At 57.6% G+C, this 229411-nt stretch carries 221 protein-coding genes, 1 tRNA gene and 1 pseudogene (2 of these 223 only partly in view); 132 read left to right on the top strand and 91 right to left on the bottom strand.

The genetic code is table 11. From position 1 onward, the window contains the following. The 4 genes from JXR15_RS11100 to dusB form a co-directional block, all read right to left on the bottom strand. Positions 1-1716: the 5' portion of an ATP-binding protein gene (locus JXR15_RS11100; protein WP_422053291.1), read on the bottom strand. It extends 549 nt beyond the left edge of the window; the window shows 1716 of its 2265 coding nt (coding positions 1-1716); the start codon lies at positions 1714-1716; the stop codon falls past the left edge of the window. 120 nt (positions 1717-1836) lie between these two features. After that, complete coding sequence (locus JXR15_RS11095) at positions 1837-3201, bottom strand: response regulator (RefSeq protein ID WP_422053290.1); 1365 nt, start codon at positions 3199-3201, stop codon at positions 1837-1839. Then, positions 3201-4286, bottom strand: coding sequence for a two-component system sensor histidine kinase NtrB (locus JXR15_RS11090; RefSeq protein ID WP_422053289.1), 1086 nt, complete (start codon positions 4284-4286; stop codon positions 3201-3203). The genes JXR15_RS11095 and JXR15_RS11090 overlap by 1 nt, the downstream gene beginning before the upstream one ends. After that, entirely contained in the window at positions 4283-5293 is a 1011-nt protein-coding gene (gene dusB / locus JXR15_RS11085) for a tRNA dihydrouridine synthase DusB (protein ID WP_422053288.1), read from the bottom strand. Before dusB ends, JXR15_RS11090 begins: the two co-directional genes overlap by 4 nt. A gap of 169 nt (positions 5294-5462) precedes the next feature. On the opposite strand from dusB, the gene JXR15_RS11080 reads away from it, so the two are divergent. The 4 genes from JXR15_RS11080 (at position 5463) to JXR15_RS11065 (ending at position 8921) form a co-directional block, all read left to right on the top strand. Next, the gene (locus tag JXR15_RS11080) at positions 5463-6620 is read left to right on the top strand and encodes a bifunctional 2-C-methyl-D-erythritol 4-phosphate cytidylyltransferase/2-C-methyl-D-erythritol 2,4-cyclodiphosphate synthase (protein WP_422053287.1); all 1158 of its coding nucleotides are present in this window, start codon (positions 5463-5465) and stop codon (positions 6618-6620) included. Beyond that, positions 6617-7099 (top strand): phosphatidylglycerophosphatase A, encoded by a 483-nt coding sequence (locus JXR15_RS11075; protein WP_422053286.1) that lies wholly within the window; start codon positions 6617-6619, stop codon positions 7097-7099. Before JXR15_RS11080 ends, JXR15_RS11075 begins: the two co-directional genes overlap by 4 nt. After that, on the top strand, positions 7099-7572 hold the full coding sequence (locus JXR15_RS11070) for a CinA family protein (RefSeq protein ID WP_422053285.1): 474 nt from the start codon (positions 7099-7101) through the stop codon (positions 7570-7572). Before JXR15_RS11075 ends, JXR15_RS11070 begins: the two co-directional genes overlap by 1 nt. A 161-nt stretch (positions 7573-7733) precedes the next feature. Further along, complete coding sequence (locus tag JXR15_RS11065; protein WP_422053284.1) at positions 7734-8921, top strand: ammonium transporter; 1188 nt, start codon at positions 7734-7736, stop codon at positions 8919-8921. Positions 8922-8973: 52 nt separating this feature from the next. Here the strand turns inward: JXR15_RS11065 and tmpT are convergent, their stop codons facing one another. Then, positions 8974-9615: a thiopurine S-methyltransferase gene (tmpT, locus tag JXR15_RS11060; RefSeq protein WP_422053283.1), complete on the bottom strand. Its 642-nt coding sequence runs from the start codon at positions 9613-9615 to the stop codon at positions 8974-8976. 96 nt (positions 9616-9711) lie between these two features. On the opposite strand from tmpT, the gene JXR15_RS11055 reads away from it, so the two are divergent. Next, positions 9712-10089: a MerR family transcriptional regulator gene (locus JXR15_RS11055; RefSeq protein ID WP_422053282.1), complete on the top strand. Its 378-nt coding sequence runs from the start codon at positions 9712-9714 to the stop codon at positions 10087-10089. On the opposite strand, the gene JXR15_RS11050 is transcribed toward JXR15_RS11055, so the two are convergent. Further along, positions 10086-10541: a type II toxin-antitoxin system RatA family toxin gene (locus JXR15_RS11050; RefSeq protein WP_422053281.1), complete on the bottom strand. Its 456-nt coding sequence runs from the start codon at positions 10539-10541 to the stop codon at positions 10086-10088. The two genes, JXR15_RS11055 and JXR15_RS11050, sit on opposite strands and share 4 nt — an antisense overlap. 98 nt (positions 10542-10639) lie before the next feature. Between JXR15_RS11050 and hpt the strand changes: the two genes are divergently transcribed. Together hpt and JXR15_RS11040 are read left to right on the top strand one after the other, a co-directional pair. Continuing rightward, the gene (hpt, locus tag JXR15_RS11045) at positions 10640-11185 is read left to right on the top strand and encodes a hypoxanthine phosphoribosyltransferase (protein ID WP_422053280.1); all 546 of its coding nucleotides are present in this window, start codon (positions 10640-10642) and stop codon (positions 11183-11185) included. A gap of 158 nt (positions 11186-11343) precedes the next feature. Then, positions 11344-11526: a hypothetical protein gene (locus JXR15_RS11040; RefSeq protein WP_422053279.1), complete on the top strand. Its 183-nt coding sequence runs from the start codon at positions 11344-11346 to the stop codon at positions 11524-11526. Positions 11527-12119: 593 nt separating this feature from the next. On the opposite strand, the gene JXR15_RS11035 is transcribed toward JXR15_RS11040, so the two are convergent. Beyond that, on the bottom strand, positions 12120-13532 hold the full coding sequence (locus JXR15_RS11035; RefSeq protein WP_422053278.1) for a divergent polysaccharide deacetylase family protein: 1413 nt from the start codon (positions 13530-13532) through the stop codon (positions 12120-12122). A gap of 145 nt (positions 13533-13677) precedes the next feature. Here JXR15_RS11035 and JXR15_RS11030 point away from each other — a divergent pair, with 145 nt between their 5' ends. The 7 genes from JXR15_RS11030 (at position 13678) to lexA (ending at position 19268) form a co-directional block, all read left to right on the top strand. Then, positions 13678-14271, top strand: coding sequence for an anthranilate synthase component II (locus JXR15_RS11030; protein ID WP_422053277.1), 594 nt, complete (start codon positions 13678-13680; stop codon positions 14269-14271). Beyond that, positions 14268-15287, top strand: coding sequence for an anthranilate phosphoribosyltransferase (gene trpD, locus JXR15_RS11025; RefSeq protein ID WP_422053276.1), 1020 nt, complete (start codon positions 14268-14270; stop codon positions 15285-15287). Before JXR15_RS11030 ends, trpD begins: the two co-directional genes overlap by 4 nt. Beyond that, positions 15284-15952: a uracil-DNA glycosylase gene (locus JXR15_RS11020; protein ID WP_422053275.1), complete on the top strand. Its 669-nt coding sequence runs from the start codon at positions 15284-15286 to the stop codon at positions 15950-15952. The genes trpD and JXR15_RS11020 overlap by 4 nt, the downstream gene beginning before the upstream one ends. Beyond that, on the top strand, positions 15949-16764 hold the full coding sequence (gene trpC, locus JXR15_RS11015) for an indole-3-glycerol phosphate synthase TrpC (RefSeq protein ID WP_422053274.1): 816 nt from the start codon (positions 15949-15951) through the stop codon (positions 16762-16764). The genes JXR15_RS11020 and trpC overlap by 4 nt, the downstream gene beginning before the upstream one ends. Further along, the gene (gene moaC / locus JXR15_RS11010) at positions 16764-17255 is read left to right on the top strand and encodes a cyclic pyranopterin monophosphate synthase MoaC (RefSeq protein ID WP_422053273.1); all 492 of its coding nucleotides are present in this window, start codon (positions 16764-16766) and stop codon (positions 17253-17255) included. Before trpC ends, moaC begins: the two co-directional genes overlap by 1 nt. Further along, positions 17252-18427 (top strand): gephyrin-like molybdotransferase Glp, encoded by a 1176-nt coding sequence (gene glp / locus JXR15_RS11005; RefSeq protein ID WP_422053272.1) that lies wholly within the window; start codon positions 17252-17254, stop codon positions 18425-18427. The genes moaC and glp overlap by 4 nt, the downstream gene beginning before the upstream one ends. A 127-nt stretch (positions 18428-18554) precedes the next feature. Beyond that, positions 18555-19268 (top strand): transcriptional repressor LexA, encoded by a 714-nt coding sequence (gene lexA, locus JXR15_RS11000; protein ID WP_422053271.1) that lies wholly within the window; start codon positions 18555-18557, stop codon positions 19266-19268. Here the strand turns inward: lexA and JXR15_RS10995 are convergent. Next, positions 19262-21307 carry a ComEC/Rec2 family competence protein gene (locus tag JXR15_RS10995; RefSeq protein WP_422053270.1) on the bottom strand — a complete coding sequence of 682 codons (2046 nt, stop codon included), beginning with the start codon at positions 21305-21307 and terminating at the stop codon, positions 19262-19264. The two genes, lexA and JXR15_RS10995, sit on opposite strands and share 7 nt — an antisense overlap. Before the next feature lie 80 nt (positions 21308-21387). Between JXR15_RS10995 and gltX the strand changes: the two genes are divergently transcribed. From gltX to JXR15_RS10970, 5 genes are all read left to right on the top strand, one after another. Continuing rightward, positions 21388-22803, top strand: a complete 1416-nt coding sequence (gene gltX / locus JXR15_RS10990; RefSeq protein ID WP_422053269.1) for a glutamate--tRNA ligase — start codon at positions 21388-21390, stop codon at positions 22801-22803. An 85-nt stretch (positions 22804-22888) separates the two neighbouring features. Continuing rightward, complete coding sequence (gene gltA / locus JXR15_RS10985) at positions 22889-24184, top strand: citrate synthase (RefSeq protein ID WP_422053268.1); 1296 nt, start codon at positions 22889-22891, stop codon at positions 24182-24184. 292 nt (positions 24185-24476) lie between these two features. Further along, positions 24477-25340, top strand: coding sequence for a calcium-binding protein (locus tag JXR15_RS10980; RefSeq protein WP_422053267.1), 864 nt, complete (start codon positions 24477-24479; stop codon positions 25338-25340). A gap of 383 nt (positions 25341-25723) precedes the next feature. Then, positions 25724-27271 (top strand): calcium-binding protein, encoded by a 1548-nt coding sequence (locus JXR15_RS10975; protein WP_422053266.1) that lies wholly within the window; start codon positions 25724-25726, stop codon positions 27269-27271. A 203-nt stretch (positions 27272-27474) separates the two neighbouring features. Continuing rightward, positions 27475-27984: a DUF2087 domain-containing protein gene (locus JXR15_RS10970; RefSeq protein ID WP_422053265.1), complete on the top strand. Its 510-nt coding sequence runs from the start codon at positions 27475-27477 to the stop codon at positions 27982-27984. 5 nt (positions 27985-27989) lie between these two features. On the opposite strand, the gene JXR15_RS10965 is transcribed toward JXR15_RS10970, so the two are convergent. From JXR15_RS10965 to JXR15_RS10915, 11 genes are all read right to left on the bottom strand, one after another. Continuing rightward, positions 27990-28766, bottom strand: a complete 777-nt coding sequence (locus tag JXR15_RS10965) for an enoyl-CoA hydratase-related protein (protein WP_422053264.1) — start codon at positions 28764-28766, stop codon at positions 27990-27992. A gap of 67 nt (positions 28767-28833) precedes the next feature. Continuing rightward, positions 28834-29304, bottom strand: a complete 471-nt coding sequence (locus tag JXR15_RS10960) for a cytochrome c-type biogenesis protein (protein ID WP_422053263.1) — start codon at positions 29302-29304, stop codon at positions 28834-28836. Between the two features lie 8 nt (positions 29305-29312). Further along, positions 29313-31286, bottom strand: coding sequence for a heme lyase CcmF/NrfE family subunit (locus tag JXR15_RS10955; RefSeq protein ID WP_422053262.1), 1974 nt, complete (start codon positions 31284-31286; stop codon positions 29313-29315). A gap of 58 nt (positions 31287-31344) precedes the next feature. Then, positions 31345-31899, bottom strand: a complete 555-nt coding sequence (locus JXR15_RS10950; protein WP_422053261.1) for a holin family protein — start codon at positions 31897-31899, stop codon at positions 31345-31347. Further along, a complete protein-coding gene (locus JXR15_RS10945) occupies positions 31890-32501 on the bottom strand; it encodes a holin-associated N-acetylmuramidase (RefSeq protein ID WP_422053260.1) in 612 nt (203 codons plus the stop codon). The genes JXR15_RS10950 and JXR15_RS10945 overlap by 10 nt, the downstream gene beginning before the upstream one ends. Positions 32502-32645: 144 nt before the next feature. Further along, positions 32646-33095: a cytochrome c maturation protein CcmE gene (gene ccmE, locus JXR15_RS10940; protein WP_422053259.1), complete on the bottom strand. Its 450-nt coding sequence runs from the start codon at positions 33093-33095 to the stop codon at positions 32646-32648. Between the two features lie 27 nt (positions 33096-33122). Next, the gene (gene argC, locus JXR15_RS10935) at positions 33123-34151 is read right to left on the bottom strand and encodes an N-acetyl-gamma-glutamyl-phosphate reductase (RefSeq protein ID WP_422053258.1); all 1029 of its coding nucleotides are present in this window, start codon (positions 34149-34151) and stop codon (positions 33123-33125) included. Between the two features lie 117 nt (positions 34152-34268). Next, positions 34269-35081 (bottom strand): glutamate racemase, encoded by an 813-nt coding sequence (locus JXR15_RS10930; protein WP_422053257.1) that lies wholly within the window; start codon positions 35079-35081, stop codon positions 34269-34271. 12 nt (positions 35082-35093) lie between these two features. Then, complete coding sequence (locus JXR15_RS10925; protein ID WP_422053256.1) at positions 35094-35996, bottom strand: lysophospholipid acyltransferase family protein; 903 nt, start codon at positions 35994-35996, stop codon at positions 35094-35096. A gap of 156 nt (positions 35997-36152) precedes the next feature. After that, positions 36153-39569, bottom strand: a complete 3417-nt coding sequence (locus JXR15_RS10920; protein WP_422053255.1) for an indolepyruvate ferredoxin oxidoreductase family protein — start codon at positions 39567-39569, stop codon at positions 36153-36155. Positions 39570-39792: 223 nt separating this feature from the next. Further along, positions 39793-41394, bottom strand: a complete 1602-nt coding sequence (locus JXR15_RS10915; RefSeq protein WP_422053254.1) for a putative bifunctional diguanylate cyclase/phosphodiesterase — start codon at positions 41392-41394, stop codon at positions 39793-39795. 379 nt (positions 41395-41773) lie between these two features. Here JXR15_RS10915 and JXR15_RS10910 point away from each other — a divergent pair, with 379 nt between their 5' ends. From JXR15_RS10910 to grxD, 10 genes are all read left to right on the top strand, one after another. Beyond that, a complete protein-coding gene (locus JXR15_RS10910; protein ID WP_299420208.1) occupies positions 41774-42679 on the top strand; it encodes a LysR family transcriptional regulator in 906 nt (301 codons plus the stop codon). 287 nt (positions 42680-42966) lie between these two features. Continuing rightward, on the top strand, positions 42967-45252 hold the full coding sequence (locus tag JXR15_RS10905) for a mechanosensitive ion channel family protein (protein WP_422053253.1): 2286 nt from the start codon (positions 42967-42969) through the stop codon (positions 45250-45252). Between the two features lie 22 nt (positions 45253-45274). After that, complete coding sequence (locus tag JXR15_RS10900) at positions 45275-46411, top strand: BamA/TamA family outer membrane protein (protein WP_422053252.1); 1137 nt, start codon at positions 45275-45277, stop codon at positions 46409-46411. Positions 46412-46612: 201 nt separating this feature from the next. Continuing rightward, positions 46613-48772, top strand: a complete 2160-nt coding sequence (purL, locus tag JXR15_RS10895; protein ID WP_422053251.1) for a phosphoribosylformylglycinamidine synthase subunit PurL — start codon at positions 46613-46615, stop codon at positions 48770-48772. Positions 48773-48775: 3 nt separating this feature from the next. After that, positions 48776-49261 carry a hypothetical protein gene (locus JXR15_RS10890; protein ID WP_422053250.1) on the top strand — a complete coding sequence of 162 codons (486 nt, stop codon included), beginning with the start codon at positions 48776-48778 and terminating at the stop codon, positions 49259-49261. A 15-nt stretch (positions 49262-49276) separates the two neighbouring features. Continuing rightward, positions 49277-49798 carry a hypothetical protein gene (locus JXR15_RS10885; RefSeq protein ID WP_422053249.1) on the top strand — a complete coding sequence of 174 codons (522 nt, stop codon included), beginning with the start codon at positions 49277-49279 and terminating at the stop codon, positions 49796-49798. Between the two features lie 66 nt (positions 49799-49864). Then, entirely contained in the window at positions 49865-50101 is a 237-nt protein-coding gene (locus JXR15_RS10880) for a BolA/IbaG family iron-sulfur metabolism protein (protein ID WP_422053248.1), read from the top strand. A gap of 25 nt (positions 50102-50126) precedes the next feature. Then, the gene (locus tag JXR15_RS10875) at positions 50127-50360 is read left to right on the top strand and encodes a hypothetical protein (protein ID WP_422053247.1); all 234 of its coding nucleotides are present in this window, start codon (positions 50127-50129) and stop codon (positions 50358-50360) included. 8 nt (positions 50361-50368) lie between these two features. Then, complete coding sequence (locus JXR15_RS10870; protein WP_422053246.1) at positions 50369-50617, top strand: hypothetical protein; 249 nt, start codon at positions 50369-50371, stop codon at positions 50615-50617. Between the two features lie 101 nt (positions 50618-50718). Next, positions 50719-51081, top strand: coding sequence for a Grx4 family monothiol glutaredoxin (gene grxD, locus JXR15_RS10865; protein WP_422053245.1), 363 nt, complete (start codon positions 50719-50721; stop codon positions 51079-51081). A gap of 78 nt (positions 51082-51159) precedes the next feature. Here grxD and JXR15_RS10860 read toward each other — a convergent pair whose 3' ends face one another. The 3 genes from JXR15_RS10860 to JXR15_RS10850 all read right to left on the bottom strand — a co-directional run bounded on the left by JXR15_RS10860 (position 51160) and on the right by JXR15_RS10850 (position 53048). Further along, positions 51160-51690 carry a cytochrome b gene (locus JXR15_RS10860; protein WP_422053244.1) on the bottom strand — a complete coding sequence of 177 codons (531 nt, stop codon included), beginning with the start codon at positions 51688-51690 and terminating at the stop codon, positions 51160-51162. A gap of 153 nt (positions 51691-51843) precedes the next feature. Continuing rightward, a complete protein-coding gene (locus JXR15_RS10855; RefSeq protein WP_422053243.1) occupies positions 51844-52239 on the bottom strand; it encodes a cell division protein ZapA in 396 nt (131 codons plus the stop codon). Then, positions 52239-53048 carry a hypothetical protein gene (locus tag JXR15_RS10850; protein WP_422053242.1) on the bottom strand — a complete coding sequence of 270 codons (810 nt, stop codon included), beginning with the start codon at positions 53046-53048 and terminating at the stop codon, positions 52239-52241. Before JXR15_RS10850 ends, JXR15_RS10855 begins: the two co-directional genes overlap by 1 nt. A gap of 255 nt (positions 53049-53303) precedes the next feature. Between JXR15_RS10850 and tkt the strand changes: the two genes are divergently transcribed. The 3 genes from tkt to JXR15_RS10835 all read left to right on the top strand — a co-directional run bounded on the left by tkt (position 53304) and on the right by JXR15_RS10835 (position 56996). Continuing rightward, positions 53304-55325 (top strand): transketolase, encoded by a 2022-nt coding sequence (gene tkt / locus JXR15_RS10845; protein WP_422053241.1) that lies wholly within the window; start codon positions 53304-53306, stop codon positions 55323-55325. Between the two features lie 434 nt (positions 55326-55759). Beyond that, a complete protein-coding gene (locus tag JXR15_RS10840; RefSeq protein ID WP_422053240.1) occupies positions 55760-56506 on the top strand; it encodes a lysophospholipid acyltransferase family protein in 747 nt (248 codons plus the stop codon). Positions 56507-56588: 82 nt separating this feature from the next. Then, positions 56589-56996, top strand: a complete 408-nt coding sequence (locus tag JXR15_RS10835) for a hypothetical protein (protein ID WP_422053239.1) — start codon at positions 56589-56591, stop codon at positions 56994-56996. On the opposite strand, the gene JXR15_RS10830 is transcribed toward JXR15_RS10835, so the two are convergent. From JXR15_RS10830 to JXR15_RS10810, 5 genes are all read right to left on the bottom strand, one after another. After that, the gene (locus tag JXR15_RS10830; protein ID WP_422053238.1) at positions 56966-57319 is read right to left on the bottom strand and encodes a hypothetical protein; all 354 of its coding nucleotides are present in this window, start codon (positions 57317-57319) and stop codon (positions 56966-56968) included. The two genes, JXR15_RS10835 and JXR15_RS10830, sit on opposite strands and share 31 nt — an antisense overlap. Positions 57320-57412: 93 nt before the next feature. Continuing rightward, complete coding sequence (locus JXR15_RS10825) at positions 57413-58387, bottom strand: DUF808 domain-containing protein (RefSeq protein ID WP_422053237.1); 975 nt, start codon at positions 58385-58387, stop codon at positions 57413-57415. Positions 58388-58612: 225 nt separating this feature from the next. Continuing rightward, on the bottom strand, positions 58613-59110 hold the full coding sequence (gene coaD, locus JXR15_RS10820; RefSeq protein WP_422053236.1) for a pantetheine-phosphate adenylyltransferase: 498 nt from the start codon (positions 59108-59110) through the stop codon (positions 58613-58615). A 107-nt stretch (positions 59111-59217) separates the two neighbouring features. Next, positions 59218-59652, bottom strand: a complete 435-nt coding sequence (locus JXR15_RS10815; protein WP_422053235.1) for a CBS domain-containing protein — start codon at positions 59650-59652, stop codon at positions 59218-59220. Between the two features lie 68 nt (positions 59653-59720). Beyond that, on the bottom strand, positions 59721-60617 hold the full coding sequence (locus JXR15_RS10810; protein ID WP_422053715.1) for a LysR family transcriptional regulator: 897 nt from the start codon (positions 60615-60617) through the stop codon (positions 59721-59723). A gap of 101 nt (positions 60618-60718) precedes the next feature. On the opposite strand from JXR15_RS10810, the gene JXR15_RS10805 reads away from it, so the two are divergent. The 8 genes from JXR15_RS10805 (at position 60719) to JXR15_RS10770 (ending at position 70184) form a co-directional block, all read left to right on the top strand. Beyond that, on the top strand, positions 60719-62218 hold the full coding sequence (locus JXR15_RS10805) for a CoA-acylating methylmalonate-semialdehyde dehydrogenase (RefSeq protein ID WP_422053234.1): 1500 nt from the start codon (positions 60719-60721) through the stop codon (positions 62216-62218). Between the two features lie 85 nt (positions 62219-62303). Then, a complete protein-coding gene (locus JXR15_RS10800) occupies positions 62304-62723 on the top strand; it encodes a hypothetical protein (protein WP_422053233.1) in 420 nt (139 codons plus the stop codon). 181 nt (positions 62724-62904) lie between these two features. Then, positions 62905-64779, top strand: a complete 1875-nt coding sequence (locus JXR15_RS10795) for a diguanylate cyclase (RefSeq protein ID WP_422053232.1) — start codon at positions 62905-62907, stop codon at positions 64777-64779. 225 nt (positions 64780-65004) lie between these two features. Continuing rightward, a complete protein-coding gene (locus tag JXR15_RS10790; protein WP_422053231.1) occupies positions 65005-66144 on the top strand; it encodes an acyl-CoA dehydrogenase family protein in 1140 nt (379 codons plus the stop codon). Between the two features lie 55 nt (positions 66145-66199). Continuing rightward, a complete protein-coding gene (locus JXR15_RS10785) occupies positions 66200-67240 on the top strand; it encodes an enoyl-CoA hydratase/isomerase family protein (protein ID WP_422053230.1) in 1041 nt (346 codons plus the stop codon). Positions 67241-67244: 4 nt separating this feature from the next. Further along, positions 67245-68117 carry a 3-hydroxyisobutyrate dehydrogenase gene (gene mmsB / locus JXR15_RS10780; RefSeq protein ID WP_422053229.1) on the top strand — a complete coding sequence of 291 codons (873 nt, stop codon included), beginning with the start codon at positions 67245-67247 and terminating at the stop codon, positions 68115-68117. 213 nt (positions 68118-68330) lie between these two features. Then, positions 68331-69908, top strand: coding sequence for a Hint domain-containing protein (locus tag JXR15_RS10775; RefSeq protein ID WP_422053228.1), 1578 nt, complete (start codon positions 68331-68333; stop codon positions 69906-69908). An 81-nt stretch (positions 69909-69989) separates the two neighbouring features. Then, positions 69990-70184: a YgaP family membrane protein gene (locus JXR15_RS10770; protein WP_422053227.1), complete on the top strand. Its 195-nt coding sequence runs from the start codon at positions 69990-69992 to the stop codon at positions 70182-70184. Here the strand turns inward: JXR15_RS10770 and JXR15_RS10765 are convergent, their stop codons facing one another. Then, complete coding sequence (locus JXR15_RS10765) at positions 70185-70955, bottom strand: helix-turn-helix domain-containing protein (protein ID WP_422053226.1); 771 nt, start codon at positions 70953-70955, stop codon at positions 70185-70187. 126 nt (positions 70956-71081) lie between these two features. Between JXR15_RS10765 and JXR15_RS10760 the strand changes: the two genes are divergently transcribed. Beyond that, positions 71082-71516, top strand: coding sequence for an excinuclease ABC subunit A (locus tag JXR15_RS10760; RefSeq protein ID WP_422053225.1), 435 nt, complete (start codon positions 71082-71084; stop codon positions 71514-71516). A gap of 41 nt (positions 71517-71557) precedes the next feature. On the opposite strand, the gene uvrA is transcribed toward JXR15_RS10760, so the two are convergent. Continuing rightward, on the bottom strand, positions 71558-74419 hold the full coding sequence (uvrA, locus tag JXR15_RS10755) for an excinuclease ABC subunit UvrA (protein ID WP_422053224.1): 2862 nt from the start codon (positions 74417-74419) through the stop codon (positions 71558-71560). A 177-nt stretch (positions 74420-74596) separates the two neighbouring features. On the opposite strand from uvrA, the gene JXR15_RS10750 reads away from it, so the two are divergent. The 6 genes from JXR15_RS10750 (at position 74597) to JXR15_RS10725 (ending at position 79560) form a co-directional block, all read left to right on the top strand. Further along, positions 74597-76792 (top strand): VWA domain-containing protein, encoded by a 2196-nt coding sequence (locus tag JXR15_RS10750; protein ID WP_422053223.1) that lies wholly within the window; start codon positions 74597-74599, stop codon positions 76790-76792. A 99-nt stretch (positions 76793-76891) separates the two neighbouring features. Then, a complete protein-coding gene (locus JXR15_RS10745; protein ID WP_422053222.1) occupies positions 76892-77263 on the top strand; it encodes an ArsR/SmtB family transcription factor in 372 nt (123 codons plus the stop codon). Then, positions 77256-77681 carry an SRPBCC family protein gene (locus tag JXR15_RS10740; RefSeq protein ID WP_422053221.1) on the top strand — a complete coding sequence of 142 codons (426 nt, stop codon included), beginning with the start codon at positions 77256-77258 and terminating at the stop codon, positions 77679-77681. Before JXR15_RS10745 ends, JXR15_RS10740 begins: the two co-directional genes overlap by 8 nt. Next, the gene (locus tag JXR15_RS10735; protein ID WP_422053220.1) at positions 77678-78046 is read left to right on the top strand and encodes a DUF1761 family protein; all 369 of its coding nucleotides are present in this window, start codon (positions 77678-77680) and stop codon (positions 78044-78046) included. Before JXR15_RS10740 ends, JXR15_RS10735 begins: the two co-directional genes overlap by 4 nt. 202 nt (positions 78047-78248) lie before the next feature. Beyond that, a complete protein-coding gene (locus JXR15_RS10730; RefSeq protein WP_422053219.1) occupies positions 78249-79037 on the top strand; it encodes a hypothetical protein in 789 nt (262 codons plus the stop codon). 10 nt (positions 79038-79047) lie between these two features. Beyond that, a complete protein-coding gene (locus JXR15_RS10725) occupies positions 79048-79560 on the top strand; it encodes a hypothetical protein (RefSeq protein WP_422053218.1) in 513 nt (170 codons plus the stop codon). A 75-nt stretch (positions 79561-79635) separates the two neighbouring features. On the opposite strand, the gene lpdA is transcribed toward JXR15_RS10725, so the two are convergent. Beyond that, positions 79636-81030 (bottom strand): dihydrolipoyl dehydrogenase, encoded by a 1395-nt coding sequence (gene lpdA, locus JXR15_RS10720; RefSeq protein ID WP_422053217.1) that lies wholly within the window; start codon positions 81028-81030, stop codon positions 79636-79638. A gap of 158 nt (positions 81031-81188) precedes the next feature. Here lpdA and JXR15_RS10715 point away from each other — a divergent pair, with 158 nt between their 5' ends. After that, on the top strand, positions 81189-81641 hold the full coding sequence (locus JXR15_RS10715; protein WP_422053216.1) for a hypothetical protein: 453 nt from the start codon (positions 81189-81191) through the stop codon (positions 81639-81641). Between the two features lie 3 nt (positions 81642-81644). Here JXR15_RS10715 and JXR15_RS10710 read toward each other — a convergent pair whose 3' ends face one another. From JXR15_RS10710 to JXR15_RS10695, 4 genes are all read right to left on the bottom strand, one after another. Continuing rightward, the gene (locus JXR15_RS10710) at positions 81645-82220 is read right to left on the bottom strand and encodes a DUF924 family protein (RefSeq protein WP_422053215.1); all 576 of its coding nucleotides are present in this window, start codon (positions 82218-82220) and stop codon (positions 81645-81647) included. Between the two features lie 146 nt (positions 82221-82366). Beyond that, positions 82367-83632 (bottom strand): MFS transporter, encoded by a 1266-nt coding sequence (locus JXR15_RS10705; protein WP_422053214.1) that lies wholly within the window; start codon positions 83630-83632, stop codon positions 82367-82369. A gap of 116 nt (positions 83633-83748) precedes the next feature. Continuing rightward, entirely contained in the window at positions 83749-84798 is a 1050-nt protein-coding gene (queA, locus tag JXR15_RS10700; RefSeq protein ID WP_422053213.1) for a tRNA preQ1(34) S-adenosylmethionine ribosyltransferase-isomerase QueA, read from the bottom strand. Positions 84799-84812: 14 nt separating this feature from the next. Next, the gene (locus JXR15_RS10695; RefSeq protein WP_422053212.1) at positions 84813-88106 is read right to left on the bottom strand and encodes a DUF3971 domain-containing protein; all 3294 of its coding nucleotides are present in this window, start codon (positions 88104-88106) and stop codon (positions 84813-84815) included. 208 nt (positions 88107-88314) lie between these two features. On the opposite strand from JXR15_RS10695, the gene JXR15_RS10690 reads away from it, so the two are divergent. The 6 genes from JXR15_RS10690 to JXR15_RS10665 all read left to right on the top strand — a co-directional run bounded on the left by JXR15_RS10690 (position 88315) and on the right by JXR15_RS10665 (position 92964). Continuing rightward, complete coding sequence (locus tag JXR15_RS10690) at positions 88315-88776, top strand: peroxiredoxin (protein WP_422053211.1); 462 nt, start codon at positions 88315-88317, stop codon at positions 88774-88776. Next, entirely contained in the window at positions 88776-89606 is an 831-nt protein-coding gene (locus JXR15_RS10685; protein WP_422053210.1) for a ferritin-like domain-containing protein, read from the top strand. Before JXR15_RS10690 ends, JXR15_RS10685 begins: the two co-directional genes overlap by 1 nt. 187 nt (positions 89607-89793) lie before the next feature. Continuing rightward, complete coding sequence (locus JXR15_RS10680) at positions 89794-91107, top strand: M23 family metallopeptidase (RefSeq protein ID WP_299420106.1); 1314 nt, start codon at positions 89794-89796, stop codon at positions 91105-91107. Beyond that, positions 91097-91642, top strand: coding sequence for a bactofilin family protein (locus tag JXR15_RS10675; RefSeq protein WP_422053209.1), 546 nt, complete (start codon positions 91097-91099; stop codon positions 91640-91642). The genes JXR15_RS10680 and JXR15_RS10675 overlap by 11 nt, the downstream gene beginning before the upstream one ends. 214 nt (positions 91643-91856) lie before the next feature. Further along, positions 91857-92546 carry an aquaporin Z gene (gene aqpZ / locus JXR15_RS10670; RefSeq protein WP_422053208.1) on the top strand — a complete coding sequence of 230 codons (690 nt, stop codon included), beginning with the start codon at positions 91857-91859 and terminating at the stop codon, positions 92544-92546. Positions 92547-92643: 97 nt separating this feature from the next. Further along, positions 92644-92964, top strand: a complete 321-nt coding sequence (locus JXR15_RS10665) for a hypothetical protein (RefSeq protein WP_422053207.1) — start codon at positions 92644-92646, stop codon at positions 92962-92964. Between the two features lie 17 nt (positions 92965-92981). Here the strand turns inward: JXR15_RS10665 and JXR15_RS10660 are convergent, their stop codons facing one another. Next, a complete protein-coding gene (locus tag JXR15_RS10660; protein ID WP_422053206.1) occupies positions 92982-93725 on the bottom strand; it encodes a helix-turn-helix transcriptional regulator in 744 nt (247 codons plus the stop codon). A 69-nt stretch (positions 93726-93794) separates the two neighbouring features. On the opposite strand from JXR15_RS10660, the gene JXR15_RS10655 reads away from it, so the two are divergent. Further along, positions 93795-94115: a hypothetical protein gene (locus JXR15_RS10655; protein ID WP_422053205.1), complete on the top strand. Its 321-nt coding sequence runs from the start codon at positions 93795-93797 to the stop codon at positions 94113-94115. Between the two features lies 1 nt (position 94116). On the opposite strand, the gene JXR15_RS10650 is transcribed toward JXR15_RS10655, so the two are convergent. From JXR15_RS10650 to JXR15_RS10640, 3 genes are all read right to left on the bottom strand, one after another. Further along, positions 94117-95343 carry an HlyD family secretion protein gene (locus JXR15_RS10650; protein WP_422053204.1) on the bottom strand — a complete coding sequence of 409 codons (1227 nt, stop codon included), beginning with the start codon at positions 95341-95343 and terminating at the stop codon, positions 94117-94119. Continuing rightward, positions 95336-95728, bottom strand: coding sequence for a hypothetical protein (locus tag JXR15_RS10645; protein WP_422053203.1), 393 nt, complete (start codon positions 95726-95728; stop codon positions 95336-95338). The genes JXR15_RS10650 and JXR15_RS10645 overlap by 8 nt, the downstream gene beginning before the upstream one ends. 98 nt (positions 95729-95826) lie before the next feature. Next, positions 95827-96807, bottom strand: coding sequence for a DUF3179 domain-containing protein (locus JXR15_RS10640; protein WP_422053202.1), 981 nt, complete (start codon positions 96805-96807; stop codon positions 95827-95829). Positions 96808-97025: 218 nt separating this feature from the next. Between JXR15_RS10640 and JXR15_RS10635 the strand changes: the two genes are divergently transcribed. Beyond that, positions 97026-98180 carry a 50S ribosomal protein L11 methyltransferase gene (locus tag JXR15_RS10635; RefSeq protein ID WP_422053714.1) on the top strand — a complete coding sequence of 385 codons (1155 nt, stop codon included), beginning with the start codon at positions 97026-97028 and terminating at the stop codon, positions 98178-98180. 89 nt (positions 98181-98269) lie between these two features. Here JXR15_RS10635 and JXR15_RS10630 read toward each other — a convergent pair whose 3' ends face one another. Continuing rightward, complete coding sequence (locus JXR15_RS10630; RefSeq protein WP_422053713.1) at positions 98270-98815, bottom strand: peptidylprolyl isomerase; 546 nt, start codon at positions 98813-98815, stop codon at positions 98270-98272. Beyond that, positions 98808-99320: a peptidylprolyl isomerase gene (locus JXR15_RS10625; protein WP_422053201.1), complete on the bottom strand. Its 513-nt coding sequence runs from the start codon at positions 99318-99320 to the stop codon at positions 98808-98810. The genes JXR15_RS10630 and JXR15_RS10625 overlap by 8 nt, the downstream gene beginning before the upstream one ends. Positions 99321-99449: 129 nt before the next feature. On the opposite strand from JXR15_RS10625, the gene JXR15_RS10620 reads away from it, so the two are divergent. Next, positions 99450-100640: a phosphoglycerate kinase gene (locus tag JXR15_RS10620; protein WP_422053200.1), complete on the top strand. Its 1191-nt coding sequence runs from the start codon at positions 99450-99452 to the stop codon at positions 100638-100640. A 168-nt stretch (positions 100641-100808) separates the two neighbouring features. Continuing rightward, complete coding sequence (locus JXR15_RS10615; protein WP_422053199.1) at positions 100809-101702, top strand: fructose bisphosphate aldolase; 894 nt, start codon at positions 100809-100811, stop codon at positions 101700-101702. Between the two features lie 54 nt (positions 101703-101756). On the opposite strand, the gene JXR15_RS10610 is transcribed toward JXR15_RS10615, so the two are convergent. Beyond that, entirely contained in the window at positions 101757-102908 is a 1152-nt protein-coding gene (locus JXR15_RS10610; protein ID WP_422053198.1) for a lytic murein transglycosylase, read from the bottom strand. A gap of 205 nt (positions 102909-103113) precedes the next feature. Between JXR15_RS10610 and JXR15_RS10605 the strand changes: the two genes are divergently transcribed. Next, positions 103114-103689 (top strand): ubiquinol cytochrome C oxidoreductase, encoded by a 576-nt coding sequence (locus JXR15_RS10605; protein WP_422053197.1) that lies wholly within the window; start codon positions 103114-103116, stop codon positions 103687-103689. 15 nt (positions 103690-103704) lie between these two features. Here the strand turns inward: JXR15_RS10605 and JXR15_RS10600 are convergent, their stop codons facing one another. Beyond that, a complete protein-coding gene (locus JXR15_RS10600) occupies positions 103705-104241 on the bottom strand; it encodes a hypothetical protein (RefSeq protein ID WP_422053196.1) in 537 nt (178 codons plus the stop codon). A gap of 285 nt (positions 104242-104526) precedes the next feature. Then, positions 104527-106146, bottom strand: a complete 1620-nt coding sequence (locus tag JXR15_RS10595; protein ID WP_422053195.1) for an acyl-CoA dehydrogenase family protein — start codon at positions 106144-106146, stop codon at positions 104527-104529. 164 nt (positions 106147-106310) lie between these two features. On the opposite strand from JXR15_RS10595, the gene JXR15_RS10590 reads away from it, so the two are divergent. The 5 genes from JXR15_RS10590 (at position 106311) to JXR15_RS10570 (ending at position 110816) form a co-directional block, all read left to right on the top strand. After that, a complete protein-coding gene (locus tag JXR15_RS10590) occupies positions 106311-106613 on the top strand; it encodes an FtsB family cell division protein (RefSeq protein WP_294229114.1) in 303 nt (100 codons plus the stop codon). Positions 106614-106731: 118 nt separating this feature from the next. Further along, positions 106732-107727, top strand: coding sequence for a pyruvate dehydrogenase (acetyl-transferring) E1 component subunit alpha (gene pdhA / locus JXR15_RS10585; protein WP_422053194.1), 996 nt, complete (start codon positions 106732-106734; stop codon positions 107725-107727). Positions 107728-107729: 2 nt separating this feature from the next. Further along, entirely contained in the window at positions 107730-108119 is a 390-nt protein-coding gene (locus JXR15_RS10580; RefSeq protein WP_422053193.1) for a VOC family protein, read from the top strand. A gap of 3 nt (positions 108120-108122) precedes the next feature. Further along, positions 108123-109496, top strand: a complete 1374-nt coding sequence (locus tag JXR15_RS10575) for a pyruvate dehydrogenase complex E1 component subunit beta (RefSeq protein ID WP_422053192.1) — start codon at positions 108123-108125, stop codon at positions 109494-109496. Positions 109497-109508: 12 nt separating this feature from the next. Continuing rightward, positions 109509-110816 carry a pyruvate dehydrogenase complex dihydrolipoamide acetyltransferase gene (locus JXR15_RS10570; protein ID WP_422053191.1) on the top strand — a complete coding sequence of 436 codons (1308 nt, stop codon included), beginning with the start codon at positions 109509-109511 and terminating at the stop codon, positions 110814-110816. 69 nt (positions 110817-110885) lie between these two features. On the opposite strand, the gene cysE is transcribed toward JXR15_RS10570, so the two are convergent. The 9 genes from cysE to fabD all read right to left on the bottom strand — a co-directional run bounded on the left by cysE (position 110886) and on the right by fabD (position 120482). Further along, positions 110886-111701 (bottom strand): serine O-acetyltransferase, encoded by an 816-nt coding sequence (cysE, locus tag JXR15_RS10565; protein WP_422053190.1) that lies wholly within the window; start codon positions 111699-111701, stop codon positions 110886-110888. A 127-nt stretch (positions 111702-111828) separates the two neighbouring features. Beyond that, the gene (locus JXR15_RS10560) at positions 111829-114189 is read right to left on the bottom strand and encodes a phage tail protein (RefSeq protein ID WP_422053189.1); all 2361 of its coding nucleotides are present in this window, start codon (positions 114187-114189) and stop codon (positions 111829-111831) included. Between the two features lie 31 nt (positions 114190-114220). After that, positions 114221-114547, bottom strand: a complete 327-nt coding sequence (locus JXR15_RS10555; protein ID WP_422053188.1) for a hypothetical protein — start codon at positions 114545-114547, stop codon at positions 114221-114223. A gap of 543 nt (positions 114548-115090) precedes the next feature. After that, on the bottom strand, positions 115091-116242 hold the full coding sequence (gene mltG / locus JXR15_RS10550; protein WP_422053187.1) for an endolytic transglycosylase MltG: 1152 nt from the start codon (positions 116240-116242) through the stop codon (positions 115091-115093). Beyond that, positions 116242-117501 (bottom strand): beta-ketoacyl-ACP synthase II, encoded by a 1260-nt coding sequence (fabF, locus tag JXR15_RS10545; RefSeq protein ID WP_422053186.1) that lies wholly within the window; start codon positions 117499-117501, stop codon positions 116242-116244. Before fabF ends, mltG begins: the two co-directional genes overlap by 1 nt. Before the next feature lie 225 nt (positions 117502-117726). Further along, positions 117727-117960 (bottom strand): acyl carrier protein, encoded by a 234-nt coding sequence (locus JXR15_RS10540; protein ID WP_058240599.1) that lies wholly within the window; start codon positions 117958-117960, stop codon positions 117727-117729. Positions 117961-118189: 229 nt separating this feature from the next. Continuing rightward, positions 118190-118927, bottom strand: a complete 738-nt coding sequence (gene fabG, locus JXR15_RS10535) for a 3-oxoacyl-[acyl-carrier-protein] reductase (RefSeq protein ID WP_422053185.1) — start codon at positions 118925-118927, stop codon at positions 118190-118192. An 11-nt stretch (positions 118928-118938) separates the two neighbouring features. Further along, the gene (locus JXR15_RS10530) at positions 118939-119547 is read right to left on the bottom strand and encodes an alpha/beta hydrolase (RefSeq protein ID WP_422053184.1); all 609 of its coding nucleotides are present in this window, start codon (positions 119545-119547) and stop codon (positions 118939-118941) included. Next, positions 119544-120482 carry an ACP S-malonyltransferase gene (fabD, locus tag JXR15_RS10525; protein WP_422053183.1) on the bottom strand — a complete coding sequence of 313 codons (939 nt, stop codon included), beginning with the start codon at positions 120480-120482 and terminating at the stop codon, positions 119544-119546. The genes JXR15_RS10530 and fabD overlap by 4 nt, the downstream gene beginning before the upstream one ends. A 224-nt stretch (positions 120483-120706) precedes the next feature. On the opposite strand from fabD, the gene JXR15_RS10520 reads away from it, so the two are divergent. Then, positions 120707-121906, top strand: coding sequence for a cytochrome b/b6 domain-containing protein (locus JXR15_RS10520; protein ID WP_422053182.1), 1200 nt, complete (start codon positions 120707-120709; stop codon positions 121904-121906). A gap of 153 nt (positions 121907-122059) precedes the next feature. After that, positions 122060-122785, top strand: coding sequence for an SDR family NAD(P)-dependent oxidoreductase (locus JXR15_RS10515; protein ID WP_422053181.1), 726 nt, complete (start codon positions 122060-122062; stop codon positions 122783-122785). A gap of 61 nt (positions 122786-122846) precedes the next feature. On the opposite strand, the gene JXR15_RS10510 is transcribed toward JXR15_RS10515, so the two are convergent. Both JXR15_RS10510 and JXR15_RS10505 read right to left on the bottom strand, forming a co-directional pair. After that, complete coding sequence (locus JXR15_RS10510; protein ID WP_422053180.1) at positions 122847-123428, bottom strand: YceI family protein; 582 nt, start codon at positions 123426-123428, stop codon at positions 122847-122849. Between the two features lie 174 nt (positions 123429-123602). After that, positions 123603-124097 carry a hypothetical protein gene (locus JXR15_RS10505; protein WP_422053179.1) on the bottom strand — a complete coding sequence of 165 codons (495 nt, stop codon included), beginning with the start codon at positions 124095-124097 and terminating at the stop codon, positions 123603-123605. A gap of 334 nt (positions 124098-124431) precedes the next feature. Here JXR15_RS10505 and rpsF point away from each other — a divergent pair, with 334 nt between their 5' ends. The 6 genes from rpsF (at position 124432) to JXR15_RS10475 (ending at position 128074) form a co-directional block, all read left to right on the top strand. Then, entirely contained in the window at positions 124432-124788 is a 357-nt protein-coding gene (gene rpsF, locus JXR15_RS10500) for a 30S ribosomal protein S6 (protein WP_422053178.1), read from the top strand. A gap of 25 nt (positions 124789-124813) precedes the next feature. Beyond that, positions 124814-125041 (top strand): 30S ribosomal protein S18, encoded by a 228-nt coding sequence (gene rpsR, locus JXR15_RS10495; protein ID WP_081531369.1) that lies wholly within the window; start codon positions 124814-124816, stop codon positions 125039-125041. Positions 125042-125053: 12 nt separating this feature from the next. Further along, positions 125054-125677: a 50S ribosomal protein L9 gene (gene rplI / locus JXR15_RS10490; protein WP_422053177.1), complete on the top strand. Its 624-nt coding sequence runs from the start codon at positions 125054-125056 to the stop codon at positions 125675-125677. Between the two features lie 155 nt (positions 125678-125832). After that, a complete protein-coding gene (locus JXR15_RS10485) occupies positions 125833-126306 on the top strand; it encodes a transglycosylase SLT domain-containing protein (protein ID WP_422053176.1) in 474 nt (157 codons plus the stop codon). Positions 126307-126376: 70 nt separating this feature from the next. Continuing rightward, on the top strand, positions 126377-126835 hold the full coding sequence (locus JXR15_RS10480) for a hypothetical protein (RefSeq protein WP_422053175.1): 459 nt from the start codon (positions 126377-126379) through the stop codon (positions 126833-126835). Positions 126836-126838: 3 nt separating this feature from the next. Then, positions 126839-128074: an HlyD family secretion protein gene (locus JXR15_RS10475; protein ID WP_422053174.1), complete on the top strand. Its 1236-nt coding sequence runs from the start codon at positions 126839-126841 to the stop codon at positions 128072-128074. A 46-nt stretch (positions 128075-128120) separates the two neighbouring features. Here JXR15_RS10475 and JXR15_RS10470 read toward each other — a convergent pair whose 3' ends face one another. From JXR15_RS10470 to JXR15_RS10460, 3 genes are all read right to left on the bottom strand, one after another. Continuing rightward, the gene (locus tag JXR15_RS10470; RefSeq protein ID WP_422053173.1) at positions 128121-128534 is read right to left on the bottom strand and encodes a DUF1330 domain-containing protein; all 414 of its coding nucleotides are present in this window, start codon (positions 128532-128534) and stop codon (positions 128121-128123) included. A gap of 139 nt (positions 128535-128673) precedes the next feature. After that, positions 128674-130008 (bottom strand): trigger factor, encoded by a 1335-nt coding sequence (tig, locus tag JXR15_RS10465; protein WP_422053172.1) that lies wholly within the window; start codon positions 130006-130008, stop codon positions 128674-128676. 225 nt (positions 130009-130233) lie between these two features. After that, a complete protein-coding gene (locus tag JXR15_RS10460) occupies positions 130234-131349 on the bottom strand; it encodes a porin (protein WP_422053171.1) in 1116 nt (371 codons plus the stop codon). A gap of 874 nt (positions 131350-132223) precedes the next feature. On the opposite strand from JXR15_RS10460, the gene JXR15_RS10455 reads away from it, so the two are divergent. The 7 genes from JXR15_RS10455 (at position 132224) to JXR15_RS10425 (ending at position 143807) form a co-directional block, all read left to right on the top strand. Next, complete coding sequence (locus tag JXR15_RS10455; RefSeq protein WP_422053170.1) at positions 132224-135457, top strand: Ig-like domain-containing protein; 3234 nt, start codon at positions 132224-132226, stop codon at positions 135455-135457. A gap of 131 nt (positions 135458-135588) precedes the next feature. Next, a complete protein-coding gene (locus tag JXR15_RS10450) occupies positions 135589-136878 on the top strand; it encodes a TolC family protein (protein WP_422053169.1) in 1290 nt (429 codons plus the stop codon). Then, complete coding sequence (locus JXR15_RS10445) at positions 136875-139202, top strand: type I secretion system permease/ATPase (RefSeq protein WP_422053168.1); 2328 nt, start codon at positions 136875-136877, stop codon at positions 139200-139202. Before JXR15_RS10450 ends, JXR15_RS10445 begins: the two co-directional genes overlap by 4 nt. Next, the gene (locus JXR15_RS10440) at positions 139199-140380 is read left to right on the top strand and encodes an HlyD family type I secretion periplasmic adaptor subunit (protein ID WP_422053167.1); all 1182 of its coding nucleotides are present in this window, start codon (positions 139199-139201) and stop codon (positions 140378-140380) included. The genes JXR15_RS10445 and JXR15_RS10440 overlap by 4 nt, the downstream gene beginning before the upstream one ends. A 60-nt stretch (positions 140381-140440) precedes the next feature. Next, positions 140441-141730, top strand: coding sequence for an MFS transporter (locus JXR15_RS10435; protein ID WP_422053166.1), 1290 nt, complete (start codon positions 140441-140443; stop codon positions 141728-141730). Positions 141731-141822: 92 nt separating this feature from the next. Continuing rightward, positions 141823-142863 (top strand): diguanylate cyclase, encoded by a 1041-nt coding sequence (locus JXR15_RS10430; protein ID WP_422053165.1) that lies wholly within the window; start codon positions 141823-141825, stop codon positions 142861-142863. 338 nt (positions 142864-143201) lie between these two features. Next, positions 143202-143807, top strand: coding sequence for a LysE family translocator (locus tag JXR15_RS10425; RefSeq protein ID WP_422053164.1), 606 nt, complete (start codon positions 143202-143204; stop codon positions 143805-143807). 73 nt (positions 143808-143880) lie between these two features. On the opposite strand, the gene JXR15_RS10420 is transcribed toward JXR15_RS10425, so the two are convergent. Beyond that, complete coding sequence (locus JXR15_RS10420) at positions 143881-144582, bottom strand: trypsin-like serine peptidase (protein ID WP_422053163.1); 702 nt, start codon at positions 144580-144582, stop codon at positions 143881-143883. Positions 144583-144886: 304 nt separating this feature from the next. On the opposite strand from JXR15_RS10420, the gene JXR15_RS10415 reads away from it, so the two are divergent. The 4 genes from JXR15_RS10415 to JXR15_RS10400 all read left to right on the top strand — a co-directional run bounded on the left by JXR15_RS10415 (position 144887) and on the right by JXR15_RS10400 (position 148368). Beyond that, positions 144887-145387 (top strand): flavin reductase family protein, encoded by a 501-nt coding sequence (locus JXR15_RS10415; RefSeq protein ID WP_422053712.1) that lies wholly within the window; start codon positions 144887-144889, stop codon positions 145385-145387. Between the two features lie 163 nt (positions 145388-145550). Beyond that, positions 145551-146492, top strand: coding sequence for a bifunctional enoyl-CoA hydratase/phosphate acetyltransferase (locus JXR15_RS10410; protein ID WP_422053162.1), 942 nt, complete (start codon positions 145551-145553; stop codon positions 146490-146492). Then, positions 146492-147649 (top strand): acetate/propionate family kinase, encoded by a 1158-nt coding sequence (locus tag JXR15_RS10405; protein WP_422053161.1) that lies wholly within the window; start codon positions 146492-146494, stop codon positions 147647-147649. The genes JXR15_RS10410 and JXR15_RS10405 overlap by 1 nt, the downstream gene beginning before the upstream one ends. Positions 147650-147735: 86 nt before the next feature. After that, positions 147736-148368 (top strand): MarC family protein, encoded by a 633-nt coding sequence (locus JXR15_RS10400; RefSeq protein WP_422053160.1) that lies wholly within the window; start codon positions 147736-147738, stop codon positions 148366-148368. Positions 148369-148507: 139 nt separating this feature from the next. On the opposite strand, the gene JXR15_RS10395 is transcribed toward JXR15_RS10400, so the two are convergent. The 3 genes from JXR15_RS10395 to JXR15_RS10385 all read right to left on the bottom strand — a co-directional run bounded on the left by JXR15_RS10395 (position 148508) and on the right by JXR15_RS10385 (position 156324). Then, positions 148508-151720, bottom strand: a complete 3213-nt coding sequence (locus tag JXR15_RS10395) for a 2Fe-2S iron-sulfur cluster-binding protein (protein ID WP_422053159.1) — start codon at positions 151718-151720, stop codon at positions 148508-148510. 65 nt (positions 151721-151785) lie between these two features. Beyond that, positions 151786-152481 carry a fumarylacetoacetate hydrolase family protein gene (locus JXR15_RS10390; protein ID WP_422053158.1) on the bottom strand — a complete coding sequence of 232 codons (696 nt, stop codon included), beginning with the start codon at positions 152479-152481 and terminating at the stop codon, positions 151786-151788. A 90-nt stretch (positions 152482-152571) separates the two neighbouring features. Continuing rightward, complete coding sequence (locus JXR15_RS10385; RefSeq protein ID WP_422053157.1) at positions 152572-156324, bottom strand: calcium-binding protein; 3753 nt, start codon at positions 156322-156324, stop codon at positions 152572-152574. 489 nt (positions 156325-156813) lie between these two features. Between JXR15_RS10385 and JXR15_RS10380 the strand changes: the two genes are divergently transcribed. The 6 genes from JXR15_RS10380 (at position 156814) to JXR15_RS10355 (ending at position 162865) form a co-directional block, all read left to right on the top strand. Continuing rightward, positions 156814-158550, top strand: a complete 1737-nt coding sequence (locus tag JXR15_RS10380) for an extracellular solute-binding protein (RefSeq protein ID WP_422053156.1) — start codon at positions 156814-156816, stop codon at positions 158548-158550. Positions 158551-158749: 199 nt separating this feature from the next. After that, complete coding sequence (locus JXR15_RS10375) at positions 158750-159811, top strand: ABC transporter ATP-binding protein (protein ID WP_422053155.1); 1062 nt, start codon at positions 158750-158752, stop codon at positions 159809-159811. A 13-nt stretch (positions 159812-159824) separates the two neighbouring features. Next, positions 159825-160916 carry an ABC transporter ATP-binding protein gene (locus JXR15_RS10370; RefSeq protein ID WP_422053154.1) on the top strand — a complete coding sequence of 364 codons (1092 nt, stop codon included), beginning with the start codon at positions 159825-159827 and terminating at the stop codon, positions 160914-160916. After that, complete coding sequence (locus JXR15_RS10365; RefSeq protein ID WP_164642126.1) at positions 160913-161776, top strand: carbohydrate ABC transporter permease; 864 nt, start codon at positions 160913-160915, stop codon at positions 161774-161776. The genes JXR15_RS10370 and JXR15_RS10365 overlap by 4 nt, the downstream gene beginning before the upstream one ends. Before the next feature lie 11 nt (positions 161777-161787). Continuing rightward, positions 161788-162585: a carbohydrate ABC transporter permease gene (locus JXR15_RS10360; RefSeq protein ID WP_164642124.1), complete on the top strand. Its 798-nt coding sequence runs from the start codon at positions 161788-161790 to the stop codon at positions 162583-162585. Position 162586: 1 nt separating this feature from the next. Then, entirely contained in the window at positions 162587-162865 is a 279-nt protein-coding gene (locus tag JXR15_RS10355; protein ID WP_422053153.1) for a DUF2160 domain-containing protein, read from the top strand. Between the two features lie 370 nt (positions 162866-163235). On the opposite strand, the gene JXR15_RS10350 is transcribed toward JXR15_RS10355, so the two are convergent. Together JXR15_RS10350 and JXR15_RS10345 are read right to left on the bottom strand one after the other, a co-directional pair. Beyond that, entirely contained in the window at positions 163236-164351 is a 1116-nt protein-coding gene (locus JXR15_RS10350) for a M56 family metallopeptidase (protein WP_422053152.1), read from the bottom strand. After that, positions 164341-164742, bottom strand: coding sequence for a BlaI/MecI/CopY family transcriptional regulator (locus JXR15_RS10345; protein ID WP_422053151.1), 402 nt, complete (start codon positions 164740-164742; stop codon positions 164341-164343). Before JXR15_RS10345 ends, JXR15_RS10350 begins: the two co-directional genes overlap by 11 nt. 214 nt (positions 164743-164956) lie before the next feature. On the opposite strand from JXR15_RS10345, the gene JXR15_RS10340 reads away from it, so the two are divergent. The 3 genes and pseudogenes from JXR15_RS10340 (at position 164957) to JXR15_RS10330 (ending at position 166691) form a co-directional block, all read left to right on the top strand. Continuing rightward, positions 164957-165391: a tetratricopeptide repeat protein gene (locus JXR15_RS10340; protein WP_422053150.1), complete on the top strand. Its 435-nt coding sequence runs from the start codon at positions 164957-164959 to the stop codon at positions 165389-165391. Positions 165392-165403: 12 nt separating this feature from the next. Next, a pseudogene (locus JXR15_RS10335) lies at positions 165404-165817 on the top strand (hypothetical protein); the annotation flags it as partial. 70 nt (positions 165818-165887) lie between these two features. Further along, positions 165888-166691: a sulfotransferase family protein gene (locus tag JXR15_RS10330; RefSeq protein ID WP_422053149.1), complete on the top strand. Its 804-nt coding sequence runs from the start codon at positions 165888-165890 to the stop codon at positions 166689-166691. 35 nt (positions 166692-166726) lie between these two features. Here the strand turns inward: JXR15_RS10330 and JXR15_RS10325 are convergent. From JXR15_RS10325 to JXR15_RS10315, 3 genes are all read right to left on the bottom strand, one after another. Then, positions 166727-166811 (bottom strand) — tRNA-Leu (locus JXR15_RS10325). A gap of 110 nt (positions 166812-166921) precedes the next feature. Beyond that, positions 166922-167980, bottom strand: a complete 1059-nt coding sequence (locus tag JXR15_RS10320; protein ID WP_422053148.1) for a Hint domain-containing protein — start codon at positions 167978-167980, stop codon at positions 166922-166924. An 84-nt stretch (positions 167981-168064) separates the two neighbouring features. Further along, entirely contained in the window at positions 168065-169861 is a 1797-nt protein-coding gene (locus JXR15_RS10315) for an NAD(P)H-hydrate dehydratase (RefSeq protein WP_422053147.1), read from the bottom strand. Between the two features lie 175 nt (positions 169862-170036). On the opposite strand from JXR15_RS10315, the gene JXR15_RS10310 reads away from it, so the two are divergent. The 3 genes from JXR15_RS10310 (at position 170037) to JXR15_RS10300 (ending at position 173387) form a co-directional block, all read left to right on the top strand. After that, a complete protein-coding gene (locus JXR15_RS10310; RefSeq protein WP_164642114.1) occupies positions 170037-170375 on the top strand; it encodes a P-II family nitrogen regulator in 339 nt (112 codons plus the stop codon). Positions 170376-170414: 39 nt separating this feature from the next. Then, positions 170415-171821 (top strand): type I glutamate--ammonia ligase, encoded by a 1407-nt coding sequence (glnA, locus tag JXR15_RS10305; RefSeq protein WP_422053146.1) that lies wholly within the window; start codon positions 170415-170417, stop codon positions 171819-171821. 144 nt (positions 171822-171965) lie between these two features. Next, positions 171966-173387 carry a DUF1353 domain-containing protein gene (locus tag JXR15_RS10300; protein WP_422053145.1) on the top strand — a complete coding sequence of 474 codons (1422 nt, stop codon included), beginning with the start codon at positions 171966-171968 and terminating at the stop codon, positions 173385-173387. 36 nt (positions 173388-173423) lie between these two features. Here the strand turns inward: JXR15_RS10300 and JXR15_RS10295 are convergent, their stop codons facing one another. Then, positions 173424-174056: a DNA-3-methyladenine glycosylase family protein gene (locus JXR15_RS10295; RefSeq protein WP_422053144.1), complete on the bottom strand. Its 633-nt coding sequence runs from the start codon at positions 174054-174056 to the stop codon at positions 173424-173426. Between the two features lie 91 nt (positions 174057-174147). Between JXR15_RS10295 and JXR15_RS10290 the strand changes: the two genes are divergently transcribed. After that, positions 174148-175377, top strand: coding sequence for an MFS transporter (locus JXR15_RS10290; RefSeq protein WP_422053143.1), 1230 nt, complete (start codon positions 174148-174150; stop codon positions 175375-175377). 16 nt (positions 175378-175393) lie between these two features. Here the strand turns inward: JXR15_RS10290 and JXR15_RS10285 are convergent, their stop codons facing one another. The 3 genes from JXR15_RS10285 to cysS all read right to left on the bottom strand — a co-directional run bounded on the left by JXR15_RS10285 (position 175394) and on the right by cysS (position 179343). After that, complete coding sequence (locus JXR15_RS10285) at positions 175394-176167, bottom strand: squalene/phytoene synthase family protein (RefSeq protein ID WP_422053142.1); 774 nt, start codon at positions 176165-176167, stop codon at positions 175394-175396. Beyond that, positions 176164-177813: a citramalate synthase gene (cimA, locus tag JXR15_RS10280; RefSeq protein WP_422053141.1), complete on the bottom strand. Its 1650-nt coding sequence runs from the start codon at positions 177811-177813 to the stop codon at positions 176164-176166. Before cimA ends, JXR15_RS10285 begins: the two co-directional genes overlap by 4 nt. 117 nt (positions 177814-177930) lie before the next feature. Next, positions 177931-179343 carry a cysteine--tRNA ligase gene (gene cysS, locus JXR15_RS10275; RefSeq protein ID WP_422053139.1) on the bottom strand — a complete coding sequence of 471 codons (1413 nt, stop codon included), beginning with the start codon at positions 179341-179343 and terminating at the stop codon, positions 177931-177933. A gap of 223 nt (positions 179344-179566) precedes the next feature. On the opposite strand from cysS, the gene JXR15_RS10270 reads away from it, so the two are divergent. Further along, positions 179567-179911: an MmcQ/YjbR family DNA-binding protein gene (locus JXR15_RS10270; protein WP_422053138.1), complete on the top strand. Its 345-nt coding sequence runs from the start codon at positions 179567-179569 to the stop codon at positions 179909-179911. On the opposite strand, the gene JXR15_RS10265 is transcribed toward JXR15_RS10270, so the two are convergent. Further along, complete coding sequence (locus JXR15_RS10265; protein WP_422053137.1) at positions 179864-180898, bottom strand: DMT family transporter; 1035 nt, start codon at positions 180896-180898, stop codon at positions 179864-179866. The two genes, JXR15_RS10270 and JXR15_RS10265, sit on opposite strands and share 48 nt — an antisense overlap. After that, on the bottom strand, positions 180891-181265 hold the full coding sequence (locus JXR15_RS10260; RefSeq protein WP_422053135.1) for a VOC family protein: 375 nt from the start codon (positions 181263-181265) through the stop codon (positions 180891-180893). Before JXR15_RS10260 ends, JXR15_RS10265 begins: the two co-directional genes overlap by 8 nt. Before the next feature lie 99 nt (positions 181266-181364). On the opposite strand from JXR15_RS10260, the gene soxR reads away from it, so the two are divergent. The 3 genes from soxR to JXR15_RS10245 all read left to right on the top strand — a co-directional run bounded on the left by soxR (position 181365) and on the right by JXR15_RS10245 (position 185012). Next, positions 181365-181844 carry a redox-sensitive transcriptional activator SoxR gene (gene soxR / locus JXR15_RS10255; protein ID WP_422053134.1) on the top strand — a complete coding sequence of 160 codons (480 nt, stop codon included), beginning with the start codon at positions 181365-181367 and terminating at the stop codon, positions 181842-181844. A gap of 212 nt (positions 181845-182056) precedes the next feature. Further along, the gene (locus JXR15_RS10250) at positions 182057-183244 is read left to right on the top strand and encodes a pyridoxal phosphate-dependent aminotransferase (RefSeq protein ID WP_422053133.1); all 1188 of its coding nucleotides are present in this window, start codon (positions 182057-182059) and stop codon (positions 183242-183244) included. 229 nt (positions 183245-183473) lie between these two features. Next, positions 183474-185012: a trimethylamine methyltransferase family protein gene (locus tag JXR15_RS10245; protein WP_422053132.1), complete on the top strand. Its 1539-nt coding sequence runs from the start codon at positions 183474-183476 to the stop codon at positions 185010-185012. 93 nt (positions 185013-185105) lie between these two features. Here JXR15_RS10245 and lipA read toward each other — a convergent pair whose 3' ends face one another. Then, a complete protein-coding gene (lipA, locus tag JXR15_RS10240) occupies positions 185106-186056 on the bottom strand; it encodes a lipoyl synthase (protein ID WP_422053131.1) in 951 nt (316 codons plus the stop codon). Between the two features lie 220 nt (positions 186057-186276). Here lipA and JXR15_RS10235 point away from each other — a divergent pair, with 220 nt between their 5' ends. Next, positions 186277-186825 (top strand): peroxiredoxin, encoded by a 549-nt coding sequence (locus JXR15_RS10235; RefSeq protein WP_294227063.1) that lies wholly within the window; start codon positions 186277-186279, stop codon positions 186823-186825. A gap of 52 nt (positions 186826-186877) precedes the next feature. Here JXR15_RS10235 and JXR15_RS10230 read toward each other — a convergent pair whose 3' ends face one another. Next, complete coding sequence (locus JXR15_RS10230) at positions 186878-187963, bottom strand: DUF6456 domain-containing protein (protein WP_422053130.1); 1086 nt, start codon at positions 187961-187963, stop codon at positions 186878-186880. A 244-nt stretch (positions 187964-188207) separates the two neighbouring features. Between JXR15_RS10230 and JXR15_RS10225 the strand changes: the two genes are divergently transcribed. Beyond that, the gene (locus JXR15_RS10225) at positions 188208-188504 is read left to right on the top strand and encodes a DUF6477 family protein (RefSeq protein WP_422053129.1); all 297 of its coding nucleotides are present in this window, start codon (positions 188208-188210) and stop codon (positions 188502-188504) included. On the opposite strand, the gene JXR15_RS10220 is transcribed toward JXR15_RS10225, so the two are convergent. Continuing rightward, the gene (locus JXR15_RS10220; RefSeq protein WP_422053128.1) at positions 188505-190055 is read right to left on the bottom strand and encodes a trimethylamine methyltransferase family protein; all 1551 of its coding nucleotides are present in this window, start codon (positions 190053-190055) and stop codon (positions 188505-188507) included. 227 nt (positions 190056-190282) lie between these two features. Here JXR15_RS10220 and guaA point away from each other — a divergent pair, with 227 nt between their 5' ends. The 8 genes from guaA to JXR15_RS10180 all read left to right on the top strand — a co-directional run bounded on the left by guaA (position 190283) and on the right by JXR15_RS10180 (position 196477). Next, the gene (gene guaA, locus JXR15_RS10215; RefSeq protein ID WP_422053127.1) at positions 190283-191842 is read left to right on the top strand and encodes a glutamine-hydrolyzing GMP synthase; all 1560 of its coding nucleotides are present in this window, start codon (positions 190283-190285) and stop codon (positions 191840-191842) included. A 104-nt stretch (positions 191843-191946) separates the two neighbouring features. Beyond that, the gene (locus tag JXR15_RS10210) at positions 191947-192288 is read left to right on the top strand and encodes a hypothetical protein (RefSeq protein WP_422053126.1); all 342 of its coding nucleotides are present in this window, start codon (positions 191947-191949) and stop codon (positions 192286-192288) included. A gap of 73 nt (positions 192289-192361) precedes the next feature. Beyond that, a complete protein-coding gene (locus JXR15_RS10205; RefSeq protein WP_422053125.1) occupies positions 192362-192640 on the top strand; it encodes a putative quinol monooxygenase in 279 nt (92 codons plus the stop codon). After that, the gene (locus tag JXR15_RS10200; RefSeq protein ID WP_422053124.1) at positions 192637-193509 is read left to right on the top strand and encodes a DMT family transporter; all 873 of its coding nucleotides are present in this window, start codon (positions 192637-192639) and stop codon (positions 193507-193509) included. The genes JXR15_RS10205 and JXR15_RS10200 overlap by 4 nt, the downstream gene beginning before the upstream one ends. A gap of 112 nt (positions 193510-193621) precedes the next feature. Next, on the top strand, positions 193622-194665 hold the full coding sequence (locus tag JXR15_RS10195; protein ID WP_422053123.1) for an OmpP1/FadL family transporter: 1044 nt from the start codon (positions 193622-193624) through the stop codon (positions 194663-194665). 105 nt (positions 194666-194770) lie between these two features. Then, positions 194771-195688, top strand: coding sequence for a DMT family transporter (locus tag JXR15_RS10190; protein ID WP_422053122.1), 918 nt, complete (start codon positions 194771-194773; stop codon positions 195686-195688). Positions 195689-195755: 67 nt separating this feature from the next. Next, entirely contained in the window at positions 195756-196049 is a 294-nt protein-coding gene (locus tag JXR15_RS10185) for a DUF1330 domain-containing protein (protein ID WP_422053121.1), read from the top strand. Further along, on the top strand, positions 196046-196477 hold the full coding sequence (locus tag JXR15_RS10180; RefSeq protein WP_422053120.1) for a TerB family tellurite resistance protein: 432 nt from the start codon (positions 196046-196048) through the stop codon (positions 196475-196477). The genes JXR15_RS10185 and JXR15_RS10180 overlap by 4 nt, the downstream gene beginning before the upstream one ends. A gap of 21 nt (positions 196478-196498) precedes the next feature. On the opposite strand, the gene JXR15_RS10175 is transcribed toward JXR15_RS10180, so the two are convergent. The 5 genes from JXR15_RS10175 to JXR15_RS10155 form a co-directional block, all read right to left on the bottom strand. After that, positions 196499-197899: a TRAP transporter large permease gene (locus JXR15_RS10175; protein ID WP_422053119.1), complete on the bottom strand. Its 1401-nt coding sequence runs from the start codon at positions 197897-197899 to the stop codon at positions 196499-196501. Positions 197900-197913: 14 nt separating this feature from the next. Then, positions 197914-198546, bottom strand: coding sequence for a TRAP transporter small permease subunit (locus JXR15_RS10170; protein WP_422053118.1), 633 nt, complete (start codon positions 198544-198546; stop codon positions 197914-197916). 193 nt (positions 198547-198739) lie between these two features. Continuing rightward, on the bottom strand, positions 198740-199750 hold the full coding sequence (locus JXR15_RS10165) for a C4-dicarboxylate ABC transporter substrate-binding protein (RefSeq protein ID WP_422053117.1): 1011 nt from the start codon (positions 199748-199750) through the stop codon (positions 198740-198742). Between the two features lie 122 nt (positions 199751-199872). Beyond that, complete coding sequence (locus JXR15_RS10160) at positions 199873-201213, bottom strand: sigma-54-dependent transcriptional regulator (protein WP_422053116.1); 1341 nt, start codon at positions 201211-201213, stop codon at positions 199873-199875. After that, positions 201210-202943, bottom strand: a complete 1734-nt coding sequence (locus JXR15_RS10155) for an ATP-binding protein (protein WP_422053115.1) — start codon at positions 202941-202943, stop codon at positions 201210-201212. The genes JXR15_RS10160 and JXR15_RS10155 overlap by 4 nt, the downstream gene beginning before the upstream one ends. Before the next feature lie 171 nt (positions 202944-203114). Here JXR15_RS10155 and JXR15_RS10150 point away from each other — a divergent pair, with 171 nt between their 5' ends. From JXR15_RS10150 to JXR15_RS10095, 12 genes are all read left to right on the top strand, one after another. Beyond that, positions 203115-203555: a TerB family tellurite resistance protein gene (locus tag JXR15_RS10150; RefSeq protein ID WP_422053114.1), complete on the top strand. Its 441-nt coding sequence runs from the start codon at positions 203115-203117 to the stop codon at positions 203553-203555. Beyond that, a complete protein-coding gene (locus JXR15_RS10145; protein WP_422053113.1) occupies positions 203552-204286 on the top strand; it encodes a phosphate/phosphite/phosphonate ABC transporter substrate-binding protein in 735 nt (244 codons plus the stop codon). The genes JXR15_RS10150 and JXR15_RS10145 overlap by 4 nt, the downstream gene beginning before the upstream one ends. Positions 204287-204414: 128 nt before the next feature. Continuing rightward, a complete protein-coding gene (locus JXR15_RS10140) occupies positions 204415-205188 on the top strand; it encodes an ABC transporter ATP-binding protein (RefSeq protein ID WP_422053112.1) in 774 nt (257 codons plus the stop codon). A gap of 36 nt (positions 205189-205224) precedes the next feature. After that, positions 205225-205932, top strand: a complete 708-nt coding sequence (locus tag JXR15_RS10135; protein WP_422053111.1) for a transporter substrate-binding domain-containing protein — start codon at positions 205225-205227, stop codon at positions 205930-205932. A gap of 115 nt (positions 205933-206047) precedes the next feature. Beyond that, positions 206048-206938 carry an ABC transporter permease gene (locus JXR15_RS10130; protein WP_422053711.1) on the top strand — a complete coding sequence of 297 codons (891 nt, stop codon included), beginning with the start codon at positions 206048-206050 and terminating at the stop codon, positions 206936-206938. Then, complete coding sequence (locus JXR15_RS10125) at positions 206935-207741, top strand: ABC transporter permease (protein ID WP_422053110.1); 807 nt, start codon at positions 206935-206937, stop codon at positions 207739-207741. Before JXR15_RS10130 ends, JXR15_RS10125 begins: the two co-directional genes overlap by 4 nt. Before the next feature lie 193 nt (positions 207742-207934). Continuing rightward, complete coding sequence (locus tag JXR15_RS10120; RefSeq protein ID WP_422053109.1) at positions 207935-209251, top strand: glutamine synthetase family protein; 1317 nt, start codon at positions 207935-207937, stop codon at positions 209249-209251. Between the two features lie 59 nt (positions 209252-209310). Beyond that, positions 209311-209994 carry a type 1 glutamine amidotransferase gene (locus JXR15_RS10115; protein WP_422053108.1) on the top strand — a complete coding sequence of 228 codons (684 nt, stop codon included), beginning with the start codon at positions 209311-209313 and terminating at the stop codon, positions 209992-209994. Beyond that, complete coding sequence (locus JXR15_RS10110) at positions 209991-211361, top strand: glutamine synthetase family protein (RefSeq protein ID WP_422053107.1); 1371 nt, start codon at positions 209991-209993, stop codon at positions 211359-211361. Before JXR15_RS10115 ends, JXR15_RS10110 begins: the two co-directional genes overlap by 4 nt. A gap of 77 nt (positions 211362-211438) precedes the next feature. Continuing rightward, positions 211439-212743 (top strand): NAD(P)/FAD-dependent oxidoreductase, encoded by a 1305-nt coding sequence (locus JXR15_RS10105; RefSeq protein WP_422053106.1) that lies wholly within the window; start codon positions 211439-211441, stop codon positions 212741-212743. Between the two features lie 114 nt (positions 212744-212857). Continuing rightward, on the top strand, positions 212858-214075 hold the full coding sequence (locus JXR15_RS10100) for a DegT/DnrJ/EryC1/StrS family aminotransferase (RefSeq protein WP_422053105.1): 1218 nt from the start codon (positions 212858-212860) through the stop codon (positions 214073-214075). A 130-nt stretch (positions 214076-214205) separates the two neighbouring features. Continuing rightward, positions 214206-215195: an LLM class flavin-dependent oxidoreductase gene (locus JXR15_RS10095; RefSeq protein WP_422053104.1), complete on the top strand. Its 990-nt coding sequence runs from the start codon at positions 214206-214208 to the stop codon at positions 215193-215195. Between the two features lie 42 nt (positions 215196-215237). On the opposite strand, the gene JXR15_RS10090 is transcribed toward JXR15_RS10095, so the two are convergent. The 4 genes from JXR15_RS10090 to JXR15_RS10075 form a co-directional block, all read right to left on the bottom strand. After that, positions 215238-215948 (bottom strand): alpha/beta fold hydrolase, encoded by a 711-nt coding sequence (locus JXR15_RS10090; RefSeq protein ID WP_422053103.1) that lies wholly within the window; start codon positions 215946-215948, stop codon positions 215238-215240. A gap of 82 nt (positions 215949-216030) precedes the next feature. Continuing rightward, on the bottom strand, positions 216031-216489 hold the full coding sequence (locus JXR15_RS10085) for a VOC family protein (RefSeq protein WP_422053102.1): 459 nt from the start codon (positions 216487-216489) through the stop codon (positions 216031-216033). Continuing rightward, complete coding sequence (locus JXR15_RS10080; protein ID WP_422053101.1) at positions 216486-217376, bottom strand: alpha/beta hydrolase; 891 nt, start codon at positions 217374-217376, stop codon at positions 216486-216488. The genes JXR15_RS10085 and JXR15_RS10080 overlap by 4 nt, the downstream gene beginning before the upstream one ends. A gap of 92 nt (positions 217377-217468) precedes the next feature. Next, a complete protein-coding gene (locus JXR15_RS10075; RefSeq protein ID WP_422053100.1) occupies positions 217469-218230 on the bottom strand; it encodes an alpha/beta fold hydrolase in 762 nt (253 codons plus the stop codon). A 160-nt stretch (positions 218231-218390) separates the two neighbouring features. On the opposite strand from JXR15_RS10075, the gene thrS reads away from it, so the two are divergent. The 6 genes from thrS (at position 218391) to JXR15_RS10045 (ending at position 223485) form a co-directional block, all read left to right on the top strand. Next, a complete protein-coding gene (gene thrS / locus JXR15_RS10070; protein ID WP_422053099.1) occupies positions 218391-220340 on the top strand; it encodes a threonine--tRNA ligase in 1950 nt (649 codons plus the stop codon). Between the two features lie 255 nt (positions 220341-220595). Then, positions 220596-220901, top strand: a complete 306-nt coding sequence (locus JXR15_RS10065; protein ID WP_299419799.1) for a DUF2282 domain-containing protein — start codon at positions 220596-220598, stop codon at positions 220899-220901. Positions 220902-221027: 126 nt separating this feature from the next. Beyond that, positions 221028-221330 (top strand): DUF2282 domain-containing protein, encoded by a 303-nt coding sequence (locus JXR15_RS10060; protein ID WP_422053098.1) that lies wholly within the window; start codon positions 221028-221030, stop codon positions 221328-221330. 11 nt (positions 221331-221341) lie between these two features. Beyond that, positions 221342-222199, top strand: coding sequence for a DUF692 domain-containing protein (locus tag JXR15_RS10055; RefSeq protein WP_422053097.1), 858 nt, complete (start codon positions 221342-221344; stop codon positions 222197-222199). After that, positions 222196-222948 (top strand): putative DNA-binding domain-containing protein, encoded by a 753-nt coding sequence (locus tag JXR15_RS10050; RefSeq protein WP_422053096.1) that lies wholly within the window; start codon positions 222196-222198, stop codon positions 222946-222948. The genes JXR15_RS10055 and JXR15_RS10050 overlap by 4 nt, the downstream gene beginning before the upstream one ends. A gap of 12 nt (positions 222949-222960) precedes the next feature. Then, the gene (locus JXR15_RS10045; protein WP_422053095.1) at positions 222961-223485 is read left to right on the top strand and encodes a DoxX family membrane protein; all 525 of its coding nucleotides are present in this window, start codon (positions 222961-222963) and stop codon (positions 223483-223485) included. A gap of 51 nt (positions 223486-223536) precedes the next feature. Here JXR15_RS10045 and JXR15_RS10040 read toward each other — a convergent pair whose 3' ends face one another. Continuing rightward, on the bottom strand, positions 223537-223851 hold the full coding sequence (locus tag JXR15_RS10040; RefSeq protein WP_422053094.1) for an ArsC/Spx/MgsR family protein: 315 nt from the start codon (positions 223849-223851) through the stop codon (positions 223537-223539). A gap of 207 nt (positions 223852-224058) precedes the next feature. Between JXR15_RS10040 and JXR15_RS10035 the strand changes: the two genes are divergently transcribed. Continuing rightward, entirely contained in the window at positions 224059-224268 is a 210-nt protein-coding gene (locus JXR15_RS10035; RefSeq protein WP_422053092.1) for a cold-shock protein, read from the top strand. A gap of 78 nt (positions 224269-224346) precedes the next feature. On the opposite strand, the gene JXR15_RS10030 is transcribed toward JXR15_RS10035, so the two are convergent. The 3 genes from JXR15_RS10030 to JXR15_RS10020 all read right to left on the bottom strand — a co-directional run bounded on the left by JXR15_RS10030 (position 224347) and on the right by JXR15_RS10020 (position 226078). Next, a complete protein-coding gene (locus JXR15_RS10030; RefSeq protein ID WP_422053091.1) occupies positions 224347-224646 on the bottom strand; it encodes a hypothetical protein in 300 nt (99 codons plus the stop codon). A 119-nt stretch (positions 224647-224765) separates the two neighbouring features. Next, positions 224766-225242, bottom strand: a complete 477-nt coding sequence (locus JXR15_RS10025) for a dihydrofolate reductase (RefSeq protein ID WP_422053090.1) — start codon at positions 225240-225242, stop codon at positions 224766-224768. Positions 225243-225244: 2 nt separating this feature from the next. Continuing rightward, entirely contained in the window at positions 225245-226078 is an 834-nt protein-coding gene (locus JXR15_RS10020; protein WP_422053089.1) for a thymidylate synthase, read from the bottom strand. A gap of 207 nt (positions 226079-226285) precedes the next feature. Between JXR15_RS10020 and JXR15_RS10015 the strand changes: the two genes are divergently transcribed. Genes JXR15_RS10015 through JXR15_RS10005 form a run of 3 tightly spaced genes read left to right on the top strand, consistent with a single transcriptional unit; the run spans position 226286 to position 228161 of the window. Continuing rightward, positions 226286-226714: a VOC family protein gene (locus JXR15_RS10015; protein ID WP_422053088.1), complete on the top strand. Its 429-nt coding sequence runs from the start codon at positions 226286-226288 to the stop codon at positions 226712-226714. Beyond that, positions 226711-227451 (top strand): DUF1194 domain-containing protein, encoded by a 741-nt coding sequence (locus JXR15_RS10010; protein WP_422053087.1) that lies wholly within the window; start codon positions 226711-226713, stop codon positions 227449-227451. The genes JXR15_RS10015 and JXR15_RS10010 overlap by 4 nt, the downstream gene beginning before the upstream one ends. Then, positions 227448-228161: a DUF1194 domain-containing protein gene (locus tag JXR15_RS10005; protein ID WP_422053086.1), complete on the top strand. Its 714-nt coding sequence runs from the start codon at positions 227448-227450 to the stop codon at positions 228159-228161. The genes JXR15_RS10010 and JXR15_RS10005 overlap by 4 nt, the downstream gene beginning before the upstream one ends. Before the next feature lie 126 nt (positions 228162-228287). Here JXR15_RS10005 and JXR15_RS10000 read toward each other — a convergent pair whose 3' ends face one another. The 3 genes from JXR15_RS10000 to JXR15_RS09990 form a co-directional block, all read right to left on the bottom strand. After that, positions 228288-228785, bottom strand: coding sequence for a MarR family winged helix-turn-helix transcriptional regulator (locus JXR15_RS10000; RefSeq protein WP_422053085.1), 498 nt, complete (start codon positions 228783-228785; stop codon positions 228288-228290). A 91-nt stretch (positions 228786-228876) separates the two neighbouring features. Next, positions 228877-229170 carry a succinate dehydrogenase assembly factor 2 gene (locus tag JXR15_RS09995; RefSeq protein ID WP_422053084.1) on the bottom strand — a complete coding sequence of 98 codons (294 nt, stop codon included), beginning with the start codon at positions 229168-229170 and terminating at the stop codon, positions 228877-228879. A 5-nt stretch (positions 229171-229175) separates the two neighbouring features. Further along, a protein-coding gene (locus tag JXR15_RS09990) for a helix-turn-helix domain-containing protein (RefSeq protein WP_422053083.1) crosses the window boundary here: on the bottom strand, positions 229176-229411 show its 3' portion. It continues 166 nt past the right edge of the window; the window shows 236 of its 402 coding nt (coding positions 167-402); its start codon lies beyond the right edge, outside the window; it ends in the stop codon at positions 229176-229178.

Raw genomic sequence — 229411 nt, 5'->3', positions numbered from 1 at the left:
AAATTTGGAGAACTCATCGACAATTCGGCGCAGGTCATTTGTTTGCCGTACAATGACCTCGGTCATCTGCTCAAGCTGATCGCTCTCTTCACCCACCTTGCTGGCAAATTTGCGCCGAATGCGCTCCGCGCTCAGCTGAATCGGCGTCAGCGGGTTCTTGATCTCATGTGCAATCCGACGCGCCACATCGCCCCAGGCCGCCATGCGCTGCGCCGTCACAAGGTCGGTCACATCATCAAACGCCACTACATAGCCTTCCAGCGATCCATCATCGCGCCGCCGCGTCGCCATGCGCACCAACAGGTTCTCCAACCGTCCCGACCGGCTGACCTTCACCTCTTCCTGCGCCACTTCTTTACCGCTGGATTTCAGACCCTCAAACAACGGCCCAAATTCGGGCACCGCCAAGGAAAGCGGCATCTCCTGTCGGTCTTCATCCCATTCCAGCAACCGCTGCGCTGACCGATTTACAAATGCAACTTTGCCATCGCTGTCCAAACCAACAACACCGGATGTGACCGAACTCAACACCGAGTCAAACATGCGCCGACGACGATCAATCTGACGCGTGTTGTCCAGCAACGTCTCTCGCTGGGCTTTCAACTGCCGCGTCATTTGGTTGAAGTAGCGGCTCAACATGGCGATTTCATCATCGCCATCTTCTTCCACCACACGCACATCCAGATCACCGGCACCAACCCGCTGCGCCGCCCCGGTCAGGCGCCCAACAGGGCGTGACAGCCGCTCGGCAAACCACATCCCCATCCAGATCGCCGCCAACACAAGGATCAGCGCAAAACCAAGATAGATCATTGCAAATTCAAACAGCCGCTGACCGCGCTCACTTTCAAGTTGGGAGTACAAGCGGGCGCTGGCCTGAGTGTCATCCAGAAGCTGGAAAATCTCCGCGTCAACCTCACGGCTGATGTAAAGGAACCGATCCAGAAACGCATCCAGCCGCACCAATGAGCGCATCTCGTTGTTATCAAGATCGCGAATAATCACCGAGCCATCATCGATCGCCACCTGCATGTCCGCCTCAGAAGGTTTCTCATAATCAAACAGGTAGGAGCGCTCGCCGCGCGCCTGAATCTCTCCGGCGCTGTCGATCACAAAGGCTTCTTTCAAGCCACGCTGAATTTGCACCTGACCAGAGGCCAGCAACACCCGCACTTCGCCCGCATCCAGGCCGAAACTGCGACGCTTGTTCTCGTTCAAGAAGTCCGCAAGGAGGCCAGCGTCTTCTTCCAAGCCCTGGATGTGCTCTGCTTCATACGCCTGCGCCGCGGACAACGAATTGCCCACCACTTGGCGCACACGTTCGCTGAACCAACCTTCAAGGCCAATGTTCAGCGTCAATCCGGCAAACACCGCCACCGTCACAGCCGGCACCAAAGCCAAAAGCGCAAACGCAGCAGTCAGGCGCAGGTGCAACCGCGACCCCACAGACTTGGCCCGGCGCGAGGCGACCGCACGCATCACGTTTTGCAGCACCAGCGTCGCCACCACAAGCACGTAGACCAAGTCAGCCAAGAGAATCGAACGCAGGCCGTTGGACGAGGCGCCCAAATCAAACGGTCCGAGCACTAAGAAGGTCGCTAGCGCCAGCACAGGTCCAAGCACCACCAACCCCAAAGTTGCGGCATTCTGGACACGCCTTTGCCTGCGCAAGCGCTGAAAACGCGCCCAATGATTGGTTGCTGTCCGGCTAGACACCCGACTTCCTCAACTGATTTGGTACCGCTTTCGCGGCCCACCGCCATATTCAGTGCCGCGTTCTAAGTCCCGACTCTTTTTCTCAGAGTGCGACCCGCGCGCCACGCTTATGTGGCCTTTTTACATCAATTTGCGGCGGCGTGTCACGTGAATATCCAAATCAGTGATTTTTTTACGAAGCGTATTCCGGTTGATCCCCAGCAAATCTGCACATTTCGCCTGATTTCCACCGGTTGCATCCAGCGCAATTTCTATCAGGGGAAGCTCAATCTCACGTAGAATCCGCGCATAGAGCCCGGCCGGTGGCAGCATATTGCCATGCAGATCAAAATACCGGCGCAGATGTCGCGCCACGGAGGCGGACAATTTTTCACTATCATCGCCCCCCAAAAGCGGACCAGCCTGAGGTTGCGCCCCCAGCATCAGCTCGGCTTCACCGCGGGAGACTTCCTCTGCCTGCGCCGTCAAGACCAACCGCCGCACGGCGTTTTCCAACTGTCGCACGTTTCCGGGCCAGCTATAGGCCCGAAACAGCTCCATCGCCTCTTCCGAGAACACGCGCATCGGCGCGCCATCCCGTTCTGCGCGGTTCAGGAAGTGCTCGACCAAAAGCGGGATATCATCAACCCGCTCGCGCAATGCTGGCACATGAATCGCCGCGCCGTTCAAACGATAATACAGATCCTGACGGACGTTGCCGCTGTCCATCGCCGCGTTCAAATTCACCTGACTGGTGGCCATAAACCGGGGGCTGTGCTCCCCGGGCGTGTCCATCATGCGCACAATGCGGGCCTGAACCTCATCCTCGATGTCGCCAATTTCATCCACCAGAATGGTGCCACCTTTGGCCTTGGCCAAAACTTTTGCAGGGCCTTCCAAGTCACTGAGGTCGGCGGCGTTGACCACTACAAAAGGCAAGTTCCTGCGATCCGAAAAGTCGTGAATTTCTTTTGCAATCAGTGACTTACCTGTGCCACTTTCGCCAGAGATCAACACTGGTAAATCGGTATTCATCACCCGCGCCACCAAGCGGTACAAGGCCTGCATCGCCGCCGTACGGCCCACCAGCGGCAGTTCGTCTGGCCGCTCCTCATCCGCCACTGGCGCCGCAGGCGCACGCCGTTTTTGCTCCAACGCCTTGCCAGTTCGCTTCATCAAATCTGGCAAATCAAACGGCTTAGGCAGGTAGTCATACGCCTCCGCTTCCGCCGCCTGTATCGCCGTCATGATGGTGTTCTGCGCCGAGATCACAATCACCGGCAGCCCCGGACGATCCTCGGAAATCTTCGGCAACATCTCCAATCCATTGCCATCAGGCATCATCACATCAGTGATGACAACATCCCCTTTGCCTTCCCCAACCCAACGCATCAGCGTGGTCAGCGAGGAGGTGGCATGCACCTTGCACCCTGCCCGCGTGAGAGCCTGCGTCAAAACCGTTCGGATCGTGCGATCATCATCTGCAACCAGAACCGTGCCATCCATTACTGGCTCTCCTCATATGCTTTCAGAGTTTCTTTGCTTGCCCGCGGAAGCGAGAGTTTGAACACTGTGCGCCCTGGCACAGAGTCCACTGTGATCATGCCGCCATGATCGGAAATGATTTTGCTGACCAGAGCGAGCCCCAGGCCGGTTCCATTTTCCCGACCGGATACAAACGGATCAAACACGTCGCCCTTGAGGTCATCCGGCAGGCCAGGCCCGTCATCAATGATCTCAATTTGCAACGGCAACGGTTGTCCTGTGCCATCTGCCCGGCGCAAACGGAAGCTGTGCTCGTAATAGGTTCGAATGCGTATTGTTCCTGATTTATCAGCTGCTTCACTGGCATTCTTCAACAGATTCAGTACCACTTGCAGCAGCTGGTCCGCGTCCCCTTCTGCGGGCGGCAACGACGGGTCGTAATCCTCGATAATCTGCATATGCGCGCCATAGCTCACCAAGGCCGAACGCCGCGCGCGATCCAACACATCGTGAATGTTCACCGGTTTGCGCTGCGGCAGCGACAGGTTGCCAAACTGCTCCACCTGCTCCAGCAGTTTCACAATCCGGCGACTTTCTTCCACAATCAGGTCCGTCAGCTCCAGATCCTCAGGGCTGAGGTTCATCGACAAAAGCTGTGCTGCACCTGTGATGCCTGCCAGCGGATTCTTGATCTCATGCGCCAGCATTTCCGCCATGCCAATTGCCGATTTGGCCGAAGATTTCACCGAATGGCTGCGTGTCATCCGCCCAGCAAGTTCCCGGCTGGAAATCAGAAACAACATTTCATCCGCCGCATCCGCCAGCGGCGCAATCTGCAGGTTACATTGCACCGGCGGCCCGTCTCCGGTGCCCACATCCGCATCATTCACAAACAGCGGCGTGCCATGTTCCCGCGCCCGATGAAAGGCGTCTTCCAAAGGCGCATCAATCATCACCTTGTCCCAGATTGGCTGTCCAACCATCGACTTTGCCGAGGCATTCAGGAACGTCTCAGCCGCCGGATTGATGCGTAAGATCACATCCGCTTTGTCCACCACCAAAGCGGGCACCGGCAGACTGTTCCAAAATGGTGTCTCCGCACTCATGCCGCTTCTCCCTTTCTTGGTGTGGGGTCAGGCGACTGCAAAGCCTCAACCAACAACGCGCTCACTTCCTCGGTATCGCGGCTGGTCTGAACGCGGCGGCGCAATGCGGCTTCGGTGCCGACATGATCCATGTACCACCCCAGATGCTTGCGGGCGACGCGCAGCCCCAGATCCACGCCATAAAACGACAACATCGCCTCATAATGACCCTGCACTATGTCACCCAAAGCCTGCCCGCTTGGGGTCTCCGGCGCATCTCCACCAAAAAGCTCCGCCGCCATCTGCGCAAGCAACCAAGGCTTGCCTTGTGCGCCACGCCCCACCATGACGCCATCCGCGCCAGAGGCCGCCAGCGCCGCCTTGGCCGTCGCCACATCGAGAATGTCACCATTGGCGATCACCGGAATCGACACAACGTCTTTCACGCCTTTGATGGCGTCCCAATCCGCAGCACCTTTGTAAAACTGACAACGCGTGCGGCCGTGAATGGTCAGCATCTGCACACCGGCATTTTCCGCCCGCTGCGCCAGCTCCGGCGCATTTAACATATTGTCATCCCACCCCAGCCGCGTCTTAAGCGTTACCGGAATGTCCACCGCGCCTACAACCGCCTCGATCAACGTCAACGCATGGTCCAGGTTCTTCATCAGCGCCGATCCACTGGCGCCGGCCCCGCTGGCGCTGGTCACCTTTTTCGCCGGACAACCCATGTTGATATCAATCAGCGTTGCCCCATTGGCCTCAACTTGCCGCGCCGCTTCCGCCATCCAATGCGCCTCGCGGCCAGCAAGCTGCACAGACGTGGTCGCCTCGCCAAATCCCAGCTCCGCGCGCTCGCGCACACCGGGCTTAGCCTGCACCATTTCCTGGCTTGCCACCATTTCACTCACCACTAGGCCCGCACCAAAACTGCCAACCAAATCCCGGAATGGACGGTCGGTGATTCCGGCCAGCGGCGCTAGAAAAACAGGGGGTGTCAGAGTGAGATCTGCGACTTGAATGGTCACGTGTGATATCCTTGTGCGTTGCTTTCGGCGTATCTGTCCTTTTGGTCAAATTCAATCAAACCGCCAAAAAAATTGGTCATTAATGTAGCAGATTTTTGCGCATGCACAAAATTTAGGCATACTTCAAGGGTCAATTGCCACTTCGACACGCAAGTTCTACACAGAGCCCATGACAAATTCCGCATTCAAGACCGCCGCCGTGATTGTTGCAGCTGGCCGAGGAACCCGCGCCGGCGCAGGCCTGCCCAAACAGTGGCGCCCTTTGGCCGGCCAGCGCGTGGCAGATCATGCCATTGCCGCCTTTGTTACGCACCCGCGCGTTGATCATGTGTTGGCCGTGGTGCACCCAGACGACACCACCCACACCAACAATCTGTCCATTCCAACGGTCACCGGCGGCGACACCCGCGACGCCTCCGTTCTGGCCGGTTTAAACGCCCTAGACGCTCAAGGGTTCAGCCACGTTCTGATCCACGATGTGGCCCGTGCGGGCATCGATGCTGCAACCATCGACGCTATTTTGGATGCCCTTCAAACCGGTGCAAACGGCGCCGCCCCGGCCCTGCCCGTCACCGACGCCTTGTGGCGCGGTGAAAACGGCGTAGTTACCGGCACCCAGAACCGTGACGGATTATTTCGCGCCCAAACCCCGCAAGGCTTTGCCTTTGACGCCATTCTTGCCGCCCACCGTGCCCATCCGGGCAATGCAGCCGACGATGTAGAGCTCGCCCGCGCCGCAGGGCTTGACGTAGCCATCGTGGCAGGCAATGAGCGCAACCTTAAGATCACCACACCGGACGATTTTGCCCGTCTGGAACAGCACCTGCAAAACCACCGAAGGGCCCCCATGGATATCAGACTTGGCAACGGCTACGACGTGCACGCCTTTGAAGACGGCGACCACGTCATCCTCTGCGGCGTAAAAATCCCGCACAGCAAAGCCCTCAAAGGCCATTCCGACGCCGACGTCGGCATGCATGCTGTCACCGATGCCATCTACGGCGCCATGGCCGAAGGTGACATTGGCCGCCATTTCCCACCATCTGAAGCAGAATGGAAAGACATGGACAGCGCCGTGTTTCTCAAACACGCCGTTGATCTTGCCACCTCTAAAGGCTTCACGATTTCCAACGTCGATTGCACGCTGATCTGCGAACGCCCCAAAGTTGGCCCGCACGCAAGTGCCATGATGGTCCGTATGGGCGAGATCATGGGGCTCATGTCAGACCGCGTTTCCATCAAAGCCACCACAAGTGAAAAACTCGGCTTCACAGGCCGCGAAGAAGGGATTGCCGCCATTGCAACGGCAACATTGGTGAAACCATGATCCGTATGATCACAACATTCTTTGGCGTCGGCCGTCTGCCCGTCGCCCCCGGCACATGGGGCTCCTTGGCCGCCCTAATCATCGGCTGGGCCGCTGCGCATTTTGTTGGTGTCTGGTTGCTGGCCCTCCTCACCGCGCTCGCCATCGTTATTGGCATGTGGGCCTGTATTCAGGATTTGGCAGACCGCCCCACCGAAGACCCGTCCGAAATTGTGATCGACGAAGTCGCCGGTATGTGGATTGCCCTGCTGTTTCCAGCTGTGGCCTTTGCCATGCGCGACATGTCGATGGTCTGGCCCGGCCCGATCGCGGCCTTCCTGTTCTTCCGTCTGTTTGACATCAAGAAGCCCTGGCTGGTGGGCAAAGCCGATCAACGCCATGATCCTATTGGCGTCATGCTGGATGACATCTGGGCCGGTCTGTTTGCGGGCCTCGCCACCCTGGCCGCCGCTGTGCTCTATCACATCGTGCTGATCTGATGGTGGACGTTGCCCAACTGTTACAAGCCTGTCGCGACGCCAACCTGCGCGTTGCGACGGCGGAAAGCTGCACCTCGGGCATGGTTGCCGCCGCCCTGACCGACGTTGCTGGTAGTTCGGACGTCTTTGAACGCGGATTTGTGACCTACACCAACCTTGCCAAGACCGAGATGCTGGGCGTGCGCGAGGCCACATTGGCCGCCATGGGCGCCGTGAGCGAAGAAGTCGCGCGGGAAATGGCGCTGGGTGCACTGGTCAACTCTGACGCCCAATTAACCGTCTCCATAACCGGCATCGCTGGTCCGGGTGGGTCGGAGTTCAAACCCGAGGGCCGTGTCTGTTTTGGCATCGCCACGCAAACCGGCTGCACCACAGAAACCGTCGAATTTGGCGCGTTGGGCCGCGAAAATGTGCGCGAAGCGGCGCGGAATCACGCTTTGGCGCTGCTTTTTACGGCCACCTGCGCAAAGTGACGCCCTTTTAGGCGGTGCCCCGCGTTTTTAGCCTATTTTTTACGCACCTCACAAAACGCCCTGATTTAAGGCGCTTTGAGACCACGTGAGCCTTTGTTCTGTGCAGGTTTTCCGCTCTTTGACGGAAAAACCACCACTCATGGGACAAAGAGGATAGAAATATGAACGCAGCGGACACCGCATGGATCATCGTGGCAACAGCCCTGGTCCTGTTCATGACATTGCCGGGTCTGGCGTTGTTTTATGGGGGCCTCGTGCGCGCCCGCAACGTGCTCAGCGTCTTTATGCAAACCTATGCCATTGCCTGCTTGATGAGCGTTCTCTGGCTCGTCTTCGGCTACTCCATCGCCTTTGGCAATGACGGCGGCGCCATCTCTGTTTGGGGCGGCTTGGGCAAAATGTTCCTCTCCGGCGTCACCATAGACAGCCTGTCCGGCACCCTACCCGAGGTTCTGTTCTTTGCCTTCCAGATGACCTTTGCGATCATCACCCCCGCACTGATCGTCGGCGCCTATGTAGAGCGCATCGGCTTTGGCTTTGTGCTTCTGTTCTCCGGCCTCTGGATGCTGCTCTGCTACGCGCCAGTTGTGCACTGGATCTGGGGTGGCGGCATGATGGCTGACGGCGGCATCTTTGGCGAGATCGGCGTGCGCGACTTTGCCGGCGGCATTGTTGTGCACGAAACCGCTGGCCTCGCCGCGCTGGTGATTGCCGTGATGCTGGGCGCCCGCCGCCATCGCACCACACCACCTCACGCGCCTTGGATGGTGATGATTGGTGCTGCCATGTTGTGGGTCGGCTGGTTTGGCTTCAACGGTGGCTCTCAGCTCGCCGCAGACGGTGGTGCCGCCATGGCCCTCACCGTGACACATATCTCCGCCGCCACAGCCTCCCTGACATGGGCCCTGTGGGAGCGCATTAAATACGGCAAAGCCTCGCTTGTGGGCCTCGTCACCGGCACCATCGCTGGCCTCGCCTCGATCACGCCTGCCTCCGGTTTTGTTGGCCCGGTTGAAGCTCTGGTGATCGGCGCCATCGCTGGCATCCTGTGTCAGGAAGCGGTGAACCTGGTGCGCAACAAAGCCAAGATTGACGACACATTGGATGTGTTTGCGGTTCACGGTGTTGGCGGCATCTTCGGCACCATCATGATCGCAGCCTTTGGCCAAGGCACATGGACCGCTCAGCTGGGTGCGCTGGCCATCGTCGGTATTTTCACGATCGTTGTAACCTACGTGCTGGTGAAGCTGGTCAGCCTGATCACCCCGCTGCGCGTAGATGAAGAAACCGAAGTCAACGGCCTCGACCTCGCAGTACACGGCGAACGCGCCTACGACATCGCCTCTTAAGGTTTTACCTCATCACTCCGGAACTGGGCGGCCAAACGTGGCCGCCCCTTTTTTATTTCACTGGCGCCAGCAAATATACGTTTTCCGTTCCCAACCCGCAAATTTTGGGAGGACTGGTGATCGGGTCGCTCTGCAGCAATTTGCGCGTCACATCATCCCCGTAAAACTGATCCACCATATCCGCAGGCACCGAAAACGGCGGCCCCTGCATCTGGCTTTGGTCGTAATCAAAACTCACAAGCAAGGTCGGCACCTGTGGGCAAAGGTGCTTTACATGATCAACGTAGGCCTGACGCCGCTCCGGCGCGATGGCCACCAAAGCCGCCCGATCAAACACCGCCGCAACCTCTGGCACCTGCGCTGCCGTCAAGGCAAAGAAGTCCCCACAGAACAAGGTGAGGTCTCCCGCCACGTACCGGCGCAGATCCCCGATTTGCGTGACCTCCGCACCGCGCCCCAGCCTCTCAAAAACCTCCTGCACAGCCGCTTCATGGAACTCGATCCCGATCACCGGATGCCCCTGTGCCAGAAGCCAATCAATATCCAGCGACTTACCACACAGCGGCACAAACACAGCGGCCCCTTTGGGCACAGCCAGCGCTTGGAAATGCGCAATCAAGCGCGCATTTGGCGCCGATTCGTGAAACCCAATTTTCTGGTTTTGCCACCTGTCTTGCCAAAATGCTTCTTCCATTGACGCCTCCTGCTCAGCTGTTGCCTAGTGGTGATACAACTTCAAGCTCACTTTAGGTCAAGCCCATGAACGCAAAAAACCTTGGACATTCGCGACGTGGCCGACGCCGCTGGCCTGCCCCCCTCCACCCTACGCTACTATGAAGAACTTGGCTTGATCCGCTCCACCGGAAAACACGGGCTGCGCCGGCAGTATGATCCAGACGTGCTGGAGCGCCTCTCCTTCATTGCGCTCGCACAGGCCGCACAATTCTCACTCAAAGACGTGTCCGCGATGATGCCAACGCCCTCGGTCATCAAAATCGACCGCGACACTTTTGTTCAAAAAGCAGATGTAGTGGACCGCCAAATACAGGAACTCATCGAGTTGGTCAGCCTGCTGCGACACATCGCCGACTGTCCGCATGAGAACCAGTTCGACTGCCCCACATTTCGCAACTTGTTGCGCTCTTCCCGCCGCCCCCAAAGAGGCTAGCCGTAGAGCGCCTTTGCACGTGTTTCAAACGCCGCCACAATCCGGTGCATCGCCTCGTTGAACACCAAGCCAATGGCCTTTTGCAAAAGGATGTTCTTGAACTCAAAGTCCACAAAGAACTTCACTTCCACGCCACCGTCCACATCGGCAAAATCCCAGGTGGATTTCATATATTTGAACGGCCCATCCAGATACTCTGTATCGATGTGTTTCACCTCAGGATACAGCACAACCCGGCTGCCAAACCGCTCGCGAAACACTTTGAACGAAATCACCAGATCCGCCAGCATCTCATCGCCAGTGCCGATATCGGTTTGCACCGGTGTAACCGAGCGAATGCGCGCTGCGGCGCACCATGGCAAAAACTTCGGATAAGACGCCACATCCGCCACCAGATCATACATCTGTTGGGCGGTATATGGCAGCGTGCGGGTCTCAGAATGCGTCGGCATGTCGTCTCATTTTGGCGTGACAGCGCACGGCGACCTCGCTATGCACAGTTCTGGTGGCGCACATAGCGGCGCAAGCTAGAGAAAATCAAGAGGGTCTCATGTCAGAGCGTCCATATGTCATCGATCAAATGATCTCGGCCAAGTCCATTGCGGCGCGGATCGAAGACCTCTCCAGCGAAATTCAGGCAGAATATGACGGCACGGATAAGCTGATTGTGGTTGGACTGCTGCGTGGCTCCTTTGTGTTCATTGCCGATTTGGTGCGCGAGCTCGACCTGCCGGTTGAGGTCGACTTCCTTGAGGCATCCTCTTACGGCAACGCCATGGAAAGCAGCCGTGAAGTGCGCATTTTCAAAGACTTGCGCGGCGAAATTGAAGGGCGCGACGTGTTGGTTGTGGAAGACATTGTCGACACCGGCCACACCTTGACCCATGTGCTGCACCTGCTGAAAGCCCGCAACCCGGCCAAGATCAAAACCATCGCGCTGCTGGACAAACCGTCCCGCCGCGAAGCCGAGATTGCCGCCGACTGGATTGGCTTTTCCATCCCCGATGAATTTGTTGTGGGCTACGGCATCGACTACGCCCAACGCAACCGCAACCTGCCCTTCATCGGCAAGGTGCGCTTTGTCGAAGGCAACTAAGCCGCCACGTGCTGCTTAAGCGACACTATTAACGCTGCCTCCTTCGCCCAATACCTCGGGGGAGACCCACCGGGTCGGGAGCAGCGACCCCACCGCTCTTGCCATTACAAACTGGCTTTCCTAGCTTAAACCAAAGTCAGCCAACACAGGCCTTTGTAATGAACTTCCGCCACCTCCTGCGCATGAGCAAATGGGCCCGCAACCCTCCGTCAGAGGCGCGGGTCAAGCTGGTGCTCGGCGTGGTGGTCGCCTGTGTTGTGCTGGTCTTGATTGAGAAATTCATCGGCTGGCCGGACATGCTGACACTAGAACTACAGCGACGCAATCCAATGCGATACTGAGTACAGTTCTGGGAGCATTCTTCTCTCAAAACACCGATCTATGGAACATCAAAACGGTTGCTCCTAATCTGCTTTTAGGTCCAGTCTGGCTTACTTTCTACAGACTAAAGCAAATTTTCTCTTTTTGATTGGAAGTACTATGGCGGTAGGAACTTATGACATTGTCACACAAACTGGAAAAAACGGGCTGAATAGGACCGTTGAAATCATTATGAATGCCAATGGCCACAAGATTGCGTTGAACAACCCCGGAGTTGACGATTTCAAGGCCGGCGCAATTGACAAATTCACAGTGCAAGGAGCGCATAACGTTGGCCCAATAAATCAAATCGACATTGTGAGTGGACCAAACGATGGAGATTATTGGGATCTCAAATGGATGTACGTTTACAATCAAACGGCCGATTATTCGACTCTAATAACATTTCCTCACACTACACTTTATCCAACAGGTAAACTCATAAAATCGTGTCCTGTGGAGTTGTCTACTGTTATTGAACAACGCGTTGGACGATAGCATTCAGAAAAGCTTCTAGAACTTTGAACCGGCGCTATGAGCGCCGGTTCTGCTTTGCGCAGGACACAACGGCCAACTAGTTGATAGTTTCAAACGTCGCGGAAACCGGCGCCATGGCCACAGTTCCTGCGCGATCCTGAAGCGCCCACAGCAGCAGTGCTGAGATCGCCTCATCTCGCAACCGCCCGACCATTACAACATCCTGTTCCTGCCCAGCTTTAAAAGCAGCCCCATCCAGAAACCGGCGCATCACAACCGCCGTTTGGCCTTTGTCATCAAAGTCGCGGAACACGGTTGCAGAGGGCACACCATCTTTGGCAGCCAGTTTCTGTGCGGTGTTTAACCCTTTGGCAAACATCAACAAACCATGACCACTGTCCAGCAACGCCTGTGTCACTTGATCACTGATCACCTTGCTGCCCTGCAACCCATCGTCCAGCCCTTCCATGACACCAACAAAGGCATCAGACACCGACAAATGCGCCTGCAAAGCCTGCTCAACATCGCTGGCGGTGGCGTCTGTTGGCATGTCCACCATGGCCAGAACCTCAAAGCCACGCGCGCGGTAATCCGCTGTCTTTGAAGCCACATTTGGGTCCAGCGTGTTCACGGCAATACTCAATGGATAAGGGAAGCTCTCCAGCGCATCCATATCAAAGACCACCTCCCCCGTGTCCACAAGAACAATCGCCATAACTGGTTTTTCTTCCGCATTTTCAAACTGTTCTGCGTTCACTTCAACCGGCCGCGTCAGCTGCGTTTCGCTGGTGTCTTCCTCATCTGCACCCACAGTTGGCAGACGCGTTGAGGTGCGCTGCTCAAAGGATTCATTCAGATCTGTGGCAGGTTTCAGCAAACTCTCTGCAGCCGCGGCTTCCTCAACCATGTCTTCTTCCGCGGACTCAGCATTCGGAGTGATATCTTCCGCATCCTCAATCGGCGCCGCCTCGGTCACAAGGCTCTCTTCAACAGCGGCCTCTGCAGTTGTGTCGCTCTCAGAAGGTGTTGGGAAGGCTTCATTTTCCGCCACAACAGGGGCTTCAGGCTGCGGTGGATTTGTAGAAATCGACAACTCCGAATCCGGCACCGGCGCGGCTGGTGTCTCCGCCTGCGGGTTTGGCAGAACCGGTGTCTCTACATTCACCGCCACCGCACCGTCAGTTGCCGACGCATCCGGCACCGCCAATGCCGCTGTTTCGGTCCCTGTTTCAGGCTTTGGAGCTGAATCGGTGCTGCCAACTGGTGGCGCATCACTGCTGTCCGCTGCCGGTGTCACAGCGGCTTCGGCCTCTTCTACTGCAGCGTCCGCCTGCGACTCGGTCTCCACCGCGCCGCTTTCCGCGACACCCTCATCCGTGGCTTTTGGCGCATCCGTTTTGGTCTGCGGCTTCACCGTTGCAGGCAACGGCGACAACAGCGACGTCGCTGACAAAACGCCCCCCACCAGGATCGCGCCCCAAAACACACCCGACATTAATCCGCGAAACATGACTGCCTGCCTCTCTTTTACGTCCATTTTATGGGGCGACCTGCACCTGCCCCTCTTGACCCTCTGCGCCAAGCCTGAACATGTATACCGCGAGCAGGCCCTCTGCCTCCACCCCTTTTGCATCTTTAGGGAAAGAACCGACAAAATGCTGCTTCTGATCGATAACTACGACAGTTTCACCTACAACCTTGTGCACTATCTGGGCGAAATGGGCGCCGATGTGCAGGTCTGGCGAAACGACGCGTTGACCGTTCAGGACGCGATGGGCATGAACCCGTCGGGCATTCTTCTGTCCCCCGGTCCCTGTGACCCGTCTCAGGCCGGCATCTGTCTGGCTTTGACAGCCGCCGCAGCCGAAACCCGCACGCCGTTGATGGGCGTGTGCTTGGGACACCAAACCATCGGTCAACACTTCGGCGGTGACGTTGTACGCTGTCACGAGATTGTGCACGGCAAAATGGGCACCATGAAACACACTGGCAAAGGCCTCTTTGCCGGACTGCCAAGCCCGTTTGAAGCGACGCGCTATCACTCCCTTGTGGTGGATCGCGCAACACTGCCGGACTGTCTGGACATCACCGCTGAACTTGACGATGGCACCATCATGGGGCTGCAACACAAAGAGCTGCCCATCCACGGCGTACAATTCCACCCGGAATCCATTGCCTCTGAGCACGGCCACGCCCTGCTCAAGAACTTTCTGGACATGATGCCCGCCAAAGAGGACGCCGCCGCATGACTGCCGACATTAAATTCCTGATCGGCGCCGCGGCTGATCGCCCTTTGACGCGTGCCGAAGCTGAAGACGCTTTTACACTTCTGTTTGAAGGTGAAGCCACGCCGAGCCAAATGGGCGGCCTGTTGATGGCCCTGCGCACCCGTGGTGAAACCGTCGATGAATACGCTGCCGCCGCCGCTGTCATGCGCTCCAAATGCCATGCGGTGAAAGCACCAGAGGGTGCCATTGACATCGTCGGCACCGGCGGAGACGGCAAGCACACGCTCAACATCTCCACCGCCACCGCCTTTGTCACCGCAGGCGCGGGCGTCGCCGTTGCCAAACACGGCAACCGCAACCTCAGCTCCAAATCCGGTACAGCAGACGTGCAAACCCAGATGGGCATCAACGTCATGGTTGGGCCGGACGTGGTTGAAAAAGCGCTAGAAACCTGCGGCATCGCCTTCATGATGGCGCCCATGCACCACCCGGCGATTGCCCATGTGATGCCGACGCGCGCCGAACTTGGCACGCGCACCATCTTCAACATTCTCGGGCCGCTCACCAACCCAGCGGGCGTCAAACGTCAACTGACCGGCGCCTTCACCCGTGACCTGATCCGCCCGATGGCCGAAACCCTGGGTCAATTGGGCAGCGAACGCGCGTGGTTGGTGCATGGCTCAGACGGCACCGATGAGTTGACCATCACCGGCGTGAGTTGGGTGTCTGCCTTGGAAAGCGACGGCACAGTCAAAGACGTGGAGCTACATCCAGAAGACGCAGGTCTGCCTGTGCATCCGTTTGAGGACATCGTCGGCGGCTCGCCAGAAGACAACGCCAACGCTTTCCGCGCGCTGCTGGATGGAGCGCAAAGCGCCTATCGCGATGCCGTCCTGCTCAATACCGCTGCCGCGTTGGTGGTGGCAGATTCGGCCAGTGACCTGCGCGAAGGTGTGGAAAAGGCCCGTGAAAGCATCGACTCCGGTGCCGCCAAAGGCAAAGTGGCCGCGTTGGCCAAAGTCACCTCGGCAGCATGAACACAGCCACCCCGCCCAGCCACTGGGCGCATCTGCCGTTCTTCACGGACCGCTGGCCAGACATCGAGGCAAAAATCCAAAGCGACCCGCGGGAGATCCTACCTCCCGCAGCGCAACGCTTTGCCGCGCTTGAGGCCGTAGCACCAAAGGACGTGCGCGTTGTCATTCTGGGCCAAGACCCATACCCAACGCCCGGTCACGCCCATGGGCTGTCGTTCTCCGTGGAGCCAGACGTGGCCCCGTTGCCTCGCTCTTTGAGTAACATTTACAAAGAGCTGCAGGATGATCTTGGCGCAACCCCACCAAACGGCGACCTGCACTTCTGGGCCAAACAAGGCGTGCTCTTGCTCAACACCGTGCTCTCCGTCCCCGCAGGCGACGCCAACGGCCACAAAGCGCTTGGCTGGCAAACTCTGGCCCATCAGGTGCTGGCCGACATCTCTGCCCGCCGCCCTACGGCTTTTGTTCTGTGGGGAAAACAGGCCCAAGCCCTTGCACCTCACATCACATCGCCTAAAGATGGCGGCCAACATCTGATGATTGAAACGGCGCACCCATCGCCGCTCTCCGCCCGACGCGGATTTTTCGGCTCCCGCCCGTTTTCAACCATCAACAATTGGCTCGCCGACCAAGGCGACACACCGATAAACTGGACTGACGCATGACCGAAACCGTTCTGGACAAAATCAAAGCTTACAAGCTGGAAGAAGTGGCCGCTGACAAGGCTGCCAAACCTCTGGAGGCGGTTGAAGCCGAGGCGCGCGAAGCCAGCCCAACCCGCGGCTTTTCCGACGCGCTGCACAAAGCCGCCCGCGAAGGCTACGGCCTGATCGCCGAGGTCAAAAAAGCCTCGCCGTCCAAAGGCCTCATCCGCGAAGACTTCAACCCACCAGAACTGGCCAAAGCCTATGAAGAAGGCGGCGCAACTTGCCTGTCCGTATTGACAGACACGCCCAGCTTTCAGGGCCAAAAGTCCTTCTTGACCGAAGCCCGCAACGCAACCGGCCTGCCCGCACTGCGCAAGGACTTCATGTATGACACCTATCAGGTGGCCGAAGCCCGCGCGCTGGGTGCCGACTGCATCCTGATCATCCTCGCCTCCGTCAGTGACGCGCAAGCGCAAGAACTCGAAGAAGCCGCTTTCAGCTGGAACATGGACGTGCTGCTTGAGGTGCATGACCGCGAGGAGCTGGAACGCGCCAGCCAACTCAAATCCCCGCTCATGGGCATCAACAACCGCAATCTCAAAACCTTTGAGACCACGCTCGACACCACCCGCACCCTGTCCAAGCTGGTGCCGGAGGACCGCCTGATTGTCTGCGAAAGCGGCCTGAATACGCCCGCGGAACTGGCCGACATGGCCCGCTACGGCGCCCGTACTTTCCTGATTGGCGAAAGCCTGATGCGTCAGGACGATGTGGCCACCGCCACCCGCACACTGCTCGCCAACCCGCTGAATGCCATGGGAGGCATGTAATGAGCGACACCCACGCCTCTGGCCTGACCCATTTTGACACCAAGGGCGACGCCCATATGGTGGATGTCTCTGAAAAGGCAGTCACTTCCCGCGTCGCCACCGCCGAAGGCTGGGTCAAAATGGCACCTGCCACCTTTGACATCATCAACGAAGGCCGCGCCAAAAAGGGCGACGTGCTCGGCGTGGCGCGCCTTGCTGGCATCATGGGGGCCAAGAAATGCGCCGACCTGATCCCGCTGTGCCACCCGCTGCCGATAACCAAAGTTACCGTGGAGCTGACACCGGACGCCAACCTGCCTGGTGTGCGCATCGAGGCGACAGTGAAAACCACCGGCCAAACTGGCGTGGAAATGGAAGCTTTGACGGCTGTAAATGTGGCCGCCCTGACGGTCTACGACATGTCCAAAGCGGTCGACAAAGCTATGGAAATTGGTGGCATCCGCGTGATCCTCAAAGACGGCGGTAAATCAGGGCGTTACGAAGTAAAATGATCTCGGTTGCTGACGCGCTCACGCATCTCTTCGCCCTCACCAAACAGCTGCCGGTGGAAACCATCCCGCTGGCGCAAGCCAATGGGCGCACGTTGGCAGAGCCGGTCAATGCAAACCGCGATCAACCTCCGTTTTCCGCCTCCGCCATGGACGGCTACGCGATTGTTGCCGAAGGCGCTGAACCCGGAAAATCTTATGATGTGATCGGCGAAGCCGCTGCTGGACATGCCTTTGACGGCACTGTGTCCGCAGGTCAGGCCGTGCGCATCTTCACCGGCGCCCCGGTGCCAGAAGGCGCAGACCGTGTGATCATTCAGGAAGATGTGCGCCGCGACAGCGACGAAATCACACTGTTAGACAACCTCGACAAAGGCTTTCATATCAGACCCTTGGGCGGCGACTTCAAAGTCGGTCAATCCATTGCAGCCCCACGCGTTCTGCGCCCGTCCGATGTGGCCTTGATGGCCTCCATGAACATCGCCGAGGTGCCGGTCACTCGCCGCCCCAAAGTGGCGATCCTGTCCACCGGCGACGAGTTGGTCATGCCCGGCGAAACACCCGGCCCCGATCAGATCATTGCCTCCAACAGCTTTGGCCTGCAGGCCATGCTGCGTGACGCTGGTTGCGAAGCCCGCCTGTTGCCCATCGCCCGCGACACCCGCGCCTCCCTAGAAGCGGCCTTTGATCTTGTCGATGACGCCGATCTGCTGATCACCATTGGTGGCGCCTCTGTGGGTGACCATGATCTGGTTGGCGATGTGGCGCAGGATCTCGGCATGGAACGCAGCTTCTACAAAATTGCCATACGCCCCGGAAAACCCTTGATGGCGGGCACATTGGCCAATGGTGCGATGATGATCGGCCTGCCCGGCAACCCTGTGTCCGCCATGGTTTGCGGCCACGTCTTTGTGCTGCCAGTGATCCGCACCATGTTGGGTCTTGGCGAAGCTCCCACACCGCGCCTTCCGGCCACACTTGCAGCGCCCATGCCCAAAAACGGCCCGCGTGAGCACTACATGCGCGCCCGCGTAGAGCACGGAAAACTCTCACTTTTTGACAATCAGGACAGTTCCCTACTCTCCATCCTGTCAGACGCAAACGCACTTTTGGTTGTGCCGCCAAACGCACCAGAATGGCCCGCAGGCACCGCTGTGGAGTACATCCCGATCTAGGCCAAACACCTGCCCCCTATACCACATTCCGGCATCTGTTTCCGCTATGTTCTATAAAAGTTTTGACACAAAACAAGAACATGCGTAGAACGAGGGGAAGACACACTCTATTTAGGGGTCCTCGAGCATGCTCACCAAAAAGCAACTAGACCTGCTGGAATTCATTCACACCCGTCTGCAAAAAGACGGGGTGCCACCCAGCTTTGACGAAATGAAAGACGCGCTGGATTTGCGCTCCAAATCTGGCATTCACCGCCTGATCACCGCACTGGAAGAACGTGGCTTTATCCGCCGCCTCGCCCACCGCGCCCGCGCGATTGAGATTGTAAAGCTTCCCGAAAGTATGGGCGGCGCACCGTCCGCGCCAACGGCGGGCTTCAATCCAAAAGTGATCGACGGGCCGCATCCATCCCCGGCGCAGCCTGCCAATGTCACGCCTGAAGAAGTCAAAAACTTCGCACGGGAGCTTCCTGTGATGGGAAAAATCGCCGCAGGTGTACCCATCGAGGCCATCAGCCACGTGGACCATCATATCACGGTTCCAGGCCAGATGCTCTCCGTAGGGAAAAACCACTATGCGCTTGAAGTCAAAGGCGATTCCATGATCGACGCGGGCATCAACAACGGCGATGTGGTGATCCTTTCGGAAACCACCACGGCGGACAACGGCGACATCGTGGTGGCGCTGGTGGAGGATCAGGAAGCCACCCTGAAGAAGTTCCACCACAATGGCAGCTCGATCGCGCTTGAGGCTGCCAACCCGGCTTATGAGACCCGCGTTTACCCCGAGGACAAGGTCAAAGTGCAAGGCAAACTGGTCGGACTGATCCGCACCTACTGACCCCGCATCTCTGCATCATTCCACAACCGACGGCCCGCCACCTCGCGGGCCGTTTTGCGTAAAGGCGCCGCCCCGTCAAATCGCAGGGCCACCGATCCAAGCGCCTCTAGGTCCTTTACGTCCAGCGTTTCACACGGCAACTGCCCGTCAATAGCCGTTGAAAACACAACAATATCCTCCGGCGCACAGCCGTCAAAAAGCGCCTTGCCGGTCTTGCCCTGCACGTGAATCAACCGTCCACCTCCGGCCAGTTCGATAAACGGCATACGACTTTCGCCCCCAGGCCACAAACTCGCTGCCCCAGGCTGGTCGTGCTGACTGCCGTCATTCTCTAACCAGTTCTCTGCGACAAATCCTTGGCCTTTTGCTTTGGACAGAGCGCGCCCTTGCGGCGTCATCACGCCGACCAAACCACCGGTATCAGAGATCAAAACATCTGGTCGGTTTACCGCGCTCCACAGCCAGAACCCGGCCCCCACTACCGCAATTCCGGCAAGTCGCGCAGCGCCCCGCCACAAAAGCAACCACAGCCCGCCAATCGCAATCAATGGCAGCACCCAGGCGCCACCACTTGGTACAGTGCCGCGCGCACCATCCAGACCGCTGACAAGGGTAGCGACGGTCAAAATCCACCGCAGCCCCTGCTCCATGGCCCACAGCGGGACCGCCTCAAGACCCAAAGGCGCCAGAACCGCAGCAATCACAGCCGCGGGCACCACCAAAACGCCCATGACCGGCACAGAAAGCACGTTGGCCAACAAGCCGTAATGCGCCACGTGGTTGAAATGCATCGCGGCAAACGGCGCGGTCGCCAGCCCTGCCACCAGCGAAGACACCACCACGGCTGACACCGGGCGCAGCCATTTTGGACCCATTTGCCATTTCCTATCCCGCAACCAGCCAAACACACCGACCAGCGCCGCAGTCGCCGCAAAAGACATCTGAAACCCCGGCCCCATCAATGCCTCTGGTTGCAGCACCAAGACAACAATGGCCGCCATGGCCACCGCCCGCAAAGTCAACGCCCTTCGGTCGAGCAACACCGCCAGTAACACCACAACGGTCATTATATAGGCCCGCTCGGTTGAAATAGCGCCACCAGACAGCAACAAATAGACAGTCGCCGCTGCAAAAGAGATGCAGGCAGCGATCTTTTTGCCATTCACCCGCAACGCCACCGAAGGCACCAACGCAATACAAAACCGCACTGCGCCAAAAACAAACCCGGCCAGCAACCCCATATGCAGACCTGAAATCGCTAGCAAATGCGCCAGGTTGGCACCCCTCAGCGACTCAGTGACCGCCTCAGAAATCCCGCTGCGGTCTCCGGTGGTCACCGCCGCCGCAAACCCGGCCACATCCGGGGCCATGCGGGCTGGGATGGCTGCGGACAACCGAATGCGAAAACCATAAATCCCGCCGTTGTTCTCTTGTGGAGTCAAGGCAAGCACCGGGACACGGGTATAGCCCACAGCCCCAATTTGCTTGAACCAGGCGTGGCGCTGAAAATCAAACCCACCCGGCTCAACCGGACCAGACGGCGGTGACAAATGTCCTGTGGTTCCAATCAATTTTCCGGGTGTAGGCGCTGTTCCGACGTGATCTCCATGCAGCGATACCCGCACCCGCTTCGGTGTGTTCTCCGGTGCAACCCGGCCCAACCGCACATCTTCCAAAGTCAATCGTACCGCATCAGAGGCAGACCGATCGATGGCAATGATCCGCCCTTCAATTGCACCATAGTATCGAAAGTCAAGAACCGGCCCTGCCACGCGATGGGCTCGCGCACCAGCGATACTCACCCCGGCCAGAACCAACGCCAAAAGCCAAAAGCACGCCGCAACATCGGCCTCCTGACCAATCGTCAAGCGTGCAAATGCCAAGGAAATCAGCCCGATCCCAACCAACACCGCAACGGCGGGCTCCACCGGCAGCGCAAAATAAATCCCGATCCCAAGCCCCAAACACACCGGCACCCAGCAAAGCAGATGCCCGCGTTGATGCAAAAGGGATTGGCGCAGAGACGTGACGACGCGCAAGCCTTGTCCTCTCTTACCCGTGTCGCTAGACAGTGCATCAACGCTAGAACCCCAATGGTTACTGAAAGGTTAAGCCCGCTATGACAGGCCAGGTCGTCACCCGTTTTGCCCCATCGCCCACCGGTTATCTGCACATCGGCGGCGCACGTACGGCGCTGTTCAACTGGCTCTATGCCCGTGGGCGCGGCGGAAAATTTCTGCTGCGCATCGAAGACACCGATCGCGAGCGCTCCACACCAGAGGCCACCACAGCCATTCTACAAGGCTTGAACTGGCTGGGCTTGGATCACGACGGCGACGTCGTGAGCCAATTTGAGGGTGCCAAACGCCATGCCGAGGTCGCACTACAATTGTTGGAAGAAGGCAAAGCCTACAAGTGTTTCGCCACACAGGACGAAATTGCCGCCTTCCGCGACGAAGCCCGCGCCGCTGGCAAATCAACCCACTACCGCAGCCCATGGCGTGACGCCGATGCCGCAAGCCACCCAGACGCACCATACGTGATCCGCATCAAAGCCCCACGTGACGGTGAAACTGTGATCCGCGATCAGGTGCAGGGCGATGTGACCATTCGCAACGATCAACTGGATGACATGATCCTGTTACGGTCCGATGGCACACCGGTCTACATGTTGGCAGTTGTTGTAGATGACCATGATATGGGCGTGACCCATGTGATCCGCGGGGATGATCACCTCAACAACGCGGCACGCCAAATGATGATTTACACCGCTATGGGTTGGGATCTGCCGGTTTACGCGCACATCCCACTGATCCACGGTGCAGACGGCAAAAAGCTCTCCAAACGTCACGGCGCCCTTGGCGCACAAGAATACCAGGCCATGGGCTACCCCGCTGCCGGTATGCGCAACTACCTCGCGCGTCTTGGTTGGAGCCATGGCGATGACGAGTTTTTCACCGACGCGCAGGCCAAAGACTGGTTTGATCTCGATGGCATTGGCAAAAGCCCGGCCCGCTTTGACACCAAGAAACTGGAGAACATCTGCGGCCAACACAACGCCGTGAGTGACGATGCTGCATTGCTGCAAGAGATTGTGAGCTATCTTGAAGCCGCAGGCCAGCCAGCGTTGACCGACGCCCAGACCGTATTACTACGGGATGCACTTTACTGCCTCAAAGATCGCGCGAAGACTTTCCCCGATCTCCTTGAAAAGGCTCACTTTGCTTTGACTGCGCGTCCAATCGACGTCGAGGCCAAGGCTGCCAAAAATCTCGATTCAGTATCCCGTGGTATACTGAATGATTTGACGCCGCAGCTGCAAAATGCTAGCTGGACGCGTGAAGGGCTTGAGGCTGTAACGAGCAGCTACTGCGAAGCCAATGAAATCAAGTTCGGCAAGATGGCGGGCCCGCTTCGGGCGGCGCTGGCTGGCCGGGCTGCGACCCCAAGCGTCTTTGACATGATGCTTGTGCTGGGACGCGAGGAATCTCTCGCGCGTCTGACTGACGCCGCCAAAGATGACGTGACGGAATAAAGCCTGTTTACCGGGCCTTAAGACGTCGCAGACACAACGCGCCGGGGCGATCCGCGTCCCCGGCTACATAGGAAGGAAAACTGCCATGTCCGAGGCCCAAAAAACCGCAACACTTACGATTGACGGCGCGTCTTACGAGTTGCCAATCCACTCTCCTACATGCGGTCCGGATGTGCTCGACATCCGCAAACTCTACGGTCAGGCTGGTGTGTTCACCTATGACCCAGGTTTCACCTCCACCGCCTCCTGTGAATCCACCATCACCTATATTGACGGTGAAGAAGGCATCCTGACTCACCGCGGCTACCCAATTGGGGATCTGGCGGGCAAATCTCACTACCTCGAAGTCTGCTATCTGTTGCTTTATGGCGCCCTGCCAACCGCAGCCGAGCTGGAAGAGTTCGAAACCACCATCACCCGTCACACCATGCTGCACGAGCAGATGACCACGTTCTTCCGTGGTTTCCGCCGTGACGCGCACCCAATGGCAATTATGGTGGGTGTTGTTGGCGCCATGTCCGCTTTCTACCACGACAGCACCGACATCAACGACCCGCGCCAGCGTGAGATCGCCTCTCACCGTCTGATCGCGAAGATGCCAACCATCGCTGCCATGGCCTATAAGTACACCATTGGTCAGCCGTTTGTGTCGCCACGCAACGATCTGGACTACGCCTCCAACTTCCTGCGCATGTGCTTTGCCGTGCCAGCTGAAGATTACGAAGTGAACCCGATCCTGTCCCGAGCCATGGACCGTATCTTCACGCTGCACGCGGACCACGAGCAAAACGCCTCGACCTCCACAGTGCGTCTGGCGTCCTCTTCCGGCGCAAACCCGTTTGCCTGTATTGCAGCTGGCATCGCCTGCCTCTGGGGCCCGGCCCATGGTGGCGCAAACCAAGCTTGCCTGGAAATGCTGAAAGAGATTGGCTCCGTGGATCGCATCCCGGAATTCATCGAGCGGGCCAAAGACAAGAACGATCCGTTCCGTCTGATGGGCTTTGGTCACCGTGTTTACAAAAACATGGACCCCCGCGCGACCGTGATGAAACAGTCCGCGGACGAAGTGCTGGAGCTGCTCGGTGTTGAAGACAACCCACTGTTGCAAGTGGCGTCTGAGCTGGAGCGCATCGCGCTGAGCGACCCGTACTTCAAAGAGAAGAAGCTGTTCCCGAACGTGGACTTCTACTCCGGCATCATTCTTGAGGCGATGGGCTTCCCAACCTCGATGTTCACGCCAATCTTTGCGATGTCGCGCACCGTTGGCTGGATTTCGCAGTGGAAAGAACAGCTGTCCGATCCAGCCCACAAAATTGGCCGCCCACGTCAGCTGTACCTTGGTGAAGACGTGCGTTCCTACACCGATATTGAAAACCGCTAAATCAGGCGTTTCTGACACATTCAAATGCGCCGGAGCTTTCTCCGGCGCATTTTTTTTGCGCAATGCAATTCATCATAAAATTGTCTCAATTGCCATTGGACTCGCCCAATTTCAAACACGTTTAACGTGCAAACATACATCCGAATTTCGACGAATTGGACGGTTTTGACCAGCGCCACATAACAGCATTTTCTGCTGGACCTGATTGCCTCTCCCAGACGGCATACCTGGCCTGACCTCCAATATTTGTGTTTTGGCGGATGTCTTTGACGCCACAATTTGGAGATGAGTGATGTGGATTTTGGGTCTTTTGTTTATGGGGCTGGCAGCCAGTAGTTTTTCCGGCGGTGGCGACGACTCCAACGACGAAAGCACACCCACCGGTTTTGCCAATGACACCCAGCCGGTGGACGACACAACCACGACCGACATCATATCCGAGGACGGCGGCATCGGCATTTTGCTTGAAGGCGGCGACTCCAACAACGATCTGACAGGCACCCCCGGCCCCGACCTGCTGGATGGCAAAGACGGCAATGACACTCTGCGCGGACAGGATGGCGACGACGGCCTCTACGGTAGCGAGGGTGATGACGTGCTCTTTGGAGGCGCGGGCGACGACTACATGACTGGCGGCGAAGGTGACGATGCGGTTTATGGCGACAGTGGCAGCGACACGCTCTACGGCTACACCGGCGAAGACACGCTTGAGGGTGGCAGCGGCGACGACTGGATCTACGGTGCAGACGTGACAAACCGCGACCCGGAAGTTGCTGACAGCTATCTTGACCGTGAGCCCGAAACGGAATTTGTAATTCAAGACCCAACGGAGCCGGAAGAGGCGGACACGCTCAACGGTGGTGCCGGTAACGACAATCTTTTCCTCGGCGCATATGACACCGGAACCGGCGGCGAAGGTAACGACAGCTTCCACATCGGGCATTGGGTGGAAGAGAACGCGCCGTTTATCACCGACTTTGACCCGGACGAAGACGTGGTTTCCATTATCTTGCCCGGCGACGAGCCACTCCCGACGATCACAGTTGAACGTGTTGGCGATGAAACCCACGTTTTGGCGAACGATGTGATTATGGCACGCCTCTCCGGTGCTGCTGACGGTTTTGAAGCCTCAGACGTAACATTTGTACTTGGGTGATCCCGCCTGCACTGCGCCCTTGTTCCGGTCGTTCGAACCACACCTGTCAAACGACTCACCTTGAACATGCAACCGCGCCCAACAGAACCCGGGCGCGGTTTTGCTTTCCATCGAAGCCCGTTTCGAAACAATAAGCAGCGCCACGGTTGATTGCGCCCAATCCAGCTCAAATACAGTTCAATTTATTGACACGCATGACGTGTTTAAGCCAAGCTCCCTGCAACATGGCGCAGGAGCCGATGGGAACGCGTAGAACGCGCGTATTTTTACACCTGACGGGCGACAAACGGCCCAGGCCAGGGGGATTTCCCGCAGGGCACATCCCATCATTCAACACAAATTCCATACACGCATAGGCATTGTGCGTGATGAGGAGAGACCAGATGCTATTTTTGGGTTTGTTACTTGCAGGCATGGGCCTCGCCGCCTTTGCAGATTTCGGCGGCTCTGATGACACCGAAGACGGTGACAATGACGTCACCTCGCGGCCTATTTCGCGGGCCGGAGAAGAAGGCCTGCTTCTGGAAGGCAGCGACAATTCTGATGACATCCGAGCGACGGATGGCCCAGACATCCTTTCGGGGGAAGGTGGTAACGACAACCTTCAAGGGCAAGCTGGCGTCGATTACATCCTGGGCGGAGCCGGGGATGACACGCTGATGGGCCAAGCCGGAAACGACAGCCTTTTTGGCAGCGAGGGTGATGACGAACTGCATGGCGGCGCAGGCAGCGACACGCTTCTGGGTGCCGGCGGCAACGACTCGCTCTATGGCGGCGGTGGCGATGACGAGTTGGTTGGCGCGAATATTCACAACCGAGATATGGAAATTGCCGACCGCTACACGCCAGATGATCCAAGCAGCCCGCTTGTTTTCGAAGCCCCGACGGAAGACGAGGCCAACCTACTGGATGGCGGCGCGGGTGATGACTGCCTGCTTATGGGCGAAGGTGACACCGCCGTCGGAGGCGCCGGCGCCGACCACTTTGAAGTGGGCCATTGGGTTGAAGACGAAGACAACGTCCCGCTTGTGACCGACTTTGACGAAACGCAGGACACGCTTTGGGTGTACTATCCCGAAGGCGAGGACCCACCAAGCATCACCACCGAAAGTCAGGACGGCGATACACTTGTCTATTCTAATGGCAAGCTAGTGGTACGGGTCGCAGGCGAAGTTGGCCCTTATTTTACAGAAGAAGTCCGGACCTGTGAATTTTCCGCGGGACAAGACGAAGGTGATACCCAGCTCCAAATTCTCAATGGAGTCGAAACCACGGTGCAATATGCCGATGCAAATGGAGACACATTGAGCGGCGGCAATGGTGCCGACATTCTAGTGGGCAGCGACAACGTCGACTCCCTGCGCGGCAGCGGCGGCAACGACATCATTCACGGTTTCTCCGGAGATGACTTCATCAGCGGCGGCGATGGCGATGACTTCCTTGTCGGCAGCCATGGCATCGACACCATCAAAGGCAACGACGGCGACGACTTTATCGATGGCACCGCCCTGTTCGGCTCCAGCGAATTCCTGGACGCGCTGGATGACCCTGATGCCTATCGAGGCAATATTCCACTCGACTTTGGCTTCGCGCCGGTCTCCGAGGATGGTGACGTCATCAAAGGCGGCGCGGGCGACGACACCATTCGGGTCGGCACCGACGATACGGTGTCGGGCAATGAAGGCAGCGACACCTTCCAGGCAGCAACTTGGATCACACCGGACAGCCCGGCCATTATCACTGACTTTGACGCGTCAGAGGATGTGCTGAGCTATCAACACTCCGGTCCGAGTGAGGAAGATCCGGTGATCGAGATCCGCAACACCGACGATGGCCATGCAGAACTGGTGGTCGATGGTCAGGCCATGGTGGTGCTACGCGGCGCAGCCGGGGCAGTCACGCTCGACGATGTCGTGCTGACTGGCATCTAAGCCCGCTCAATGCGCCGCTTGCGCCGCACGCACAGCTAGACTATCAACGGCGCCATGGGTCCGCAGTTCACCCAGGCGCCGCCGGTCACACTGACTTTGCTAAACCTGCGAGACATCTTCGACAGCATGCTTTTGCACGTGCCGTCGACAAGGGCGGCCATCGACCCCGGTTCCGGGATGCACGACATCAAAAGGATGCCCTCATGTCACAAGACGTGATCCCTCTTTATGTAGCCGACGTCTCGGCTTTCACCAAAACCCTGCGCAAGTCTTTGTCTAAACAAGACAAACTGCCCGGTCACGCCGCCATGTTGGCACTTGTGGCCAAGGCTGCTGGGTTTCAGAACCACCAACATCTGAAGGCCGCCAAACCGGCCGACGAAACTGCGTTAGACGAGTTGGCCCTCAAACGTGCTCTGCGCGTGTTTGATGAGACAGGCCGCATGTTCCGCTGGCCCAAATGGACCAAGGTGCAAGGCCTGTGTCTCTGGACCTTCTGGGCGCGGATGCCGGCGCACAAAGACATGACCGAGAAAGACGTCAATCAAATCCTAAAGTCCGGCCTCAACTTTGACGACCACGTCTTGCTGCGCCGGTCCCTGATTGACCACAAGCTTTGCGAGCGCACCATCGACGGACGGGTCTATCGCCGCATAGAACAAAGGCCAACGCCCGAAGCGCTGGCCCTGTTAAAGCGGCTGAACGATCGGTAAGGGACTTAGCGCCCCTCGTATTTTGCGGGGCGCTTCTCCAGAAACGCCACAACACCTTCCTGGAAGTCCCGGGTCTTGCCCAGCTTGCCCTGACGCTTGGCTTCCTGTTCCATCTGCGCGGTCCAGTCGTTGCCATAGCTTTCTTGGATGGCCTTTTTGATCTGCTTGTACGCCAGCGTTGGCCCACTCGCGAGATGCGCCGCGCGCTTCTTCACTGTGGCCTCATAGGCGTCATCCGCCACGGCTTCCCAAATCATCCCCCAGTCATCTGCCTGACGCGCGCTGATCTTATCCGCAAACAAAGCTGCGCCCATCGCCTTGGCCGCGCCCATGGCTTTGGGCAGCTCATAGGTGCCACCCGCATCCGGCATCAGGCCAATGCGCGAAAACGCCTGCATGAAATAGGCGCTCTCTTTGGCAATCACCACATCGGCGGCCAGCGCAAGGTTGGCCCCTGCCCCTGCGGCTGCACCGTTCACCGCGCTGATCGTCGGGATCGGACACTCACGAATAGCGCGGATCATCGGCATGTATTCGTCACGCAGCGTGCGCTCCAGATCCATGCTCGCCGCGCTGGAGCTGTCACCCAAGTCCTGCCCGGAACAAAACGCTTTACCAGCTCCGGTCAACACCAGCACCCGCGCTTCTGCCCCGGCTGCGGTCACCGCATCAGCCACTTCCGCGCGCATCTGCTGCGTCATCGCGTTGAGCGTGTCCGGCAGGTTCAACGTCACCGTGGCCACACCATCGGTCACATCATAGGTAATTGTTTGATAGTCCATAGGGTCCCTCTCCGCGTCCTGCCCCGTCATCGCATCCCAACGCTTGTGCTCCAAGCGGGACCCGACGTCATTCCTTGAGGATTTCCTGAAGCCGCGCTTCTTCCTCGTCGCTCAATTGACGTTCCGTTGGCGTGCGGGCTGTGGAACGGCGCCGTGTGTAGCCAAAACCGACAATCAGTGCGATCAGCAACATCGCCGGTCCAGCGCCATACAGCACGATATTGGTGCCACTGGTACGCGGACGCAGCAAGACGTATTCGCCGTAGCGATCAACAACAAAGTCGATGACCTCTTCGTTGTTGTCACCTTCTACCAACCGTTCCCGCACCAATACCCGCAGATCTTTGGCCAATTGGGCATTGCTGTCGTCAATACTCTCGTTACGACAGACAAGGCACCGTAAATCTTTGGAAATCTCCCGCGCCCGTTCTTCAAGCACAGGATCATCCAAGATCTCATCCGGCTGCACAGCCGCGCTTGGCCCTGCCAGCATCAGCGCGACAAAAATTGCCGCGCCCCAAGTTTTCAGCGTTGTCATCATGTCTCTCACTCCGCTGGCACACCACCTGCCGGCGCTTTGCGCGCACCCGCCGCCATACGGTAGCGACGGTCAGTCAGGCTCAACAATCCACCAAGAGACATAAGGAAGGATCCAAACCAAATCCAGTTGGTCAGAGGTTTAATATAGGTCCGCACCGTATAGGCACCACCTGGCTGTGCGTCGCCAATCGCCAGATACACATCGCGCAGGATACGATAGTCAATCGCCGCCTCAGTGGTTGGCATCGCTGCAACAGGATACACGCGCTTTTCCGGATGCAGAATGGTCACGTCTTTGCCGTCTTTACGCACACGGATGTCCGCCATGGTGGTCAAGTAGTTTGGCCCCTCGGTTTCCCGCACACCTTCCAGCGTGATTTCATACGCGCCCACCATATAAGGCTGGCCAAGCTGCGCCACGCGAATGTCCTCTTGCTCCCAGGCCATCAGACCCGCGATGCCAAAGATGGTCACACCAAAGCCCGCATGCGCCACAGCCTTGCCCCAGTCCGCCCGTGGCAATCGAGACAAGCGTGCAATCCGATCACTCAATGCGCCGCGTCCCGTGCGTGACATCAGGTCAATAACGGCCCCCATCAACAACCACGCTCCAAGGAATAAGCCCACAGGCCCCAGCAGCGAGCGACCACCCTGAATGGTCCATGCCAGACCACCAAGCGCAATCGCCAAGACAAAGGCAGGCACCAGAGGTTTCACCACTTTGCCAAGCTTTGCCCGTTTCCACGGCAACATCGCACCAACCGGCAGGATCAAACCAAGGAGCACCATAAATGGGGTAAAGGCCATGTTGAAGAACGGTGCGCCCACGCTAAGTTTACGCTCAAAGAACATCTCACTGACCAGCGGCCAGATCGTGCCAATGAACACCACAAAACAGGCCACCGCGAGCAGGATATTGTTGAGCACCAACGCACTTTCGCGGCTGACCACGCCAAACACCCCTTTGGCTTCCATTTCGCCAGCCCGCGCCGCAAACAAGGTCAGCGCACCACCGGTGAAGAACACCAAAATCCCAAGGATAAACACACCACGTTCCGGGTCATTGGCAAAGGCATGCACAGAGGTGATCACGCCGGAGCGCACAATGAACGTCCCAATCAGCGAGAAGCTAAACGCCATAATCGCCAGCAGAATGGTCCAGCTCTTCAAGCTCTCCCGCTTTTCCACCACAATCGCAGAGTGCAGCAAGGCTGCTGCTAGAAGCCAAGGCATAAAGGACGCGTTTTCCACCGGATCCCAGAACCAGAAACCGCCCCAACCAAGCTCGTAATAGGCCCACCACGACCCCAGCGCGATGCCAATGGTCAAAAACACCCACGCCGCCAAGGTCCAAGGCCGCACCCAACGGCCCCAGGCCGCATCCACACGGCCTTCAATCAGCGCCGCAATGGCAAAAGAGAACGCCATCGAGAGACCAACATAGCCGAGGTACAAAAATGGTGGGTGCAAGGCGAGACCCACGTCCTGCAACAGCGGGTTCAGATCGCGACCGTCAAACGGCACCGCGTCCACGCGCTCAAACGGGTTTGAGGTGAACAGGATGAAGGCGAAAAACGCCACAGCCACAGCACCTTGGATCGCAAGCGCGCGAGACCGAATACCCGGTGGTAGATTGCCGCCAAACCAGGCCAAACATGCGCCAAACAGCGTTAGAATCAGAACCCACAGCAACATGGATCCCTCGTGGTTGCCCCAAACACCGCTGACCTTATAGATCATCGGTTTCAAAGTGTGTGAGTTCCCCATCACCAGTGCCACTGAGAAATCCGAGGTCACAAAGGCATAGGTCAGCGCGGCAAAGCTGAACGAGGTGAACAGGAATTGTAGCCCTGCCGCCGGTTCCGCCACGGCCATCCAGCCGGGCCAACGCATCTGCGCGCCAATAAGAGGAATAATTGCCTGCACCACTGCGGTGACGGCGGCTAGGATCAGTGCGAAATGGCCGAGCTCAACTATCATGCCAACTGTATACGCCGACGCGCAGACGGGGCCAACGCAAATCGACCCCGCAAAATGATCACTTTGTCGCGCCCCCACCGGACCGTTTGCGCCAATCAGCAAGAACCGGATTCGAACCCTCCTCCATAGGGGATGGGTCCTTAGGACGATGGGAAGATTCCAAGGTTTCAATCGTGTCAACAACCTCGGAAACCCTTGCTAAGTTCTCCGACATAGAGCGCTGAAATTCCTGACCTTTGGCCTGATGTCTCGCGCCAAAATAGAAGCTCACCACCACCCCCAACAACCACCACAGCGGCTCCGGTACCAGGGCAATCCCACTCATCCGCGCCGCAAACCACACCGGGTCCACCATGGCACTGAGAAACAGCGCCAAACAGCCCAGGGCCATAGCCGGACGCGGCAGGCGATTCACTGCATCCATCACTCGATCAAACCGCCCCCGATCCTGCACCCGAAACTCTGCTGCATGCCCTTGCATCGCCGCGATCTGTACATCCTGCGCCCGCCGCGCACCGGCTTCCGCGTTCTCCCGAAACACCTCGGCGGTTTCCTTGATCACATTGCGCCCACCGCCAAACACAAAGGACAACAACCGCTCGATCATCCCCATGATGCCACCCGCTTCTCAAATTCCTGTTGCGTCAGGTGATAGCGCGGCGAGATGAACTCCTCCGCTCGCTTGATCCATCCCCCTTTTTTTCCGGCTCGAGAGCGCGCATATTTACGCGACTTTGGCCGCAGGTCCGCCAATCGAAAATAATAATTCCGCCGTGCCACCCCATAAGCATCTGCCAAATGATCCGGCGCCATGCCCGCCGCCACTTTGCTTGCGGCAATGGTCTGAGGCCCAATTTTGCCGTCCACAGTCACCTGCTGCCCCATCTGCCCCAGCAAACGCTGCAAGATTTTCACCGCATTGCTGCCTGCGTTGACATACATGTCAAACACCGACGCCTGCAAAACTGTGGGCAAGCGATCCACCTTAGGACCTTCAAAATAGTGCCGCAGATACACCGCCTCTGCATCCGCCGGCGTCAGCTGCTTCACATCCGCCACATCCACATCGCCGTCCCCGTCTTTGTCCAACCCCAACCGGCGCGCGGTGGCCAGCGTCACGCCCAGATTGGTCGCCCCGCCCGGATCATCCGGATCATTCACAAACCCGCCTTCGCGCGCCACAATCTCTTTTGCCACTTGTCGAACGTCCAACATCTCAACCTCCTATGTGCCTCCTCATACAGGCTGCCGTCCCCTCCGTTAAACCGCCGCCACCTCAGCGCACGCTGGCCGTTGCGCAAAGAAAAACCCCGCAGGCTTCACAGCCCACGGGGTCAATTTCATCTTGGAGGCAGAACCTTAGCTCTCCGCGTCAGGCTCGACATAAACGCCCTGCTCTTTCAGCGCGTCGACCACCTCTTTGGGCATATAGGTCTCGTCGTGTTTCGCCAGAATTTCAGAGGCCACAAACACGCCGTCGATATATTTCCCGGTGCCAATCATACCCTCGTTCTCTTTGAACAAGTCTGGCAGCACGCCAGTGAAAGTTACCGGAATGGAGGCCCCGCCGTCAGTCACAGAAAACCGCACGGTCTCTCCGTCACCACGCACCAATGTGCCCTCTTCCACCAAACCGCCAATGCGGAACGTCTCACTGGCCGCAGGCGGCTCTTCCGCCACCTGAGTGGGCGAGCGGAAATAGTTGATCCCGTCCTGCATGGCCCAACCGATCAGGGCCGTAGAGATAATCAGGGCTACGAAGGTCAGGATGATCACCTGAACCCGGCGTTGCTTCTTGAGGCTCTTCATTTTTCCTCTCCAGCGCTTGCGCGCAATTTACGGGAAACAAGGCGCCAGCATCAGGCCAGCGGTCTCTTCTTCTCCCAACATCAGGTTGGCGTTCTGCAACGCCTGGCCACTGGACCCTTTGGTCAGGTTGTCCAACGCCGCAATCACAATGGCCCGCCCGTCGATCCGGTCGCCGGTCACACCGATATGGCAGAAGTTGGAGCCACGTACATGCCGCGTGCTCGGCGCTTCGCCAAAAGGCAGCACCTTGATGAAAGGTTCCTCAGCATAGGCTTTTGCCAACGTGGCATGGATCACCTCTGCGTTACCCTGCACATACACGGTCGCCAGAATGCCCCGGTTGGCTGGCACCAAATGCGGGGTGAATTGCACTTTCACCTCGCGTCCAGCCACTTTGGAGAACTCCTGATCGAACTCTCCCAGATGCCGGTGTGTGCCGCCAATTGCATAGGCATGGTTGCCTTCGCTCAGCTCCGCGTGCAGGAGATTCTCTTTCAAGGACCGCCCTGCGCCGGACACTGCACATTTCAGATCAAGAATGATTTGATCAAGGTCAATCACATCCGCCTCAATCAGCGGTTTGAGCGCAAAAAGTCCGGTTGCCGCGTTACAGCCGGTCCCGGCCACAACCCGCGCCGCTTTGATGTCTTCGCGATAGAACTCGGTCAGGCCGTAGACAGCCTCTTTCTGGATTTCGAGCGCATCATGTTGCCCGCCATACCATTTGGCGTATTCCTCAGGATCGCGCAGCCGGAAATCCGCGCTCAGATCAACCACCTTAACATCAGACGGCAACGCCTTGATAAAACGCTGAGATGTGGCGTGCGGCAGGGCACAGAAACACAGGTCAACATTGGCAAAATCAATCTCTTCAATCTTGCACAGAGTCGGCAGAGTCAGGTGCCGCAGATGCGGGAACACAGCTGCCATTTCCAGTCCCGCCTTACGATCTGCGGACAGGGCAACAATGTCCATGCTGGGATGGGTGGCGATCAAACGCACAAGCTCTGCTCCGGTGTAGCCGCTGGCGCCAAGAATTGCGATTTTATGGGTCATGTTGTCGACCTCTTCCCTTCGTTTGGCCACAGCATTCGCGCGACCATCCCCGTCACTTGCGGGGTAAATAGTGATGTGTGGTGAGAAATGCGAGAGCCTGCGCCCCCACGCCGCAGCTTAGGCGGCTTGGAAGGTGATTTGTCGTCGCAAAAACTGGGTCGCACGATCGCTCACTTTGCGAGGATCGCCCGTGGTCAGGAACAAATTGTCTGTGCCTAGCCCAATCATTTTGGGGTGCCGCTCCAAATAGTCTGCCAACGAATCTGCAACCAGATTGGCCTGACTATACACATTTACATCCGCGCCCAAAGCGTTCTGAAACGCGTCATGCATAATGGGGTAATGTGTGCAGCCCAAAATCGCCGCCTGCGGCTCTGGCATCTTGCGCTTCAACGCATCCACATGAGAGCGCACCAACGCCTCAGCCAGGATCATGTCGCCGTCTTCAATGGCATCCACCACGCCGCCACAGGCCTGCGCCTCAACGTCTACACCAATTGCCCGAAACGCCAACTCTCGCTGAAATGCCCGGCTCGCCACCGTCGCAGGGGTGGCAAACAACGCTACATGTTTGACCTCAACCTCACGCGGCGGCGAGTTGTCGCCCCAGCTGCGCTCGGTCAACGCCTCAATCAAGGGCACAAACACCCCCAGCACGCGCTTGTCGTTTGGGATCCAGCTCTCCTGCATCCGACGCAACGCCGCCGCGCTGGCGGTGTTACAGGCCAGGATCACCAGATCACAGCCCGCGTCCCACATCCGCTCCACAGCGGCGGTGGTCAGATTATACACATCATCGGCATCGCGCACGCCGTAGGGTGCATGGGCATTGTCGCCAAAATACACCAACGGCACATCCGGCAAGCGCTTGCTCACCGCATCATAAACCGTCAGGCCACCCAAACCACTGTCAAAGAGTCCAACTGCCACGACACACCTCGATTACCTGTTTGCAGCCTTCTGGCCGTCAAGCTTATGTTTTTCTTCAAACTCAAAGCCGTATCCCATTTTACGGATCGGCTTAGGAGACAAAGAATAGGTGCGTTCCCGCAGGAAGTCCATGAGATCCCAGGTGTCACTGGCGCGGCTTTGGATCGCACCTTGCTCAACAGGCTCGCCAATCACCACGCGCACCGGTGTGTCCACGCGCTTTTTGAATTCGCGGATCAAGAAGCCCATGCGCAGGGTGTAATGCAAATGGCTCGCCACCTGGAACAAACGGCTTGTCTGACCGTCAAAAAACACCGGCACCACCGCCGCTTCGGATTTGGCGATCATCCGCGCTGTGAACCCACGCCAATACGGATCAAACGGACGCCCAAACGGCTTGTCTGCGGTCGACACCGTGCCGCCAGGGAAAATCCCAATCGCGCCGCCCTGCTTGAGGTAATCCAGTGAGACTTTCCGCGTACGCAGGTTCAGCTTCACCGCTTCCCGGTCTTCATCAAAGCTCACCGGCAGGATCACCTTTTCCATGTCCTGCGCCTTGCGGAACACCTGATGCGCCATAAGTCGGAAATCGCCGCGCGTCTTGCTCAGCATGTAACCCATCATCAGCCCATCCAAAATCCCATATGGATGGTTGGCAATCATCACCACCGGCCCGGTTTTGGGGATATTGTTGAGAGATCCGCCAATCACATCAAGCGTTAACCCATAGCGTTCGCGCATGACCTCCCAGAAGTCTCGCCCGGCGGCTACTTCGTCCTCATACCCCGCAGCCCGTCTGATCAACTTCAATCGGCCGGTGGAGTTTTCCAGCATGCGGATCATCGCTTTGCCGCTGCGAGTTTCGGCCGCATAGGCGTAGCTGATGTCACGGGCATTGTGGATCGCGTAGGTCATAGAAACTCTCGAGTCGTAGAAACACCGCCGTCATATGACAGATTTACGAAGGAATTTTAACCCCCTTCCGTAGCGTCAAGCTATCGCATCCCAAAACCAAAAAGCCTGCCCGAAACAGGCAGGCTTTCTTGTTTTCCCATTTAAAAAACGCGGCGCTTATTCAGCCGCAGCCTGCACCGCATCACCGCGCTGCAACGCTTCCAGCAACTCTTCACGACGCTTCGCAGCCTTGGCTTCATTCTCCACCTTCACCGGACCAAAGCCTTTAATCTGCAACGGCAATTCTGCCAGCGCCACTGCCGCGTCAGACGCTGCCTCACCGTTTTGTGCGATCACTTTGGCCATGTCAGCCTCATATTGCGCAATCAACGCCCGCTCCATTTTGCGCTCAGGATGGCGTGCAAACGGATCAAGCGGGGTTCCACGCACCCCTTTCAACTTAGCCAAAACCGGGAACAAACGCATCATGCCCGCGCCATACTCGGTCTTAAGCGGACGCCCGTTTGGCCCCTCTTTCGCGAGCAGCGGCGGCGACAAATGCACCTTCATCTCAAAGTTGCCCTCAAAGACCTCCTCAGCCTTTGCCCGCGTCTCCAGATGCAGTCGCGCCACCTCATATTCGTCCTTATAAGACAACAGCTTATGGTACCCCAAGGCCACAGCCTTTTTTAACCGAGCGTCCGTCACGCTGTTCACCAGCTTAAGGTATTTCTTGGCCAGTCCATGGCCCTGATACTTCACCAGATGCTCCGCACGGAAGGCAACCTTCTCGTCCAGAGTTTTGGGCATCTGCACCACTTTTGGCGCCAACATGTCCGCCGCTTGCTCTGGATACAGCACCGCCCATCGGCCAATCTCAAACGCTCGCAGGTTTTTCTCCACCGCCGCGCCATTCAATTCAATCGCGCTGACAATCGCCTCGTGACTGATCGGGACAAGCCCTTTCTGCCAGCCCGCACCAAACACCATCATGTTGGAGAAAATTGCATCTCCCATCACAACCCGCGCCAGCTCCGACGCATCAAACAACGACAGCCTGTCACGCAACCGCGCCTGCAAGGCGATCTCCAAACGACCAGAAGGCAGCTTAAATTCGGTGTCCTGCGTAAAGCTGCCTGTGATGATCTCATGGCTGTTCACCACAGCTCCAGTCCGGCCTTCAGATGTCAGTCCCAAGGTCTTCGCCCCGGCACTCACCACCAGATCGCCCCCAATCAGCGCATCACACTCACCTGTGGCCACACGCACAGCGCTGATCGCCTCCGGCGTTTCGGCCACCCGGCAATGGATATGCACCGCGCCGCCCTTCTGCGCGAGACCAGCCATTTCCATCATACCAGCCGCCTTGCCGTCAATCTGCGCCGCCTGAGACAAGATCGCGCCAATGGTCACCACACCTGTACCACCAACCCCGGTGATCACGACATTATGGGTGCCGTCAATTTGCTTGATCTCCGGCATTGCCATCGGTGGCAGTTCCAGCGCCGCCGTCGCACCTTTACGGATCTTCGCGCCCTCCACGGTCACAAAACTCGGACAGAACCCGTTCAGACAGCTGAAGTCCTTGTTACAGCTTGACTGGTTGATCTTGCGCTTACGGCCCAGTTCGGTCTCGGCTGGCTCAATCGAAATACAGTTGGATTGCACCCCACAATCGCCACAGCCTTCACAAATGTCGGTGTTGATAAACACCCGACGATCCGGATCCGGAAACTGCCCCCGCTTGCGCCGGCGCCGCTTTTCACTGGCACAGGTTTGCACATAAACAATGCAGCTTACGCCGCTGATTTCGCGGAATTTCTTCTCGACACTCATCAACTCAGCGCGTTCATGGAAGGTAATGTCTGCCGGGAACACCGACCGATCAACATCCTCTTTCTCGTCATAGACCACCGCCACATGCTGCACGCCCATGGCCCGCACCTCGTCAGCAATCTTTTGCGGGCTCAAGCCCCCATCATTGGCCTGCCCACCGGTCATCGCCACCGCGTCATTGAACAGGATTTTGTAGGTGATGTTGGTTTCCGCCGCCAAAGCTGCGCGAATTGCCTGCACCCCGGAGTGGTTGTAGGTGCCATCGCCCAGGTTCTGGAACACATGTTTGGTCTTGCTAAACGGCGCCTCGCCAATCCAGTTGGCACCCTCGCCGCCCATATGGGTAAAGCCTGTGGTCTCGCGGTCCATCCACTGCACCATGTAATGGCAGCCAATCCCGGCATAAGCTCGGCTGCCTTCCGGCACTTTGGTGGACGTGTTGTGCGGACAGCCAGAACAGAACCACGGTGTGCGTACCGCAATATCCTCGGCATTGTCCGCCCGCTGCGCCTCTTTCAAGGTGTTCATTCCGGCCTTCACCGCATCGGTGCCCCGGCCTTCCTCGACCAGAATGTCGCCCAGCTTCTCGGCAATCATGATCGGGTCCAGCGCGCCCCGCGTTGGGAACAGCTCTTCGCGCCCCATACTGCCGTGACCACCTTTGTACCAGCCGTAGACACGCCGCCCACGCCGGTCGTCAAAGATCGCCTCTTTGATCTGCACCTCGATCAGCTTGCGCTTTTCTTCGACCACAACAATTAGATCAAGTCCCTCGGCCCATTCGCTAAAAGAAGTCATGTCCAGCGGGAAGGTCTGTCCCACCTTATAGGTGGTGATACCAAGCCGCTCCGCCTCGCCTTCATCAATGCCCAGCAGGTCCATGGCGTGCACTAGGTCGAGCCAGTTCTTGCCAGCGGCCACAAAGCCAATCTTGGCACCCGGTTTGCCCCAAACACGCTTGTCCATCTTATTGGCGCGCGAGAAAGCTTCGGCAGCAAAGCGTTTGTGGTCAATCATCCGCGCTTCTTGCGCGTGCGGCGTGTCGTGCAGGCGAATGTTCAGCCCGCCTTCCGGCATATCAAACTCCGGCGTCACAAACTCCAACCGATGTGGGTCCCCATTCACCACCGCCGTGGCTTCAATGGTGTCCTTCATGGTTTTTAGGCCAACCCAAACACCAGCAAACCGGCTCAGCGCCAATCCATAAAGCCCATAGTCCATAACCTCCTGCACACCTGCAGGCGAGACAACCGGCATATAGGCATCCACCAGCGCCCACTCGGACTGATGCAGCACCGTGGAGCTTTCCCCGGTGTGGTCATCACCCATCGCCATTAGCACACCGCCGTTGGGGCTGGTGCCTGCCATATTGGCATGGCGCATCACGTCACCCGTGCGGTCCACCCCTGGCCCCTTGCCGTACCACAGGCCAAAGACGCCATCAAACTTGCCCTCGCCGCGCAGCTCCGCTTGCTGACTGCCCCACAGCTGCGTTGCCGCAAGGTCTTCATTCAATCCGGTCTGAAACAACACGTCATGCGCAGTGAGTTCTTTTTCCGCGCGCATCATCTGACTGTCCACGGCGCCCAGCGGTGATCCACGATACCCGGTCACATAGCCGGCGGTATTGAGCCCAGCCTCGGTATCTCGCGCCTTTTGCATCAGCATCAACCGCACCAAAGCCTGTGTGCCATTGAGCATCACCTTGTCTTTGGTCAGGTCCAATCGGTCATTCAAAGATACCTTCTGGATACTCATCTTGCGCTCCCCTCGCTGGACGGTCTTTCCTATATAAGCAATTTATTAGGTCATAAAATCTGACCTATGCAATGATTTTTTTGAACAGTCGTTTCTTTAAACCGCAGACGATGCACGCGAAACACTGCAAGATTACGGCGTAATCTCTTGACCGAAAACAAAAAAACGGCGCCACAGACGCCGCAGTTCGAACATCGAAAATGGCAGGACCTTTGAGATGCCGTTACGTCCCAACCACTTTGGCCAACGCAACCGGCACCGTGGGCAAGCGCTCCCACTTTCCGTCCAAAAAATCGCCAACCTGCGCCGCAGGCACTGCCTTTTCGAACAAAAAGCCTTGCGCACGATGGCACTGCAAATAGCTGACATAAGCCAAATCTTCGACCGTCTCGATGCCTTCAGCGGTCACTTCCAGATGCAATCCTTGAGCCAACGATACAATACCAGCGACAATTTTTTGGCATTCCAGGTTGTTGGAAATGTCCGTCACAAAACTGCGGTCAATCTTCAGTCGATCAAACGGCAGGTTCTGCAACGCTGCCAAGCTCGAATAACCGGTACCAAAATCGTCCAACGCAATCGCCACGCCAATTGATTTCAGCTCCTCAAGCTTGGCCCGCGCCACTCCAAAATCGTCAATCACCGAGCTCTCGGTCACCTCCACAATCAGGCGCTCAGGTGGAAACCCCGTGCCTTCCAACACCATACGGATCGATGGCACCAGATTAGGGTCCCTAAACTGCACACCAGACACATTGAACGACAAGGTCAAAGGTCGCGCCCAATCCTTGGCCGCCACACAGGCTTGCCGCAACACACTGAGCCCCAAGGTACCAATTTGCCCGCTGTCTTCGGCAATCTCGATAAACACCCCTGGCGGAATAGATCCGCGTTCCGAATGAATCCACCGCGCCAGAATTTCCACACCGCTCACGCGGTTGTCGCCAAGCTCCACAATTGGCTGAAACCATGGCACCACCTGCTCATGGGCAATCGCATCACGCAAGTCCGCCGCAATGGCCTCACGGTCCATCGCCTGCCGATCCAGATCCGCATCATACCAGGTGAACCGCCCGCGCCCTTGGGTTTTGGCCACGCCCATGGCTTTATCCGCCCGGCGCATCACCTCAGAAATGTCATCCCCGTGACGCAGTGCTACCAACCCAACTGACGCACCAATAAACACCGCTGAATCGCCAAAATTGAACGGCTGCGCGATTTCGTGCACCAAACGTTGCGCCGCGCGCTCAGCCTGAACCCCGTTGACCTTTGCACTAAGCAAAACCGCAAACTCATCTCCTCCAAGTCGCGCCACCGTGCCCCCCGTGCCGGCCTCGAGCTTCAGACGCTCGGCCACTTCCTGTAAGGTGGCATCCCCCACCTCATGCCCGTGCAAGCTGTTCACCGGATTAAACTTGTCCAAATCCATCAGCGCAATGTAACGCGGCGCATCGTCCGAAATCTGCGACCGAGCCAGTTCCCCCGCTACCGTTTTGAAAGCACGCCGGTTTAACACGCCGGTCAGCGGATCATGACGCGCATTGGCCGCCGCACTTTTGCGCATCGCTTCCCGTTCCTGCGCCATCCGACGCAAATGACGTGCCTGAAAAACTACCGAAAACAACAGCGCCACTGTGAACAGTACAACCAACAACGCCAATTCATCCAACTCCCAGTCCTCATGGGCACGACTGAATACATAGAAGGATTCAAAAACTTCGTACTCGCCAAGGATGGGAAACAAGACGATTGCCATGAGGAAGATCCCGCCATGCACCAGATGGTGCCAGTGGAGCTTTGCCTTGAGCCGAGATAGTACCTTCATGAAGTGCCTCGTCTATTGATAAAACACTGTTTTCAAACGATTCCTAATCAAAGATTAACAACCCAGTAACCACAATTTAGTTTTTGACACGAAATAAAGGAGGCAAAAGACCAAACAACGCCAAGCACCTGCAAACATTGCCGAAGCTCCGCAATCAACCCAAGTACCACCTATGCCAACTTCTTTGGCATTTCGCCCAATGGATAGGCCCACCCCTCAAATCGAGCAGCCATCCTCGCAAAGTCATGATTTTTCGTCAAAACTTCACTTTCCCTCCCCACTCTACACGCGTATGACCGCGCCTCCAAGCCTCCCCACGGTCAGTTTTTCTTTGACTGAGAACTAACCACATGACACAAAACAAAAAAATGGAGCCACCATGGATTGGGACAAACTCAGGATCTTTCACGCGGTTGCCGACGCGGGCAGCCTGACCCATGCCGGAGACGTGTTGCACCTGTCTCAGTCAGCTGTCTCGCGCCAAATCCGCGCGCTTGAGGAAAGCCTGAACACCACCTTGTTCCACCGCCACGCCCGCGGCTTGATCCTGACAGAGCAAGGCGAGCTACTGTTTGATGCCACCACGGCGATGAACAAACGTCTGGACGCCGCCTCTGCCCGCATCCGCGACAGCGAAGAAGAAGTGTTCGGTGAGCTGCGCGTCACCACCACCATCGGTTTTGGCACCCTGTGGCTGGCCCCGCGTCTGGCTAAACTCTACGAGCAATATCCGGACCTCAACATTGATCTGATGCTCGAAGAAAAGGTGCTCGACCTGCCCATGCGCGAGGCTGACGTGGCCATTCGCATGAAAGAGCCCAGTCAGGCTGACCTCATCCGCAAGCGTCTGATGAGCGTGCGCATGCGCCTTTATGCGTCCCAAAGCTATCTGGAAACCCACGGTGAGCCGCAGACCCTCAAAGATCTCACAGAGCACCGGCTGATCTGCCAAAATGTCACCTCTGAACAGGTTGGTGCCGGCGCCAGTTTTGTCACTAGCCTGCTGGCCAATGACATCACCAAAATGCTCTACGTGAACAATTACTTTGGTGTGCTGCAAGCCGTCAGCCACGATCTTGGAATCGGCGTCTTACCGGACTACCTGATGCAAGATTTCCCGGATCTGGTGCGCGTCGGCACCGAAATTGAATCAGCCGAAGTCCCTGTATACTTGGCCTTCCCCGAAGAATTGCGCCAATCCAAGCGCATTGCAGCCTTCCGGGACTTTGTGCAGGAAGAGATCATTCTGCATCGCAAGCAATTGCGAGAAAAGGACATTTCCTAAGCTATGCAATGCGCGCATAGCGGGCATGCCACACCTGCGACAGAATATCCCTTGAAGGTTCACAAACTGACTACTAATTCATCTCGTGAAGGCGATGATTGCTTATACGCTCATCATCTTCACCTCCCTGTTGGACTAAGGCCGAGCTTATAGCTCGGCCCTTTTTTTTGCCATTTCACAATCTGAAATCAACGCTCCCGCCTTGCAAAATAAGGCGAACACACCTTGACCTACTCACGTAAAAGTCATCTCCTGCGGTTAATCATTTTTTGACCGTAGAGTACCTTATGAGACATATCGTTTCGACCATTCTTCTGACGCTGTCATTATGCGTCGTCACAATAACCTCGGCGCAGGCCCAAGGCCTGCCTACAACAACAGCCACCGGTTCCACTGAGACCGCAGCTCCTGAACTCAATCCTGAAGAGATGACCACCGAGGCGATCAACGCCATGGTCGCGCGCATGTCTGATGACGAAGTCCGATCTGTCCTTTTGGATCGCCTTGATGCAGTTGCATCTGCTCAAACAGACCAGGAGGCACCCAAGTCCCTGGTAGAGCGCGCGACCACCCTATGGCACGCTTTCTCCCAACCGCTTCTGGGCGCTGTTCGCAAACTCCCGGCATTGATACCTGCGCAAGTTCAAGCGTTTAAAACGTTTGGCGAAACCCACGGTGGTTTTGGCGGTGTACTGACACTCTTGGGGCTTACAGCATTATTGCTCGCGGTTGGTCTTGGCGTCGAATATGCGGTGCGCACTTGGCTTATCAAAGTACGCAACCCAGAGGCCACTCAGGGTGACACCACGCTGCGCGAAGCTGTTGTCTTCCTGCTAAAGCGCTTCCTTCGAGAAATCTTTGGTTTGGTTATCTTCTATATCACAGTGCGCACCCTTGGCCGCACTGTCCTGGATGCCCAACAAGTCACTTTTGTTGCGCCGTTTATCGGTTACATGATTTGGATGCCGCGCATCGCCGCTGCCTTCTCCCGCTTCCTGATGGCCCCCAACCGCCCGGATCTGCGCTTGGTAAATGTCAGCGATCGTTGGGCTGCGTTTATTCACCGCCATATCATTGGCATTGTGACCCTAGGTGGCGCGACCATCTTTGTTGTCATATTTAACGGGATGAACGGTATAGCCCCCGGCGAAACCCGCATCGGCTTCTGGTTGGACAGCTTGGTATATGTCTACATCGCATATGTCGCCTGGACCGCCCGCGAAGGACTCAGCGATATGATGCGCGGCGACGACCCTGACCGCACCGAATTTGACGAGTCCGTGGCCCGTATCTACCCGTATTTCGCCATGGGAGTTGCCGGTGCCACCTGGATGCTGGTGTCCACGCTGATTGGCCTGGGCAAAGTGCAGCTGCTACTGGGGGGCGCACATTACACCACAATGTTCTGGCTGCTGATCGCCCCGGTGATCGACACCGGCATTCGCGGCCTTGTCCGTCATGTGGTACCACCCATGCAGGGTGAAGGCTCTGTTGCCGAAGCGGCTTACATCGCCACCAAACGTAGCTATGTCCGTATCGGGCGTGTGATAGCGGTCGGTGCGGTTCTGGTGATCATTACCCGCACCTGGAACGTCTCACTGATGAGCCTCCTGCAGGAAGGCGCCGGCATTGGCGACAACCTGTTCAGCTTTGCCATGACCGCCATTGTCGGCTACGTTGTTTATGAGGCCATGAGCCTCTACATCAACCGCCGCCTTGCGGCAGAAATGACCGCGCTGGGCATGACCCAAGAAGACGCCGGTGGCGACGAAATGGGAGGCGGCGGTGCGTCTCGCCTCTCCACCGTCCTGCCCTTGGCTCTGGTCACAGCACAAGGCGCGATCATTGTGGTCTTCACCCTGCTGGCTATTGGCAACCTCGGCGTCGACATCACGCCGCTCTTGGCTGGTGCTGGTATCGCCGGTCTGGCGATTGGTTTTGGCGCGCAGAAGCTGGTGACCGATGTGGTCTCCGGCGTGTTCTTCCTGGTGGATGATGCGTTCCGCGTTGGCGAATATGTCGAGATCGAGGGCACCATGGGCGCGGTTGAGAAAATCTCGATCCGCTCCATGCAACTGCGCCACCACCGGGGTCCGGTGCACACCATTCCCTATGGCGAAATCCCCAAGCTCACCAACTACTCCCGCGACTGGGTGATCATGAAGCTCAAGTTCACCGTGCCGTTTGACACCAATCCAAACCAGGTGAAAAAGATCTTCAAAAAGATCGGCCAGGAGATGCTGGTGGAAGAACTCTACAAAGACGACTTCCTGCAGCCGTTTAAGTCGCAAGGTGTGTTTGACTTTGATGATGTGGGTATGATCATCCGCGGTAAATTCATGGCCAAACCGGGCAAACAGTTTATGATCCGCAAAGAGATCTACAACCGCGTGAAAGCCGAGTTCAACGCCGCTGGTATCGACTTTGCCCGCCGCGAAGTGCGTGTTGCTTTGCCGGAGGGTGCCAAGGATCTGCCTGAGAAAGATCAGGCCGCCCTCACCGCCGCCGCAGCAGCAGCCGCGCAGCAGCAAGAAGAGCAAGCCGCCGCCGCGCCTTCCAAAGGACCGGATTGATCCGGCTGACAAAGGACAGACTATGACGGCACATCTTGCCACCACATTCAAAGCAGCCGCCCGGATCCTTCCGGGCGCTGCACTTTTGGCACTCCTGTCTCTCACACCAGCGCAAGCAGATCCGCTGAGCAAAGACATGCTCAACAAAGGCCTGAATGACGCCCGCGAACAACAAACCCCACTTGGCTTTGGCAATGGCTCTGTTGTGGTTGCACCGGTGCCGTTCAAAAACGTGCTGATTGGCGCCGGCCTTGTGCTGGGCGGCGGCTATCTTTTTAACATTGATGAAGGCAGCGACACCTCCATCATTGGCCTTGGCGCGATGAAATCAGACAACGGCACCAACGCCTACGGATTGGGCGGCAAATTTGTCTGGGATGAAAACCGCTGGCAGGTCAGCGCCAGCTTGGGCCAGGCTGAAGGCTTCTATGATCTCTTCATCGGCGGTCTGCCCATTCCTGTGCGCCAAACCGGCGACATCGCCAATCTGAGCGTGTTGCGCGGCCTAAACTCCGACCTGCTGTTTGGCGGCGCCCTGCGCTATCTGGACACCACCCTGGGCTATGACAGCTCCGGCACCGGTCTGCCGCCACTGCCCGAAGGCCACCTCGAAGTTGGCACAGTCAGCTTACTGGCCAAATGGGACACGCGGGACGACAGCTTTTCGGCGCGCTCCGGCCATCTTTTGGACGGTGCGTTGAGCTACGGCCAAATCTTGAACACCAGCGGGCGCGATTACAGCAAAGCGGTGTTGACCTATAATCACTACCTGCCAATTGGGGACAGCAACAGCATTGCCATGCGCTTTGCTGGCTGTGCCACCAGCAACGACACCCCGTTCTTTGACCAATGCTCCCTTGGCGGCACCGACGGCTTCCGCGGGTTCAGCCCCACCGAGTTCCTCAACGACGCCCTGTTGTCCGCCCAAGGCGAATACCGCCACCAATTTGGCAGCCGCTTTTCCGGCGTGGCCTTTGCTGGGTTTGGCAACACCGGCAGCAGCCTCGGCGCCATCCGCGACACCGACGCGCGCTACGCCGGCGGTCTCGGCCTGCGCTTCCAGCTCTCAAAGAAATTCAAAGCCGTCTTTTCTGTGGACATGTCCTACAACGACCGCAAAGAAGACCTGCTCTATATTTATGTGGGACAACGCTTCTAAAGTCAGCTCCCCTAGGGCCATTCATTTGACCAAAAATATCCCGGGGGCTTGGGGGCTGGCCCCCATTCTCTCCCCCCCAGCCTGCGCCTTTTTACGCCATTTCCCCCCTCCGGTCAGATTAAGCCTGCCTTAAGCCTTCCCCTTTGGGCCCTCCTGCCCTAAAAGCCCCCCAATTGCTGTTTATTTGGGGACTCTCGCGACATGCAGGAACCGGCCATCACCACCGATCTCATCGAAGCTCATGGACTGAAGCCTGACGAATACAACCTGATCCTGGAGATCATTGGCCGCGAGCCAACCTTCACAGAGCTGGGTATTTTCTCTGCGATGTGGAACGAGCACTGCTCTTACAAGTCTTCCAAAAAATGGCTGCGCACCCTACCCACCGAAGGCCCACAGGTGATCTGCGGCCCGGGCGAAAACGCAGGTATCGTCGACATTGGTGACGGCGACGCCGTTGTTTTCAAAATGGAAAGCCACAACCACCCGTCCTACATCGAACCCTACCAAGGCGCCGCCACCGGTGTTGGCGGCATTTTGCGGGACGTCTTCACCATGGGCGCACGTCCCGTGGCGGCAATGAACTCCTTGTCCTTTGGTGAGCCTGATCACCACAAGACCACACAGCTGGTGAATGGTGTTGTCGAAGGCGTCGGCGGCTACGGCAACTGCTTTGGCGTGCCAACTGTGGGTGGCGAAGTGCGCTTCCACCCGGCCTACAATGGCAACTGCTTGGTCAACGCCTTTGCCGCAGGCCTCGCCAAAACCGACAGCATCTTCTACTCCGCCGCCTCCGGCATCGGCATGCCTGTTGTGTACCTTGGCGCAAAAACCGGCCGTGACGGCGTCGGCGGCGCAACTATGGCGTCGGCAGAATTTGACGACACCATCGAAGAGAAGCGCCCCACCGTACAGGTTGGCGACCCTTTCACCGAAAAACGCCTGATGGAAGCCACGCTGGAGCTGATGCAGACCGGCGCCGTGATCTCGATCCAGGACATGGGCGCCGCTGGCCTGACCTGTTCCGCTGTGGAAATGGGCGACAAAGGCAAGCTGGGCGTGAAGCTCAACCTCGAAGACGTGCCACAGCGCGAAGCCAACATGACAGCTTATGAGATGATGCTGTCTGAGTCTCAGGAACGCATGCTGATGGTTCTGAACCCGGAGCTTGAGGCCGAGGCCCGTGCCGTGTTCACCAAATGGGACCTCGACTTTGCGATTGTGGGTGAAACCATCGCCGAAGACCGCTTCCTGATCCTGCACAACGGCGAAGTCAAAGCTGACTTGCCGCTGTCCCCGCTGTCTGGCCGCGCGCCAGAGTATGACCGCCCATGGGTGGAAACCCCAGCGGCTGACGAATTGGCAGACGTGCCGCAGATCGACGCCATCGACGGTCTCAAAGGCCTGATCACCTCGCCAAACTACGCCGGCAAACAGTGGGTCTATGAACAATATGACACCACCGTAATGGGCGACACCGCCCAGCGTCCCGGCATGGGCTCCGGCGTGATCCGCGTACACGGCACCGACAAAAAACTGGCCTTCACCTCTGATGTGACCCCACGCTACGTGAAAGCAAACCCCAAAGAGGGTGGCAAACAGGCCGTGGCCGAAGCCTTCCGCAACCTGTCTGCTGTGGGTGCCAAGCCCTTGGCCACAACTGACAACCTGAACTTCGGCAACCCGGAAAAACCAGAGATCATGGGGCAGTTCGTGGGCGCCATCAAAGGCATCGGCGAAGCGGTTGCGGCGCTGGATATGCCCATCGTGTCCGGCAACGTATCGCTCTACAACGAGACCGACGGTTCCGGTATCCTGCCCACCCCAACCATCGGCGCTGTCGGCCTGATTGCCGCTGGCGAAGAGCCTATTCTGGGCGAAGCCCGCGACGGCCACGTTGCCCTGCTGATCGGTGACACCGAAGGTCACCTCGGACAATCCGCCCTGTTGGCAGAGGTCTTCAACCGTGAAGAAGGCGACGCGCCGCACGTTGATCTAGAAGCAGAACGCAAAAACGGCGAATTCATCCGCAACAACCGCGACTGGATCAAAGCCTGCACCGACCTCGCAGATGGCGGTCTGGCTCTGGCGGCCTTTGAAATGGCCGAGGCCGCTGGCGTCGGTGTTCAGATCGACATGGACGACACCCCAACCCTGTTTGGCGAAGATCAGGCCCGCTATCTGGTGGCCTGTAACTTCGATCAGGCTGAAGCCCTGATGATCAACGCCCAAAAGGCTGGTGTTTCAATCACTTCCGTGGGTAAGTTCACCGGTGACACCGTGAAGTTCGGCAGCTCCGAGGCCTCTCTGGAAGAGCTCTCCGCCACCTTCCGCAGCAGCTTTGCCGCCGCTGTTGCCTAATCCATGAAAGCCAACGCGCCGATCTTCTACATCCTGTCGCAGATCGGCGTGTTTTGCATCGTTTATACGCTGCTGCTGGCGTCACATCGGACATCTTTTGCGATCGATTTCTGTGCGGCGGACTACGCCAACAAGACGATCCTCAATTTGGCAAAAGTCACGCTCTTTGTCGCGCTGATCCACGCCCCTGGCGTCGTGATAGCACATAGGTTTGCGGAAATATCCTGGCCGGTCGCCACACTGCCGCTGATCTGCGCCTTGGGCTTTGTCTTTGCACATTACGCCAATGACATCCTGCTTGGAGCAGGCGATCAGTTCCACTGTGAAACAGGCTTCGCCAAAGCGGACATGCGCTCGATCTTTCGACCCATCTGGACCCATCATGTCTTGTCCTGGGGAGCCATTGCTGTCGCTTACGTTTGGGGTCTGAGCTCCTTGTTTGTGCTCTACAAAACCTCCAAAGTGCCCTCAGACCTCTACGAAGACTGACGCAGGCCCTTTGCCATGATCCCGCCCGTCACTTTGCCCAGCCTGACCGATGACTGCAGCCAATGCGCTGCCCTCTGCTGTGTCGCCTATCCGTTTGATGCCGACGAAGACTTCGCCCTGCTCAAACGCGCCGACACACCCTGCCCCAATCTCTCTGAGAGCTGCCTCAACTGTGCGATCCACGCTGACTTGCTGCCCAAAGGCTTTGGCGGCTGTGTCGCCTACCAATGCGCCGGAGCGGGCCAACGGGTGACGCAAGACCTGTTTGACGGCGAGACATGGCGCGACGATCCAGATCTTCTCGAACATATGACCTACGCCCTGCGCGTTTTGCGCCCCATCCACGAAGCCCTGCTGCTCCTTCAGGAAGCCAGCCACCTGCCAATCCCCGAGAGCGCCAAGCGCCAGGGCCGCTTCTTGATGGCCGCACTATGCCCACAAGACCCCACGTCGGTGCATGATTTTGAGGACCACGAGGTACAGGACGCCCTCGCCGACGTGCCCGCCTACCTGCAATCACTTGCGACCTTCCTCTAAATCGCCTTGCAGACCCGCAGCGGTCCACTTACATTTTTGAGCAACGACACAAAGGAATAGCTCACAATGCCAATGACCGCTCACGAAATCGAGGAACTCCTGCGCGAGACTTTCCCGGACGCCGACATTCAGGTTGGCGGCACCGACGGCGTGCATATGTCCGCGATGGTGATTGACGAAAGCTTCCGCGGCAAAAACCGCGTGCAACAACAACGCGCCGTTTATGCCGCACTTAAAGGCAAAATGGACGGCGCCTCCGGCGAATTACACGCGCTGGCCCTCACCACCAAGGCGCCTGAGTAAGCTGATGTCTCAGGGGTGGTTGATCTTGGTGGGATTGGCAGCGCTTGGCACAGCGATTTTTTGGATAGACTTCCAATTGAAACGCCGCCGCGGCCACCGTCCCCTTTCTCAAAGCAAACCGTCCCGGGCAAACAGCAAGCTTACCCCAAAGAAAGAGTTGGGAATGGAAGCGCTTGATCTGGAGCTTGTCGACTCTGCTAACAAAGAGAACGAACGGATTGGCAAGGACAACGCCATTGAAACCCAACGTGCAAGGTGACCGCTGACATGCCCGAACTCCTGTCCTACGGCCTGATCCCAATTCTTGCCATTGCAGCGGCGGCCCTGCTGGCGCTTGTGGCATGGGTCAACCGCGACCGCACCCCATTTGCCGAAGAAGGCTCACAAGACCCCGACAATCACACCCTGCGCTCCGATTACCAATCCGGCATGGGGGGCGGATCTGTCACAACCTGGAAAGTGCCCAAAGACCCGGACGCCTACGCGCGCCTCTTTGTGCCAAAAGACAAAGACTGACCACCTGCGGGGGACGTGCACAGGCCCCGCATTTGGCAAATCCCTCACGCTTCCTTATATGGAAGCCAACAACACCGGCAGCCTGCCAAAAGGAACCTAAGATGACCGACGTCAAAGACCGCATCGACGAGATTGTAAAAGCCAACGACATGGTGCTCTTCATGAAAGGCACCAAGGACATGCCACAGTGTGGCTTCTCCTCCCGCGTGGCTGGCGTGCTGAACTACATGGCCGTAGACTACGCCGACGTAAACGTGCTCGCGGATGAAGAAATCCGTCAGGGCATCAAGGACTACTCCGACTGGCCCACCATTCCCCAACTCTACGTCAAAGGTGAGTTTGTCGGCGGCTGTGACATCATCACCGAAATGACCCTGTCCGGCGAACTCGACACTTTGTTCAGCGACAACGGTCTGGCGTTTGACAAAGACGCAGCGGATAAAATTCGCGAAGCCAACGCTTAAGCTTCACGCGACAAAGCATTGAAAAGCCCGCCACAACTGGCGGGCTTTTGTGCTTTTGGAGGGGACTGACCGCGCGTTTTACGCGCCTCGAGTCATGCGCGCCATAGTACCATCGCGATCGATCACCACATGTTTGACCGCGCCAAGCACGTGCAGCAGAACAGTTGCAATCATCACCTTGCCCATAACACCATGCACGGTACCCGCCAGCCCGTTGATCCATTCAACCTTCGGGCCACCTGGAATGGTGAACAAGCCAAAGAATCCGATGCTATGCCCACCGAAATAGCTCATAACAACGCCAGACACAGGCATCGCTATGATCCCTACAAGCAAAATCACATGCGCCCAATGTGCCACCCTGGCCTGCCAATCGTGATGAAGCGGCGCCAAAAATCCCTGCCGAAGCCGCCAGATCACCCGCCAACTGCCAAGACCAAGCGCAAGCAAACCGACGGCCTTGTGCACGTTGCGCACCGGGGCTTTCGCCGCCCCCTCAAGCACCATGTCCAGTGCCACGCCACTTGCCAAAAGGCCAATCACCAAAAGTGCCACCACCCAATGATTGGCACGCGACATCCGGTCATAAACCAACATTCCTGCGCTCATACGTTCTCTCGCCAAATTTGATTGTCACGACCTAAGTGCCGCGTCATGTGGCTGATACGTGGTGCGCAGAGTTTTCCGTCGCAACAGACCACAAAAAAACACCGCCCATGTCTCTCACATAGGCGGTGTTTTGCGCGTTCATCTTGACAGACGTTATCCCGCCGCCTTCTCTTCCACCAGATCCGCCAGGCTTTCCGCCCGCGCCGCCATCTCGGCCAGCGTCTGCGTCACTTCTTCTGGAATGGTTGGCACTTCCACCTTCTCAGGCGCGGCCTTTGGCGCCTCATGTAACGCCTGGATTTCCTTGTCCCGCGCGGCAATCTTGGCTTCCGCATCGCGCAGTTGATCTTCCAGACCAGCAGTCTTGTCAGCCAACATCAACCCCGACATCAACAGCATACGCGCCTCAGGAATGCGACCGGCTTGCCCAACAAGCACCCGCGCCTGTTCATCCACCATCTGCGCCGCCGCCCGCAGAAAGTGCTGTTCGCCTTCCTGACAGGCCACTTCAAAAACGCGACCGCCAATTTCAATCTGTACTTCAGGCATCAGGCGTCTCCCGTTTCTTTGCTGTCTTCAACCGATGTTGCGGTCTCCTCAGAGACGGCCTCAGCCGCTGCGCTGTCTTCCGCTTTATCGTCTTCAGAAGCGGCACTCGCCATGCCATGCACCAAAGGACGAAGCTCCGCCAGGATCACGGCAGTTTCCGCACTCTCGGCTTCGCGCAAGGCACTCAACGTATCAAGGTCGGCTTTTAAGGCTTCGTTCACGGCAGACGGATCCACCATGGCCTCTTTCTCGACTTGCTCGCGCAGCACCTGATTGGCAGAGCGTTCCCGGCGTGCCATTTGGCGCAATCGGCGCAGACGTTTGCCCAACTCACCAAGCATCACGCGGTTTTCTTCCACCGCCGCGGCCAGCGCACCATCTTCAGCTGGCGCCGGGTCCGCGGTCTCACCCGCAGAACTGTCGGCATTCTCGGCCGCCTCTTCCGCCGCATCTGCTACGGCTGCCGCAGCGGTTTCCGCCGCTTCCGCCCGCGCTTCAGCCGCCAACAAAGACGCAGACGTTTCTTCTGCCTTGCCTTCTGCGGTTTTTAAGGCCTCTTCTGCGTCACTTTGAGCGGCCTGCGCTGCACCTAGCTCTTCCTCAAGCTCGGTCTGCCGCGCGGTCAAGGCCCGCACCCGTTCTTCCATTTGCGCCGTCACCAGCGCCTCGTTTTCCAATGCCCGACGCAATGCCTGTACGTCTTCGCCCTCATCGGGCTCAGCAACCGCCGCCTGCATGCCGTCAACGCCGCGCGCAATGCGTTCCAGCGCCGCCGTCAGCCTGCCTTCCAGTTCGCTGATGTCGCTCATGTGCCTCGTCCTTTCCGGTCCGGTTCTTAGTGACCCGCGTTCTTAAAGCGCGCCTGCCCTTCTTAACGAATCAAAGAACGACGCTCAATGGTCTGATATTAGCCGTTGAAATTGCAAAATGCGCCCCCAATCCGACAGATTGACTTGCGTCACAACCGGCCCAAATTTACCGCTAACACGCCTGCCAGCTTGCTATTGACCGCGAAACTGCTAGTAACCGGACAACTCAACCCTTTAACCCGAAGGAGCGCATCCGTGGATATCGCCGCACTGCGTGAAAAAAACCCAGAACACTGGATGAAAGCCACCGCCATTCGCGCCCTGACGCTGGATGCGGTTGCCGCTGCAAACTCCGGTCACTCCGGCATGCCCATGGGCATGGCTGACGTGGCCACCGTGCTGTTTGAAAAGCACATGAAATTTGACGTGGCCGCGCCAAGCTGGCCAGACCGCGACCGGTTCATCCTGTCCGCAGGTCACGGCTCCATGCTGATCTACTCCCTGCTCTACCTCATGGGCGACAAGCAGGTCACCCTCGATCAGGTGAAGAACTTCCGGCAGTCCGGCGCGTTGACCGCAGGCCACCCGGAAAACTTCCTGCTGGACGCAGTTGAGACCACCACCGGACCATTGGGTCAGGGCATCGCCAACGCTGTGGGTTTTGCCATGGCTGAGGAAATCCAGCGCGCGCAATATGGCCGCAAGCTGGTGGACCACAAGACATACGTCATCGCCGGTGACGGCTGCCTGATGGAAGGCATCTCCCAAGAGGCCATCGGCCTGGCCGGTCGCCACTCTCTGGGCAACCTGATTGTCTTCTGGGACAACAACAACATCACCATCGACGGCACCGTAGAGCTGTCTGACCGCACCGATCAGGTTAAACGTTTCAAAGCCTCCGGCTGGCACGTGCAGGAAATCGACGGCCATGACGCCGATGCGATTGACGCCGCCATCGAAGCGGCCAAGAAGACCAAAAAGCCATCGATGATCGCGTGCAAAACCCACATCGCGATTGGCCACGCCGCGCAGGACACCTCCAAAGGCCACGGCGCGCTGACCGACGCGGATCAGATGAAAGCCGCCAAAGAAGGCTATGGCTGGACCTCCGCGCCGTTTGACGTGCCTGCTGACGTCAAAGCCCAGTGGGAAGCTATTGGTTCCCGTGGCGCCGCAGACCGCGAAGCTTGGGAAGGTCGCTTCTCCGAAGCCTCCAAACAGAAACAGGACCGTTTCAACCGCGCCTATGCGCTTGACGCCCCTAACAAGCTGTCGGCCACTGTCAAAGCGCTGAAAAAACAGATCTCCGAAGAGCTGCCCACCGTGGCGACCCGGAAATCTTCCGAAATGGCGCTGGCTGCGATCAACCCGATCATGCCAGAAACCGTGGGTGGTTCCGCAGATCTGACCGGCTCCAACAACACGTTGACAGCGGATCTGGGTGTGTTTGACACCGACAACCGCAAAGGTCGCTACGTCTATTGGGGCATCCGTGAGCACGGCATGGCCGCTGCCATGAACGGCATGGCGCTGCACGGCGGCATCCGCCCTTACGGCGGAACCTTCTTCTGCTTCACCGACTACGCGCGCCCCTCCATGCGCTTGGCCGCGTTGAGCAAAATCCCAACCGTGTTTGTCATGACCCATGACTCCATCGGCGTGGGCGAAGATGGCCCAACCCACCAGCCGGTTGAGCACCTGGCAATCTGTCGTGCAACCCCAAACACCTATGTGTTCCGTCCTGCAGACACCGTGGAAACCGCCGAGGCTTGGGAAATTGCCCTGACCTCCAAGGACACCCCATCGGTGATGGCACTGACCCGTCAGAACCTCCCCACCCTGCGCACCGAGCACAAGCTGAAGAACCTGACCGCCCAAGGCGGCTATGTTCTGGCCGAAGCCGAAGCCAAACGTCAGGCCATCCTGATCGCCACCGGCTCCGAGGTCTCCAACGCGATGGAAGCCAAAAAGCTGCTCGAAGCCGAGGGCATCGGCACCCGCGTTGTCTCCATGCCCTGCATGGAACTCTTTTCTGCTCAGGACGAAGACTACCGCCGCAAAGTGCTGCCTGCTGGCGCCGCTGTGCGTGTGGGTGTTGAAGCGGCCGTGCGCAATGGCGGCTGGGACCAGTGGCTGCTGGGTGAACGCGCCCGTCCAGGCAAATCCGACTTTGTTGGCATGGACAGCTTCGGCGCCTCCGCCCCGGCGGGTGAGCTATTCGAGAAGTTCGGCATCACCGCAGCCAACGTGGCCCAGAAGGTCAAAGACCTGCTGTAAGCTCGATATATATCCTATTGAAAAGGCGCCTCATTTTGGGGCGCTTTTTTTGTTTTTGACGCGCGGACGCGCGTTGTTTTGCCTTCGGCGAGGATATTTTGAGCAAGAAGAAGTAACCTTTCATTGACCATAAAGTCACAGGCTCTTGCTGCGGTACAGGCTGGGAAGCCGATGGCCGCGCAAGGAGAAGCCTCATCGGGGTTCCTTCCGGGGGTGGCTCCGCGCCGCCCGCCCTCTTCTTCTTGCCAAAAATATCCCGGGGGTCTGGGGGCTGGCCCCAGTTTGGTCTGTGTCTGGGGGCTGGCCCCAGTTTGATAGGCCCCTGCTCCCCGCCAAGATCGGCAGCCGACCGCCAACCCTACCCCAATTCCCCCTATCCTTACCTGTCGTAACCCTCTATTTGGCTTGCAACCCCCCGCCACACAGGACCACCCATGCTCGCCACCCTCTTAAAGCGCTGCCTTCTGGTCCTCGCCGGCCCGTTTATCTTTCTGTTTGTGGCCTTCATCCCCACGCTCTGCGGCAAACGCCCCGGCTTTCGCGGCTGGTTCTGGCGCACCGTCTCGCGCTGCTGCTCCTGGCTGTTGTGGTTCCTCGACGTGAAAGTCGAGATCTCCGACGCCGCCATTGAGGCCCTGCGCACCGACGCCAATTCCATCATTGCCGTAAACCACCGCAGCCACCTCGATGGCTTCTCCATGTTGCATGTGATCCCGGACGAGAAATGGGTCACGTTTGGCGCCAAAAAAGAGCTCTGCGAAGCCGCCCTGCTAAAACGCGGCTTTGACGGCGCGGGCCTCCTAAAAATCGACCGCCAAAAAGGCCGCGACGCGCTGTCCTCTCTGACAGACGCCATCGCCGCGATGCCCAAACGCCGCTCCCCGATCCTCTTTGTCGAAGGCACCCGCTCCACGAAAGCGGGTCTGGCCCCATTTAAAGCCGGCGCCGTCCTCATCGCGCAACAAACCGGCCGCGCGGTACGCCCCTTTGTCATCAGCCACTCCGACAAGCTCCTGCCACGTGGCAAGGTCTTCCCGTTCAAAGGCAGCATCCACATCGACGTTCTCGACCAAATGACCTTTGACGCCGAGGAAAACACCGACGCCGCCGTCGCCCGCCTGCGCAGCGCCATGGCGGTGGCTTATGATGCGCAAACCGGCGAAGTCACTGAACTTGCCTAACAATTGCGCCCAAGCGTGACTCATCGCTCTAGCGATTGGGAAACGCTCGCATTGTTGTGCCAACAGGCGTACAGTTTTGCGCATGAATACAGAGTTTGAGCGTTTTCTCACAGATATTTCCGACGCCTTCATCGAAGGCAATCTGCAACAATGGCGCGCGCGCCTGATCCTACCTTTTTCGCTTATCACCAAGCTAAAGCCGATAGTCCTCTCAACGGAATCTGCCGTTCGCAAAAACTTCGATCAGTATCTGGTCGCTGTGAATATGATGAATCTGGATTTGATCGACCGAACACCGATTAGATTAGAGACATGTCCAGATGGCACATGGCTTGGCACCTTCCGAACCCGGATGCTCAGTGGTGCCAGCCTTGCCACCGCGCCCTACATATCAACGGCTCTGCTTCATGATGCTGATGGACACTTCCGCATGTCCTCCATGCTCAACGCCAGAGGTCATCAAGACTGGACAGGGGTCGAAGAGGCGTAAGACTGAAGAGTGGCGAAGACCTCAGCGGCAAGGTCCACGCGCAAATCAAACACAGCGTGTTGATCGACAATGTCATCCACCTCAGCGCCAATTACCTGTAGCACGTCTTTCAGTTCACTGCCCGTTAGCCGCACATAATCCGGATTCTCACCGGAAAGGGTGTTGTAGAAGCTGCCTGCACCACTGGCAGTTCGTGCGCTTGCGCGCGCTGCAATTTTCAGGCGCACATCCAAGAAGGTCGCAAGCTCTTCCTGAGCACGCGGCGCAAGCGTCATGCGCGTTTCAAATTCGGACAGCGTGGAGGCAGAGTTGATGAAACGCATGTGACGCTCCGGGTAGATGGACCGTGTACCGATCCATCTTTTGTACCAGGGATGCACCTCCCGTATAGCCGGCAACGCATCATAAACGCGCATTTAATGCGCCGCTTTCTTGCCACTCACCGCGCCCCAGATTGGCGCGATCACCTTGGTTGCCACCGGGATCAGTGCGGCACCCAATACCAGACCAAACACGCCGTCCAGCGCTGCTTTGGTGGTCCATTCGACAAAGCCTTCATAGGCCGCCGGCACCATGTGACCCGCCGCATAAGCAATGTCGTGAATGTGGTGGCCCAGCCAGCCAAAGCCCAGCTCTTCCATGCCGTGGATCACAATGGAGCCACCCACCCAGAGCATTGCCGCCGTGCCAACAATGGTCAGCAGCTTCATGAAATACGGCATGCCCCGCACCAGCCAACGGCCCAAAGTACGGGTCAGCGACAGACGGCCACCGGCATACATCGCCAGCCCAACATCGTCCATTTTCACAATCAGCGCCACTGAACCATAAACCGCCACGGTGATGCCCACGCCGGCCACCGCCAAAGTGGCCGCTTCCATCCAGAAATTACTCTCTGGGATGCCGGACAAGATGATGGTCATGATTTCCGCGGACAGGATAAAGTCGGTCTTGATCGCGCCCGCCGCCTTCTTCTCTTCCAGATGCGCCGGATCGTCGCTCACGACCTCCTCACTGCCGTGATGATCGTCATGCGGCAGGTAAGCGTGCAGCACCTTCTCAGCACCTTCAAAACACAGGTACGCGCCACCAATCATTAGCAGCGGCGAAATCAACCAGGGTGCAAAATTGGCCAACAGCAACGCCACCGGCAACAGAATAAGAAGCTTGTTCTTGATCGAGCCTTTGGCGATTTTCCAAATGATCGGCAGCTCGCGCTTGGCTTCAAACCCATGCAGGTATTTTGGCGTGACCGCCGCATCGTCGATCACCGCACCTGCGGCTTTGGCGCTGGCCTTGGCCGCACCCGCCGCCACATCGTCAATTGAGGCCGCCGCCACTTTGGCAATCGAAGCCACATCATCCAACAACGCCAGCAAACCACCTGCCATCTTACGCACTCCTTTTGCCCCTCTGGTGGGGCTGTCTGTCCTGTTGGCCTTTCATGCCCCACATCGACAGATTTGCAAAGTGCTGTTGCGCCACAAGACGTTGCGCCGTGCGATGCGGTCACACTTGCCCGCACCAAAACGCACCGTTCAAAAACAGCCGCGATACCGACAGATTACCGACGAAATTTTGGTACTGAATTTTTGTGTTAACGCCGCTGTCCCGCGTCAGGCTTTGCCCAACCGCTCCATCAATGCCGCATTCACCGCAGGTGTCACAAATTGCGACACATCCCCGTCCAGCCGCGCGATCTCTTTGACAAGCTTTGACGCAATCGCCTGATGCTTCAGATCCGCCATCAGAAACACGGTCTCGATGCTGCTGTCCAGTGCCCGATTCATGCCAACCATTTGATATTCGTACTCAAAATCGGTCACAGCCCGCAGTCCGCGCACAATGATCTGCGCCCCAACTTCTTTAGCGCAATCAATCAGCAGGTTCTCAAACGGATGCGCAATGATCTCGGTGCCCGTCTCTTTGGACAGCTTGGCGCATTCGCCTTCGATCATCGCCACCCGCTCTTCCAGGTCAAACATCGGGCCCTTGTCGCGATTGATCGCTACGCCAATCACCAACCGATCGACCAAAACGGCCGCTCGGCGGATAATATCTATATGTCCCAGTGTGATAGGGTCAAACGTGCCTGGGTAAAGTGCGGTGCGCATGTAAGCCTCCCGTGGTCCTGTGCGCACGCAACATTATTGCGCGGCCATTTGCAAGGGTTCTTTAAGACATAGGTAGTTCTGCGGACAAAGGACGTCACGGCACGGGCTTAGTGCCCCATGATCATGCCTTCCAACGCATCCTTCTCCATCGCCACTTCTGACAGCCGCGCTTTCACCGCATCACCCAATGAAATAAGGCCCACCAACGTGTCACCCTCTACCACTGGCATGTGGCGGAACCGTCCTTTGGTCATCTTTTCAAGCACCGACACCGCATCATCGTTGCGACCACAGGTCACAAGCTCCGTGGTCATGTAATCGTCAACCTTGTCAGACATGCACCCAACGCCACGCTTGGCCAACTCACGCACAATGTCCCGCTCCGAAAGAATACCGGACAGTGACTCCCCATCCGGCGAAACGATGACAGTCCCAATACCGTTTTCGGCCAGGATCTTTGCCGCCTCCTCCACCAAGGTTCCCGGTTTCACAGTCAGCACTCCTTCAGAGCCTTTGGACTTGAGAATTTGGTGTACGAGCATGGCGACCTCCGCTTTGAACTTGTTTAGGCGCTCCCTAAGGATCAGCGTTGCCGCATCCTAAGCACTTGTCAAGTTTGACCTTCTAGGTGGGCCACCTCTTGCCGCATGCCTTCACACAGGGCTTCCGAGAACCGATTGAGCCGCTCCAACCGCCGGTCATCCGCGTGTCGGATCAAGTAAAAACTGCGGGTCAAACTGACCTCATTTTCCAACACTTTGGTCACACCGCGCCCCCAGGGAATGGCAAAGTCATGCACCACGCCAATGCCGGCCCCGCTGCGCACCCAGTTGAATTGCACCGAGGCTGAATTGGACGCCAACCGCACCCGGTCAATGCCAATTTCGCTGAGGTAGTCCAGCTCTTTATCAAAAATCATGTCCGGAATGTAGCCAGTGATAAGATGGTCCTTGAGGTCATCCACACAGGTGATCTCCGGTCGTTTCCGCAGATACCATTTGGCCGCCGCCAGATGCAGTTTGTAGTCTGTAATTTTCTGAACCGTCAAACGTCCGGCAGTTGGCGCACTCACCGCCACCACCAAATCCGCCTCCCGACGAGACAGACTCACCACACGCGGCAAGGCCACGATTTGAATTTCGAGATCCGGGTTGGCCTCAGCAATCCGCCCACAGACTGCCGGCAAGAGATAATTGGCCACCCCATCTGGCGCGCCAATGCGAATTTGTCCTGACAAGCCAGCGCTTTGCCCAACCATTTCCTCCGTGGCTTCCTGCAGGCTTTGTTCCACCCGCAACGCATGGCCCATCAGCCGCTGCCCCGCGTCCGTCAAGGCATATCCGGTAGGAGACTTTACAAACAAAGGCGATTCAAACGCTGTTTCCAACCGCGCCACACGCCGTCCCACAGTTGCGGGGTCCACTTGCAATCGCCGCCCCGCCGCAGAAAGGCTTTCTTCCCGTGCCACCGCCAAAAACACCCGCAGATCATCCCAATGCGCCGCCATTCCATCCCCATTCATTTTTGCAAAGCCGTTTTGAACAGTTGCCTCTTTTCCGGTGATTTTTGCAAGCCTATTCTTTTGCTCAAATGTCATAGGAGGATGCCATGCAAGAGTTGACTCATTTCATCAACGGCGAACACGTCAAAGGGACGTCCGGTCGTTTTGCCGATGTCTACAACCCAGCCACGGGTGAGGTTCAGGCCAAAGTGCCTTTGGCCAACAAGGCTGAGATGGACATCGCCGTTGCCGCTGCACAAGCTGCTCAGCCAGCATGGGCCGCCGTGAACCCTCAGCGTCGCGCCCGCGTGCTGATGAAGTTTGTTGATCTGCTGAACCGCGACATGGACAAGCTGGCTGAGGCGCTGAGCCGCGAGCACGGCAAAACCTTCCCGGATGCCAAAGGCGACATCCAGCGTGGTCTGGAAGTGGCAGAATACTGCATCGCTGCCCCACAAATGTTGAAAGGTGAGTACACCGACGCAGCAGGCCCCGGCATCGATATCTACTCCATGCGTCAGGCACTTGGCGTGACCGCGGGCATCACCCCGTTCAACTTCCCAGCGATGATCCCAATGTGGATGTTTGCCCCGGCCATCGCCTGCGGCAACGCGTTCATCCTGAAGCCTTCTGAGCGTGATCCATCCGTGCCGCTGATGCTGGCGGAACTGCTCGAAGAAGCTGGCCTGCCAAAAGGCATCATTCAGGTTGTGAACGGCGACAAAGAAGCTGTGGACGCGATCCTGTATGATCCGATCATCCAGTCCGTTGGTTTTGTGGGCTCCACCCCAATCGCCGAATACATCTACGGCACCGGTTGCGCCCAAGGTAAGCGTGTGCAGTGCTTCGGTGGTGCAAAAAACCACATGATCATCATGCCAGATGCCGATCTGGATCAAGCCGCAGACGCGCTGGTTGGCGCAGGCTACGGCGCGGCGGGCGAACGCTGCATGGCGATTTCTGTGGCTGTGCCTGTGGGCGCTGAGACCGCGGACAAGCTGCGTGACAAGCTGATCCCACGCATCGAAAAGCTGAAAATCGCGCCGTACACCGCGGGTGACGATGTGGACTATGGTCCTGTTGTGACCAAAGCCGCACAGGAGAACATCCTGCGTCTGGTGCAGACCGGTGTCGACCAAGGTGCAGACCTTGTGGTGGATGGCCGCGACTTCAGCCTGCAAGGCTACGAAGATGGTTTCTTTGTGGGGCCACACCTCTTCGACAACGTCACCAAAGACATGGACATTTACAAAACCGAAATCTTCGGCCCAGTTCTCTCCATGGTACGCGCACAGTCCTATGAGGAAGCGCTTGGTTTGGCGATGGATCACGAATACGGCAACGGTACCGCGATCTACACACGTGACGGCGACACCGCCCGTGACTTCGCCAACCGCATCAACGTCGGCATGGTTGGCGTGAACGTGCCAATCCCGGTGCCACTGGCCTATCACACCTTTGGTGGTTGGAAAAAATCTGCCTTTGGCGATCTGAACCAGCACGGTCCAGACTCGTTCAAGTTCTACACCCGCACCAAAACCGTGACCTCCCGCTGGCCATCAGGCATCAAAGAAGGCGGCGAGTTCCACTTCAAACAGATGGATTGATCCAGACACAAATCTGTGTTCGTTTGTATACAAACGGGCGGCCATGCGCCGCCCGTTTTTTTTGGGGCCAAAGGAGCATACAATTTTGTCAGTGAATTTTCGGATCATCCCCACAATCGGATTGGTGTATGTCCGCTACGACGGCCACGCCAATATGACCGACACGTTGCAAGCCTTTTCTGCCTATGCCCAACACCCGGATTTCCAACCTGGTCAAAAACAGTTTGTTGATCTCAGCGCCCTGTCGGGCTGGGATGAAGATTATCTTGAGCTCATGAAAGCGCAGGCCAAAAAGGCGGAGGCGTTTACCGGCAACAACGCCGAAACCTTGATCATCTACTTCGCGCCAAGCGACATCGGCAAAAAACTGGCACGCCTGGCCTTGCGCAGCTGGGAGCCGTTTCCGTCGGTTGTGCCCATCCTGCAGGAAAACGAACGCGAGGCGCTCGCCATTCTTGGCTTGCCTCAGTCCAGCCTTGATCAACTGCTCAGCACAGCAGAATAGAGCACAACGTCACGTCACAACCGGCTGCAGCTTAGCAAATTTCCGCTGGCCCGCTAAAGTTTGATCCAATTTCCGCCTATTTTGCCTTCCCAAAACCATCACTCTAACAAGCGAATTAAATCGACCTTAAATCCTGTGCCTCACAAATTTTCCTACAGCAAACCAGATGAGACACGGGCCCATGCATCTCAAAATTGCACGTGCGATTTTTCACGCCGTCACGGTTGTGATGACCTGTGTTTTCTTGTCAGAAACTCTTGTCGCCACAGCTCAGGCCCATAGTGGACCAGGACCCGAGCGCGACTTCTCAGCGTTCCCATTCAACACACAAGAAAAAGCACAACTGCGCGGCGATTGGTGGTTCCACTTCGGATCTCGCCTCACACCACAACAGGCAGTAGAGGCCGCTGTGTCCAATGAAATGGGTACCTTGCACGTGCCCGATAATTGGCAAAAAGCGGGCGCGGCGACCGAAACAAATCCACATGCCCATGGCACCGGCACCTATGTGATCAACCTCACGCTGCCCTATTCCCGATCCACGCTCTTGGCGATTGTCTTCCCGCGCGTCGCTGACGCCTATGAGGTGTTCTGGGTGCCTGCCAACAACCTCTCCCATGCGGAACGCATTGGCGGTAACGGTGCAATGACCGGACCAATCCGCGCGTCCCTAATTGAACAAAGCTATGCTCTCAACCAAATTGGCGAAGGCTATATCGTTGTTCAAGTCCGCAAAGAATTGCAAAGCTACGGCGGAATTTTACGCACGCCGTACATCTCTGATGCGGCTTTCCTCCAAAGCGACGCCCATCTCAAACGCCTGATCGAAGGCACCATCATTGGCATCACGCTGCTGGTCGCAGCCCTGAACCTGTTTCTCTTTGTGGTCTATCGCAAAGACCCTGCTACCCTGCTGCTCGCGTTGGTGTCTTTTGCCTTCTTGCTGCGCTCGGTCATCCTTGCCGGCACGCTGGAAATGGTGTTTGGGCCCGAAATTCGCACCCTGCGAGTCCGGATTGAATACGCAGACATCTTGTTGATCGCTTGGGCCGGCTACGCCTTACAGCAGGCTTTGGTCTGGCGCCGCCTGTCCGATCTTGGTGGTCCTCTGGTGACCGGTGTTTTGGCAATGCTTGGCGGCGCCATCGTGCTCACCGCCCCATTGCCGTTTGTCACCGAGCACTTGTTTGTCATCCAGACATACTGCGTGGTGATTTTTGGCCTGATCCTTTGGACCAGTGCCCGCGCCATTATCAAACGCGTGCCTGACGCCTGGTTTTATACTTTGGGCTGGTTTGTGCCTTTGCTGGCAGGTGTGAATGACATCATTGTTTCCAACACCTATCACGGCGTCTACCTTGCCAACCACGCCTTTGTCCTGTTCATCTGCGCCTATAGCCTGAAGGTGGGCCGTCGGGTCACCAGCGCTGTCAGCCGTGCCGAGGTGTTGGATCAGGAGCGCTCAAACCTGCAACAACTGCACCAGAACGCCCTGGACACCGCCAGCCGGGACCACCTCACCGGCCTGCTCAATCGCCAGGCCTTTGACAACGAGCTCTCCCTAGCATGGCGTGAAAAGGACTATTCTGATCAGGGCATCTCTCTGGTGATCTTTGACATCGACCACTTCAAGATTGTGAACGACACCTATGGCCATCCCGCGGGCGACGATGTCCTGCGTGCTGTGGCTGACCTGATGCAAGTGGCCAATCTGCGCCGCGCTGATCGCGTTTGTCGCTATGGCGGAGAAGAATTTGTCATGATCCTGCCTGACACCAACTGCGACAATGCCCAAGTGGTGGCAGAACGTATGCGCAATCGCATTGCCGCCTCGACCACAGAATGCACCGGCAACGTCAGCCTGCGCGTGACCGCCAGTTTTGGTATCGCCTGCGCGAAACCAAATTCGGATTTGGACCCTGAAGAGTTGCTTCTGCGCGCCGACGAAGCGCTCTACCATGCAAAGTCCACAGGTCGAAACCGCTCCGTCACCTATCCGCAAATGTCCGAAGAAGGCGCTGCGCCGGCATCGAGCGATTTCAAGGCCGCAGGCTAAAATCCGACCTACACCGACAAAACTGCAAAATCAATCTGCATAATCGCTTCGTGATAGCGCTATTTTTGCGCCATTCGCGCTTTGCAATCTTGATGCAGGGATGATAATTTAACGCATGTTCAATTCGCGGAGGGGAGGCTGCGGATCGGCGCTTAAGCCCCCTGCCCCTCATCTGCACCCGCTTTGGCTCGGCCCCGCTGACGCCGCGATCTTGAAGGATGAGACATGGATTTTGCACTGAGTGAAGAACAGACCCTGATCTTTGATATGGCCAAAGGTTTTGGCGAAGAAAATATCGCACCACACGCCCAAAAATGGGAATCCGAAGGCTCCATCCCCAAGGAGCTCTGGCCACAATTGGCGGAATTGGGACTGGGCGGCATTTACGTCTCTGAAGAATACGGCGGCTCTGGTCTGTCTCGTCTGGACGCCACATTAGTGTTTGAAGCCCTTGCTATGGCCTGCCCGTCTGTGGGCTCCTTCCTGTCGATCCACAACATGTGCGGCGGCATGATTGACAAGTTTGGTTCTGAAGAAACCAAACAGAAGTGGCTGCCAGAACTCTGCTCGATGAATAAGGTCTTCTCTTACTGCCTGACCGAGCCCGGCTCCGGCTCTGACGCGGCGGCTCTGAAAACTCGGGCTGAGCGCACCAACGACGGATACGTGCTCAATGGGACAAAAGCCTTCATCTCCGGTGGGTCTTACTCTGACGCCTATGTCTGCATGGTGCGCACCGGCGAAGACGGCCCTAAAGGTATCTCCACAGTGGTGGTTGAAGACGGCGCAGACGGCCTGTCCTTTGGCGCGCTGGAAAAGAAAATGGGCTGGCTCAGCCAGCCAACGTCTCAGGTCCAGTTTGACGACTGCAAAGTGCCCGCTGACAACCTGATTGGCGAAGAAGGCAAAGGTTTCAGTTACGCCATGGCCGGTCTGGACGGTGGTCGCCTGAATATCTCTGCCGGCGCTCTGGGCGGCGCACAGAAAGCGCTGGATCTGACCGTGCAATACATGTCCGAGCGCAAAGCCTTTGGCAAATCCATCAATCAGTTCCAGGCGCTGCAGTTCCGCCTCGCGGAGTACGAAACCAAACTGCAAGCCGCCCGCACTTTCCTGCGTCAAGCGGCGTGGAAGCTGGACAACGGCGACCACGACGCCACCAAATTCTGCGCCATGGCAAAACTGATGGTCACCGACGCGGCCTTTGACGTCGCCAACGGCTGCTTGCAGCTGCACGGCGGCTATGGCTACCTTGCCGATTACGGCATCGAGAAAATTGTCCGCGACCTGCGGGTGCACCAGATCCTTGAAGGCACCAATGAAATCATGCGCCTGATCATCTCCCGCCAGATGATCTCTACCTAACCACGACCGGGCCGCCCTTCGGGAGCGGCCCTTTTTCAAAGACGGAGCGCCCCGCGTGTCTGACATCTCTATCCGCAAAGCTGGTCAAACCGGCCGCATCACCTTCACCCGCCCCAAAGCGCTCAACGCCATGTCCTATGACATGTGCATCGCGATCGAAGACGCGCTCGACGCCTGGGCCACTGACGACGCCGTAAAAATGATCATTATCGACGCGGAAGGCGAAAAAGCCTTCTGCGCCGGTGGCGACATTGCTGAACTTTATGAAACCGGCACCAAATGCGACTTTGCCTATGGCCGGAAATTTTGGGCTGACGAATACCGCATGAACGCCAAACTTTATGAGTTCCCCAAACCGGTGGTCAGCTTCATGCAAGGCTTCACCATGGGCGGCGGCGTTGGCGTTGGTTGCCACGGTTCTCATCGCGTGGTGGGTAACAGCAGCCAGATCGCCATGCCGGAATGTGGTATTGGTCTTGTCCCAGATGTTGGCGGCTCGCTGATCCTCGCGCGCGCACCGGGCCGTTTGGGTGAGTTTCTTGGCCTCACAGCCGCCCGTCTGAACGCAGCAGACGCAATCTACGCAGGTTTTGCCGATTATTTCATTCCAGAAGATCAGTGGCCCGCCCTGATTGCCCAGCTCGAAGAGACGGCCGACTACGTTCTGATCGACGCTGCCGCTTCAGAACCAGAGGCAGGCCCGCTCACCACCCAACAGGCCGACATCGATGCCAACTTCGGCGGCGAGACCCTTAGTGACGTTCTCAACGCCCTGAAGTATTCCGACACCGAATTTTCCGCCGGTGCCTTGAAAAAGCTCTCCCGCAACTCCCCCATCGCCATGGGGGCCGCATTGGAGATCATTCACCGCGTGCGCCAGCGCGACGACATCCGTTTTGCACTGGATCAGGAATACCGCTTCACCTTCCGCGCCATGGAACATGGCGATTTTCTGGAAGGCATCCGCGCACAAATCATCGACAAAGACCGCAATCCGCAGTGGAAATACAGCTTGGACGACCTGCCCGCTGGCATCGTGACCAAGATGGTCCTGCCTCTTGGGGCGGATGCGCTGACATTTGAAAAGGGAGAGTAGCGTCATGAAGATCGGATTCATCGGACTGGGCAATATGGGTGGTCCAATGGCCGCCAACCTTGCGAAAGCGGGCCATGAGGTCACCGGCTTTGACATGGCAGATGTGGCCATCGAAGGCGTCACCATAGCCGACAATGGCGCCGCCGTCGCCGCCGGCGCAGATGTGGTTATCACCATGTTGCCCAACGGCCAGATCCTGCGCGCTGTGGCCAACGAGATTATCCCAGTCATGTCCAAAGGCGCAGCCTTTGTGGATTGCTCCACCGTGGACGTGGACAGCGCCCGTGCCGTGGCCGAGCAAGCCACCGCAGCAGGCCTCCTGCCCGTGGATGCGCCAGTATCCGGTGGCGTTGGTGGCGCGGCAGGTGGCACGCTGACCTTTATGGCCGGTGGCTCCAAAGACGCTTTTGCAAAAGCCGACCCACTGTTTGACATCATGGGCCAAAAGGCTGTGCATTGCGGCGACGCAGGCGCCGGTCAGGCCGCGAAAATCTGCAACAACATGATCCTTGGCGTGACCATGATCGCCACTTGCGAAGCCTTTGCGCTGGCCGACAAGCTGGGCCTGGATCGTCAGTCGATGTTTGACGTGGTTTCCACCTCGTCGGGCTACAGCTGGACCATGAACGCCTACTGCCCGGCCCCCGGTGTCGGCCCACAGTCTCCTGCCGACAACGACTACCAGCCAGGCTTTGCCTCTGAACTGATGCTCAAAGACCTGCGCCTGTCGCAACAAGCTGCAGAAAGTGCTGACGCGGACACCCCAATGGGTCAGGCCGCCGCCGCGCTTTATGAGCAGTTTGTGGAGAATGAAGGCGGGCTTGGAACCGACTTCTCCGCAATGTTGCCACGTTTCGAAAAACGCGGTCGCAGCTAAATTCGAAGCACAATCGCCTTAAAACAAAGGGCCGCGCCACATCTGGCGTGGCCTTTTTTGCTGGCCTGCACATTCACCGACCCCGTGCAATTTTAATTAATCTTTCCTTACCCCAGCCCCGTTCGCGCCACGTTTGCCCGCCAGTTTTGCTCTGACCGAAGACCCGGAGAGGTCTCGTGATTGGACAAGAGCAGAACGCATTGAGGTAGAGACATGCCAACGGCAACGGAACTCAATATCAACACAAGCGCCAACGCCACCGCGATGGCTAACGAGATTTTTGGTGACCCAAGTCGCATTCTGGGGGCCACCTACACCGGCGACAACTTGTCCTCCGGCATATACACCGGCGCAGACACCACCAGCGCGGGCGTCGCCCCGGCCGACAGCGGCGTGATCCTCTCCACTGGCCATGTCGACGACTTCACCAACAGCGACGGCAGCACAAACACCAACCAATCCGCCTCGACCTCCACCAACACTTCCGGCGAAGACAACAACGCCCTGTTCAATGCCGCCGCAGGCACCAACACCTTCGACGCATCGTATCTGACCATCGATTTCAACGGCACCGCTGGCGAGCTGCTGACCATCGACTTCGTGCTGTCCTCCGAAGAATACCCGGAATACCTAAGCTACAACGACGCAATCGGCGTATGGGTCAACGGTGTTGAAGCACAAATCTCCGTAGGAGATGGCGGTGCAACCGTGGGCAACATCAATGACGCCAATCAAAATATCTACAACGACAATGCGGGCGACCAATACAACACTGAGATGGATGGTTTCACCGTCACTCTAACCTTTGTTGTGCCGCTTCAGGATGGCGTGAACGAGCTGGTGATTGGCATCGCGGACGCAACCGACACGCAGTATGACTCCAACCTGCTGATCGCGGGTGGCTCTGTGCAAACCGCCATTGTCGCGCAAGACGACGACATGCGCATTGCCTATGGCAACAGCAAAACACTGGACGTTCTGAACAACGACAGCTCGTCCGCCGGCCCCACCCTGACCATCACACACATCAATGGCACCGCCGTCAGCCACGACGGCAGCGGCGGGCTGCCCAACAGCGTGACCCTGGCAACCGGTCAAGTCGTGACCTTAAACGCCGACGGTACGCTTACCGTTGACGCCGACACCGACAACGAAACCGTCTATTTTAACTACACCATCGAGGATTCCACCGGAGAAACCGACACCGCGCTGGTCGAAATCGAGCAGCACGCGCCATGTTTTACCGTGGGCACCCTGATCCGCACCTCGGAAGGCGACATCCCAGTAGAGGAGTTGCGGGCCGGCATGCTGGTCGACACGCTCGACAACGGGTTCCAACCAATCCAGTGGATTGGCCACTCTCACATGCCACCTCGTTATGAGTCCCTGCCAATCCGCATCAAAGCCGGTGTGCTCGACAACGACCGCGATCTGATCGTGTCCCCGCAACACCGTGTGTTGCTGCAAGGCTACCGCGCCGAACTACTGTTTGGCTGCGACGAGGTACTTGTAAAAGCCAAAGATCTCGTGAATGGCCGTGATGTGACCCGCTGCGAAACCGACGGCACCATCACCTATTTCCACATCCTCATGCCTCAACACGAGCTGCTGTATTCCGAAGGCCAATGGTCCGAGAGCTTCCTGCCTGGCCCGATGACTCGCTACAGCTTTGACCCCTTCGCCAACCGCTCCCTGCGGCAGGTGATGCGCGAGAAAAACATTAGTTTTGAGGACATCTCAGCCCGCCCAAGCCTGCGCAGTTATGAGGCCACGGCCCTTCTGGCGGCGTAAGGTTTTTTGACCACTTGAGGTAGATCAAGTCACATTCCGATTAATGCATGTAACTTTCTCTCGACCTTAGGAGGGAAACACATGCTGAAAAAGAACGTTGGAACCGTAGACAAATTCTTGCGGCTCGTGATTGGCCTCGCGCTCCTCGCCGGAGCCTTGGCTGGCTATGGCGCCTGGATGTGGATCGGCCTGATCCCCCTCTTCACGGGCCTCCTCGGTACTTGCCCGCTTTATACCGCTTTTGGCTTCCGCACCTGCCCACTCAAAAGCAAATAATTAAGCGCCCGCCAGCGCCTCCAATGCGAGGCGCGTGGCCTCGTCGGCCGGAAACATCATCTCGATCCGCAGCTCGCTAAGCGCAATATCCTCGGCCGAGCCAAATTGGCTTATGGTCGAGAAAAACGACATCTGCATCCCTCCAAATTCGTAGACCGCCGGAATGATCGCAGGCTTGATGCCATCAACCTCAAGCACCGCTTCGCCAAGCCGTTCTTCCATGCGCGCAATACCGCCTTCCAGCACTGGATCATGCCCAAAATGCGCGCTTTCCACGCGCAGACGCGCAATCATGTAACGTAGAATTTCTTCATAATTGACAAGAGCTTGCCGGACACCCTTCGAGTCAATCATCATGTCAATCAAGCTGTCACCAACCTGAACTTCAAACCCAGCCAACAACCGAGCCGACACCGCATTCATCGCCACCAGCCTCCAATGCCGATCAATCGCCATCGCTGGATAAGGCTCATGCCGTTTGAGGGTCCATTCCATCGCCGCCCGCATCGGTGCCATATCTGCCTCTGACAGGTCCCGTTCCGCATACGCCGGGCTCATGCCCGCCGCCGACAACATGCGGTTGCGCTGCGCAATGGGCACTTCCAACTCATCACACAACCGCAGCACCATCCCCCGACTGGGTCGGGAGCGGCCGGTTTCCAGAAACGAGATATGCCGTGAGCTCACACCAGCGGACAACCCAAGGTCCATCTGGCTCACCCGCCGCACCTGCCGCCACTCTTTTAAAACCGAGCCAAACTCTACGCCCATAACCTGCTCCTCATAGTCTCAACCACCATAGCCGATCCCTTGCGCAAAGCACTTACCTCAGAGGTAATTGTTTTGCCTCACCAATCAGACGCAGTTTGTCGCCATAACCTCAAATGGAGACATCACATGACTCAGGATCGCGCGATCTACCTTCTGAAACTCACCTCGCTTGGTACGGTGCTTTTTGGCCTCATTCCGCTGTTTGCCATGATTGGCGGACTTCACGGCATCGTGGGCTGGTTTTTGGACCTCACACACCTGCCGCTTGATGGCGCACAGAGCTTTGGCGGCGACAGCGAAAAAGTGCTCGCAGCCATCGGCGGCGGCCTCATGGTCAGCCTGGGTGTGGTGACCTGGCAAGTCACCATCCGCGTTTACGCCAACGACGCGGAAACCGGCGCCTCCATCATCAGCTGGGGTGTCTGGAGTTGGTATGTGGTGGACAGCGCAGGCTCCTTCGTTGCAGGCGCCTGGTTCAACGTCGTTATGAACACCGGCTTCCTGCTGATGTTTGTGCTGCCCATCACCCTGGCAAAGCCCCGCCAAGCCGTTGCGGCCTAAAGAAAACGGGCGGTGGTTTCTGCAACCACCGCCCATTCATTTTATTCAGCTGCCACTTTTTTCTTCGGCACCAACATATCCTTCAGATAATGGCCAGTGTGGCTCGCCGCCACTTTGGCCACTTTCTCCGGCGTGCCTTTGGCGACAATCTTACCGCCGCCGTCACCGCCCTCGGGGCCGATGTCGATGATGTGGTCAGCCGTTTTCACCACATCCAGATTGTGCTCGATCACCACAACGGTGTTGCCTTGATCGACCAATTCATGCAGCACTTCCAAAAGCTTACGCACATCTTCAAAGTGCAAACCCGTGGTTGGCTCATCCAGAATATAGAGCGTTCGCCCGGTCGACCGTTTCGCCAACTCTTTGGACAGCTTCACTCGCTGCGCCTCACCACCAGACAGCGTTGTCGCCTGCTGCCCCACCTTGATGTAGCCAAGACCAACCCGCATCAGCGCATCCATCTTGTCGCGAATGCTCGGCACCGCTTTGAAGAACTCCTGCGCCTCTTCCACGGTCATATCCAGCACGTCTGCAATGCTCTTGCCTTTGAACCGGATTTCCAAAGTCTCACGGTTGTAGCGCGCACCTTTGCAGGTCTCACATTCCACATAGACGTCGGGCAGGAAGTGCATCTCGATCTTGATCACACCGTCGCCCTGACAGGCCTCGCAACGTCCACCTTTGACGTTGAAGCTGAACCGCCCAGGCTTGTAGCCGCGCGCTTTGGCTTCCGGCAAACCGGCAAACCAATCGCGGATCGGCGTGAATGCCCCAGTATAGGTCGCCGGGTTGGACCGTGGTGTGCGGCCGATAGGCCGCTGGTCAATGTCGATCACCTTGTCCAGATGCTCAAGCCCCTTGATGGTCTCACAAGGCGCAGGGGTCTGCCGTGCACCGTTGAGCCGCATCGACGCGGTCTTGAACAAGGTCTCAATCGTCAGCGTTGATTTCCCGCCGCCAGAAACCCCGGTCACGCAGACAAACTTACCAAGTGGGAAGTCCGCCGTGACCTTACGCAGGTTGTTGCCTGTCGCTTTCACCACGGTCACAGACTTGCCGTTACCCTCACGTCGTTCCGTTGGCACTGCGATCTCACGCGCACCAGACAGGTACTGCCCCGTCAAGGACGCCGGATCAGCCGCAATATCTTCAGGTTTGCCCTGCGACACCACTTGCCCGCCGTGCACGCCAGCCCCTGGACCAATGTCGAACACATAGTCCGCCTCACGCACGGCTTCTTCGTCATGCTCCACCACAATCACCGTATTGCCCTGATCCCGCAGGTTTTTCAGCGTTGTGAGCAGCCGGTCATTGTCCCGCTGGTGCAAGCCAATCGACGGCTCATCCAGCACGTACAGAACGCCGGTCAGGCCAGAGCCAATCTGGCTTGCCAATCGAATACGCTGGCTCTCCCCGCCGGACAGCGTGCCACTGTTGCGCGACAAGGTTAGGTATTCCAAGCCAACATTGTTCAAGAACCCAAGCCGCTCCTGGATTTCCTTCACAATCGCCCGCGCAATCTCCTGCCGCTGCGGAGTCAACGCCGCAGGCACACTCTCGATCCACGCCAAAGCCTCTCGGATCGACAGCTGCACCACATGGCCAACATGTTTCTCGGCGATCCGAACTGCCAAAGCCTCTTCACGCAGCCGGTGCCCACGACAGGCGCCACACGGACGGTTGTTTTGATAATTCTCAAACTCTTCGCGGATCCAGTTGCTATCGGTCTCGCGATAGCGCCGCTCCATGTTGGGGATCACGCCTTCAAACACGCGTGTCACCTGATAGACCCGCCCGCCTTCGTCATAACGGAACTCAATCTCTTCTTCACCAGAGCCATAGAGGAACACCTGCTGCACATGCTTTGGCAGATCCTTCCACGGCGAGTTTTTGTCAAACTCATAGTGTTTCGCCAGCGCCTCGATGGTCTGACGGAAGTAAGGTGATTTGCCTTTCCGCCACGGGGCCAGCGCCCCGTCATAAACCTTCAAAGTGACATCCGGCACCACCAGACGCTCGTCAAAGAACAGCTCTTTTCCAAGCCCATCACAGGTTGGGCAGGCCCCAAACGGCGCGTTAAAGGAAAACAGCCGTGGTTCAATCTCAGGAATGGTGAAGCCACTGACAGGGCAAGCAAATTTTTCACTGAAGGTAATCCGCTCTGGATCGCCTTCCTTGGGTGCGGTTTCCAGAACCGCAATCCCATCCGCCAAATCCAATGCAGTGCGCAAGCTGTCCGCCAGCCGCGTCTCCATACCTTCACGGACCACCAGCCGGTCCACCACAACGTCAATGTCATGACGGAATTTCTTGTCGAGCGTCGGAGGCTCATCCAGCTCATAGAAAGCGCCATCAACTTTCACCCGCTGGAAACCCTGTTTACGCAGCTCCAGAAACTCTTTGCGATATTCGCCTTTCCGGTCCCGCACAATCGGCGCCAGAAGATAGCCACGCGTGCCCTCCTCCAAGGTCATGATCCGATCAACCATGTCCTGCACTTGCTGCGCCTCAATCGGCAGACCTGTGGCCGGAGAATACGGCGTGCCAACACGGGCAAACAACAGACGCAGATAATCGTAAATCTCCGTCACCGTACCCACAGTCGAGCGCGGGTTTTTTGACGTCGTCTTCTGCTCAATCGAAATCGCCGGAGACAGCCCGCTGATGTGATCCACATCCGGCTTTTCCATCATATCCAAGAACTGCCGCGCATAGGCCGACAGGCTCTCAACATAGCGACGCTGACCTTCCGCATAGATCGTGTCAAACGCCAATGAGGACTTGCCAGAGCCTGACAGACCGGTGATCACCACCAGCTGATCACGTGGAATATCCACGTCAATCGACTTCAAATTGTGCTCGCGCGCGCCACGCACTTCGATGTTCTTCAGCTCGGCCATTCAAACCCCCAACGGATACGGCACCAGACATAGGGGATCACGCCCCCTCTGCCAACCAGATATCGCGAACATACAGAGAACATTTTAATTCGCCAAGCCCGGTTTTTACCTCGTGACTTGCCGGATTTGGAATTTCTCCCTTAGTCTCTATGCATTACATATTTGAGGATTTTTGCGATGACTTTTTTGAGAGCGACTTCGGCCGCGCTGTGTCTGCTGCCCACTGCAATATTTGCGCAAGACAACCCCTCCGCAATTGTGGTGATGGACGGGTCCGGCTCCATGTGGGGGCAAATTGATGGCGTGGCCAAAATCACCATTGCCCAAGAGGTCATGGGCGAACTCATGTCTACGCTGCCTGCCGACCTAGACTTGGGGTTGACCATTTACGGCCACCGCCGCAAGGGGGATTGTTCCGACATTGAAACCATGGTCCTGCCCGGCCCCGACACGCGCGCCGCCATCACTTCAGCTGTGAACGGCATTTCCCCCAAGGGCAAAACCCCGATGGCGGACGCCGTGGTCGCAGCCGCCAAAGCGCTGCGCCACACCGAAGAAGCCGCCACCGTGATTCTGGTGTCTGACGGCATCGAAACCTGCGTGCCGGACGTTTGTGCCGTTGCCAAAGAATTGGAAGCCACCGGCGTGGATTTCACAGCGCATGTTGTGGGGTTCGACGTGACCGACCCGCAAGCCTTGGCTCAGTTCCAGTGCATGGCCGAAGCTACGGGCGGCACATTCCTCTCCGCCGCCAATGCAGATGAGCTTGGCAGCGCTTTGACCGCAGTCGCCGCCGCCCCTCCACCGGAGCCGGAGCCACAGCCGGTGCAAGTCTCCATTGTGGCCACGGATGGCAAAAACGGACCAGTGGTAACCACTCCCTTGATTTGGGATCTCGCAGGCGACAACACCATTCACGACAAACACAGCGCGCCATCCTTGAAAGAAGCACTTCTCGAAGGCACCTACACTGTCACTGTCCTGCGCCCCGAAGATGAAGCCACCGCCGAAGCCCGTTTTGGTGTCGGCTCGGTCAATAAGCGGGTGGTGCTGGAGTTGCCGGAATACAAACCACCGGCCACTGTGTCCGGCCCGCAATCCGCCCCTGCAGGCAGCACCATTGCCGTCGATTGGTCCGGCCCCAACGCCAAAGATGATTTCATCGCCGCGGTTGATCCGGATACCAACAAATGGATCACCTATGCTTACACCCGCGAAGGCAGCCCACTCGATCTACAAATGCCACCCAAACCTGGTGCCTACGAACTGCGCTACATCCTGAACGACGGCCGCAAACCTTTGGCCAGCCATCCCATCGCTGCCACGGAAGTTGCTGTCTCCCTCTCCGCGCCTGATGAATTGGTCGCCGGCGCCACAGTTCCGGTGGATTGGATCGGACCGGATTATGACGGCGACTATGTCTCCGTCACCAAACCGGGCGACGAGAAATGGATCACCTACACCTACACCCGCGACGGAAATCCCATGATGCTGCAAATGCCGGGCGCGCCCGGTGATTATGAAATGGTCTACACCATGAGCCAGAATCGAACGATCATTCACCGCGAACCTATCTCGGTTGCGGCCCTGGCATATGATCTGCAAACGGACAGCAGCGCTGGTGCCGGTGCCAGGCTCATCGTGTCCTGGACGGGCCCCGGTTACGACGGAGACTACATCACCGTTGCCGCGAAAGGCATGCCGGACGACAAATACGTCAACTACACTTACACCCGCGAAGGCAACCCCCTAGAACTTGTGATGCCCGGCGATCCCGGCCCACACGAGATCCGCTATGTCTTGGGGCAGGACCGATCCATCCAAGCCCGTATCCCGATTGACGTCACAACCGTCGGCGCCACGGTCACGGGACCACCCTCCGGGCCTATCGGCGGCACAATCACCGCCTCATGGACTGGCCCCGGCGGCGATGGCGACTACTTGACCATTGTAGCACCAGACGCCGCTGAAGGAGACTACGGCTCCTACGCCTACACCCGCGACGGCAGTGATCTGACGCTCAACTTGCCTGCCAACCACGGCACCTACGAGCTGCGCTACGTGGCGGACACCAATCCAATCAAAGTGCTCGCCCGCACGCCGCTGACTGTTGAAGACGTGCCCGTCGCCATCACCGCGCCCTCAACCGCGACGCCTGGCAGCAGCATTGAGATCACCTGGACCGGCCCCGGTCATCCGCGCGATTATCTCGCTGTGGGCAACGCGGCCAAACCTTACCTCACCTACACCTATGCGGAGAATGGCAGCCCTCTCAGCCTGACCGTTCCTGATGAGCCCGGCGACTATGAAATCCGCTACTTCCTTGATGTGGACAACAAGCTTCTGGCCGCAATCCCGCTCACCGTTCAATAAGCAGCCTACCAAACCAACCCTCAAAGGCGGCTCTCAGGAGCCGCCTTTATTTTGCCCCGAAACATCATTCACCCAAATGGCTGACTGATAACAGGCGCCGTGTTATTCACCTATATGGTTGAACGACAAGATATCACCAAAACCGAGGACCAGCTCAGCGCCATTCTCAAGGCCGCATCAGAGCCAAACCGCCGCGCGATCCTGACCCTTCTGGCCCAGAACGGCCCGATGAAGGTTACCGACATCGCCGCTCGGTTTGATCTGAGCCTGAATGCGATTTCCAAGCACATCAAAGTGCTGGAGGCTGCGGGTCTAGCCAGCCGCCGCACCGAATGGCGCGAGCACCTAATCGAGGTGCAAGTGGCACCCTTGTCGCTCATTGACACTTGGTTCTCTGACCTGCGTTCGATCTGGGCGCTCCGGTTGGACGCCCTCGAAGCTGCCCTTATGGAGGAAGACAAAAATGACTGACCTCGCGCTGGAAATCTCCCGCCACTTACCTTTCCCGCCAGAACGCGTATTTGACGCCTGGCTGGACCCTAAAATGATGCAGAAATTTTTGGTGCCTGCCCCCGGAATGATTGTGCCGGAGGCCAGCAACGATCCCGTGGTCGGCGGCCGGTTTCGCGTGGTGATGCAAGCCCCCGATGTTGAAGAAGGCTGGCCGCACGAAGGTGAATACCTCGAAATCGACCGCGCCAATCGACTGCGCTTCACCTGGGTTTCTCCCTATTCTCAAGAGGATAGCGAAGTTACCTTAATCTTGACACCTGCCAATGATGGCACCAACCTGACCCTAACGCATGTTCGATTTCCTTCGCAGGAAAGCCGCGACAACCACGAAGGTGGTTGGACACGTATATTGGAAACATTGGAGACAACCCTATGAATTGGATTGCATTTATCGTTGGCTTCATCGCCTGCTCTGCTTTTGGCTTCTTGGTTTACGGACCAGTTTTGGGCCTCCAAAAACGCTGGGCCGAAGGCAGCAACATCGATCCCGAGCCGCCAGAGAAAATGCCAATGGGTCCGCTCTTCACCAACTGGATCGCCATCGCGCTTCTGGCCTATATCGTGGCACTGACCGAAACAACGCAGAACCTCACCGTGGCTCTGCTGGCCATTCTCGCTTGCGCCGCCTACGTGGCCAACACCGGCGCCTGGATCAACAAGTCCCGCTTCGCCATCACTGTTGATGTCGGCTACGTGCTCGGCTCCGGCGTGCTGATGATATTGGCGCACGCCATACTCTGATCCCTAAACCAATCGATCAAAGTCGCCAAAAATGGCGGCTTTGCCTCTCGTCCCCGGAGACCAGAAAACCGCGCGTCGGTTTCCATTACCTCCCTGCGACAGCACTGTTGCAACTATGCCCTATGGCACCCTCACGCCTATGAAATTCATTGATTTTGCCTAGTGCCCGCCGCAACGTCTGCGACGAAACATGGGGAATAACGTGAAAAATTTATTTTTGTCTTTCAAGGCAATGACATTGGGCACCTGTGCCGCGTTGTCATTTACTTCGCCCGCAATGGCACAATCGCTTGAGCCAGGTGACCACATTGTTACAGTGTTCTATTCAACTCTGAATCGTGAAGACTTAGATGTTTCACGCGATGCCACGACGGCAATGCTCTCGTACGGGTACCAATACTCCGAAAATCTACGCCTGCTCGGTTTCTTTGGTCAAGCGCGAACCGATAATACCTTCCCACCAGATTCGCAAACCACCCGAACGCCAACCTTTGGCTTTGGTGCACAATTTGAAATCGGCCGTGGAGGCACACTCACAGGCACACTCCTAAGCGGGGACATTTCGGAAGCCTACACGTCCGGCGGCATTACCACCCCCGGCGACGGCGAAAGCCTTACCAGTACTTTGCAATTTGAGCAGGTTGCGCCACTGTCGGCCCGCACGTTTATCAAAGGGTTGGCGGCCGCGTCGCACACCAACAGCAGCTTTGATACTTCTGGCTTATCCAACAAGACGAATATCAATAGATACACTGTTGGCGCAGAAGTGTTCCATTTCGCCGGTGACAGCTGGGTGTTTTCCGCAGCGCTTAGCCACACATGGTCAAATGCCATCATTACCATCACTGACGAAAAACACCTAAATCGCGCGCGTTTAAGCACAACCTACCGCTTCACCGAAGATTTCGCTGCCACGTTGGGCTGGGCCCAAGCCTTCGGCGCAGAAGACACCCACCAACGCTTCGACCTAAGCCTCACACATAAGTTCTGAAGGAACAGCCATGATCAAACTAGTCAAAACGCTTTTCCTAATGGGCTGCCTCGCGATGTTGACGGCCTGCACAACAGTGTACACAGGTGAAATCACTGACCTTGCCGCCAGCGAGGAGAAAGAAATCACTACGCCCAACGGCGATGTCGTCACCACAAAAGTTGACGTGTTCACAAGAAACACCGTCCGCAAGCGCAGCGGCGCGGACCCCAGCGACGTTGGTGTCCGTTACATCACTCAAATCTCTTACACCTATCCAGGCGGCACCGTAATCCGTGAGAACATCCCAACTGGAGACTACGTTGAGGAAGACAATGAAATCCACTTCAGCACGCGTCAGAACAATGGCGTAACGTCCGAACACAACGCAGGCTACGCCACAGTAGAAGATGCACTGGCCAGCGCCTGGTCGCGCGCAAACCTCCGTCTGCAGGGCCCTTCCACCGAGAGGTACCTCCCGGGCATCACGCCAACCACTTCAATTGACGCGATGCTCAGCGCTGTTGATGCCGTGACCAACTGACTAGGCCTTCACCAAAAAGAAAAAGCCGCAGGGTACGCCTCTGCGGCTTTCTTGTATCCAAAAGCGCCTGCACACCTAGATGTGGATCACCCGATCATAGGCGTCCAGCACGCTCTCGTGCATCATCTCACTCAGCGTTGGATGCGGGAACACAGTCTCCATCAGCTCTGCCTCTGTGGTCTCAAGCTGACGCCCCACCACATAGCCCTGGATCAGCTCGGTGACTTCCGCCCCTACCATATGCGCGCCAAGCAACTCACCGGTCTTGGCATCAAACACGGTTTTCACCATGCCTTCAGGCTCGCCCAAAGCAATCGCTTTACCATTTCCGATAAACGGGAAGCGCCCGACTTTCACCTCATAGCCCAGCTCTTTGGCCTTGGCCTCCGTGTAGCCAACGCTCGCCACCTGTGGATGGCAATAGGTACAGCCCGCAATGCTCTCCGGCTTCACCGGATGTGGTTTGCCACCAGCGATCAGCTCCGCAACCATCACACCCTCATGGCTCGCCTTATGCGCCAACCACGGCGCACCCGCGATGTCACCAATTGCAAACAGCCCGTCCACACCGGTCTGGCAGTATTGATCCGTCACCACATGGGTTCGGTCAATTTTCACACCCAGCTTTTCCAGGCCGAGGTTCTCGACATTGCCAACAATGCCCACCGCCGAAATCACGGTGTCGAACTCTTGCGTCGTGACCTTGCCACCCGCCTCAATATGCGCGGTGACTTTGTCCTTGCCGCGATCCAGCTTCTTGACCGTGGATTCCTCCAAGATCGTCATGCCCTGTTTGACAAATTGCTTTTTGGCAAAAGCACTTATCTCCGCATCTTCAACCGGCAAAACCCGATCCATGACCTCTACAACCGTCGTTTCCGCGCCCAGCGTATTGTAGAAACTCGCAAACTCGATCCCAATCGCGCCGGAGCCAATCACCAGCAATTTCTTTGGCATATGCGGTGGCACCAACGCGTCCTTGTAAGTCCACACCCGCTTGCCATCGCCTTCCAGCCCCGGCAATTCCCGCGCCCGTGCGCCGGTGGCCAAAACGATGTTCTTCGCGGTCAGCTCTTTAACGCCATTTTCGCCCTTCACCGAGACCTTGCCTTTGGCCGGCAAGGTCGCCTCGCCCATGAAGACCTCAATCTTGTTCTTCTTCATCAAGAACGCGACACCGGAGCTCAGCTGTTTGGCCACCCCGCGCGAGCGCTTCACCACCGCGTCAATGTCATAGCCAATGCCCTCAGCCTTCAGGCCAAAATCTTTGGCGCGCTCCATCAGGTGAAACACCTCCGCTGACCGCAACAGCGCTTTGGTTGGGATACAGCCCCAGTTCAGGCAAATCCCGCCCATATGTTCGCGCTCCACAATCGCGACCTTCAGGCCCAACTGTGCGCCCCGAATGGCCGCCACATAGCCCCCAGGCCCTGCGCCAATCACAATCATGTCGAAGTTCTTGCTGGCCATGGTGTTCCCCGCCTCCCGCTTTGTCTTTCGGTGAGCCTACTGGAACTCCGCAGCAGCTTCAACAAAGCCAACCGCCCGTTTTACGCGCAATTTTTGACTGGTGATCGCGCAAGCAGAGGCGCACACTGCGCCCGCATCATCGACTCGGGAGCCAAGCCATGAAGACCGTGAAAAATCTGCTTGTTGCCATGATCAATGCCACCTTGATATTGGTGGCAATCTGCCTGTTTTTCCTCTGGCGCCTGTCGGACACCGCCGAGCGCGTTGTCGCGAGCTTTGCGCAAAACTTGCAAATTGTGCAGCCATTGGAAACCAAAGTGGATGGCCTGCGCACCGAAGTGGCCAACCTGCGCAGCGATCTGGCCGCCATCTCCCTCGACAGCACATCCTTGACCGCTCAGGCCACCGAGCGTCTGCAAACCCGTGCCAATGCGCTGCAATTGGAACTAGAGGGCATCAACAGCAATCTCGCCCGCCTCGCGGACACACCTGAAACCCTGATGCAAGCCGCGTTGAGCGACGTGGCCACCCGCGTGAGTGGCCGTATCGGTACCATCGCCAGTTGCTACGCGCCCGAATCCACGCCGGACGCCAGCCCCGTTTCTGAGTAACGGTTAGCCCGTGGCCTGAAGTTCCCGCACGGTTGCGCCGTAGCCACCATTAGCAACATAGGCCATTTCCACTTCAGTAGAGGCCCGAGCCAGCGCTTCATTGCGATATGGGAAACGCCCAAACTTCCGGATCACCTCGCGGTGGGCTTGCGCGTGCAACAGATTGCTATCGGCATCGCCCATCCGTTGTAGAAACATGCGTACACAGCGCTCCTGATCACAGAGGTTCTCCGAATGCATCAGTGGCAGAAAGAAAAACTGCCGCGCGGGGCCGTCGATTTTCTGATCCCACTTTTTGTCAATCGCAGATTTAGCCGCCGCAAGCGCCTTATGGTCGCTAGCAAAAGCTTTGCCACTGCCGCGGAACATATTGCGCGAAAACTGATCGGTGAGAATCAGGTAAGCCAAGGTGCCACTGGCGTAGGTTAACCATTGCCCAAGACCACCGGCCTGCGCCACGTCCCATGTTGCCTCAAACCGCTGCCGGATCTCTGCGTCCAGCTTTTCGGAAACTGCATACCAACCGCTCGGCCCAACCTCGTCAAGCCAATACGAAAGTACTTCTTCGGGACCCACCATGTCCCTTCTCCTTTTGCCTGTTCCGTCTCATCAAAGACGCTTAGTACTTAGGAGGTTACACCCAGAAAAATAAGAAAGAATAGTCACAAAATGCAACATTCCGACACAGCCCGCGACCTTTGGCGCTAACACCGGCAGAGGCTTGCTTACCCAGCGGCAGCTTCCTGCTCTTCCTCCATCGCCGTCTCAATAGCCAGCTCTTGCGCGACCTCAACCGCAACCACAGAGGCTGTGGGCATAACTGCGGTATAGCTGCCGGTATCTTCCACAGAAGCCGCAGGACGCCGCGTCGTGCGATACCCGGCGTAAAGGCCCAGAGCCGCCAGCGGAATAACCAGGTAGATAAAGTAACCGCTGGGCCCAATAGCATCCATCATCCACCCGGTGATCATGGGCCCCGCAATCGCCCCCACGCCATTCACAAACACCAAGCCGCCTGAAGCCGCCGCCATATCTTCATACTCCAGAAAGTCGTTAGCGTGGGCAATCAGCATGGAATACAGCGGATTTGAAAATCCCCCAATGAAAAGCGCGGACACAAGCAACATCAAATAGTTGTCCCCGGCAAAGAAGCCCAGTGTTGCCCCTGACGCACCAATCGCGGCCACAAACATGATCAACACGCGCCGATCCATCCGGTCGCTCATCCACCCAAGTGGGTACTGAAACACTGTCGCGCCAATATAAAATGCCGCGACAAACAAAGACAATTCACTCAGGGTCAAACCAGCGCGCGTGGCAAACACTGCTGACATACCAAACTGTGCCGAAAACACGCCGCCAAGCAAGAACATGCCCACCACGCCCAGTGGCGAATTCTGGAACAGCTCTTTCAGGCTCATGGGCTTGGTGGTGTCAAACGCAGGCGTCGGCGACACCGATAGCAAAATGGGCGCAAAAGAGATCGAAACCAACACTGAGGGGATCACAAACAACAAGAACCCGGTCGCATCCGGAATGGTCAACATGCCCTGCGCGGCGACGATGCCAAACATCTGCACCATCATATAGATCGACAGGGCTTTGCCACGTGTGTCATTGGTCGCCGCATTGTTGAGCCAGCTTTCCGCCGTGACATACACTCCAGAGAAACACAGCCCCATCAACGCGCGTCCGGCGATCCAGGCCACCGGGTGTTCCAGCGTCGGATACAGGATCAGAACAGCCGAGATCATAGAGGCCATCGCCGCAAACACCCGCACATGCCCAACACGGCGGATCAATTCAGGTGTCATGCGGCTGCCACCCAGAAAGCCAACAAAATAGGCCGACATCACCATCGACATCTCAAAGGTCGAGAACCCCGCCGCCTCGCCGCGAATACCCAGCAACGTCCCGTGCATACCGTTGCCGACCATCAGCAACAACATTCCCAGCAGCAGCGGCCACGCACCTTTTAGAAACTGACCCATTGGACGATCCTCAACACAACTGTCTCACAGATGTGCCCGTATGCAAAACGCGGTTCCGGCCATCGCATCCAATCGCGACAGCGACATGTCATTTTGCGGCATCGTCTCAAAAATCGTCAGGGTAGCAACAGCGATGCATCGCCATAAGAGAAGAACCGATAGCCTTCCTTCACCGCATGGTCATACACCTTGCGAATTTCTTCCTGTCCCAACAAGGCACTGACCAGCATCATCAATGTAGATTTTGGCAGATGAAAGTTTGTCATCAAGGCATCTGCCACGTTGAACGCAAACCCCGGATAAATGAAAATATCGGTATTGCCTTCCCAGGACTGGATTGTGCCACTCTCCCGCGCCGCACTTTCGATCAGCCGCAGCGCCGTGGTGCCCACCGGGATCACCCGTCCCCCTGCCGCTTTAGTGGCAGCAATCTCAGCCGCCGCTGTCTGCGTCACCCGCCCCCATTCGGCATGCATCTTGTGCTCTTTTACGTTGTCGACTTTCACCGGCAAGAACGTGCCCGCGCCAACGTGCAAGGTCACATGGGTGAACGTCACCCCCTTCGCCTTCAAAGCTGCCAGCAACACGTCATCAAAATGCAGCGACGCGGTTGGTGCTGCCACTGCACCGGAGTGCTTCGCCCAAACGGTCTGATAGTCGGTTTTGTCTTTCTCATCTGCTGCGCGCTTGGCGGCAATGTATGGCGGCAAAGGCATATTGCCTGCCGCTTCCAATGCGGCGTCAAAATCATCGCCCTCAAGGTCAAACTGTACCAGGCCCTGCCCGTCCTCTTTGGACAACAGCCGCCCTGTCAGTCCGGCTGTAAAGACAATCTCTTCGCCTTCGCGAATTTTGCGCAATGGTTTGATCAATGCCGCCCACGCCCCGCCTGCGCGCGGCTCCAACAGCGTCACCTCCATGCGCGACTGGGTTTCCCCTTCCGGCCCCTGCCGTACGCGATAGCCCGACAGCCGCGCCGGGATCACCTTGGTATCATTCAGGACCAACCGGTCACCCGGCTGCAACAGATCCACCAGATCCGTGACCACCCCGTCGGTGATCTCGCTGCCCCGGGCCACCAACAAACGCGCCGAACTGCGCGGCTCAGCGGGCCGGGTCGCAATCAAAGACTCGGGAAGATCAAAATCAAAATCAGAAAGCTGCATCGATGCTCGCGCCGTTAGTTACTCAGGTCCGGAGGTGGACGGCGGAAAATCTCTCTAAAGAAGCCCGGCGTCAAGGCCGAGAGTGGGTTCACCGAAATCTCCGGCTGCTGCGCCGGCCCACGCATGGTGTAATTGAACCCAATCAGCCCTTCACCGCGCCGCGCAAACGGCCGCCCAATCACGTTCACCGCGTAGATCGGCGAGACTGTGCCTTGAATGTTGAACCATTCTTGCACAAAGCCATACGTGCCATTGGCAGACAGCCCCATCGAAGGCCCCGCCGCACTGCTTTCGCCAATCACCAACCGATCCGGCGTCAACCGGAACCGCGCGAACACATCGGTGAACAAAATTCCCGGCCCCGCCAGCTGCTCCACCAGCCCAACCACGCTGATCGCATTGAGCAGCTCCGCCACCAACGGCATTTGCTGCACCTTGACCTCTTTCATCTCCAGAACACCGTCGTATTCGCCTTTGGCAGCACGCGGCACCATCGACAGGGTCATTGCTCCACGGCTGGCGGATTTCACCAGCCCCATAAGCTGGGCAATTTTACCACCGTGATCAGACGTCACGCGCATCTGCGTGCCATGACGATGCGGTGCCAACGTGCCATACACCAATGGCCCACCTTTGAAATTGCCATTAAAACTGCCGCTCAAGCCGCCGTCAAAGTTCAACTCTGCTTTCACCGGCCCCAAGCGGATGCTGTCGGTGACAACCACCTCATCCACATTAGCCGTGATTGGCCCAATGCCCGCCGCGCCGCCACGCCCACTATCCTTGCTGCTGTCCGGCATACGCCGCATGTCCAAGCGCCCACTGGTCATCACCACGTCGGGCGGCGCCTTGCCACGGCCCAACAGCCGCCCCGCGCCGCTGAGCCAACTGCCCACCGCAAAGCTGTCCATTTGCGCCACGCCAAGCCCGCCACCCTCTGCAATCGATATCCGCCCCTTGGCGCTCAGCCCCGGTGCCTCAAACAGCACCCGATCGATGCTGGGCGACGTGCCCAGCGTCATATCCACCTCAAGCGTGCCTTTGCTCTTTGCTGATTTGCGCCACCCCAATGGCGGCGAGGTCATGCCCACGCCCACCAGATCGGATCGCAACCGCATTTTCGGGGGCTGGTCACGCACAATGTCCATCTCGTAGCTGGCTTGTCCAACCTCAGACACCGTGCCTTTGGGCAGCCCCACCTTAAACGTGTCCAGCGCCGCCGCGCTCAATTCCGCTGTTCCGCTGACCCAACTGCGCCCGGCATTCTCATTCCCGCCCAGCATGTGCCATTTGGCGCTCACCGGAATATCCGCAACAAACCCGTCGCCCCAGACCTCAACCCGTTCTGGCGTCGCCGTGACCTGCAAGTCGCCGCGCATCTCCTTGCCCGGCAGGAAATGTGTGCTGCGCACGCCGGTGAGATCCCCCCAAACATCATAGGCGGCCTCTTCAATCGGCAGCTTGTCCTTAAGCACCAGTTCCACTGTGCCCGCCAGATCCGCATGGCCGGAGGCAAAATCCACCGGCAGTTTGGCTTTGGTGAACAGCTCCAACGGCTTACGATCCAGCAACGACAACACCGCTTCCACCGGCCCGCGCGCATGTGCCTGCACCACAGACGGAGACTGTTTGATACGCGTGTCCAGGATCACCATATTGGTGCCCGTGACGTCAATCCGCCCGCCTTGATCCGCTTCGACATATCCCGCCTCGGCCGTGATATGCAGTTGGTGGTTCTTCAACACGCCAAAGCCAATGCCATCACGCACCGGCGGCATGGTTTTCACCGGTTTGATATCCACATCACGGAACTGGAAATCCACATAGACCTCTGGTGGCTCCGCCCCTCTGGAGCGCACCGCCAGATCAATGTCGTGCAACGTCGCCTTGTAAATGTTCTGGTCAATCCATTTGCGCAGCTTGTGTTTGAAACTTTTAGGCCACAGCGCCAGCACGCTTTCCGGGACAACCTCATCCATATGCCCGTTCAAGGCATAAGCCCAATTCTCACCCTCGGTGGTCAAACTGCCATCTAGCACAATCTGATTGCCGTTCTGGCGCACCACCAATTGCCCCAAATCCAGCTCAAACGGATCAAGCTTCAACCGAAAATCCGCAAAGGACCGCTCCAGCGCCACCGGGTCATCATCCAGATTTCGGGGATTGGCGCGAAATTCATTTAAGGTCAGCTGCACCAAGAAGTCTTCCGGCAAGCCTTGTGACAAAGACCCAAAAAACGCCTCGCCATGGGCGTTGACCCGCACCATATCACTGCTCAAGGACAGCTCATCAAACCGGATCGCGCCACGGTTGGGATCATAGGTCAGGTAGCTGCGCATACTTTCAAAGGGCACCGGACGCACTGCTCCATCCGGCTGCAACACGCCATCTGCAATCTGCAAAGTGGCATTCACATTGCCGAGGGTGCCTTCGCTGTCGATGCTCGCCCGCAACGCGCCGGAAATCGGCGCACGTAGAATCTGCAACCAGCTCAGCGCGGCGGATTGCGAGGCAATGTCATCGCTTGGCAGGTCTTCAAAATTCACCCCAAACTCGGTTGTGCGCGACCCAAACCGAGTTGTCACCGAAGCTTCGATTGTGCTGGCGTAGCTGCGTCCGCCTAGCAGCGTCAACTGCGACGCCAGCTCCACCAACTCGTCCGTGCGCCGCAATGTGATATGGCCACCATCCACAGTCCACGCCCGCTGCGCCCGGCGATCCTCAAACCGGATGGTCACATCTTCAATCTGGAACAGATCGAGGTTTGCCAAAAGCGGCGCTTGTAAATAGCCCTCCACCTGATCGCCAAAGGTGGTGATATCCGTGTCTGTCTGAAACGCGCCTCCACCTTGTCCAACCGACACCTGAACCTGCCCGTCTTCTTGACGCAACACCAGCAGCGTCACACCTGACACCTGCACATCGCGCAGCGCAATCTGACGATCCAAAAGTGGCGCAAAAGCCAACCGTGCGCGCGCCGTCTCCAACCGCACCGGGCTGCCACCATCCTCAGACGACACCTCAACGCCCTGCAACTCAATGCTCGGGTCCCAGTCGTCCTCAACCACCAGCGCCATATGCTCGATGGTTACCTCTAGCCCGTCCAACTGTTGGTTCATCGCAGCTTGCACGCGGGCGTGCAGCCACTCGGGCGCCTGCAAAGGCTTGCCGCTGATCACAAAGGCCGCCACCGCCAGAGCCACCACTGGTACACTCAGACTGAACAGCGCAATCACACCAAAACGCCGCGCCCGTCGCGGACGCCGCGCGGGTTGCGCCTCGGTAGTCACCACCTCCGACTGGGCCACCGACTCACCGCTTTTTGCAGCCTCGGTGGTTTCGGATGGTTGAATAGGACCCTCAGACGCGGAGTTATGATCGCCGTTCTCTGTCAGGGTTGATGCCTCTGTGTGTTCTGTTATTTCGGTGCCTGTGGACAAAACTATACCTGCAAGAGACGCCCGACCCAAGTCCGGATCACCGCTTTGGCAACATTGGGCCGCATAGGAGCAAATGATGATTGAGACCAACCAACCTGCCCCCGATTTCACCGTACCGTCCACGTCAGGTGACGATGTCACCCTCTCCGCCCTACGCCCTGCGCCAGTGGTGTTGTTTTTCTACCCGCGTGACAACACCTCCGGCTGCACCAAAGAGGCGATCGCCTTTTCCCACCTGCTCGAAGACTTCGCCGCTGCTGGCGTGCACGTTTTTGGCGTGTCCAAAGACAGCATGAAGAGCCATGGCAAGTTTGTCGAAAAACAAAACCTGACCGTGCCACTGCTGTCGGATGAAAACGGCACTGTCTGCGAAGACTATGGCGTCTGGGCTGAGAAAAAAATGTACGGCAAAACATTTATGGGCATCGTCCGTTCCACAGTGTTGATTGGAGCAGATGGAAACATCGCCCGCACCTGGCCTAAAGTGAAAGTTGATGGCCACGCCGAAGAGGTTCTGGAGGCAGCAAAAGCACTCTGATGACCAAATCCCTTGCCGAAATGGCCGTTGAAGTACTCACCACCGCCGACGGCCGCACCAAAACCGCGATTTCCAAAAAACACGCAGAGACGTGGTTTGCCGCTCGGGCAGCTGGTGAACCATTGCCCATTGGCACCGCCAATCCCCCCCTGCAACCGGCCCGTCCAGAGCAACCTGAATTGCTAAACCCACGCGACGTGCCCCGCCGCAAACCCGGCAGCCCGCAGGGCCGCATCGCCATGCTTCATGCGGTGGCGCATATCGAACTCAACGCCGTCGATCTGCATTGGGACATCATTGCCCGCTTTACCGACATCGAAATGCCGCTGGGATTCTACGACGACTGGGTGAAATCCGCAGCCGAAGAATCGAACCATTTCAACCTGATATGCGACAGCCTTGAAGCCAAAGACAGCTTTTATGGCGCCCTTCCAGCCCATGCAGGCATGTGGCGCGCCGCCGAAGACACCGTGGATGACTTGATGGGCCGCTTGGCCGTGGTGCCCATGGTGCTTGAGGCACGCGGATTGGATGTGACCCCTGGCATGATCCGCATTTTTGAAAACGCCAAAGACGAACAAACTCTCGAAGCCCTGCGCATCATCTACGCCGAAGAGGTGGGCCATGTTGCCTATGGCTCAAAGTGGTTCAACTTCCTTTGCGGCCGTCACGCGTTGGATCCCAAAGCGACGTTTCATGGCCTTGTGCAAAAATACTTCCACGGCGCGCTAAAACCACCGTTCAATGAAGAGAAACGTGCCGATGCGGGCCTGCCGCCAGATTTCTATTGGCCGCTCTCCGACGAGGAGCCACCGGCCTACGCCCGCTAAAGATCGGCGGCAAACCGCCCATTACGGCGCACTTCCGCGCCTTACCTGCCTAAAAAGGTCAAAAACCTTGCCGGACAGGACCTGGCCCGCTAAACCCTTGCCCCAAGGCGCCATCAAAAGGCGTCGGGGACATGAGTTGCGCCGGGGATGGCGCTTCTTGGGATGGGACTAAACAAGGAATTCTTCCGTGAGAACACGACTCGCGATCCGCGCGCACGCGATCCTGGAACGCTTCTTTCCGGAACGCAGGCTCTTTCTTCGGTCAGACACAGACACCCGCTTCATCCGCCTGAAGCCAAGCACGCAACTGATTGCGTTTGTTGGTTCTTCCGCGATTGTCGCTTGGGCGATCATCGCCACCGCAATCCTTTTGATGGACAGCATTGGCTCCGGCAACTTCCGTGAGCAGGCCAAACGCGATCAGCTCACCTATGAGCAGCGCCTCAATGATCTGTCCTCTCAACGTGACACGCGCACCGAGGAAGCCTTGGCGGCACAGGCCCGCTTCAACTCTGCCCTAACGCAGATTTCCGACATGCAGTCTGAACTGCTGGCATCTGAAATCCGCCGCAAAGAGTTGGAAACCGGCATTGAGGTGATCCAAGCCACGTTGCGCCGCACCATGCAGGAACGCGAGGCCGCCCGTGCCGAAGTCATTGCCCGCGATCAGGCACAAGCTGAAACCCAGACGGCCCTCATCGGCTCTTCCCCACTTGGCAATGACATGCTCGACGTGCTGTCGACCGCGCTGAACGAAACCGCCGCCGAACGGGACGAAGTGGTGGCCAACGCCCAACTGGCTCTGAATGCCGCCGAAGAGATGGAGCGCGAGCTGCTCTTGATGGAAGAGAAAAACGACAAAATCTTCCGCCAACTCGAAGACGCAATGACCGTGTCCGTGGAACCGCTGACCAAGATGTTCACCGCCGCCGGTCTGGACACCAAGAACCTGATGGAAGAGGTCCGACGCGGCTATCAGGGCCAGGGCGGCCCAATGATGCCTCTCAGCTTCTCCACCAAAGGCGTCGAAATCTCGGAAGAAACCCTGCGGGCCAACCGCCTCTTGGAACAGCTGGACCAGTTGAACGTCTATCGTATTGCAGCGGAAACCGTTCCGTTTGACAACCCGATCAAATCCGCCTTCCGCTACACCTCCGGCTTTGGCATGCGGTGGGGCCGGATGCACAAAGGCACCGATTTTGCCGCCCGCTACGGCACGCCGATCTATGCGACAGCGGATGGTGTTGTGACCCACGCCGGGTGGCTGTCGGGCTACGGACGCCTCGTGAAAATCAAACATGACCACGGAATTGAGACCCGCTACGCCCACCAAGCGAAAATCCGCGTAAAAGTCGGCCAAAGAGTCTCGCGTGGCGACCATATTGGTGATATGGGCAATTCTGGACGCTCGACCGGCACGCATTTGCACTACGAAGTGCGCGTCAATGGTCGCGCTGTAAACCCGATGACATTTATCAAGGCTGGAAGAGATGTTTTCTAAGAGCAAAATCAACGACCCCGCACCGACTACAGACACTCCGGCCAAGCCTGCGGCCGCCCCAGCGGCGCCGATCCCGGCAGCGCCTGCAAAGGCCAGCGAGTTCAAAAGCACTTCGGCCCCCAAAGCCAAGCCTCCTGCCTCTGTGCTATCCACAGACCTGCACATCACTGGCAACCTGAAAACCACTGGTGACATTCAGGTCGAAGGCACCGTGGAAGGTGACATTCGCGCCCACCTGCTGACCGTTGGCGAAACCGCCACCATCAAAGGTGAGATCATCGCGGACGACGTGGTCATCAATGGCCGCATCGTTGGCCGCGTACGTGGCCTGAAAGTGCGCCTGACATCCACCGCCCGTGTGGAAGGTGACATCATCCACAAGACCATCGCCATCGAAAGCGGTGCCCACTTTGAAGGCTCCGTGCAACGTCAGGACGATCCGCTGACCGTTGGCAAAGCAGCTGCCCCTCGTGCGGCAGCGCCGGCAGCAGCGGCCCCGGCGGCCACTCCAGCAGCGGCCAAAACCGCAAAATAAGCGGCATAAACGCCACAGAAACACGCAACCGCTGCGCCACCTGCGCGGCGGTTTTTTTGTGCAACCAACTGAAATCACGCGTAAACCTGCATCTTTTCCGCCGTTCTGAAGCTCTGCGCTCACGTATCCTTCCGCGCCAATTCCCTTTTTTCTCCCCTAGGCAGAGCCAAATTCGCTTCCTAGGCTCCCCAAAGGTATATTTGGGAGTGATAAAATGTTTCAGAAACTCGGCGCAGAATTCATCGGCACCTTCTGGCTGGTGCTTGGCGGCTGTGGCAGCGCGGTGTTGGCCGCAGGGGTTGCAGATGTTGGCATCGGCTGGCTCGGTGTCAGCTTTGCCTTTGGTCTCACCGTGATGACCATGGCTTATGCGGTTGGTCACATCTCCGGCGGCCACTTCAATCCAGCGGTCAGCCTCGGCCTGATGATCGGAGGCCGCTTTGAGGCCAAAGACCTGATCCCCTATTGGGTCGCGCAAGTGGCAGGCGCCAGTGCAGCAGCCATTGTGCTCTACCTCATTGTCTCCGGCGCCCCGGACTTTGCCGGCGTCGGGGGATTTGCCTCCAACGGCTATGGCGAAGCGTCGCCACAAGGCTATTCCATGATGTCCGCCTTGGTCATCGAGGTTGTGCTCACCGCTGCCTTCCTCTTCATCATCCTTGGCTCCACGTCGTCGGGCGCACCCGCAGGCTTCGCCCCGATCGCCATTGGCCTGGGCCTGACCCTGATCCACCTGATCTCCATCCCGGTCACAAACACCTCGGTGAACCCTGCCCGTTCCACCGGTGTGGCGCTCTTTGCGGACGGACCAGCCCTGTCGCAACTCTGGCTGTTCTGGGTCGCCCCTTTGCTTGGCGGCGCAATTGGTGGCATTCTGTGGAAGATCATCGGATCCGAAGAGTAACCTTTGACAAAGCGCGAGGGCAATGTGCCCTCGCCCTCCGTGTCAGACACCTGGAAAAGATGATCTCAAGTGGTCACATCAGCATTGGAGACAGGTTATGAAACTTATGTCATCTGCCCTACTCACCCTCGCAATCACGGCGTCACTGGCACTTGCAGAAGACCTGAATTTTCTGTTGATCAACGAGTCCAGCGCAGCCGTCACCGCTTTCCACGTCAGCACCTCTTCTTCCGAAAGCTGGGAAGAAAACCTCATCGACGGCGGATACTTGGACTCCGGATATGAGATCAACGTGCGAATTGCAGACGGACAGACCACGTGCGTCTACGATGTCCTTGCTGAGTTTGCCGATGGCGCAACCCTTGAAGACTACAGTCTCGATCTGTGCGATATGGGCAGTTACACGTTCTCTGACTAAGTTTGTTTGAGCGCTCCTCACAGCACGTTGTAGTGCTCTACAGCGGGCTCAAATACCTTGGCATCCTGCAGGGAAAACTTCTCGAACCCTTCGGTTGCGCTCTGTATCCGGTCACAGCGAAATGTCCGAGGCGCATCCCGCAAATGATCCCAGGCCAGCACATACCACACCGGCGAGCACAGCAGCAGATAATGCGGCGCAATCGTGCGTTTTGATTTCGCCCCGTCCTCCCGTATGTACGCAATGTCTACAAGGCTTTGATTGAGAAACGCCTGATGCAAGGTCTGCACCACCCGCGGCTTTGGGTGCGCCATCGAGGTCTGCACCGGCAACGACGCCTGCTCAGCAATCAAAATCCGCTTCTTAATGCCTTGCACGGCACGGCGTTTCTCTTTGGAAAACGACGCAATCAACTGCCGCCGGATCGAGCCCATCTGCGCCAAAAACAGCGGCGAGTTCATCTGCTCCGCCACCGCCAAACTGATAAGTAAGTCCACACTCTCGGCATAAGACAGGTTGAGCCGCCCCACGCCCCAATTCACATCCATGCGCACGCCGCCGCCTCGCCCGCGCTCCGCTTCAATCGGCATCCCCTGTGCGCGCATGATCTCCAGATCCCGTGCAATGGTTCGCCGGCTCACCCCGTGGGTCTTTGCCAAATCCTCGACAGTACAAGGGTCTTCCCCTTTGAGCTGGGCCGCGATTTGATCGAGCCGCATCATTCGGGTTTGTGCATCCGCACGCGCGCGTTTTTGTGTCATGCAACAAATAGGACATAAAACGGCGCATTACTCAATATCTCATCCCTGTCACATATACAGGAGACTCCCATGACACCCATCACCGTACTTGCCCCAATCAAACTGGCCCCCAACAAAAGTGAAGCTGACCTGCTCGCCGCCTCGGCCAAATTCCAGTCCGAGTTTGTTGCCCATGAGCCGGGTGTGTTGCGCCGCGAGCTGGTGCGCGCGCAAGACGGCACCTATCTGGACATCGTGCAGTTCCGCAGCGAGGCCGACATGGCCGACGTCATTGAAAAAGAAATGCAATCCCAAGCCTGTGCCGAATTCTTCTCAGTGATGGACCTGACCGACTTTGATCCGGACGCCCCCATGGACACCTACGTCTCCTTGGAAACACACGCCGCTTAGATCAGTTGAACACCAAGGCTTTCACCGGAATGACAATCGCCATGGCACGGATCACCACCGCGTTGGTCACACCCAGCCCATCTATCGCCTTATACATAAAGGCATGCAGGCCGGTGAGTCCGTTCTCCTCAATGAATTTGGAGTGGTCTGTAAAGCCAACGCCGGTGCACCGGCTTCCCGGTGGTACGCCTTCCACTTTCTCCGGAAAGATCGGCTCCATGATCGCCAAAAGGGTTCCTGGCCGGATACGGTCTTGAATATCAATCAGATTGTCGCCGGGCCGAAACTGTCCGGCGGCAATCGTGTCTTGAACTTGCACCACCCGCATCGGGATTATTGTTAAGGGCTTTGCCGGACAGGTCATCTCAATCAACATGCCCTCTTTCACGATGCCCGCCGATATCTGCCGGAACCCGGCCATGAACCGGCGTGGCCCCGCCATGTCCGCAACCAACACGCCGGCTGGCCGTAGGATTGGATTGATGATGTCACCCGGTTTCAATTGAAACTGCGTCACTGTTCCGCTTACGCCGGCATAAACCGTCGACAAAGCAATCTCCGTCTCCGCCTGCGCCAAAGCCGCCTCCGCACTGTCGCGCTGTGCTGGCAATGTGTCACTCACCCGCAAAGTGGCCGCCTGTACCGCAGCAATCGCAGCATTGCGCTGTCCCTCGGCCACATCCACCGCGTTGGAGAGCTGCTCCAGCTCCTGTTCAGTCACCACAGTACTGTTGCGCTCGGCAATGCTTTGCCGCCGCTGCAGATCATCTTTGGCCTGAACAAGCTGCGCCTCGGACGCATCCAACTGCGCCTGCGCCCCGGATATCTCAGCCACCCCTAACAAAAGAGCCGCGTCAACCTCAACCATCTGCCGCCGCGCGGTCTCCGCCGCCGCTTCTTGGCGTGACGTGTCCAGCCGGAACAATGGGTCCCCTTCCGACACGCGCGAATTGTTGGCCACAAAAACATCCGCAACGCGCCCTCCGTCCTCCGACAGAATAGTTACAGTGCGGAAGAACGAGGTGATCTTGTCCGAGGTTGGGTGGTAATAGAAAATCAGCGTGATCAGTGAAATTGCCAATACTGCGCAGCAGGAAATCCCCCAACGCAACTCGTACCAAACGTTGAAAAAGGTGATCTCATGCCCCAATCGTTTGCCCTGCGCATAACGGCGATACAGGATATCCGGCACCAACGTCACAAGGCAGCTCAGCATGAGTTCAAGCATTGCCCTGTGCCTCCGCGTTCGCCGTGACTTCAATAGCCTCTTCCGGTTCATCATCGATCACCGGTGGCGCTTCTCTTTCGGCCAACGCCTGATCGACCCGCGCAAAATGATCCGGGAACAGCTCATGGAAGGGGATCGCCGCAAGCAATATGCCAGCAATCCAGAACGCGTTGTTCATGGTGAAAAGCGAGATCACGCCCAGAATGCCAACGATCTGCATCTGGATCTTGTGACTGCCTGAAGCCATGCGATCTGGAATGGCCTGCACCGTAAAGTATAGCGCGCCAAGGCCCAGCAGAATAACGACTAGGAAGATGCCAATACCCAGCATCAAAAAATCCGTACCACCGGGCGCAACGACAAAAAACGGTAGTTCGGCGTCCATCTCGCGCCTCCCCAAAAGCTATTTAAATTCCAATAGTTTCAACCCTAAAACGGAAATCCGGTTTCAATCAACGGTTCTGGCAGATTTGGCGCGCAGTCCTACTTTCCTATCATCCACTGCCCATCCGGCCAAAACGCGTGAAACGCAAAAGCAAACAGCACGTCATGCGGCACATCTTTGCCGCTGTTGTCTTTCACCCGAATGGTGCCCACATCCTTGCTCTTGCCGATGTTGGCTTTGTCCAAAGCCGAGGCCTGCCCCGCCTGCCAGGAGATCGTGATCCCCGCTTCCGACACCGTGACCTCCTCGGCCAAACGTGTCATCGGCCAGGCCCGATCGCCCACACGCACAACCCGCACTAGGGGGGGCACGCCATGTGGCGGGTTCTCTCCACTGTACAAGAACGGCCGTGCAGAGCTGTCATAACGCACGTAAGGATTGCGGCCATAATCGCGATTGAACGGCGGCTCCGCCATCACCAGCCCGTCAGGATGCCGCGCCTTAAACTGCGCCCAGCTCTCCATCCAGGTTGGCAAGGCCTTTAACTTCACCCCGGTCATCTCGCCCACAATCCCGGTGCCAATCGCCTGCTGCCACCAGCTCTGAGTCTCACGGTCATACATCACCATGTCGCTATTGCGCAGCTTACCCGACACCCCAAGTGTGAGCACTTTGCCTTTGGCACGCCGATCAAAGGTGATTGCCGAGTTGCACAAGGGGCAAAAGGTCACCGCGATGGGTGTCTTGCCCACCTGATCATTTACAATCTCATGCCAAGTCAAATAGCGGATCGGATAAGCCCGCGGCAGCTCTCCGGGCATTTCCACCGTCACCACCGGCTCGCGATCCCCAATCCGGCTCTCTTCGCCCACACGAATGAACTGCGGATCGCTCAGCGCAGGAATCCCATCTTTAGGCGGCCCGCCACTCATGATCTCCACCCAATTGTTGATGCTGGTTCTGGAAAAATCCGTCTCAGGCCACTCATGCTTCCAGAAGCTCGGATCGGCCCAGGCGATTCCACCAAGAGCCAAAGCCGCAACCACCGCTGCCAAACGACCCAATTGTTTCAATGCCATAGCCCAACCCTCCCGCGCTTCTCAAAAGCCTGCGCTGAAATTTGCGCCCGATCCAGCCCTCACACGCAGATGTGAGACGCCTTTACCAATCCTCAATCCCTCTGCCGCATAGCTAGCTCCGCAGCATTTGCCTCAAAAAAGGAAAATTAAAGTTGTTAGAAGAACAACCCTCTGCCGCCGACCTCGATCTCATTGCCGAGTTTGAACCCCGTTTTGAGATGCTGGACGCCAACAGCCTTGTGGCCCTCGCCGAAAACGCCCCACTGGGCGACGGCGGTGTGCACGCCTCCAATCTGCTGGCCCAAGCACTTGAGAAAGATCCGCATCACCACGCGGCGCATCTCCTGAAAGAGCAACTGCATCAGATGTTTGTGCCCCGCTGGCACTTCCCCATGCTGGCCGACACCGTACGCAACCAAGCCTACGCCAAAGCCATCGCCGCCAAAGTGCATCCCGGCGACATTGTGCTCGACATCGGCTGTGGCGCCGGCCTCACCGCCATGCTCGCCGCTCGCGCCGGCGCCAAACATGTCTACGCCATCGAAGGCCAGCCGCTGATTGCCGCCGCTGCCAAAAAGGTGATCGCCGACAATGGTCTGAGTGACAAAATCACCGTGCTGTCCAAATGGTCCCATGAGCTGGTCATCGGCGAAGACCTGCCAGACCGTGCCGACGTTGTGGTTTCTGAAATTGTCGACAGCAATCTGCTCGGCGAAGGCGCGCTGGCCACATTGACCCACGCGATGGAGCACCTCGCCAAACCAAACGCCCGCGCCGTGCCCGAAACCGGCACGCTCAAGGCGCAACTGGTGGAAAGCGCAGCCCTGCGCAATCAATACCGCCCACTTGAAGCCGAAGGTTTCGACCTCTCCGCCTTCCACAAGTTCGCCAATATCGCACAGGTCACCCCCAACGACTCCGCCGCCTGCGGCCTGCGTCCCTTGGGGCCCACCAGCGAGCTGTTCCACTTTGATTTCACCCGCCCGGATATGGAACACGGAAAAACCACCCTGCCGCTGTTCTGCACCACCATGGGTACCGCCCACGCGGTTGTGGTCAGCTTTGACATGGTGCTCGCACCGGGAATTTCAGTCTCCAATGATCTGAACACCGACGGCCACTGGGGCCGCTTCTCTTATCTGCTGGACCAGTCCACCTCGGTCAATGTTGGGTCGCAGGTCACCATCACCGCGCAGCACGACGCCACCAAGCTCAGCGTGTCGATCCACGACACAACCGCAGCTGAGCGTCCAATCATCTGGCAGCGTGGCGTGAACAGCCGAAATTCCGTTGCCCCGGTGCTCGAGGTCACACCCTCCTGGCATGGGCCGGATTTCCAGGAAACGGCCGCCCAGGACCACCCCATGCACTGAGACCCGGTGACCAACTTGAGAACAGAAAAGGCCCATCGCAATTCCTTGCAATGGGCCTTTTTTTACACCACGCCGAAGCGCACCGCCGATTACTCGGTCACAGTGACTTTTTTCATCATGTCCGGCTGACCAACAACGGCTCCGTTTTGACCAGTGCCACGTTTGATCGCGTCCACAACATCCATGCCGTCGGTCACTTGACCCACAACAGTGTATTGACCGTTCAGGAACGGACCTGGTGCAAACATGATAAAGAACTGGCTGTTGGCCGAGTTTGGGTTCTGGCTGCGCGCCATGCCGACAACACCACGGTCGTAGTTGATGTCAGAGAACTCTGCTGGCAGATCTGGACGGTTGGATCCGCCACGACCGGCCATGCGCATGTCGCCACCCATTTTGCCGTGTTGCACGTCACCGGTCTGCGCCATGAAGCCGTCAATCACGCGGTGAAACACCACACCATCATACTGACCTTCAGCTGCCAGCGCGGTGATCTGCTCCACGTGCTTTGGGGCCACATCTTCCAGAAGGTCGATAGTGATGACGCCATTGGCCTCCCCTTCAACCTCGATCTGAAGACCAGCAGCCAGCGCAGGGCTGGCTATCACGGCAAAGGCCGCTGCAAGCTTAAGCATCGACATCGGCCGCCACCTTTACGCTGATCATACGATCCGGGTTCGCAGGTGGCTCACCTTTCACAATGGCGTCCACGTGGTCCATGCCTTCGATCACACGGCCATAAACGGTGTACTGACCGTTCAGGAAGTGGTTGTCTTTGAAGTTGATAAAGAACTGGCTGTTGGCGGAGTCCGGCATCTGGCTGCGCGCCGCGCCCAATGTACCGCGGTCATGTGGCAGCTTGGAGAATTCCGCTTTCAGATCTGGCAGGTCAGACCCACCGGTACCTGCCATGCGCAGGTTAAAATCGTTTTCCATGTTGCCGTTGGCCACGTCGCCAGTCTGCGCCATGAAGCCGTCGATCACACGGTGGAACGCCACGTTGTCATACTGACCGGAACGCGCCAGCTCTTTCATACGCTCAGCGTGACCTGGTGCCACATCTGGCAGCAGCTCAATAACAACCGTACCACCGGTCAGTTCCATCAGGATTGTGTTCTCAGGATCTTTGATCTCAGCCATGTTGGCGCTCCTCAATGTAAATACTTGCCCCGTAGTTAAACATCCCGTCGGCGAATGCCAAGAGAGCGTTGACCCTATGCCCCAGTGCGCTAGGAATGCGGCAACGGATTTTCTTTGGAGATTGAGACCATGGCGTGGAAGACCCTCGATGAAATGCAGCTGAGCGGCAAAAAAGTGCTGACCCGCGTGGACATCAACGTGCCGGTTGTGGACGGCCAAGTCACCGACACAACCCGCATTGACCGAATTGTTCCCACCGTGAAAGACATCCTCGCTGCCGGTGGCAAACCAATCCTGCTCGCGCACTTTGGCCGCCCCAAAGGCGAGCGTGTCCCAGAGATGTCTCTGCAGCAACTGGTCCCTGCACTGGAAGCGGCCTTTGGTACCAAAGTGATGTTTGCCGCCGATTGTGTGGGCCCCGCTGCTGAAGCCGCTGTGAACGCACTGGCAGACGGCGAGGTTCTACTTCTCGAAAACACCCGCTACCACGCCGGCGAAACAAAAAATGACGCTGGCCTGACCGCCGCTATGGCCAAACTCGGCGACATCTTTTGTAACGACGCCTTCTCCGCCGCCCACCGCGCCCACAGTTCCACCTGCGGCCTGGCCCACGCCCTGCCCGCCTGTGCCGGTCGCTTGATGCAGGCCGAACTCTCCGCTCTGGAAAGCGCGCTGGCTGAGCCTGTGCGCCCCGTGACCGCCGTTGTTGGCGGCGCCAAAGTCTCCACCAAGCTCGAACTGCTTGGAAACCTGGTCTCCAAGGTCGACAACATCGTGATTGGCGGCGGCATGGCCAACACCTTCCTCGCGGCGCAAGGCATCGACGTTGGCAAATCGCTGGCCGAACATGACATGACCGACACCGCGTCCGAAATCCTCGCCAAAGCCAAAACCGCAGGCTGCACCATTGTACTGCCCACCGATGTGGTTGTGGCGCGGGAGTTCGCCGCCAACGCCGCCAACGAAACTGTTTCTGCGGACGCCTGCCCCGCCGACGCCATGATCCTGGACGCTGGCCCCGCCACCGTTGCCGTAGTTTCCGACGTATTCGAAACCTCCAAAACCCTGATCTGGAACGGCCCATTGGGCGCTTTTGAAATCGAACCGTTCAATGCCGCTACAGACGCCGCCGCCCTGCAGGCTGCAGCTCTGACCAAAGCGGGCAAATTGGTTTCTGTTGCTGGTGGTGGTGACACCGTTGCGGCGCTGAACGCCTCCGGCGCTGCGGCTGACTTCAGCTACATCTCCACCGCAGGCGGCGCGTTCCTGGAATGGATGGAAGGCAAGGAGCTGCCTGGTGTTGCAGCACTAAGCCAGTAACACCAAATTTGCGCAAACCGCGCAAAACAAAGGCGCTAATTTAATCCGACCCTCAAAATAAAGAGCGGTAGCGCCACCATAATTGCACCCGTTGTCCCGCTCCTCTATGAGCTAAGACAACGGGTCTTTAACCCTTTATTCACAACCACTTTTTGACTGGGGACAGATATGTCAAACCAAGCTCAAGCAGAAAAAATCTCCAACGGCCAAGGCTTCATTGCCGCGCTCGATCAATCCGGCGGCTCCACCCCAAAGGCGCTCGGTCTCTACGGGATCGAGTCCGACGGATACAGCAACGACACAGAGATGTTTGACCTGATCCACGGCATGCGCTCCCGCATCGCACAGGCCCCCGCCTTCACCGGCGACAAAGTGGTTGGCGCCATCCTGTTTGAAATGACCATGGACCGCGACATCGACGGCATGCCGACCCCCACCTATATGTGGGAACAGCGCGGCGTTGTGCCCTTCCTGAAAGTCGACAAAGGCCTCGAAGCTGAAGCCAACGGCGTGCAAATGATGAAGCCGATGCCAGAGCTCGACACGCTGTGTGAACGCGCGGCGTCCAAAGGTGTATTTGGCACCAAAATGCGCTCCGTGATCTCCGCTGCCAACGCCGACGGCATCCGCGCGATTGTTGCGCAGCAGTTCATGGTGGGTGAACAGATCATCCGCCACGGCCTGATGCCCATCATCGAGCCGGAAGTGACCATCTCCATCGCCGACAAAGCCGAAGCCGAAGACATTCTTCTGGCCGAGCTGACCGCCGCGCTGGACATCCTGCCAGAAAATCAGCAGGTCATGTTGAAACTGACCCTACCCGACAACGCCAACCAGTACAAATCGCTGGTAGATCACCCCCGCGTGATGAAGGTTGTGGCCCTCTCTGGCGGCTATACCCGCGAAGAAGCCAACGCCAAACTGTCCGAGAACACCGGTATGATCGCCAGCTTCTCCCGCGCCCTGACCGAAGGCCTTTCCGCGCAGCAAAGTGACGACGAATTTGCCGCCACCATCGCGGACAGCATCGACGGCATCTATCAGGCCTCGATCGCGGGTTAAGCCACGACAAAAGACATCAAAAAAGGCGCTCCATCACGGGGCGCCTTTTTCAATTTAAGCCAATGAGGCCAGCAACGCCTGTGATGGGTCGCCTGTCGGCTGCAAACCGCGACTGCGCTGATAGTCGGCAATCGCTGCCTTAGACTTCGGCCCCAGCACGCCATCCGCGCCTCCGGTGTCAAACCCCCGCGCCGTTAGGCGTGACTGCAGGGAAATCCGGTCATCCTTAATGAGCCCATACTGATCCGGCGGAAACGCGGTACGCAAGGGCCCGCCACCCGCAATCCGATCCGCCAGGTGCCCAACGCCAATCGCATAGCTGTCCGAATTGTTGTAGCGCTTGATCGCCGAAAAATTTCCGGTCACCCCAAACCGCGGCCCACCGGCCTGCGGCTGAATCACCCGCCCCGCGCTCTCGCCTGGCCGCAGTTCCCGCCCCCAGGAGACCCCGCGCGTCCAGCCATTGCGCTGCAAATAGGCCGCCGTGGACGCCAATGCATCGGACGGATCGTCTGACCAGATATCGCGCCGCCCATCGCCGGTGTAATCCACCGCAAAGGCCTGATAACTTGTGGGAATAAACTGCGTGTGCCCCATCGCCCCGGCCCAGCTGCCGGTCATGCGGTCCACCGAAATATCGCCATTCTGCAAAATCTTCAGCGCCGCAATCAGCTGCTTTTCATAAAAACTCCCGCGCCGCCCATCAAAGGCCAGCGTAGAAGTCGCCGAGATCACCGGAATATCCCCCTTGCGCTCCCCGTAGTAGCTCTCCAGCCCCCAGATCGCACAGATGATCTCCGCATCCACACCATAGCTTTGCTCCAGATTGCGCAGCGTGCTGCCATGCCGCGCAAACGCCGCCTTGCCTTTGGCAATCCGTTCATCAGACGCGGCAATCGACAGATAATCCTCCAGCGTGCGGGTGAACTCGGTCTGATTGCGATCGCGTTTGATCACCCCCGGTAAATACCCGGTGTTGCGAAACGCCGCATTCAGCGTGGTCTCACTGATGCCCGCACCCAACGCCCGCCCGCGAAAACTTGCGACCCAGGCGTCATAGGCACCATTTGGCGTGGGCCGCAAATCCACCGGCAACCCTTGGGCAATCGATGCTGTCTGCCGTGACGGCGTGCTTGATGTTCCCTGACACGCTGCCAACGCCAATGACGACAACCCCACCAGAAAGTTCCGACGCGAAAAACTCATACCAACTGCCTCTTGTTGTCCGGCCTATGGGCCAAATTCATTGCCAAGAAGTGTGGCAGAGATTTTTGGGAGGGGCGAGAGGGAAAATGTGGAACAAGAAGCAGGCGACGCCTGCCTCTCACCCGCCGCCGTGTATTCTCTTGGCTCAACTTAAGCGCTATAAAGGCGCGACGCCGCCCGTGACCTTGCAGAAGCCAGAAGTTATATGATCAACAAAGACAACGCGCTCTGTTACCTCACCGTAGGATGGCTGTTTGCGACAGTGGCGACTGGGCTCTACTATCTAGCGGGCAGCACGACCCCCACCGCAGATGTGACGGCGCAAACCAACCCCAACTTGCACCACATATCCGTCATCGACATGGCTCCGGGAGACACTGTTTTTAGCGACTTCAACGGGAAACCCGTGGTGATCTGGCGGCGCAGCCTGCCACAAATGGCAACCGCGTTGACACAGTGGGAACCCCGCTTTGTTTATGACGACATACTGGAGAGCTTGCAGGACGGATCGCTCGAAGCGGACATGGACCCCGAGCAGTACACCTACCTCGAATGGCTTGTGCTCAGTCCTGTGGATATGGGTGGCATCGGCTGCGTCACCATGCCCGGCGCAGGGGATTTTGGCGGCTTTTTTGATCCGTGTCGCGGCTCTCACTTTGATCTATGGGGGCGCGTCAAAAAAGGACCAAGCGAGCACGACTTACAAGTTGTGCCCACTCGGTTTGATGACAACCGACACTCCGTTTTGATCGATCTCACCGAAATTCAGAAGTTCAGATGATTTCAAAACCCGATCTCAAAACTTCGCCATGCACTCCTGTGCGCGTTCAATCGCATTTTTCGGTGTCTTGAGTTTGACAGTCACCGCCCGAGGCGAGCCTTGAAACGCCACAAACTCGCGGGCTTTTTCCAAATCGACCACAAACTGTGGGTTGTCAAAAACGATGTACCCGCCGGTAAAACCGCCAGAAACTGTCTGTGACACAGACGAGGCTGTCCCAGAGTAGATTTTGCCGTTCACCACAATCGCAATCTCGCGATCTCCATCCGCGGGCGCCTCGCCTTTAACGAAGGCCCCCAAATAGCCGGCGTCTTGGGCCATGGTGAGACCCGCCTGCACCACGCTGTTTTCACTGCGCCATTCAATGAAACAGGACTGCCGTGTGTTGTTCTTGAAGACCGTCCAATATTTCGAACTCAGATAGGTCTCCACATTGTCGCCAGAGGTCGGCAAAACCGTGTCATCCGCCGCAAAGCTCATCGATGCCGTGAGCAATGCCGCCGCGGCGGTCAATCCGGTCACAATTGTCTGAACAGGTTTAAACGGGCTCATGGGGGCTATTCCTTTCAAAAATGCGATCTGGGCCAAGCATAGGCGCGGCCCGTCGAAGGTAAATTTCTTGTTAGGGTAGAGCATTCCTTGCAACCGGTCCATCACTCAGAAGGTGCGCGTCAAACGTCTCCCGGCGGAAAGCATCGTTACAATTCGCCAAACCCAGCGCCCGTTGCCTTCACAAACGCAACGTTTTGCGCGTTCAAAAAACGCACCTCCGCAAAACAGTCGTGATACAGACAAAATACCGACGCGAAATTTGGCCCGATTTGGCAAGTTAACGCCCTACCCCAGCCGCGCAATGATGGCGTCCACATCCATACCTCGCACAGCCCCGGGAAACGCCCCTCGATCTCCCGCAACCCGCGAACCGACATAGCCTTCCGCCACTACCGACGGTGCGGTTTTCATCAGGCTGGCGGCCGTCAAAAGCACCGCCAAACTCTCCACAAACCACCGCGCCTCCGCCTCATGCGGCAGCCCTGGCCAGCGTTCCATATGCGCTTTCAAAGCCGCATCATAGCGCCCATCTGATCCCGTCACAGAACCGAGCACAGCTTTCAATGCCTCACCCGCTTCCGGCTCCTTCACCAGCGCCCGCAACACGTCCAGACAGATCACATTGCCGGAGCCTTCCCAGATGCCATTGAGCGGCGCCTCACGATAAAGCATCGGCATCGGCGTTTCCTCGACGTATCCCATGCCGCCCAGCATCTCCATCGCCTCCGCGATCACACCAATGCAGCGTTTGTTGTTGAGATATTTCGCCAATGCTACGCCAATCCGCGCCAGCGCACGGCTTTCTGCATCGTCCCGATCAAAGGCACCTGCAAGGAACATCCCGACCGACAGCGCCGCCTCCGTATCCACAGCCAAATCGGCCAAGACCGACCGCATCAGCGGCTGGTCGATGAGGCGCTTTTGAAACGCAGAGCGTGACGCTACCCACCAGTGTGCCTCCTGCAAGGCCGCCCGCATCAGCCCCGCCGGGGCCAATACTGTGTCCAGCCGCGTGTGATGCACCATTTCAATAATGGCCCGCACCCCCGCGCCTTCCTCGCCCACGCGGTAAGCCAGCGCATTGTGATATTCAATCTCAGAACTGGCGTTGGCCTTATTGCCCAACTTGTCCTTAAGTCGTTGAATACGAATGCCATTGCGCTCGCCTTCCAACCAGCGCGGCACCAGAAAACAAGTGAGCCCCCCCTCTGCCTGTGCAAGCGTCAGGAACCCGTCACACATCGGCGCGGAACAGAACCATTTGTGCCCATTTAACCGATAGACCGCGCCATCTCGGCTGGCTTTGGTGGTGTTGGCCCGCACATCACTGCCACCCTGCTTTTCGGTCATGGCCATGCCCAGAGTTGCACCTTGTTTGGTGCCAATCGGCGTGGTCCTCGGATCATAGACACCAGAGGTCAAACGCGGTGTCCAAACCTCCGCCAGATCCGGCTGATGCCGCAGCGCGGGCACCGCCGCATAGGTCATGGTTAATGGACAGGCGATACCAGGCTCCAACTGCGCCATGTAGTAGGTCAACACCGCATGGGTTGCATGTCCCCCGGCCTGCCCGTCCCAGGCAGCCGAGGCATAGCCCGCTTCTAAGCCCGCCTGCATCACCGCATGGTATCCCGGGTGAAATTCCACCTCATCCACGCGCCGCCCGGACCGGTCAAACGTCTTTAGCCGCGGCAGATCCCGCCGCGCATCCTCCGCCGCTTGCCGCAGAGGTTCACCACCCCATTTGGCCCCAACCTGCGCCAGATGATCCACCCGCGCCCCCGCCGCCGCGGCGTGCTCTATCAGCGCGTGATCCTGCCCCCAAAGATCCACCGCCCGCTGCGGTTCGGGTTGGTTAAAAACCTCATGCGATCCTAACTGTGACACCGGCTGTGATGTGGTCATTTCTGGCTCCTCCCACAGCCAGCCTGACCGGAGAAAAACGCCCTGCCAACATTCCCGTCACGTCACAAAAATAAATGAAAAAACTTGTCGTTAAGGGATTCACACAGCGAATCACCTAAGATATAAAGAAATCAGACGGCGCAAAGCCGCACTCAGAGGCAAAAATGACAGCATCTTCCACCAAACCGGCCCTTGGCGCGCTTGCGTTTTTTGGCATCGCTTTCACGCTGGCGACCTACTTCACCTTCGCCGCTGTGCAAGGCGACTACGGCCTATTTCGTCGTGTGGAGATCCTGGCGGAAAAGCAGCAACTCGAGGCGGAGCTGGCTCTGGCGCAGGCGGAAGTGGCCCATATGGAAAACCTCACCCGTCGCCTGTCTGACAGCTATCTGGACCTTGATTTGCTGGATCAACAAGCCCGCGACGTACTTGGCATGATCCGCGCCGATGAGCTTGTCATTCGCTGAATCCGCGAACATCCTGACAATACAGACCTTTTTCCACTCGCAACCCATGCGGTGATCCGCTACCCTTCCTGCAAGTATGGTTTAACACTAAACCATTTTGTCTTTGGGAGGAGTCACCATGGCGGCAAAACGCGCTGCAAAGAAGCCCAACGTCTCGGGCGAAGAACTCACGCAATACTACCGCGACATGCTGTTGATCCGCCGCTTCGAAGAGAAGGCAGGCCAACTCTACGGCATGGGATTGATCGGCGGGTTTTGCCACCTTTACATCGGTCAGGAAGCCGTAGTTGTGGGCCTTGAGGCCGCAACAGAAGAAGGTGACAAGCGCATCACGTCGTACCGCGACCACGGGCACATGCTGGCCTGCGGCATGGACGCCAACGGTGTGATGGCCGAACTGACTGGGCGTGAGGGCGGCTACTCCAAAGGCAAAGGCGGCTCCATGCACATGTTCTCGAAAGAGAAACATTTCTATGGCGGCCACGGCATTGTCGGCGCGCAGGTGCCACTTGGCGCAGGCCTCGCTTTTGCCGACAAATACAAAAACAACGGCCGCGTGACCTTCACCTACTTTGGCGACGGCGCGGCCAACCAAGGCCAGGTATATGAGACCTTCAACATGGCTGCTCTCTGGGATTTGCCGGTCATCTTTGTGATCGAAAATAACCAATACGCTATGGGTACAGCCCAAGCCCGATCCACGTCGTCTCAAGACATTTACAAACGCGGCGAAGCCTTTGGCATTCCAGGGGAAATGGTCGACGGAATGGACGTCCTAGCGGTCAAAGATGCCAGCGAACGCGCAGTGAAGCACTGCCGCTCCGGCAAAGGCCCTTACATCCTTGAAGTCAAAACCTACCGCTATCGCGGCCACTCAATGTCCGACCCGGCAAAGTATCGCACCCGCGAAGAGGTGCAAAAAATGCGCGAGGAACGTGACCCTATCGAGAATGTGCGCCAGATGCTTCTAACCGGCAAACACGCCTCCGAAGAGGATCTGAAAGCGATCGACAAAGAGATCAAGGCCATCGTGAATGCCTCGGCCGACTTCGCCAAGGAAAGCCCCCTGCCAGACGAGACCGAACTCTGGACCGACATCTACGCGGAGGCATGATCATGGCGCATTTTGAAATTCACGCCGCAGATGTTGAGGCTGCTAAGGCTTTTTACACCGGCCTTTTTGACTGGACTTTTTCCGCCATGCCGGGCGGAGAAGACATTCAATATCAGCTTGTTGCAGGCGACGGCATTGGCACCGATCACGGATTGACAATTGGCATGATGAAACGCATGGGAGCCACCCCCGAAGCCAGTTCCCCGGTCCGCGGCGGCACGATGACCTTTGACGTGGCTGACTGTGACAAAAGCTACGCTTGGGCGCTGGACAACGGCGGTGCCGAAGCCCTGCCCCCGCAAGATTTTCCCGGCATCGGCCGTTGCGCCTATGTCGAAGACGGCCAAGGAAATATCGTTGGAATGATCGCCCCATCCAAGGAGGGAAACTGACCCATGGCAACCGAAATTCTCATGCCCACCCTCTCTCCGACCATGGAAGAAGGCACGCTGGCCAAATGGCTGGTCAAAGAAGGCGACACTGTACAATCCGGTGATATCATTGCCGAAATCGAAACTGACAAGGCCACTATGGAGTTTGAGGCGGTCGATGAAGGTGTGATTGGCAAAATCCTGATCGCGGAAGGCACCGAAGGTGTGGCAGTCAACACCGCCATCGCCATTCTGGCCGAAGACGGCGAAGATGTCAGCGCTATTGAGGCCGCTCCAGAAGCGTCTGAGGCCAGTGCACCGGCTCCTGCCACCGAAGCCCCTGCATCTGTACCGGCACAAGCCGCTCCGGCAGCACCAGCGCCAGATCTGACGCCGGATTGGCCCGAAGGCACACCGATGAAGACCCAGACTGTGCGCGAAGCGCTGCGGGACGCCATGGCCGAAGAAATGCGTGGTGACGAAGACGTCTACCTGATGGGCGAAGAAGTCGCGGAGTATCAAGGTGCCTATAAGGTGAGCCAGGGTCTGCTAGATGAGTTTGGCAGCAAGCGGGTCATCGACACCCCCATCACCGAGCATGGCTTTGCCGGGATCGCGGTGGGTGCGGCCTTTGGAGGCTTGAAGCCGATTGTTGAATTCATGACATTCAACTTCGCCATGCAAGCCATTGACCAAATTATCAATTCCGCTGCCAAAACACTCTATATGTCCGGCGGTCAAATGGGCGCACCCATGGTGTTCCGTGGCCCCAACGGTGCCGCCGCCCGCGTCGGAGCGCAGCACAGCCAAGACTACGCAGCATGGTACGCGCAAATCCCAGGCCTTAAAGTTGCAATGCCCTACTCGGCCTCTGACGCCAAAGGGTTGCTCAAATCCGCAATCCGCGATCCAAACCCGGTGATCTTCCTGGAAAACGAAATCATGTATGGCCGCAGCTTCGAAGTGCCCGCCATGGATGATTTCACCATTCCTTTCGGCAAGGCCCGCATCTGGCGCGAAGGCTCTGACGTGACCATCGTCAGCTTCGGAATCGGCATGCAGTACGCCCTCGAGGCTGCTGATAAACTGGCAGAAGACGGCATTTCTGCAGAAGTCATCGACCTGCGAACTCTACGCCCGATTGACTACGACACTGTAATTGCCTCGGTGATGAAAACCAACCGCTGTGTGACGGTGGAGGAAGGCTGGCCGGTGGGCTCCATCGGCAACCACCTCTCGGCCACCATCATGGAACGCGCATTTGACTATCTGGACGCCCCGGTGATCAACTGCACTGGCAAAGACGTCCCGATGCCATATGCGGCCAATCTCGAAAAACTGGCGCTGACGACCACGGAAGAGGTCATCGCGGCGGTGAAACAAGTGACTTATCGGTGAGGAGACACGCACATGCCTATTGAAATCCTCATGCCCGCCCTCTCGCCCACCATGGAAGAAGGCACATTGGCCAAATGGCTGGTCAAAGAAGGGGACGAAGTTTCCTCAGGTGACCTTCTGGCGGAAATCGAAACCGACAAGGCCACTATGGAGTTTGAAGCCGTCGAGGACGGCATCATTGGCAAGATCCTGGTGCCGGAAGGCTCCGAAGGTGTTGCAGTGAACTCGCCCATCGCCATTTTGCTCGAAGATGGCGAAAGCGCAGCCGACATCGGTGCGACACCAGTTGCTGCACCTACCGCAGCGACCGAGAGTGCACCTAAAGCCGCACCAAGCGAGACTTCGCAGGCCCCTGCAGCGCCCGCGGCTCCTGTCGCGGCAGACGGCAATCGCATCTTTGCCTCACCTCTCGCCCGCCGGATCGCGGCCAACAAGGGGGTCGATCTCGCGACCATTCAGGGTTCAGGCCCACGTGGACGCATCGTGAAGGCAGATGTTGAGGGAGCGTCCGCAGCCTCAACGTCCAAGCCAACTGCGGCAGCTGCAGCACCGTCTGCGGCGCCAGCCCCAGCGGCCAAGCTGCCTGCCGGTCCCGATGCCGAAACCGTGCTGAAAATGTACGCGGACCGGGATTTCGAAGAGGTGACGCTCAACGGGATGCGCAAAACCATTGCTGCGCGCCTTACAGAAGCCAAACAGTCGATCCCGCATTTCTATCTGCGTCGCGACATCAAACTGGATGCCCTCTTGGCCTTCCGCAGCCAGCTCAACAAACAGCTGGAAAAGCGTGGCGCCAAACTCTCGGTGAATGACTTCATCATCAAAGCTTGCGCACTGGCGCTGCAAGAAGTTCCAGAAGCCAACGCCGTTTGGGCCAACGACCGCATCCTCAAGCTGTCTCCATCCGACGTGGCCGTTGCGGTGGCCATCGAAGGCGGGCTGTTCACCCCTGTGCTCAAAGACGCTGAGATGAAGTCTCTCTCCGCGCTCTCAGCGGAAATGAAAGACCTCGCCGCCCGCGCACGGGATCGCAAACTGGCCCCTCATGAGTATCAGGGCGGCAGTTTTGCCATCTCCAACCTCGGTATGTTTGGCATCGACAACTTTGACGCGGTTATCAACCCACCACATGGCGCAATTCTGGCCGTTGGCGCTGGCACCAAAAAACCGGTTGTGAACACCGAGGGTGATCTGGAAGTCGCGACCGTTATGTCAGTGACGTTGTCTGTCGATCACCGCGTGATCGATGGCGCATTGGGGGCACAGCTTCTGAACTCCATAGTCGACAATCTGGAAAATCCAATGGCGATGCTGGCTTAAACCAAACACCGAAGCGACAAAAAAAGGACCGCATCAAGCGGTCCTTTTTCTTTTATAATCAGATCTCTGCTAGCTTTTGCTGCAGTCACCAATGTCCTGATTCATGTTCACCGCTGGCTGGTCACAACCTGCTTCGCCCACCACTTTTGCCGGCACACCGGCAACCGTCGAACAAGGCGGCACCTCTTGCAACACGACCGAGCCAGCTGCCACGCGACTGCAATGCCCCACTGTGATGTTGCCGAGCACCTTGGCGCCGGCGCCAATCAAAACGCCATCGCCAATCTTGGGATGACGGTCCTCTTCTTCTTTGCCGGTCCCACCAAGCGTCACAGAGTGCAGCATCGAGACGTTGTCGCCGACGACAGCGGTTTCACCAATCACAATGGAATGCGCGTGGTCGATCATAATGCCTTTGCCAATCTTGGCAGCCGGATGAATGTCGATGCCAAAGATTTCGCTGGTGCGCATCTGGATGAAGTAAGCCAGATCGGTACGCCCCTGGCGCCACAGCCAATTGCCAATACGGTACGCCTGAACCGCCTGGTAGCCCTTGAAGTACAGGATCGGCTGTAGCAGACGATGGCACGCCGGATCGCGATCATAAATCGCGCTCAAATCAGCCCGCGCGGATTCCGCGATTGCCGGATCCGACGCAAACGCCTCGTCCGCAATCTCACGCAGGATCACCATCGACATCTCGTTAGAAGACAGCTTGGCTGCAAAGCGATAGCTCAGCGCGCGCTCGATTGTGCGATGGTGCAACACGCAAGCATGCACCAAACCACCCATCAGCGGCTCTTCTTTCACCGCCTCTTCCGCTTCACGCGTAATTTGCTGCCAGACCGGATCAAGTTCGGTCACTTTGGGTTGCGTCTCAGCCATCTTGGTCCCCTTTTTCTCCCGGCCAGCCTACACCACCTAAGCGGAACGCCGCAAATTCAAAGGTGTGACGGCGACAAAAACCAAATCGAATGAAACACAAAGCGGTGAGCCCAGCTGTGCTTCTTTCTCAGGCCTCAAGCGCCATTGACCGAAACGGTCCCGGCCCAAACACCGCTGAAATTTGCGCCACCTCGACCTCAAGGCCCGAAACACCGCCATCTGCCATCTGATCATCAGGTTGGTATTGCCACCTTGTTTCAAACACTTGCACCTCACGCATTATTGCATCCGCGCGTCGTATGCGAAGAAGATAACCTTCATTTTCTTCGCCAAGTGGCACCTCGAAGCCGTCCCAATTGTCCGCATCCATCCGTGCGCGCCTAATCCACGTGACCTCAATGTTGCCGGCTGATTTTAACACCTGTCTCAGATGCACGGGCGCGTAAGGCCGCAAACCATTGCCCTCGAAGCTTTCCACATGATGCGTGTAACTGGCGGCGTTCAGGCCGCGCTGCGCAGGCCCGATACGATAGTTTCGGGTCTGACCGCGATTGTTTTTTGCAAATGGCAGCTGCGTAAGCTGAGACGAGCGAAAGACAACCCAGCTTCCAGCCGGCCAAGCCTCTGGCATCAAAGCGTCCGTCCCCAGCTGTCCCCGCAAGCGTGTCGACAACGCGTAGCGGTTTTCCCCAAACAGCTCGGCGTCCTGAAACTGAAATGCTTCCCAATTTCCAGGAGAACCGTCGCCAATAAACGCCAGGTTTTGCCCGTTTAAAACCTCCTGCGCACTAGCGCTGCGCAGCGCACCGTTCAGCATCCGCAGTTGTATCGCTTCACCACGATCCCAGACACCTGTACTTGCACGCCAAAGCGGCGTTTCAGTCACACCAACGATGGCGCTGCCATCGACAATTCCATCCAACCCATACCCTTCCTCGCTGTCGCTCGAATACACCGCAACCACCCCCGGCCAAGGGTTGCCAGCCACCGCAAGATGTGGCGCATGGGGAAGCTCTTCACCCGTCATCAATGGCAGGTCCAGAAACAACGTCTGAACCGGCACTGCCGGAACAAACCGGGGCTTTCGAGCGACGTCTTCGGTCATCTCGGCTGTCTTATAAAGCGACCTTTCCGTCCGCCCCCCTTCCAGCACCTGCGCCCCCTGCTGGGTCAATCGGTCGAGCCGAAACTTTTGAGCCCCTCCGGCTTGAGAATTCAATTCGACAAGGTCTCCCACCCCTATATTCAGGCGGCTTGGTGGCAATGCCAGTTTCACCCGATCCCGAGCCACGCGTGCCTCTGCCAACCATCGCTCTGCCGTCTGGCGTCCCTCCGCCCGCGTCAAAACTTCTTCGACTTCACTATGCGCCACTGAAAAAGTTGCTTCGTCGTGTAAAACGGCTTCTTCGGAGGCGGTCTCAAAATCCCGTTCCGCCAGCACAAAATTCAACCGGACACGACCAGCAAGTTCGGCATCCGCCTGTCGTGTCAATTCCACGTCGCCATCGACGTCTTTCACGTCTGCGCAGCATTCCGGCTCTACAACGTATTTCTGCTGATCCGAGCGCATGACAAACTGCAGAACCCCATCACGCTCCACAGCATCAAAACCGTGTCGCAACATCAAAGGTTGCAAGGCCGACCGCCCATCGGCCACGTCCGATTGCACAAATCCGCGCACCACCCCACGCAATCCTGACACGTCATAGGCGGAGATGCCTGCGTCGATGCAAATCTCCTCAACCAACGATCCAAGGCTGCGATTGCTCACCCGCCCATTGATCCAATGGCCTTTGTAATAATTGCTCCCGTCGCTCCACAAGTCGCGCTCGTTCGGGAAAGCGGGAAACGGCCGTGCATCCCAGGCCCAGGCAAACATGCGATCACATGCCACCATGCTGCCCCCATACACATTGGAAACCGGATTCATTTGTGGATCTGCATAATGCTCATGCAACGCCTGATAGTAGCGTTGTTGCACAGCGTCCTCTCGCAATCCTGTGGAAAAAAAAGGCATCGCAGATTCAGAAGATTTCTCATCCAGAAACTTGTTTGGCTGATTGGGCCCCTTATCAATCGCAGCGCAGCCTATTTCATCGACCCAGGCAGCATCAAATTGCGGCCCGCGCAGGCTCTCCGGGTCATGCGCCGAAAACGCCTGCGCCACAGCACCGTTGGGCCAAACCAATCTCCGTCGCCCTGCCTCCCACACCGGACGCCGATCGGGCGGCGCACAGACGATTAAGCCACTTTCGCCAAAAATCATCACCTCGCGCACCTGATCGATGGTTTCTCCCACCAAAGCTACCCGCCGCGCAGTCCCTTCGTCCTGTGGCCTAGCCCCCTCGACCACAGAGCGCACCCATTCGGCCCCGGCCCGCGTCTTGCCGGCCCCACGTCCGCCCAGGATCACCCAGGTCTTCCAATCCCCTGCCGGCGGCAGCTGATGTGGCATGGCCCAGAACTCAAACAAAAAGGGGAGCGCCAAAAGCTCCCCTTCCGTCAGACTGCCTAAAAATTCACTCTGCATCGCGCGCGGCTCGGAGGCGATCCAGGCGGCGCCCGATCGAAGATCGCGCGACATCGAGGTCAAGCTGGGCATGTCCTGTTGGACGGTTTGTTGCGGAACGCTGGTCAATGTCTCTCTCCACCAATAGCGCCAATCGCATGCACTGCCGCACCTGGGCCAAAACCTGACTTCCCGCTGCGGTGGCCTCAGGACCATCGCGATGTAAAGCGATCTTGACCCGCTCCAACTCCCCAGTCACTCGCCGCAACATCAGCTGCAAAGCGTCCAGTTCCTGATCCAGCGCGCGTTCACCCGAAGGCGTAAAATGTTGTGTCATTGTTGCTCTTTGCCTCTCATGCGCAGTTGCCCCTCCGCACAAGCCACACGTCATCCGGCTTCACCCAAACGAGATCAAAATACCCGCCCTACGTGTGTTCTGGTCTAGCAAGACTTAACACAAAAACTTAGGAAAAATCAATATTACCATAGTTTTCAATACATTAACCATGCGACCGCAGGTGTTGTATGTGGCAGGAAACGCAGTGTTTCCAAACTGGAACTCTACCGCCCAATTTGCGCCCTTATCGAAACCTAAACCTTTATGTGGTGGATTATTTTTGGATGATTTGAAGGGGACTAAGATGCGTATAGCTGCCTATACTACGCCTTCCTGGCCGATCAGAGTGTCGCTGGCCGTTGCCTGTTTTTTTGGCACGGTTCAAGCAGGACCAGCGTCTGACAGTGTCAGCTCGACATTCCAGTTGCCGCCAGAAATTCACTCAGAAGTGCTGCCCAGCCAGACCTGGTGACCACACATCGGCTCAAACAAAAACGCGGCGCCTTTAGGCACCGCGTTTTGTGTTTCTGAGCCGAACCGAACTTACTGGTTGGCCCTCTCCGCCTCGATCTTACGCCAAGCCGCCACGTTTTGGTTGTGCTCGGCCAAGGTCTCCGCAAAAGCGTGACCACCGGTGCCATCCGCCACAAAGAAGATATACGGCGTGGTGTCAGGATTGGCCGCTGCTTCCAGACTTGCACGGCCCGGGTTGGCAATTGGTGTCGGCGGCAAACCATCGATCACATAGGTGTTCCACGGGGTCTCCCGACGTAGCTCGCTTTGACGCAATCCACGGCCCAGAACACCCACGCCTTCGGTCACGCCATAGATCACTGTCGGGTCGGTTTGCAGTCGCATGCCACGGTTCAATCGGTTTGTGAACACACTGGCCACCTGACGCCGCTCTTCCGCCACACCGGTCTCTTTCTCGATGATCGACGCCAGGATCAGCAGCTCATTTGGCGACAACAGCGGCACATCCGACGCCCGGCTTTCCCAAGCTGCCGCCACAAGGAACTCCTGAGCGTCTTGCATACGATCAATCACACTCTGACGGGTGTCACCGACACGTACTTCATAACTGTCCGGCGCGAGGCTACCCTCTTCAGGTCGCTCGATCTCACCACTGAGCAACTCAATGCTGTTGAGCGTGTCCATCACCTGCCAGCTGGTCACACCCTCGGCCACAGCAATGCGATAACGCGTATCTGATTCATTGTGCACCCGTGTGTAATCCGCAGGCGCTTCGTCTTCCGCAGGATTAAACGCCGCCACTTCAACAAAGCTGCCAGTCGCTGGATCAAGCTCGCGCACCTGAACGGTCTTACGGGTCACACCGATGCGATAAACCACCTCGGTCCCACAGGTGCTCGCTCCGCCACGGGTGACGATGTCGACAATCTTTTCCATCGACGCAGCCGCAGGCACAAGGAATGCACCCGCCTTGAGTTTATCCGCCTTATCCGAATAATCCGCACCCAAACGGAACAAAGTTCCACTGGCAATTGCGCCTTTTTCTTCAAGGTCTTGCGACACGCGGCTCATGTTGGAACCCGGTTGCACACGCACACAGACAGGCTCGTTTAACGGCCCTTCCGCGCGATAGGTCGACTGCCCAAAAAGGATGACGCCCCCCAATAGGAAGAGCGCCACAATGAGGAAAGTCAGTGCGTTAGACGCAACAGAGCGCCACATTAATCAACCTTTCCGAAGATCACGGACGCATTGGTGCCACCAAAGCCAAAGCTATTGGACAGCGCCACATTGATCTCGCGCTCCACCTTCTTGTTTGGTGCCAGATCAATGACGGTCTCCACCGCTTGGTTGTCGAGGTTGATGGTCGGCGGTGCCACCTGATCGCGGATCGCCAAGATCGAGAAGATCGCCTCGATCGCGCCCGCCGCGCCCAACAGGTGGCCGGTCATCGACTTGGTCGAGGACATGGTAACTTTGCTCGCGTGCTCGCCCATCATGCGCTCCACCGCGCCCAACTCGATGGTGTCTGCCATCGTCGAGGTGCCGTGAGCATTGATGTAGTCGATGTCCTTTGGCTCAAGGCCCGCCTTCTTCAGCGCTGCCCGCATGGAACGCTCGCCACCTTCGCCAGTCTCAGACGGTGCGGTGATGTGATATGCGTCACCTGACAGACCATAACCCAGCACTTCGGCGTAGATCTTCGCACCACGAGCCTTGGCGTGTTCGTATTCTTCCAGCACCACAATACCAGCGCCCTCGCCCATGACAAAGCCGTCACGGTCGGCATCATAGGGGCGGCTGGCTTTGGTTGGATCATCTGCACAACCGGTCGACAGCGCCTTACAGGCGTTAAAGCCGGCGATGCCAATCTCACAGATCGCTGCTTCGCCGCCACCGGCAACCATCACATCCGCATCATCAGACGCAATCAAACGAGCCGCATCACCAATGGCGTGCGCCCCAGTGGAACAGGCAGTCACAACCGAGTGGTTGGGGCCTTTAAAGCCGTATTTGATGCTCACCTGCCCGGAGATCAGATTGATCAGCGCACCGGGAATAAAGAACGGAGACACACGACGCGGGCCTTTTTCGGCCATCAACAGCGTGGTTTGCTCAATCGATTGCAGCCCCCCAATGCCGGAGCCAATCATCACACCGGTGCGTTCCAGCGACTCGGTGTCTTGCGGCATCCAACCACTGTCTTCCACAGCCATCTGAGAAGCCGCTGCACCATATAGGATAAAGTCGTCTACCTTGCGGCGCTCTTTTGGCTGCATCCAGTCATCTGGATTGAAGGTGCCATCGGTGCCGTCGCCATACGGCACTTCGCACGCATATTTGGTGGTAACCCGCTCGGGATTAAACCGGGTGATGGTGCCCGCACCGGACTGACCGTCCAGAATACGAGTCCAGCTTTCTTCCACACCGGAAGCCAATGGAGTGACGAGCCCAAGCCCGGTGACAACAACACGACGCATTTTCTATGCCCTTCCTCAGAAGTCTTTTGCGGGTTCATACCCCGCTTCGCCCCCAAGGGGCAAGAGCGGCCAACCCACAGCTTGGCCCGTTGCGCGCTTCCGCGCCCAAATTTAGGCCGTTTCCTTTCGGCAGCCTCCCCGCCACCGACAACGTAAAACGCCCGCCTCACCTAAGAGACGGACGTTTGATATTCTCACTCACCTGCAAATTGCAGGATCTCCGGCTTAGGAAGCTTCGGAGATGAACTTAACGGCGTCGCCGAAGGTCTGGATGGTTTCGGCTGCATCGTCTGGGATCTCGATGCCGAACTCTTCTTCAAAAGCCATAACCAGTTCCACGGTGTCGAGGCTGTCTGCGCCCAGATCGTCAATGAAGGAAGCTGCTTCAACAACTTTGTCTTCTTCTACACCCAGGTGCTCTACAACGATCTTTTTTACGCGGTCTGCGACGTCGCTCATGTCAATTCCTCATTCGTATTGGGCGAATTGGCCCGTTTGAATTCCTGCCCGCGCGGGCAGGTTCGATTTGTGCCCCACAATGGGACGGTTTTGGTCCGGCTACACCGGAAGGTCTCCGTCCACCCCTCAAGGCACCCGGAAAATACTCGCCGCCTATAACACATCCGCTTCACAACGCAAACGCTTTCACCGACGACAATTGCGGCGCCCTATTGGACGCCGCGAAGGCTTACAACATGGCCATGCCACCGTTCACATGCAAGGTCGAGCCGGTCACATAACCCGCTTCCGGGCTGGCCAGATACAGAACAGCCGCCGCAATCTCTTCAGAAGAGCCCATGCGCGCTGCTGGAATCTGCTTGTTGATGGTCTCTTTCTGATCATCGTTCAGCTTGTCAGTCATCGCTGTGGCAATGAAGCCCGGCGACACGGCATTGGCAGTGATACCACGGCTGGCCACTTCATAGGCGATCGATTTGGTCATCCCAACCAAACCCGCTTTGGAGGCGGCATAGTTCACCTGACCCGGGTTGCCGGTTGCACCAACAATCGAGCTCACGTTGATGATACGGCCCCAACGCGCCTTCATCATCGGACGCATCACCCCGCGGCACAGACGCATCGCACTGGTCAGGTTCACGTCAATCACGCTCTGCCACTCATCATCAGACATGCGCATGAAAAGCTGGTCCCGTGTGATACCGGCGTTGTTCACCAAGATATCGACGCTGCCCATGGCCGCAATCGCTTGCTTTGGCAGCGCATCCACGGCTTCACCGTCGCTCAGGTTACACGGCAACACATGCGCGCGCTCGCCCAATTCCGCCGCCAATGCTTCAAGCGGCTCAACACGTGTGCCTGACAGGCCAACGGTTGCGCCCGCAGCGTGCAGAGCTTTGGCAATCGCGCCGCCAATGCCACCCGATGCACCGGTGACCAGTGCGGTTTTTCCAGTCAGATCAAACATATTTGTCTCTCTCAGTTTTTCACAACAGGCTGTGTCAAAAGCCCGTATTTTTCAATTTCTGCAGCGCTCATCACATGGGTTTCTTGAACTGGCGCCGCGTCAAGCGTGAACCAATAAAACGCATCGCTACCCAGCATCCGCTTGGTGTAACTCAAATAAGCAGCATGTTCCGGATCCGTCTTTGGCAGATCACGCCCCTGCAGGTTGCCCGCGGCCCAGCTATGAACGCCGATGATTGCACCTTCTTCCATGCTGCGCTGCACTCCGGCCAAAAACAGATCTGACCCACCAGAGTGAACCTCACTCTCCGCCGCGAGATGTGTATCCAAGCCTAAGTCCCGCACACGATGGCCCAATTGCAGATTGACCTCATCATCAACCGACCCTGGAATTTCCAGCAACACCAAACGTGTCACGTTGGGGTTGTCAGAGATCGCCTGCTCAAACGCCACCAGACTGCGACTGTTCAATGTGCCATTCACCAACAGATCGCCGCCGTCTGCTTCGAACGCGATGGTGTCGGTGGCATTGAGATAGGCCACCTCCAATTGCACACAGCCCGCAAGCGCCGCCAGCCCAAGGGCAGCAGCGCCGCAAACTGCAACAAAGCGTCGGTTCAAGACAGGCTCTCCACCGCCGCCTTCACATCTTCCGGCGTACCCACGGCGCGCACCGCGTTGGCGCGGTCGATCTTGCGGATCATGCCGGACAAGGCTTTGCCTGCGCCAATTTCCCAGAATTCTGTGACGCCATCAGCTGCCATTGTCTGCACCGATTCGCGCCAACGCACTGATCCGGTCACCTGCTCCACCAACAACTTGCGGATTTCATCCGGATCAGACACCGCCGCCGCACGTACGTTGGCAATCACCGGCACTGCCGGCGCCTTGATCTCTACCGCGGCCAGCGCCTCAGCCATCACATCCGCCGCAGGCTGCATCAGGGCACAGTGGAATGGTGCGCTCACCGGCAACATCACCGCACGGCGCGCGCCTTTTTCCTTAGCGATCTCAGCCGCACGTTCCACAGCCGCTTTGGCACCGGACACCACAACCTGCGTTGGGTCGTTGTCATTCGCCGCCTGGCAAACTTCGCCCTGCGCCGCGGCCTCGGCAACTTCCTGCACCGCTGCAAAATCCAAGCCAAGGATTGCCGCCATCGCGCCTTCGCCCACAGGCACCGCCGCCTGCATCGCTTCACCACGGGTGCGCAGCAAACGCGCCGTGTCGCCAATGCTCAAGGCACCAGCCGCCGCCAAAGCCGAGTATTCGCCCAGCGAGTGGCCCGCCACACAGGACGCCGCCGCAATGCTCACGCCTTCCGCCTCAAGCGCCTTCATCGCCGCCAGCGAGGTCGCCATCAACGCCGGCTGCGCATTCTGCGTCAAGGTCAGCGTCTCCTGCTCCCCTTCCCAGATCAGCGAGCTCAGGCTTTCGCCCAAGGCTGCATCTACTTCGTCAAACACCGCTTTGGCCTCTGGATAGGCCTCCGCCAACGCTTTTCCCATTCCAATGGTCTGGGCACCCTGTCCCGGAAACACAAATGCACGGCTCATTCTTGGCTCTCCTTGCAAATCTTTGGATTGGAATAGCGCGCACCGCCCGCGCACGCAACGTCAATAGAGGGGGAAAGCCGCCGCCGACACACCACATCAACGCGCAAAAACCTGCCACCCACCGGCACTACTGCGCATCTTTGCACAGCTCAGGTGCACCGCCGCCAGTTGCTTTGAGGCGTCACAAACCCCAAAGTCTGACCAACACTTTCAAGAGGTTTCCTATGCCCCGCAGCAACACAGCCCTTCGCTACGGCTCCGTCGCCAAGACCTTTCACTGGCTCACCGCCCTCCTCATCCTCTCGGCACTGATCTTGGGGTTCGTGGCCTACCGCGCACCCTATGAAGACAGCGCACAATTGGCCTTCAAAGCCACGCTGTTCTCCGTGCACAAAACCGTTGGCCTCACCGCCTTCTTCACCGCTCTCTTGCGTATCCTCTGGGCTTTCACCCAGCCACGCCCCAAGCTGCTCAACGGCGATCATGGCCTGGAAGCCTGGGCCGCTGAAACTGCCCACTGGGTGCTCTATAGCTCCATGGTGCTTGTGCCACTCACTGGCTGGATGCACCACGCCGCCACCACAGGCTTCGCCCCCATTTGGTGGCCATTTGGCCAATCTCTATTCTTTGTGCCCAAAGACCCAACCGTCGCCGCCATCCTTGGCGGTGCGCACTTCCTCTTTATGATTGTGCTGGTCCTGACCCTGCTGGCGCACATCGGCGGCGCGCTCAAACACTTCGTCATCGACCGCGACAAAACCCTGCAACGCATGTTGCCCGGTCACACCGACCTGCCAGAGCCGCCTGCAGACCAACCCGGCCACCTGCGCCCGGCCCTCACCGCTCTTGCCGTCTGGGCGGTCGCCCTTGTGATCGGCGCAAACGCTGGCCTTTTTGCAGCTGAAGAACGCATAGAGACCGCCGCCCTCGCCGAGGTCTCTTCCGAATGGCAGGTCCAATCCGGCACGCTGGAAATCGCCGTGCAACAATTTGGCGCTGAAGTGACCGGAGAATTTACTGACTGGACCGCAGAAATCGCCTTCAACGAAGAGCCAACCTACGGCAAACACGGCACTGTCACCGCAACCATCGCCATCGGCTCGCTTACCCTTGGCTCTGTCACCGACCAGGCTTTGGGCGCAGATTACCTCAACGCCACCGCGTTCCCGACCGCCACCTTTGTCGCGGACCTGCTGCCAGCAGAAACCGGCTATCTGGCCAAAGGTGAGTTGACCATCAACGGCCACGCCGTCCCCATCGATCTGCCATTTGCACTGACGCTTGAGGGCGACACCGCCAACATGACCGGCACCGTCTCCTTGGACCGCCGCGCGTTTCATGTGGGTGACGACATGACGGATGAAAGCTCGCTGGGCTTTGGCGTGGATGTGAATGTGGCGCTGATGGCCAACCGCGGCGAGTAACCACGCGGCCCACCTCTCCAAATCCCGCAAAACAAAGGCCGCACCCAGGTGCGGCCTTTGTGCGCTTGTCAATCTGTTTGCCTCGCCTAAACTGGCTGCATCATCAAGCCAAATAGATCAGCTAAGCCTTTCGCATCTCAAGAGGTTTCCCCCATGCAGAAAACGCTCCTCCTCACCGGTGCCAGCCGGGGCATCGGCCACGCCACTGTGAAGCGTTTCTCTCAGGAAGGCTGGCGTGTGCTCACCTGCTCTCGTCAACCGTTTGATCCGCGCTGTCCTTGGCCCGACGGAGAAAAGAACCACATCCAACTGGATCTCGGCGATCCGGCTGATGCCATCAACGCTGTCGAGGTGATCCGCGAACGCCTTGACGGCCCGCTGCACGGTCTCGCCAACAACGCAGGTATTTCGCCCAAGGGTCCCAACGGCGAGCGCCTCAACACATTCACCACCGACCTAATGGACTGGGGTAAAGTTTTTCACGTAAACTTCTTTGCTTCAGTGGTGCTGGCACGGGGCTTGCGAGACGAGCTTGCCGCAGCCAAAGGCTCTATTGTGAATGTCACGTCTATTGCGGGCTCCCGCGTGCATCCTTTTGCTGGTGCGGCTTACGCAACATCCAAGGCGGCCCTCGCCGCCCTCACCCGTGAAATGGCGCATGATTTTGGTCCACTGGGCGTGCGCGTAAACGCCATCGCCCCAGGTGAGGTGGAAACAGCGATCCTATCCCCCGGCACTGACAAGATTGTCGATGGACTGCCAATGAAACGTCTTGGCCAACCTTCAGAGGTGGCGGACGTGATCTATTACCTCTGCTCCGATCAATCCTCCTACGTGACCGGCACCGAAATCGAGATCAACGGCGGCCAGCACGTCTGAACCCTAACAAAAAAGGCCGCCCGATTGGACGACCCTTTCCGTGAGTGATGGGCAATAAGGCTTAGTCAGCCTTCATCGCCTCAACAGAAATCTGCACCTGCACCTCGTCGCTCACAAACGGTGCGAAGTTGCCCGCACCAAATTCGCTACGCAGCAACGTGATGGTGGCGTTGAAACCAGCCCATGGCTTTTTCGCCATCGGGTGCTCGCTTGCCGTGTTCAGCTGCGCGTCCAGCACAACGGATTTGGTCACACCGTTGATCGACAGGTCGCCAGTGATGTTGGCGGTGGTCTCACCGGTCACTTCAATGCCGGTGGAGGTGAAGCTCACCACGGAGTCATCATTGGCGTTGAAGAAATCAGGGCTCATCAGGTGCGCGTCGCGCTTCTCCCAACCGGTCCACATGGACTTCAGCGGCATCGACACTGCTACAGAGCTGTTGGCTGGATCTTCCTGATCAAACATGATCTCGCCTTCAAAACCGGAGAACAGACCCCAAGTGGTGGAGTAGCCCAAGTGGTTGTAAGAAAACAGGATCTGGCTGTGGCTGGCGTCCAGCATGTATTTCTCTGGCGCCGCAACAGCGGTGGTGGCGGAAGCAGCGGCAAAGGCAAAGCCAGCGGCAAGAAGGGTGCGTTTCATGGGGCGTCTCCTGAAGACAAGTTCAATTTCTGATGGAACCAATGTGCCTATTCAACGCTGCGCAGCAATTCGCAGTAAACCCACATATTCTGTGCATCTGTGAACAATTGCGTGATCTCGCACAAAAAAGGCCGCCTTTCGGCGACCTTCCGTACGTTATCGGCAAGCCTTTGCCTAGCTTGGCAAAATCGACTGGCTACGCAGCTGCGCAATGGCGTCCAACCGCGCATGGTTGCCATCTATCGGCAACGCCACCATGGTCTCCCCCGCCTCATCCATCACCTCAAGCGCGCTGTCACTGACATCCACACGCCCAATATCTTCATAGTTGATGGCCTGCAGCACATGCTTGCGTCCGCGGGGCAGGCCTTCATACACCAACAGCTGCTCATTACGCTCATCAAAGTGCAGCTCTTTGCGTGGTTTATCAGTGGCAATTTGGGTCATGCCCACGCCGCCGGTCACCAACAGGATCGACACGCCCATTTTGGCCAAGAGGATTGTCGGTGTCAGATCCATACCCGGCATCAACCAAAGCCCGACGCCTGCCATGATAAACGCACAGCCAAACAGCATCGAGGACGCGCGCACAGACAGCGAGGGGCGCTTGCCCTCCACCCGCGTCACACAGGACCGTGTTTCACCCGCAAAATTGGTCAGCGCCACCATAATCCCACTCTCCCACTTGGCCTTTCTAAGACCCTAAATCCAACGGCTTCTCCACCGGTTGCTCAGACCATCGGATTGAAATCAGGCAGGAATGCGGCGGATTAACGAAAACCTCGTGCCCATTGCATCGGGACTGTGCCAAGTATTGCACCGCAGTACGCGGCTGACGGAAACCCACAGCCCCAATTCACACAAGGCTTGCGCTCCCCCCAAATTCGGCTATACAGCGCCATCCTTTTGCAAAAGCTTGAACCGCGCAGTCTCTCGTGGGTGGGGGCAGAAGGACTGAGAAACCCCGCTCTTTGAAATGCGCCTATAATTGAATGGAGAGCACATGCCACTGTATGAGCATGTTTTCATCTCGCGCCAGGACCTGTCCAACGCGCAAGCCGAAAGCCTCGTTGAGCACTTCAGCACCGTTCTTTCTGACAACGGCGGGTCCGTTGTTGAGAGCGAGTACTGGGGCGTGAAGACCATGGCCTACAAAATCAACAAGAACCGCAAAGGCCACTACGCCTTCCTGAAGACCGACGCACCTTCCAGCGCGGTTCAGGAAATGGAACGCCTGATGCGCTTGCATGATGACGTGATGCGCGTTCTGACCATCAAGGTTGACGAGCACCCTGAAGGTCCGTCGATCCAGATGCAGAAACGTGACGAGCGTGACAACCGTCGCGAACGCCGCAACTAATCACCTTAAGAGAGGACATTAAGTTATGGCTGCAAAACCATTTTTCCGCCGTCGCAAAGTCTGCCCTTTCTCGGGTGAGAACGCGCCGAAGATCGACTACAAAGACACCAAGCTGCTGCAGCGCTACATCTCTGAGCGTGGCAAGATTGTGCCTTCGCGCATCACAGCCGTGTCCGCAAAGAAACAGCGTGAGCTGAGCCGTGCCATCAAACGCGCACGCTTCCTCGCACTGCTTCCATACGCCGTGAAGTAAGGAGAGACTGACATGCAAGTTATCCTTCTGGAACGTGTGGCCAAGCTCGGCCAAATGGGTGAAGTTGTTGACGTGAAGCCTGGCTTCGCACGTAACTTCCTTCTGCCCCAAGGCAAAGCGCTGACCGCCTCCAAAGCGAACATCGCCTCCTTCGAAGCGCAAAAAGCGCAGCTCGAAGCGAACAACCTGGAAACCAAAAAAGAAGCCGAAGCGCTGGCAGAGAAACTCGACGGACAGCAGTTCATCGTGATTCGCTCCGCGTCTGACGCTGGTGCCCTGTACGGCTCTGTCACCCCACGTGACGCCGCTGAAGCAGCCACCGCCGCTGGTTTCACCGTTGACAAGAAACAGGTTGTTCTGGCCAAGCCGATCAAAGACCTGGGTCTGCACACAGTACACGTACTGCTGCACCCAGAAGTCGACGTGACCATCGACATGAATGTGGCGCGCTCCGAGGAAGAAGCTGAGCTTCAGGCCTCTGGCAAATCCATTCAGGAACTGGCCGCGGAAGCAGAAGCAGAAGCAGAATTCGAAATCGCCGAACTGTTCGACGATATCGGTGCTGCTGCGTCTGACGACGACGATTTTGCGCCGGCAGCTGCCGACGCCGAAGAAGCGCCTGCCGAAGAGCAGTAAGCACTTCACCGCGAAGAAATCGCAGAGCCGCGCCCGGGTGCACCTGGGCGCGGCTTTTTCTTTGCATCCGCAAGATACCGCGCACAGCGCCATGCCCCCCTTCCCTTCCTGACATCAAAAGCCATACTGACGCCGACCCTTGATCTGGAGGCTGCATGTCCCGTTTGTTCACCCGCCGCGCCGCTTGTCTTATGCTCGCCAGCCTGCCTCTCGCCACTTGCGGCCGGTCTGAGCCTGAGGCCAAGCCTTTTGATCCCCCGCTTTACCCAAATGAAACGCCAGAGCTGCGCGCGCTGATCAACAAATGGGCGGATCACTACGAGGTGCCGCGCGATCTGGTGCATCGCGTGATCATCCGCGAAAGCACCCACCGCCCCTGGGCCGTGAACGGCCCCAACATTGGCTTGATGCAGATCCAGCTGCCGACCGCGCGCGGCATGGGCTACACAGGCGGCCGCCAAGGCCTTTTGGACGCAGAAACCAATCTAACTTACGCCGTAAAATATCTGCGTGGCGCCTACATGGTTGCCAAAGGCAACTATGACCGCTCCGTGTTCCTCTACGCCAAAGGGTATTACCCCGAAGCCAAAGCCGCAGGATTGTTGAAAGAAACCGGCCTCGCGCCATGAGCCACCTTGGCATGTAGCGCTGGCACCGGTAATCTGCCCTTAATTGTACCCCTTCAATTAAGGACCATCCGTGTCGACAGATTCCGCCGCCGGCCTGCATCCCCTGGCCCCGTCTCACCTGCCCAGTTTCATTTCCGACGCCGCTGGGGCCGATCCAATGATGACCAACGTCGGCATTTTTGTCGTGGTGGTGGTTTTCCTCGCGGTCACGTTTTTCCTGCATCTGCACTCACTGCCGGAGAAGCTTGCCCATCAGGTGGGCGCAAACCAGCTGCAAATTGTGGGCGTGCTCGCCCTGATCGCCCTCTTCACCCACAACAATCTTTATTGGGTCGCGGCGCTGATGATCGCGCTTATTCAAATCCCGGATTATGAAACTCCGTTGGGTCGCATCGCCGCCGCGCTGGAGGCGCTCAAACAACCGTCGCCAGACCGAGGCAGCCCCACGTCACCCGAAGACAGCACCTTGCTGGCCGACGAAACAAATGTGGCCGAAACGCCCGCTCCCACCAAAGAAGCGGAGGCGTGATCGATGCTTGAATTTCTCGCCTGCTCCATGCTCACTATCTTGCCTGATTACCTGTTCCGCCGCTTCTGGCAGGGCAAACGCATCGGCAAAGACATCACTTTGTTTTCAATGTGGTACGAGCTGCGCTACGGGCTCAGCGCCTGTTTCATCCTCACCGTCAGCCTGATTACACTGATCTTCTACTTCCACCCCTCCACCACCAGCGTGTCGTCCTATTTCCGCACAGTCACCCTGCTGTCTGAAACTCCGGGGCGCGTTGTAGATGTCATGGTGAAAAACAACCGAGCCGTCAAAGCTGGCGATCCGCTGTTCAAACTGGACGACAGCAGTCAGCGTGCCGCAGTCGCCACCGCGCGGGCAGCGACCTACGAAGTGGACGCCGCAAGGCTTCTCGCCACCGACGACCTGCGGGTGGCGCAAGCTAATTTGGATGCGGCGGAAGCAGCCTTTGAACAGACCAAAGACGAGTTTGAGCGTAAAAACACCCTGTATCAGGAAAACTCTCCCGCGGTGACAGTCCGCGAAGTCGAACGTCTCGAAAACCTGATCCAGGAACGTCTGGCCGCCGTGGATTCCGCTCACTCAGCTGTGGAATCCGTGAAACACCGTCTGGAAACCCAAATTCCCGCGCAAATGGACAGTGCCGAAGCCGCCCTGCACCAAGCAGAGGTCGAGTTGGCCAAAATGATTGTTTACGCGGGTGAAGACGGCCGTGTGGAGCAGTTTGGCCTCCAGGTTGGCGACTACATCAACCCAATCCTGCGACCTGCCGGCATTCTTGTGCCGTCTCACAGTGGGCGCGGCCGCTTTCAGGCGGGCTTTGGACAGCTGACCGCACAAATTCTGCACCCAGGCATGTTGGCGGAAATGTCCTGCCTCTCCAGCCCGATGCGCGTCACACCAATGGTGATCGTGTCCGTGCAAGACGTGATCCCCGCCGGTCAAATCCGCCCAAGCGACAGCCTGCGTGACCCGCAGGACAACAAACGCCCCGGCACCGTCATCGCGTTTTTGGAACCGCTCTATGAAGGCGGCACCGATCACCTGCCCCCAGGCAGCCAATGCGAGGTCAACGCCTACACCAACAACCACGAACGCCTGCAAGATCCAGACATCGGCACCGGCGAATTTGTCGCCCTGCATGTGATCGACACAGTTGGCTACGCCCACGCGCTGATCCTGCGCTTCCGCGCCATCCTAATGCCGTTCCGGGTCCTGGTCTTCTCCGGCGGACACTAAGCGCCACCATCAAAGCAAAAGCCCCGGCCAATCGCCGGGGCTTTTTTTATGCGCCAAAATTTCCGCCTAGATCCTTAGGTGCCATCCGGATCAACCGGCTGTCCGCCACCGCTGCCTGTCGGTGCTCTACCGCCGCCCGGTATTCCGGATACTTATGCATCGAGGTAAACGCCTCCACGCTGGGATACTCGGCAATAAAACACAGATCCCACTGTTTTTCCGGTCCAATTAGCATCTGCTCCATGTCACCGCGCCAGATGATCTTGCCGCCAAGTTTGGCAAAGGTCGCCGCACTCTCACGCCCATAAGCCGCATAAGCCTCCGCCCCGGTTGCCACACGCCCATCCGCGTAGTCCGCCTGCGCGCGCAGTTTAACCAGGTTCAGCATATGTACCGGGCCGTCGCGGTCATTGGCCTTAAAGGCGTCATATCCGGCCTTATCAAATGTTGTATATCCCATAGGTGCTCCTCCTCTTCTTGAGGTTAAGCAAACCGGATGCCACCACAACGTCAACTCTGCCGCTCCGTCACTCATGGCAACAAAAAAGGCCGCCCCAAATTGGAGCGGCCTCTCACTGTCCCGTTAACGGGTGTTGGACTTATTCGTCGTCCAGTGCCTCTACGGCTTTTTGCAGGTCGTCTTTGGAGACCTCTTTTTCGGTCAGCTCAGCCAGTTCAAAGACGTAGTCGACAACTTTGTCTTCAAAGATTGGCGCACGCATCTGCTGCTGCATCTGCTGGTTCTGCTGAACAAACTCAAAGAACTGACGCTCTTGACCCGGGTACTGACGTGCCTGGTTCATGATCGCCTGGGTCATCTCTGCGTCGGTCACTTCAACCTCAGCTTTCTGACCCAGTTCTGCCAGCAGCAGGCCCAAACGCACGCGGCGCTCGGCCAGAGCGTTGTGCTCATCGGTTGGCTCAATTTCTGGGTGGTCGTGGCCTTCCACCTCAGGGTTTTCTTCGTGCCACAGCTGGTGCGCAATCTGGCCCGCTTCGGCTTCCACCAGGGATGGTGGCAAATCGAAGGACACCAGCTTGTCCAGCGCGTCCAGCAGGCCACGCTTGGTTACGGCGCGTGCTGCACCGGCGTATTCGGCTTCCAGACGCTCGGTCACCTGAGTTTTCAGACCGGCCAGGTCCTCGGCACCAAATTTGGTGGCCAGCTCGTCGTTGATTTCCGCGGCAACCGGCTCTTTCACCTCTTTGATGACGCAAGAGAACACAGCCTCTTTGCCAGCCAGGTTTTCAGCGCCGTACTCTTCTGGGAAGGACACGGTCACGTCTTTTTCTTCTTCGGCTTTTACACCAACCAGCTGCTCTTCAAAGCCGGGAATGAACTGACCGGAGCCCAGCACCAGTGGGAACTCTTCACCGGCACCGCCGTCAAACGCCTCGCCGTCGATGCGGCCCACGAAGTCCATGACAACCTGGTCGCCGTCTTTGGCCTTGGAGCCTTTTTTGCGGGCTTTGAAGTCCTGCGCGGTTTCAGCCAGGTTGGCCAGCGCTTCGTCCACATCCGCTTCGGCTGCTTTCACAACCATTTTGTCCAGCTTGATGCCTTTCAGGTCAACTTCCGGAATTTCTGGCAGCGCCTCATAAGACATCTCGACTTCTACGTCGTCGCCTTCTTTCCAGTTTTCGCCGTCTTTCATCTCGACTTTTGGCTGCATCGCAGGGCGGTCACCGGACTCTTCGAAGTGCTTGTTCATCGCACCGTCGATGGTTTCCTGCATGGCTTCGCCCAACAGACGCTCGCCAAACTGCTTTTTCAGAAGCGGCATAGGCACTTTGCCTTTGCGGAAACCTTTCATTTCGATTTCCGGCTGCGCTTCTTTCAGCTTGTCGTTCACAGTTGCGGTCAGCTCAGCTGCTTCCACCTTGATGGTGTAGCCGCGTTTCAGACCTTCGTTCAGCGTTTCAGTAACCTGCATCGGGAATCCCCATAAGTAGCGGCGCACGACACAATGAGTCCGCGCGCAGTCGAGAAAAATTTGTGCTCTTCTAGTGCCACGCGCACCTCTGCGCAAGGGCAAAGGCAGCAAAAACAGCCTACCGTTTCAGCATCAATTTCCGGCTGTCAGCCAACACGTCGCAAAGCAACGCAAAAAGGGCGACCAAACTGGCCGCCCTCTCACTATTCAAACTGATCTGTGGGATCAGAAACTCCAGCGCGCACCCAGCATATAAGCATCCACATCGTTGTAAGTGGTGCCGGTGGTTACGTCATAGCCGTGCTGGTGGTAGCTGAAGAACAGATCCACATTGGCATTGTCGACCTTTTGTACAGCCTCAAAACCGTAGCTGACCGATTTGTCGCCAACGGAGGCCATGTCGTTCCCTCGGTAAGCGTCAACCGACAGGTGGGTACGGCCAAAGCTGAACCAATCACGCTGATAGCCGAGCTTGGCGTAGGCGTAGTCGCTCTTGCGCCCGCTATCACGGTCATTCTGACCAAGCGTCACCGTACCGCTGATCCCGGATGGGTTATGAAGTGCCCCTACAGAACCAACAACCGACTTGGAGTCGTCCGCCGCGCCATCGGTCTGCGCATAAGACAGCGTCGCCCGTAGGGTGGTGTCACCAAGGTCCGCACCGTAGCGCAGCGCCACGTCATAAAAATTGGTGTCATCATTGTCCTTCAGGATTTCCGTACCGGCAGAGGCAGACACGACAAACCCACCAAAGCTTGGCGTGTCATAGCGCACACGCCCTTTGCGGCTGCCGTCAAAGTCCTTGAACACGTCGCCAATTGTTGGACCGGCTGCACCACCCCCAACAGGCTGGAAGGCAAAACCGCCCGCGGTATCGGCCACGGCAACCGTACCGGACAGATCGGTGCCGGAGAGATCAGTCCCACCGGAAATACCATCAGATGCCATTGAACCCTGACCCGCGTAGAACGTGCCAAAACGATCCGTTTCATAAATCGCTTCAAACTTACGCAGATCGGTCTTGTCCCAATCAAAGAAGTCATCATTGGAAGTCGCGCTAAGGCTGGACGTGCCCCGCAGACCCAAAGCGGTCTCAAAGTTGAACTTCAGGGTGCCTGCACCGGTGCCCATCTCATACCAAGCCCCAATCCGGCTTGGCGCGTTGCTGTTGTCACTGAATTCGTTGCGCGTTTGCACACCATCGTCCACGCTCGTAACGGCGCCGTTCAAAAACCCATAGAACCGAAAGCCCTCTTGCGCTGACGCCGCTGACGTCATCGCAACACTTCCCACAACCAAGGCCGCTGGGGCGACCCATACAGAGTGTTTTTTTCCAACCATCTTCTGTCTCCATATGCCCCCGTTTGCTCGAAGAGGGGGCTTGCTATTCACCTGACCCAAGCCGCACGACCAGCCAAAATCAGGCATCCACTCATTTGCCCTGTGCCAACCCGAAAACGGTTCCCCGCTCCCTCCTTTGCGCCGTCACGACGCAGGTCAACAAAAGACCACTTGGCGTCTAGGCCGCTCACACCCAAATGACAAACCCGTCAACCGGCTGTTATTGGCCGAGAATAAGCGCCTTTTTGCGTGTTGGCGCATCTACTCAACAAAATGGCCGTTCTCCTCAGGCCACCATCTCTATCAGAAAGGGGGAAAACGCACGCCACCTTCCCGTTTCATGTGGAATTTCAACACGCTAATTTTCAAGGGGTCACAGCGAAATAGTTGCGCGCCTCGGCTCGGCCACTTCCTGCCCACCGGCAACAAATGCACCGAAGTATGTGAGAACCACCACTAACTCCAGCATTCAGCCCAGAAAGGCGGCTATTGTGTGCATACAAACAACCCAATCAGTGCATCTGGGCGCTCAAAACAAGTTGTCCCCAGCCACATTGCAATCAAAAGTTGTGCAACTCAGCAAATCCGAAAATTGCTAGGACAGCGCCTCCCATACAGCCCTCATCCCCCTACCTCTGCGACTTCTCCACGCTCAAACCACAATTGCTAGAGCTTCCCCCAACCCCAACACAAAATTGTCGAGCCAAAGCTGTTGGTTATGAAAAAACCCCGAAAACACGCCCAAAAAACTACGAAATCCCTTAGTTTTATACAAATGTGGCAAAAAAGTGATTGGCTTACGTAACCGTCACATTTATAGTCATTTCAAATCAAACAAGGGCATAAGCCCGATCAACCTAGAGCGGTAGAATACATGAGTAGTTTTAGTTATGCCGTCCGCGGTACGGACGGAGTTGTTGTACGTGGCCAAACAGCCGAAGCAGCCAATGGCGTCATTGCCACCCAGCAAGCCTCGCAAGTTTCCGTAAATCTCGCCCCATCAGAAGTCGCCGGTTATGTAAATGACGGTGGCGATCTGGTGATTCACCTGGTGAGCGGCGAAACCATCACCCTAGAGAACTACTTCTCCGGCGACGAGCGTGAACTGCTGCTATCCAAAGACGGCCAAGTTCAGGTGGTCGAGCTTGGAGATCCCATCAACGATCAGTATTTCGCGCAATACGATGCGGTGTCCATGACCGACAAGTGGAGCGAGTACGACCAGCTGGCCTTCCTCGATCTGGAGCGGGTTGAACCGGTTGTCGCCCCTCTCGCCGCTCCCCTCGCGGGCTTGGTGCCTGGCCTTCTTGGAGTGGGCGGCGCTGCCGCAGTGGCCTCGACCCTGGGCGGCGGTGACGGTGAAGACACCGTAGATGGCGGCGAAGGCGACGACGGCTCAGGTGACGATGATGACGGCGGCGACGAAGAGCCAAACGACGACGACACCACCGGCGGCGGTGATGGCGGTGGCGATGACGACGATGATGATAACGGAGACGACGACGGCGATGATGACACCATCACGCCAACCGTAGACGACGCAGACGTGCCGCGCCTTGTTGGCGGCTCCGGCGACGACAGCGTGACCATCACCGGCACCGGCGAACCCGGCTCCACCGTGACCGTGACCATCGGTGGTGAAACCGGCACCGGCACCATTGGAGACGATGGCACCTATGAGGTGACCTTCGAACCAAGCGACCTGCCCGATGACGGCGATTATGACGTCAGCGTCAGCGTCGAAAACCCGGGCGGCACCGTCTATGATTTGGACGGCCCATCTGTCGACATCGACACCACTCCGCCTGATGTGTCCATCATGGACGGCACCGTCTCCACCGGTGACATTGTCAACGAAGACGACCACACCACTGGCCACGTCATCAGCGGCACCGGCGAACCCGGCGCGGCCCTGACAGTGGAAATCGACGGCGTGAGCCAAAGCACCACCGTTCAGGGTGACGGCTCTTGGACTGTGACCTTTGACTCGTCCTCCCTGTCCACCGGCGAATACACCACTGGCATCACCATCACTTCCACCGATGAGCGCGGCAACGTCACCACTGTGACCGACACGCTCGAAGTGGACACCATTGCCCCTGGCGTCGCCATGGGAGTGGTTGAGGGTGACAACATCATCAACGCAGCAGAAGCCTCTGATGGTGTTGTACTTTCTGGCACTGGTGAGCCTGGCTCTTCGCTCTCGATCCTGTTCGAAGGCGTGACCCAGACCGTGACCGTCGCCGGCGATGGCACCTGGTCTTCGGCCTTTGATGCCTCCGCGATTGGCACCGGCACCTACGACAGCACAGTCTCAATCACTGCCACCGATCTGGCAGGCAACAGCCACACCGAGACCTTTACGGTGCATATCGACACCGACGGCCTGGCGACCATCACCTCCCCGGTTGCGGGCGATGATATCGTGAACGCAGCTGAGGCTGCGGCGGGCGTCACCCTGACCGGCACCGCAGAAGCGGGCTCTTCTGTCGCTGTGACCGTCGAGAGCGTGACCCACACTGTGACCGCCGCCGGTGATGGCAGCTGGTCTGCCACCTTCGCCGCCGGTGAAATCCCGCAGGGCACCTACGACACCACCGTGGCCGTTACTGCGACCGATCTGGCAGGCAACGTCACCACCACCTCAGACAGCTTCCGCGTGGACACCGAAATCTCGGCCTCCATGAACGCAAGCCAGCTGGGTGGCGACAACACCGCCAACGCAAGCGAAGTGGCTGGCGGTTTCTCCCTGACCGGTACAGCAGAACCCGGTTCTTCGGTGGCTGTGACCATGGAAGGCGTGACCCACACCGTAACCACAGCGGCCAACGGCACCTGGGCGGCAACCTTCGCAGCCGGTGAAATTCCGCAAGGCACCTACAACAGCACCGTGTCCATCACTGCAACCGACGCCGCTGGCAACAGCGCGACCACAACCGGCACCGTGGCCGTGGACACCGAACTGTCCGCGGGCATCAATGCAGGCCAAGTTGGCGGCGACGACATCGCCAACGCGGCCGAAGTGGCCGGTGGTGTCAGCCTCACCGGCACCGCAGACGCCGGTAGCAATGTGGTTGTGCAAATCGCCGGTGCCTCCCGTACCGTGACCGCCGCTGCAAATGGCACATGGGTTGCGAACTTCACCGCAGCGGACATCCCGCAAGGCGAATACGACGCTCCCGTGACCGTGACCGCAACCGATGCGGCAGGCAACACAGCCACCGCGACCTCCACCGTGCATGTGGATACTGCCACATCCATTGACGTGGACCTCTCTGCAGGCGTGTTTGCTGCACCGGTCAACGCCGCGCAAATGCAAGGCGGTGTGGTGCTGGAAGGCACAACTGAGCCAAACTCCTCCGTGGTTGTGACCGTGGATGGGGTGGTGCGCAGCACAACCTCCGATGCCTCCGGCAACTGGTTTGTGACCTACGAAAACGGCTCCCTGGCCGAAGGCACCTACACCGCCAATGCCACACTTGCTGTGACCGACGCCGCTGGCAACACCGCCACAGCCAACGCCACCTTTGCCGTGGACACGGAAATCACCAACCCGGTAGTTCAGTCCGTGACATTCGCGGATGACGACGTGACCTCCCTGTCTCTCAGCACCGAGAACCAGGACTACGAGATCCACGCCCTCAACCAGGACGGCTCCACTGCCGAGCTGGCCACCACCGAAGTGGCTCTGGGCGGCGATGAATCGCTCTATGTTCTGAACCCGCGCGCCTCGGATGGCACGCACCTGGTGATTGCCTCCACCGATGACGCTGGTAACCAGTCGGACACGCTGTTGGTGCTGGATGACAACGTCACCAACGCGGGCACACTGGACCACGCAGCGGCGGGCAACTTCAACATCGAAGGCATCGAGTTGGACTACGCCTCTGATGCCAACTTGACCCTGACTGAAGCCCAGATCAAAGACCTGTCAGACACCTCTGACACGCTCACGATCCACGGCGGTGCGGATGACCAGATCACTGTCACAGACGCGACCAAGACCAACCAAACCGTTGATATCGAAGGCGAAGCTTATGATGTTTACACGGTTGGAAATGACGGCGTGACCCTGATCGTCGACCAAGACATCAACGTCATCATCTGATGATGCTTTGGGGCGGCCACAGGCCGCCCCATTCAAATCCAATGCTCCGGAATATCGCTGCCACCATGTCCCGCCGCCATCTCACCACCTGCTTGCCCCTCCTTCTGGGAGCCACGCTCCTGAGCGGCTGCATGGCCAATATGAGTGAGCACCTGCCGGACATGAGCAAGCCCATGGGCCTGCTTAAAGCCAAACCAGAGGGTGCCGAGGCCGCAGCTGAAGTCAGCAAACGCACCAGCTTTGAGCAGGATGCGGATGCCAAAACCCAAAGCGATATCCTCAACACACTCTTGTCCCGCCGCTCCGTTATTCCATCTGACAGCGCCATGGGCCATGTCGCCGACGTGGCGCTGACCTCCTCGCGCCGCTCCGCCGAGGCCCAGTTGCAAACCGCAAAACTGCGCGCTCAGGCTGAAAACAAAAACTGGCTTCCGACCCTGAGCCCGGAAATCTCACTCAACACCCTCAGCGACGTGATTGCGGGTCTGGTGTTTGAACAGGTGCTGTTTGACCACGGCCGCAAAAAGGCCGAGCGCGAATACGCCGCCGCCGATGTCGAAGTTGCGGCCGTCACCCTCTCTGAGGACTTGAACGAACGCACTTACACCGCTTTGGCGCTCTATATCAAAGGCTTGCGTGGTCAGGAGAAAGCTCAGGTCGGCAACAAAGGTCTGGCGCAACTGCATCATTTTGAACGCATTGTGCAGGGGCGTGTGGATGGCGGTGTCTCCAACAAAGGCGACCTGCGCATGGTGCGCACCAAGATTCGGACGCTGGAAACCAAAAGCGAAACCGCCTCTGAAAGCGCGGGCACCGCTCTGGCTGAACTCAAAGCCATGACGGGCACCGCCTTCACACTGAAACCAGCCTCTGCCCTCTCTGCGCAGTCTTATCCTGCCGTCGAACCCCTTGAAGTGCTGCGCGCCCGCGCCGAGGCAGAACGCTCCGTCGCCCAAGCCACTGTGGAACGCGCCGCACAATTGCCAGGCCTCAAAGCCTCGGCGCGCACCACCAACAAAGGCAACAGCGCAGGCCTCAACCTCTCCAACGATGTGGGCCTCGGCCTTGGCACCGGTGATCGACTGAAAGCCATCGAAGCCTCCAAAGACATTGCTGCCCGCCAGGTGGACGAAGCCCGCGAAGACGGTGCCCGTGACCGCAAGCGCCTGGAAAGCAACATCCAAAGCCTGGAACGCCAAGAGCGTGAAGCCAACCAGCTCGCCCGCGAAGGCCGCGAGACGTATAAGCTGTTTGAGGCGCAATTCCGTGCCGGCCAGCGCTCCGTGCTGGAAGTGGTCGATGTTTACGAACAATCCGTGCTGCGCTCCCTTGACGGCGTCGACGCCAAATACGACAAGCTGCTGGCACAATTAGAGCTGGCCCGCGATCTGGGTCTGCTGGCAGACGGAGACGCAATTTGAGCACCGGGGACTCCAAAGGCAAAGCACCGGTGGTGTTGTCCATTGCGGCCGTGAAATCCACCAAAGCCGCCAACAAGGCCCCCGCGCCTGCCCAAACGCCCGCTCCCACGCAAGTGGCTCAAATCACCCCCAAAACCCTCGCGGCACCGGCGCCAGCCAAACCTGCTGCAGCGTCTGCGCCGTCGGATGCCATCCACGATCTGGTTGAAGCCACCGCCACCCGCATTCAACACCGCGCCACGCTGATCTCCACACTCGCCTCGCTCAACGGCGTCGACGTGCCTGTGACCGATGTGGCCGAACACATGTGGACCAACGCGCCCGGTGACGTGTCGATCAAAGCGCTGTCTGGCGCGCTCGCACATGCAGGCGTCGAGCCCAAAACCCATCACAAAATGAAAGTCACAGCGGCCGCTTGGCCTGCTGTTGCCTTGATGAACAACGGCCAAGCCATTCTGGTTTTGTCTCAGGACGAAGACACGCTCTACGTCTATGACGACAGCTGCGCCGACAACCGCGCCGAAGTGCCTGTCACCGAGTTTGAGCCCTTCTTCTCCGGCACCGCCCTGCGCGCCAAAGTCTCTCTGCGCCAATTGGCTGAACGCCACGTGCCGCAGATCGCAGACGGTATGTCCGGCCACTGGTTCTGGGGCGAGTTCACCAAATACCGTCGCCACATGGGCGAGATCATGCTGGGCTCGCTGGTCGCCAACCTTCTGGCCGTCGCCGTCGCGCTCTTCTCGCTGCAGGTTTACGACCGCGTGATCCCGCACCAATCCCAAGCCACGCTTTGGGTGCTGGCCGTCGGTGCAATCTTCGCCATTGGTCTCGAAGGCCTGCTCAAACTCGCTCGCGCCAAGATGAGCGACGCCGCAGGCCGCCGCATGGAAATCTCCATCCAGCACCGCCTGATGAAACGCCTGTTGGGCATGCGCTCGGACCGCCGCCCCCTGCCCCCATCCGGCCTGTTTGCCGCGATGCGAGACTTCGGCGCCGTGCGTGACTTCTTCACCTCCACCACCATCTCGGTGCTGGCGGATATGCCGTTTATCTTCATCTTCCTCGCGCTTGTGGCCTCGATTGCAGGCAACCTTGTCTGGGTGCTGATGTTTGGCGGCGTGCTCATGGTCCTGCCCGCCTACGTCTTGCAAAAACGCATGATTAACCTCTCGCGGGAAACCCAAGGCGCCTCCGCCAAAGTGGGTCGCCTGCTGCAAGAGGTCATCACTGAGCTCGACACCGTAAAAACCCAGCGCGGCGAAGACCGCGTGCTGCGCCTGTGGGACGAACTCAACGCCGTCTCCAGCCACTCTTCCGCCGAACAGCGCCGCCTCAGCTCCGCTTTGACCTACTGGTCTCAGGGCGTGCAGCAAATGACATACATCGCCACTGTGGTGATCGGCACCTACCTGGTATTCGCCGGTGAATTCACCGTCGGAACTATTATTGCCTGCGGTATCCTCACCTCCCGCACGCTGGCCCCTCTGACCCAATTTGCCGGCACTCTGGCCCGCTGGTCCAACGTCAAAGGCGCTCTGGAAAGCCTTGATGCCATTGCCCTTTCTGAACAAGAGAAAGACAGCGAACGCAAGTACCTGCGCCGCGAGAAACTCGAAGGCCAGTTTGAACTGCGCGAGTTGTCCTTTGCCTATGACGAACACAGCGGTGCCTCCCTTGATGTGCCTGGCGTGGTCATCAAACCAGGCCAACGCGTGACTATCCTTGGCGCCAATGGCTCCGGCAAATCCACCTTGCTGAAACTCATGGCCGGTCTCTACGGCCCGACCAAAGGCCGCGTTCTGCTGGACGGCACCGACATGGGCCAGATCGACCAACGCGACCTGCGCCGCAACATCGGATATCTCAGCCAGGACGTGCGCCTGTTCGCGGGCTCCCTGCGCGACAATCTTAACCTGACGCAGTTGGAACGCGACGACGATCGCCTGATGGCCGCACTCGATTTCGCGGGCCTCGGCCCCTTCCTGCGCAACCACCCGCAGGGGCTGGATCTACAAATCCGCGACGGCGGCGAAGGCCTGTCTATCGGCCAGCGTCAATCCATCGGTTGGGCCCGCCTCTGGCTGCAAAACCCCAGCATCGTGCTGCTTGATGAGCCCACCGCCGCGCTTGACCAAACGCTGGAACGCACACTGGTCAGCCGCCTTTCCACATGGCTGGAAGGCCGCACCGCGCTCATTGCCACGCACCGAACCCCCATCTTGGCACTGTCTACTCGCACCTTGATCCTGCAAAACGGCCGCCTCGTGGTCGATGGCCCGCGTGAACAGGTCCTCGCCCACCTCGCCGAAGGCGCGGCTGGATGACCACCTCCGAGTTTGACAATGAAACCGGCCTTGATGACCAACTCAAAGCCTCCCGCCTGACCATCCGCCTGATTGCCGCCGCAGTTGGGCTGTTTGTCATCTGGGCCGCCTTTGCCTGGGTCGACGAAATTGTACGCGCAGACGGTCAGGTTGTGTCTTCTTCCCGCTCCCAATCGGTGCAAAACCTCGAGGGCGGCATCCTCGCTGATCTCGCCGTGAAACAGGGCGACCTTGTTGAGTCCGGCCAAATCCTCGCCACTCTGTCTGACACCCGTTTCCGCTCCGCCTTTGACGACCTGCAAGACCAGATCGACGCATTGGAACTGCGCCGCCTACGCCTTGAGGCCGAGATCGACGGTCAATTTGCATTTGACGTGCCCGAAGACCTCGCCAAACGTGCCCCACGCATTCTGGCCTCGGAAAAAGCCTTAATTGAAGCCCGCCAAACCGACATCGACAGCCGCCGCGAAGGTGCCTTTACCCAGCTCGAACAGGCCCAGGAAGAGCTCTCCAATATGGAGCGCCTCTACAAGAAAGAGTTTGTCGCCCTGCTGGAGGTCAATAAGGCCCGCGAAAAAGCCTCCGAGGCTGAAATCCGCTACATGGACATCCTCACACAGGCCGAATTGGCGCTGGCGGAAGAATATTCCGAAACCCTGAAAGAGATCACCTCCCTACGCCAAGAAATGCGCCTCGCGCAGGATCAACTCTCCCGCACCGTGATCACCGCCCCCATGCGCGGGATTGTGAACAACCTCGCCGTGACCACCATTGGCGGCGTCGTGCGTCCCGGCGAAGAAATCTTTGAAATCATCCCCTTGGGCGAAGAACTGTTTGTCGAGGCCCAGGTCCGCCCGGAGAACATCGCCAACGTCGAGCCGGGACAAGACGCCTCCATCAAGCTCTCCGCCTATGACTACACCATCTACGGCTCGCTCAAAGGCAAAGTGGATTTCATCTCCGCTGACACCTTTGAGGACGAACGTGACCCATCGGCGCCGCCTTACTACAAGGTCACCGTGAACGTGAACGCCGACGCGCTCACAGAACGCCAGAAAGCCATCGAAATCCGCCCCGGTATGCGCGCCACCGTGGAACTGCACACCGGCTCCAAAACCGTCCTGCGCTACCTGATGAAGCCGCTCTACAAGAGCAAAGAGGCCTTCCGCGAACCATAGCCGCAACCAACGCGCGATCAAACTGTTGCGCAACCTGACCGCAACGTCGAAGGTGCCACCATGACACCAGAAACCGCGTTCTCCTTCTCAGACCTCAGCGCCTCAGCACAACGCCACATTCGGGTGTTTCAAATCCACCAGTTTCTGGATCGGTTTGCCATGGGGCTCACGGTGGCCGTTGTCGCATTGGCCCTCACTAATCGCGGCATGGACCTGTTCCAAATCTCGCTGCTCTTCGGGGTCTACTCGCTCACCACCATGACGATGGAACTACCTTTTGGCGGCTTGGCCGACAGCATCGGGCGCAAACCGGTCTTTCTGACCGCCGTCATCGCCAGCCTGATCTCCCTCGCGCTCTTTCTCTCCACCAGCAATTTCTACGTGCTCGCGCTCTCTTTTGCCTTCATCGGCTTTGGCCGCGCGCTTCGCTCCGGCACTCTGGACGCGTGGTTTCTCGAAACTTTCAAATCAACCGCCCCAAATGTGGACGTGCAACCCGCCCTCGCCAAAGCGCAATCTGCGAATGCCATCGGCCTGGCGATAGGCGCGATCCTCGGCGGGTTTCTCCCCGACCTCCTGGGTTCATATGCGCAAACCCTCGGGTTCAGCTCCTACGATACCTCCTACGCCGCCAGTTTTGCCGTGATGCTCGGCGTGTTTGCCTTCACCAAACGCGCCATCTTCGAGCCGCCTCGCCCCAAGAGCCAAGGCGCGCTCAAACAAGGTTTTGCCAACGTACCCCTAGTGGTCAAAGACGCCAGCCTACTGGCCCTCAAACACCGCACGCTGTCGCTTCTGTTGGCCGCACTGGCGCTCTTCCTCATGGCCACCAACCCGGTTGAGGTACTCTGGCCCACATTCGCCAAGCCTATGCTGAACGAGACCTACGCCAACACCGCCATCGGTGCCCTGACCGCCACTTATTTCTTCGCCATCGCTTTTGGCGCGTCGCTCTCACCACACGTCAGCAAGTTCTTCAACCGCCGCCACGCCAAAACACTCGCAGCCACCTTCATCTGCCTCGCAGCTGTGCAAATCGCCCTCGCCTTCCAAGGCCACATCCTCTCCTTTGCAACCGTCTTCATCCTCTATTCCATCTGTCTTGGCATTTGCGAAACCCCGGCCAGCAGCATCCTGCATCGCTGCGTCGGGGATCATCAACGCTCCACCCTGCTGTCCCTGCGCTCCTTGATCCAACAGCTGGGCGCTGCATTGGGCCTGCTCCTCACCGGTGCCGTCGCGGAGCTTTACTCGCTCTCCGTCGCATGGAGTCTCGGCGCAATGTTTCTGCTCCTAGCTGCGATCCTGTGTTTGGTCTTGGTGAAAAGCCAGAAGTCGGAAGGACAGTAACAACGCCACTGCACACCGCCCTTCAATCACGCAGTCACTCAACCGTTTTTGCCCCCAACCCCACATTTGTTTGAGGCGCAAACCATTGATAGTTGAGTAAAAATTTCACCACCAAACATGTATGTAGAAAGAACCTTTTAACCGCTATCCCTTTACTGCTCCCCCCACTACGTACCGTTGCTCAGGGGGCATTTAGGGTGAAAGTATCTCAGTTACTCAACGCAAAAAAAACCAACAAGGTTGAAGGAATTCGACCGCAATCAACGCTCCGACAAGCTGCCAAAACGCTGCTGGATCTCAGACTTGGCGCCCTGGTGGTGACCGACGAAACCAACACAATGATCGGCATCATCTCTGAACGGGACCTCCTCCCTGTTGTAGCAAGTTGCGACCCAAAAGCTGCGGACGCCTTGGTGTCTGACGTCATGACCTGTTCCGTTATTTCGTGCGGACCGGACGACGAAATCTCCTACCTGTTGCACCTGATGAATGAAAACTCGATCCGGCACATGCCTGTGCTTGAGGGTGGCAAACTTATCGGCATTTTGAGCATTCGCGAGCTGACCAAAGCTTATGAGCTCCTTCAGATCGAGGCAAACACAGACCCGTTAACCCAGGTGTCCAACCGTCGACCGTTTCTAAAAACTCTGGAAACGCAATTTGACAGAGCCCGGCAAGACGGGGTGCCAATGTCGGTTGCAATGCTCGATGTAGACCATTTCAAACGGATCAACGACACCTACGGCCACGATGCAGGCGACAAGACTCTGCAACAGCTTTCCAGGATGTTGATCCGCGAATTTCGCACAATTGACCTTGTTGGTCGATTGGGTGGCGAGGAATTTGCTCTGGTCTTTCCCGACACGGACTTGATTGGCGCCTATGCTGCCTGTGAACGGCTGCGGGCAACAATCCAATCCAGCGAAATAGTCGCGGACACAAACAAGATCCGCCTAACGGTCAGCATCGGTCTCACCGAGATCTGCGAAAAGGCCAGCGATGCCGCGGCCCTCCTCAAGCGTGCGGACGAACTGCTGTATGTTGCCAAAAACTCCGGCCGGAACCAGGTGACAGTTGAAGGTGGGGTTCGGATACCTTCCAAGGCCTCTAACCCCGCTGAAATTTTAGAGTAGATCTTTGGGTTCCCGTTTTTTGCAAAACCGGAACCCGAAAACTTTCCAAGCTGAGCAATAATCGTTGATCGTAAGACCGGGCGCACAGAGCATCTGCACACGCTAGTTGCTTCCTGTGGCGCTTTGAAATGTCCGTAATTGTAGCTAAGCGCAACTCGCACCCTGCCCTGCGTCCAACGCTTTTTGGTTCCCTAAGGACCTCTCCAAACCTCCCGCCACATTCCCGCCGCACAAATTATCAGCACTGCCTGTGTCACACCCCTTTTCCCCGCAACTCTTGCGTGACTTGGCTTGCCTGCTCCCTTACGTCTAAAGCACAGTTACAGGAGCCGCGTCCCATGGACTTCACTCATATCCTTACCTTCAACCTCGCACTGGCCGCCGCCATTGCCAGCCCCGGTCCGGCCTTCCTGATTTCCGTAAAAACCACCCTCACCGGTGGTCGCCGCGCGGGTCTCGCCGTTGGCGCTGGCCTCGCGCTGGTTGCCGCGCTTTGGACCCTGGCAGCGCTCTTGGGACTCGAAGCCATCTTTGCCGCCTTCCCCTGGGCCTACATTGCTGTGAAATCCATCGGTGCGCTCTACTTGCTCTACATCGCCTACGGTATGTGGCAAGGCGCGCGCGCACCACTGGCCCCTACCGAGGTCAAACCCGCCCGCCACGCTTTCTGGCAAGGCGTCGCCATTCAGGTCATGAACCCAAAGTCCGTGCTCTTCGCTGCTGCAGTTCTGGTGGTGATCTTCCCACCTGGCATGACGCTGGCGCAAAAGGGTTTTGTCTTTGCCAACCACTTGGCCATTGAGCTCATTTTCTACAGCCTGCTGGCCTTTGGCATGAGCACATCCACAGCCCGCAACGCCTACCTGCGCGCCAAGCTCTATCTGGACCGCGTCGCCGCTGTTGTGCTCTCCGCTCTGGGGTTGCGTCTACTGTTTGGCAAGTAAGCATTTGACCAAACAAAAAAAGGCGGCCAAAAAGACCGCCTCAGTAAGGACAGGTGAGCCAGAGCAGGAGGCTCTACCCGCCGGCAATCATTTGTTTGAGCGTGTCCGCACTAAGCAGCGTCCCAACGGAGACATTCTGCCCGCCCATCGCCGCCTTGGCGGACACCACAGACACAACCGCAGGATTGTTGCCATTGGTCAGTGCCAGAACCGGAGCCCCGGAGGCGCCAAAGTTCACTTCACAGCTCATCACCAGCGTTTCCTGCTGACGGGCCAGAACACGGCACGGGTATTCCAGAATGGGATCGGTGCGGTTGCTGATGGTGTAGCTCAGCACACCCAGCATGTCGCCGCTGGCCAGATTGGCGCCATAGCGCATCGGCAGCACGGAATTCTTTGAAATCGGCTTGCCAAGTTTCAGCAACGCAATGTCGCTGCCCACTTGGGCTTTGCCTTTGTGGCGGTGTATGTAATTCGGGTGCGCCGTGGCAACCGACACCTTGCGAACCGCCTTGGCCTTGCCTTGCTTCAGACCGGCCTGAAACTCGATCTGATGCGGCTTCAGCTTTTTGCCAGTGCGTGGATCATAGAGGCAGTGCGCTGCCGTCAGCACCAGCTCCGGCGAGATCAATGCCCCCGTACACATCGCTTTGCCTGACAACATCAAGCGTCCTACTGCGGCCTCTCCCGGCAGCTTTCCCGTTACGTTTGCTTCAGCATGCAAAACGCCCGGAAGCAGCATCGCAAGTATGGCTATTAGTCTCATGGCACGCATGGTGTCTCCCTCAAATCCTTGAAATCACTTGAACAACCATCTGGGGCAGCATTCGGACCAAATCGGCGCCATTTGCGGTCTGTTTCTGGGGCTTGCAGTGTTCGACTTGCGGCCAAAACAAGGCAGCCTCAAAATTGAGGCGCAGACAATTTGCGTAAAATGCGATGTATATATAAGGAGAGCCCGCAGCACCCTGGGCACAGGCCGTTTGGGAACGTAAGCGCAGATAAAACTGACACTTGCGCCCGCCCTAATTTCGGCCCATTGCTGCGCTAGGATGCGCGAGATGAGAGACAACCTGCACATGACCGATGAGACCTTTGCCCCAACGGCTGAGAACCAGCGCCGCTTCCGCGACGCTCTGGGCTGCTTTGCCACCGGTGTGACCGTTGTCACCGTGCCCACCGCGCAGGGACCGCTTGGCATGACCGCCAATTCTTTCTCTTCCGTCTCGCTTGATCCGCCGCTGGTGCTCTGGTGCCCGGCCCGCAATTCCGAGCGTCACCCGTTTTTTGCCGGGGCCAGCCACTTTGCCATCCACATGCTGCGCGACGACCAGAGCGCCTTGGCCATGGACTTCGCCCGCAACGGCGATCCCTTCGCCACGCTGCAACATGGCACCAACGCCGATCACGTGCCGCTGCTGCCGGATTGCCTGGCCCGCTTTGAATGCCGCACCCATGCGGTGCACGATGGCGGCGACCATGACATCGTAGTGGGACAGGTGGAACGCCTCTGGATTGGCGAAGGCAAACCCTTGGTCTTTGCCCAGTCCCACTTCGGCTGCTTTGACGCCAACGCCTAAGCCCCCACAATTTCAGCGCCTTACACAGCCCCGCTCAAGTTGACGCAGGGTTGCGCCTTTCGCATGGCTTTTCCCCACTATTTTTGTTGTGAATCAAAGTGGGCCCTCCATATTGGGAGCATAACGCGCCAACAGATTACCCTTTTGAGCACTGGAGCCTCCCTTGGAACAGTCCGCCCCCCACGTGAACAGTTTTGACGCCATGCTGGCCGCCACCGCGCCGCTGGACCCGATCGCCACCGCCGTTGTGCACCCCTGTGACGCCGCCTCCCTGATCGGCGCGCTCGAAGCCCGCGACAAAACCCTGATCACCCCCATTCTGGTCGGGCCCGAAGACCGCATCAAGGCTGTCGCTGCCGAGGAAGGCCTCAACATCGACGGTCTGGAGATCATCGACGCCAAACACAGCCACGCCAGCGCTCAAGCAGCTGTACGCCTTGTGCGCGAAGGCAAAGCCCAGGCCCTTATGAAAGGCGCGCTGCACACCGACGAGGTCATGAGCGCAGTGGTCGACAAGGTCACCGGCCTGCGCACCGAGCGCCGCATGAGCCACGTCTTTGTGCTCGACGTGCCGACCTACCCCAAACCGCTGCTGATCACCGACGCCGCGATCAACATCTTCCCCGATCTGATGGTCAAAGCCGACATCGTGCAAAACAGCATCGAGCTCGCCCACGCGATTGGCGTGGAAGAACCCAAAGTCGCCATCCTCTCCGCTCTGGAAACCATCTACCCCAAAATCCCCTCGACCGTAGAGGCCGCCGCACTCTGCAAAATGGCTGACCGTGGCCAGATCACCGGCGGCGTGCTGGACGGCCCGCTGGCCTTTGACAACGCCATCTCGCGCAAAGCCGCCGACGCCAAAGGCATCAAATCTCCCGTGCCGGGAGAGGCCGACATTCTTGTCGCCCCAGACCTTGAGGCTGGCAATATGATTGCCAAACAGCTGATGTATCTCGCCGGTGCCGACAGCGCCGGCCTAGTGCTGGGCGCCCGTGTGCCAATCATGCTGACCTCCCGCGCAGACGGCACACTCTCCCGACTGGTCTCCGCCGCACTGGCGCAACTGATGGTGCACCACAATCTTGGTCGGGATCTGATGTGATGGCAGAGACACACGACGCGTTTCTGGTCCTGAACGCCGGATCTTCCTCCATCAAATATGCCGTCTATGGCGCTGACTTAAAACAAGTATTGCATGGTCAAGTCGACCGCATCGGCCTGGACCCACAATACCATGGCGGCGCAAAACACATCGACGTGCCGGTGGCAGACAACGCCACCCACGCCGAAATTCTCGACTGGCTGCTGACTCATATCGCCGGCCTCTCTGACAACCTGCGCATCATCGGCGCAGGGCACCGTGTGGTACATGGCGGTCAGGATTTTGCCGCCCCCGCACGGGTCACCGACGAGGTGATTGCCAAGCTGCGCACCCTCGCCCCATTGGCGCCGGGGCACCAGCCGCACAACCTCGCGGGCATCGAAGCCGTCGCCCGCCGCTGGCCTGACATCCCGCAGGTCGCCTGCTTTGACACCGCTTTCCACCGTACCCAGCCGCGCATCGCGCAGCTCTTCGCCATCCCACGTAGCTTCTCAGACGACGGCGTGCTGCGTTATGGCTTCCACGGGTTGAGCTACCACTACATCTCCACCCAACTGCCGCACCATCTGGACAAGCCCAATGGCAAAGTCATCGTTGCCCACCTCGGCAACGGCGCCTCGATGTGCGCGATGCAAAACATGAAATCTGTCGCCACCACCATGGGATACACCGCGCTGGACGGTCTGGTCATGGGCCGACGCTGCGGCGAACTTGACCCTGGCGTGATCTTCCACATGTTGCGCGATCGCGGCATGTCCGTTGCCGAGATCGAAGACACATTGGGCACCAAGTCCGGCCTCTTGGGTGTCTCAGACATCAGCTCCGACATGCGCGACCTGCTCGCTTCTGACAGCCCCGCTGCTGCCGAGGCGGTGGACCTCTTTGTCTATCAGGCTTGCAAGAAAATCGGCGCCTTGGCGGCCTCCATGGGCGGCGTCGGCTCTCTGGTCTTCACCGGCGGCATCGGCGAAAACGCTGCCGCCATCCGCGCCCGCATCCTGCAAGGCTGCGCCTGGCTTGGGGCAGACCTCGACGACAAAGCCAACACCGCAGGCAGCGCCCGCATCACAACGGCGGACAGCCGCCTCGACGCCTTTGTCATACCTACTGACGAAGAAGGCATCATCGCGGGTGAAACACAACGCTTGGTTGGCTAACAACAGCGCCCGTCGCACAAGCGACGGGCGCGCTTTCCTGTGACAACCCTAATGACTTCCCAACGAACACCCCCTAGCCTACCCCCATGGATTTGTTTGAACGCTTTGTCACCCTCTGGGTTGTGATCGACCCAATCGGCACGATTCCCGTCTTCATCGCGGTGACTGCCACCATGACCGCGCCTGAGCGGCGTAAAACCGCACTCCTCGCAGCGGCAGTCTCCGCAGGGGTCCTGCTCTTCTTCCTGATCTTCGGCCAACTGCTGATCGACGGCCTTGGCATCAGCCTGCTGTCTTTCCAGATCGCAGGCGGGATTGTGCTCTTCCTCTTTGCGCTCACCATGATCTTTGGCGAGAGCAAACCAGAGAGCGACAAACACGCGGCCGACGCGGACGCTGAACTGACCGAGAAACCCTCACCCGCCGTCTTCCCACTGGCGGTACCGTCCTTGGCAAGTCCCGGCGCAATGCTGGCCATCGTGCTGCTGACGGACAACAACTATGTCGCCATTCCAGATCAGGCCATCACCGCCGTGGTCATGTTGGCCGTGTTAGCCATTGCTTACCTCTGTATGTTGGCCGCTGGGCCGATCATCCGTGTGATCGGCAACTCCGGCGCCGCCATTGTCAGCCGCGTCATGGGCATGATCCTGGCATCCGTGGCCGCCGACCTTGTCATAGGTGCCGCGCTTGAGATTGGAAAATCCGGCCTAGTCTAACAAAATCGGCCAGCACCTCTCGGGGTGCTGGTCGATTAACCAATTGCCGACAAAAATACGCACCTCCGCAAAACAGCCGCGATACCGACAAAATACCGACGTGCAAAACGCCGGTATTTCCGTCAGTTAACGCACCGTTCTATAGGTCGATTTCAATCACCCCACCGGCCTCTTTTGCCCGGCTCTGACACAGGATCACGGACGTCTCGCGCTGTTTGTTGGAGAGCACAAAATCACGGTGTTCTACCTCGCCAGACACAAGCCCGCATTTGCAGACACCACAGATTCCGTCGGCACATTTCACATCCACATGCACCCCGTTTTCCAGAAGCACGTCAGTTGCGATTTTATCAGCTGGAACAAGAAGTTCTCGACCATCCTTGAGCTTCAACGTGAAGTCGAAATTCTCATAGTCCGGCTGCTCCGGCACATTAAAATACTCCAAATGCCGCGCCTCTTCCGGGAAGCCCTGACGCTCAGCTGCTTGCATCACACCCTCCATGAACCGATCCGGCCCACAGGTGTAAACATGCCAGCCGTCTTGGTAGCCACCAAGAACCGCATCCAGATCCGCCCGCGTGCCTTTGTCAGAGAAGTGGAACACCACCTTGTCCGCCCAGGGCATCGCCTTGAGATCATTGATATATCCGGCGCCACCCTCTCGGCTTGCGGAATAATGCAACGCAAAATCCCGCCCCAGATCATGCAGGCGATGGGCAAAGGCAATCATCGGTGTGATGCCAATTCCACCGCCCATCAGAAAGCTCTTGGTCGCATCCTCAACAAGCTCAAAATGGTTGATGGGTTTGGACACAAACACCTTGCGCCCTTCGCGAAAAATCCTGTGCAGGAAGGCACTTCCGCCCCGCCCTTCGTCTTCACGCAACACACCGATCTGATACTTTGACCGATCTTTAGGATCTCCTGACATGCTGTACTGGCGCAAGAACTCCGGCGCGACCAACACATCCAAATGCCCGCCTGCCGTCCATTCCGGCAACTCGGTCCCATCCAAAGTTTGGAACTCATACTTTGTCACATCCGCCGTCATCGGCTCAACATGCGAAATTTTCACCTGCACCACCGGCGCATCTTCGGCGTCCGGCACCACATAACGGTCGATCACACTGTCATCGCCCGAGGCCACACGTGCCTTGTACTCATCCGCAGAAACCATTGTTTCATAAGCCTGAATCCCCGCCTCCCGATCCATCGGGAACGGATAAGGCCACGGATGCGGCGCCAGCGCCGCCGGATACACCGCCAACGTCTGATCCTCATACCTTAGGTCCAGATCTTTCTGCAAATCCCGACGGTTGAGCGGATGTTGGGTTGGCCGATACGCCCCGTCTTCCTCCAATTCAAGATCCCACCACCATTTCTTGGTGTCATTCAGACCGCCATTGCCCACGGCGTCATCGAGCTTCGCCAAAGGTTTGGCAAGGCTGGGGAAATTGCTCGCCGCCCAACGGAATGGGGCTTCTGCAAACAGTCCTTCAAGGTTCCATGGGCAGGTTTTCATACAGCGCCCACACATCGAGCCCCCTGGCGTGGTGATCCGATAGGTCGCACATTTCTGGCTGTCCGACTTCCAAATCTCGTAGCCGTTGAACATCAACTTTGGTCCGGCCGTAATTGCCCCAGAAGGACACTCCCGCGCACATTTGTTGCAGTTCTCACAGAAGTTTTGCAGCCCAAAATCAATCGGTTGGTCGTGATCCATCGGCATATCCGTGGTCACCGCCCCCGACTTCAAACGCGGTCCCAGATAGGGGTTCAGGATCACCTCGCCAATCCGGCTCACCTCGCCCAGACCGGACAACAACAACAACGGAGGTTGCAGCACCTCGCCATCCATCACCGTATGCGCTTTGGCCTTGTAGCCCAGATTGCGGATCTGTTGTGCAATCACGCCGCCCAGCAAGGAAAACCGCAAATAAGCCCGCATCGATTGCGCCACGCTGATCCAGTCATCTCCGCTGGCGCCTTCCATGGTCTCGTAACCCTGATCGACAATCATGCTGATCGCATTGTCATGCACCGGATTGATTGGCGTACCGGTGGCATCGTGGCTATACCACGCCCATACCGGACAGCGGCTTAGCCCCACGGCATCCACACCAAGGAAGTAGGTTGCCGCTTTCAAGTTCGCCGCATTACGCTCTGAATCTGTTGGTTTTTTCACATTAGAGCTTGCGCCATCTTGCAACAGTACAAAGGCCCCCAAAGCCCGCCGCTGCGCCATGCTTGGCGCGGCTTTGCGCACGTAGTATCCGCCCTTGGCCGCGTCCTGTAGCGACTTGCCCATGTCACCAAATTGCGCGCGCGCAAACAGGTCCGCCCGCTTGGGCACCCGCGCCACATTGGCCTCATCGATGTAGGTTGTTGGCGTCTTCACCCGCTTCAAACGCTCAAACGGCTGGGAACCTTTCACGTAATCTCGGTTGCGGTACGGGTCCTGGTTCATTGCCGATTTGGCAAAGCCTTTGCCCAACCACCACGCCGGCCCCTGTGTCTTGAACCAAGGTTGCGCCGCCATCGGCGCCAGTGCCCCGTCATGCGCAAGCTCCATGTCGGTGGTGATCACCGCCAAGCCATACCGCGTTCCCAACCACGGGGCCACCAAAGTGCCGTCTTCACAGGTCACCAATCCCGCTGACAAGGCCACTTTGCCTAGATCCACATCAGACGACGTCGCCGTATGGGCCTTCGCCCCAAAGCCCAACAGCCTGATATAATTGGCAATCACCACGGCACTTTCGGTGGCGCGTAGACAGGCCCGATGGTCCTGTGCGTCCAAAATCCAGTCGCTGCCCGGTTCACCCCGTTCCGGATCACGGTGGTGTTCAATCAAAAACACCAGAGCATGTTTGTGACCCTCAATCGAGCTTGGCGGCATCTCCATGCTGTCTTTCAAATCGGCCATAATCAGGTCGATGCCCGCCGCCAGAGATTTGATTTGCCGCGTCCGCAACGCCCCAGCCAACCGGTCGATATCCGGATTGCGCCGTGGCACATCCAAACGGGCCTCATCGGTCAAGGGACCGACACCAACCATCGAAACGTCATTGAAATACCCAAAGGATTTCAAGTGGTTTGCCCGCTCCACCGGATCAGTGGGCACCTCGGATTGCACGCCGTTCACCATGCCATCACGCAGCGCATCCATCATTGCCTGGAACTCGCCCATAGCATTCACAATGCTCTCGGGCTGCTCCGGCCGGTGAAAGCTCATCACGGGATCATCTGGCACATTGCGCCAGGCAGCAGTGTCCTGCCGCTTTAGTCGTTCCAATGGGTACGGGCCCAGGTGTACTGGCCGCGCCTTGTCGGAAAAAAACTTGATCCCCATGGTATTCCTTCGCGCTGGTCCACCGCGCCATCCCCGGCTCGGCAGTTCTTAACAGGTTCAGTACGTCAGCTTTTTGTAACCATCAACGTCAGTTCGACAGGTGACAGCCCCTCAATTGTGCCGTGAATTCCATCACCTGCAACAACAGGTCCTACGCCTGACGGCGTGCCGGTCATCACCACGTCCCCCGGTCCCAGATGATAAAACTTTGACAGGTGCATCACGATCTCAATCGGCGACCAGACCATGTCATTCAATTTGCCATGCTGGCGCGGGTCTCCGTTCACACTCAGTGCGATCTCTTGATCCGCTATCCCAAAATCCGCCGCGAGGGTCATTTCAGCGAACACCGCCGACCCTTCCACGTCTTTGCCCAACGACCACGGCCGCCGATGGTCTTTGCCATCCTGCTGCCGGTCGCGCCGCGTCATATCAAGAGCACAGCCATAGGCAAAAATCGCGGCCGCTGCCTCAGCCTCACCTGCGTCAAACACCTCCGCGCCAATGGCAAAGGCCAGCTCCATTTCGTGATGATAGTTGGTGGTTCCCGCCGGATAATCCAGCGTCGCGCCGCTCAACACGGCATGTGCTACAGACTTGGTGAAATACCACGGGGCCTCTCGGTCCACCTCTCCACCCATCTCCGCCGCATGGGCCGCGTAGTTCCGCCCAACGCAAAAAATGCGCCGAACGGGATAAGCCGCGGCCTCCCCCTTGACGGGAACCGCAAAAACCTTTGGTGGGTCAAACAAATAGCGCATGATCATTCCTCCCCAAGCCCCTCAAGACATCAAGGAACTTGGACGTTTTAGCGCTATCACGCGTCAGAAGAAAGCCAGCTCACACAGATATCAGGCAAATAGGAAGTTGCGGGGATCGGCCACCTGCGCCAGCGACAACTCGCCTTGCAACAACATACCCCCGTGGTCCCCGACATAAATCACAATGCCTTGTTCCACTTCAGAAATTGTCAAATCGTCGATCGAACTGATGTCATCATAATCCAGCGAAATCACATCTTTGCCTGGCTCGAAGTCAGTGATGATGTCGCCATCCATCATGTCCTCAAGCTCAAACGCAAAAGTGTCAGATCCATTATAGCCCGTCATGGTATCGCGACCGTTTCCACCTTTCAGCGTGTCGCTACCTTGACCGCCGTTCATGCTATCGCCGTCATCGCCCCCGCGTAGCACGTCATCGCCTTCATTGCCCAAAAGCGTGTCTGCGCCTTGATTGCCAGACATGCTGTCATTGCCTTCGCCGCCTTTGAGGCTGTCGTCACCCGCATGACCATACAGCGCGTCATTGCCTTCATCGCCATAGACAAAATCGTCCTGCTTGCCGCCTTCCATACGATCATTGCCTTCGCCGCCACGAATGGTGTCAAACCCTCCGTTGGCGATGATGTTGTCATCGCCCTCGATGCCCAAAATGGAGTCATTGCCGTTGTCGGTGATGATTTCATCGTCTCCGGAGGTGCCAACAACCTGACGCCCTTCGTCCGCAGGCGGCGGCGGGGTGTCGCCAAATTCAAAGACAAGCTGCACCATCTCATAAGGGTTCAGCGACAAGCTCACATCATCGCTGTTCACCGCGACATCTGTCACCGTGGCGCGCACGTCATATTCGTTGAAGTAATAAGGCTCCCCATCAATGATGGTGCTTTCTGCCTGAATATACTCACCATCGTCGCGATATACCCCGTCAGAACTGTCAGCGGAGCGGTCATAGCCCACCTTCACGCCGTAAGCGTTCTCATATCCCGACACCAGGCTGGACAGGTCCAGATCAAGATCCACGGCCTCCCCAGTGCGCGAGGCCACTTGCACCACAACCTTGCCATCTTCCTGATACGCTTGGATTTCCATACGGCCATCATCATTGGAGAAATTGGTCTCCAACAGCTGCATACCCACCAATTCCGAAGACATCACATCAAAGGTCGCGCCGCGCACAGAATTCACAACCCAGCCATCCTCATTCAGGATCGGCATGTCTGACCGTGTCCCGGCCAGCATCGAGGTGGTGTTGTGCACCACCGGCCAGCCATGCGCGGCATCCGCGCCCCAGCTGACCATATACTCCATCATCTCCGGCAGAATACCGGCGGAACGAATGCCGTTCTGCTCCAGATTGGTGGTGCGGATGTTCCATTCCGTCACATGCAGATCAAGCTCTTTGTCAAAGTCGGCTTCCCATATGGCGTAGTCGTTAGGAATAAAGCCTTGCTCGTTACCGTCTCCGGTAAACTCATCATAGTCGCGGCGGTAGTAATAATGCTCCACCACGCCATCGATGGCCTCCCGCGCTTCCTCTGACAACAGGTCAATGATGTGCTGGTTAGCATCATCGCGGCGCTCACCAAACGGACGGTCGTCCACCGACGTATGGTATTCGCTGCCCTCATTTGGCGTGGCCATCTGCACAATGATGCTCGGCTGATCGTCCTCAGACACGCCAGCCCGCTCCATGCCTTCCGCCAAAGCCCGCGCAGCAATATCAGCCTTGGTGCCATAAGCGGTCTCCCCAATGGCCCAATATTCATTGCCAATCTCAATCGCCTCAATCTGATCGGCATAATCCGTGACCATAATTTCGGCAAACCGTGCGATGTCGTCGTATTTGTCCTCATACTCCTCGATCGAGTAGAGTTTGGTGGCAATGACCATGGTGACCTTCACGTCGGTGCCATTGTCATGCGCCGCAATCGCTGCATCCAAAGCATTGCGCACCTCTTCCCGCAGCACCATTTCGCCGTCTTCATTTTCTTCCAACTCAATCACATTGAGCCAGTCGATGCCCTCATTTTCGCCATCCAGGGAATCCCCCTGACCAGCCGGGAAACGGAAGTTCTGAATGTCCAGCGCCCGCGCGCCTTCCACATAGTTCTCAAGCGGCACGCCCATATCGGTGTTCACGCTGAACACTGTATTAGCACCAAACATCTCTTGCGACACGACCATGCCGGTGCCGGATGAACTTTGCAGCGTCATCGACATCTGCGTCGCGTCATTGCCTCCCTGCGTGGAAGGCATGTCTGTGGTTGGACTTGGATCAAAGTTGCCAATCCAGAGCGTATGATCTGCAATCAGATTGGCATCAATCCCATGCATCACCGCCATGATCCGGCCTTCATATTCAAGGATCGCATCTGTGCCGTCTTCGTCTTGATAAATCACCAGGTTTTCGGCCACATCTTCGGCACTCAATGGCGTGCCATCCGGTCCCAAAAGCGTCAGGAACTCCACTTCCTGATTTTCGGTCGAGAACTCGTAGCCATAGATTTCCACCGGCGCCATTCCGTCTTCGGTGGGCACATAGATGTCATAGGCGTCGCGCCCTTCTTGCCCGGCAAGAATGTCTCCAGCATCCGCGGTAAAGTGATCATTCCCGGCACCACCAAGCGCAATGTCCTGCCCCTCAGCGCCGGCCACACTGTCCACGGTGTTGATGACGTCGTCGCCTTCTCCACCGTCCAACGTGTCGGCCCCAAGACCGCCAATCAGCGTGTCGTCGCCCAAGCCGCCATGCATGTCGTCGTCACGCACGACATCTCCGACATCGCCGGTCAACAGATCATCTCCGTCCAAACGCCCCGTCAGCTCAGGTGAGAAGTTCCCAAGCCAATTGGAGTCGGATCGGAAATCTTGGGCTTCATACCCTTCAATCACCACAACCAACTGATCGTTGTAGAAAATGTTCACCCCTGTCCCGTCATCGTTGTCCTCGAGCCGGCCGCCGTTCTCCAAAATGGCGTAGCTTGGGATCAACTCGCCGTTCTCATCCAGCAAGGACAACAGGTCCGTGGCCAGTTCGGCCCCGGGAGGATGAAACAACTGGAAATCCGTGATCGTAACCGGCGCCTCGCCGCCCACAACGACGCCAAAACGGTTCACACCCTCTCCGCCGGTCAGAATGTCGCCATCATCGCCCACCAGCCGGTCGTTGCCGATCCCGCCCAATAGAGTATCCGGCGCCGCATCTTCGGAACCTTCGTCCAGCCCGATCAGCAGATCATCCCCCTGATCGCCTCGTAAATAGTCGACCCCGCCACCGGCAACCAGCACGTCATCACCGGGAGACCCAATCAGCGTATCATCACCAGCGTTGCCAAACAGGAAGTCGTCCCCCTTGCCGCCTTTGACAAGATCGTTGCCCTCATTGCCGCTGATCACATCCACGCCATGCCGGCCAAGCACCACATCATCACCATCGTCACCGTCAATCAGGTCGTTGCCGTCATCGCCATCCAAACGGTCGTTCCCACCCGCGCCCGACATCGTGTCGTCGCGCTCGGTGCCCATCAGCGTGTCGTCACCGTCGGTGCCAGAGACCTCCTCGCCGGGATTGGCCACAAGCGGCTCATCCGCAGAGGTCGCGTCCACCCAACCAAGATCAACAAGAATATCCTCGATGACCCGCACAACATCCCCTGTGGTTTCGTCATCATCGGACGGCGCGTCGGTACCGTCACCGCCAGTCACCGTGTCATCACGCGTGTCCGGCGTGCCATCGCCCGTGTCATCATCAGAGGGTGTGCTTGGATCAACGACACCGGCCGTTAAGCCAGCCAGCAAAGGCAATAGAACGCTCAAAAACAACATAGACTGCCCCCACAGGTTTCGTTGATACTTCAAAATTTGGTCGGAGATAGTGCCAGTAGGACCAGCCTATCGCCAAAATTGTGCAGGCGTTAAGAAAAATTTTATACGAACTGTTTCCAAATCCAGAACAGTTGGTCGCCAGTTGGTTCTTTCCTGAACAAAACAATCAAAATTGAGAAATTCTGCAGTGAAAAAAATGTCCTCGCCAAATTTCTCGCCGTCGAATCTAGACCGCAGACAGAGCATTTTCGAGCCTTAACGAACAAACCGAACATGGACAGATTCGGAAAAACAGCGTTTTCTGAGCGCTCAATTTCAGTGTGCCGTAAAGTTATCGTTTGCAATTTCACAATAGTTTGCAATTACTTAAACTCACAAAGCGCAACCGCACCTCTCATCTACTAAATTATTAGTTGACTGAAAAAAGCGCATTTGACACCTTTAGGCATCCGGCTCTTGGGCTGGTCTACAAACAATTGGGAGGACAAGATGCGTAAGTATCTTATCTCCGCCGTCGCGGCGTCAGCCGTGATTGCGGGTACACAATCGCTACATGCCGACGAAGCGGCAGCCAAGCGCTGGATCGACGCAGAATTCCAGCCGTCTTCGCTGTCCAAAGACGAGCAGATGGGCGAAATGCAGTGGTTCATCTCCGCTGCTCAGCCCTACGCGGGCATGGAAATCAACGTGCTGTCGGAAGGCATTCCGACCCACGGTTATGAGGCCGAAGTTCTGACCAAGGCCTTTGAAGAAATCACTGGCATCAAGGTCAACCACCAGATCCTCGGCGAAGGTGAAGTGGTGCAGGCTGTGCAAACACAGATGCAGACCAAGCGGAACCTCTATGACGGCTACGTCAATGACTCCGACCTGATCGGCACGCACTCGCGACTGCAGCTGGCCTACAACCTGACTGACATGATGGCAGGTGAATGGGCGGGGACAACCTCTCCGACTCTTGATCTGGCTGACTTTATGGGCACCCAGTTCACCACAGGTCCGGATGGCGATCTGTATCAGCTGCCAGATCAGCAGTTCGCAAACCTCTACTGGTTCCGCAAAGACTGGTTTGACCGCGCCGACCTGCAAGACGCCTTCAAAGCCAAATACGGCTATGACCTTGGCGTGCCTGTAAACTGGTCCGCTTATGAAGACATCGCAGAGTTCTTCTCCAAAGACGTGAAGAACATCGACGGCGTCGATATCTACGGCCACATGGACTACGGCAAACGCGCCCCTGACCTTGGCTGGCGCATGACCGACGCATGGCTTTCCATGGCGGGTGCCGGCTCCAAAGGTGAACCTAACGGTGTTCCCATCGACGAATGGGGCATCCGCATGGAGGAAGGCTCTTGTAACCCGGCTGGCGCATCCGTCACCCGCGGTGGTGCCGCCAACGGTCCAGCAGCGGTCTACGCGATCCGCAAATGGGACGAATGGCTGCGCAACTACGCCCCTCCTGGTGCGGCGTCCTATGACTTCTATCAGTCGCTGCCTGCCCTGGCACAAGGCAACGTGGCCCAGCAGATCTTCTGGTACACCGCCTTTACCGCGGACATGGTGAAGCCTCAGTCTGAAGGCAACAACACCGTGGACGGCGACGGCAACCCACTGTGGCGTATGGCGCCTAGCCCGCACGGCCCCTATTGGGAAGAAGGCCAGAAGGTTGGCTATCAGGACGTTGGCTCCTGGACCTTCCTGAAGTCCACCCCATCGGAGCGCGCACAGGCCGCATGGCTCTACGCTCAGTTCGTGACCTCCAAAACGGTTGACGTGAAGAAATCCCATGTGGGTCTGACCTTCACCCGTGACAGCTCAGTGAACCATGAAAGCTTCACCGAGCGTGCCCCGAAACTGGGTGGTTTGGTGGAATTCTACCGCTCTCCTGATCGCGTGGCATGGTCCCCAACCGGCGTGAACGTGCCGGACTATCCGAAGCTGGCGCAAATCTGGTGGCAGCAGATCGGTGACGTGAACTCCGGTGCCTTTACACCGCAGGAAGCGATGGACCGTCTGGCCGAAGAAATGGACATCACCATGGCCCGTATGCAGCGTGCAGACGAAGCCCAGAATGTCTACGGCGGCTGCGGCCCACGTCTGAACGAAGAGAAAGACGCAGAGTGGTGGTTTGCCAACGGCGGTGCAAAGCCAAAGCTGGATAACGAAAAGCCACAGGGTGAGACCGTCAACTACGACGACCTCGTAGCCCGCTGGAGCTCTAACTAAAAGCTGTCCCGCAAATTTGGGGAGCGGACATTCGCTCCCCGAACAAGCGGCAACTTAAAGTTCCTCCAGACCATTCACTCCCCGTGAGATTGGTCGAACAGGCCGGGGCTTTCTGACAAAGCCCCGGCCAACCTGCCCACTTCCCTCACCAACAGGGCCCCTCCTCCACAGGGCGACACAAGGATCAATAGGTGCATCCATGGCACTGGAAATAAAGAATATTACAAAGGTCGTGCAGGGTGTTACACACATCAAACCCACGACCCTCACGTTGAGAAAAGGCCACTTCAACGTGCTGCTGGGCGAAACTGGCGCTGGCAAAACCTCTCTGATCAAGATGATGGCCGGGCTCGACCCGATCGCCTCCGGTCAGATACTCATGGAGGGCGAAGACGTCACCGCCCTCACCACACAAAAGCGCAAGATCAGCCTCGTGCACCAGTTCTTTGTGAACTACCCGCACATGACCGTGTTTGAGAACATCGCCTCACCACTGAAGGTCGCAGGCATGGCCAAATCCGAGATCAACGACCGCGTCGCAGAGGCCGCCGACATTCTGCAACTTGGCCCGATGCTGCAACGCCGTCCGCATGAGCTTTCCGGTGGCCAACAACAGCGCTGCGCCCTCGCCCGTGCCATCGCCAAGGAAAGCCGTGCGGTGTTCCTGGATGAGCCGCTGGCCAACCTCGACTACAAACTACGTGAAGAACTGCGCGAGCAGCTACCTGAATTGTTTGCTGGTCGTGGCGCTGTGGTGGTCTACGCCACCTCTGAGCCTGAAGAAGCTCTTCTGCTTGGCGGCGAAACCGCTCTGATGGTCGATGGCTCCGTGGCCCAGTTTGGCACCACCGCAAATATTTACCGCGCGCCAGATTCCCTGACAGCCGCCAGCGTATTTTCAGACCCACCCATCAACCACGCCCCCGTCACCAAACGCGGCGACGCGATGTTCTTGGGTGATCTCAGCTGGACCGCCTCCGGTGAAGCCGCAGGTCTCACCGATGGCGACTACGTCATGGCCGTGCGCCCGCACCACGTCTTGCCACACACCCACGACGGCGCAGACGTCTCGCTCACCGGTCGGATCGGTGTGACCGAACTCTCCGGCTCCGAAAGCTCCGCGCATTTTACGTTTGGCGGCAACAACTGGGTCAGCCTCGCCCACGGCACCCACCCGTATCAGATTGGCGAAGACCACGACTTCTTCCTCGATCCCACCACCTGTTTCTATTTCGCGCCCGACGGCGCCCGCGTCGGCTAAGGGGCATTAAAGAATGGCGAAAATCACTCTCAAAAACCTGCGGCACAGTTACTATCCCAATCCCAAGGGACCGGATGACTTTGCCCTCAAAGAAGTCGACCTGGATTGGCAAGATGGCGGCGCCTATGCTCTGCTTGGCCCGTCTGGCTGTGGCAAATCCACGCTTCTCAACATCATCTCTGGCCTGTTGGAGCCATCCGAAGGCCAGATCTTGTTTGACGGCCAAGACGTCACCAAACTGCCGCCGGATCAGCGCGACATCGCGCAGGTGTTCCAGTTCCCGGTGATCTACGACACCATGACCGTGCGCCAAAACCTTGCGTTCCCACTCAAAAACCGTGGCGTTGATCCCGCGATCATCGAAAAGCGCGTGGCCGAAATTGCCGAGATGCTCGAAGTCACCGACATTCTGGACCGCAAAGCGGCTGGCCTATCCCCGGACAACAAGCAAAAGATCTCCATGGGCCGGGGTCTGGTGCGGGACGACGTGAACGTCGTGATGTTTGACGAGCCACTGACCGTAATCGACCCCCACCTCAAGTGGAAGCTGCGCACCAAGCTCAAAGAGCTGCACCAACGCGTGTCCCACACAATGATCTACGTGACCCACGACCAGACCGAGGCGCTCACCTTTGCCGATCAGGTGGTGGTCATGCAGTTGGGCGAAGTGGTGCAGATCGGCACGCCCGAAGAGCTGTTTGAACGTCCCGCGCATACCTTTGTCGGCCACTTCATCGGCTCCCCAGGCATGAACGTCCTGCCCGCAACCATCAAAGACGGCCAAGCACTGTTTAACGGCACGCCCGTCGCATTGGAGGGCCCCATCCATCCAGACACCAAAGGCACGCTGGAAATCGGCATCCGCCCGGAGTTTGTCGCGCTTGGCGACACCGGCATCGCGGGCACGGTCACGCGCGTCTCCGACGTGGGCCGCCACGCGGTGGTGCAGGTCACAATTGCGGGCACAAAAATCTCCGCTGTGGTCAACGGCACCCCGCCCGCGAACGGCGACACCGTGCATTTGCAATTCACGCCTGATCAAACCCGGCTCTACGCCAACGGCTGGATTGCCTCCACGCCCGCGCAAAAGGAGAGCGCAGCATGAAAACCGAAAACCAAAAAGCCTGGTTCTTCGTAGCCCCGGTGCTGCTGCTTGTGGCCTTCAACGCCATCATCCCAATGATGACAGTGGTCAACTATTCGGTGCAGGAAACCTTCGGCGACAACCTGTTCTTCTGGGAAGGCCTCACCTGGTTCGAACAAATCCTACGGTCTGAACGCTTCCACGCCGCATTAGGACGCCAATTCTTCTTCACCTTCATGATCCTGATCATCGAGGTACCACTGGGCATCGCCATCGCGCTTGCCATGCCGCGCCAGGGCTTCTGGGTGCCGGTCTGCCTTGTGCTCATGGCCCTGCCGATGCTGATCCCGTGGAACGTGGTGGGCGCCATGTGGAACATCTTTGCCCTGCCAGACATTGGTCTCTTGGGTTACTTCCTGAACCACGTGCTTGGCATCAACTACGACATGACACAGGACCCTGTCGCAGCCTGGATCACCATCATTGGCATGGATGTCTGGCACTGGACATCGCTGGTGGTACTTCTGGCCTACGCCGGTCTCGTCTCAATCCCGGATGCCTACTATCAGGCGGCCAAGATTGACGGCGCCTCCAACTGGTCGGTGTTCCGCTACATCCAACTGCCCAAGATGAAAAACGTGCTGACCATCGCCATCCTTCTGCGCTTTATGGACAGCTTCAACATCTACACCGAGCCATTTGTGCTCACGGGCGGTGGCCCAGGCAACTCGACCACGCTTCTGTCCATCGATCTGGTGAAAATCGCTTTGGGTCAGTTTGACCTCGGCCCTGCCGCCGCGATGAGCCTCATCTACTTCGCAATCACCCTCTTTGTGTCCTGGCTGTTCTACACGCTGATGACCAAAGACGACCTGAACTAAGGAGAGCGATCATGCGTAAACGATCACTCGTTCCAATCCTCTATATCTTCTTCCTGATGCTGCCGATCTACTGGCTGGTGGCGATGAGCTTTAAAACCACCAACGAGATCCTCTCCGGGTTTTCACTCTTCCCCCAGACCTTCACGCTGGAGGCCTACATCACGATCTTCACCGATCCGACATGGTATTGGGGCTATATCAACTCGATCATCTATGTATCTCTGAACACGGTGATCTCCATCGCAGTGGCCTTGCCAGCAGCCTACGCCTTCAGCCGCTACCGCTTCTTGGGCGACAAGCAGTTGTTCTTCTGGCTGCTCACCAACCGCATGGCGCCTGCCGCCGTGTTTGCCCTGCCCTTCTTTCAACTCTACTCCGCTGTGGGCCTGTTTGACACGCACCTCGCCGTGGCGCTGGCACACTGCCTCTTCAACATCCCGCTCGCCGTGTGGATCTTGGAGGGCTTCATGGGCGGCGTGCCAAAGGAGTTGGATGAAACCGCCTATGTGGATGGCTATTCCTTCCCGCGCTTCTTCCTGACAATCTTCATCCCGACGATCAAAGCCGGTGTGGGCGTCGCCGCCTTCTTCTGTTTCATGTTTTCATGGGTGGAATTGCTTTTGGCCAAAACGCTCACAGCCGTGGCCGCCAAACCGATCGCCGCCACGATGACCAAAACCGCCTCCTCTGCGGGATATGAACTGGGCCTGCTGGCTGCGGCCGGCACGCTCACCATCATCCCCGGCGCCATCGTGATCTATTTTGTCCGCAACTACATCGCGAAGGGCTTCGCGATGGGGAGAGTTTGATATGCTAAGCTGGATGGCATGGACCTGGCCCACGGCCGCAATCTTCATCTGCCTGTTCTCCACAATTGGCCTGCTGATTGTGCTGGAGATCAAATACCCTGGCGGAGCCGAGCGCAAAGGTGTGCTTGGCCTCACCACCACCCGAGGCGACCGGCTGTTCCTCACCTGCCTGGGCGGCAGCTTCATCTTCCTCGCCTGGCTGGGTCTGATGGGCGAACCACTCTGGTGGCCTCTGGGTTTGGCGATTGGCTGGGGCACCTTCTGCTTCTGGAAGGTCTAACCCCAATAACTGAGAAGCGATCAAAAGGCAGCGCAAGACACAGCGCTGCCCTTTCTGTTTGGGCAAGAGCCACACCACCTGCTCCCAGTCGCACGCGCGGATGCCTCCGGCGGGGATATTTAGGGCAAGAAGAAGCAGAGGCGCAGTCTCTTCTGCTTCGAGAAATACCTCGGGAGAGGCGCCATCGGAGATTGGGGCAGCGCCCCAACTCTTAAGCGGCCGAAACCTTCCTTAACGCCGCCGCGTTCTCAAAACACGCACCACCGCAAAACAGCCGCAATACCGACGCTTTACCGACGTGGATTTCAAACGGTTAACGGCCCCGCCACAAAGCACTGTGACGGGGCTGCTTTCTAAGTTTCTGACAATTTTACCAGCTGCGCTGCGCCAGCGTGTTGAGTTCATTCAGACGGTCCAGATTGGCCACCGTGCTGAGCATGATCCGCTCATGGCTCCAATCCTCCGGCTCGGTCAAAGACACCGCCCCAAGCAGCACCACACCGGCCATCAACACCGACATGCCCGCGCCCAAAACCAAGGCTTCCTTCGCCGGATCATCCTGATCTCGCGCAATCTCCACGATACGATCTTTCAGCATCGACCGACGTGACAGGAATGGAATCTTGCGGCCCACCAAAGGCACACCAAAAGCCGTCGGCTGCGCCTTGGCCTGCGTTTGAGAATACCGCGCAATTTCCAACAGCCGAAGCGCATAACCATGCGCATCAAAGCCCTTACGTGCCAGATAAGCTCGGTCACAGGCCAGTTCACCCAACTTACGCAAGCGGCTGGAAAGGAACCAAAAACCCGGATTGAGCACCGCCAATGGAGAGATCAACGACAGCAGAACTTCCGCATCCACATCGCCTTGACGTATGTGCTGCATCTCATGACCCAGTGCCATCTCTACCCCTGCGCCATCGCGAAACAAAGACGTCGGCAACACCACGTAGTAGCGCAGCAACCCACGAGTCGAAAACGGCACGTTCACAGCAGGCGACACCACCACAGACACCCATTTGGTATGTTGTACCACACGCCCGGCTTCAATGGCCCGACGAATGCGTCCAATATTGATGGCTAAGTAGACGCCACGCACGACAAAGCCGATAGCAAACGCCGCAATCAACACCTGCGCAACAATTGAACCGCCAGTGGACATCTGCGCCAACCACTGCGTTTTTAACGCCAACAGCGCCGACATCTCTTGTGCGGACAACGCAATATTCCCGCTAAGCACCTGAGAAACAACCACATCTGTCGCATTCACAGAAGCCGCATAAGACGTTGTCATCAGATACGGCGTGACCAACGGCACCAAGGCCAAACAGGCTATGGCTGCCATGCCCAAACGTCGTCGCGTATGGAAGCTTCGCCGTCCTCCAGACAGCACAAAAAGGCCCTCAAAACAGGCAAAAACACATGCGGCCAACAGGATCAAAAGCTGAACCCAGATCGCCCCCCCTACGATTTGATCAACCGTCATCCTTTCTGATCCTTGTGTCGATGATCTCTTTGATTTCCTGGATCATTTCGTCCGTCAGGTCCTCATTATCCACCAGTCGCGCCACCAGCGCTGTCGGGGTTCCTCCAAACAAGGTTTTAGACAGATTTTTCAGGCTGCGACCTTCATAGTCGCGCTTCTGGACGGCAGGGGTATAAACCAACGCCCGGTCCTTACGGTCCGAGGTCACAAATCCCTTGTCGTCGAGAATTTTCATCACGGTTGCGACAGATGTATAAGCGCGCTGCTGGTCATCCTGAAGCGCCCCCATAATATCGCGCACAGACCCTGTGCCGATCTCCCAAAGGGCAATCATAAATTCCAGCTCAACATCCGTGAGCATCTCACTGCGTCGACGTGCCAACGTGGCCACTCCGTGTTTGATTACTAGAGAATTAGTAATGCATCGAGGCGTTCGGGGGAAGACATTTCTACACAGAGCGACAAAGGGCCTTGCACGCTTGTTTTAAACTTCGTTCAACCTCTTTGGCTAATTAGAAAAAAACAACAGTTCAGAGGTCCAGAATGGGCGCACCCAATGTTCAACGTAGGCTGGCCCTGCCAGGCGACTGGAAAAATCTGGCGAAATGCGCACTGCCCGTTCCCGATATCGCAATATACTGGATCATTTCCCCAAAAATCCGCGCGCAAAATCTGCGCTCTCTGTGCTGGAAAGCAAACACCCAAATCTGAGTCATCCGCCCAAAGACCTGCAGCAACAGATACTTGCGCTGTTTCAAAACAGCCAATTTACAAAGTTTTCGCAGATCCTTTCTGTCGCCGTGGCCGAATTCCCCACCTCCGCTTTTCTCTGGAACTTGAAGGGCATGACCTCCAAAGCGCTCGGTGATGTGACAACGGCTGAGACCGCGTTTCGCAACGTAATCAACCTGGCGCCAAAGAGCGCGGATGGCTATTGCAATCTCGGCGCTTTGTTGCGCGGTGCTGGCCGGTTAGAACAAGCGCTGAGAACCTACCTGCAAGGCCAGGACGCTGCCCCCGAAAGCCCTGTACATTGGTAGAACCTCGGCAATGTCCTTGGGGACTTGGATCGCGTCACAGAGGCAGACGCAGCTTACCAACGCTGTTTGACGCTCAATCCAGACACCTTGGACACTGCCTGGAGCCTTTTGGAGCTTTATGAAAAGCGCAACAGGCTCACAGATTTGGAAGCCCGTCTGGGAGTTGTCGCAACCCGCGCCCCTATCGCCACCGACGCCATCGCACATTTCACAACCATGCTGCACTTTCGAAACAAAAAATACGTTGCTGCGCAAGAGGCGGCGCGAGCTGTCGACGTGACGAAACTGGACCCCGACAAGCTAACGTCCCATCTCTGGCTCCTCGCCGCAATTGCGGACAAACTTGGCGACACAAAAGAAGCTTTCACGCGGTTCACCGCCATGAACGAGGCGGCAGCCAAAGCCCCCCCCTGCAATTGTCGCTGATGTACCGGCCTATCTGGCTCGGCAGCGGGACAAGGCCAACACGCCATTAGCATCAAAAACACCTGATCTAGTGCAGGCACCAGACACCCGAACACCCACGTTTCTAGTTGGCTTCCCGCGTTCTGGCACAACCCTGCTGGACACCTGCTTGCGCGGTCATTCTGAAATTGCCGTGATGGAAGAGATCGAAATTGTCGCGGAATTGGCAAAGGACTTTCCGGAGCTGTTGGAATGGTCGCCAGCAAACAACTTGTGCAACACGCAACGTCGCGCCTTACAGGCAGCCTATTGGCGCGTCGCCGACCGGTATCTGGACGCAAAGGGACCCGGTGTTGTCATCGACAAAATGCCGCTCAATCTTTTGGACGTTCATCTACTGCACAACATCTTCCCGTCCACCAAGCGTGTCCTCGCGCTACGCCATCCGATGGACTGCGTGCTGAGCTGCTTTATGCAAAACTTCAAACTCAACCTCCCCATGGCAACCATGCTGTCGACTCAAACCGCGGCGGGACTGTATGATGCGGGTATGCAGAAATTTGACCAAGCTGCCTTCACGTATGGCCTTCAGGTGCACGCCCACAAATACGAGGCGTTGATTGACGCACAAATCGACAGTTTGCGCAGCCTTCTGTCGTTCCTGAAGCTCCCGTGGAACAGCGCCGTACTTGACAATGTTGGCCAAGCCACGGCGCGCGGACGGATCAACACGCCGAGTTACGCCCAGGTCAGCCAACCGCTCTATTCTACATCCAAAGAACGCTGGCGCCGCTACCAGACAGAGCTTGCCCCATGTAAAGAAACCTTACGCCCGTGGATCGAACGGTATGACTACGAAACCCGGAACACACCGGAACACGTTGATATCGAGTGACAAATCAACAATTCATACTGCTAATGGGAGTGTCATGGTGCGGGTGAAGGGACTTGAACCCCCACGCCTCGCGGCGCCAGAACCTAAATCTGGTGCGTCTACCAATTCCGCCACACCCGCACGATGGGCGCGTCTTAGCAAAGCTTTTTGTGGGATGCGAGCGGAAAGTGGTCAGAAACAAAAATTCCAGCAAAACAATTCAGCAACTCAGCAGTCGGCACCACTGAACATCATCCATTTAGGTGAATGGCCTGCACCTCCTGCCGCCGTGCCAAGGGGCGGGCCAAGGTCCCACTGTTTCCGCGCGCAAGCTCGGGAAACAACGCCACCAGTTCGGCGCGGCTTTCATCCGGCAAACCTTGCAAAGCCCCCGGCCCCGCAAACAGGCTTTCCGTAAAAAGACCCTCACTGTCCAAAATCTCATGTTGGTCAAATTGCAGATGAATATAGGTCAAAGGCCCGTCGGGGTGCACCACACGCACACCACTGTCATTCACCAGATGCACCGCCGCAGCCAATACTTGAGGCTCGCCACAAAACAGTTCTGCACGCCAGCCCTCCAATAGAATGCGATGCTGTGGAGATACCGTCAGCGTGCGGCGCGGCCGCCCAGCCCCAAAGGCGTTTTTTTGTATCTGCACCGGCTGGAAACTTGGGTTTGCGGCAAGTTGGGCCGCTGACAGCGTGACACTCCCAATCCAACGCACGGGTTGAAACCCGTGATCCAGCGTCTTGACCAGATCCCCCACTTGAATGGTCTCCACCGGCACCTGCCCGCCGCGCATGCGGATCAGTGTTCCCGGCGTAAAGCAAGGCGGGGCGGCAATATTTGACTGATCCACCGCGGAACCACCCGTCGGCCCTTCCTGAGCGGAAATCACCGTCAGCGGCACACCAACCGGCGGAAATTCATCGACAAAGGCCAGCCCCTCCACCGTTCCATAAGCTGGCGAAGAGTTGTTAAAGTTCACCGACAGGACGCGGTAGGTTTGCCCCGTGCTGGGGTCCAGCAGGACAAACTCATACTCCGCTTCGATCCGTGTTCGATTGCCATAGGTGGTGCCGTCAAAGGTCTGGGATCCAGCCAGCCGTTGATTGCCGTCATTGTCGTCAAAATTGGTATCGCTGCCACGGTCCCGTACAGAGATCTGCTCCCAGGCATTTGAATTGAGTGTGATGGTTTCCCCCACAAGGTGACTGCCGTCCCCCTGTGTGATCCCGTCCAACGAGACGCCACCAGATACCGAGACGTGGGATTCCCCCAACGCCCAAAATGAATAATTCGCCATGGAACAGACCTGCCAGACCTGTGTTTTGTTTATTGAGATCAGGCTACGTCAAATTTGAAGAAAAGACCAGCAAACCGCCCCAAGTTACCGCCGCGCGTTGTCCAAAGAACGCAGCACCTGCGGAAGCATCTCCGGCAAGTCCTCGGCAATCAATCCCGGCCCAAAGGCGCGCGCGCATTCCACGTGTAACCACGCGGCCGCCTCCGCAGCCCATTGCGGTGCAAGCCCGCGGGCCAAGAGTCCTGTGATAAACCCCGCCAAAACATCCCCAGAACCCGCTGTCGCCAACCAAGGCGCCGCGCGCTCATAGACCGCCGCATTCACGGCACATTGCCCGCTTGGCGAAGCAATCACAGTATCCGGCCCCTTAAACAATACGACGCACCCTGCCCGCGCGGCAGCATCTCGAGTCGCGTCCACTTTGGAAAAAGCCGGGCCTTTGGTCGGTGGTTCCGCCAGCTTGGCCGCAATGTCCGGAAACAGCCGGGCAAACTCGCCGCCATGCGGCGTCAGCACAACTTTCTCATGCAAAAGATCAAAAAGTTCTGTTGGAGCATCTGCATAGGCGCTCAATGCGTCCGCATCCAACACCACTGCGCGTTTGGCGGTCAGCGCCACCGGGACCAAATCCCGCGCCCTTTCCAGCCCCATGCCCGGCCCCAAGCACAGCGCGTTTATGCGTTCATCCTGCAAGACATCCGCAAGTGCCTGAACATCCGCCATCCGCTGCAACATCAAAGCTGAAATCTGACAGGATACCTCTTGTTGTGCACTCGGCGGCACGCCCAGCGTGACAAGCCCCGCGCCGATGCGCAGCGCCCCCCGCGCTGCCAACCGCGCCGCACCGGTTTTCCCGGAGCCGCCAGTGAGGATGAGCGCGTGGCCGTGGAAGAATTTGTGATTGCCCCGATATTTTTGCAAAAGTTGCAACGCCACCCCACCAAAAGGTCGCGGATCCTCTGAGCAGCTCTGCTGTTCAACAAGCCGCAGAAATGCAGGCCGCATCGCACGTCTAGAGGATTTAGGGCCGTGCGCAAACGCTACATCACAGGGGGCTCCATTGTACTGAAGGCGCTGCCTAGAGATACCAATATCTTTGACAATAACCTTGCCACATAGGTCTGGACCATGGGCCAAAAAATGGCCCGGCTTTGGGCTATCAAAACACACAGTCAGTGCAGATCGGCGATCATGAAAATCGTGTAGGCGGTCAGGCGTGTCAATTCGAACCTTCACTTCATCGGGAAGCCTCGCATGCACCTCGTCGGGCCAAATTTCGATGGGTCCTTGATGCAGCACGCGGCCACTATCTAAACAAAGACCTGACGGCCCATCAATACTGACCATTCGATCTTGGTAGTGATCTCCATCCCCCCCACACAGATGCCGGACCACACGAAACACCTCCCCCTCAAGGCCTCGCTTCAATCCAGTCCCAAATAAGGCATCGACATAGATATCGGCAAAGAAACCTTGCCGTGGATTCTTTTCAGTTAACGGACTGACCGCCCCCAATTCACACCACCGCTCATAATTCACCCGTGCATCAGGCGGCAGTTTCTCGGCATCTCCATAGAGAAACACCTCCACAGCCCAGCCCCGCTGATGCAAAAGCCGCGCCACAACAAAACCGTCGCCGCCATTGTTCCCAGGCCCACACAGCACGACAGCCCGCATTCTCATTCCAGAAATATCCCGGGGGTCGGGGGGCTGGCCCCCAGCCTCTTTATCCCGAGCACCAAGCTCCGGCCACTCCTCAAAAATGGCTTCCACCACGCCCTGCCCGGCCCGCTCCATCAACTCCAGGCCGGTGACTTCGCCCGACTCAATTGCGGCCTGCTCGATGGCGCGCATTTGGGCTGCGGTTAACAATTCGCTCATTTGTGAAACATCCTGCGATTCAATTCAGCGCAGTTTAGCGCCACTTTGCCTAATTTTTAATCACACCCCTAAAATCCGCTCATCCAGAGAGCCCTGCGTCACCCTATCCAATTGTGACCCAGCAATGAAAGTGGTCTGTCGGATTTCAAGAACGCACCTGAGGAGGAGCCTCCACATGAAAAAGATCGAAGCCATCATCAAGCCGTTCAAACTTGATGAAGTCAAAGAAGCCCTGCAGGACTTTGGTATCCAGGGTCTAAGCGTTGTTGAAGTCAAAGGTTTTGGCCGTCAAAAAGGCCACACCGAACTTTACCGTGGCGCGGAATACGTTGTGGACTTCCTGCCCAAAGTGAAAATCGAAGTTGTGCTGGAAGCTGATCAGGTTGACGGCGCGATTGAGGCCATCGTGGGCGCTGCTAAAACCGACAAGATCGGTGACGGCAAGATCTTTGTCTCCCCCGTGGAGCAAGCCATCCGCATCCGTACCGGTGAATCCGGCCCGGACGCACTGTAATTTCACCCAGAATTCAAAGCAATCAGAAGGACCAAGGGAATGAGCGTAGACGCAGTTCTCCAGCTGATCAAAGACGAAGATGCCTCATATGTGGACATCCGTTTCACCGACACACGTGGCAAGCTGCAGCACGTGACAGTGGATGTGGATCTTGTTGACGAAGACTTCCTCGAAGAAGGCTTCATGTTTGACGGCTCCTCCATCGAAGGCTGGAAATCCATCGAAAACTCCGACATGAAACTGATCGCAGACACAACCTCTGCCTACGTTGATCCGTTCTATGCCGAAAAGACCATCTGTCTGCACTGCTCCATCGTTGAGCCAGACACCGGCGAAGCCTATGAGCGTGACCCACGCGGCACCGCCGAAAAGGCCGAAGCTTACCTGAAGTCCTCCGGCATCGGTGATGTGGCTTACATGGGTCCAGAAGCAGAATTCTTCCTGTTTGATGATGTTCGTTTCGAGAACAAAATCAACAAGGTATCCTACGAAGTTGACGCGATCGACGGTTCCTGGAACACCGACACCGAATACGAAATGGGCAACATGGGTCACCGTCCTGGCATCAAAGGCGGCTACTTCCCGGTCAACCCAACCGACGACAGCCATGACCTGCGCTCCGAGATGCTCTCCACCATGAAGCGTCTGGGCATGAAAACTGACAAGCACCACCACGAAGTGGCCTCCTGTCAGCACGAGCTGGGCCTGATCTTTGACAGCCTGACCAAACAGGCCGACGAGCTGCAGAAGTATAAGTACGTGATCCACAACGTGGCCGCGTCTTACGGCAAATCCGCCACCTTCATGCCAAAGCCGATCTACGGCGACAACGGCACCGGCATGCACGTGAACATGTCCATCTGGAAAGACGGCAAGCCGCTTTTTGCTGGCGACAAGTATGCCGATCTGTCCGACGAAGCTCTGTACTTCATTGGCGGCATCCTGAAGCACGCAAAAACCCTGAACGCCTTCACCAACCCATCGACCAACTCCTACAAGCGTCTGATCCCGGGTTTTGAAGCACCAGTTCTGCGCGCCTACTCCGCACGCAACCGCTCCGGCTGTGTTCGTATTCCTTGGACCGAAAGCCCGAAAGCCAAGCGCGTCGAGGCCCGTTTCCCGGATCCATCCGCGAACCCATACCTCTGCTTCGCAGCTCTGCTGATGGCTGGCCTTGACGGCATCAAGAACAAGATCGATCCAGGCGAAGCCATGGACAAGAACCTCTACGATCTGCCTGCTGAAGAACTGGCTGGCATCCCAACCGTATGTGGCTCCCTGCGCGAAGCTCTGGAAAGCCTGGAAGCGGATCACGACTTCCTGCTGGCTGGCGACGTGTTCACCAAAGACCAGATCGAAGGCTACATTGAGCTGAAGATGGGCGAAGTTGAGCACTACGAGCACACCCCACACCCAGTTGAATTTGGCATGTACTACAGCTGCTAAATCCGGGTCGGATTACACATAAAAGGGCGCTCCTCGGAGCGCCTTTTTTTGTTCAAGCCTGCATGTTGGTGCATGTACATTTTGATTTTCTTACTGATCGCTCACAAATGCCAAAGATCGACGTGCCATTGGTGGGCCGGAACTATGTTCCTACCAATTTGGGCGCTATACTTCCGATTGCTCCATAAAAAAGGGCATACCCGCTTAAGAAACCTACTTGACACACCGCCTTTTCCGCCTGTTAGAAAATTGACATTCAAAACCTCTTCTTTAGGTGTTAAAATGCGTGTGAATTTTAAAATTTTTCCAATCGGAGTAACCTTATTTGCGGCTCTGGTTCCGCAGGTCTCCTTTAGCTGTGCTTTCAAAGATGCTCCCGATAAACACGGTATGTTTTCCGGGACCGTGAGTGGGGTTTTTGTCACTCCAGACTATGCTGAAAGACCGCTATTTCAACTGAACTCGCCTATCACCTATATCGCACCGAATGGCAAAAAATTCGAGGCAATTTCTGAGTACATTGTTGATGGTGCGTCCATCCCGAGAGCGCTATGGTCTGCTATCGGCGGGCCATTCTCCGGAAACCACCTCAAACCGTCTGTGGTTCACGACTACTTTACCGATACTTGTCAGGTCTTTGACCATCCAGAAGCCGGGCGACCGTGTCAGAACCAACTCGTAGAATTCGCTAGCGCAGACGTTGTTCACAAAAACTACTACTTGGGAATGCTGGCATCAGGCGTTTCTGAGACCAAGGCCTGTGCGGAATACTTAGCTGTAAGCACCTACAAACAATGGGATCTAGACCCAAATGGTCGGCCCATCAATATCCTCATTATGGGGCGCCCGATAGACGCTGCAGATGCTGGGTGGATTACAAAAAGTTGGGCAATAGCCAAAGCATCAATCAATGCGGTAATAAAAACGCGCAAAACTTCTCAAGGAGAGTTTCTGAATATTTTCCCAGATGGAAAGATATCCGCCACAGAAGAAGGCGTGCAGTCCTACATTGATCATCTAACAGAAGCGCTCAACACGGAATCTTACAAAACCAAGCTCGATAGCCTTGGCCTTTTAACAGATGAAGCGGTCACAGACATCGCAAGCATACCTCCTTGGAACGACGGTTTCTTACAAGACCGGTTTGATCCTGTAACGCAAACTTACTCCAATCTTTCTGTGTTTCAGCCGCAATTCGGCGCGACTGAGAGCATTCTGAGTCAATCCCTTGAGCTGGAAACCAAACCGTGGGAACAACAGCAAATACAAATCAACCTTGAAGATTGGAACCCGGACCAAATTGACGCATTTGACGCAAAGCGCAATGTCTGGAAGATCATCGTTGGGAAAGACGTAGATCAGGCCACGCCTTACGAAATCGACGCAATTCGCTTGAATGCAAGCGGCGTGAACGGCGGTGTTTCTTACGAAATCTCCCCCTCCCTGCAGGGACAGCTGGAACGGGAAAATATTGAATTTCCGTATGGCTCATCCGGAAACATTATTTTTATGACTCCCAATGACAGTGCCTTAGACGCGCTGATACAACCAGCTCCGTCCCAATAAGTGGTGAATAGGGGCATGTGGTAGCCCAGTTTTAAGCTATCGCACCCCTTCACGACCTTTATCAACGCGGTAATAAGCCCACAACAAGCGCGCCGCCACGGAGCGCCAGGGAGACCAGTCTTCCGCCATTTGACGCAACGCGCGCTCTTTTGGGCGTTCATTCAAGCCAAACAACATCCGCGCACTTTCCTGCAACGCCAGATCGCCGGGCGCAAACACATCCGCGCGGCCAAGAGAAAACATCGCGTAGATCTCCGCCGTCCAAATCCCAATGCCGCTGACCTTGGTCAATGTCCTAAAAATCTCGTCGTTGGACGCAGTTCTCAACGCTTCAAAATCAATACCTTCGTCTGCCAAGGCCCGCGCATATCGCATCTTTTGCCGACTGAGCCCCGCCCCACGCAAATCATCCTCTGACGCGGCCACAATTGCCTCAGCAGATACCAGGCCCGCGTCTTGCATGCGTTTCCAGATCGCAGCTGCAGAAGCCACGCTCACCTGCTGGCTTACGATCGCGCTCAGCAGCTGGTCAAACCCGTCCGGACGCAACCGTAGTGGCAATGGGCCGGTCAGGTCTAACGCCCGTGCAAACCGCGGATCTTGGTTTGCTAGCCAAGCTGCACCTTCAGCCACGCAGTCTTCCGTTTTGATAATCCGTCCAACGTCCACAAGCGCCTCCAAAGTCTCTCTGCACCTTAGTCGCGGTTTGGTGAAGTGCAACCACTGGACCTCAGCTGCTTAACAAGCTAACGCTTGGCGCATGACCGACATCACCTCCCTCCCCGCCGATGACAATCGCGCCAAGCGCAACGTGTTTATTCTGGTTCTGGCGCAGGCCTTCCTGGGCTCGCAAATGCCGTTGATCTTTACGATTGGCGGGTTGGCGGGACAGTCTCTGGCCTCCAACATCTGTTTTGCAACGCTGCCAATTTCATTGATTGTTTTGGGCTCGATGCTCTCTGCAACGCCGCTCTCGGCGATCATGCAGAAATATGGCCGCCGCACCGGGTTTGTTGTTGGCACTATGGGCGGGGCTTTGGGTGGCGCTGTGGGGGCTTATGGCCTTTACCTCAACAGTTTCCCGGTCTTCCTCTTTGGTTCGCTTTTGACGGGTGTTTACATGTCCGCGCAGGGCTTCTTCCGCTTTGCCGCCGCTGACACCGCTTCTGAGGCCTTTCGCCCTAAAGCTATCTCTTACGTTATGGCCGGTGGCTTGCTTTCGGCGATCATCGGCCCACAATTGGTCAAAGTGACGTCTGACTCCATGGTGGTGCCTTTCCTTGGTGCCTACATCGCGGTGATCGCAATCAACGTTATCGGCTCCCTGCTGTTTCTGTTCATCGACATTCCGAAGCCCCCTGTGCCCTCAGCAGACGCCCCCAAAGGCCGCACCCGTTGGGAGCTGATCACCAGCCCGCGCATCGCTGTGTCAGTGATCTGTGGCATGGTGGCCTACGCGCTGATGAACCTGGTCATGACCTCGACCCCGCTGGCTGTGGTCGGTTGTGGCTTTGAGCAAAACGACGCCGCTGATGTGGTGACCGCCCACGTACTTGCTATGTTTGTGCCGTCGTTTTTTACCGGCCACCTGATCGCAAAGTTTGGCGTTGAGAAAATCCTCGCCACCGGCATCTTGATCCTTGGCCTGGCTGGGGGTGTTGCGCTTCAAGGTGTTGAACTGGAGAACTTCTTCATCGCGCTGATCCTGCTAGGGCTTGGCTGGAACTTCGGCTTCATCGGCGCAACCACCATGCTTGCCGGTGCCCACACCGTCGAAGAGCGTGGCCGTATGCAAGGCATGAACGACGTGATCGTGTTTGGTGGTGTAACAGTGGCCTCACTTGCCTCTGGCGGTCTGATGAACTGCTCCGGCGGTGACGCGGTGACTGGCTGGACCAGCGTGAACCTCGCGATGGCGCCGTTCCTGATGCTGGCCGGTGGCGCACTCATCTGGTTGATGTTCCGCCCTGCTGACGAAAAAGCTGCTTAAGCAAACTGGCGGGCGTTTACCAACGCCCGCTCACACCGCGCCAGAGCAAGCCGACCCTCTTGCCAAACTCGCTCATGCCAAGCGCACCTTGTGCTACACGCTCCGGTTCCGCAGCCGCTTGTGACAATACAGTTTCCACCTGCCAACAGCTTAAAAACGCCTGCGCAGCCTGCGATGACACCGCACCACGATTGGCGCGCGCTTGTCTGAACCGCTCCAACCCCTCTTTGGCCAAGGCTCTGACAGCCTCCGGACGTCCATCTACCAAAGGCACACGCTTCTGCGCTTCCAACGCTGGGATGGCCTGCAACCAATTCGCAAGCGCCAAGGCATAGCCCGCATCAAGCGCGACGCTTTCCTCGCAAGACCCCAGGCTGCGCGCAGCCGCCAACAAAAGCGCGCCACCGGTGTCCTGCAAATACCGCGTTTGGTGGGCCAAATCTTCAAACGGGTCTTTGTAAATGTCCCAACGCCGCGCCTCGATCAGCCGATCCAGCACTTCTGCATCTTCGACACTCAAAACCTCTGCCAAAGGCGACACAACCTCATGCCGCCGCACTGGTTTTCCTTCGCGGATCTCATCCAACGCGTCGCGCCACCATTGCAGCCGCATCTCGGCAATCATGCTCTCCTGCGTCACCCAGGGCGCCCGCGCCACCTCGACGTTAAACGCGTAGATTGGAAGCAGCACATCCCGCGCCGCTGGCTTGGCCGCAAGCACGGCGGCAAAGCGATCCGGATCACCACGTTGCACCAGATCAGCGCAGGCGTTAAAATCATCCTGCGTCACGCAAAGGCTCCAGACTTACGGGCAACTTGCGCTCCAACATGCACCAGCTTCCAGTTCAGCGCGTCCAACAGCGCCTCAAAGCTGGCATCCACTATGTTGGCAGAAACACCAACCGTGGCCCAACGCCGTCCGGTGTCATCTTCAAAATCTATTATGACCCGCGTCACAGCTTCGGTGCCGCCATTGGTAATCCGCACTTTGAAGTCCACCAGACGCACGTCATCTATGACCTCTTGATAAGGCCCCAAATCTGATTTGAGTGCTTGCCAAAGGGCGTTCACCGGCCCTTCGTCACTCATCTCATCCGCATGGTCATTTTTGAAGTAGCTTGTGGTCTTACCACCATTGGGCAGCTGCACAGTGACAACCGCTTCACTTTCGACCACCAGATGCCCGCGGGCATTGCGGCGGCGCTCAGAAATCACACGGTAACGCTCAACATCAAAAAAGCTCTCGGTTAGGCCCAATGCATCCCGCGCCAACAGCTCAAAACTGGCCTGCGCCGTGTCGTACGAATAGCCTTTGGCCTCGGCCTCTTTGATGCGATTGAGAATGTCACCAAGCGCCGGATTGCCTTTCTCGACCTCTAGCCCCGCATCCGCCAGCCGCTTGCGCAGATTGCTCTGCCCGGCTTGGTTGGACATCGGTATAACCCGCTCATTGCCCACCACGGACGGATCTACATGCTCATAAGTGCTAGGGTCCTTCAGGATCGCGCTGGCGTGCAGCCCGGCTTTGTGGGCAAAGGCACTGGCGCCGACATATGCCGCCTGCCGCATTGGCACGCGATTGAGTATGTCGTCCAACATCCGGCTCGCCCGCGTCAGACCTTCCAGTGTCTCAACACTCACTCCGATCTCCAAGCTGCTGGCGTAGGGTTCTTTGAGCAGCAGCGTCGGGATCAGCGTCGTGAGGTTCGCATTGCCACAACGCTCACCAAGCCCATTCAACGTGCCCTGCACTTGCCGGGCACCCGCATCTACCGCCGCCAAGGAGTTGGCCACCGCATGTTCCGTGTCATTGTGGGTGTGGATGCCCAGATGATCGCCTGGAATGCCTGCTGCAATCACCGCCTTGGTGATCTCGTAGACCTCGCGCGGCAAGGCCCCGCCATTGGTGTCACACAAAACAACCCAGCGCGCACCAGCTTCATAGGCTGCTTTCACAACCTCCAGCGCGTATGCCGGATTGGCCTTGTATCCGTCAAAGAAATGCTCCGCGTCAAACAAAGCCTCGCGTCCCTGCGCCACCATATAGGCCACGGATTTGGCAACGTTTTCGGTGTTTTCCGCCAACGTAATGCCAAGCGCCTTGGTCACGTGAAAGTCATGAGTCTTGCCCACGAGACAGACCGCCTCTGTGCCCGCATTCATCACCGCCGCCAGCACATCATCATTCTCCGCCGACATACCCGCACGTTTGGTCATGCCAAAAGCAGTGAAAGTCGCTTTCAACTTGGGTTTGGAGTCAAAAAAATCGCTATCAGTTGGGTTTGCCCCCGGCCAGCCGCCCTCGATGTAGTCGATGCCCATCGCGTCCAAGGTCGCCGCAATCTGCGCCTTTTCACCGGTCGAAAACTGCACACCCTGTGTCTGCTGCCCATCGCGCAGCGTGGTGTCGTAGAGATAGAGGCGCTCTTTAGTCACGACAGCATTCCTTCTTGGTCCGTGGCGCTTGCGTCACGGACAGCGCCCGACCGCCCCCATGGGCGGGCGCTTTGCTTCCGCCCGCGGTCAGGCGATGTCCTTTGGTTTCGGAAGGCATCACAGAAGCCCCTCCAACTTGGAGGGGTTAAATCCGGCAGCAGGCAAGAGTTCTACACCCGCTTTGCCCATACGCACCTCTACACCTGCGTCCATCAGCACGCCCTTGATACGATCAACTTCGGAGAAGTCTTTATTCTCCATCGCTTTTGAGCGAGTTTCGGCAAGAAGCGCTTCAAACGCACTCAAATCAACGCCCTGTGCCCAGGCGCCCAACTCATTTGTAAGGAGACCTAGAAGTTGAGCACCTGCAAGCAAATCAGCAGGGCCATATTCCTTGCTCAAGTCAGTGTAAGACTTTGGCATTCTAGAAGCGATCACATGAAGATAAGTTAATGCTTGGGACGTGTTTAGATCATCCGCGAGAGCTGCCACGATCTCGATGGGCGCAGTTGGAGCAGCTGCAACGCCATCGGTAATTCGCCGCCATTTGCGCAGCGTGGCCTCAGCCTCCGCCGCCTTCTTCGCGGTCCAGTCCATCGGCTTGCCGTAATGCGTGCTCAGAAACACAAAACGGATCACTTCACCCGGAACGCCCGGATTGCCGTCATGCCCATCCAGCAGATCGCGCACGGTGAAGAAGTTGCCCAAAGACTTGGACATCTTCTTGCCTTCCACCTGCAGCATCTCATTGTGCAGCCAGTAGTTCGCCATGTGCTGCCCGCCATTGGCACAGCAGCTCTGGGCGATCTCATTTTCATGGTGCGGGAACAACAAATCATTACCGCCGCCGTGAATGTCAAAATGCGCGCCCAACAGCTCCTTGCTCATCGCCGAGCACTCAATATGCCACCCCGGACGCCCCCGCCCCCAAGGGCTCTCCCAGCCCGGCGTCGCGTCATCAGACGGTTTCCAAAGCACAAAATCCATCGGATCTTCTTTGTAGCTCGCCACCTCAACCCGCGCGCCCGCGATCATGTCATCCACTGACCGGCCCGAGAGCTTGCCGTAGTCGTCATATTTGCGCACCCGGAACAGCACGTGGCCGTCGTGTGCATAGGCAAACCCATCCGCAATCAGCTTCTCGATCATGGTGATCATCTCACCGATGTATTGCGTCGCCCGCGGCATGTGGTTGGGCTCCATCGCCCCTAGCGCGCCCATGTCATCAAGATACCACTGCGTGGTTTCCGCCGTAATCTCGCCAATGCTGCGACCGCTCTCCGCCGCCCGTGTGTTGATCTTGTCATCCACGTCGGTGAAGTTGCGCACGTAGGTCACGTGTTCGGCGCCATACTCTTCACGCAGCAAACGATACAGCACATCAAACACCACCACAGGTCGCGCATTGCCAATATGCGCGCGGTCATAAACCGTTGGCCCACAGACATACATCCGCACATTTTTAGGATCGATCGGCTCAAACACCTCTTTGCGGCGTTTCAGCGTATTGTGCAGCTTGATCTCAGTCATAAGTGGCTCCTCAGCACACGGTTGGTCCGTGGCGGGCTTACCAATTCTCAAACATGTTTGAAATAGAAGAACGGCCCGCCTGACGATGTCAGCAGGTAATGCAGCAGCAAATAATAATGGTGCGTACAGTGTTCATGGCGGCGACCCTATGCTCGGCGCGAACGGCGGTCAAGCCCGACATCTCTGAATTGACCAATTCCCCCCTGTGACGCACTGTGCCGACATGAGCCGAGAAACCATCAACACCATCTGCGCCGCCTTCCCCGGGGCAGAACTGTCCGACCCATGGGGCGGCGAACATGACGCCTGGAAAGTGGGCGGCAAAATGTTTGCCTGCATCGGTGCTGCCAACACCGGTGTGTCCGTGAAAACCGACAGCATTGAAACCGCGCAGATGTTGATTGACGCCGGAGTGGGCATTAAGGCGCCCTATTTTCACCGCAGCTGGATCCACATGCCGCTCGACGGCGACGCAGAAGAACTGCGCCACCGTCTGGCGGTGTCCTACGATATTGTACGCTCAGGCCTGACGAAGAAGCTTCAGAACAGCCTGCCGCCGCGCAGCTAACAAATTGGCCTGTTTGGGCACACGTTGCTTCTCACATGCATCGCCGATCCACAGCTTTGCTCGGGTCAACCGTCCCAGCGGGAAGGCCTTTGGTATCGCGATGGACCGCCCGGTCTGCGCCAGAATGGTCAAGGCAATGCCAACAGCCGTGACACCTGCTCCAATCCAGCTCACAGGCCCATAGCGTTCACCCAGCAAAGCCACGCCAACAATAAGGCCCACAGCAGCCGCAACATAACCAATCTGGCTCAACATCACTGGCCCACCCACACGTTGCAGTTGGAAAAACGCTGGTATGGTCAAGGCAGCCGCCACCATCTGGGCCGTTGCCGCCCAAGGAACCTCCGCCACGGTGTGGAGCGCAATACCTTCCCCGCGTGCAACCATCACGACAACCAAGGCAACAATCGACACCATCTGGCTCCAAAACGCCAAGGCAATTGGGTGTTCTCCCTCGGGCCAATCCAACGTGCGGTAGACATTGCCAGCCGCCAAGATCACCGGAATGGTCAGCCCGACCAGAGACCAAAGCAACGTGCCTTCAACGCCGCCACGCCCAAACGCCACCATCAGCGCGCCGATCAATCCAAAGGCGATGCCAAACACGCCCAACCGCGAGGGCGTTTTGAGGCCAAACAAGGATGACACCGCCAATGTTGCCACCGGCGACAAGGCAAACATCATACCCACCTGCCCCGCGCCCAGCTTTGGCACCAAGCCAAATATCATCACGTTGATCCCCGCCGAGGTCACCAATCCGGTCACCAGCACATAGCGCAGCAACTGTCCCCGTGGCAGGCGCAACTGCCCGCGCAACGCCACAAAGGGAAACAGCGCCGTACAGGTGCCAACGGACACCAAAAGCGCCCAGACCATCGGCGGCACACCCGCCGCCGCGGACAGCTTGCTGAGCGGGAACCCCACGCCCAGCAAGGTGCCACACCAGATCAGCAATCCGATGGGGCCAGCTTTCTGCAACTCAGGCATAGCTGATCACCTCGTACTCGACGGCATCCGGCCCTTCGAAATAAAACCGCGTTCCCGGCTCGTAATCCGCATGGTTGCCAGGCACAAACCCGGCCGCCTTCACGCGCGCTTCCACCATATCCAGATCAGCGACAACAATACCGATGTGGTTCAATCCGCCCGCCCGGTAATAGCTTTCTTCCGCGTTTTGGATCTCCTTGGGGGGGGCATAAAGCGCCAGATAGCTCTCGGTGTCGCCCACATGCACGGTGTGGCCACCATAAATCGACTCGCCTTCCCAACGGACCTGCCAGTCAAACAGCTCACACAAGATCGCTGCAGTTGCTTTTGGATCACGTACTGTCAGGTTCACATGCTCAAGTTTCATTGCTCTCGGTCCTTCCTCTGAATTTCTTGATGGACTCAGGCTAATTCCTCAAGTTAACTTCACCACAAGAACTTTTTTATGAACAAATACAGATCACTAATGAAACCGAAGCAAAAACTCCGCCTGCGCCCCACCGGTTTGACCATCGGATTTATCTCCGAACGCACCGGCCTCGCCCCGTCTGCAATCCGCTATTATGAGGAAGAAGGCATTGTGCATCCGCATCGCACCGACACCGGACAGCGCCGCTATGAACGGGCTGATATCCGCCGCCTGTCCTTTGTAATGATTTCGCAGTCTTTGGGGTTTTCGATCGCCGAAATCCGCAAAGCGCTGGACAGCCTGCCCTCCAACCGCACCCCCACCAAAGCCGACTGGCAGGCGATCTCGGAACGCTTCCGCAAAGACCTTGACGCGCGCATTGCGCAAATGACCAGACTGCGCGACCAACTCGACGGCTGCATCGGCTGTGGGTGCCTCAGCCTGTCCAACTGCAAACTCTACAACCCCGACGATCGCGCCAAAGCCCGAGGCACGGGCCCGCGTTACCTGATGGGCGACACGCCGTCTGACCTGTAGCCCCAGGTGTCTTCTTGACTCAAATATTCTGTGGGAGTCGCAGCTTGCTGCGTCGGGGGCAAAGCCCCCCTTTCTCAACAGCCAAATCCGACCCCTTACCCCGCGTTCCCGACATAGCCGCAACGGAAATACCCCCTATCACGACATTGAATTTGACTTGCACGCGCGCCCTCTGCCACCTGAGGCAAAAGAACACTTAGGGAGTGCGGGACATGAAACTTTCGCAGCGCATCACCAACATCACCGGCGGCGGATCTGACGGCTGGGATGTCTTCTACAAGGCCCGCCGCATGATCGCCGACGGCGTGAATGTGACCGAGCTGACCATCGGCGAACACGACATCCGCACCGATCCAGTGATCCTCGGCGCCATGGACCAATCCGCCCGCGGTGGCCATACCGGCTATGCTATGGTGCCCGGCACACAGGAATTGCGCGAGACTGTGGCCGCCCGCCTGACCGAGCGCACTGGTGTGCCAACGACCTACGAGAACATCTTGATCACCCCAGGCGGTCAAGCCGCACTGTTTGCCGCCCATGTCGCCACCTGCTCACCGGGAGAGCGCGCACTCTATATTGACCCGTATTACGCCACCTACCCCGGGACCATCCGCGGCGTTGGCGCAAAACCCGTGCCAATCCGCACCCATGCCTCCAACGCCTTCAAACCGCGCCCCGAGGAAATTGCGGAAGAAGCCGCCAAAGGCGCGGCCTCTCTCCTGGTCAACACGCCAAATAATCCCACCGGAACGGTCTATGGTCGCGACACGCTCAACGGCATCGCACAGGTCTGCAAAGATCACGACCTGTGGCTTATCTCCGACGAAGTCTACGATACACAGGTCTGGGAAGGTGAGCACATCAGTCCCCGCGCCCTGCCGGGAATGGCCGAGCGCACGCTTGTGGTTGGTTCTATGTCCAAATCCCACGCTATGACCGGCTCGCGCATTGGATGGATTGCCGCGCCAAACGAGGTCATCACCCACCTGATCAACCTCGCCACCCACACCACCTACGGCGTGCCCGGCTTTATTCAAGACGCAGCTGTGTTTGCCCTGGCTCAAGGTGAAGGTCTGGAAGGCGATATTGCCGCGCCCTTCCAGCGCCGCCGTGAAATTGCCAAGGATATCCTGGCCAATCAAAACACCGTTGGCCTCATTCCTGCTCAAGGTGCCATGTACATCATGCTGGATGTTCGGGCGACGGGCCTATCTGGTGAGGATTTCGCAAACAGCCTACTGGACGCCCATCATATCGCAACCATGCCCGGTGAAAGCTTTGGACAATCTGCCCACGGCCACATCCGCGTGGCCATGACTGTGGCGGATGAGCGCTTCAAAGAAGCCCTACAAACCCTTGTGGATCATGCGGAAAAACTGGCCAAACACCCCGCTGCCTGACCCTTTGGTTGGCGTAATGTTTCAAAAACGACATCTGTCGCAATTGGACATGACGTCGCCAAAACTGAGTCGCACACTTCTCGAACAAGGAGTGCGACATGCAAGCCATACGCAGCAAAATCCAGCTGGTGGTGCTCACCATCGGCGCAGAGCGCGGACGCGCCGCACGGGGACGCCCTGTCTGTTGATGTGACCCTCATCTCATCAACACGCAAAGGACCCTATCTCTATGAATGCCCCTATTTCCCGCCGCTCCGGCGGCCGCTCCGCCCGTCGTGCTGCGCGCTCAGCACCACTGTCCCAAGACATCCGCCCGATCCGCGCCGGTATGGAAGGCGGCCAGTATAAGCCGCTTACAGACCGCGATATGCAGCGCATCCACGAAACCGCCCTGGACGCATTGGAACAAATTGGCCTCGCCGACGCACCGCAATCTGGCATCAACATCCTAACCGCTGCAGGTGCCATTCTGGGCGACGACGGTCGTCTGCGCTTCCCCCGCGCCTTGGTCGAAGACATGCTTGCCAAAGCCTGCAAGGACATCACCTTATACAGCCGAGACGCCAACCATGATCTACTGCTCTCCGGCAACCGCGTGCATTTTGGCACCGCAGGCGCGGCGGTGCATATGGTGGACGTCGACACCGAAGACTACCGCGACAGTACCGTGCAAGACTTGCACGACGCCGCCCGTATTGCTGATCAACTCGACAACATCCATTTTTTGCAGCGCCCGATGGTGGCGCGCGACATCACCGACAACAAGGAGATGGACCTCAACACCATCTACGCCTGCTGCTCTGGCACCACCAAACACGTCGGCGTGTCCTTTACCGAACCTGGATTTGTACCCGATGCGCTGGAGATGCTGCACATGATTGCCGGTGGCGAAGACGCCTGGCGCGCACGCCCCTTTGTCAGCAACACCAACTGCTTTGTCGTGCCGCCGATGAAGTTTGCCACGGAAAGCTGTGAGGTCATGGAAGCCTGCATTCGCGGCGGCATGCCGGTGCTTTTGCTGTCGGCTGGCATGGCGGGCGCCACCGCGCCCTCCACCATCGCCGGCGCCATTGTACAGGCCACCGCCGAATGTCTTGCTGGCATTGTCTATGTAAACGCCATAGCGCCCGGCCACCCCGCGATTTGTGGCACCTGGCCCTTTGGTCTCGATCTACGCACCGGCGCGATGAGCGTCGGCTCCGGCGAACAAGCCCTGCTTTCAGCGGGCTGCGCCCAAATGCACAAGTTCTACGGGTTGCCTGGTGGCGCCGCCGCCGGGGCCAGCGACTCCAAACTGCCAGACATGCAGGCAGGGTGGGAGCAAATGTGCTCTAACGTCATGGCCGGCCTCTCTGGCCTTAATATGGTTTATGAGGCTGCCGGCATGCACGCGTCTTTGCTAGGATTCTGTCACGAAAGCCTGATCCTCGGCGACGATCTTATTGGTCAAGCGCTGCGTTCAGTTCGCGGCATTGAGGTCGATGAGGAAACCTTGGCATTGGAGCAAATCCGCGATGTTTGCCTCAACGGTCCCGGCCACTATCTCGGCACAGATGCCACTTTAAGCCGCATGCAGAAAGATCATGTTTATCCGACACTTGGAGATCGAACCTCTCCTAAAGAATGGGCGGAGATGGGCAAGCCAAGTCTGCTTGAAAAAGCCAAATCTCGCAAAGCGAAAATCCTCTCTCAACCGTCGGCCGCGGGCTTCGCCCCCGATCTGGACCAAGCCCTGCGCGCCCGCTTCACCATCCACTTGCCGCAATAAAAGAGGCGCCGCTCAACCCGCGGCGCCTGCCTTCATTTGTCTCAAAATATCCCGGGAGTCTGGGGGCAGCGCCCCCATGCCAACCGTCTTGGCTTAGCCCTTCGCCAATTGCGCCTCACGCGCATCGCGCAGCTTCGCAAAATCGTCCCCCGCGTGGTAAGACGAGCGGGTCAGTGGTGTTGCCGAGACCATCAAGAAGCCTTTGCCATATGCGGCGGTTTCATAGCTCTTGAACTCTTCCGGCGTCACAAAACGGTCCACGCCGTGGTGCTTTGGCGTCGGCTGCAAATACTGGCCGATCGTGAGAAAATCGATGTCTGCGGCTCGCATGTCTTCCATAACCTGGTGCACAGACTGTTTGTTTTCGCCCAGGCCAACCATGATGCCAGACTTGGTGAAAATTGACGGATCCATCTCTTTCACCCGCTGCAACAGACGCAGGGAATGGAAGTAGCGCGCACCGGGACGCACCTGCGGATACAGGCCCGGCACGGTTTCGAGATTGTGGTTGAAAACATCGGGACGCGCCTCAACAACCACTTCCAACACTTCAGGCTTACATTTCAGGAAGTCAGGAGTCAGAATTTCGATCGTGGTCTTGGGGGAGCGATGCCGCACAGCCCGAATGGTCTGCGCAAAGTGTTCTGCCCCACCGTCTTCCAAATCATCGCGGTCCACCGAGGTGATCACCACGTGGTTCAGATCCAGCTTTTTCACCGCCTCAGCCACACGGCCCGGTTCAAACACATCCAATGTGTCCGGTTTACCAGTTGCGATGTTACAGAAAGTACAGCCACGGGTACAAATCTCACCCATGATCATCATGGTCGCGTGGCCTTGGCTCCAGCATTCCCCCGCGTTGGGGCACGCCGCCTCTTCACACACCGTGGTCAGGTTGTTCTCGCGCATAATCTTGCGGGTGGCATTATAGCCGTCACCGGTTGGCGCTTTGACGCGAATCCACTTGGGTTTTCTAGGCTGAGCATTGTCCTTGCGGTGCGCCTTCTCTGGGTGGCGCTGCTCTGGCAACTTCAAATCACGCAACTGATGGTCCTCCGGCCAACTTGGGTTTGCGCTGTGTAACATAAGTGTTCCGGCCCGCCACTACCAGAAATGCAAGGCAGCTATGCATATGTGGTCAAATCCCTGCCAGATCAGCGGTTTCCCGCACCCTCAAAAGATGTTTCGACTTTGCAGCATTGCGTCAGTTTTTAGAATCGTTATAGATCACGCGCAGTACAAATTCTGACCGAGGAAATCTTCAATGCAAGTTGGCGTCAAAGTCCCAAATGTTGTCTTCAAAACCCGTGTACGTGACGAAGCAGTGGGCGGCCCAAACCCTTTCCGCTGGCAGGACATGACCAGCGATGACTACTTCAAAGGCAAACGCGTGATCCTGTTCTCGCTGCCTGGCGCCTTCACCCCAACCTGCTCCACATATCAGCTGCCGGGCTTTGAAGAGAACTTCGCCAAGTTCCAGGAAAACGGCATCGACGGCATCTACTGCATGTCCGTAAACGACAGCTTTGTGATGAACAAATGGGCCGAAGCGCAAGACGTGAAAAACGTCGACGTGATCCCTGACGGCTCCGGCGAATTCACCCGCAAAGTTGGCATGCTGGTGCGAAAAGACAACCTTGGTTTTGGCCTGCGCTCCTGGCGTTACGCTGCCATCATCAACGACGGTGTTGTGGAAGCATGGTTTGAAGAGCCAGGACTGGAAGACAACCACGGCGAAGACCCATATGGCGAAAGCTCCCCAGAGAACCTGCTGAAGTTCCTGGCAAACGCCAAAGCCGAGTCCGCAGCCTAAGCTGGTCTCGCAGAAATTCGGAAAGGCCCGCCATTTGGCGGGCCTTTTTCATTTATCCGATGTAATCCCCTGCGCCTCCGGCCTCTGCAAGGTAGTGCTCCCGCAGGTGCATCAAGGCAATCCGCAGCACCACTTTGCCAGACCGTGCTGACCACCCAAGGTTCTTCTCAGCTGCTTCCAGCCCCTCCAGCTGACAACAACAGCGCAACGCCACATCGGTCAGCCCATCTCCCAAAGCCTCCAATGCCGCCACAACCCGTGCCCGCGCAGGCTCCGCCCCACACGTCTCCTCAGACTCGCCGCCATAAACCTGCTCATGCGGCGCTTTCAGATAGCGGCGCCACGCCGCCAGATCTGCCCCCATCTGCGCCAACTCGTAGTCCTCGCGCAGCCGCTCGCCGGCGTGTACCAGATCTTCCGAGAGAAACCGCTGCCCGTCACGATCCTTGCGGCGCGCCAAAGTTGACAGCGGGCTTTCTGACGCCATAAACCGCCCCTGGAGCGTCGAACCATGCGCGGCCAGTTGGCCCTCGCCCTCCGCGCCAGACGACCGGCCAAATGCGGTCTGCGTTTCCGAAAAACCCTGTGCGCGCTCCTGAGCCTGGTTTTCTGCCGCCGCCACCATCTTGCTCAGTTGCCCCCGCCCCTGCGCCGAAATCACATAACGGCTCACCCGGCCTGTCTGAACACAGGTGATCCAGCCTTTAAGCGCCATCGCCTGTGCGATCTGCCGCGTCAGGCTGGCGGTGCGCGTGGTCTCGTCGCGCATCACCACCGCTGTGTCCATATCGCTCGCCACCGCCAAAACCGAACCGGTTTCAATAAGGCGCCGCAACACGCGCAGCCCGTCTTCCTGCACCACACGCTCGTCAGGCAAATCCTCCGCGCCTTCCAGCAAAGGCGCTCCCGTCCCCTTCGCCTGCGATTGCTGTCGGAACGTCTTCAAAGCGGCATCCACCAACGGATCATCGCGCATCGCTTCGAGCTTATGAATTTGTCGGCTCACGGTGGAGGCATGACAGCCATCTCGTCGGGCCAACTCCCGGATGGATAGGCCTTGTTCCGTGTGGGCCACGTAACGTGCCACGCTCTGTGGCAGCCAGGTTGGCAAGGGGGGGACTACATGTTCCGGTTGCATCTCTCGTTACTCCTTACAAAGACCTTGGGTCACAACCGCTGTCAGAATTATCCACAGGGTTATCCAAAAAGTTTTGCACAGCGAAAATGAGCTGTGTAGGCGAGCGCATCAGGTGTCGCTGCCCTTAAGGATTGTTTTGAAATTGTGAACAGCACTCTCTTGCAGAGAACGCTGAAAACGATTTCACGCAACACGCGAAAACTTATGCTCCACTGGGAGCACTCAGAGAGGAAAGTGCGATTCCATGCATGCCTGTCTTGCCAAACTGGACCACCTCAAACGACCGCGAGGTCGCATCCACGAGCCCAACTTCGGCACCACGAAATGCGATACACATCAAATCCTTAAGCGACACACCTCACGCACGTTCCAGCCTTCAAATGGAGCAGAACTGTTGTATCGATTTTCTTTGAAAATCGCCCTCGAGCAGCAACGGCGTCCAGGCGCGGCGGCTTACTCGGCTGTGAAACATGTCGACCTCGCGATCGCCATGCAAAGCGAGGCCCACCTGTTGCGGGCCTCGCAATCTCAACTTCTTTGATCAGACAAAACTGTCCGGCATCGACGCCTTTTTCTCAGCCACATAGGCCCGCAGCGCCTTTTCGATTTCCGGATCAAGCGCCGGTTGCTGATACGCGTCGATAAGTTGCTCAACCCGCGCAGACGCCAGCGCCTGCGTGTCGCGCCCGCCTTCGTCAGACCAGGTCTCAAACGGCTTATAGTCGAGCAGTTCCGAGCGCCAGAACGCATCTTTGAAGTTCGCTTGCGTGTGCGCGCAACCAAGATAGTGCCCGCCCGGCCCCACTTCACGCACGGCATCCATGGCTTGGGCGTTTTCATCATAGGGCACACCCGCCGCCATTTTGTGCAACGCGCCCAGCTGATCCGCATCCATCACAAACTTCTCGAAGCTGGATACAAGCCCACCTTCCAGCCAGCCACAAGCGTGCAGCATGAAGTTCACACCACCGGTCAGCGCGGCATTATGCGTGTGAGCAGTCTCATAAGCCGCTTGCGCGTCCGGCATCTTGGAGCCACACAGCCCGCCACCGGAGCGGAACGGCAATCCCAGGCGACGCGCCAACTGGCCCGCGCCGGACAGAATTTGACTGGCCTCTGGCGTACCAAAGGTTGGCGCACCTGAGTTCATATCAATCGACGTCACAAAGGCCCCAAAGATCACTGGCGCACCAGGGCGGATCAGCTGGCTATAGGCAATGCCAGCCAGCACTTCTGCAAGCACCTGTGTCAACGTGCCAACCACGCTTACCGGCGCCATCGCACCGCCCACGATGAACGGCGACACGATACAGGCTTGGTTGTTTTTCGCATAAACCTCCAGCGCACCCATCATGATGTCGTCAAACGTCATCGGCGAGTTGATGTTGATCAGCGAGGTCATCACTGTGTTGTTCTGTACAAACTCCTTGCCAAACAGGATCTCGCACATTTCCACACTGTCTTGCGCACGGCTTGGCTCGGTCACCGAACCCATAAACGGCTTGTCGCTCAGGGTCATATGCGCCAGCAGCATATCGAGGTGGCGCTTGTTCACTGGCACGTCGGTGGGCTCACATACGGTGCCGCCAGAGTGGTGGAGCCACTTTGACATATAGCCCAGTTTCACAAACTTCTCGAAATCCGCCATTGTGGCGTAGCGGCGACCACCTTCCGCATCACGCACAAACGGCGGGCCATAGACCGGCGCGCACACCAATGTGTCGCCGCCAATTTCGACAGTGCGTTCAGGATTGCGTGCATGTTGCACAATGCGCGACGGCGCGGTTTTGCAAAGCTCTCGTGCGAGACCTTTAGGAATGCGCACACGCTCGGCTTGATAATCAACCTCCGCACCCGCGTCCTTCCATAGATCCAACGCCGCTTTGTTGTTCACAAAGTTGACGCCCACCTCTTCCAGAAGAATATCCGCATTTGTCTCAATGATCTGAAGTGCTTCTTCGTTGAGCACCTCAAACAGCGGCATATTGCGTTCAATGAACTTTGCGGCCTCGATTTTCACGCCGGTGCGTTCCGCGCGCCGCGCCGCCCCTCCGCCGCCGCGTCCCCGCCGCCGTGTCGCTGCTTCTGCCATGTCCTATCCTCACAGGCTGAATTGATGTCCTTGTGAAAGGTCTACCTGTCCTACAAGAGCCACTCCGGTTGGTTAGCGTCCTTTGAAACAAAAATGCGACATTGGCCGGTCGTTTTTCGGCGTGGGTGCACGCCCGTCCTGCGATTGATCGCTGCATCCCGTAAAAAGCCAGCTCAGATCGCGCGAACGATCTTGCGAAAAACGCCACTCTTCTCTATGCGTCCGCCATGACCCAGACATCCCATGACCGCCTTCTTATCATTGACTTCGGCAGCCAGGTCACCCAGCTGATCGCCCGTCGCCTGCGCGAGCTGAACGTCTACTGCGAAATCCACCCCTACCAAAACGTCGACATGGACTTCGTGCGCAGTTTCGCGCCCAAGGCCGTGATCTTCTCCGGTGGCCCAGACAGCGTGACCCGCGAAGGGTCCCCGCGCGCGCCACAAGAGATTTTTGACTACGGCGTGCCCATTCTTGGCATCTGCTACGGTCAGCAAACCATGATGACCCAATTGGGTGGTCAAGTGGACAGCGGCCACGGCACCGCCGAATTTGGCCGCGCCTTTGTGACCCCCAACAGCAAGCTCGACATCCTTGATGGCTGGTTTGCCGACGGTGACGAGCAGGTCTGGATGTCCCACGGCGATCACGTCAGCGCAATTGCACCGGGCTTTGAGGTCTACGGCACCTCCCCTAACGCACCCTACGCGATCACCGCCGACACCAAACGTCACTTCTACGCGGTGCAGTTCCACCCTGAAGTGCACCACACGCCCAACGGCGCAAAGCTTTATGAGAACTTTGTGAAAATCGCCGGTTTCTCCGGTGATTGGACGATGGGTGCCTATCGTCAGGAAATGATCGCCAAGATCCGCGAACAGGTTGGCGACAAACAGGTCATCTGTGGCCTCTCCGGCGGTGTCGACAGCTCTGTAACCGCCATTCTGCTACACGAAGCCATTGGCGACCAATTGACATGTGTCTTTGTTGACCACGGCCTGTTGCGCAAAAATGAGGCCACCGAAGTTGTCGCCATGTTCCGCGACAACTACAACATCAAGCTGATCCACGCGGATGAAACCGACTTGTTCCTGGGTGAGCTCGAAGGCCAAAGTGATCCGGAAACCAAGCGTAAGATCATCGGCAAGCTGTTCATCGATGTGTTCCAAAAACACGCAGACACCATTGAGGGCGCCGAGTTCCTTGCGCAAGGCACGCTCTACCCAGACGTGATCGAGTCTGTGTCATTCTCCGGCGGTCCCTCCGTGACCATCAAAAGCCACCACAACGTTGGCGGCCTGCCAGAGAAGATGGGCCTCAAGCTGGTCGAACCTCTGCGCGAGCTCTTCAAAGACGAAGTCCGCGCATTGGGTCGCGAGTTGGGCCTGCCGGCCAGCTTCATCGGCCGCCATCCCTTCCCGGGACCAGGCCTTGCCATTCGTTGCCCAGGCGAGATCACCCGCGAGAAGCTGGAAATCCTGCGCGAAGCAGATGCGGTCTACATCGATCAGATCCGCAAACACGGCCTCTACGACGACATCTGGCAAGCCTTTGTGGCAATCCTGCCGGTGCGCACCGTGGGCGTGATGGGCGATGGCCGCACCTACGACTTTGCCTGCGCCCTCCGCGCGGTGACATCCGTCGACGGCATGACCGCAGACTACTACCCGTTCAGCCATGAGTTCCTTGGCGAGACCGCCACGCGGATCATCAATGAAGTCAAAGGCATCAACCGCTGTACCTATGACATCACCTCGAAGCCTCCGGGCACTATCGAGTGGGAATGACGGCTGCGCTATAACGCCACCTGCAAACGCCGCCCTTCGGGGTGGCGATTTTGTTTTTCCGGCCCCATCATCGACGCAAACGTGCCTGTGGTAATGGAGCTGACATGCGTATCTTGACCCTTTCTGCGCTCCTGATGAGCGCCACACCCGCTCTCGCAACAATGCCCCTGGCCTGCGAGAGCGACACCGGTGATGCGTTTCTGTCCATATTGGGTCCGGTGGCGCAGTTCTGGCATACGGACTCACGTCGCACTGGCAGCGCCACGCATATCAGTCAGGACCATGACGGGTTTCCTTCGGCTTGGCATATCGCCATCGAGACCGCGACCGGAATCGCAGTGGTGGACGAAAAGCAGTGCGCCACAAAACACGGCCGTTTTCCTTTATCCTTTGTGATGGTGACGGACGATCACCTTATGCGAGGCTGTTGCACCGTCGCCGAGTAATCCTGTGTCTTCGTACCGCAAATAGTGCACATGTGCACTTGTCCCCCCTTAAAAGACCTGCCACGGTCCAGCCATGATCAAGCTGACCGGATACATCGACGTGCCTGCCGACCGCCTCACCGCCGTCACAGAGGCTCTACCCAAACACATCGCGCTCACCCGCGCCGAAGCAGGCTGCCTCTCGTTTGAGGTCACACCGGATGCGGCCCATCCCGGACGCTTCCAAGTAGCTGAGCTCTTTGTGGACCGCGCAGCTTTTGATGCCCATCAATCCCGCACAAAAATGTCTGATTGGGCCAAAACCACGGACGGCATTCCCCGCAGCTATCAAATCGAAAACCTAACAGAATGAACGACACTTTGAAGGCCGCCGTTTGGATGAGCGGCGCTATTGTCTCATTCACCTCTATGGCGATTGCAGGCCGCGCGGTCAGTCTGGAACTCGATACCTTTGAGATCATGATGTATCGCAGCATGGTCGGCATCGTCCTTGTGGTTGGCGTGGCCGGAGCCGCTGGCACGCTTGGGCAAGTCAACCGAAACAACATCGGCCTGCACTTTGTGCGTAACCTGAGTCATTTTGCCGGTCAAAACCTCTGGTTCTACGCCATCACCGTGATCCCTCTGGCACAGGTTTTTGCCTTGGAGTTCACCTCCCCAATCTGGGCTATCCTGCTGTCGCCTCTGATCCTCGGGGAAAAACTGCGCCCCATTGGATTACTTGCGGCCCTGATTGGTTTTTTTGGTATCCTGTTGGTGGCTCGTCCCAACCCGCAAACCCTGGACTTTGGCCAAGTCGCCGCCGCAGGCGCCGCGGTTGGCTTTGCGCTCTCTGCTCTCTTCACGCGCAAATTGACCCGAAGCCAAAGCATCACATGCATCCTGTTTTACCTGACGGTCATGCAAGCCGCTTTGGGGATCCTGTTTGCCGGGTTTGACGGCGACATTGCTGTGCCCTCTGTTGCGAGCTTGCCCTGGATCGTGTTGATCGCCTGCGCCGGACTGGTCGCGCATTATTGTCTAACGACGGCGCTGCGACTCGCTCCCGCCTCGGTTGTTATGCCGATCGACTTCATTCGGTTGCCGCTTATAGCTGTTGTAGGAATGACACTATACGCAGAACAAATCGATCTCTGGGTCCTGGTAGGCGCAGCAGTGATTTTTGCGGGCAATTACCTGAACATATTGTCCCAATTGCGCCTAAAGCCTGCGCCAAAGTGACGCAAAGTCATGGCTAACAGCACCTTACCTTAACGTTGACTTAAACAAAGTTGCGCGAATAGCCTGATGGTCACAAATAAAAAAACACTCAAAAACCACGGGACACATCAACATGAAAAAAGCGCTATGGGGAGCCACTGCACTGACACTGGTCGCTGGCACGTCTTTTGCAGGCGGCATCGACCGCTCCGGCCAAGGGGTCAACATCCTCTTTGAAGAAGGCAACTACGCACAGTTTACATGGCAGCACGTCAGCCCAAGTGTTGACGGCTCGACCAGCGGTGTGACGCACACAACCGACGTTTTGCCGTCCTACAACAACCTGTCGTTTGGCTATAAGCACGAAATCAACGAAAACTGGGACATTGCGCTGATTTACGATCAGCCCTTTGGTGCGCATGTTGCTTATACCAACGGCCCGTTCACCGGTGGCGGCGCGGACATCAACAGTGACGCTCTGACAGCTTTGGTTCAATACAACTTCGGCAATGGCTTTAGTATTCACGGCGGTGCACGTGCGTTGAAAGTGAAAGGCAATATCACCTCCAGCCTTGGCCTTTTGGACGCTAGCAGCGACTACGACTGGGGCGGTGTGCTTGGTGTCGCTTACGAAAAACCAGAGATCGCACTTCGCGTCGCTCTGACTTATGCCAACTCGATCAAAAGCGGCTTTGAGGGCACTCACAATGTGGTTTCGCCGCGCACCTTTGACGTTGATTTCCCAGAAAGCGTAAACTTGGATTTCCAAACCGGCGTCGCTGCCAACACTCTGGTGTTTGGTTCCGTGCGTTGGGCTGGTTGGGGCGGTTTTTCGCTGGACACAACCGACGGCAACTGGGTGAACTTTACCGATGACACCATCGAATACTCTCTGGGTGTTGGACGTCAGATCAACGACAAACTGTCTCTTGCGCTCCAGCTGGGTTATGAAAAATCCGGTACTCGTCCAACCACAACACTGTTGTCACCGACTACAGGATCCACAAGCATCGGCTTGGGCGCCACCTATCAGGTTAACGAGAAATTCTCGGTCTCTGGTGGTCTGACCTACGCGATGCTTGGTGACCAGTTCTTCCGCACCGGCGCAACTTCCACCGTCGACTTCAACGACAGCACCGCTTGGGGTGCCGGAATCCGCCTCGGCTACCGTTTCTAAACATTGGTTTAGTACAAAACGTGAGAGCCCCGCCCCACCGGCGGGGCTTTTTCTTTGCGCAGGTTTCGGAGTGAGTGCTACAGCTTAACCAGCTAAACCAAACTCATGAGCACACAAAAACACCTCACGCCCCGCGTCTGGGCCGAACTCTTCCTGCTGGCCATCCTCTGGGGCGCGGTCTTCTTTGCCAACCGCATTGCGCTGGACGAGATCGGTCCGATCACCTTGGTTGCCCACAGAACCCTCTGGGCCGCGCTTTTACTTTGGTTGGTGATTTTGGCAACCGGTGCCACTCTCCCCCGCAGTCCACGTCTCTGGGGCGCGTTTCTGGTGATGGGGCTGCTCAACAACCTGGTCCCCTTCAGCCTGCTCAACTTTGCCCAGCTCTCCATTGAAAGTGGCCTCGCCTCGATTTTCAATGCCGCCACTGCGCTCTGGGGCGTCCTGCTCGCGGCACTCTTCCTGCCAGACGAGCGCCTGACGCTCGCCAAAACTCTTGGCATCGGCCTTGGCTTCTGTGGTGTTGCCATGGCCATTGGCCTTAGCCATCTCACTGCGCTGGACCCACGCTCCCTCGCCCAAGGTGCAGCCCTGCTCGCGACGCTCTCATACGGCTTCGCCGGCGTCTGGGCCCGCAAACACCTCGCGGGATGCTCTCCCTTGGTGGCTTCCGCGGGCATGCTGACCTGCACCACCTTCCTGGCCCTGCCATTGGCGCATATCACGGAGGCGCCTTTCTCACTCAGCCTTGCCGCCTCAACATGGGCCGCAATCGCCTACGCTGCTATTCTGGGGACCGCAGCCGCCTACCTGCTCTATTACCGTGTGCTGGCCGCCGCAGGCTCCGGCAACCTGCTTGTGGTCACACTGCTGATCCCGCCTGTCGCCATTCTTCTGGGCACCGTATTCCTCAACGAATCTCTGCCACCGCGCGCCTACGCTGGTTTTGCCCTCCTCACACTTGGCCTGATTGTTCTTGATGGCCGCCTCGTTGCGCGCCTGCGCACAAAAAAACCAACCTGACTCCGCTTGCCAACACGCCTCCCGCTTGGCACCCTGCCAAAAAACAAAATCGTCAAGGGAGACCAGAATGGCCAAAGGCTACTGGATCGGACGCGTGGATGTGGATGACATTGACGGGTACCAAAAATACGTTCAAGCAAACGCCAAACCGTTTGCAGACTTCGGCGCCAAATTCCTGATCCGTGGCGGTCAGTTTGAAAACCCCGAAGGCAGCGCCCGCAGCCGCAATGTGGTGATTGAATTTCCCAGCTATCAGGCCGCGCTCGACTGCTACAAAAGCGCCGACTATCAGGCCGCCAAAGCCCTGCGAGATCCAGTTAGCGCCGGCGACATCGTCATCATCGAGGGCTATGATCCATGATCTGGGACCACCTGCTTGACCGCCTGCGCGGAAAAACCGATGCGGATCCGCTGCCAGAACCGGACGAGAAACTCGCCCTCGGCGCGCTCCTGGTGCGGGTCGCGAAGGCGGATGACAACTATCACGCGCTGGAAATCAGCGAGATCGACCGCATTCTCGCGACCACCTTTGACCTCAATCCCATTGAGGCTGCCAAACTGCGTGCCACTTGCGAGAAGCTGGAGCACAACGCGCCGGGCACGCCAGACTTCGCTCTTTTGATCCGCGAAAACGTGGATTACCCGCATCGCTTGGAAGTGGCACAGAAAATGGTCGATGTGATTGAAGCGGATGGCAAACACGTCCCCGCCGAAGACGCCAGCTTACTGGAAATTTCCAAGCTGATGGGCATCAAGCCCGAAGATACCCCCGTCGGCCCTGCTTCATAAGCAGGGCCGACAGGCTTTTCTTTACGCCAGGCTGGGCAACCACAGCACAATCGCCGGGAAGGCCACCAGCAACGCGATGGTGATGGCGTCCGCAATGAAAAACGGCGTCACGCCTTTGAAAACGTCCTGCACGCTCAGGTCATCACGCACACCAGCCACCACAAAACAGTTCAGGCCAATTGGCGGTGTGATCAGACAGAACTCCGCCATCTTCACCACCAGAATGCCAAACCAGATCGCGCACATCGGCCCGCTCATGCCAAAGGTGCTGTCAGCCGCAGAGACCATTTCGCCCCCGTTGAGCGCCATCACCGCCGGATAGACCACCGGCAGGGTCAACAGCAGCATGCCAATCGCATCCATAAACATGCCCAGCACCGCGTAAGCCAACAGGATGCAAACCAAAATCAGCATCGGCGACATGGTCAGCGAGACAATCCAGTCTGAGAACGCACTGGGTAGATCGGCAAACCCCAGGAAGCGCACGTAGATCAACACGCCCCAAATGATGGTGAAAATCATCACCGACAGTTTGGCTGTTTCCAGTAGTGCGTCTTTGAGCTGAGACCAGCGCATGCCGCGATACAGCGCCATCAAGAAGACAACAAAGGCCCCAATCGCCCCACCTTCCGTCGGCGTGCCCCAGGCATCTCCGCCAAACGGGTTGTAGACAAAGAAGATGATGGTCACGACCACAAACACAATTGGCAAGGCTGGTGGCAAAGACGCAAACCGCTCTTTCCAGGTGAAGCCGGACACCGGGGGACCAAAGCCTTTGATGGTCATCGCCATGCCGACAATCAACAACCCGTAGATCACCGCTGAAAACGCACCGGGGATAAAGCCGGCCAACAACAGTTTGCCCACGTCCTGCTCCACGATGATCGCATAGATCACCAGTATGGCAGATGGTGGGATGAGGGATGCCAAGGTGCCGCCAGCGGCCACAACACCCGCAGCAAAGCGTTTGTCATAGCCAATCGCCAACATCTCCGGGATCGCGATCCGCGCAAACACCGCCGACGTAGCCACGGAGGCGCCAGACACCGCCGCAAAGCCTGCGGTCGCAAACACCGTGGACACTGCCAAGCCACCAGGCACCCAGGCCAACCAGCGTTTGGCCGCTTCAAACAGCGCTTTGGTGAGACCTGCATAATAGGCCAGATAGCCAATCAGAATAAACGTCGGGATCAGGCTCAGCGCCTGGCTCGACACTTTGGAGTGTGGCACCTGCCCTGCGGTTTTCACCGCGATGGTCAGTGCTTTGCCAAACCGTTCCGGCGCGTAGCCAAACTTGGCCCAGAAAATCCAGATCAGGCCAACCATGCCTGCCAGACCAGCGGCAAAGGCCACCCGCATTCCCAGCACCACAAGCAGCAACATGCCACCTGAGACCGCCAGTCCAATATCAATCGGTTCCATAGTCGTGGTCTTCCTTAGGACTCATGGCCGGAGACATGCTCCGCTTCCATCGCCGCCTGCGTGGCGGCATCAATGATCAGGGGCACCGCAACCGGCGTGGTGGCATTGGTGACAAACGCTTTGGCATAGGCACACAGCTGCAACACCAAGCGGACACAGAGCACCGAAAACGCCACCGGCGCCAAAAGCTTGGCCGGCCAAAGCGGCAGAGCGATGTCCATGGAGCTGTCCCGGCTCCACATCGGCGCGCCAAAATCAAAGCTGCGATCAAAATGCGCCCAGGTACCCCACACCAACAGGACCATCAGGGTGAGCACGGCGGATGTTGTGATGAACTCCACCAGATAGAGCACACGCCCTTTGAGCTGCCCCACCAGGATGTCCATGCGAATGTGACCGCCATCCCGCATCACGTAAGACGCCCCCATAAAGGCAATGAGCGGCATAGCCTGTTCGATCCAATCTACATAGCCCGGCAAAGGCGCATTGAAGAAATTCCGCCCGGCGACGGAAAACACCGCCATGAGCATCAAAGAAAACACCGCCAACCCACTCACCAAAGCCAGGACTTTTTCGAGTTTGTAGAACTGCGTGTCGATTTTGCTGAGGGTACTGTTGTCCGTCAGCACCGAAGTTGCGCTGGCCATGGGACCTCCCGCTGTTTTTATGGTGAGCGCCTGTGGCGCACAGGTTTTGCACATCTTTTGATGTGCTATGGGCGAGGCGCTGCCTCGCGCTCCGGGATATTTTGAGACTGNNTCACAGTCTCAAAATATCCCGGGGGGGGGTTCACACCAGAATGGTGTGAGACGGGGGCAGAGCCCCCGCCTACCGGTCAGCTTAGCTGCCGTTTGCGATCATGCCAGTCACAAGATCATAGAGCTCTTGCGCAGGCAGGCCACGCGCAGTGTTCTCTTCGATCCAAGCCTTGGCCGCAGGAGCCGCTGCAGCTTCTTTGAAGGCTGCAATCTCTGCGTCTGTGAAGGCCACTTTTGCAATGCCACGCTCTTCCAGAGCCGGGCCCCACGCGTCCATGGTTTTGCCATTGTAGGTGGTCACATAGTGGTCCAGAGATTCCTCAACAGAACCCAACAGCGCCGCGCGGTGATCATCCGACAGGTCTGCCAGAGCATCGGAGTTCACAACAACTGGACAGTTCACGGTGCCTGGGTTCAGGTTGGTGGTCCACCAGGTCGCATTCTCGATGGTGCCATAAGACATGTGCGCGTGGGGGGCAAAGGCCACAGCCTTCACAACACCGCTGTCCATCGCCTGACGCACTTCGGTCGCAGACATGGAGGTTGGCACAGCACCAACGGTTTCCATGGCTTTACCAATACCACCGGTGGCACGCACGCTCAGACCGGCAAAGTCATCCAGCTTGGCTGGCGCGTCGCCCATGCCAACCAGGTTGTACTGCGGCAGCGGGGACGGCATCAGCAGGGTTGCGTTCCAGCGGCCCAGGTCTTCAACCGCCGCCGGGTGCTGATACACCGCCATGGACAGTTCAATTTCCTGCTCCAGCGAGCTCACGCCCAGGAACGGCAGTTCCATCACAGTGATGGATGGGTTTTTGTCGCGGTGATAACCGGCACAAAACTGCGCCATTTCAAACGCGCCGATGGAGATGCCATCGAGGTTTTCACGGTTTTTGGACAGGCCACCGTAGCTGATGTTCAGAGTGAACTCGCCGCCAGTCTTTTCAGAGACAAGCTCCGCCAGCTTCTCAACATGCTCGGTAAACGCGCGGCGCTTACCCCACAAGGACACATTCCATTCGGTTGCCATTGCTTCCGTGACAAAGGCCATCGACAGAGCGGCCACAGCCGTCCGGCTCAAAATCTTACGCATAATTTCCTCCCATTTGCGTTTTTCTGACCACAGCATGCCGCAAAGGCACAACAGATGCCAATGAGAGAATTTGCGCAGAGCAACGCCCCTGCCCTGCGGATTTCCGCAGGGTGAGCTCTACGCTACAAGAGCGCGTCTTTGTTAAGACCCAGCTTCACAATTTTCTCGTTGAGCGTCCGCCGCCCAATGCCCAATGCCGCCGCCGCCGCGTCCATGCGCCCCTGATGCGCCTTGATCGCCTTGCCGATCAGCTCGCGTTCAAAAGCGGCCACCGCCTCGCGCAGCGTGTCCGGCACATCCTCAGAGCCCAAATCCCCCGCCAAGGCCGCCGCCATCGAGCCGACGCCCCGCCGTGCGGCCATCACCCGCCGCGCGCAGACATTGCGCAACTCGCGCACATTACCCGGCCAGTCATGCGCCAAGAGCGCCGCCATATCCTCATGGCTCAACTCCGGCGCCTCCATTTCATGCATCTGAGCATAGTCCGCCAAAAAATGCCCGGCCAGCAGAGAGAGATCATCGCGGCGTTGTCGCAAAGGCGGCACCTGCAAAACAAACGTATTCAGACGAAACAGCAAGTCCGCGCGCAGCCGGTCATCCGCCACCGCCTGATCCACATCCTCATTGGTGGCCGAGACAATCCGCAGGTCCACGTTCACCGGCACGCCGGAGCCAACCGGATAGACCTGCTGATCCTCGATCACTCGCAGCAGCTTGGCCTGCACCACCGGCGGGCAACTGCTGACCTCATCGAGAAACAATGTGCCGCCAGACGCCGCCTGCAGACGCCCCTCGGCACCGCCAGCCACACCAAACATCTCCGCTTCAAAACTGTCCGGATGCAGCGCCGCGCAGTTGATGGCCAAAAACGGCCGATCCGACCGCGCGCTGAGGTCATGCAGCGCCCTTGCCACCAATTCCTTGCCGGTGCCGGTCTCGCCAAGCACCATGACTGCGCCGCCCAGCCCCGACAGGTCCAAAACTTCTTCACGCAGGGCCATCACCGCCGCTGTTTGTCCCAGCAAGACCCGATCCAGACCAGACAGTGCAAACAGACGTTCCTTCAGCCGTGCATTGCTGGCTTTCATCCGGCTTTGCTCCGCCGCATGGGTTAAGATGGTGAGCAACCGGCGTGGCTCATAGGGTTTTTCAACAAAACTGTAAGCGCCTGCCTGCATCGCCTGCACCGCCATGGGAATATCCCCATGGGCTGAGATCAGCACCAAGGGTGGTGCCACATTGCGATCCAGCTGCGCCAACAGCTCCAACCCACTCATCCCCGGCATGCGCACATCCGACAGGATCACATCGGGATGCATCTCGCCAAGTTTGTCCAACGCGCGATCAGCGCGCGGCACGGCTTCCGCCTGCCATCCAGCGGCCTCCAGCAACGCCAACAAGGATTGGCGCATGGATTTGTCGTCATCGACAATCAAAAGGCTAAAAGGCTGCTCGTCGCTCATATCATCTGCTCGTTGTTGTCCTGCACCGCAGGCAGCTCCACACGGAATACCGCGCCCCCTTCAGGCCGATCCTCTGCCTGCATCGTGCCGTCGTGATCCTTGATAATACTGGCAGAAATCGCAAGGCCCAGCCCCATACCGCGCCCACTGGCCCGCGTGGTCACAAAGGGTTCCTGCAAATCTGGCAGGCTTGCAGCCCCTAGCCCATGACCAGTATCTGCGACTTCAAAGAAGGCAACGGCGCCCTCCTGCCCAACTGTCACAGACAGGCGCGACACCGCGTCCTCTTCTTCCATCGCGTCACAGGCATTGCGCAACACATTGGTGATCACCTGCTCCAGCCGCAACCGGTTGCCGCGCACCCAAGCAGGTTCGTCAGGCTGCCGCACTTCTACCTCCACAGCGCCCTTCTCGATGTTCGGCGCCAAAAGCGTCAGCCCCGCCTGCATCGCCGCGCGCAGATCAAACACCTCAAAGGCTTCCTCGCTGCTCGTGGCAAAAAACTTCAGCTGACGCGTGATGCCTTCCATACGCCCCACCAGCCCGCTGATCTCGCCCCCCAGCCGCGCCGTATTTTGCGGATTGATCTCCGCCGCCGCCAGATGATTGCGCATGGCGGCAATAGGTTGGCCCAACTCATGCGTCACCGAGGCCGACAACTGTCCCAACGCCGCCAAGCGGCTGGCCTGTTCCAGCTCTTTTTGCGTCTTTTGCAAGCGCTCTTCAGCCGCTTTGCGCTCCGCTACTTCAACTGCCAACTTCTGGTTGGAACTTCGCAGCTGCGCCTCTTCCTTTTCCGCTCGCTTCAGCGCCCGTCCCACGCGCCGCGCCCGCTGCACCTGAAATACAATCATCAGTGCCCCGGCCAGAAACACCACAGCCGCCGTCGCCAGCCAACTGCGCGCCACCGCGCGGTCATCATCCGCAAAATAATGCAGCTGCCAGCCATCCGGCAGATCATCCGCCACCAGATGCATACGCTCATCGCCGCCTATCACCGCACGGTTACCTGTTTTCACCCGCCACTGTAGCGGGTCCAATGGCTGCCCGGAAAACTGCCGCACCGCGCCAATCTCTTGCTTTTGCGCCTCCGTCAGCGGCGTCAGCGCCCGATAGCGCCACGCCGGATCAGACGCCAAAAGCACCACGCCATCGCTGTTGGTCAGGATCACTTGTTGCCCGGCCCGCCGCCAACTGTCCTCCAGTACAGAAAACCCTTTCTTGATAGCGATCACGCCCGCCACCTCATGGCCTTCGACCACCACGCCATCCGCCAGAAACAGACCGGGCAAGCCTGTGGTCATGCCGATGGCATAGAACCGCCCGTGTTTGCCCTGCAGCGCGTCTTTGAAATAGGGGCGGAACCCGTAGTTGTGACCCACAAAGCTGGTTTCGCTGGCGTGATTGGACGCAGCAATGGTGACCCCATTGGCATCCATCAAATAGATCGCTTCCAACCCCGATTGCTGCGCAAAATCCTCAAGGCGCGCGTTCAACGGCCCTGTGCCACCGCCGGCCACCGCCTCGGTCACAAAGGTGTCTCGCGCCAGAATGTGCGTCAGATGACTATGCTGCTCCAGCTCCGCCACAACTGTGCTGCGATAGAGCGACAGCTGCCCCTGCGCCTTGCTCCATTCCTCTTCGGCGAAATAGTCAAACGCCGCCCGTTGCACCACAAACCCCACCAACAGGGTCAAAATCGCAGAGAGGATCAAAGGACGTCGAGACATTGGGCCAGGCACAGTTGCAAAAGTTGGCGCAGGCTAGGCCAATGCCGCGCACTTGGAAACGGGATTCTGGGGGCTTTGCCCCCGCCGCCGCAACCGGCGCCTCCCCCAGGATATTTTTTGAATGTGAATGAGTGGTTGCGAGACTTTGCTGTGCGACCTACATCTTTGCCTATGTTTGCAGATTTTCTCAAACGCCTGACGGCGCCCGCCCCTGAGACTTTGGACAACGCTGATGCCCGCCTGGCGCTGACTGCCCTATTGGTGCGCATCGCCCGCGCTGACGGTGTCTATGACCCTGCGGAAGCCGAGCGCATTGAGCGCATTGTGACCGGTCGGTATGAACTGAGCCCATTTGAGGCCACCGCCCTGCGCAAAGAGGCGGAAACACTGGAATCCGAAGCCCCCGACACCGTGCGGTTCACCCGCGCGATTAAAGACGCGGTGCCATTGGAAGCGCGCATCGAGGTGATCGAAGCCATGTGGCAAGTGGTTCAGGCAGACGGCGAACGCGACGCGGAAGAAGACAGCGTCATTCGCTTGGCCGCCAATCTTTTGGGCATCTCGGACCGCGACAGCGCTTTGGCGCGCCAACGTATGGCCGCACAGGCATGATTGCTGCCTTTCCCATGTATGACCGGCCTGAAGTGGCCGCAACGTGGGATCGGCTATGGCACCTGTTTCGTGCCGCTTACGGTAACGGGCCGCAGCAACAGACCCGAGACGGCGATCTCTGGGACACCTGGAAAAGCCCGGACCTGTTACTGGCGCAGACCTGTGGCTTTCCCTACCGCACGCGATTGAAGGACAAAGTTGCCCTGATTGGCGCGCCGGATCACGGCATTCTGGAAGCGCCAGCCGGTCACTACTGTTCCGTGGTTGCCGCGCACCGCCGATGTGAGGGACAAAACCTCCCCGCATTGGACGGCGCCACGCTCGCTTACAACGAACCGCTATCACAATCCGGATGGGCGGCTGTCTGGCGTCATTTTGACCAACACAACATTCGAATCGGTCCCCGATTGCAAAGCGGATCGCATCGGGAATCGGCTCAAATGGTGGCCCAGGGCACGGCGGATTTTGCCGCATTGGACATCATCAGCTGGAAATTGATGGAACGCTATGATGACTTTGCTGCGGATCTGGTTGTTATAGATATGACCCCACCCACACCAGCTTTGCCCTTCATTTCCGCATGTTACCAAGATGTGGAGCGCATCCAAAAAGCGTTACGCGACGCCATTCAAACACTGACGTCGGGTCAACGCGAGGAATTGTATCTGCAAGGTCTGGTGACGCTGCCGCAAAGCTCTTATGAGGCTGTGCCAAACCCGCCAGCGCCCTGACCTTTTGGCCAAATGAATGCACAAAACGTCACTTAGGGGGCTTCACCCGCCCTTTTGAAAGTTGCAATTGCGCAAATTTTCATTCCTATTGGGCAACCAATGATTAACCCAATACTGATGGGGACACTGTGAGCGAAGCCACGCCCGTTCTGCAAATCCGCGACCTGCACAAGGCCTATGCCAACCTAGAAGTCATCAAGGGCGTGGATATCACCGCGCACCGCGGCGATGTGGTTTCTTTGATTGGCTCCTCTGGTTCCGGCAAATCCACAATCCTGCGCTGCGCCAACCTTTTGGAGCACAGCCAGCAGGGCGAGATCCTGTTCAAAGGCGAACCTGTGACCTGGAAAGGCGCGGGCCATTCCCGCGAACCGGCGGATCCCAAACAGATCCTGCGCATCCGCACCAACCTGTCGATGGTGTTTCAGCAGTTCAACCTGTGGTCCCACATGACCATCCTGCAAAACGTAATGGAAGCCCCGGTCACCGTGCTTGGCCGCGACAAGGCTGAGGTTGAAGAGGCCGCACATGCCTACCTCAACAAAGTTGGTATTGCCGACAAACATGACGCCTACCCGGCGCAGCTCTCCGGCGGCCAGCAACAACGCGCCGCCATTGCCCGCGCCTTGGCGATGGAACCCGAGGCGCTGCTGTTTGATGAGCCCACTTCGGCGCTCGACCCGGAGCTTGAACAGGAAGTCGTGCGCGTGATCAAAGCGCTGGCTGAGGAAGGCCGCACCATGATGATCGTGACCCACGACATGAAAATGGCCCGAGATGTGTCTGATCACGTTGTGTTTTTGCATCGAGGCCTGATCGAAGAACAAGGCGCGCCAGACGAGCTGTTTGGCAATCCAAAATCTGAGCGTTTGAAACAGTTCCTGTCTTCAACCGCCGCATAATAACAACAGAACAACCAAACCATAGGGAGCAAAACTATGAAAAACCTGATCCTGAGCACTGCCGCACTGGCACTGACCGCAGGCTTCGCCATGGCTGACACCGTGCGCCTTGGCACCGAGGGCGCCTACCCTCCATACAACTTCATCAACGACGCTGGCGAAGTTGACGGCTTTGAGCGCGAGCTGGGCGACGAGCTCTGCAAACGCGCCGAGCTGACCTGTGAGTGGGTCACCAACGACTGGGACAGCATCATCCCTAACCTGCAGTCCGGCAACTACGACGCCATCATCGCAGGCATGTCCATCACCGATGAGCGTGAAGAGACCATGGACTTCACCCAAGGTTACACCCGCCCATCCCCATCCGCCTACGCAGCCCTGTCTTCCGACGTGGACGTGAACTCCGCGATCGTTGCGGCGCAAACCAGCACCATCCAGTCCAGCCACGTGGCCACCACTGGCGCGACACTGGTGGAGTTCAACACCCCGGATGAAACCATCGCAGCTGTGAACGCAGGCGAAGTAGATGCCGTGATGGCGGACAAAGACTTCCTGGCACCATTTGTGGCTGAAACCGACCTGACCTTCATCGAAGACGTATACCTCGGCGGCGGCATCGGCATGGCGTTCCGCGAATCTGACGACGATCTGCGCGGCAAGTTCGACGCAGCCATCGCTTCCATGAAGGCAGACGGCACCCTGAACACTCTGCTGGACAAGTGGGAAATCGAAGGCAAGTTCTAAGCCTTCCCCATTTGAAAACCAATTGAGGGGGGGGGGCTCAGCCTCCCCCTTTTCCCACCCGGCGGACCGCCCGACGTGGCCACACTGCCCCAAGATCACACGAAAGAGGCCAGCCATTTTTGCCTATTGCTCAGATCCTTCAGTCCTAGAAGGTTTGTCCTGGCTTAGCTGCTATCTCACCACTGGGAAGCACATGGCCTTTTACGCCTCTTTTGGCACGGTGCTGTTGTTGCTGGCGATCACCGCCCCGACCGCGCTGTTATTTGGCCTCGGCGGCGCCATGGCTGCGCGCGGGCGCTTCTTTCTCGTGCGTTGGTTTGGCAAAGGCTACATCGCCATTGTGCGCGGCGTGCCGGACATTGCCTTTTTCCTCTTCTTTGTGATTGCGCTTGATCAGGCCATCGAATGGATGCGCCACAAGGTCAAATGCCCAGAGTGGACCGATCCAGTGCGCCAGGGCAGCGAGTTCCTGGTTTGTGACGTCGCCAAAATGCCGCTCAGCTCTTCGCCACAGTGGATTCACGAAATCTATGGCTTCTGGCTGGCTGTGTTTACCTTTGCCATCGTGTTTGGTGCCTTTGCCGCCAACGTGCTCTACGGCGCCATGCAGGCCGTGCCCCGGCCACAGCTGGAAACCGCCGAAGCTTACGGCATGTCTCCGCGCCAAACCTTCTGGCGCATCCTGATGCCACAGATGTGGATCTACGCCTTGCCTGGCCTGTCCAACCTCTGGATGGTGCTGATCAAAGCCACCCCGCTGTTGTTCCTGCTGGGCGTCGAAGACATTGTTTATTGGGCCCGCGATCTTGGCGCGTCCAAAACCGCGCGCTTCACCGCCTATCCGCACGGCGACTGGCGCATGTGGTACTTCTTGGCGCTGCTGATTTTCTACCTGCTGTTCACCCGCGTGTCTGAGATTGTCTTGGCACGTGTCACCAAACGTCTGTCCCATGGACAGGCCACATTGGACGGGGAATCCCAACGCAAAGCGGGGAGTGCGGCATGAGCTGTTTCGACACCATTCAGAACTACGCCTTCCGCTCCTTGGGCTATGGCGAGCGTATGTTGCCGCGCACGGATTTCACCCTGTGTGAGCACTTCACCCTGATCGGCTCCGGCATGATCTGGAACGTTTACTACGGCCTGTTGGCAATTGTGACCGGCTTCTTCTTTGCCAACCTGCTGGCAGTGGCCAAAAACTCCAACAGCCTTTGGGCGCGCAAACCGGCGGAGTGGTTTATTTTCCTCTTCCGAGGCAGCCCGCTGTTCATCCAGTTCTTCTTTGGCTACTTCCTGTTCTTGTCGCTCAAGGGCGTGTCGCCAATCTTCAACCCACTGTCCTCTGCGGCATTGGGCGCACTGATTGTGCTGTTCCTGAACACCTCCGCCTATTCGGCAGAGATCTTCTACGGTGCGCTGCGCTCCATCCCGAAAGGCGACGTGGAAGCCGCAGACGCTTATGGCATCACCGGTTGGTTCCGCTTCCGCCGCATCATGTTCCCAACCATGATGCGCCTGGCGTGGCCGGCCTACACAAACGAGGCCATCTTCCTGTTCCACGCCACCACGCTGGTGTTCTTCTCCGGTTTCCCGGCTTGGCGGCAACAGGGCGACGCGCTCTACTATGCCAATTACTTTGCGGACAAAACCTACAACCCGTTTGTGCCCTACCCGATCCTGGCGATGTATTTCATCATGCTCACGCTGGTGATCATCTGGATCTTTGGTCTGGTGAACAAACGCCTGAACAAACACCTGCCTCAGGCAGCCGTGAAAAAACTGCGTTTGCGTCCAAATCTGATCCGCTGATCGCGGGCCACACCACCTGAAAAATTGCAAAACACCCGCCAAAAATTGGCGGGTGTTTCTGCTTTTACGCCACCTCCGCAATATAGTCGCGATACAGACGCAATACCGACGTGGAAAATGACGGTTTAAAATTCTTCTGGACAATTCACCCCGCGCGCCCGATATTTTGATCAAATTATCGAAATGGTGACCCATGGACCCGGCACAAAGCGCAACCTTCCGGATTGGTGCAGTAGATCTCAACGGCCAATTGCGCGGCAAACGGCTGCCTTCCGAACATCTCGCAAAACTCAACAAAGGCGGCGCGCGTCTGCCCCTCTCAGCCCTTAATCTGGACATCTGGGGCTGTGACATCGAGAACAGCCCGCTGGTGTTTGAAAGCGGCGATGCGGATGGTGTGCTCACCCCATCACCCCGTGGCGCCGTGCCAATGCCATGGCTCAAAACGCCCTCCCAACTGGTCCTGATGGGCATGACCAACGAAGACAGCAGCCCGTTTATGGGCGACCCAATCCAAGCCTTGGCCGCGGTGCTAGAACGCTACGCCGCCCGCGGCTGGACAGTGGTGGCCGCCACCGAGATGGAGTTCACCCTTGTGGACGACAGCGGTGACCAACTTGTGCCGCCAAAGCACCCCCGCAATGGCCGCCAGCTCGACGCATCCGAAATCCTCAGCGTCTCTGAGCTGGACGCTTTTGATGACTTTTTCAGCGATATCTACGATGGCGCAGCGGCCATGGGCATCCCTTTGCAAACCATGACCTGCGAAGGTGGCGTGGGGCAGTTTGAGGTTACCCTCAACCACCAAACCGCGATGAAAGCCGCCGACGATGCCTTGCTGATCAAGCAGTTGCTGCGCGAAACCGCGCGCAACCACGGCTTCGCCGCCACTTTCATGGCCAAGCCCTATGGCGATGATGCCGGCAACGGCATGCATGTGCATTTTTCTGTGGTGGATGAGAACGACAACAACGTCTTTGACAATGGCACCGCAGAAGGCTCTGACCTGCTTAAGTCCGCTGTGGCAGGCTGCTTGGAGGCCATGCGCGCTTCCACCCTGATCTTCGCGCCGCACGGCCCGTCTTATGACCGCTTTGCCCCCGGCGCCCACGCGCCAACAACCGTGTGCTGGGGCTATGAAAACCGCACCGCCGCCATCCGCATTCCCGGCGGTCCCAACGCCGCCCGCCGCATCGAACACCGGGTCTCCGGGGGGGATGTGAACCCTTACCTGATGCTCGCGGCCATCCTGGGGGCTGCTATCGAGGGCATCACGGAAGGCTTGATGCCGCCTGCCCCAACCACCGGCAACGCCTATGCGCAGGACCTGCCGCAGCTGGCCAAAAGCTGGGACGACGCCATTGCGCTGTTTGAAAGCGATGCGTTTATTGCACGTTGCCTGCCAAAGCAGCTGATCGACAATCTGGTGATGACCAAACGCCAGGAGACGCGAAAACTCGCCGAGATCGATGCGGCGGACCGCTGGAAAACCTATCTGGAGCGTGTATGACACGCTTGCGCGAGCGCCTGTCTCCCGCTACCGTAAATTTGATCAAATTCTGGTGACACATGAAAATCGGCATCCTTCTGACTGGCCACGCGCCTGACGAGCTTGAACCGCACTACGGCAACTACATCGAGATGTTTAAGTCCTTGCTCTCGGGGCAGGAATTCGAATTTGCAGGCTACAAAGTGGTCGACGGAGAGTTTCCCGGGTCGGTGACCGACGCCGACGGCTGGCTCATCACCGGCTCCAAACACGGCGTCTACGAAGACCACGCCTGGATCCCACCACTGGAAGATTTCATCCGCGATGCCGTGACACAAAGCATCCCATTGGTTGGCGTGTGTTTTGGCCATCAGATCATCGCCCAAGCTCTTGGTGGAAAAGTGGAAAAATTTGACGGCGGCTGGGCTGTCGGACGTCAGAGTTACGACTTTTCCGGCACTGAAATTGCCATGAACGCCTGGCATCAGGACCAGGTCACAGAATTGCCACCCGGCGCCGTTGCGATCGCTTCCAATGATTTTTGCAAAAACGCAGCCATCCTCTACGGCGACCGCGCCATCACCGTTCAAGCGCATCCGGAGTTTTCCGCCGACTTTGTCGACGGCCTGATCAACACCCGCGGTCGCGGTGTTGTGCCAGACGACATCCTCGACGCCGCCATCGACGACCTCGATGAACCCACAAACAGTCAAACCATTGCAGATCAATTTGCAGACTTCTTCCGACAGGAGCGCCCCCGATGACCGCCCCCAAAACCGATTGGCTATCAAAGACCCCTGACGCCGCCCGCGCCTATTTGGAGGGCCACCGTCTCGACGAAGTAGAATGCATCATCTCCGATCTTCCGGGGATTGCCCGCGGCAAGGCCGTGCCGGCCACCAAATTTGCCCGCCAAGAATATTTCCACCTCCCGGATTCGATCTTTTATCAAACCCTAACAGGTGGTTGGGGCGAAGCGGCAGGTGACGAAGGCTTTATCGAAAAAGACATGATCCTGCGCCCGGATTGGAGCACGGCCACCGCCGCGCCCTGGACCGCCGATTGGACGCTTCAGGTCATTCACGACGCTTATAATCTGGACGGATCGCCGGTCGAGTTTTCGCCGCGAAATGTCCTCAAACGGGTGATCCAGCTCTACCGTGACAAAGGCTGGGAGCCAATTGTGGCTCCGGAAATCGAGTTTTTTCTGGTGGCCCGTAACACCGATCCACGTCAGGAAATCAAACCGATGATGGGCCGCTCCGGCCGTCCAGCGGCCGCGCGTCAGGCGTATTCCATGACAGCCGTCGATGAATTTGGCCCGGTTATTGACGACATCTACGACTTTGCCGAGGCCCAAGGCTTTGAGATCGACGGTATCACCCAAGAGGGTGGCGCCGGCCAACTTGAAATCAACATGGTCCACGGCGACCCATTGAAGCTGGCGGATGAGGTTTTCTACTTCAAACGCTTTATCCGCGAAGCCGCGCTGCGCCACGATTGCTACGCCACCTTCATGGCCAAACCCATCGAGGACGAACCCGGCTCTGCCATGCACATTCACCATTCGATCCTTGATATCGAAACCGGGCAAAACATCTTCTCCGGCCCGCAAGGCGGCGAAACGGATGCGTTTTTCCACTTCATTGCCGGCCTGCAAAATCACCTGCCCGCCGCAATTGCCGTGATGGCGCCCTATGTGAACTCCTACCGTCGATACGTGCGCGATCACGCAGCCCCGATCAATCTGGAATGGGCGCGAGACAACCGCACCACCGGCATCCGCATCCCAATTTCCTCGCCGCAAGCCCGCCGCGTGGAAAATCGCATCGCCGGTATGGACTGCAACCCATACCTCGGCATCGCGGCCTCTCTGGCCTGTGGTTACCTTGGCCTCTTGGAACAGGAACGCCCGGACAAACAGTTCAAGGGCGACGCTTATGATGGTGAAGAAGCCATTCCCCGTATTCTTGGTGGCGCACTGGATCTGTTTGATGAGGCCAAAGACCTGCACGAAGTGCTTGGACCGGATTTTGCACGGGTCTATTCCATTGTGAAACGCGCGGAATACGAAGAGTTCCTGTCGGTGATCTCCCCATGGGAACGCGAGCACCTATTGCTCAACGTGTGACAGCCAAACGGTTGGCCCCTGGCCAACCTGCTGCCTCCGGCGGGGAAATTTATGGAAAGTGAATACAAGGGGACATCATGAACCTGCTCGATGCTAATGATCGCAAGGGTCACTATCCAGACAGCTGGTACGCGGCCACCGCGCAACCACTTGCGCCTTTTGCCCCGTTGGAAGGCGCACGCACAGCTGACGTCTGTGTAATTGGGGGCGGTTTCACAGGTCTCTCCACTGCGTTGCATCTGGCGGAACGCGGCTTTGATGTGGTCTTGTTGGAAGCACATCGCGTGGGCTTTGGTGCTTCAGGGCGCAACGGTGGACAGCTCGGCTCTGGTCAGCGCATGGAGCAGGACGGGCTTGAAAAACTTGTTGGGCAAGATGACGCGGAAAAGCTCTGGCATTTGGCTGAGGATTCCAAAGATCTCGTCAAAGACTTGATCGCAAAGCACAATATCAACTGCCACTACAAACCCGGCATTGCCCACGCCTGTTTCTCCGCCAAAGAAGTGCGCGAAGAACAGGACTATACGCACCACCTGCAAACCCGCTACGGATACAACCAGATCGAAACGCTGGACCGGGACTCACTGCAGGCGATCTGCCCTTCTCCCAAATACGTAGGCGGCAGTCTGGACATGGGCGCCGGCCACCTGCATCCGTTGGCATTTGCTTTGGGGTTGGCTGAAGCCGCCGCAGCAGCCGGGGCAACCATCCATGAAACCTCGCGCGTGACCCAAATTGAGCGTGGGGCCAAAGTCACTGTGAAAACAGACGGCGGACAAGTCACGGCCGACCATCTTGTGCTGGCCTGCAATGGCTATCTTGGCGATCTTGAGCCCAAAGTCGCGGGCCGTGTCATGCCGATCAACAACTTCATCGCCGCAACCGAACCTTTGGGCGATGATGTGGCGAAGGTTTTGGCACGCGATGTGGCCGTGGCCGACACAAAATTTGTCATCAACTACTTCCGGCTCAGCCATGACAACCGGCTCTTGTTTGGCGGCGGCGAAAGCTATGGCTACACCTTCCCGTCTGACATAGCTGCCACCGTGCGCAAGCCGATGGTCGAGATTTTCCCCCATCTCAAGGATATTGGCATCGACTACGCTTGGGGCGGAACCTTGGCGATCACCATGAAGCGTATGCCGTATTTGCGCCGTCTGGCCTCCAATGTGATCACCGCCTCTGGCTATTCCGGTCACGGCGTCGGCACTGCCACGCACGCAGGACAGCTCATCGCCTTGGCGCTTTCGGGCGAGGCCGAGGGCTTTGACACGATGGCGCGTGTGCCAGCATCTCCTTTCCCCGGCGGTCCCCGCATGCGCAGCCCGCTGCTGGCACTTGCCATGACTTGGTATGCCCTGCGCGACCGGCTTGGCGTCTAGAAAAACCGCGACATTTTTTCATCGACCTGTCACGCAAAAACGCGTGTTTGCGCTTCCCTGCGTCCGCTCTTTGTTTTATGTTTTCGAAAACACAACTTAAGAAAGTTGAAAACCATGGCATTGCCTCCCAATGTGTATGACGCCGAGCCTATTCCCGCCGCCGCCCGCGAAGAAATCGAACGCCTTTTGGAATCCGGTGACCTGTTCCGCTACACAGCCGCAGAAAATGCACCTGTTGCCCTGCTGGAATCCGAATTTGCAGCGATGTTGGGCAGCAAATACGCTTTGGCTGTCTCCTCCTGCTCTGCTGCGCTGTTCCTGTCTCTAAAGGCGCTGGACTTACCGCGTGATGCGCGCGTGCTGTTGCCAGGTTTCACTTTCGCTGCAGTGCCCTCGTCTGTTGTGCACGCTGATCTGGTGCCGGTGCTCTGTGAAGTGGGAGACAACTACCGCATTGATTTGACTGACTTTGAAGCGCGCCTGGACGACAATATCTCCGCCGTGATCATCAGCCACATGCGCGGCCACACCTCTGACATGGATGCCATCATGGCGCTGTGTGAGGCGCGCAACATTCCGGTGATCGAAGACGCCGCCCACAGCCTTGGCACCACATGGCATGGCCGCAATATCGGTACCATCGGTCATGTTGGCTGCTTTTCCTTTCAGTCCTACAAGCTGATCAATGCTGGCGAAGGTGGCATCATGGTGTCTGATGACGCCGATCTGATTGCCCGCGCAGTCATCATGTCTGGCGCCTATGAGCACAACTGGAGAAAGCACAAAGCGCCCGAAGGCGACAACACTGGCGCGTTGGAAGCAGCCTTTGCTCGCTGGCAGAACCAACTGCCGCTCTACAACCTGCGGCTCTCCAACCTTTCCGCAGCAATCATCCGTCCGCAATTGGCTGAGGTGCCGCGTCGCGTGCGTGATGGGCGTGCTAACCATGACTACGTCGCGGACAAATTGAATGCTTCCCCGTGGTTGCAAGTGCCAGAGAAGCTGGCGGCGGAAGACCGTGCACCAGATTCAATCCAATTCAACCTCGAAGGCTTGGACAACACCCAAATCCTGGCTTTCCAGGACGCCGCCAATGCGCGCGGTGTAAAGGTGCAGGTCTTTGGCCAATCCACTGACAACGCCCGCGCCTTTTGGAACTGGCAGTTTGTGCCAGAGAAACAAGAGCTTCCGCAAACACGAGCCATGTTGATGGCCGCCTGTGACGTGCGCCTGCCAGCCCGCCTGAAACGCGACGAGCTTGACCTGATTGCCGGCGCCCTCACCGGAGCCGCTGAAGACGTTATGGGCGCGGTCAAAGCTTACGGCACCTAATTAATCACTCCAATTTTATGGAGAAGCGGGTCCTCGTGGCCCGCTTTTCTGTGTCCGGCCCAAACCGCCCCCTAGCTTTCCGCCTTTGGCTTTCTATATGCTGAAAACCTTGTGAGAGCCGGAGCGCGCCATGATCCCCTATTCCCTGCTTGACCTGTCGCCGATTCCCGATGGCGGCAGTGCGTCGGATGCACTGCACAACTCGCTGGATCTGGCGAGACATGCTGAGCAATGGGGTTTCACCCGCTATTGGGTTGCGGAGCATCACAACATGCCGGGTATTGCTTCCTCTGCCACCGCCGTCCTGATTGGACAAATCCTGGCCGCCACAAAAGCCATGCGGGTGGGCTCTGGCGGTATCATGTTGCCTAACCATCCGCCTTTGGTTGTCGCAGAACAGTTTGGCACCCTGGCAACGCTTTATCCGGACCGGGTTGATCTTGGTCTTGGCCGTGCCCCCGGCACCGATATGAAAACCGCCGCTGCCCTGCGGCGCGGCATGGCCGGGGCTGACCGTTTCCCACACGATGTGGTTGAACTCATTGAGTTATTCCAAAAATCAAAGGGAGATCAACCGGTCCGAGCCATTCCAGGCGAAGGCACCAGAGTGCCAATTTGGGTCCTTGGATCCAGCTTGTTTGGCGCACAATTGGCGGCACAACTCGGCCTGCCTTACGCTTTTGCCTCCCATTTTGCCCCGGATGCGCTGGAAGAGGCCGCTGCGTTGTACCGCCACAGGTTCACCGCCGGCGAAACATCCAAACCACGTTTTATGATAGCCGCCAATGTCTTTGTGGCTGACACAGAGGAGGAAGCACGCCGGTTGCGCACCTCGCCACAACAAGGATTCCTCAACCTGCGCAAGGGCACGCCAGGCCCCCTTCCCACACCCGTCGATACATTCGAAGACGTCGCCAGCCCCGCAGAGGCGCGGCTGGTGAATGCGGCGCTCCGCGTGACAGCTGTTGGCACCAAAGCCACCGTGGCTGCTCAACTGCGCGACATGATCGACCGCTATCAACCGGATGAGATCATGTTGACCGGCATGATCCATGATCATCAAGCCCGGCTAAAATCTTTCAAGATGGCCGCGGAAGTCATGCAGGAGTTGGCGGTCTAAACGCCGCCAGAAACGTTTAGTACTTGAGCAGATATAGACGTTTCACCGCAGCACCAAAGGTTGCTCCATCCATCGGCGCAACGCCTGTGTGGTCAACTCCGGTTGTTCCAGCGTCGGGAGATGCCCGGCACCGGGAATAACCTCCAACTCCGCATAGGGGATCAGCTCGGCCATAAAACTGTGCCGCTTCACCGGCGTCAGCCCGTCGTGTTCACCACACAATACCAAAGCGGGACATTTGCACCGCCGTAATGCGCCCTGCTGATCAGGACGTCGTTGCAATGCCCGCGCCTGACGCACCAACACCTCCGGCCCAAGACTGCGCCCCATCTCCAACACTTTGGCCATCACTTCGTTGCGCTGAACCGTGGGCGCCAGATACTCCGGCCGCATAAACTCGGCCAAAACCTCATCCAAACGCCCGGCGCGCGCGCCAACTATCAACGGCTCATAACTCGCCGCACTGGCCGGGGTTTCCGCCAAAGGGTTTGTGTCCATAAACGCGACACGGGTGATGCGGTCCGGTATTTTGCGCAGCAACTCCATCGCAACAATGCCACCCATGCTCAGACCAGCGAGGGCAAACTTCGGTGGCAAATGCGGGATCAAAGACGAGGCAATTTCGCTGATCCGCTCGCCTTGTGTGATCGGTGCCACCGTCACCAAATGATCTTTCGACAAATCCGCGACCTGATGCGCAAACAATCGCGCATCACACATCATCCCCGGCAGCAGAACGATAGGCTCCTGCATGCTCTACCCCTTATTTACTCTTTTTGTTGTGAGTAACTGTGACAGAGCGGGCCATCAGGTCAAGCCGTCCTGTCACAAACCGTCAATATCCGCCCCAACGAAACGCGCCATCTTCGCCAAGCGGCGAATAGGGATTAAACGCCACCTCCCAGACATGTCCGTCCGGATCACAAAAATACCCGATATACCCGCCCCAAAAGATCTCACCGGCAGGCTTCAAAATCCGCCCCCCGGCCTGCACCGCCAGCTCCAGCACCGGTGCAACCTCTTCTTTGGTGGCCACATTGTAGGCCAATGTCATGCCCGAAAAGCCACCAATGGCGTCTTCAGGAATGCCCAAGTCCTCAGCCAGCATCGCCTTAGAATACAACCCTAAGGTCTGGCCAATCAGATTGTAGGCCACAACCTCTTCTGGGTCATCGGGGCCGGTAGCGCGTTGCCAGCCAAGCGCATCGTAAAACCGTGCGGAAGCCTGCACATCTTTGACAGCCAGAGTAATCAAACTCACCCGCTGCCCCACCCCATCACCACTTGAACTCATCGCGTCAATCCATTGACAAAATTTGTAAAAAATTCAATCGCACGTTCATTTTCGGCAGGGGAGCGAATGTCTCCTGCAATCACATGCTCCTGAGGATCTGCCCCCGCCATCGGTTGTTGAATTTGCACCGTGGCTTCCCGTCCCCAGCGTGTCGCCACGTCCTGTGTGCGAGCTGCCTCTACAACTTGATCGCCTTCGGAGAACCAAAATAACGCGGGCACCAGCGCCTTCCCATGATCTTTCTTAGACACCGCTTTCACCAACGCCGCCATCTGCATGACGGCCACTGTTGGATATTCATGCGTCCAATAGGTCGCGTGGGCCTCGTTTGCCGGCTCAAAGGAACGATCCTTGCCGGCCACGACAGGCACCCAATAACGCGCGGCAGGCCAGGTCAGCAATTTGGCTGCAGGCGCTCTGATCCCAAAATTCGGGGACACAAAGATCATGCCTGCTACACCTGCCATAACGTCGGGCTGATCAGCCAACGCCGCCATTACAGTGCCTCCGGTAGATGTGCCCATCACCACCACGACGTCGCCAATACGGCGCGCCACGTTTAGGGCTTCTGCCACATCATTGACCCAGCCTTGCGCAGTGGCCTCTGCCAATGCCACCCCATCACGCCCGTGCCCTTGAAGCCGTGTGTAAACCAAGTTCGCGCCAAGCGCCTCGGCTACGCGATCAGGCACCGGACGGATTTCTTCAGAGGTGGCCGAAAACCCATGCACATAGACCAGTACCACAGGCGTCTTTTCACCGCGCTCTGAATGCCAAACGACCCGCTTCTCCGTGCCCGTCGTGATGTCCTCAAACCGCGCTTCCTGCGCAGCGAAGTACGCATCCACGTCGGAGCCGATGTCGGCATCCTGCACAGTGGGCGTCAAGGAAATTTGTTCATAGGGGCCAAAAACAAACGCCGCCCCCACGCACAAGACCACAACCAGAAGCAACCGGCCTAAAAAGCGCCCAAATGTCCTCATTGTGAAACTAGAGGGGCCAAAATCACCTCCTCAACCTTACTTTCGATCAATTTTAGACAAATTGTATCAGAGAAGCGATGGTCCTTTCCTTTGACCATAAGCAGCTGAATGTCTTCACCTTCCGCGTGATCGAGCAAGCGATAGGCCACGGAACTGTCTACCGCCGTGTCTTCTGTGCCTTGCAGGAATCGCACCGGGAAGGGCAGCGTCAAAGTGGTACGCAGCACCAGCCGGTCGCGACCATCCTCAATCATGCGCCTGGTGATGATGTAGGGCTCCATATAGTCAGACGGCAAAGCCACCTGCCCTTCCGCTTCAAGCTGCGCTTTCTGCTCCGGCGTGAAACCTGCCCAATAGCTGTCTTCGGTGAAATCCGGCGCGGCGGCAATGGTCACCATTCCGGCAATGCGCTCCGGCATCGCCTTGGCCAACAACAGCGCCTGCCAACCTCCCATCGACGACCCTACCACAATCAATGGCCCATCTGTCAAAGCATTGAGCGCCGCAACCGTGTCTTCGTGCCAATCTCCTATACAGCCGTCCTCAAACGCGCCATCACTTTCACCATGCCCGGAGTAGTCAAACCGCAAAAACTTCTGCCCCCGCGCCTGCGCCCAGGCCTCCAGATGCACCGCCTTAGTGCCTTCCATGTCAGATTTCAGCCCACCTAGGAAAACCACCGTTGGGCCTGTGTCGCCGCTTTTGTGATAGGCAATGCGCCGCCCTTGCGGCGTGTCAAAAAACTGCGTGACGCTCATGGCTTATTGTTTCTCCCTAATTTGATCTGACCTTAACCCTCTGCGCAGACGGGATAAACCCCGCTTGACTTGCCTCTTCCCAAGGTTCATGAAAGCGCCGAACCATATACCCGCAACCGGGCGTTCCGTGGGCGCCAAACTGACGAGGAGCTTGAGGCTAATGGCCGAAATTTCCCTTACTTTTCCTGATGGTAACGCACGTTCTTACGAGAGCGGCACAACCCCTCTTGAGGTCGCATCGTCGATCTCGACTTCCCTTGGCAAAAAGGCCATTTCCGCAACTGTGGATGGCCAGCACTGGGACCTGCAATGGCCGATTGAAGCGGACGCGTCCATTGCGATCAACACCCTCAAAGACAGCGACGCAGAAGCGCTCGAGCTGATCCGGCACGACTGCGCCCACATCATGGCGCGCGCGGTGCAGGAAATCTGGCCCGATGTGAAAGTCACCATTGGCCCAGTGATCCAAAACGGCTGGTACTATGACTTTGATCGTGAAGAGCCTTTTACACCCGAAGATCTCAGCCGCATCGAAAAGAAGATGAAAGAGATCATCAACAAACGTGAGCCCGTGACCACCGAGGTCTGGGATCGTGACCGCGCGGTGAAGTTCTACGAGGCCAACAACGAGCCATATAAGGTAGAGCTGATCGATGCCATTCCCGGGGACGAGCCGCTACGCATGTATTGGCACGGCCATTGGCAAGACCTCTGCCGCGGTCCGCATTTGCAACACACCGGTCAGGTGCCAGCCGACGGCTTCAAACTCATGTCCGTGGCGGGCGCTTACTGGCGCGGCGACAGCGACCGCGCGATGCTACAGCGTATCTACGGTGTCGCCTTCAGGAACAAAGAAGACCTAAAAGCCCACCTGCACATGCTGGAAGAGGCCGAGAAACGCGACCACCGCAAGCTGGGCCGAGAAATGAACCTGTTCCACATGCAAGAAGAGGCCCCGGGTCAAATCTTCTGGCACCCCAACGGCTGGCGCATCTACACCACCTTGCAAGACTACATGCGCCGCAAGCAAGAAGTCGGCGGCTATGTTGAGGTGAACACACCTCAAGTGGTCGACCGCAAGCTTTGGGAAGCCTCCGGGCACTGGGACAAGTACCAGGAAAACATGTTCATCGTGGAAGTGGACGAAGACCACGCCCGCGAAAAGGCTGTGAACGCGCTTAAGCCAATGAACTGTCCGTGCCACGTGCAGGTGTTCAACCAAGGCCTGAAGTCTTACCGCGACCTGCCATTGCGCATGGCGGAGTTTGGCTCCTGCGCCCGTTATGAACCGTCCGGTGCCCTGCATGGCATCATGCGCGTGCGCGGCTTTACCCAGGACGATGGCCACATCTTCTGTGCCGAGGATCAGATCACTTCGGAAACCAAGAAGTTCATCGACTTCCTGTCCGAGATCTATTCCGACCTCGGCTTCACCGATTGGACCATCAAGCTCTCCACCCGTCCGGAGAAGCGGATTGGTTCAGACGAAAGCTGGGATTACGCGGAGAAAGCTCTGGGCGACGCCTGTAATGCGGCGGGCCACCAGTTCGAGATCCTCGAAGGCGAAGGTGCGTTCTACGGGCCTAAGCTTGAATTCACCCTGACCGACGCCATTGGCCGGAACTGGCAATGTGGCACGCTTCAGGTGGACCCAAACCTACCAGAGCGACTGGACGCAACCTACATTGGCGCGGATGGCGAAAAGCACCGCCCGATCATGTTGCACCGTGCTACTCTGGGCTCGTTTGAACGCTTCATCGGCATCTTGATCGAAGAACACGCCGGCAAACTGCCGTTCTGGCTGGCCCCGCGTCAGGTGGTTGTGGCCGCCATTGTGTCAGACGCAGATGATTACTGTCTCGAAGTGGTCGAAGCGCTGAAAGCCACTGGCGTGCGTGCCGAGGCCGATTTGCGCAACGAAAAGATCAACTACAAAGTCCGCGAACACTCTGTGGGCAAAGTGCCGGTGATCTTGGCGATTGGTAAGAAAGAGGTGGAAGAGCGCACGGTCTCCACCCGCCGCCTTGGCGAAAAGCAAAGCAAAGTCCAGTCTTTGGACGAAATCGTGAGCCAATTGTCACAAGAGGCAACCCCGCCCGATTTGGCTTAACGGCTTTTGCAACATTTCATCAGGCGCGTTACGGGAAACCGGACGCGCCTGTTTCAATTTTGAAGGAAAACTAACCTTCCAGCGCTGGAATCTTCACGAAACCGTCACGCCATCTAACGCGTCTGTGACACACAGCCCCGTGATTGGCCTTTGAGCGTGCCCTCCCCCTAATCTCTACTCATGCCACCGAGCAAACGATCACACACAGGTCAGCAAGGCGGCCGAGTTTTAGACATTCACAAGGGAAGAGAACCAATGTCCAACACCGTAAAAACCCTCGCAGTAGCAAGCGCCGTAGCAGCAGCCCTGTCCGCACACGCCACCACCGCAGTGGCCGCTGAAAAAGAGAAGTGCTACGGCGTTTCCCTCGCAGGTCAGAACGACTGCGCCGCAGGCCCAGGCACCACATGCGCCGGTACTTCCACTACTGACTACCAGGGCAACGCCTGGAAACTGGTTGACGCAGGCACCTGTGCTTCCATGGAACTGCCAGCAATGGCAGACGGCAAAGCCCGCATGGGTTCTCTGGAAGCGCTGGATCGCGACCTGCCAAAGTCCTAATCCGGACATTCGAAGCCCCGGCACGCCGGGGCTTCACCTAACCTCCCCAAATCACACAAAAAATGCCATACTACCCCTGAGTATCTGTTCGTTTTTCCCAACGCTTCTGTTTCAGGACCCTAAACTATGACCCAACCTCTCAAAACACTCCCCCTCCTAAGCGCCGTTGCCACCGCGCTGGCCTTGCAGGCCGCCCCAGCTGACGCAGCCAAAAAGGAGAAGTGTTTTGGCATAGCCAAAGCGGGTGAAAACGGATGTGCCGCAGGCCCCGGCACCACCTGTGCTGGCACCTCCACCGTTGATTACCAAGGCAACGCCTGGAGTCTTGTGGAGTCAGGTACATGTCTCGACATCGAACTGCCCGCCATGGCGGACGGCACCCCGCGTACCCCATCGCTTGAGGCCCTGCCTCGCGACGTACCATCTTAAGGATCACGCAGATGTATGATGCGCCCCCCTCCCCCAAAGGCCTGCCCAACCTGCCCGGTATTGGCTACAAGCCACAGCATTACAGCGACCTGATCGACACTCCTGGCGCCGTCGGCTGGCTGGAAGTCCATGCGGAAAACTACATGGGCGACGGCGGCCGACCCATTGCTCAGTTGCGTCAACTCACGGAACGCTTTCCAATCTCCGTTCACGGCGTTGGACTGTCGATCGGGGGCGAAGGCCGTCTCGATCCGGAACATCTCGCACGACTGAAACATCTGGTTGGCTGGCTCAACCCAACCGTGTTTTCCGAACATCTCGCATGGAGCACCCATGACGGCGTTTTCCTCAACGACCTGCTGCCGTTGCCTTATACCGAAGACACGATATCCCGTGTCAGCGACCACATTGATGAGCTGCAAAACACCATTGGCCGTCAGATGATGCTGGAAAACCCGTCAAGCTACCTGGCCTTTGACGAGAGTACTTGGTCGGAACCGGATTTCTTGCGCGAAGTTGCCAAACGCTCCGGCTGTGGACTTTTGCTTGACGTCAACAACGTCTTTGTTTCCGCCACCAACCTAGACTACGACCCCAAACAATACATCGCCGACTATCCGCTTGAACATGTCGGCGAAATTCACCTCGGCGGCCATGACGAAGACGAGGATGACCATGGCAAACCGCTGCTGATCGACAGCCACGGCGCGCCGGTTGTGGATCCTGTCTGGGCCTTGCTGGATCACACTCTATCCCTGTCCGGTCCCCGCCCAATTCTAATCGAATGGGACACCGATGTGCCGGAGTGGCCCATCCTGCATGCCGAGGCAGAACGCGCCGACACCGCACTGTCAAAGGTGACGGCATGACCGTCACCCAGACCACGTTCCGCAGCGCCATTTTGGACAGCCAACAAGATCGCCCTTTGGGCCTATCAGACGCCGAAGGCCGTCCTGCTGGACGCCGCTTTGACGTCTATCGCAACAACGTCGCTGTCTCGCTAACCGACGCCTTGGCCACAGGCTTTCCAACCATCGCGAAACTCATTGGCGAGGAAAACTTCAACGCCATCGCGGGCATCTTTCTGCGCCAATCGCCTCCTGCGTCGCCCTTGATGATGCACTACGGCGCGGGTTTCCCAGACTTCCTGCGCGGCTTCGAACCTCTCGCACATCTCGGTTATCTCGGCGACGTAGCTGACCTCGAACTCGCCCTGCGCCAAAGCTACCACGCCGCCGATGCAACTCCCATCGCGCCCAATGCACTGGCAGAAGTACCGCCGGAACAGCTTGGCGAAGTGACCGTCACCTTTGCGCCGTCGGTAAGCGTCTTTCAGTCGCCGTGGCCTTTGCACGCCATATGGGCGTTCAACATGCAAGATGGCCCCAAACCCGATGCTGTTGCCCAAGACGTGATTGTCTTGCGCCCTGAATTTGACCCCATGCCCCATGCTCTGCCGGCGGGCGGCTTGGACTGCGTCAAAAGCCTGATGTCCGGCGATACACTTGGCATCGCTGCGACCAAAGCCGCCGAGGCCAATGACACCTTCGACTTAGGCGCACTCCTTACTTTACTTTTGTCGGGTAATGCCCTGACTTCCCTAACTATTTCGACATAACCGGAGGTCTCTATGTCCAATCTCATTTCCCTCTATCAAGACCTCATCGATCGTTTGAACCGTCTCGATTGGCTTGTTCCTACACTGGCGCGCCTGACCTTCCTGATGGTGTTGTTCTTCTACTTCTGGAACTCCGCCATGTTAAAAATTGACGGATCAATCTTCTCCCCCTCGGCCGGCGCCTTTGGCCAGATCTTCCCAAAGGCCGCTGAAGCGGTGGTTTGGGACGTGACGCAGATGACCTTCTTCCAACGCATTGTGATCCTGGCTGGCACCGTTGCAGAGTTTGTGCTTCCGGTTCTGATCCTGCTTGGCCTGCTGACACGTTTGGCCGCCATTGGCATGATTGGATTTGTCGCGGTGCAAACCATTGTGGACGTCACCGGCCACGGTGTGGCGCTTGGCTCTCTGTTTGACAGCGCCCAGGCCCTGATTGATCAGCGCATGATGTGGGTGTTCCTCTTTGCGGTACTGGTCGTGAAAGGCGCAGGTCCCTTTTCTCTGGACGCCCTCTTCAAACGGCGTGAAACCGTTTAACTCAGCATCCTACAAAGCAAAAACCCGCGCCTTTTTAGGCGCGGGTTTCGTTTATGTAAGGGCCGCTTGCGTGTCTTTGCCCCAGCCCAAATAGAGAGCCCCATCGTGCTCAATCAACGGCCGCTTCATTAAGGTTGGATGCGCGGAGATCAGCTCTAAAACCGGTTTTTTCCGGTCTTCCTCACTCAAAGTTCGCCATGTGGTTGAGCGCGTGTTTGCCAGCGCGGCGCCAAACTGCTCAAAGGCGGCATTTAACACTGTTTCCGGCACGCCGTCCGCCCGCACATCCACAAACTCCGCACCCTCCAATGATTTCAGTGCCTTACGGCACGTATCGCAGTTTTTTAGCCCATACAGCGTTGTCATTTCTCGCCCTTTCTTCGGTTTAGAAGAAGGCATAAAGCAACTGTTTTCAAAATTCACGGCGGTTTTTCTTGATTTTTCTGGGAGCCGTGCAATCCTCTAGGTGGTGCAATTTTTCGTGCCTCTGAAGACGTGCTTTCAGATTTTGTGTTTTTTGCGCCACCGGGCCCCAGCCCGGATTGACTAAAAGTGAATATAGAGGAGAACGGTATGCCACGCGGTACCGTAAAGTGGTTTAACACCACAAAAGGCTTTGGGTTCATTGAACCGGAAGAAGGCGGAAAGGACGTTTTTGTCCATATTTCCGTTGTTGAACGGTCGGGCCTCAAAGGCTTGACTGACAATCAAAAAGTTGAATTTGAAATGACCCAAGGCCGAGACGGCCGCGATATGGCGGGTGAGCTCAAAGTTCTATCATAAGATAGGGGCGCCATTCCGCGCCCCGATCTGCAACAAACGCGCGCCCCATCGGCGCGCGTTTCGTTTCGCAATGCGGGCTTAAGAGCAGCCCTTGGAACCCGGAGGGCAGCTCATGCTGTAGCTGCGCTTACGGGTGCCGCCAGCGTTGTAATACACTTCACCGGTGTTTGGATTGCCACAGCAAATCACGCCACCCATGGTCACCGGCTGCAAGCCGCTGGGGCAAAAATTCGCAGAGGCAGGATACGGATGCATCAACATGCCCTCGGGCTGGTTCACAGGGCCAATCACCGGCGCATTGCTGCTCCAGGTTTGCGCCGATACGGGCGCGGCTACGGTCAAGGTCAATGCGGCAACAAGAATGGAAAAACACTTCATAGGGCCCAAGCTCCAATGGCTGAAACAACGTGGTTAACTTCTGCTAACCTACTGCCAAGACGGGGAAACTGTCAATTTGGGCCTGAAAAACAATGTGTTTCACTGCGTTTCTGGCAAGATCAACGCCGCAAATACTCACAAACTTCGCACTTCGGACCGTCCCCCGGCAACACCCGCGACGAGGCCAATCGCCACTGTGCAAGGTCCACCTCAGGGAAAAATGTATCCGCATCCGGCACATCCATATCCACCTCGGAAATCAGCAGCCGATCCGCCAAAGGCAACATCTCGGAATAGATGCCAAATCCGCCAATGCCATAGACCCGGTGATAGCCTTCCGCATAAGCCAGCTTCACCGCCTCCGTCACGCTTGGCACCACAACATCCGCCGCATCACTTTGAGTCGACACAACAATGTTAAACCGCCGCGGTAATGGCTTCTTCGGTAAGCTCACCCATGTTGCGCGGCCCATGATGATCGCCCCGCCCAACGTTTCCCGCTGAAACGTCTTCAAATCTTCTGGCAAAAACCAGGGAATATCGCCGTCCCGACCAATCGCCCCGTTGCGCGCCCGTCCTACAACCAATGAAATCATGATTACACCGCCACCGGTGCTTTGATGCCCGGATCAGGCTCATATCCGACAAACTCAAAGTCGTCATATTCAAAGTCAAAGAGGGAGCTCACATCGCGCTTCAACCGCAGCTCAGGCAAGGCTTTTGGGGTGCGCGACAACTGTAAATTCACCTGTTCCAAGTGGTTGGAGTAGATATGCGCATCGCCAATTGAGTGCACAAAATCCCCGACCTCATACCCGGTCACATGCGCCAGCATCACCTGCAACAGCGCATAAGACGCGATGTTGAATGGCACGCCTAGGAACATATCCGCACTGCGCTGATACAGCTGCAGGTGCAATTTCCCGTTGATGATCCGCACCTGCCACATCGTATGACACGGCGGCAGCGCCATATTTGGCACGTCGCCTGGGTTCCAAGCGGACACAATCAAACGACGGCTGTCAGGCGAGGTTTTGATCATCTCCACCAGGTTGGCAATTTGATCCACGCCCTTTTTCACAAACAGCGGTTCGCCCTCATGGGCGATGCCAGAGGCCTGCAATGTTGGAAATGCCCGCCACTGATAGCCATACACCGGCCCAAGATCGCCGTTCTCATCTGCCCACTCGTCCCAGATCGAAACCCCATTGTCTTTCAGGTATTTGATGTTGGTGTCGCCGGACAGGAACCACAGCAGCTCATGTATGATCGAGCGCAGGTGCAGTTTCTTGGTGGTGACCAAAGGAAAGCCGTCAGACAAGCGATAACGCGACTGCATGCCGAAGTAGGAAATGGTGCCGGTACCAGTGCGGTCGGTGGACTCTTCGCCCTGGTCCAGAATGGTGCGAAGCGCGTCATGATACTGCTGCAAGGTCTGCTCTACCTTATTGTTCTTATGGTCCCTACATGGTGCCGCAACCGCGCGTCAGTTTCAATCCAGTTCCATGGCAAACTATCTTCCAAAATTGGCGCCACCCTCCCCCAAACCAGTCACAGTCATGCGACCGTCGAATTCGCGCTGGATTCTCCGCCGCACTCCGTGCTTTGATAGCGCCAACACCAAAAAGGGAAAATGTAGATGCACGTGAAATACCTGCACACAATGGTCCGCGTCGCGGATCTGGAAGCCTCCATGGCGTTTTATGCGCTGTTTGGCCTCAAAGAAATCAAACGCTATGACAGCGAAGAAGGCCGCTTCTCGCTGGTTTATCTGGCCGCAGACGGCGACCATGATGCGCCGCTGGAGCTGACGCACAACTGGGACGGTGACGAGGGTCTGCCCTCTGACAGCCGCCACTTCGGCCACCTCGCCTATGAGGTTGGCAACATCTACGAGATGTGCCAGCACCTCGCCGACAATGGCGTGGTAATCAACCGCCCACCGCGTGATGGCCGCATGGCTTTTGTGCGCTCACCCGACAACATTTCAATTGAGCTGCTCCAGCAAGGCGAAGCCCTTGCACCCGCTGAGCCTTGGGCCAGCATGGAGAGCACCGGTCACTGGTGATCCGCCGCGCGGCCTCTGTCGCGCTTTTGGGGATGGCCCTCTGGGCCTCCCCTATCTCCACTGCGGCCAACACCGCACCTGTGTGCCGCATCGCTCTTCTGCTTGCGCTGGATGTCAGCTCCTCAGTGGATGCCCATGAAGACATGTTGCAACGCCGCGGGCTGGCTGCGGCCCTCACCGCACCGGAGGTACAAGCCGCCTTTCTGAATGCTCCCCAATCGGTGGCCTTTTCGGTCTATGAATGGAGTGGACGCGCCCAGCATCATACCTTGTTGGACTGGACCGTCATCGACAGCCGTCAGACCCTTTTGGAAAGCGCGGCAAAACTGGCCCTCTCTAAACGCTCAACCACCGAGTTCCCTACCGCTTTGGGCCATGCCGTCGGCCATGCCGCCCGCCTGTTCCGGGACGCGCCAAAGTGCGATGTACACGTCCTCGACGTGAGTGGAGATGGCGAGAACAACGACGGCTTTACCCCCAAACAGGCTTACGATGCCTTCCCCTTGGACGGTGTAATTGTAAACGCCCTCGCCATTGAAACCTTTGGCGAAAAAGCTGCCGACCTCGCCGCCCAACCGGGAGACATGGTGGCCTATTACAAACGCGAGTTGATCCGTGGCCCCTCTGCTTTTGTAGAAGTCGCTGATGGGTTTGACGATTTTGAGAATGCCATGCGCCGCAAGCTGTCTCGCGAACTCTCTGTCACGGTTCTGGGCCAATTGGATTTGCACCCTTGAGCGCTCCAAATTTGGGCAGTCTCTCGGCTGTTATGCTGATCGCACTGACATCGGTGGCGCAGGCCAGCTGTCGTCAAGCATTGGCGCTTGGCTTGGACGTGTCTGGCTCGGTGAACGAAACTGAATATAGCATGCAACTCAACGGCCTGGCTTCCGCTCTTGAAAACCCAAATGTGGTGAACGCGCTGCTGCAACCTGGCGCTGCGCCGGTGTATATTTCGGTCTATGAATGGAGCGGTCCTGTCCACCAAAACCTAATTGCGCCCTGGTTGCCAATCACCTCTCAGGCAGCGCTCTCCAATTTGATCACGACCTTGCGCCACCACGCGCGCCCCAAAATGGATGTGTCCACCGGCCTTGGCCCCGCCATGTTATTTGGTGCGGAGCTTTTGCACGCCCAACCCGACTGCTGGCGCCGGACTCTGGACATCTCCGGCGATGGCATCGCCAACACAGGGCCGCTTCCACGCGACATTTCCCTGCCTGACCAAATCACGGTCAATGCGCTGGTCATTGGGCCCGGAAGCACCCGCCCGCTAGGCGAGTCTCAGGAAGAAACCACCGGCCTCGTCGCCTATTTTGAGGCTCGCGTGATCTGGGGCGCAGACGCATTTGTCGAAGTGGCCCATGGGTTTGCAGACTACGAAGCCGCCATGACCCGCAAGTTATTGCGCGAGCTGGAGGGCCTTTCGCTGGTGCACGCACGATAGTCAGCCGCGTATGACAAAAAACCAACGCGTCGCCAAATTGAACACCGAGAATAGTGAAAGCGCGCCGTGCCTTTCTAGGCTGACGCGCAAAAGCCGCGGATTCCCCGTTCTAGGGTGCCCGGGTATTTAATAGATGTAGCGGATCTGGTCGGTCCAATACCGTTCCACACGACGCAGCGCGTGGGTGATCTGCTCGATGCCGTCTTCGCCCAGCACACCTTTGGCCTGAAGACCTTCGGCATGACGTGCAAACAGCTTGGAAATCACATCGCGGATTTCGCGACCTTTGTCGGTCAACTTCACCCGCACAGAACGGCGGTCAATTTCACAACGCTGATGATGCATGTAACCCGCATCGACCAGCTTCTTCAGATTGTAGCTCACATTAGAGCCTTGGTAGTAACCACGGGTCTTCAATTCCCCAGCGGTCACTTCATTGTCGCCAATATTGAACAGCAACAGTGCCTGTACCGCGTTGATTTCGATAACCCCAACACGCTCAAATTCGTCTTTAATCACATCCAGCAACAGCCGGTGCAGGCGCTCGACAAGCGCCAGTGAGTCCAAATAGTCAGTCATGAACGACTGCTCTGGCCCACTTTCCATTGGTGAATGAAAGCTCATTCTAGTTCTCCGTCAGCTTTGTCTAGCAAACAGATTGGCCGAAAAAGCCCAACAAGAGGTTAAACCGCCCAAAAGACGTCACAAATTCGCGTCAATTTGGGCCACTGATGGCTGTGGAAATATCCAAAATCATCGCTGCGAATTGCGCCGGAGCTGGTTTTTGCCCCGTAACCCATTGATATAAGTCCTGATCATTCTCGTGCAGCAAAGCATCATAAAGATCCAGCGTGGCCGCATCCATGTCGGACAAATTGTCCGCCGCATAGCGCTCCAGAATAATGTCCATTTCTTTGATCCCGCGCCGCATAGAGCGCATCTGCATGCGTTTCAGGCGATTCTCACGGGTCTCATTGGCCGGATTCGGAGCGGGTTTGGGGATGTCCATTGTCTTCACACCTTATTGCGCAGCGCTTTTTCCAAGCGCGCAAGCTTTTCTAGGTCATTTTTCATGCGGCTGCGGATCACCCGGATCTCTTGCACAATTGCCAAAAGGTCGGAATCCGCAGTTTCTTCCTCACCCGGCATCTCCACGCCATCGCCATCACCAGTCAAAAGCCAACCAACGGACACATTCAACAGACCCGCCATCATCGACAGCCGGTTGGCACGTGGCTCGCTCAGGTCGC

Source organism: Shimia sp. (assembly GCF_049116215.1).
GTDB lineage: Bacteria > Pseudomonadota > Alphaproteobacteria > Rhodobacterales > Rhodobacteraceae > Shimia.
This window is presented reverse-complemented; position numbering and strand designations above follow the sequence as displayed.

What these genes read in the sequence shown, in the direction of transcription:
- JXR15_RS10260 (WP_422053135.1), bottom strand. Translation starts at nt 181,265, where the DNA reads ATGAAACTTGAGCATGTGAACCTGACAGTACGTGATCCAAAAGCAACT.
- guaA (WP_422053127.1), top strand. Translation starts at nt 190,283, where the DNA reads ATGACCCAGACATCCCATGACCGCCTTCTTATCATTGACTTCGGCAGC.
- tmpT (WP_422053283.1), bottom strand. Translation starts at nt 9,615, where the DNA reads ATGGAAGAAGCATTTTGGCAAGACAGGTGGCAAAACCAGAAAATTGGG.
- JXR15_RS10200 (WP_422053124.1), top strand. Translation starts at nt 192,637, where the DNA reads ATGAACGACACTTTGAAGGCCGCCGTTTGGATGAGCGGCGCTATTGTC.
- JXR15_RS10450 (WP_422053169.1), top strand. Translation starts at nt 135,589, where the DNA reads ATGGCCAATATGAGTGAGCACCTGCCGGACATGAGCAAGCCCATGGGC.
- JXR15_RS10235 (WP_294227063.1), top strand. Translation starts at nt 186,277, where the DNA reads ATGCAAGTTGGCGTCAAAGTCCCAAATGTTGTCTTCAAAACCCGTGTA.
- JXR15_RS10045 (WP_422053095.1), top strand. Translation starts at nt 222,961, where the DNA reads ATGTCCAATCTCATTTCCCTCTATCAAGACCTCATCGATCGTTTGAAC.
- JXR15_RS10210 (WP_422053126.1), top strand. Translation starts at nt 191,947, where the DNA reads ATGCGTATCTTGACCCTTTCTGCGCTCCTGATGAGCGCCACACCCGCT.
- JXR15_RS10795 (WP_422053232.1), top strand. Translation starts at nt 62,905, where the DNA reads ATGCATCTCAAAATTGCACGTGCGATTTTTCACGCCGTCACGGTTGTG.
- JXR15_RS10000 (WP_422053085.1), bottom strand. Translation starts at nt 228,785, where the DNA reads ATGAGCTTTCATTCACCAATGGAAAGTGGGCCAGAGCAGTCGTTCATG.
- cysE (WP_422053190.1), bottom strand. Translation starts at nt 111,701, where the DNA reads ATGGCTGAGACGCAACCCAAAGTGACCGAACTTGATCCGGTCTGGCAG.
- JXR15_RS10620 (WP_422053200.1), top strand. Translation starts at nt 99,450, where the DNA reads ATGGCGTGGAAGACCCTCGATGAAATGCAGCTGAGCGGCAAAAAAGTG.
- gltA (WP_422053268.1), top strand. Translation starts at nt 22,889, where the DNA reads ATGTCCGAGGCCCAAAAAACCGCAACACTTACGATTGACGGCGCGTCT.
- JXR15_RS11050 (WP_422053281.1), bottom strand. Translation starts at nt 10,541, where the DNA reads ATGCCGACGCATTCTGAGACCCGCACGCTGCCATATACCGCCCAACAG.
- JXR15_RS11065 (WP_422053284.1), top strand. Translation starts at nt 7,734, where the DNA reads ATGAACGCAGCGGACACCGCATGGATCATCGTGGCAACAGCCCTGGTC.
- JXR15_RS10065 (WP_299419799.1), top strand. Translation starts at nt 220,596, where the DNA reads ATGTCCAACACCGTAAAAACCCTCGCAGTAGCAAGCGCCGTAGCAGCA.
- pdhA (WP_422053194.1), top strand. Translation starts at nt 106,732, where the DNA reads ATGGCGGCAAAACGCGCTGCAAAGAAGCCCAACGTCTCGGGCGAAGAA.
- JXR15_RS10095 (WP_422053104.1), top strand. Translation starts at nt 214,206, where the DNA reads ATGATCCCCTATTCCCTGCTTGACCTGTCGCCGATTCCCGATGGCGGC.
- JXR15_RS10110 (WP_422053107.1), top strand. Translation starts at nt 209,991, where the DNA reads ATGACCGCCCCCAAAACCGATTGGCTATCAAAGACCCCTGACGCCGCC.
- JXR15_RS10155 (WP_422053115.1), bottom strand. Translation starts at nt 202,943, where the DNA reads ATGTCTCGACGTCCTTTGATCCTCTCTGCGATTTTGACCCTGTTGGTG.
- JXR15_RS10595 (WP_422053195.1), bottom strand. Translation starts at nt 106,146, where the DNA reads ATGACCACATCACAGCCGGTGTCACAGTTAGGATCGCATGAGGTTTTT.
- JXR15_RS10970 (WP_422053265.1), top strand. Translation starts at nt 27,475, where the DNA reads ATGTCACAAGACGTGATCCCTCTTTATGTAGCCGACGTCTCGGCTTTC.
- JXR15_RS10580 (WP_422053193.1), top strand. Translation starts at nt 107,730, where the DNA reads ATGGCGCATTTTGAAATTCACGCCGCAGATGTTGAGGCTGCTAAGGCT.
- JXR15_RS10900 (WP_422053252.1), top strand. Translation starts at nt 45,275, where the DNA reads ATGACGGCACATCTTGCCACCACATTCAAAGCAGCCGCCCGGATCCTT.
- JXR15_RS11095 (WP_422053290.1), bottom strand. Translation starts at nt 3,201, where the DNA reads ATGGATGGCACGGTTCTGGTTGCAGATGATGATCGCACGATCCGAACG.
- JXR15_RS10510 (WP_422053180.1), bottom strand. Translation starts at nt 123,428, where the DNA reads ATGAAACGCACCCTTCTTGCCGCTGGCTTTGCCTTTGCCGCTGCTTCC.
- JXR15_RS11070 (WP_422053285.1), top strand. Translation starts at nt 7,099, where the DNA reads ATGGTGGACGTTGCCCAACTGTTACAAGCCTGTCGCGACGCCAACCTG.
- JXR15_RS10615 (WP_422053199.1), top strand. Translation starts at nt 100,809, where the DNA reads ATGTCAAACCAAGCTCAAGCAGAAAAAATCTCCAACGGCCAAGGCTTC.
- JXR15_RS10765 (WP_422053226.1), bottom strand. Translation starts at nt 70,955, where the DNA reads ATGGGCGTAGAGTTTGGCTCGGTTTTAAAAGAGTGGCGGCAGGTGCGG.
- JXR15_RS10150 (WP_422053114.1), top strand. Translation starts at nt 203,115, where the DNA reads ATGTTTGCAGATTTTCTCAAACGCCTGACGGCGCCCGCCCCTGAGACT.
- fabF (WP_422053186.1), bottom strand. Translation starts at nt 117,501, where the DNA reads ATGCGTCGTGTTGTTGTCACCGGGCTTGGGCTCGTCACTCCATTGGCT.
- JXR15_RS10835 (WP_422053239.1), top strand. Translation starts at nt 56,589, where the DNA reads ATGAATACAGAGTTTGAGCGTTTTCTCACAGATATTTCCGACGCCTTC.
- JXR15_RS10115 (WP_422053108.1), top strand. Translation starts at nt 209,311, where the DNA reads ATGAAAATCGGCATCCTTCTGACTGGCCACGCGCCTGACGAGCTTGAA.
- JXR15_RS10770 (WP_422053227.1), top strand. Translation starts at nt 69,990, where the DNA reads ATGCTGAAAAAGAACGTTGGAACCGTAGACAAATTCTTGCGGCTCGTG.
- JXR15_RS10060 (WP_422053098.1), top strand. Translation starts at nt 221,028, where the DNA reads ATGACCCAACCTCTCAAAACACTCCCCCTCCTAAGCGCCGTTGCCACC.
- JXR15_RS10955 (WP_422053262.1), bottom strand. Translation starts at nt 31,286, where the DNA reads ATGATAGTTGAGCTCGGCCATTTCGCACTGATCCTAGCCGCCGTCACC.
- JXR15_RS11080 (WP_422053287.1), top strand. Translation starts at nt 5,463, where the DNA reads ATGACAAATTCCGCATTCAAGACCGCCGCCGTGATTGTTGCAGCTGGC.
- JXR15_RS10555 (WP_422053188.1), bottom strand. Translation starts at nt 114,547, where the DNA reads ATGACACAACATTTTACGCCTTCGGGTGAACGCGCGCTGGATCAGGAA.
- JXR15_RS10790 (WP_422053231.1), top strand. Translation starts at nt 65,005, where the DNA reads ATGGATTTTGCACTGAGTGAAGAACAGACCCTGATCTTTGATATGGCC.
- JXR15_RS10315 (WP_422053147.1), bottom strand. Translation starts at nt 169,861, where the DNA reads ATGAGCGAATTGTTAACCGCAGCCCAAATGCGCGCCATCGAGCAGGCC.
- JXR15_RS10905 (WP_422053253.1), top strand. Translation starts at nt 42,967, where the DNA reads ATGAGACATATCGTTTCGACCATTCTTCTGACGCTGTCATTATGCGTC.
- JXR15_RS10085 (WP_422053102.1), bottom strand. Translation starts at nt 216,489, where the DNA reads ATGAGTTCAAGTGGTGATGGGGTGGGGCAGCGGGTGAGTTTGATTACT.
- JXR15_RS10650 (WP_422053204.1), bottom strand. Translation starts at nt 95,343, where the DNA reads ATGCTTGAACTCATGCTGAGCTGCCTTGTGACGTTGGTGCCGGATATC.
- queA (WP_422053213.1), bottom strand. Translation starts at nt 84,798, where the DNA reads ATGCAGCTTTCTGATTTTGATTTTGATCTTCCCGAGTCTTTGATTGCG.
- JXR15_RS10375 (WP_422053155.1), top strand. Translation starts at nt 158,750, where the DNA reads ATGGCACTGGAAATAAAGAATATTACAAAGGTCGTGCAGGGTGTTACA.
- JXR15_RS10035 (WP_422053092.1), top strand. Translation starts at nt 224,059, where the DNA reads ATGCCACGCGGTACCGTAAAGTGGTTTAACACCACAAAAGGCTTTGGG.
- tig (WP_422053172.1), bottom strand. Translation starts at nt 130,008, where the DNA reads ATGCAGGTTACTGAAACGCTGAACGAAGGTCTGAAACGCGGCTACACC.
- JXR15_RS10915 (WP_422053254.1), bottom strand. Translation starts at nt 41,394, where the DNA reads ATGAAGGTACTATCTCGGCTCAAGGCAAAGCTCCACTGGCACCATCTG.
- JXR15_RS10030 (WP_422053091.1), bottom strand. Translation starts at nt 224,646, where the DNA reads ATGAAGTGTTTTTCCATTCTTGTTGCCGCATTGACCTTGACCGTAGCC.
- JXR15_RS10710 (WP_422053215.1), bottom strand. Translation starts at nt 82,220, where the DNA reads ATGGTGGGTCCCGAAGAAGTACTTTCGTATTGGCTTGACGAGGTTGGG.
- JXR15_RS10515 (WP_422053181.1), top strand. Translation starts at nt 122,060, where the DNA reads ATGCAGAAAACGCTCCTCCTCACCGGTGCCAGCCGGGGCATCGGCCAC.
- JXR15_RS10635 (WP_422053714.1), top strand. Translation starts at nt 97,026, where the DNA reads ATGCTGGACGCCAACAGCCTTGTGGCCCTCGCCGAAAACGCCCCACTG.
- JXR15_RS10640 (WP_422053202.1), bottom strand. Translation starts at nt 96,807, where the DNA reads ATGGCATTGAAACAATTGGGTCGTTTGGCAGCGGTGGTTGCGGCTTTG.
- JXR15_RS10630 (WP_422053713.1), bottom strand. Translation starts at nt 98,815, where the DNA reads ATGCTTAAGCTTGCAGCGGCCTTTGCCGTGATAGCCAGCCCTGCGCTG.
- JXR15_RS10300 (WP_422053145.1), top strand. Translation starts at nt 171,966, where the DNA reads ATGTTCCTACCAATTTGGGCGCTATACTTCCGATTGCTCCATAAAAAA.
- JXR15_RS10485 (WP_422053176.1), top strand. Translation starts at nt 125,833, where the DNA reads ATGTCCCGTTTGTTCACCCGCCGCGCCGCTTGTCTTATGCTCGCCAGC.
- JXR15_RS10145 (WP_422053113.1), top strand. Translation starts at nt 203,552, where the DNA reads ATGATTGCTGCCTTTCCCATGTATGACCGGCCTGAAGTGGCCGCAACG.
- JXR15_RS10360 (WP_164642124.1), top strand. Translation starts at nt 161,788, where the DNA reads ATGCGTAAACGATCACTCGTTCCAATCCTCTATATCTTCTTCCTGATG.
- JXR15_RS10025 (WP_422053090.1), bottom strand. Translation starts at nt 225,242, where the DNA reads ATGATTTCATTGGTTGTAGGACGGGCGCGCAACGGGGCGATTGGTCGG.
- JXR15_RS10185 (WP_422053121.1), top strand. Translation starts at nt 195,756, where the DNA reads ATGGCCAAAGGCTACTGGATCGGACGCGTGGATGTGGATGACATTGAC.
- cysS (WP_422053139.1), bottom strand. Translation starts at nt 179,343, where the DNA reads ATGACTGAGATCAAGCTGCACAATACGCTGAAACGCCGCAAAGAGGTG.
- JXR15_RS10960 (WP_422053263.1), bottom strand. Translation starts at nt 29,304, where the DNA reads ATGACAACGCTGAAAACTTGGGGCGCGGCAATTTTTGTCGCGCTGATG.
- JXR15_RS10415 (WP_422053712.1), top strand. Translation starts at nt 144,887, where the DNA reads ATGACCGATGAGACCTTTGCCCCAACGGCTGAGAACCAGCGCCGCTTC.
- JXR15_RS10850 (WP_422053242.1), bottom strand. Translation starts at nt 53,048, where the DNA reads ATGAGCGACATCAGCGAACTGGAAGGCAGGCTGACGGCGGCGCTGGAA.
- thrS (WP_422053099.1), top strand. Translation starts at nt 218,391, where the DNA reads ATGGCCGAAATTTCCCTTACTTTTCCTGATGGTAACGCACGTTCTTAC.
- JXR15_RS10160 (WP_422053116.1), bottom strand. Translation starts at nt 201,213, where the DNA reads ATGAGCGACGAGCAGCCTTTTAGCCTTTTGATTGTCGATGACGACAAA.
- JXR15_RS10735 (WP_422053220.1), top strand. Translation starts at nt 77,678, where the DNA reads ATGAATTGGATTGCATTTATCGTTGGCTTCATCGCCTGCTCTGCTTTT.
- aqpZ (WP_422053208.1), top strand. Translation starts at nt 91,857, where the DNA reads ATGTTTCAGAAACTCGGCGCAGAATTCATCGGCACCTTCTGGCTGGTG.
- JXR15_RS10830 (WP_422053238.1), bottom strand. Translation starts at nt 57,319, where the DNA reads ATGCGTTTCATCAACTCTGCCTCCACGCTGTCCGAATTTGAAACGCGC.
- JXR15_RS10825 (WP_422053237.1), bottom strand. Translation starts at nt 58,387, where the DNA reads ATGGCAGGTGGTTTGCTGGCGTTGTTGGATGATGTGGCTTCGATTGCC.
- JXR15_RS10950 (WP_422053261.1), bottom strand. Translation starts at nt 31,899, where the DNA reads ATGGGGATGATCGAGCGGTTGTTGTCCTTTGTGTTTGGCGGTGGGCGC.
- JXR15_RS10170 (WP_422053118.1), bottom strand. Translation starts at nt 198,546, where the DNA reads ATGGCCAGCGCAACTTCGGTGCTGACGGACAACAGTACCCTCAGCAAA.
- JXR15_RS10540 (WP_058240599.1), bottom strand. Translation starts at nt 117,960, where the DNA reads ATGAGCGACGTCGCAGACCGCGTAAAAAAGATCGTTGTAGAGCACCTG.
- JXR15_RS10760 (WP_422053225.1), top strand. Translation starts at nt 71,082, where the DNA reads ATGACTCAGGATCGCGCGATCTACCTTCTGAAACTCACCTCGCTTGGT.
- JXR15_RS10870 (WP_422053246.1), top strand. Translation starts at nt 50,369, where the DNA reads ATGCCCGAACTCCTGTCCTACGGCCTGATCCCAATTCTTGCCATTGCA.
- JXR15_RS10400 (WP_422053160.1), top strand. Translation starts at nt 147,736, where the DNA reads ATGGATTTGTTTGAACGCTTTGTCACCCTCTGGGTTGTGATCGACCCA.
- JXR15_RS10250 (WP_422053133.1), top strand. Translation starts at nt 182,057, where the DNA reads ATGAAACTTTCGCAGCGCATCACCAACATCACCGGCGGCGGATCTGAC.
- JXR15_RS10980 (WP_422053267.1), top strand. Translation starts at nt 24,477, where the DNA reads ATGTGGATTTTGGGTCTTTTGTTTATGGGGCTGGCAGCCAGTAGTTTT.
- JXR15_RS10475 (WP_422053174.1), top strand. Translation starts at nt 126,839, where the DNA reads ATGCTTGAATTTCTCGCCTGCTCCATGCTCACTATCTTGCCTGATTAC.
- mmsB (WP_422053229.1), top strand. Translation starts at nt 67,245, where the DNA reads ATGAAGATCGGATTCATCGGACTGGGCAATATGGGTGGTCCAATGGCC.
- JXR15_RS10810 (WP_422053715.1), bottom strand. Translation starts at nt 60,617, where the DNA reads ATGGCGGCGCATTGGGATGATCTGCGGGTGTTTTTGGCGGTGGCACGG.
- JXR15_RS10440 (WP_422053167.1), top strand. Translation starts at nt 139,199, where the DNA reads ATGACCACCTCCGAGTTTGACAATGAAACCGGCCTTGATGACCAACTC.
- JXR15_RS10395 (WP_422053159.1), bottom strand. Translation starts at nt 151,720, where the DNA reads ATGGGGATCAAGTTTTTTTCCGACAAGGCGCGGCCAGTACACCTGGGC.
- JXR15_RS10690 (WP_422053211.1), top strand. Translation starts at nt 88,315, where the DNA reads ATGATTGAGACCAACCAACCTGCCCCCGATTTCACCGTACCGTCCACG.
- JXR15_RS10055 (WP_422053097.1), top strand. Translation starts at nt 221,342, where the DNA reads ATGTATGATGCGCCCCCCTCCCCCAAAGGCCTGCCCAACCTGCCCGGT.
- JXR15_RS10310 (WP_164642114.1), top strand. Translation starts at nt 170,037, where the DNA reads ATGAAAAAGATCGAAGCCATCATCAAGCCGTTCAAACTTGATGAAGTC.
- JXR15_RS10380 (WP_422053156.1), top strand. Translation starts at nt 156,814, where the DNA reads ATGCGTAAGTATCTTATCTCCGCCGTCGCGGCGTCAGCCGTGATTGCG.
- trpC (WP_422053274.1), top strand. Translation starts at nt 15,949, where the DNA reads ATGACCGAAACCGTTCTGGACAAAATCAAAGCTTACAAGCTGGAAGAA.
- JXR15_RS10405 (WP_422053161.1), top strand. Translation starts at nt 146,492, where the DNA reads ATGGCAGAGACACACGACGCGTTTCTGGTCCTGAACGCCGGATCTTCC.
- JXR15_RS10350 (WP_422053152.1), bottom strand. Translation starts at nt 164,351, where the DNA reads ATGACGGTTGATCAAATCGTAGGGGGGGCGATCTGGGTTCAGCTTTTG.
- JXR15_RS10175 (WP_422053119.1), bottom strand. Translation starts at nt 197,899, where the DNA reads ATGGAACCGATTGATATTGGACTGGCGGTCTCAGGTGGCATGTTGCTG.
- JXR15_RS10105 (WP_422053106.1), top strand. Translation starts at nt 211,439, where the DNA reads ATGAACCTGCTCGATGCTAATGATCGCAAGGGTCACTATCCAGACAGC.
- JXR15_RS10100 (WP_422053105.1), top strand. Translation starts at nt 212,858, where the DNA reads ATGGCATTGCCTCCCAATGTGTATGACGCCGAGCCTATTCCCGCCGCC.
- JXR15_RS10600 (WP_422053196.1), bottom strand. Translation starts at nt 104,241, where the DNA reads ATGAGCCCGTTTAAACCTGTTCAGACAATTGTGACCGGATTGACCGCC.
- JXR15_RS10125 (WP_422053110.1), top strand. Translation starts at nt 206,935, where the DNA reads ATGAGCTGTTTCGACACCATTCAGAACTACGCCTTCCGCTCCTTGGGC.
- glnA (WP_422053146.1), top strand. Translation starts at nt 170,415, where the DNA reads ATGAGCGTAGACGCAGTTCTCCAGCTGATCAAAGACGAAGATGCCTCA.
- JXR15_RS10570 (WP_422053191.1), top strand. Translation starts at nt 109,509, where the DNA reads ATGCCTATTGAAATCCTCATGCCCGCCCTCTCGCCCACCATGGAAGAA.
- JXR15_RS11090 (WP_422053289.1), bottom strand. Translation starts at nt 4,286, where the DNA reads ATGAGTGCGGAGACACCATTTTGGAACAGTCTGCCGGTGCCCGCTTTG.
- lexA (WP_422053271.1), top strand. Translation starts at nt 18,555, where the DNA reads ATGCTCACCAAAAAGCAACTAGACCTGCTGGAATTCATTCACACCCGT.
- JXR15_RS10675 (WP_422053209.1), top strand. Translation starts at nt 91,097, where the DNA reads ATGTTTTCTAAGAGCAAAATCAACGACCCCGCACCGACTACAGACACT.
- JXR15_RS10370 (WP_422053154.1), top strand. Translation starts at nt 159,825, where the DNA reads ATGGCGAAAATCACTCTCAAAAACCTGCGGCACAGTTACTATCCCAAT.
- rplI (WP_422053177.1), top strand. Translation starts at nt 125,054, where the DNA reads ATGCAAGTTATCCTTCTGGAACGTGTGGCCAAGCTCGGCCAAATGGGT.
- JXR15_RS10610 (WP_422053198.1), bottom strand. Translation starts at nt 102,908, where the DNA reads ATGAGTTTTTCGCGTCGGAACTTTCTGGTGGGGTTGTCGTCATTGGCG.
- JXR15_RS10740 (WP_422053221.1), top strand. Translation starts at nt 77,256, where the DNA reads ATGACTGACCTCGCGCTGGAAATCTCCCGCCACTTACCTTTCCCGCCA.
- lpdA (WP_422053217.1), bottom strand. Translation starts at nt 81,030, where the DNA reads ATGGCCAGCAAGAACTTCGACATGATTGTGATTGGCGCAGGGCCTGGG.
- JXR15_RS10225 (WP_422053129.1), top strand. Translation starts at nt 188,208, where the DNA reads ATGCATGCCTGTCTTGCCAAACTGGACCACCTCAAACGACCGCGAGGT.
- JXR15_RS11035 (WP_422053278.1), bottom strand. Translation starts at nt 13,532, where the DNA reads ATGTTTCGCGGATTAATGTCGGGTGTGTTTTGGGGCGCGATCCTGGTG.
- JXR15_RS10205 (WP_422053125.1), top strand. Translation starts at nt 192,362, where the DNA reads ATGATCAAGCTGACCGGATACATCGACGTGCCTGCCGACCGCCTCACC.
- JXR15_RS10880 (WP_422053248.1), top strand. Translation starts at nt 49,865, where the DNA reads ATGCCAATGACCGCTCACGAAATCGAGGAACTCCTGCGCGAGACTTTC.
- JXR15_RS10885 (WP_422053249.1), top strand. Translation starts at nt 49,277, where the DNA reads ATGATCCCGCCCGTCACTTTGCCCAGCCTGACCGATGACTGCAGCCAA.
- JXR15_RS10120 (WP_422053109.1), top strand. Translation starts at nt 207,935, where the DNA reads ATGGACCCGGCACAAAGCGCAACCTTCCGGATTGGTGCAGTAGATCTC.
- JXR15_RS10135 (WP_422053111.1), top strand. Translation starts at nt 205,225, where the DNA reads ATGAAAAACCTGATCCTGAGCACTGCCGCACTGGCACTGACCGCAGGC.
- moaC (WP_422053273.1), top strand. Translation starts at nt 16,764, where the DNA reads ATGAGCGACACCCACGCCTCTGGCCTGACCCATTTTGACACCAAGGGC.
- mltG (WP_422053187.1), bottom strand. Translation starts at nt 116,242, where the DNA reads ATGTGGCGCTCTGTTGCGTCTAACGCACTGACTTTCCTCATTGTGGCG.
- JXR15_RS10920 (WP_422053255.1), bottom strand. Translation starts at nt 39,569, where the DNA reads ATGAGTATCCAGAAGGTATCTTTGAATGACCGATTGGACCTGACCAAA.
- JXR15_RS10705 (WP_422053214.1), bottom strand. Translation starts at nt 83,632, where the DNA reads ATGGGTCAGTTTCTAAAAGGTGCGTGGCCGCTGCTGCTGGGAATGTTG.
- JXR15_RS10860 (WP_422053244.1), bottom strand. Translation starts at nt 51,690, where the DNA reads ATGAGCGCAGGAATGTTGGTTTATGACCGGATGTCGCGTGCCAATCAT.
- JXR15_RS10265 (WP_422053137.1), bottom strand. Translation starts at nt 180,898, where the DNA reads ATGCCTGAGTTGCAGAAAGCTGGCCCCATCGGATTGCTGATCTGGTGT.
- JXR15_RS10470 (WP_422053173.1), bottom strand. Translation starts at nt 128,534, where the DNA reads ATGGGATATACAACATTTGATAAGGCCGGATATGACGCCTTTAAGGCC.
- JXR15_RS10460 (WP_422053171.1), bottom strand. Translation starts at nt 131,349, where the DNA reads ATGGTTGGAAAAAAACACTCTGTATGGGTCGCCCCAGCGGCCTTGGTT.
- JXR15_RS10365 (WP_164642126.1), top strand. Translation starts at nt 160,913, where the DNA reads ATGAAAACCGAAAACCAAAAAGCCTGGTTCTTCGTAGCCCCGGTGCTG.
- fabD (WP_422053183.1), bottom strand. Translation starts at nt 120,482, where the DNA reads ATGAGCCGTGCATTTGTGTTTCCGGGACAGGGTGCCCAGACCATTGGA.
- JXR15_RS11075 (WP_422053286.1), top strand. Translation starts at nt 6,617, where the DNA reads ATGATCCGTATGATCACAACATTCTTTGGCGTCGGCCGTCTGCCCGTC.
- JXR15_RS10660 (WP_422053206.1), bottom strand. Translation starts at nt 93,725, where the DNA reads ATGACACAAAAACGCGCGCGTGCGGATGCACAAACCCGAATGATGCGG.
- JXR15_RS10890 (WP_422053250.1), top strand. Translation starts at nt 48,776, where the DNA reads ATGAAAGCCAACGCGCCGATCTTCTACATCCTGTCGCAGATCGGCGTG.
- JXR15_RS10420 (WP_422053163.1), bottom strand. Translation starts at nt 144,582, where the DNA reads ATGCGTGCCATGAGACTAATAGCCATACTTGCGATGCTGCTTCCGGGC.
- JXR15_RS10090 (WP_422053103.1), bottom strand. Translation starts at nt 215,948, where the DNA reads ATGCAGGAGCCTATCGTTCTGCTGCCGGGGATGATGTGTGATGCGCGA.
- JXR15_RS10075 (WP_422053100.1), bottom strand. Translation starts at nt 218,230, where the DNA reads ATGAGCGTCACGCAGTTTTTTGACACGCCGCAAGGGCGGCGCATTGCC.
- JXR15_RS10190 (WP_422053122.1), top strand. Translation starts at nt 194,771, where the DNA reads ATGAGCACACAAAAACACCTCACGCCCCGCGTCTGGGCCGAACTCTTC.
- uvrA (WP_422053224.1), bottom strand. Translation starts at nt 74,419, where the DNA reads ATGGCCGAGCTGAAGAACATCGAAGTGCGTGGCGCGCGCGAGCACAAT.
- JXR15_RS10340 (WP_422053150.1), top strand. Translation starts at nt 164,957, where the DNA reads ATGCGCACTGCCCGTTCCCGATATCGCAATATACTGGATCATTTCCCC.
- gltX (WP_422053269.1), top strand. Translation starts at nt 21,388, where the DNA reads ATGACAGGCCAGGTCGTCACCCGTTTTGCCCCATCGCCCACCGGTTAT.
- JXR15_RS11040 (WP_422053279.1), top strand. Translation starts at nt 11,344, where the DNA reads ATGAACTTCCGCCACCTCCTGCGCATGAGCAAATGGGCCCGCAACCCT.
- JXR15_RS10220 (WP_422053128.1), bottom strand. Translation starts at nt 190,055, where the DNA reads ATGGCAGAAGCAGCGACACGGCGGCGGGGACGCGGCGGCGGAGGGGCG.
- JXR15_RS10390 (WP_422053158.1), bottom strand. Translation starts at nt 152,481, where the DNA reads ATGCGCTATTTGTTTGACCCACCAAAGGTTTTTGCGGTTCCCGTCAAG.
- JXR15_RS10230 (WP_422053130.1), bottom strand. Translation starts at nt 187,963, where the DNA reads ATGCAACCGGAACATGTAGTCCCCCCCTTGCCAACCTGGCTGCCACAG.
- JXR15_RS10040 (WP_422053094.1), bottom strand. Translation starts at nt 223,851, where the DNA reads ATGACAACGCTGTATGGGCTAAAAAACTGCGATACGTGCCGTAAGGCA.
- JXR15_RS10625 (WP_422053201.1), bottom strand. Translation starts at nt 99,320, where the DNA reads ATGGCTGAGATCAAAGATCCTGAGAACACAATCCTGATGGAACTGACC.
- JXR15_RS10575 (WP_422053192.1), top strand. Translation starts at nt 108,123, where the DNA reads ATGGCAACCGAAATTCTCATGCCCACCCTCTCTCCGACCATGGAAGAA.
- JXR15_RS10270 (WP_422053138.1), top strand. Translation starts at nt 179,567, where the DNA reads ATGAGCCGAGAAACCATCAACACCATCTGCGCCGCCTTCCCCGGGGCA.
- JXR15_RS11030 (WP_422053277.1), top strand. Translation starts at nt 13,678, where the DNA reads ATGCTGCTTCTGATCGATAACTACGACAGTTTCACCTACAACCTTGTG.
- JXR15_RS10665 (WP_422053207.1), top strand. Translation starts at nt 92,644, where the DNA reads ATGAAACTTATGTCATCTGCCCTACTCACCCTCGCAATCACGGCGTCA.
- fabG (WP_422053185.1), bottom strand. Translation starts at nt 118,927, where the DNA reads ATGTTTGATCTGACTGGAAAAACCGCACTGGTCACCGGTGCATCGGGT.
- rpsR (WP_081531369.1), top strand. Translation starts at nt 124,814, where the DNA reads ATGGCTGCAAAACCATTTTTCCGCCGTCGCAAAGTCTGCCCTTTCTCG.
- JXR15_RS10750 (WP_422053223.1), top strand. Translation starts at nt 74,597, where the DNA reads ATGACTTTTTTGAGAGCGACTTCGGCCGCGCTGTGTCTGCTGCCCACT.
- soxR (WP_422053134.1), top strand. Translation starts at nt 181,365, where the DNA reads ATGAAACCGAAGCAAAAACTCCGCCTGCGCCCCACCGGTTTGACCATC.
- JXR15_RS10455 (WP_422053170.1), top strand. Translation starts at nt 132,224, where the DNA reads ATGAGTAGTTTTAGTTATGCCGTCCGCGGTACGGACGGAGTTGTTGTA.
- JXR15_RS10520 (WP_422053182.1), top strand. Translation starts at nt 120,707, where the DNA reads ATGCCCCGCAGCAACACAGCCCTTCGCTACGGCTCCGTCGCCAAGACC.
- JXR15_RS10245 (WP_422053132.1), top strand. Translation starts at nt 183,474, where the DNA reads ATGAATGCCCCTATTTCCCGCCGCTCCGGCGGCCGCTCCGCCCGTCGT.
- JXR15_RS10425 (WP_422053164.1), top strand. Translation starts at nt 143,202, where the DNA reads ATGGACTTCACTCATATCCTTACCTTCAACCTCGCACTGGCCGCCGCC.
- JXR15_RS10840 (WP_422053240.1), top strand. Translation starts at nt 55,760, where the DNA reads ATGCTCGCCACCCTCTTAAAGCGCTGCCTTCTGGTCCTCGCCGGCCCG.
- JXR15_RS10925 (WP_422053256.1), bottom strand. Translation starts at nt 35,996, where the DNA reads ATGACCTACGCGATCCACAATGCCCGTGACATCAGCTACGCCTATGCG.
- ccmE (WP_422053259.1), bottom strand. Translation starts at nt 33,095, where the DNA reads ATGAAGAGCCTCAAGAAGCAACGCCGGGTTCAGGTGATCATCCTGACC.
- JXR15_RS10645 (WP_422053203.1), bottom strand. Translation starts at nt 95,728, where the DNA reads ATGGACGCCGAACTACCGTTTTTTGTCGTTGCGCCCGGTGGTACGGAT.
- glp (WP_422053272.1), top strand. Translation starts at nt 17,252, where the DNA reads ATGATCTCGGTTGCTGACGCGCTCACGCATCTCTTCGCCCTCACCAAA.
- JXR15_RS10805 (WP_422053234.1), top strand. Translation starts at nt 60,719, where the DNA reads ATGCAAGAGTTGACTCATTTCATCAACGGCGAACACGTCAAAGGGACG.
- JXR15_RS10815 (WP_422053235.1), bottom strand. Translation starts at nt 59,652, where the DNA reads ATGCTCGTACACCAAATTCTCAAGTCCAAAGGCTCTGAAGGAGTGCTG.
- argC (WP_422053258.1), bottom strand. Translation starts at nt 34,151, where the DNA reads ATGACCCATAAAATCGCAATTCTTGGCGCCAGCGGCTACACCGGAGCA.
- trpD (WP_422053276.1), top strand. Translation starts at nt 14,268, where the DNA reads ATGACTGCCGACATTAAATTCCTGATCGGCGCCGCGGCTGATCGCCCT.
- JXR15_RS10505 (WP_422053179.1), bottom strand. Translation starts at nt 124,097, where the DNA reads ATGGTGGCGCTGACCAATTTTGCGGGTGAAACACGGTCCTGTGTGACG.
- JXR15_RS10655 (WP_422053205.1), top strand. Translation starts at nt 93,795, where the DNA reads ATGACACCCATCACCGTACTTGCCCCAATCAAACTGGCCCCCAACAAA.
- JXR15_RS10180 (WP_422053120.1), top strand. Translation starts at nt 196,046, where the DNA reads ATGATCTGGGACCACCTGCTTGACCGCCTGCGCGGAAAAACCGATGCG.
- JXR15_RS10715 (WP_422053216.1), top strand. Translation starts at nt 81,189, where the DNA reads ATGAAGACCGTGAAAAATCTGCTTGTTGCCATGATCAATGCCACCTTG.
- JXR15_RS10965 (WP_422053264.1), bottom strand. Translation starts at nt 28,766, where the DNA reads ATGGACTATCAAACAATTACCTATGATGTGACCGATGGTGTGGCCACG.
- JXR15_RS10195 (WP_422053123.1), top strand. Translation starts at nt 193,622, where the DNA reads ATGAAAAAAGCGCTATGGGGAGCCACTGCACTGACACTGGTCGCTGGC.
- hpt (WP_422053280.1), top strand. Translation starts at nt 10,640, where the DNA reads ATGTCAGAGCGTCCATATGTCATCGATCAAATGATCTCGGCCAAGTCC.
- JXR15_RS10320 (WP_422053148.1), bottom strand. Translation starts at nt 167,980, where the DNA reads ATGGCGAATTATTCATTTTGGGCGTTGGGGGAATCCCACGTCTCGGTA.
- JXR15_RS10165 (WP_422053117.1), bottom strand. Translation starts at nt 199,750, where the DNA reads ATGCGTAAGATTTTGAGCCGGACGGCTGTGGCCGCTCTGTCGATGGCC.
- JXR15_RS10605 (WP_422053197.1), top strand. Translation starts at nt 103,114, where the DNA reads ATGATCAACAAAGACAACGCGCTCTGTTACCTCACCGTAGGATGGCTG.
- JXR15_RS10685 (WP_422053210.1), top strand. Translation starts at nt 88,776, where the DNA reads ATGACCAAATCCCTTGCCGAAATGGCCGTTGAAGTACTCACCACCGCC.
- JXR15_RS10290 (WP_422053143.1), top strand. Translation starts at nt 174,148, where the DNA reads ATGACCGACATCACCTCCCTCCCCGCCGATGACAATCGCGCCAAGCGC.
- JXR15_RS10385 (WP_422053157.1), bottom strand. Translation starts at nt 156,324, where the DNA reads ATGTTGTTTTTGAGCGTTCTATTGCCTTTGCTGGCTGGCTTAACGGCC.
- JXR15_RS10975 (WP_422053266.1), top strand. Translation starts at nt 25,724, where the DNA reads ATGCTATTTTTGGGTTTGTTACTTGCAGGCATGGGCCTCGCCGCCTTT.
- JXR15_RS11020 (WP_422053275.1), top strand. Translation starts at nt 15,284, where the DNA reads ATGAACACAGCCACCCCGCCCAGCCACTGGGCGCATCTGCCGTTCTTC.
- JXR15_RS10015 (WP_422053088.1), top strand. Translation starts at nt 226,286, where the DNA reads ATGCACGTGAAATACCTGCACACAATGGTCCGCGTCGCGGATCTGGAA.
- JXR15_RS10050 (WP_422053096.1), top strand. Translation starts at nt 222,196, where the DNA reads ATGACCGTCACCCAGACCACGTTCCGCAGCGCCATTTTGGACAGCCAA.
- JXR15_RS09995 (WP_422053084.1), bottom strand. Translation starts at nt 229,170, where the DNA reads ATGGACATCCCCAAACCCGCTCCGAATCCGGCCAATGAGACCCGTGAG.
- JXR15_RS10355 (WP_422053153.1), top strand. Translation starts at nt 162,587, where the DNA reads ATGCTAAGCTGGATGGCATGGACCTGGCCCACGGCCGCAATCTTCATC.
- purL (WP_422053251.1), top strand. Translation starts at nt 46,613, where the DNA reads ATGCAGGAACCGGCCATCACCACCGATCTCATCGAAGCTCATGGACTG.
- grxD (WP_422053245.1), top strand. Translation starts at nt 50,719, where the DNA reads ATGACCGACGTCAAAGACCGCATCGACGAGATTGTAAAAGCCAACGAC.
- JXR15_RS10945 (WP_422053260.1), bottom strand. Translation starts at nt 32,501, where the DNA reads ATGTTGGACGTTCGACAAGTGGCAAAAGAGATTGTGGCGCGCGAAGGC.
- JXR15_RS10910 (WP_299420208.1), top strand. Translation starts at nt 41,774, where the DNA reads ATGGATTGGGACAAACTCAGGATCTTTCACGCGGTTGCCGACGCGGGC.
- JXR15_RS10435 (WP_422053166.1), top strand. Translation starts at nt 140,441, where the DNA reads ATGACACCAGAAACCGCGTTCTCCTTCTCAGACCTCAGCGCCTCAGCA.
- JXR15_RS10855 (WP_422053243.1), bottom strand. Translation starts at nt 52,239, where the DNA reads ATGCCTGAAGTACAGATTGAAATTGGCGGTCGCGTTTTTGAAGTGGCC.
- JXR15_RS10775 (WP_422053228.1), top strand. Translation starts at nt 68,331, where the DNA reads ATGCCAACGGCAACGGAACTCAATATCAACACAAGCGCCAACGCCACC.
- coaD (WP_422053236.1), bottom strand. Translation starts at nt 59,110, where the DNA reads ATGCGCACCGCACTTTACCCAGGCACGTTTGACCCTATCACACTGGGA.
- JXR15_RS10725 (WP_422053218.1), top strand. Translation starts at nt 79,048, where the DNA reads ATGATCAAACTAGTCAAAACGCTTTTCCTAATGGGCTGCCTCGCGATG.
- JXR15_RS10590 (WP_294229114.1), top strand. Translation starts at nt 106,311, where the DNA reads ATGACAGCATCTTCCACCAAACCGGCCCTTGGCGCGCTTGCGTTTTTT.
- rpsF (WP_422053178.1), top strand. Translation starts at nt 124,432, where the DNA reads ATGCCACTGTATGAGCATGTTTTCATCTCGCGCCAGGACCTGTCCAAC.